The organism is Streptomyces sp. NBC_01304, from assembly GCF_035975855.1.
Classification (GTDB): domain Bacteria; phylum Actinomycetota; class Actinomycetes; order Streptomycetales; family Streptomycetaceae; genus Streptomyces.
The window spans coordinates 57,672-288,357 of record NZ_CP109055.1 but is presented as its reverse complement, the minus strand read 5'-3'; the positions used below and the strand labels follow the sequence as shown (position 1 = coordinate 288,357).

186 protein-coding genes, 21 pseudogenes and 1 riboswitch (1 of these 208 running past the window's edge) are annotated in these 230,686 nt (G+C 68.6%); of the genes and pseudogenes, 101 read left to right on the top strand and 106 right to left on the bottom strand.

Going from position 1 to position 230,686, the window contains the following annotated elements; all coding sequences use genetic code 11:
- The 3 genes from OG430_RS01245 to OG430_RS01235 form a co-directional block, all read left to right on the top strand.
- On the top strand, positions 1-2,629 hold the 3' portion of the coding sequence (locus OG430_RS01245) for a trypsin-like peptidase domain-containing protein (RefSeq protein ID WP_327350466.1). 2,087 nt of this gene lie to the left of the window's left edge; the window shows 2,629 of its 4,716 coding nt (coding positions 2,088-4,716); the start codon falls outside the window, past its left edge; its stop codon occupies positions 2,627-2,629.
- Positions 2,630-2,775: 146 nt separating this feature from the next.
- A complete protein-coding gene (locus OG430_RS01240) occupies positions 2,776-3,087 on the top strand; it encodes a WhiB family transcriptional regulator (RefSeq protein ID WP_327350465.1) in 312 nt (103 codons plus the stop codon).
- Positions 3,088-3,148: 61 nt separating this feature from the next.
- On the top strand, positions 3,149-3,685 hold the full coding sequence (locus OG430_RS01235) for a dihydrofolate reductase family protein (RefSeq protein WP_327350464.1): 537 nt from the start codon (positions 3,149-3,151) through the stop codon (positions 3,683-3,685).
- 208 nt (positions 3,686-3,893) lie between these two features.
- Here OG430_RS01235 and OG430_RS01230 read toward each other — a convergent pair whose 3' ends face one another.
- Positions 3,894-4,283: a hypothetical protein gene (locus OG430_RS01230; RefSeq protein ID WP_327350463.1), complete on the bottom strand. Its 390-nt coding sequence runs from the start codon at positions 4,281-4,283 to the stop codon at positions 3,894-3,896.
- A gap of 134 nt (positions 4,284-4,417) precedes the next feature.
- Here OG430_RS01230 and OG430_RS01225 point away from each other — a divergent pair, with 134 nt between their 5' ends.
- On the top strand, positions 4,418-4,864 hold the full coding sequence (locus OG430_RS01225) for a hypothetical protein (protein ID WP_327350462.1): 447 nt from the start codon (positions 4,418-4,420) through the stop codon (positions 4,862-4,864).
- 273 nt (positions 4,865-5,137) lie between these two features.
- Here OG430_RS01225 and OG430_RS01220 read toward each other — a convergent pair whose 3' ends face one another.
- The 9 genes and pseudogenes from OG430_RS01220 to OG430_RS01180 form a co-directional block, all read right to left on the bottom strand.
- Positions 5,138-6,097: a hypothetical protein gene (locus OG430_RS01220; protein WP_327350461.1), complete on the bottom strand. Its 960-nt coding sequence runs from the start codon at positions 6,095-6,097 to the stop codon at positions 5,138-5,140.
- Between the two features lie 79 nt (positions 6,098-6,176).
- Positions 6,177-6,305: pseudogene (locus OG430_RS01215) on the bottom strand (transposase); the annotation flags it as partial.
- A gap of 66 nt (positions 6,306-6,371) precedes the next feature.
- Entirely contained in the window at positions 6,372-7,766 is a 1,395-nt protein-coding gene (locus OG430_RS01210) for a purine-cytosine permease family protein (RefSeq protein WP_327350460.1), read from the bottom strand.
- On the bottom strand, positions 7,763-8,455 hold the full coding sequence (tenA, locus tag OG430_RS01205) for a thiaminase II (protein ID WP_327350459.1): 693 nt from the start codon (positions 8,453-8,455) through the stop codon (positions 7,763-7,765). Before tenA ends, OG430_RS01210 begins: the two co-directional genes overlap by 4 nt.
- Positions 8,456-8,460: 5 nt before the next feature.
- A complete protein-coding gene (gene thiD / locus OG430_RS01200; protein ID WP_327350458.1) occupies positions 8,461-9,294 on the bottom strand; it encodes a bifunctional hydroxymethylpyrimidine kinase/phosphomethylpyrimidine kinase in 834 nt (277 codons plus the stop codon).
- Positions 9,291-9,929, bottom strand: a complete 639-nt coding sequence (gene thiE, locus OG430_RS01195; RefSeq protein WP_327350457.1) for a thiamine phosphate synthase — start codon at positions 9,927-9,929, stop codon at positions 9,291-9,293. The genes thiD and thiE overlap by 4 nt, the downstream gene beginning before the upstream one ends.
- Before the next feature lie 226 nt (positions 9,930-10,155).
- A complete protein-coding gene (gene thiM, locus OG430_RS01190) occupies positions 10,156-10,986 on the bottom strand; it encodes a hydroxyethylthiazole kinase (RefSeq protein ID WP_327350456.1) in 831 nt (276 codons plus the stop codon).
- Positions 10,980-11,104: riboswitch (TPP riboswitch) on the bottom strand. It overlaps the preceding gene by 7 nt.
- Before the next feature lie 520 nt (positions 11,105-11,624).
- Positions 11,625-12,158 carry an SMI1/KNR4 family protein gene (locus OG430_RS01185; RefSeq protein WP_327350455.1) on the bottom strand — a complete coding sequence of 178 codons (534 nt, stop codon included), beginning with the start codon at positions 12,156-12,158 and terminating at the stop codon, positions 11,625-11,627.
- 626 nt (positions 12,159-12,784) lie between these two features.
- Positions 12,785-14,362, bottom strand: coding sequence for an FG-GAP and VCBS repeat-containing protein (locus OG430_RS01180; protein WP_327350454.1), 1,578 nt, complete (start codon positions 14,360-14,362; stop codon positions 12,785-12,787).
- 210 nt (positions 14,363-14,572) lie between these two features.
- On the opposite strand from OG430_RS01180, the gene OG430_RS01175 reads away from it, so the two are divergent.
- The 10 genes and pseudogenes from OG430_RS01175 to OG430_RS01130 all read left to right on the top strand — a co-directional run.
- Complete coding sequence (locus OG430_RS01175; protein ID WP_327350453.1) at positions 14,573-14,701, top strand: hypothetical protein; 129 nt, start codon at positions 14,573-14,575, stop codon at positions 14,699-14,701.
- A gap of 248 nt (positions 14,702-14,949) precedes the next feature.
- Complete coding sequence (locus tag OG430_RS01170) at positions 14,950-16,398, top strand: outer membrane protein assembly factor BamB family protein (protein WP_327350452.1); 1,449 nt, start codon at positions 14,950-14,952, stop codon at positions 16,396-16,398.
- Between the two features lie 113 nt (positions 16,399-16,511).
- Positions 16,512-17,783, top strand: coding sequence for a PQQ-dependent sugar dehydrogenase (locus OG430_RS01165; protein ID WP_327350451.1), 1,272 nt, complete (start codon positions 16,512-16,514; stop codon positions 17,781-17,783).
- A 176-nt stretch (positions 17,784-17,959) separates the two neighbouring features.
- A complete protein-coding gene (locus OG430_RS01160) occupies positions 17,960-18,181 on the top strand; it encodes a hypothetical protein (protein WP_327350450.1) in 222 nt (73 codons plus the stop codon).
- Positions 18,182-18,198: 17 nt separating this feature from the next.
- Positions 18,199-19,815 carry a class I adenylate-forming enzyme family protein gene (locus OG430_RS01155; protein ID WP_327350449.1) on the top strand — a complete coding sequence of 539 codons (1,617 nt, stop codon included), beginning with the start codon at positions 18,199-18,201 and terminating at the stop codon, positions 19,813-19,815.
- A gap of 210 nt (positions 19,816-20,025) precedes the next feature.
- Positions 20,026-20,835, top strand: a complete 810-nt coding sequence (locus OG430_RS01150; RefSeq protein ID WP_327350448.1) for a TetR/AcrR family transcriptional regulator — start codon at positions 20,026-20,028, stop codon at positions 20,833-20,835.
- 182 nt (positions 20,836-21,017) lie between these two features.
- Positions 21,018-21,641, top strand: a complete 624-nt coding sequence (locus tag OG430_RS01145; RefSeq protein ID WP_327350447.1) for a zeta toxin family protein — start codon at positions 21,018-21,020, stop codon at positions 21,639-21,641.
- Positions 21,642-21,749: 108 nt separating this feature from the next.
- Positions 21,750-22,769, top strand: coding sequence for a DNA-directed RNA polymerase subunit alpha (locus OG430_RS01140; RefSeq protein ID WP_327350446.1), 1,020 nt, complete (start codon positions 21,750-21,752; stop codon positions 22,767-22,769).
- 445 nt (positions 22,770-23,214) lie between these two features.
- Positions 23,215-24,900: a ribonuclease J gene (locus OG430_RS01135; protein WP_327350445.1), complete on the top strand. Its 1,686-nt coding sequence runs from the start codon at positions 23,215-23,217 to the stop codon at positions 24,898-24,900.
- A gap of 295 nt (positions 24,901-25,195) precedes the next feature.
- Positions 25,196-25,867 (top strand): annotated as a pseudogene (locus OG430_RS01130) (RNA-guided endonuclease InsQ/TnpB family protein); the annotation flags it as partial.
- Between the two features lie 26 nt (positions 25,868-25,893).
- On the opposite strand, the gene OG430_RS01125 reads toward OG430_RS01130, so the two are convergent.
- On the bottom strand, positions 25,894-26,469 hold the full coding sequence (locus OG430_RS01125; RefSeq protein WP_327350444.1) for a TetR/AcrR family transcriptional regulator: 576 nt from the start codon (positions 26,467-26,469) through the stop codon (positions 25,894-25,896).
- Positions 26,470-26,590: 121 nt separating this feature from the next.
- On the opposite strand from OG430_RS01125, the gene OG430_RS01120 reads away from it, so the two are divergent.
- From OG430_RS01120 to OG430_RS01110, 3 genes and pseudogenes are all read left to right on the top strand, one after another.
- Complete coding sequence (locus OG430_RS01120) at positions 26,591-27,517, top strand: NmrA/HSCARG family protein (protein ID WP_327350443.1); 927 nt, start codon at positions 26,591-26,593, stop codon at positions 27,515-27,517.
- Positions 27,514-28,398, top strand: a complete 885-nt coding sequence (locus OG430_RS01115) for an LLM class flavin-dependent oxidoreductase (RefSeq protein ID WP_327350442.1) — start codon at positions 27,514-27,516, stop codon at positions 28,396-28,398. The genes OG430_RS01120 and OG430_RS01115 overlap by 4 nt, the downstream gene beginning before the upstream one ends.
- A 312-nt stretch (positions 28,399-28,710) precedes the next feature.
- Positions 28,711-29,295, top strand: a pseudogene (locus OG430_RS01110) (transposase); the annotation flags it as partial.
- Positions 29,296-29,370: 75 nt separating this feature from the next.
- On the opposite strand, the gene OG430_RS01105 reads toward OG430_RS01110, so the two are convergent.
- Complete coding sequence (locus OG430_RS01105) at positions 29,371-30,321, bottom strand: methylenetetrahydrofolate reductase (protein ID WP_327350441.1); 951 nt, start codon at positions 30,319-30,321, stop codon at positions 29,371-29,373.
- Positions 30,322-30,567: 246 nt separating this feature from the next.
- On the opposite strand from OG430_RS01105, the gene OG430_RS01100 reads away from it, so the two are divergent.
- Positions 30,568-30,861, top strand: coding sequence for a hypothetical protein (locus OG430_RS01100; RefSeq protein WP_327350440.1), 294 nt, complete (start codon positions 30,568-30,570; stop codon positions 30,859-30,861).
- Between the two features lie 612 nt (positions 30,862-31,473).
- Positions 31,474-31,794: pseudogene (locus OG430_RS01095) on the top strand (zinc ribbon domain-containing protein); the annotation flags it as partial.
- Between the two features lie 107 nt (positions 31,795-31,901).
- Here OG430_RS01095 and OG430_RS01090 read toward each other — a convergent pair.
- The gene (locus OG430_RS01090; RefSeq protein ID WP_327350439.1) at positions 31,902-32,780 is read right to left on the bottom strand and encodes a GNAT family N-acetyltransferase; all 879 of its coding nucleotides are present in this window, start codon (positions 32,778-32,780) and stop codon (positions 31,902-31,904) included.
- Between the two features lie 673 nt (positions 32,781-33,453).
- On the opposite strand from OG430_RS01090, the gene OG430_RS01085 reads away from it, so the two are divergent.
- Positions 33,454-33,810, top strand: coding sequence for a MerR family transcriptional regulator (locus OG430_RS01085; RefSeq protein ID WP_327350438.1), 357 nt, complete (start codon positions 33,454-33,456; stop codon positions 33,808-33,810).
- Between the two features lie 47 nt (positions 33,811-33,857).
- Positions 33,858-34,859: an NADPH:quinone oxidoreductase family protein gene (locus OG430_RS01080; RefSeq protein WP_327350437.1), complete on the top strand. Its 1,002-nt coding sequence runs from the start codon at positions 33,858-33,860 to the stop codon at positions 34,857-34,859.
- A 309-nt stretch (positions 34,860-35,168) separates the two neighbouring features.
- Here the strand turns inward: OG430_RS01080 and OG430_RS01075 are convergent, their stop codons facing one another.
- The 3 genes from OG430_RS01075 to OG430_RS01065 form a co-directional block, all read right to left on the bottom strand.
- Positions 35,169-36,305, bottom strand: a complete 1,137-nt coding sequence (locus OG430_RS01075; RefSeq protein WP_327350436.1) for an NADPH:quinone reductase — start codon at positions 36,303-36,305, stop codon at positions 35,169-35,171.
- Positions 36,306-36,628: 323 nt separating this feature from the next.
- Entirely contained in the window at positions 36,629-36,832 is a 204-nt protein-coding gene (locus tag OG430_RS01070; protein ID WP_327350435.1) for a cold-shock protein, read from the bottom strand.
- Positions 36,833-37,367: 535 nt separating this feature from the next.
- Positions 37,368-38,051: a DUF998 domain-containing protein gene (locus OG430_RS01065; RefSeq protein WP_327350434.1), complete on the bottom strand. Its 684-nt coding sequence runs from the start codon at positions 38,049-38,051 to the stop codon at positions 37,368-37,370.
- Between the two features lie 138 nt (positions 38,052-38,189).
- Between OG430_RS01065 and OG430_RS01060 the strand changes: the two genes are divergently transcribed.
- The 4 genes from OG430_RS01060 to OG430_RS01045 all read left to right on the top strand — a co-directional run bounded on the left by OG430_RS01060 (position 38,190) and on the right by OG430_RS01045 (position 42,760).
- Positions 38,190-38,519 carry a YciI family protein gene (locus tag OG430_RS01060; RefSeq protein WP_327350433.1) on the top strand — a complete coding sequence of 110 codons (330 nt, stop codon included), beginning with the start codon at positions 38,190-38,192 and terminating at the stop codon, positions 38,517-38,519.
- A gap of 49 nt (positions 38,520-38,568) precedes the next feature.
- Positions 38,569-40,539, top strand: coding sequence for a DUF6596 domain-containing protein (locus tag OG430_RS01055; RefSeq protein WP_327350432.1), 1,971 nt, complete (start codon positions 38,569-38,571; stop codon positions 40,537-40,539).
- On the top strand, positions 40,458-40,787 hold the full coding sequence (locus tag OG430_RS01050; protein WP_327358936.1) for a transposase: 330 nt from the start codon (positions 40,458-40,460) through the stop codon (positions 40,785-40,787). Before OG430_RS01055 ends, OG430_RS01050 begins: the two co-directional genes overlap by 82 nt.
- Before the next feature lie 185 nt (positions 40,788-40,972).
- Positions 40,973-42,760, top strand: a complete 1,788-nt coding sequence (locus OG430_RS01045; RefSeq protein ID WP_327350431.1) for a serine/threonine-protein kinase — start codon at positions 40,973-40,975, stop codon at positions 42,758-42,760.
- A 3-nt stretch (positions 42,761-42,763) separates the two neighbouring features.
- Here the strand turns inward: OG430_RS01045 and OG430_RS01040 are convergent.
- Both OG430_RS01040 and OG430_RS01035 read right to left on the bottom strand, forming a co-directional pair.
- A pseudogene (locus OG430_RS01040) lies at positions 42,764-42,898 on the bottom strand (iron chelate uptake ABC transporter family permease subunit); the annotation flags it as partial.
- 287 nt (positions 42,899-43,185) lie between these two features.
- On the bottom strand, positions 43,186-43,920 hold the full coding sequence (locus OG430_RS01035) for an alpha/beta fold hydrolase (protein WP_327350430.1): 735 nt from the start codon (positions 43,918-43,920) through the stop codon (positions 43,186-43,188).
- Between the two features lie 394 nt (positions 43,921-44,314).
- Between OG430_RS01035 and OG430_RS01030 the strand changes: the two genes are divergently transcribed.
- Both OG430_RS01030 and OG430_RS01025 read left to right on the top strand, forming a co-directional pair.
- Positions 44,315-45,172, top strand: a complete 858-nt coding sequence (locus tag OG430_RS01030; protein ID WP_327350429.1) for a hypothetical protein — start codon at positions 44,315-44,317, stop codon at positions 45,170-45,172.
- Between the two features lie 350 nt (positions 45,173-45,522).
- Positions 45,523-46,032: a hypothetical protein gene (locus tag OG430_RS01025; protein WP_327350428.1), complete on the top strand. Its 510-nt coding sequence runs from the start codon at positions 45,523-45,525 to the stop codon at positions 46,030-46,032.
- A gap of 778 nt (positions 46,033-46,810) precedes the next feature.
- Here the strand turns inward: OG430_RS01025 and OG430_RS01020 are convergent.
- The 5 genes from OG430_RS01020 to OG430_RS01000 are packed head-to-tail and all read right to left on the bottom strand — an operon-like array spanning position 46,811 to position 53,210.
- Complete coding sequence (locus OG430_RS01020) at positions 46,811-47,818, bottom strand: terpene synthase family protein (protein WP_442816423.1); 1,008 nt, start codon at positions 47,816-47,818, stop codon at positions 46,811-46,813.
- Positions 47,819-47,826: 8 nt separating this feature from the next.
- Positions 47,827-48,939, bottom strand: coding sequence for a flavodoxin-dependent (E)-4-hydroxy-3-methylbut-2-enyl-diphosphate synthase (gene ispG / locus OG430_RS01015; RefSeq protein ID WP_327350427.1), 1,113 nt, complete (start codon positions 48,937-48,939; stop codon positions 47,827-47,829).
- A gap of 1 nt (position 48,940) precedes the next feature.
- On the bottom strand, positions 48,941-50,821 hold the full coding sequence (dxs, locus tag OG430_RS01010) for a 1-deoxy-D-xylulose-5-phosphate synthase (RefSeq protein WP_327350426.1): 1,881 nt from the start codon (positions 50,819-50,821) through the stop codon (positions 48,941-48,943).
- Complete coding sequence (gene ispH, locus OG430_RS01005; RefSeq protein ID WP_327350425.1) at positions 50,818-52,146, bottom strand: 4-hydroxy-3-methylbut-2-enyl diphosphate reductase; 1,329 nt, start codon at positions 52,144-52,146, stop codon at positions 50,818-50,820. The genes dxs and ispH overlap by 4 nt, the downstream gene beginning before the upstream one ends.
- 14 nt (positions 52,147-52,160) lie before the next feature.
- A complete protein-coding gene (locus OG430_RS01000; protein ID WP_327350424.1) occupies positions 52,161-53,210 on the bottom strand; it encodes a polyprenyl synthetase family protein in 1,050 nt (349 codons plus the stop codon).
- 218 nt (positions 53,211-53,428) lie between these two features.
- On the opposite strand from OG430_RS01000, the gene OG430_RS00995 reads away from it, so the two are divergent.
- Positions 53,429-54,778, top strand: coding sequence for a tetratricopeptide repeat protein (locus OG430_RS00995; protein ID WP_327350423.1), 1,350 nt, complete (start codon positions 53,429-53,431; stop codon positions 54,776-54,778).
- Positions 54,779-55,372: 594 nt separating this feature from the next.
- Here OG430_RS00995 and OG430_RS00990 read toward each other — a convergent pair.
- Both OG430_RS00990 and OG430_RS00985 read right to left on the bottom strand, forming a co-directional pair.
- A complete protein-coding gene (locus OG430_RS00990; RefSeq protein WP_327350422.1) occupies positions 55,373-56,662 on the bottom strand; it encodes a cytochrome P450 in 1,290 nt (429 codons plus the stop codon).
- 95 nt (positions 56,663-56,757) lie between these two features.
- The gene (locus OG430_RS00985; protein ID WP_327350421.1) at positions 56,758-57,804 is read right to left on the bottom strand and encodes a terpene synthase family protein; all 1,047 of its coding nucleotides are present in this window, start codon (positions 57,802-57,804) and stop codon (positions 56,758-56,760) included.
- A gap of 199 nt (positions 57,805-58,003) precedes the next feature.
- On the opposite strand from OG430_RS00985, the gene OG430_RS00980 reads away from it, so the two are divergent.
- The gene (locus OG430_RS00980) at positions 58,004-58,258 is read left to right on the top strand and encodes a hypothetical protein (protein ID WP_327350420.1); all 255 of its coding nucleotides are present in this window, start codon (positions 58,004-58,006) and stop codon (positions 58,256-58,258) included.
- Positions 58,259-58,771: 513 nt separating this feature from the next.
- Positions 58,772-61,402, top strand: a complete 2,631-nt coding sequence (locus OG430_RS00975; protein ID WP_327350419.1) for a valine--tRNA ligase — start codon at positions 58,772-58,774, stop codon at positions 61,400-61,402.
- Positions 61,403-61,775: 373 nt separating this feature from the next.
- Here OG430_RS00975 and OG430_RS00970 read toward each other — a convergent pair whose 3' ends face one another.
- Together OG430_RS00970 and OG430_RS00965 are read right to left on the bottom strand one after the other, a co-directional pair.
- Positions 61,776-65,306, bottom strand: coding sequence for a hypothetical protein (locus OG430_RS00970; RefSeq protein WP_327350418.1), 3,531 nt, complete (start codon positions 65,304-65,306; stop codon positions 61,776-61,778).
- 133 nt (positions 65,307-65,439) lie between these two features.
- Positions 65,440-67,134, bottom strand: coding sequence for a hypothetical protein (locus OG430_RS00965; RefSeq protein WP_327350417.1), 1,695 nt, complete (start codon positions 67,132-67,134; stop codon positions 65,440-65,442).
- A gap of 600 nt (positions 67,135-67,734) precedes the next feature.
- Between OG430_RS00965 and OG430_RS00960 the strand changes: the two genes are divergently transcribed.
- Together OG430_RS00960 and OG430_RS00955 are read left to right on the top strand one after the other, a co-directional pair.
- Positions 67,735-68,046 (top strand): WhiB family transcriptional regulator, encoded by a 312-nt coding sequence (locus OG430_RS00960; protein ID WP_327350416.1) that lies wholly within the window; start codon positions 67,735-67,737, stop codon positions 68,044-68,046.
- A gap of 201 nt (positions 68,047-68,247) precedes the next feature.
- Positions 68,248-69,162: an oxidoreductase gene (locus OG430_RS00955; protein ID WP_327350415.1), complete on the top strand. Its 915-nt coding sequence runs from the start codon at positions 68,248-68,250 to the stop codon at positions 69,160-69,162.
- Positions 69,163-69,634: 472 nt separating this feature from the next.
- Here OG430_RS00955 and OG430_RS00950 read toward each other — a convergent pair whose 3' ends face one another.
- On the bottom strand, positions 69,635-70,570 hold the full coding sequence (locus tag OG430_RS00950) for an alpha/beta hydrolase (protein WP_327350414.1): 936 nt from the start codon (positions 70,568-70,570) through the stop codon (positions 69,635-69,637).
- Between the two features lie 109 nt (positions 70,571-70,679).
- On the opposite strand from OG430_RS00950, the gene OG430_RS00945 reads away from it, so the two are divergent.
- Both OG430_RS00945 and OG430_RS00940 read left to right on the top strand, forming a co-directional pair.
- Positions 70,680-71,126: a MarR family winged helix-turn-helix transcriptional regulator gene (locus tag OG430_RS00945; protein ID WP_327350413.1), complete on the top strand. Its 447-nt coding sequence runs from the start codon at positions 70,680-70,682 to the stop codon at positions 71,124-71,126.
- Positions 71,127-71,836: 710 nt separating this feature from the next.
- Entirely contained in the window at positions 71,837-75,034 is a 3,198-nt protein-coding gene (locus OG430_RS00940; RefSeq protein ID WP_327350412.1) for a GDSL-type esterase/lipase family protein, read from the top strand.
- 151 nt (positions 75,035-75,185) lie between these two features.
- On the opposite strand, the gene OG430_RS00935 is transcribed toward OG430_RS00940, so the two are convergent.
- The 4 genes from OG430_RS00935 to OG430_RS00920 form a co-directional block, all read right to left on the bottom strand.
- On the bottom strand, positions 75,186-75,941 hold the full coding sequence (locus OG430_RS00935; RefSeq protein WP_327350411.1) for a hypothetical protein: 756 nt from the start codon (positions 75,939-75,941) through the stop codon (positions 75,186-75,188).
- A gap of 427 nt (positions 75,942-76,368) precedes the next feature.
- On the bottom strand, positions 76,369-76,968 hold the full coding sequence (locus OG430_RS00930; protein WP_327350410.1) for an SMI1/KNR4 family protein: 600 nt from the start codon (positions 76,966-76,968) through the stop codon (positions 76,369-76,371).
- A gap of 63 nt (positions 76,969-77,031) precedes the next feature.
- A protein-coding gene (locus OG430_RS00925) for an IS5 family transposase (protein ID WP_442816680.1) occupies positions 77,032-77,828 on the bottom strand; the annotation gives its coding sequence in 2 pieces (ribosomal slippage) (positions 77,032-77,490 and positions 77,493-77,828; 795 coding nt in all).
- A gap of 461 nt (positions 77,829-78,289) precedes the next feature.
- Positions 78,290-78,697, bottom strand: a complete 408-nt coding sequence (locus OG430_RS00920; protein ID WP_327350409.1) for an FKBP-type peptidyl-prolyl cis-trans isomerase — start codon at positions 78,695-78,697, stop codon at positions 78,290-78,292.
- Between the two features lie 141 nt (positions 78,698-78,838).
- Between OG430_RS00920 and OG430_RS00915 the strand changes: the two are divergent.
- A pseudogene (locus OG430_RS00915) lies at positions 78,839-79,132 on the top strand (transposase); the annotation flags it as partial.
- Between the two features lie 65 nt (positions 79,133-79,197).
- Here OG430_RS00915 and OG430_RS00910 read toward each other — a convergent pair.
- Positions 79,198-80,424, bottom strand: a complete 1,227-nt coding sequence (locus OG430_RS00910; RefSeq protein ID WP_327358932.1) for an acyl-CoA thioesterase/bile acid-CoA:amino acid N-acyltransferase family protein — start codon at positions 80,422-80,424, stop codon at positions 79,198-79,200.
- A gap of 255 nt (positions 80,425-80,679) precedes the next feature.
- Positions 80,680-81,108 carry a hypothetical protein gene (locus tag OG430_RS00905; RefSeq protein WP_327350408.1) on the bottom strand — a complete coding sequence of 143 codons (429 nt, stop codon included), beginning with the start codon at positions 81,106-81,108 and terminating at the stop codon, positions 80,680-80,682.
- A 325-nt stretch (positions 81,109-81,433) separates the two neighbouring features.
- Between OG430_RS00905 and OG430_RS00900 the strand changes: the two genes are divergently transcribed.
- Positions 81,434-81,658, top strand: coding sequence for a hypothetical protein (locus tag OG430_RS00900; RefSeq protein WP_327350407.1), 225 nt, complete (start codon positions 81,434-81,436; stop codon positions 81,656-81,658).
- Between the two features lie 14 nt (positions 81,659-81,672).
- Positions 81,673-81,825: a hypothetical protein gene (locus tag OG430_RS00895; protein WP_327350406.1), complete on the top strand. Its 153-nt coding sequence runs from the start codon at positions 81,673-81,675 to the stop codon at positions 81,823-81,825.
- 347 nt (positions 81,826-82,172) lie between these two features.
- Here OG430_RS00895 and OG430_RS00890 read toward each other — a convergent pair whose 3' ends face one another.
- Both OG430_RS00890 and OG430_RS00885 read right to left on the bottom strand, forming a co-directional pair.
- A complete protein-coding gene (locus OG430_RS00890) occupies positions 82,173-83,177 on the bottom strand; it encodes a LacI family DNA-binding transcriptional regulator (RefSeq protein ID WP_327350405.1) in 1,005 nt (334 codons plus the stop codon).
- A 236-nt stretch (positions 83,178-83,413) separates the two neighbouring features.
- Complete coding sequence (locus OG430_RS00885; protein WP_327350404.1) at positions 83,414-84,982, bottom strand: carboxylesterase/lipase family protein; 1,569 nt, start codon at positions 84,980-84,982, stop codon at positions 83,414-83,416.
- A 568-nt stretch (positions 84,983-85,550) separates the two neighbouring features.
- On the opposite strand from OG430_RS00885, the gene OG430_RS00880 reads away from it, so the two are divergent.
- Positions 85,551-87,122: a carboxylesterase/lipase family protein gene (locus OG430_RS00880; protein WP_327350403.1), complete on the top strand. Its 1,572-nt coding sequence runs from the start codon at positions 85,551-85,553 to the stop codon at positions 87,120-87,122.
- A gap of 1,176 nt (positions 87,123-88,298) precedes the next feature.
- On the opposite strand, the gene OG430_RS00875 is transcribed toward OG430_RS00880, so the two are convergent.
- Positions 88,299-89,555: an RICIN domain-containing protein gene (locus OG430_RS00875; protein WP_327350402.1), complete on the bottom strand. Its 1,257-nt coding sequence runs from the start codon at positions 89,553-89,555 to the stop codon at positions 88,299-88,301.
- A 55-nt stretch (positions 89,556-89,610) separates the two neighbouring features.
- A complete protein-coding gene (locus OG430_RS49390) occupies positions 89,611-90,063 on the bottom strand; it encodes an RICIN domain-containing protein (RefSeq protein ID WP_442816679.1) in 453 nt (150 codons plus the stop codon).
- Positions 90,064-90,324: 261 nt separating this feature from the next.
- Here OG430_RS49390 and OG430_RS00865 point away from each other — a divergent pair, with 261 nt between their 5' ends.
- The 6 genes from OG430_RS00865 (at position 90,325) to OG430_RS00845 (ending at position 95,770) form a co-directional block, all read left to right on the top strand.
- Positions 90,325-91,785 (top strand): hypothetical protein, encoded by a 1,461-nt coding sequence (locus tag OG430_RS00865; protein WP_327350400.1) that lies wholly within the window; start codon positions 90,325-90,327, stop codon positions 91,783-91,785.
- Positions 91,786-91,972: 187 nt separating this feature from the next.
- Positions 91,973-92,215 (top strand): transposase, encoded by a 243-nt coding sequence (locus OG430_RS00860; protein WP_327350399.1) that lies wholly within the window; start codon positions 91,973-91,975, stop codon positions 92,213-92,215.
- A gap of 169 nt (positions 92,216-92,384) precedes the next feature.
- Positions 92,385-92,999 carry a transposase gene (locus OG430_RS49385; RefSeq protein ID WP_442816422.1) on the top strand — a complete coding sequence of 205 codons (615 nt, stop codon included), beginning with the start codon at positions 92,385-92,387 and terminating at the stop codon, positions 92,997-92,999.
- Positions 92,885-93,388 (top strand): hypothetical protein, encoded by a 504-nt coding sequence (locus OG430_RS00855; protein ID WP_327350398.1) that lies wholly within the window; start codon positions 92,885-92,887, stop codon positions 93,386-93,388. The genes OG430_RS49385 and OG430_RS00855 overlap by 115 nt, the downstream gene beginning before the upstream one ends.
- Before the next feature lie 242 nt (positions 93,389-93,630).
- Positions 93,631-94,338: a DUF4232 domain-containing protein gene (locus OG430_RS00850; protein WP_327350397.1), complete on the top strand. Its 708-nt coding sequence runs from the start codon at positions 93,631-93,633 to the stop codon at positions 94,336-94,338.
- 547 nt (positions 94,339-94,885) lie between these two features.
- Positions 94,886-95,770 carry a D-hexose-6-phosphate mutarotase gene (locus tag OG430_RS00845; protein WP_327350396.1) on the top strand — a complete coding sequence of 295 codons (885 nt, stop codon included), beginning with the start codon at positions 94,886-94,888 and terminating at the stop codon, positions 95,768-95,770.
- A 156-nt stretch (positions 95,771-95,926) separates the two neighbouring features.
- On the opposite strand, the gene OG430_RS00840 is transcribed toward OG430_RS00845, so the two are convergent.
- Together OG430_RS00840 and OG430_RS00835 are read right to left on the bottom strand one after the other, a co-directional pair.
- Positions 95,927-96,553 carry a hypothetical protein gene (locus OG430_RS00840; RefSeq protein WP_327350395.1) on the bottom strand — a complete coding sequence of 209 codons (627 nt, stop codon included), beginning with the start codon at positions 96,551-96,553 and terminating at the stop codon, positions 95,927-95,929.
- 120 nt (positions 96,554-96,673) lie between these two features.
- Positions 96,674-97,021 carry a VOC family protein gene (locus OG430_RS00835; protein WP_327350394.1) on the bottom strand — a complete coding sequence of 116 codons (348 nt, stop codon included), beginning with the start codon at positions 97,019-97,021 and terminating at the stop codon, positions 96,674-96,676.
- Positions 97,022-97,270: 249 nt separating this feature from the next.
- On the opposite strand from OG430_RS00835, the gene OG430_RS00830 reads away from it, so the two are divergent.
- The 3 genes from OG430_RS00830 (at position 97,271) to OG430_RS00820 (ending at position 102,082) form a co-directional block, all read left to right on the top strand.
- On the top strand, positions 97,271-97,735 hold the full coding sequence (locus OG430_RS00830; RefSeq protein ID WP_327350393.1) for a hypothetical protein: 465 nt from the start codon (positions 97,271-97,273) through the stop codon (positions 97,733-97,735).
- A 324-nt stretch (positions 97,736-98,059) separates the two neighbouring features.
- A complete protein-coding gene (gene ligA / locus OG430_RS00825; RefSeq protein WP_327350392.1) occupies positions 98,060-100,132 on the top strand; it encodes an NAD-dependent DNA ligase LigA in 2,073 nt (690 codons plus the stop codon).
- Positions 100,133-100,855: 723 nt separating this feature from the next.
- Positions 100,856-102,082, top strand: a complete 1,227-nt coding sequence (locus OG430_RS00820; RefSeq protein WP_327350391.1) for an IS110 family transposase — start codon at positions 100,856-100,858, stop codon at positions 102,080-102,082.
- A 380-nt stretch (positions 102,083-102,462) separates the two neighbouring features.
- Here the strand turns inward: OG430_RS00820 and OG430_RS00815 are convergent, their stop codons facing one another.
- A complete protein-coding gene (locus tag OG430_RS00815; RefSeq protein ID WP_327350390.1) occupies positions 102,463-103,392 on the bottom strand; it encodes an NADP-dependent oxidoreductase in 930 nt (309 codons plus the stop codon).
- A 274-nt stretch (positions 103,393-103,666) separates the two neighbouring features.
- Here OG430_RS00815 and OG430_RS00810 point away from each other — a divergent pair, with 274 nt between their 5' ends.
- The 3 genes from OG430_RS00810 (at position 103,667) to OG430_RS00800 (ending at position 105,719) form a co-directional block, all read left to right on the top strand.
- Positions 103,667-104,200, top strand: coding sequence for a MarR family winged helix-turn-helix transcriptional regulator (locus tag OG430_RS00810; RefSeq protein ID WP_327350389.1), 534 nt, complete (start codon positions 103,667-103,669; stop codon positions 104,198-104,200).
- Positions 104,201-104,489: 289 nt separating this feature from the next.
- Positions 104,490-104,900, top strand: a complete 411-nt coding sequence (locus OG430_RS00805; protein WP_327350388.1) for a DUF3291 domain-containing protein — start codon at positions 104,490-104,492, stop codon at positions 104,898-104,900.
- Positions 104,901-105,206: 306 nt separating this feature from the next.
- Positions 105,207-105,719, top strand: coding sequence for a tetratricopeptide repeat protein (locus OG430_RS00800; protein ID WP_327350387.1), 513 nt, complete (start codon positions 105,207-105,209; stop codon positions 105,717-105,719).
- An 89-nt stretch (positions 105,720-105,808) separates the two neighbouring features.
- Here the strand turns inward: OG430_RS00800 and OG430_RS00795 are convergent, their stop codons facing one another.
- Positions 105,809-106,009, bottom strand: a complete 201-nt coding sequence (locus OG430_RS00795; protein ID WP_327350386.1) for a DUF6332 family protein — start codon at positions 106,007-106,009, stop codon at positions 105,809-105,811.
- 113 nt (positions 106,010-106,122) lie between these two features.
- Between OG430_RS00795 and OG430_RS00790 the strand changes: the two genes are divergently transcribed.
- Positions 106,123-106,248 carry a hypothetical protein gene (locus OG430_RS00790; RefSeq protein ID WP_327350385.1) on the top strand — a complete coding sequence of 42 codons (126 nt, stop codon included), beginning with the start codon at positions 106,123-106,125 and terminating at the stop codon, positions 106,246-106,248.
- Positions 106,249-106,293: 45 nt separating this feature from the next.
- Here the strand turns inward: OG430_RS00790 and OG430_RS00785 are convergent, their stop codons facing one another.
- The 4 genes from OG430_RS00785 to OG430_RS00770 all read right to left on the bottom strand — a co-directional run bounded on the left by OG430_RS00785 (position 106,294) and on the right by OG430_RS00770 (position 108,511).
- The gene (locus OG430_RS00785) at positions 106,294-106,587 is read right to left on the bottom strand and encodes a DUF1330 domain-containing protein (RefSeq protein WP_327350384.1); all 294 of its coding nucleotides are present in this window, start codon (positions 106,585-106,587) and stop codon (positions 106,294-106,296) included.
- A 201-nt stretch (positions 106,588-106,788) separates the two neighbouring features.
- Positions 106,789-107,223 (bottom strand): VOC family protein, encoded by a 435-nt coding sequence (locus OG430_RS00780; RefSeq protein WP_327350383.1) that lies wholly within the window; start codon positions 107,221-107,223, stop codon positions 106,789-106,791.
- 194 nt (positions 107,224-107,417) lie between these two features.
- Positions 107,418-107,885 carry a GNAT family N-acetyltransferase gene (locus tag OG430_RS00775; protein ID WP_327350382.1) on the bottom strand — a complete coding sequence of 156 codons (468 nt, stop codon included), beginning with the start codon at positions 107,883-107,885 and terminating at the stop codon, positions 107,418-107,420.
- A 53-nt stretch (positions 107,886-107,938) separates the two neighbouring features.
- Positions 107,939-108,511, bottom strand: a complete 573-nt coding sequence (locus OG430_RS00770; RefSeq protein ID WP_327350381.1) for a CGNR zinc finger domain-containing protein — start codon at positions 108,509-108,511, stop codon at positions 107,939-107,941.
- Positions 108,512-108,597: 86 nt separating this feature from the next.
- Here OG430_RS00770 and OG430_RS00765 point away from each other — a divergent pair, with 86 nt between their 5' ends.
- The 3 genes from OG430_RS00765 (at position 108,598) to istB (ending at position 112,160) form a co-directional block, all read left to right on the top strand.
- Positions 108,598-109,752, top strand: a complete 1,155-nt coding sequence (locus OG430_RS00765; protein WP_327350380.1) for an MFS transporter — start codon at positions 108,598-108,600, stop codon at positions 109,750-109,752.
- A 78-nt stretch (positions 109,753-109,830) separates the two neighbouring features.
- Positions 109,831-111,369 (top strand): IS21 family transposase, encoded by a 1,539-nt coding sequence (gene istA, locus OG430_RS00760; protein WP_327350379.1) that lies wholly within the window; start codon positions 109,831-109,833, stop codon positions 111,367-111,369.
- Positions 111,369-112,160, top strand: a complete 792-nt coding sequence (gene istB, locus OG430_RS00755) for an IS21-like element helper ATPase IstB (RefSeq protein ID WP_327350378.1) — start codon at positions 111,369-111,371, stop codon at positions 112,158-112,160. Before istA ends, istB begins: the two co-directional genes overlap by 1 nt.
- Before the next feature lie 544 nt (positions 112,161-112,704).
- Here istB and OG430_RS00750 read toward each other — a convergent pair.
- From OG430_RS00750 to OG430_RS00735, 4 genes are all read right to left on the bottom strand, one after another.
- Positions 112,705-113,103 carry a hypothetical protein gene (locus OG430_RS00750; protein ID WP_327350377.1) on the bottom strand — a complete coding sequence of 133 codons (399 nt, stop codon included), beginning with the start codon at positions 113,101-113,103 and terminating at the stop codon, positions 112,705-112,707.
- A 330-nt stretch (positions 113,104-113,433) separates the two neighbouring features.
- A complete protein-coding gene (locus OG430_RS00745; RefSeq protein ID WP_327350376.1) occupies positions 113,434-113,787 on the bottom strand; it encodes a DUF5362 family protein in 354 nt (117 codons plus the stop codon).
- 1,125 nt (positions 113,788-114,912) lie between these two features.
- Positions 114,913-116,625, bottom strand: a complete 1,713-nt coding sequence (locus OG430_RS00740; protein WP_327350375.1) for a methyltransferase — start codon at positions 116,623-116,625, stop codon at positions 114,913-114,915.
- Between the two features lie 99 nt (positions 116,626-116,724).
- Complete coding sequence (locus OG430_RS00735) at positions 116,725-117,933, bottom strand: 4-hydroxybenzoate 3-monooxygenase (protein ID WP_327350374.1); 1,209 nt, start codon at positions 117,931-117,933, stop codon at positions 116,725-116,727.
- 267 nt (positions 117,934-118,200) lie between these two features.
- On the opposite strand from OG430_RS00735, the pseudogene OG430_RS00730 reads away from it, so the two are divergent.
- A pseudogene (locus OG430_RS00730) lies at positions 118,201-118,421 on the top strand (IS630 family transposase); the annotation flags it as partial.
- Positions 118,422-118,442: 21 nt separating this feature from the next.
- Here the strand turns inward: OG430_RS00730 and OG430_RS00725 are convergent.
- The 5 genes and pseudogenes from OG430_RS00725 to OG430_RS00705 form a co-directional block, all read right to left on the bottom strand.
- Positions 118,443-119,237 carry a hypothetical protein gene (locus OG430_RS00725; protein WP_327350373.1) on the bottom strand — a complete coding sequence of 265 codons (795 nt, stop codon included), beginning with the start codon at positions 119,235-119,237 and terminating at the stop codon, positions 118,443-118,445.
- 33 nt (positions 119,238-119,270) lie between these two features.
- On the bottom strand, positions 119,271-120,239 hold the full coding sequence (locus tag OG430_RS00720) for a hypothetical protein (protein WP_327350372.1): 969 nt from the start codon (positions 120,237-120,239) through the stop codon (positions 119,271-119,273).
- Positions 120,240-120,346: 107 nt separating this feature from the next.
- A complete protein-coding gene (locus tag OG430_RS00715) occupies positions 120,347-127,906 on the bottom strand; it encodes a type I polyketide synthase (RefSeq protein ID WP_327358931.1) in 7,560 nt (2,519 codons plus the stop codon).
- A 306-nt stretch (positions 127,907-128,212) separates the two neighbouring features.
- Positions 128,213-128,368: pseudogene (locus OG430_RS49380) on the bottom strand (1-deoxy-D-xylulose-5-phosphate synthase N-terminal domain-containing protein); the annotation flags it as partial.
- A gap of 25 nt (positions 128,369-128,393) precedes the next feature.
- A pseudogene (locus OG430_RS00705) lies at positions 128,394-128,861 on the bottom strand (1-deoxy-D-xylulose-5-phosphate synthase N-terminal domain-containing protein); the annotation flags it as partial.
- A gap of 880 nt (positions 128,862-129,741) precedes the next feature.
- Between OG430_RS00705 and OG430_RS00700 the strand changes: the two are divergent.
- The 4 genes from OG430_RS00700 (at position 129,742) to OG430_RS00685 (ending at position 133,931) form a co-directional block, all read left to right on the top strand.
- Entirely contained in the window at positions 129,742-130,758 is a 1,017-nt protein-coding gene (locus tag OG430_RS00700; protein ID WP_327350371.1) for a DUF2599 domain-containing protein, read from the top strand.
- Positions 130,759-131,215: 457 nt separating this feature from the next.
- Positions 131,216-131,689, top strand: coding sequence for an ABC transporter substrate-binding protein (locus OG430_RS00695; RefSeq protein WP_327350370.1), 474 nt, complete (start codon positions 131,216-131,218; stop codon positions 131,687-131,689).
- Between the two features lie 82 nt (positions 131,690-131,771).
- A complete protein-coding gene (locus tag OG430_RS00690; RefSeq protein ID WP_327350358.1) occupies positions 131,772-132,338 on the top strand; it encodes a helix-turn-helix transcriptional regulator in 567 nt (188 codons plus the stop codon).
- Between the two features lie 63 nt (positions 132,339-132,401).
- The gene (locus OG430_RS00685) at positions 132,402-133,931 is read left to right on the top strand and encodes an ISKra4 family transposase (protein ID WP_327350359.1); all 1,530 of its coding nucleotides are present in this window, start codon (positions 132,402-132,404) and stop codon (positions 133,929-133,931) included.
- Positions 133,932-133,938: 7 nt separating this feature from the next.
- Here the strand turns inward: OG430_RS00685 and OG430_RS00680 are convergent, their stop codons facing one another.
- Together OG430_RS00680 and OG430_RS00675 are read right to left on the bottom strand one after the other, a co-directional pair.
- Positions 133,939-134,490, bottom strand: coding sequence for a chloramphenicol phosphotransferase CPT family protein (locus OG430_RS00680; RefSeq protein ID WP_327350360.1), 552 nt, complete (start codon positions 134,488-134,490; stop codon positions 133,939-133,941).
- Between the two features lie 67 nt (positions 134,491-134,557).
- The gene (locus tag OG430_RS00675; RefSeq protein WP_327350369.1) at positions 134,558-135,211 is read right to left on the bottom strand and encodes a DUF4190 domain-containing protein; all 654 of its coding nucleotides are present in this window, start codon (positions 135,209-135,211) and stop codon (positions 134,558-134,560) included.
- Positions 135,212-135,998: 787 nt separating this feature from the next.
- Between OG430_RS00675 and OG430_RS00670 the strand changes: the two genes are divergently transcribed.
- From OG430_RS00670 to OG430_RS00660, 3 genes are all read left to right on the top strand, one after another.
- Entirely contained in the window at positions 135,999-136,961 is a 963-nt protein-coding gene (locus tag OG430_RS00670; RefSeq protein ID WP_327350368.1) for a PH domain-containing protein, read from the top strand.
- 107 nt (positions 136,962-137,068) lie between these two features.
- Positions 137,069-138,118, top strand: a complete 1,050-nt coding sequence (locus OG430_RS00665) for a hypothetical protein (protein WP_327350367.1) — start codon at positions 137,069-137,071, stop codon at positions 138,116-138,118.
- A gap of 383 nt (positions 138,119-138,501) precedes the next feature.
- Positions 138,502-139,185 (top strand): DUF4166 domain-containing protein, encoded by a 684-nt coding sequence (locus OG430_RS00660; protein WP_327350366.1) that lies wholly within the window; start codon positions 138,502-138,504, stop codon positions 139,183-139,185.
- 465 nt (positions 139,186-139,650) lie between these two features.
- On the opposite strand, the pseudogene OG430_RS00655 reads toward OG430_RS00660, so the two are convergent.
- Positions 139,651-139,977, bottom strand: a pseudogene (locus tag OG430_RS00655) (helix-turn-helix domain-containing protein); the annotation flags it as partial.
- Between the two features lie 94 nt (positions 139,978-140,071).
- Between OG430_RS00655 and OG430_RS00650 the strand changes: the two are divergent.
- Positions 140,072-140,458: a DUF6221 family protein gene (locus tag OG430_RS00650; protein WP_327350365.1), complete on the top strand. Its 387-nt coding sequence runs from the start codon at positions 140,072-140,074 to the stop codon at positions 140,456-140,458.
- Positions 140,459-140,558: 100 nt separating this feature from the next.
- Here the strand turns inward: OG430_RS00650 and OG430_RS00645 are convergent, their stop codons facing one another.
- Positions 140,559-141,806: an MFS transporter gene (locus OG430_RS00645; RefSeq protein ID WP_327350364.1), complete on the bottom strand. Its 1,248-nt coding sequence runs from the start codon at positions 141,804-141,806 to the stop codon at positions 140,559-140,561.
- Positions 141,807-141,861: 55 nt separating this feature from the next.
- On the opposite strand from OG430_RS00645, the gene OG430_RS00640 reads away from it, so the two are divergent.
- A complete protein-coding gene (locus OG430_RS00640) occupies positions 141,862-142,224 on the top strand; it encodes a winged helix-turn-helix transcriptional regulator (RefSeq protein WP_327350363.1) in 363 nt (120 codons plus the stop codon).
- 567 nt (positions 142,225-142,791) lie between these two features.
- On the opposite strand, the gene OG430_RS00635 is transcribed toward OG430_RS00640, so the two are convergent.
- From OG430_RS00635 to OG430_RS00625, 3 genes and pseudogenes are all read right to left on the bottom strand, one after another.
- The gene (locus tag OG430_RS00635; RefSeq protein WP_327350362.1) at positions 142,792-144,147 is read right to left on the bottom strand and encodes a vWA domain-containing protein; all 1,356 of its coding nucleotides are present in this window, start codon (positions 144,145-144,147) and stop codon (positions 142,792-142,794) included.
- Positions 144,144-145,001, bottom strand: a complete 858-nt coding sequence (locus OG430_RS00630) for an AAA family ATPase (RefSeq protein WP_327350361.1) — start codon at positions 144,999-145,001, stop codon at positions 144,144-144,146. Before OG430_RS00630 ends, OG430_RS00635 begins: the two co-directional genes overlap by 4 nt.
- A gap of 761 nt (positions 145,002-145,762) precedes the next feature.
- Positions 145,763-146,500: pseudogene (locus tag OG430_RS00625) on the bottom strand (ABC transporter substrate-binding protein); the annotation flags it as partial.
- Between the two features lie 86 nt (positions 146,501-146,586).
- On the opposite strand from OG430_RS00625, the gene OG430_RS00620 reads away from it, so the two are divergent.
- Positions 146,587-147,138: a chloramphenicol phosphotransferase CPT family protein gene (locus tag OG430_RS00620; protein WP_327350360.1), complete on the top strand. Its 552-nt coding sequence runs from the start codon at positions 146,587-146,589 to the stop codon at positions 147,136-147,138.
- A gap of 7 nt (positions 147,139-147,145) precedes the next feature.
- Here the strand turns inward: OG430_RS00620 and OG430_RS00615 are convergent, their stop codons facing one another.
- The 4 genes from OG430_RS00615 to OG430_RS00600 form a co-directional block, all read right to left on the bottom strand.
- Positions 147,146-148,675 (bottom strand): ISKra4 family transposase, encoded by a 1,530-nt coding sequence (locus tag OG430_RS00615; protein WP_327350359.1) that lies wholly within the window; start codon positions 148,673-148,675, stop codon positions 147,146-147,148.
- Between the two features lie 63 nt (positions 148,676-148,738).
- Positions 148,739-149,305, bottom strand: coding sequence for a helix-turn-helix transcriptional regulator (locus OG430_RS00610; protein WP_327350358.1), 567 nt, complete (start codon positions 149,303-149,305; stop codon positions 148,739-148,741).
- A 156-nt stretch (positions 149,306-149,461) separates the two neighbouring features.
- Positions 149,462-150,355, bottom strand: coding sequence for an amidohydrolase family protein (locus OG430_RS00605; RefSeq protein ID WP_442816421.1), 894 nt, complete (start codon positions 150,353-150,355; stop codon positions 149,462-149,464).
- On the bottom strand, positions 150,348-150,701 hold the full coding sequence (locus tag OG430_RS00600; protein ID WP_327350357.1) for an antibiotic biosynthesis monooxygenase family protein: 354 nt from the start codon (positions 150,699-150,701) through the stop codon (positions 150,348-150,350). The genes OG430_RS00605 and OG430_RS00600 overlap by 8 nt, the downstream gene beginning before the upstream one ends.
- Positions 150,702-150,899: 198 nt before the next feature.
- Here OG430_RS00600 and OG430_RS00595 point away from each other — a divergent pair.
- Positions 150,900-152,113, top strand: a pseudogene (locus OG430_RS00595) (RNA-guided endonuclease InsQ/TnpB family protein).
- 50 nt (positions 152,114-152,163) lie between these two features.
- Here the strand turns inward: OG430_RS00595 and OG430_RS00590 are convergent.
- From OG430_RS00590 to OG430_RS00565, 6 genes and pseudogenes are all read right to left on the bottom strand, one after another.
- Positions 152,164-152,302 (bottom strand): annotated as a pseudogene (locus tag OG430_RS00590) (IS5/IS1182 family transposase); the annotation flags it as partial.
- A complete protein-coding gene (locus OG430_RS00585) occupies positions 152,272-153,354 on the bottom strand; it encodes a M12 family metallo-peptidase (protein ID WP_327358929.1) in 1,083 nt (360 codons plus the stop codon). The pseudogene OG430_RS00590 and the gene OG430_RS00585, both read right to left, overlap by 31 nt.
- A 1,444-nt stretch (positions 153,355-154,798) precedes the next feature.
- The gene (locus OG430_RS00580; protein WP_327350356.1) at positions 154,799-155,152 is read right to left on the bottom strand and encodes a VOC family protein; all 354 of its coding nucleotides are present in this window, start codon (positions 155,150-155,152) and stop codon (positions 154,799-154,801) included.
- A 623-nt stretch (positions 155,153-155,775) separates the two neighbouring features.
- Positions 155,776-156,219 carry a PaaI family thioesterase gene (locus tag OG430_RS00575; protein ID WP_327350355.1) on the bottom strand — a complete coding sequence of 148 codons (444 nt, stop codon included), beginning with the start codon at positions 156,217-156,219 and terminating at the stop codon, positions 155,776-155,778.
- A 69-nt stretch (positions 156,220-156,288) separates the two neighbouring features.
- Entirely contained in the window at positions 156,289-156,960 is a 672-nt protein-coding gene (locus OG430_RS00570; RefSeq protein ID WP_327350354.1) for an enoyl-CoA hydratase/isomerase family protein, read from the bottom strand.
- A 35-nt stretch (positions 156,961-156,995) separates the two neighbouring features.
- Entirely contained in the window at positions 156,996-157,562 is a 567-nt protein-coding gene (locus OG430_RS00565; RefSeq protein WP_327350353.1) for a TetR/AcrR family transcriptional regulator, read from the bottom strand.
- Between the two features lie 378 nt (positions 157,563-157,940).
- Here OG430_RS00565 and OG430_RS00560 point away from each other — a divergent pair, with 378 nt between their 5' ends.
- Positions 157,941-159,002: an ATP-binding protein gene (locus OG430_RS00560; RefSeq protein ID WP_327350352.1), complete on the top strand. Its 1,062-nt coding sequence runs from the start codon at positions 157,941-157,943 to the stop codon at positions 159,000-159,002.
- Positions 158,999-160,801 (top strand): vWA domain-containing protein, encoded by a 1,803-nt coding sequence (locus OG430_RS00555; protein ID WP_327350351.1) that lies wholly within the window; start codon positions 158,999-159,001, stop codon positions 160,799-160,801. The genes OG430_RS00560 and OG430_RS00555 overlap by 4 nt, the downstream gene beginning before the upstream one ends.
- Before the next feature lie 171 nt (positions 160,802-160,972).
- On the opposite strand, the gene OG430_RS00550 is transcribed toward OG430_RS00555, so the two are convergent.
- Positions 160,973-162,307, bottom strand: a complete 1,335-nt coding sequence (locus OG430_RS00550; protein ID WP_327350350.1) for an MFS transporter — start codon at positions 162,305-162,307, stop codon at positions 160,973-160,975.
- A gap of 55 nt (positions 162,308-162,362) precedes the next feature.
- On the opposite strand from OG430_RS00550, the gene OG430_RS00545 reads away from it, so the two are divergent.
- Positions 162,363-163,364, top strand: a complete 1,002-nt coding sequence (locus tag OG430_RS00545) for an ArsR family transcriptional regulator (RefSeq protein WP_327350349.1) — start codon at positions 162,363-162,365, stop codon at positions 163,362-163,364.
- A gap of 243 nt (positions 163,365-163,607) precedes the next feature.
- Here the strand turns inward: OG430_RS00545 and OG430_RS00540 are convergent, their stop codons facing one another.
- Positions 163,608-163,772 (bottom strand): hypothetical protein, encoded by a 165-nt coding sequence (locus tag OG430_RS00540; RefSeq protein ID WP_327350348.1) that lies wholly within the window; start codon positions 163,770-163,772, stop codon positions 163,608-163,610.
- Here OG430_RS00540 and OG430_RS49375 point away from each other — a divergent pair.
- The 3 genes and pseudogenes from OG430_RS49375 to OG430_RS00530 form a co-directional block, all read left to right on the top strand.
- A pseudogene (locus tag OG430_RS49375) lies at positions 163,738-163,815 on the top strand (hypothetical protein); the annotation flags it as partial. The gene OG430_RS00540 and the pseudogene OG430_RS49375 sit on opposite strands and share 35 nt — an antisense overlap.
- A 166-nt stretch (positions 163,816-163,981) precedes the next feature.
- Complete coding sequence (locus tag OG430_RS00535) at positions 163,982-164,389, top strand: DUF6193 family natural product biosynthesis protein (RefSeq protein WP_327350347.1); 408 nt, start codon at positions 163,982-163,984, stop codon at positions 164,387-164,389.
- A 770-nt stretch (positions 164,390-165,159) separates the two neighbouring features.
- Positions 165,160-166,392, top strand: a complete 1,233-nt coding sequence (locus OG430_RS00530; protein ID WP_327350346.1) for a hypothetical protein — start codon at positions 165,160-165,162, stop codon at positions 166,390-166,392.
- 635 nt (positions 166,393-167,027) lie between these two features.
- Here OG430_RS00530 and OG430_RS00525 read toward each other — a convergent pair.
- The 4 genes and pseudogenes from OG430_RS00525 to OG430_RS00510 all read right to left on the bottom strand — a co-directional run bounded on the left by OG430_RS00525 (position 167,028) and on the right by OG430_RS00510 (position 170,945).
- Positions 167,028-167,510, bottom strand: a complete 483-nt coding sequence (locus OG430_RS00525) for a pyridoxamine 5'-phosphate oxidase family protein (RefSeq protein WP_327350345.1) — start codon at positions 167,508-167,510, stop codon at positions 167,028-167,030.
- 178 nt (positions 167,511-167,688) lie between these two features.
- Complete coding sequence (locus OG430_RS00520; RefSeq protein ID WP_327350344.1) at positions 167,689-168,087, bottom strand: hypothetical protein; 399 nt, start codon at positions 168,085-168,087, stop codon at positions 167,689-167,691.
- Positions 168,084-168,826 (bottom strand): annotated as a pseudogene (locus OG430_RS00515) (transposase). Before OG430_RS00515 ends, OG430_RS00520 begins: the two are co-directional and overlap by 4 nt.
- 274 nt (positions 168,827-169,100) lie before the next feature.
- Positions 169,101-170,945, bottom strand: a complete 1,845-nt coding sequence (locus OG430_RS00510) for an ABC transporter ATP-binding protein (RefSeq protein ID WP_327350343.1) — start codon at positions 170,943-170,945, stop codon at positions 169,101-169,103.
- A 223-nt stretch (positions 170,946-171,168) separates the two neighbouring features.
- Here OG430_RS00510 and OG430_RS00505 point away from each other — a divergent pair, with 223 nt between their 5' ends.
- Positions 171,169-171,378 (top strand): hypothetical protein, encoded by a 210-nt coding sequence (locus OG430_RS00505; RefSeq protein WP_327350342.1) that lies wholly within the window; start codon positions 171,169-171,171, stop codon positions 171,376-171,378.
- A gap of 158 nt (positions 171,379-171,536) precedes the next feature.
- Positions 171,537-171,836, top strand: a complete 300-nt coding sequence (locus OG430_RS00500) for a hypothetical protein (RefSeq protein ID WP_327350341.1) — start codon at positions 171,537-171,539, stop codon at positions 171,834-171,836.
- Between the two features lie 201 nt (positions 171,837-172,037).
- On the opposite strand, the gene OG430_RS00495 is transcribed toward OG430_RS00500, so the two are convergent.
- On the bottom strand, positions 172,038-172,844 hold the full coding sequence (locus tag OG430_RS00495; RefSeq protein WP_327350340.1) for a transposase family protein: 807 nt from the start codon (positions 172,842-172,844) through the stop codon (positions 172,038-172,040).
- Positions 172,845-172,973: 129 nt separating this feature from the next.
- Entirely contained in the window at positions 172,974-174,224 is a 1,251-nt protein-coding gene (locus tag OG430_RS00490) for a hypothetical protein (RefSeq protein WP_327350339.1), read from the bottom strand.
- Positions 174,225-174,725: 501 nt separating this feature from the next.
- Between OG430_RS00490 and OG430_RS00485 the strand changes: the two are divergent.
- The 4 genes and pseudogenes from OG430_RS00485 to OG430_RS00470 all read left to right on the top strand — a co-directional run.
- Positions 174,726-174,926, top strand: a pseudogene (locus OG430_RS00485) (IS5/IS1182 family transposase); the annotation flags it as partial.
- Positions 174,927-175,318: 392 nt separating this feature from the next.
- A complete protein-coding gene (locus tag OG430_RS00480) occupies positions 175,319-176,254 on the top strand; it encodes a DUF4436 family protein (RefSeq protein ID WP_327350338.1) in 936 nt (311 codons plus the stop codon).
- A gap of 483 nt (positions 176,255-176,737) precedes the next feature.
- Entirely contained in the window at positions 176,738-178,402 is a 1,665-nt protein-coding gene (locus tag OG430_RS00475; protein ID WP_327350337.1) for a calcium-binding protein, read from the top strand.
- Between the two features lie 502 nt (positions 178,403-178,904).
- On the top strand, positions 178,905-179,681 hold the full coding sequence (locus OG430_RS00470; protein WP_327350336.1) for a hypothetical protein: 777 nt from the start codon (positions 178,905-178,907) through the stop codon (positions 179,679-179,681).
- A gap of 4 nt (positions 179,682-179,685) precedes the next feature.
- Here the strand turns inward: OG430_RS00470 and OG430_RS00465 are convergent, their stop codons facing one another.
- The 3 genes from OG430_RS00465 to OG430_RS00455 form a co-directional block, all read right to left on the bottom strand.
- Positions 179,686-180,558: a cation:proton antiporter domain-containing protein gene (locus OG430_RS00465; RefSeq protein ID WP_327350335.1), complete on the bottom strand. Its 873-nt coding sequence runs from the start codon at positions 180,556-180,558 to the stop codon at positions 179,686-179,688.
- Positions 180,540-180,905, bottom strand: coding sequence for a hypothetical protein (locus tag OG430_RS00460; protein ID WP_327350334.1), 366 nt, complete (start codon positions 180,903-180,905; stop codon positions 180,540-180,542). Before OG430_RS00460 ends, OG430_RS00465 begins: the two co-directional genes overlap by 19 nt.
- 348 nt (positions 180,906-181,253) lie before the next feature.
- The gene (locus OG430_RS00455; protein WP_327358928.1) at positions 181,254-182,021 is read right to left on the bottom strand and encodes an ATP nucleotide 3'-pyrophosphokinase; all 768 of its coding nucleotides are present in this window, start codon (positions 182,019-182,021) and stop codon (positions 181,254-181,256) included.
- A gap of 475 nt (positions 182,022-182,496) precedes the next feature.
- Between OG430_RS00455 and OG430_RS00450 the strand changes: the two genes are divergently transcribed.
- The 3 genes from OG430_RS00450 to OG430_RS00440 all read left to right on the top strand — a co-directional run bounded on the left by OG430_RS00450 (position 182,497) and on the right by OG430_RS00440 (position 186,351).
- Entirely contained in the window at positions 182,497-183,891 is a 1,395-nt protein-coding gene (locus OG430_RS00450; protein ID WP_327350333.1) for a DUF4331 domain-containing protein, read from the top strand.
- A 59-nt stretch (positions 183,892-183,950) separates the two neighbouring features.
- A complete protein-coding gene (locus OG430_RS00445) occupies positions 183,951-185,447 on the top strand; it encodes a DUF4331 domain-containing protein (protein WP_327350332.1) in 1,497 nt (498 codons plus the stop codon).
- A 103-nt stretch (positions 185,448-185,550) separates the two neighbouring features.
- Positions 185,551-186,351 carry a hypothetical protein gene (locus OG430_RS00440; RefSeq protein WP_327350331.1) on the top strand — a complete coding sequence of 267 codons (801 nt, stop codon included), beginning with the start codon at positions 185,551-185,553 and terminating at the stop codon, positions 186,349-186,351.
- Here the strand turns inward: OG430_RS00440 and OG430_RS00435 are convergent.
- Both OG430_RS00435 and OG430_RS00420 read right to left on the bottom strand, forming a co-directional pair.
- Positions 186,324-186,554, bottom strand: a complete 231-nt coding sequence (locus OG430_RS00435) for a hypothetical protein (RefSeq protein WP_327350330.1) — start codon at positions 186,552-186,554, stop codon at positions 186,324-186,326. The genes OG430_RS00440 and OG430_RS00435 overlap by 28 nt on opposite strands.
- A gap of 1,146 nt (positions 186,555-187,700) precedes the next feature.
- A complete protein-coding gene (locus tag OG430_RS00420; RefSeq protein ID WP_327350329.1) occupies positions 187,701-187,997 on the bottom strand; it encodes a hypothetical protein in 297 nt (98 codons plus the stop codon).
- Between the two features lie 368 nt (positions 187,998-188,365).
- Here OG430_RS00420 and OG430_RS00415 point away from each other — a divergent pair, with 368 nt between their 5' ends.
- The 3 genes from OG430_RS00415 to OG430_RS00405 all read left to right on the top strand — a co-directional run bounded on the left by OG430_RS00415 (position 188,366) and on the right by OG430_RS00405 (position 191,136).
- The gene (locus OG430_RS00415) at positions 188,366-189,400 is read left to right on the top strand and encodes a polyprenyl synthetase family protein (RefSeq protein ID WP_327350328.1); all 1,035 of its coding nucleotides are present in this window, start codon (positions 188,366-188,368) and stop codon (positions 189,398-189,400) included.
- A gap of 64 nt (positions 189,401-189,464) precedes the next feature.
- Positions 189,465-190,259 carry a terpene synthase family protein gene (locus OG430_RS00410; protein WP_327350327.1) on the top strand — a complete coding sequence of 265 codons (795 nt, stop codon included), beginning with the start codon at positions 189,465-189,467 and terminating at the stop codon, positions 190,257-190,259.
- 349 nt (positions 190,260-190,608) lie between these two features.
- Entirely contained in the window at positions 190,609-191,136 is a 528-nt protein-coding gene (locus OG430_RS00405; RefSeq protein ID WP_327350326.1) for an SMI1/KNR4 family protein, read from the top strand.
- A gap of 777 nt (positions 191,137-191,913) precedes the next feature.
- Here the strand turns inward: OG430_RS00405 and OG430_RS00400 are convergent.
- The 5 genes from OG430_RS00400 to OG430_RS00380 all read right to left on the bottom strand — a co-directional run bounded on the left by OG430_RS00400 (position 191,914) and on the right by OG430_RS00380 (position 198,604).
- Complete coding sequence (locus OG430_RS00400; RefSeq protein ID WP_327350325.1) at positions 191,914-192,228, bottom strand: hypothetical protein; 315 nt, start codon at positions 192,226-192,228, stop codon at positions 191,914-191,916.
- 115 nt (positions 192,229-192,343) lie between these two features.
- A complete protein-coding gene (locus tag OG430_RS00395) occupies positions 192,344-192,508 on the bottom strand; it encodes a hypothetical protein (protein WP_327350324.1) in 165 nt (54 codons plus the stop codon).
- An 822-nt stretch (positions 192,509-193,330) separates the two neighbouring features.
- Positions 193,331-193,597 (bottom strand): hypothetical protein, encoded by a 267-nt coding sequence (locus OG430_RS00390; protein WP_327350323.1) that lies wholly within the window; start codon positions 193,595-193,597, stop codon positions 193,331-193,333.
- Positions 193,598-193,893: 296 nt separating this feature from the next.
- Complete coding sequence (locus tag OG430_RS00385) at positions 193,894-196,182, bottom strand: hypothetical protein (protein WP_327350322.1); 2,289 nt, start codon at positions 196,180-196,182, stop codon at positions 193,894-193,896.
- Position 196,183: 1 nt separating this feature from the next.
- On the bottom strand, positions 196,184-198,604 hold the full coding sequence (locus OG430_RS00380; RefSeq protein WP_327350321.1) for a type II secretion system protein GspG: 2,421 nt from the start codon (positions 198,602-198,604) through the stop codon (positions 196,184-196,186).
- A gap of 272 nt (positions 198,605-198,876) precedes the next feature.
- On the opposite strand from OG430_RS00380, the pseudogene OG430_RS00375 reads away from it, so the two are divergent.
- From OG430_RS00375 to OG430_RS00365, 3 genes and pseudogenes are all read left to right on the top strand, one after another.
- Positions 198,877-199,316 (top strand): annotated as a pseudogene (locus OG430_RS00375) (hypothetical protein); the annotation flags it as partial.
- 1,001 nt (positions 199,317-200,317) lie between these two features.
- Positions 200,318-201,283: a hypothetical protein gene (locus OG430_RS00370; protein WP_327350320.1), complete on the top strand. Its 966-nt coding sequence runs from the start codon at positions 200,318-200,320 to the stop codon at positions 201,281-201,283.
- Between the two features lie 223 nt (positions 201,284-201,506).
- Positions 201,507-201,908 (top strand): MmcQ/YjbR family DNA-binding protein, encoded by a 402-nt coding sequence (locus OG430_RS00365; protein ID WP_327350319.1) that lies wholly within the window; start codon positions 201,507-201,509, stop codon positions 201,906-201,908.
- Positions 201,909-202,047: 139 nt separating this feature from the next.
- Here OG430_RS00365 and OG430_RS00360 read toward each other — a convergent pair.
- Positions 202,048-202,337 (bottom strand): annotated as a pseudogene (locus OG430_RS00360) (transposase); the annotation flags it as partial.
- Positions 202,338-202,438: 101 nt separating this feature from the next.
- On the opposite strand from OG430_RS00360, the gene OG430_RS00355 reads away from it, so the two are divergent.
- On the top strand, positions 202,439-202,654 hold the full coding sequence (locus tag OG430_RS00355) for a hypothetical protein (protein ID WP_327350318.1): 216 nt from the start codon (positions 202,439-202,441) through the stop codon (positions 202,652-202,654).
- A gap of 195 nt (positions 202,655-202,849) precedes the next feature.
- On the opposite strand, the gene OG430_RS00350 is transcribed toward OG430_RS00355, so the two are convergent.
- Both OG430_RS00350 and OG430_RS00345 read right to left on the bottom strand, forming a co-directional pair.
- On the bottom strand, positions 202,850-203,566 hold the full coding sequence (locus OG430_RS00350) for a flavodoxin family protein (RefSeq protein WP_327350317.1): 717 nt from the start codon (positions 203,564-203,566) through the stop codon (positions 202,850-202,852).
- 314 nt (positions 203,567-203,880) lie between these two features.
- On the bottom strand, positions 203,881-204,279 hold the full coding sequence (locus OG430_RS00345) for a transposase (protein WP_327350316.1): 399 nt from the start codon (positions 204,277-204,279) through the stop codon (positions 203,881-203,883).
- Between the two features lie 713 nt (positions 204,280-204,992).
- On the opposite strand from OG430_RS00345, the gene OG430_RS00340 reads away from it, so the two are divergent.
- The gene (locus OG430_RS00340; RefSeq protein ID WP_327350315.1) at positions 204,993-205,169 is read left to right on the top strand and encodes a hypothetical protein; all 177 of its coding nucleotides are present in this window, start codon (positions 204,993-204,995) and stop codon (positions 205,167-205,169) included.
- Positions 205,170-205,246: 77 nt separating this feature from the next.
- On the opposite strand, the gene OG430_RS00335 is transcribed toward OG430_RS00340, so the two are convergent.
- Both OG430_RS00335 and OG430_RS00330 read right to left on the bottom strand, forming a co-directional pair.
- The gene (locus OG430_RS00335) at positions 205,247-205,732 is read right to left on the bottom strand and encodes a hypothetical protein (protein WP_327350314.1); all 486 of its coding nucleotides are present in this window, start codon (positions 205,730-205,732) and stop codon (positions 205,247-205,249) included.
- 148 nt (positions 205,733-205,880) lie between these two features.
- Positions 205,881-206,081 carry a hypothetical protein gene (locus OG430_RS00330; RefSeq protein ID WP_327350313.1) on the bottom strand — a complete coding sequence of 67 codons (201 nt, stop codon included), beginning with the start codon at positions 206,079-206,081 and terminating at the stop codon, positions 205,881-205,883.
- A gap of 118 nt (positions 206,082-206,199) precedes the next feature.
- Between OG430_RS00330 and OG430_RS00325 the strand changes: the two genes are divergently transcribed.
- A complete protein-coding gene (locus OG430_RS00325; RefSeq protein ID WP_327350312.1) occupies positions 206,200-206,505 on the top strand; it encodes a hypothetical protein in 306 nt (101 codons plus the stop codon).
- A gap of 280 nt (positions 206,506-206,785) precedes the next feature.
- Here OG430_RS00325 and OG430_RS00320 read toward each other — a convergent pair whose 3' ends face one another.
- Entirely contained in the window at positions 206,786-207,439 is a 654-nt protein-coding gene (locus tag OG430_RS00320) for a hypothetical protein (RefSeq protein ID WP_327350311.1), read from the bottom strand.
- Positions 207,440-208,351: 912 nt separating this feature from the next.
- Between OG430_RS00320 and OG430_RS00315 the strand changes: the two are divergent.
- Positions 208,352-208,654: pseudogene (locus OG430_RS00315) on the top strand (aminoglycoside phosphotransferase family protein); the annotation flags it as partial.
- A gap of 338 nt (positions 208,655-208,992) precedes the next feature.
- On the opposite strand, the gene OG430_RS00310 reads toward OG430_RS00315, so the two are convergent.
- Entirely contained in the window at positions 208,993-209,943 is a 951-nt protein-coding gene (locus OG430_RS00310; protein WP_327350310.1) for an RNA-binding protein, read from the bottom strand.
- 50 nt (positions 209,944-209,993) lie between these two features.
- Entirely contained in the window at positions 209,994-210,860 is an 867-nt protein-coding gene (locus tag OG430_RS00305; protein ID WP_327350309.1) for a hypothetical protein, read from the bottom strand.
- Positions 210,861-211,172: 312 nt separating this feature from the next.
- On the opposite strand from OG430_RS00305, the gene OG430_RS00300 reads away from it, so the two are divergent.
- Positions 211,173-211,490, top strand: a complete 318-nt coding sequence (locus tag OG430_RS00300) for an Imm51 family immunity protein (protein WP_327350308.1) — start codon at positions 211,173-211,175, stop codon at positions 211,488-211,490.
- Between the two features lie 25 nt (positions 211,491-211,515).
- Here the strand turns inward: OG430_RS00300 and OG430_RS00295 are convergent.
- Positions 211,516-212,550 (bottom strand): annotated as a pseudogene (locus OG430_RS00295) (IS630 family transposase); the annotation flags it as partial.
- Here OG430_RS00295 and OG430_RS00290 point away from each other — a divergent pair.
- The 6 genes and pseudogenes from OG430_RS00290 to OG430_RS00265 all read left to right on the top strand — a co-directional run.
- A pseudogene (locus tag OG430_RS00290) lies at positions 212,547-212,708 on the top strand (DUF6445 family protein); the annotation flags it as partial. The pseudogenes OG430_RS00295 and OG430_RS00290 sit on opposite strands and share 4 nt — an antisense overlap.
- 238 nt (positions 212,709-212,946) lie before the next feature.
- On the top strand, positions 212,947-213,324 hold the full coding sequence (locus tag OG430_RS00285) for a CU044_2847 family protein (protein ID WP_327350307.1): 378 nt from the start codon (positions 212,947-212,949) through the stop codon (positions 213,322-213,324).
- 5 nt (positions 213,325-213,329) lie between these two features.
- Complete coding sequence (locus tag OG430_RS00280) at positions 213,330-215,468, top strand: VMAP-C domain-containing protein (RefSeq protein ID WP_327350306.1); 2,139 nt, start codon at positions 213,330-213,332, stop codon at positions 215,466-215,468.
- A 57-nt stretch (positions 215,469-215,525) separates the two neighbouring features.
- Positions 215,526-216,536, top strand: a complete 1,011-nt coding sequence (locus OG430_RS00275) for an AAA family ATPase (RefSeq protein WP_442816420.1) — start codon at positions 215,526-215,528, stop codon at positions 216,534-216,536.
- Positions 216,505-219,849: an SAV_2336 N-terminal domain-related protein gene (locus OG430_RS00270; protein ID WP_327350305.1), complete on the top strand. Its 3,345-nt coding sequence runs from the start codon at positions 216,505-216,507 to the stop codon at positions 219,847-219,849. Before OG430_RS00275 ends, OG430_RS00270 begins: the two co-directional genes overlap by 32 nt.
- Entirely contained in the window at positions 219,849-220,046 is a 198-nt protein-coding gene (locus OG430_RS00265; RefSeq protein ID WP_327350304.1) for a hypothetical protein, read from the top strand. Before OG430_RS00270 ends, OG430_RS00265 begins: the two co-directional genes overlap by 1 nt.
- A gap of 238 nt (positions 220,047-220,284) precedes the next feature.
- Here OG430_RS00265 and OG430_RS00260 read toward each other — a convergent pair whose 3' ends face one another.
- The 7 genes from OG430_RS00260 to OG430_RS00230 form a co-directional block, all read right to left on the bottom strand.
- Positions 220,285-221,214, bottom strand: a complete 930-nt coding sequence (locus OG430_RS00260; RefSeq protein ID WP_327358926.1) for an AAA family ATPase — start codon at positions 221,212-221,214, stop codon at positions 220,285-220,287.
- The gene (locus tag OG430_RS00255; protein ID WP_327350303.1) at positions 221,102-222,853 is read right to left on the bottom strand and encodes a transposase; all 1,752 of its coding nucleotides are present in this window, start codon (positions 222,851-222,853) and stop codon (positions 221,102-221,104) included. Before OG430_RS00255 ends, OG430_RS00260 begins: the two co-directional genes overlap by 113 nt.
- A 62-nt stretch (positions 222,854-222,915) precedes the next feature.
- A complete protein-coding gene (locus OG430_RS00250) occupies positions 222,916-223,647 on the bottom strand; it encodes a TnsA-like heteromeric transposase endonuclease subunit (protein ID WP_327350302.1) in 732 nt (243 codons plus the stop codon).
- A 256-nt stretch (positions 223,648-223,903) separates the two neighbouring features.
- On the bottom strand, positions 223,904-224,236 hold the full coding sequence (locus OG430_RS00245; protein ID WP_327350301.1) for a CPCC family cysteine-rich protein: 333 nt from the start codon (positions 224,234-224,236) through the stop codon (positions 223,904-223,906).
- A 47-nt stretch (positions 224,237-224,283) separates the two neighbouring features.
- Complete coding sequence (locus OG430_RS00240) at positions 224,284-225,000, bottom strand: hypothetical protein (RefSeq protein ID WP_327350300.1); 717 nt, start codon at positions 224,998-225,000, stop codon at positions 224,284-224,286.
- Positions 225,001-225,018: 18 nt separating this feature from the next.
- Positions 225,019-225,621 carry a hypothetical protein gene (locus tag OG430_RS00235; protein ID WP_327350299.1) on the bottom strand — a complete coding sequence of 201 codons (603 nt, stop codon included), beginning with the start codon at positions 225,619-225,621 and terminating at the stop codon, positions 225,019-225,021.
- Positions 225,622-225,834: 213 nt separating this feature from the next.
- A complete protein-coding gene (locus OG430_RS00230; protein ID WP_327350298.1) occupies positions 225,835-227,304 on the bottom strand; it encodes a glycosyltransferase family 39 protein in 1,470 nt (489 codons plus the stop codon).
- 172 nt (positions 227,305-227,476) lie between these two features.
- Between OG430_RS00230 and OG430_RS00225 the strand changes: the two genes are divergently transcribed.
- The 3 genes from OG430_RS00225 (at position 227,477) to OG430_RS00215 (ending at position 230,485) form a co-directional block, all read left to right on the top strand.
- Positions 227,477-227,692 (top strand): DUF6332 family protein, encoded by a 216-nt coding sequence (locus OG430_RS00225; RefSeq protein ID WP_327350297.1) that lies wholly within the window; start codon positions 227,477-227,479, stop codon positions 227,690-227,692.
- Positions 227,693-227,897: 205 nt separating this feature from the next.
- Positions 227,898-228,737 (top strand): glycosyltransferase family 39 protein, encoded by an 840-nt coding sequence (locus tag OG430_RS00220; RefSeq protein WP_327350296.1) that lies wholly within the window; start codon positions 227,898-227,900, stop codon positions 228,735-228,737.
- 419 nt (positions 228,738-229,156) lie between these two features.
- Entirely contained in the window at positions 229,157-230,485 is a 1,329-nt protein-coding gene (locus tag OG430_RS00215) for a pentapeptide repeat-containing protein (RefSeq protein WP_327350295.1), read from the top strand.
- Positions 230,486-230,686: the final 201 nt, after the last annotated feature.

Genomic DNA, 230,686 nt, shown 5'->3' with positions numbered 1-230,686 from the left:
GGCCTTGGGCGAGGAGCAGGCCGCCATGCGGCTGCGCGACGCGGTGATGGATGCGGGCGCTCGGCACGGGGCGCAGCGGGACCTGGACGAACTCCCCGACCTTGACGGGGACGATTCGTGGGATCAGGAAATGGAACGTGGCTGGGGCACGGTAGACCTTCCGGATTTGCTGCACGAACTCGCGGCGGGCACGGACACCTCGACCTGGACTTCCACGTCGGTGGCGCAGGCCCGGCATCGGCGACGCCGTCGCGACGCGGACGAGAGTCATGCGATGTGGTTCGGTGGCCGGACTCCTACGGACAGGCGACCCTTCGACCACGGCCTCGATTTGGTGCTCGCGGCCGCCGCCGCATGTGCCGCCGTCCATCTGACGGACTGGGCCGAATGGTTCTTGCGACATGCCGAACTCCGCGTCGCCGGGGAGGAACCCCGGTTTACCGAGGAGCAGTTGGTCGCGCTGGTCGGGCGGGCGGTGGCGGACGGCGACTGGTCCCTCGCCCGGCACGTCCTGGCCGCTATGAGGGACGCACGGGCCGACCTTGTCAACGGCTTGACCGTACCTCTGACCGGCCTGGCAGGCGTGCCCGAGGCCTCCGGTGACGATCAAGAGCAGGCCATCCGTCTTGCTCGTGGGTTGGCCGGCTGGGTAGGGCACACGGACCGGGGAATCGCTGCGGAAACGACCAAGGCGAGAATTGCCCGCGGATACGCCAAGGCCGGACACTGGCGGCAGGCGGCCCGCATCGCCTCGTATCTGACGCTGCCCAGCAAATTCCCGGTCACGGTGACCCACGTCGCGGCCGCTGCTGCTGCAGCTGGGCGGTCGGACTGGGCAGAACTGCTGTGCAACGCTCTGCGGGGCACGGCCGATCACGCCTTCGGCCTGTGCGAGATCGCACGCGCTGTGCGGCCGGCGCAGCCGGACGCTGCCGCCCGACTGCTCACCCGGGCCAAAACCGCCGTCGCGGCCTTCCCCGAGGGTGATGATCTGACCGTCCCCCTCTTGCACTTGGAACTGGCGCGGTCCCTGCAGTGCTGCGGCGAGGACGCAGAGGACGCGCTCGCCCGGGCCATGCCCGTGCTGGGCGACCCGACGACTGCCCACGACTATCTGTCTGCCGCGGTCGACGTCGCAGGCCCGGCGCGGGCGCTCGCCAGGGCACAAGAACTCGCTGATCCGGCCGAGCGTTTGTCCGCGCTCCTGACGGTCGCAGACCGGTCCGTGGAGATCGGCTTTCCAGAACACGCCCATGAAGCGCTGCACGCGGCACAGGCACTGATGCGGCACGCGGACACCGCCCAGCTGGCACGCGCGTCGGTCACCGCAGCGCGGGCGGGCGACATGAAGACGGCCCGTCGTTCGCTGAAGGCAGCTGAGAAGACGCTCCGCAAGTGCGGGCCGCTCGACAGCGAACGCATCTCCTTCATCGAGGCCGTCGCGGAAATTGACGAGGGCCGGGCACGCGAATTGCTGAGCGAGGTGATGCGGGCGGTAGGGGACGCATTGCATCCTGCCCTGGTGGACTGCCTCACCCTCGCGATACAGCTGGGGGATCGCGGGCTCTTCGAACATCTGGCCCAGCGCCTTCCCGAGCCGGGGCTTCCCGCGGTGCTGCCCGACCTCGCGGATGACGCCATCAAGGCCGGCCACGGCGCCTGGGCCGTTGAACTGCTCGACCGGGCGAGCGAAATGGTGGGCATCCTGGACGAGCGACTGGGCGCAGAACTGCTCACCGTACTCGCGCCGTTCGCCGACGACCCGCACAGCCTCCTGCGCCAGGCAGCCCACCTGGCCAGGACCCGCCACCTCGACTTCGCTGAACCCGCGCTGCACATCCTTCGGGCAGCCGAGACGGCGCTGGATCTCGACGATCGGGACCTGGCACGGGAACTCCTGGATGCGATCGCCCTGCCCACGTGGTCGCCGCTGACGCTGCCCGACTTCTTCCTCGAAGCCTCGCCGGAAATGCGGCGCATCCTTGGCACCGACGACCACTACTACCAAATCCACAACCCCGAGATGTACAGCCGGCTTCTTGCTGCCGCGGCGAGGGTAGCCGCCGGGGTGGGGGACACCGCCGCCGCGAACGACCTTCTACAAGACGCGAAACGGTACGCACGAGACATCGCATCCGAGGTGAACAGGGCACTGGCGCTCGCGGAAGTCCACCGCACCCTGCAGCATCTGAGGCAGCCGGCGGACGAGTCGGCGCAAGCGTTGCGACGCAGCATCGAAGACATCGACGGCTTCCAGCACAATGATCAAGTGCGCGGTTGGATCGCGGCACGCCTGACGCCGCTCCTGCCCGACCTCGACCTGAGTTCGTTCACCCAGCCATGGCAGGCGCTGAGCCCAGGTGACGCCGTAGGCATGTTGATGCACGCTCCCGCGTCCCTGACGGTGCGGGATTACGAGCTGCACATGATGAGCTCACCGGCGCGCAGACGCCGAGAGGCCCTGGAACAACTGCTGGACTTCTGGCGCCACCCGGAGCAGGCAGCCCCGGTCCTCCCTGCCGGTGGCCGCCTCGCCTGGCTCAACGCACAGGGAGGCGAGACCACGTGGCATGTGTGGCTGACGCTGATGCATCAGCCCTCGCTGGTCCGGGACCTTGGAAGCTTCTGACGGAACGCCGCTACCGCCGCGAGGGTGAGCCGGATGTGGGGTCACTGTCTGTTCAGGTGCTGGTGAGAGGCTGTGGAAGATCAGAAGTGTGGCGTAGTGTCACCGGTCAACTACAGTCACCCACAACGTAATTGAGGGGCGGGGCAGTGGACTACGGCCGTGAGGCGTGGGAGGAGCGTGCGGCGTGCCGGACGGCGGATCCGGACGAGCTGTTCGTGGCGGGCGCCGCGCAGTCGGACGCGAAGCGGATTTGTGGTGCCTGTGAGGTCAAGACGGAGTGTTTGGCCTATGCCCTGGATGAGCGCATCGAGTTCGGTGTGTGGGGTGGGATGACCGAGCGGGAGCGCCGGGCGTTGCTGCGCCGCAGGCCGACCGTGACCTCCTGGCGGACCCTCCTCAGGACCGCCCGTGCAGAGCATGCACGGCAGCAGGTAGACCTCCCCCTCACCGGTACCTGACCGAGCCGGCAGGCCGCTCATGAAGGCTGACTCAGCCGGGGGTATCCACGAAGGAGACACGATGACGGATGCGGGCACCGGCAAAGTGGTCGTGAACAGGGTGATGTCCCTCGACGGGTTCATCGCCGGTCCGGGCCACACGATGGACTGGATCTTCGAGCACATGACGTCGGCGACGTTCCCGGAGGTCATGGCGGCCACGGGCGCCATGCTCATCGGCCGGCGCACGTACGAGGTCGGCAAGCGCATGTCCGGCGAGAACCCCGACTACGACGGCGGGGCGCAGTTCGTCCTCACCCACCGCCCGCCCGACGAGCCGGACCCCAACGTCACCTTCCTCACCTGCGACATCGAGGAAGCCGTGGCCACGGCACGCCGCGCCGCCGGCGACAAGAACCTGGAGATCCTCGGCGCCGACGTGGCCGCCCAGTGCCTGCAGCGCGGCCTCGTCGACGAGATCCTGGTGTACGTGCTGCCGGTGCTGCTCGGCGACGGCGTCCGCTTCGCACCGCCGGGCCTCGACCGGATCGACCTGGAACCGTTCAGCAACATCCAGTCGGGCGGGGTCACCATGCTGCGCTTCCACGTGCGCAAGTAGCGGTCGCAACTGGGCCCTGCCCGGTGGATCTTGCCGGGTCCTGCGTTGTTCCGGCACGCACATCTGCCGCGTCGTCGTGGGTGGCCATGGCTCCACCATGGCGCCCTCCTCCGCCTTGCAGCGCACGCACCGCCGGCGGCCGAAGCCACCGCGAGACGGTCAGGCGGAGCGGGCTGTCGGCCGTGGTTGTCGAGGTGACAGCGGGCGGTCAGGCGTCAGGGTCGACTTCGGGGTGCGTGAACCGCACGGACTTGCCCAGCGACCGGGCGTAGGCGATTTCGGCTCGGGTGCTGTCTCCGATGTAGTCGCCGACTACGAGCACCTCATCAGCGAGCCGGATCTTCGCCCGGTGCAGATGGTCGAGTCGAACCTTCAGGGCCTCGGCCTCGCCAGGATCGGACCACAGTTCGTGCGGCGACTTCATGTCACAGCCCGGCTTGACGACAATCCTTCCGGCTTTGGTCTCCCGCAGATCGGCCTCGGTCATCTCGGTCATGAAGCGGGTGGAGCCGCAGATCACGACGATACGCGGGAGGCTCAACAGCTTTTTCGCGGCGGCGAGCTTTTCCTCGGGGGTGAGCAGCTGCGGGTACGACACTGGTTGCTCCTGGTGGTGTGGTTCAACGGGTGCCTGCGGAGACGAGAGCGAGGCTGCCCAAGATTGTTTCCTGACGATGTCCCAGCTGCTGTCTCCGCACCCCCACTTCCTCCACCACCGAAGGCTGGACGCCCATGGGCCTCATCGTCCTGATCGTCGTTCTCCTCTTTGCCGGACTGTGGTCCTACCCGCTGTTCACCAGGAAATGGCGGCGCAGTCCCCTCTGGTACGCGATGAACGCCGTGTTGCTTCTGCTGGGGACTGGGATCACCTACCTCATCGGCGCCTTGGCCGGTGGGCTGGACACGGAAGAGGCGTGCCATGGCGCGGGCCAGACGTACGACTCGGCGTACCGCAGTGCGCACTTCGCCGAATTCGGGCAGTGGTACCCGCTGCACGAAAGATGCAACGCCGGCTACGACCTGGTCCCGGCCTGGGTGAACCCCACCTTGGCCGTGCTGCCGCTCCTAGCGGTCCTCTGTCTGGCGTTCTCCGGGCGACTTGCAGTCATCCATCGTCGCGCGGCAGAAGGAGCTAGGCCAAAGCCAGGCACGCCATCATTGCGGCGAGAATCACCGTAATTGACGGCGGTGGTGCGATAGCCGGCGTCAACCCACGCCTTGGTGACCCGGGGTGGGCGGCGGCGATCCGGGAGAGCAACTGGCTGCCGGCCGCTGACCACGGCCGCGATCGGGCGCCTGCCGGCGGGGGCCGCGCAGCCCCGCCGCCGCATCCCCACGCAGCGCAAGAGGAGGAGGCAGGAGTCCCAGAGGAGCGCCGCACGCTCCTTCGACCAGACCGGCGACGGCCACATCACCGCGGAGGACCCGAGCTTGAGGCGGGAGTTCGGCAGGTCAGAGGCACGGCGGCCGGTAGCCGTGGATGCGCAGCCTGCGGAAGTCGAGTTTGTTCGGGGTCTTGCCGACGAAGACCAGGCCGCGTGCCTCGGTCAGCGCCGAAGCGAACGAGTACGTAGGCGTGCCCAGTTCGGGTAGCGTGGTCCAGTTGCCGGGGGAGAAGCTGAAGAACTTCCGCACGAGCTTGCCGCCTGTCGAAGGCACCCGTGTGAGCCACTTGTCCCCGCCGCTCCAGTGCGATGCCGGCCGCAGCTGGACGTAGAGGTCGTCGGTCGCGCTGTACGTCATCCAGAAGCCGCGCGACCGGGAAAGGTCGGCCTGGGCCTCGAATTGGTTGCCGAGCCAGACGACGGCCACGTGCCATTCGGCGTTGACGAACGTCACTTTGGCCGCATATCCGTGGCGTTCGCGCACGAGCAGACTGCCGGTCGCCGGCACGGTGGTGCCCTCGCCGCTGGCGATCCACTGTTGCAGTCGATCGATCGAGGGGGTTGCACACTCACGGCTCGGCGAATCGGATGGAGCCCCGTTGGCGACCGCCCCCGGGCCGATAAGGGAGAGCAGGAGTGCGACCGCGAAGGCCGTAAGTGTCCTCGGAAAGGCGTGCATTCCACGACCGTGCGTCGAGCGTATGCGCATTCCCGGGAAGCTAGCATGAATCGCGAAAGGTCTGAACCTTTCCGGGGTGGATCGGCCCTCCGAGGCAGCTCCGACGGGTCGGTGGCCAGTTGTGGTGCGGCTCCGTGGCCAGCCGGCCGTCGAGGTGCCGACGCGCTTGCCCAGCGGATCGGGATCCGTGTCGTGTATCTCCTCCCCGCAGGCGTCGGCGCAGTGTTGAGTGTGCGCGTCGCTGGCGAAGGTGATGGCCTGGCCGCCTTGCGCACGCCACCAGTCCACAACCTGCGGATGCAACGGCACCCTCGTGTTGACCTCCAGCACCTTCTCGGCCTCCGCCAAGGCGCGCAGCTCATCGCCTCCCTGCTCCACCTGGACCCACGGGCGCGCTGCGCCAGCGCGGCCGAGGGATGTCCAGGCCGGACGGGAAGTGTCCGCGGCGCCTTGTGGGTTGCCGGAAGCGGGAGTTGGGGGACTCGATCATGTTGGTGGTGCTGAGGATCTTGCGGATCTCGGGCGGGAACCTGAGGAGGACAAGGGTGTGCTCCCACACGGGGGCTGGGGTGTTGGGTTGCGATGAGTTTGGGGCATCCCGTGACGACCGTGATGCTTGCCCTTAGCCGGGGTGCTGCCCGGGCGAACCGGCAACGTGCCGACGCCTGCGGCCCACCGCGAGGGTGGTGAGGGCGGCTACCGCGAAGGAGAGCAGGGAGGCGCTCATCCATGGTTGGACGGTGAGGCCCACGGCGTCCTGCAGCCAGGCCCAGAAGTCGGACCAGCCGGCGATGTTCGTCGGTGCTATCAGTTGGTAGGTGGCGAAGCCGAGTGCCCAGGGCGCAAGCATGATCCAGCGGGTGGGGGCCTGTTCGGAGACGTCCCAGGTGCGGTGGCCGCCGAGGACGAAGAAGTCCACGACGAGGACGGCGAACATGGGGATGAAGACCGCGCCGATCAGGTAGAGGAAGCTGGCGTAGCTGTCCATGTTCACCAGGAGTGCCAGGCCGGTGGCCAGGGTGCCGCTGATCAGGCACAGGATGCGGCGGTCCGCGCGGGGCAGCAGGTTCTGGGCGGAGACGGCGGTGGAGTAGACGTTGGCGAAGGACTGGTCGACCTCGCGAAGCACCAGGACGCCGAAGCAGATCACGCCGACGCTGGTGGCGGTGAAGGGGTCGAAGACCTTGTACGGGTCGGTGCTGTCGAACGCGATCATGGCGAGGGCTGCCACGCCGAGGACCGAACCCGCGACGCCCGCGAGGGTCTGGCCGATGACCAGGCCGCCGAAGGCCTCCTTCTCGCTGCGGGAGTGCCGTGAGTAGTCGGCGACCAACGGCAGCCAGGAGATCGACACGGCGATCACGCTGTCGGCGGCGAACCAGAAGTCCTTCCAGGAGCCGCCCTCCATCTCGATGCCGCGGCCGGCCAGGTCCCAGCCCAGGTAGCAGATGGCCAAGGCGACGGCGACGGTGACGTAGCGGCGGATGATGCGCAGGGCGCCGAGCGGGCGCAGGGTGAGTGCTGTCGTCACCGCGCCCGCGACGAGCACGTACAGCCAGCCGGGTCCCGGGTTGCCGAAGGCCTGGCGGGCCAGGATCTTCAGGCCGGTGGAAATGACCACCAGCTCGAAGACGGCCCAGCCGACCATCTGCAGCACGTTGAGGACGGTGGGCAGGTAGGACGCCTTGGCGCCGAACAGGCCGCGCAGCAGGACCATTGAGGGCGCGCCGGTGCGGGCCCCGGTGATGGCGGCGAGGCCGAGGGCGAGGGTGCCGATCAGGGTGCCGACGACGGATGCGGTGACGGCGGCGGCGAACGACAGGGTCGGACTGCCGGTGCCCAGCGGGTCGAGGACGACCAGCATGCCGCTGAAGCCGAGCAGGCTGACGCCCAGGTTGGCCCAGAAGGCGCCCTGGTCCGCGCCGGTCAGGACCTTCGGTGTGGGCTGGTCGAGGGTGAGTGGCGCCTCATTTACCGGGGCCGGTCTCGGGGTTGTGGGTTCGGTGGTGGTCGTCACTTCGCGGACTCCGAAACCTGGGCGGGAACGGTGTCGAAGGGCCAGGACTCCATCCGCCAGGCGGCGTCCCAGAACATCCACTCCCAGGTGGAAGCGGTCGTGAAGGCGTCACGCATCCGTGCGCGGGTGGCCGGGTCGGCCTGGTCCGCAAGCCGGTTGACGACCTGTCGGGCGCGTTCGGTGGCCGCTTCGAACTCCTCGTCGGCGTAGGTGCCGATCCAGTCGCCGTAGGGGTGAGCGGCGAGGTCGCCGGCCTGCTCGAGGAGGGCCTTGCCGACCTCGGCGTAGATCCAGAAGCAGGGCAGGACCGCGGCGGCCAGCTCGGGGTAGCCCTGGGTGTGGGCCACGGAGAGCAGGTAGGAGGTGTAGCCGGTGCAGGTGGGGGAGGGCGTCCAGGCGTCGACGTCGACGACGTTGCTCTCGTGCAGGGAGCTCTCGACGACGACGGCGTCGTGGGCGGACTTCGCGAAGAACGCGATGTCCTCTGGCCGGTCTGCCTTCGCTGCGGCGCTGGCCAGGGCGCGGGCGTAGTCGCGCAGGTAGTGGGCGTCCTGGGCCAGGTAGTAGACGAATTTGTCCCGGTCCAGGGTGCCGTCACCGAGGCCGGTGACGAACGGCAGCTTGTCGATGCCCGCACGGATCTCGGTGATGGCGGTCCACAGCTCGTCGCAGAATGCGGTCGTGGTCATGCGGTTCAGCTCCAGTACTGGTGGAAGTGGTGGACGGGGCCGTGGCCGCGGCCGACCTGCAGGGTGTCGGCGGCGCGCAGTGCCCCGGTCAGGTACTCCTTGGCGGCGCGGACGGTGGGGTGCCAGCCGTCGCGCTGCGGGCGGAGTGCGGCGATCGCGGCAGAGAGGGTGCAGCCGGTGCCGTGGGTGTTGCGCGTGTTCACGCGGGGTGCGGACAGCTCGGTGACGCCCGCGCCACCGCGGTCCGTGTCGTGCGTGGTGGCAACGAGGATGTCGACGGACTCGGCGTCGTGCGTGTGGTGGCCGCCCTTGAGGAGGACGCGCCGGGCGCCGGTGTCGAGGAGTGCGTGGGCCTGCTCGACGGCCTCGGTGCGGTTGTTTGCGGGGGTGGTGCCGAGGAGGTCGCCGGCCTCGGGGAGATTGGGAGTGATGAGGTCGGCGAGGGGCAGGAGGCGGTCGCGCAGCACGGTCACCGCGTCGGCCTGAAGGAGGCGGTGACCGCTGGTCGAGACCATGACGGGGTCAAGGACGACGTAGCGGGGGCGGTGCCGTTCCAGGGCGTCCGCGACGGCCGCGGCGATGGCGGCGTCCGCCAGCATGCCGATCTTGACCGCGTCCACCGGGACGTCGGCGAAGAGGGTGTCGAGCTGTTCGGTGACGAACTCCGGTGGGATGGCATGGATGCCGGTGACGCCTTGGGTGTTCTGGGCGGTCAGGGCGGTCAACACTGCTGTTCCGTAGGCGCCGTTGGCGGAGAACGTCTTCAGGTCGGCCTGGATTCCGGCGCCGCCGGAGGGGTCGCTGGCGGCGATGGTGAGGGCGATGGGCGGGGTGGTCACGCGGGGACCTCCTTGCGCAGGGTGTGGACGAGGGAGCGGGCGGCGGCCTCGGGGTCGGGCTGCCCGCAGACCGCGCTGACGACAGCGATCCCGGCGGCGCCGCTTTTCACAGCGGCGGCGGCTTCGGATGCGCCGATCCCGCCGATGGCCACGCAGGGCAGCGGGCTGGCCCGGACGATCAGGGCCAGGCCGTCCAGGCCGAGCGGAGCGTCCGCGTCGGGCTTGGTGGACTGCGGGAACACCGGGCCGACACCGAGGTGGTCGACGGCGTCCGGCACGTGCGCCAGCTGCTCGGGGCGGCTGACGGACAGGCCGACGTACGCATGGGGACCGAGCAGACGCCGGGCGGTCTCGGGGGAGACGTCCCGCTGCCCGAGGTGGACGCCGTCCGCGTCCAGCCAGAGAGCCACGTCCAGACGGTCGTTGACGATCAAGGGGACGCCGGTGCCCGCGAGTTCGGCCTGGATCGCCCGGCCGAGGCAGAACAGCGTGCGGGCGTCCGCGTCCGGATCGCGCAACTGGACGGCGCTCACGCCGCCCCTGACGGCAGCTGCCACGGTGGCGGCGACGCCGCGGTCGCCGCAGAGCCGGGTGTCGGTCACGAGGTACAGGGACAGGTCGAGCGGCGGGCGCATGGGATGGTCCTTGGAGGTGTTCTTTTCCGGCCGGGGAAGGCGTCGGACGTGCATGGGTGGATGGGCAGGCAGGGCTCTGGGATACAGGAACCGTGCGTTGTCCACCGGGGGCGAGGGAGTGGGTGCGGGTACTGCCCAACTTGGTGTTGGGGCTGCAGCCAGGGTGGGCGGGGACTGTCCCAGGGGCGTGGCCCAGCGGGACCGCTCGCCACAGGCTCCTGCGGGCTCAGCGCAGGTTGAGCCTGTCGGCGAGTCGGTCGGGGCTGAGCGTGTGCAGCTCGTCGATCAGTGCGACGGCGAATGTGCCGGGCCCCGCCGCGCGGGCGGCGGCGTCCTGGGCGGCCACGGTGAGCAGGCCGGTCGCGGCAGTAGCGGCAAGGAGCGGGTCGTCGGTGACGGCCGTGCAGGCGGCCACCAGGGCGCCGAGCGAGCAGCCCGTGCCCGTCACCAGCGGCAGCAGGGGGTGCCCGTTGGCAAGGCGCACCACCCGCGTCCCGTCGGTGAGGACATCTTCCGGGCCGCTCACTGCCACCGTGCAGCCGTAGCGCCGGGCCAGCGCGGTGGCCGCGGCCAGCGCCGCTTCGGGAGCGTCCGTGCTGTCCACGCCGCGCCCGCCCGTGCCCCCGTCCAGCGCCAGGATCTCGGACGCATTGCCCCGAATGACCGCCGGGGGAGCGCTCTCAAGGAGCTCGTGAGCGAGCTCGGTGCGCCAGGGCAGCGGACCGACCGCCACCGGGTCGAGTACCCACGGCCGTCCGGCCCCGGCCGCTTCCTTGACCGCGACCCGCATCGCCTGGGCCGTCACGGACGTCACCGTCCCCAGGTTGACCAGGACGCCCCCGGCGACCCGGGCCATTGCTCCGGCCTCCTCCGCGCTGTGCACCATCGCGGGGGCGGCGCCCGCCGCGAGCAGCACGTTCGCGGTGAACTGCGACACCACGACATTGGTCAGGCAGTGCACCAGGGGCGCAGAGGTCCGCAGTGAGGCGATCACGTCCGCCACGGCAGCACGGGACACGGCAGTGCCGTCTTGGGCAGGTATGGAGGCAGCATCCATCGTCAACACTCTCCCTACGCCGGCATTACCCGGTCCAGGTTCATGCGGTCGGCGGAAAGGGAGTAACTCCCGTCCGCCCTCTCAGCCTGGCTACTCCCGGGCTCCCGCGGTGGTCGGCAGGAACTGTACCTCCCTCGGGAACGGGAGTTCGCACTCGGGGTGCGCCACGGGGTCTTGGCCGACGCGCTCGCCAGAATGATTAGATTTCCAGATTTGTACTGCTATGGCCCGGGCTGGCGGAGGCGGATGGCTCAGTTTCCGGGACCTCGGCATGAGCGTGATGGTCACCGTCCGCCCGCTGCACATCGCGGGTGCCTTGCCGTCTCATTTGGCTCGCCGCATGACTGCCAGCACCTAGCCCAGGTTCACACCGTCTTGGCCGAGCGTGAGCGGAGAGGAGGCGGAGTTGCAGGGCATCGGCAACGCCTGACCCGCCTCGACCCGAAACCTCTTGACGGTCGCCTCGTACCTGGGTGTCCCGAAGCCCTCGGTGGAGCGCGGCTTGAAGTTGGTCGCGGCTGCGGGGCCGCATGGTGTGGTCGAGTCGAGGTCGGTGCGGCGGACGTTGCCGGGTGGACGGGGGACGTCGGCGGTACGGCGGACGCGGCCGAGCTGCCCGGCACGGTCCGGTTCCGGCTTTACACCGCCCGCAGTTGACGGAACGCGTGGGTGGCCAGCGGGAACCGTGACGAGAGGACGCCGGAGGTCAGTACGCCGCTGAGTACTTTGACCAGGAACTGGGTGCAGGTGAGGGGGTGGTGTTCCCAGCGTTCGCCGCGTGCCTCGTTGACCAAGACAGTCCAGTCGGCGGGGCCTTGGCCGGGCTTGATGAGCCAGTACAGGCATTCGCCGTTGTCCGTGGTCGCCCAGGGGATGACCCGGCTCCCTTCTTCCTCGAGGCGGGGCGGCTTCTTCTCGAACTCCCACAGGCCCTCCAGGGCTTCGGCCTGCTGGTCCTCCCACTCGATGAGGTCGTAGTTGTCGTTGGGGCAGTCCGGCTCCAGGAGGTAGAGGTAGTCGTCCCAGTTGCTGCCCCCGTAGGCGTGGATGAGCTCCTTGTAGTCCTGGGGCAGCTCGAGGCCGAGTGTCTGCTCGGCCGAGGACCAGTCGGTGTCTCGGGGGTGGGCCGGGGGCGGAATCAGCTGGGCAAGTCGCGCGAGGGCAGGGTTCACCGAATTCTCCTCATGGTGCAGGTGGATGCCGGGCCGGTCACGTCCGCTGCCGGCGGCGTCTCTTCTCGTTCGGGATGAAGGCGGAGTTTCCTGATTTGGTGCGTGTGAGCTCGTCCTGGTCCGCGACGCTGCCTGCCCGAGCCGGGGCCCTGTTGACGTGAGGCTCTCCTCGTAACGTGAACTGAGGGGGAGCGCTCACGCGGGGGCGTCTGCGTCAATGCGGACTGTCGCAGATCGTGTCCCATAGCCCTCAACTCAGAGAGGTAGGCAGTGAGTCGGAGGGCCCGGTAGAACGATGAAGTTCCTGGTCAGTACGGTTTCGCGACGAAGGTCAACCGTGCTGCCAGGAGCTTCGTGCGCCCGTACGCCGCTCATCGATCGACCTGTCCGGCCGCACCCCGGTGTCCTGTCGTCTCGAACCAGTCGCGACGCCTGTTGGGCGCCGCGCCGTGCAGGCTGGTGCACATGAAGTCGAAGGCAGGTCACAGACCCGCCCCGCGTGCGCACTTGGCATGACCTTCGCTTCCGGGCCGACCGCTGGCACGACACCACTCATGATCCACCGGACAGACCCAGACGGCCGGGCCCGGACGGGCGCGACGGGCCCGCGACATATGGCGACCCAGTCACCGCCCCAGGTCGTAGCCGAAGTGCTCGTTGCCATGCTCGGCTGGCACTTTGGGCACACCGAACGCCTGCGGGCCGTGCGTCCACGATCCCGTCGTGGTGAGGGTGCCTTGCGCGGTCGCCGGGAAGTAGTAGACGCCGCCCCTGTCTTCCAGCCGGTAGTTGCCAGGTTCCCTCCTGTTCTCGAATGGAGTGCCCGCGAACAGCTCTGCCCGGCCGTCCCCGGTCACGTCCAACAGCCGCAGCGACGTACCGAAGTGGTCGCCTGCCTTCAACTTGCCCGGGACACCAGGCGTGTTGTGGTTGATGGCCTGCACACCCGCCACGGTCAGCCCGTTCCGGCTGCCGTGGAGCACGATGACGGCTCCGGCAGCCTCGACGGAGCCCAGGCTCTCGTCCGGGGAGCCGATGGCGATGTCCGTACGTCCGTCGCGGTCGCAGTCGCCGACCGCGAGCCGGGCGCCGAAGTCGTCCCCGTCCCGGGTCCCGGCATCGTCGGCCGGTTCCGGAGCGCCGGGCACGCCGGGTGTGCCCTGGTGGAAGATCTGCGCGGACTTCCTGCTCAGCCCGTCGCGGGAACCGGGGTGGACGGCGATGCGCCCTCCGGCCGGGTCGGGGCGCCGGTCGTCACGCGCCGGGGTGAACGTCGCGGTGCTGCCCACGATGAGATCGCCGTACCCGTCGCCGTTCACGTCGCCGATGACCGACTGGGACGGCGTGCCGTTGTCCAGCTTCTTCACCTGCCGGAGATACCCACGCGGCGTACCGGCGTACACAGTGTTTCCGCCGACCACAAGGTCGCACCGGCCATCACCGTTGACGTCGCCCGCGGCGAGGCCGACCCCGTGCTCCTTGAGCGTGACCGGCCTACGGGTGCCGCGCATGGTGATCGGTCCAGGCAGCACCCGGAGGACATGGTTGCCGGCAGTCGTCGCGAGGTCGAGCGATCGGTCACCGTTGAAGTCGCACAGAGCGAGCTCAACACCGAAGGGCGCCTCGCCCGTTCCCGAGTGCCGCAGGAGAAGGCCAGGCCGGCTCCGGCCGAGGCCGGAAGGGCTGCCCCACACCACGGCGATGCTGTACCAGGCCTCCGCACCGTCCACCGCGTTCTCGTAGTGGGACGCCAGCACGAGATCGGCATAGCCGTCGGAGTCGAGGTCGCCGGCGACACTGCGGCCGCCGAACCGGGAGAGTGGTCCGCTCGCGGGGTCGACGCCGGCCTTGGGGACCCCGGAAGACTTGTTGGTGAGTACCTGACGGCGATCTGGTCCGGCTCCCTTCCGGTCGCCGTAGACGATCACCACAGTGTTCGCCTGCGGCGCGGCGAGCACCGCGTCCTGCAAGCCGTCGCCGTTGAAATCGCTGTCGGGCGTGGTCACCCTGTGCTCGGCCGGAGGCCGTACGGCGGGGGCCGTGCCGGGAGCCATCGGCTCGATGTGCCGTGTCTGCTGAGGCGAGGCAGCTGCGGTGGCCCCCTTGCCGGGACTGCTCCCGCCCGGGGCAGCCTCGCAAGCCGTGCCCGCCAGGAGGGCGGCGGCTAGCACGGCCACCGAGCGTCTGGGTGTGCGTCTGTTCATCGCGGCTCCAGGGTGAGTGCAGCGGCCAGATGCCCCTGGAGACGACCAGCACCGCCGCAGGGTTGTACACAGACAGTGATGAGAACCGCCTGATTGACTCTGACTGCGTTTACCCAGCGGCTGCTGAAGGTGCCGCCCGGCTAGGACGGCATGGCATGCCCGACGAGTTCAGCGGCTGCCCATTTGGCCGTGCCTTCGCCTATCCACCGCATGGAATCCGTCGGCGCGCGCATCGAACTCCTCGACCTGGACCTGCAACTGGGCTTCCTGGAAGCCTGGAATCCCGGCGGCGCCCCGAGGCCGGCCATCGACGAGACGGCCCTCAGCCGACGGGAGTAGGGGAGGCGGCCCCTCAACTACGACGGGAGCAAAGCCTGTTGCGTGGCCTGGCGTCGGCGTCCCAGAGCGCGACCGGCGCCGGCCCGGCGGACGAAGAGCCTCGCGCCAGCTCATTGCACCCTCCGTGCAATCGGTGAATACTCCTGCCGGGCCCAACTATTTGCACGATGAGTGTCAATAGTTGTGCCGTCTTGCCCTTGCAACGACTCCCATCGGCATCGAGGAAGCAAGGAAGGCAGAGACAAGCCATGCTTGTGACGACACGGAAGTCGATCACCGGGCTGATCGCCGCGACCATCGCCCTGGCCCTGGCCGGGCCGGGTGCCGCGACCGCCACGCAGCCACGGGCCGTCAAGCCGTCGGCCGCGGCGGACAGCAGCGCGCGCGTGTCCAGCGACTGGCCCGGCTTCGGACACGACCTGGCCAACACCCGCCGCGCCAACGAGTGGTTACTGGACTCGGGGAACGTCAAGAACCTCAACCAGAAGTGGACCGCGGCCGGTGCGGCAGTAACCAGCACGCCCGCCGTGGTCGACGACGTCGTGTACTACTCGGACTTCGCGGGCAACCTCACCGCGCGCAAGGCCGAGTCGGGCGCGCCGCTCTGGCAGACGAAGCTGAATCCCGCCCAACTGCCGGGCTCCCCGGCCGTGGTGGGCGACACGGTCTACAGCGCCGGGTACGGCGGCATGGTGTACGCCGTGGACAAGAAGACCGGCGCCAAGAAGTGGGGTGTGGGCATCGAATCGGCGCCGAACGCGCTGATCTGGTCCTCGCCGGTCGTCGCGGGCGACACGTTGATCATTGGCAGCGGATCGTTCCAGGTGTTCACCCCGGCGAACCCGCCGTTCCAGGGCAGCGTGGTCGGCCTGGACATCAAGACCGGTGCGGTCAAGTGGCGTACGCCGGTGTGCACCGGCACCTGCACCGGGGTGTCGGTGTGGTCCTCAGCCGCGGTCGACACCGATCTGGGCCTGGCCTACCTCGGCACCGGCCAGGCATACAGCGCGCCCGCCGGGCCGATGTCGGACTCGCTCGTCGCGATCGACTACCGCACCGGGAAGATCGCCTGGCACCACCAGTACACCCCCGACGACGTCTTCTCCGACGCGGCGCCCTACGGCAAGGACGCCGACCTGGGCGCGGCCCCGAACCTGTTCACGGTGAACGGCCGCAGGCTGGTCGGCTGCGGTGACAAGGGCGGCTCCTACAAGGCGTTCGACGCCAGGACCGGTGACCTGGTGTGGTCCCGGAAGCTGGTCGAGGGAACTCAGCTCGGCGGCATCGAGCACACCACCGCGTACGCGGACAACACGATCTACGCCGTCGGCAACACCGAGGCGACGGCGACCAGCCGCGCCGATGCCCGGCCCACCGCGGCCACGCTGTTCGCCCTGAACGCCACCACCGGCGCCACCAAGTGGCAGGTCGACCTGCCCGAGGGCGGCTTCGGCGGCGTCGCCGTCGCCAACGGAGTGCTGTACTTCACCACGTGGGAGGGCACGCTGCGCGCCCACAGCGCGGCCACCGGCCGCACGCTGCTGTCCACCTACATCGGCAACCCCGACGGCGCCACCCTCATCGAGAAGGGTGCCGCCGGTGGCCCCACCGTCTCGGGCGGCCGGGTGTACGTCGGCTACGGATGGACCTGGGGTGCCAGTGCCCCAGGCGGGATCCGCTCGATGGGCCTGTACTGACCACCACCCTGCGTCCAGCCCCCGGCCCGCGCACAGCCGGGCTGCCTGCCCGAGGACGGCCAGCCCGGCACCGTCACCCGGGCATCGGCACCTTCACCTGACAAGGAGCACGCATGGCCACCACCGCACCCTCGCCGCACACAGCCCCGATGGCCGCACTGCCCCTGGAACCCTTCGCCCGCGGCTTCCACTTCCCCACCAGCATCGCCTTCGATGAGCAAGGAGAGCTGTACGTCGCCGAGTCGGGGCTGCCGTTCGCCGGTGCGCCCTCCGGGGGCCGAATCTGGCACATCGGCACGGACGGCTGGGGTCTGGTCGCCGACGGACTGCGCACCCCTGTGACCGGACTGACCTGCCACGACGGCGCCCTGTACATCTCGGAGGGCGGCCAACCCGGACGGATCTTGCGGCTCGGCCTGGACGGCGGCCCGCTCGAAGTCGTCCTCGACGACCTGCCGGGCGGCGGCAACTACCAGACCAACATGACCGCCTTCGGGCCGGACGGCCGGCTCTACTTCAGCCAGGGTGCGGCCACCAACACGTCGATCATCGGCCTGGACGCCCTGGACATCGGCTGGCTGAAGAAGATTCCGCACCCGATCGACATCCCGGGCCTCGAGATCGAACTCACCGGGGTGCAGGCCCAGACGGACAACCCCCTCAAGCAGGGCACGAGCGCGGTCACCGGCTCGTTCGCCCAGTTCGGCACCGCGCACCCGGCCGGAACGCGTGTCCGTGCAGAACTGCCGTGCACCTCGGCCGTGATGAGCTGCGAGCCGGACGGCAGCGACCTGCAGCTGGTGGCGTGGGGGCTGCGCAACGCCTTCGGGCTGCTCTTCCTGCCCGATGGTCGCCTGCTGGCCACCGACCAGGGCGCCGACGACCGCGGCAGCCGCCCCGTCGGCAACGTACCGGAGCTGCTGTACGAGGTGCGCGAGGGCGCCTGGTACGGCTGGCCCGACTTCATCGGCGCCATCGCCATCAGCGACGCCCGCTTCGCCCCAGAGCAAGGCGACGCCCCGGACTTCATCCTCGCCAACCACGACGAACTCCCCACCCCGCAAAAGCCGTTGGTCGCCTTCGAGCCGCATGTGTCCGCAGTGAAGATGGACCACGCACCGGACGGACGGATCCTGGTGGCACTCTTCGGCGACGAGATACCCATGACCGCACCGTCTGGGCCACGCGTTGGCAGAAGCTTCGCGCTCGTCGATCCCGCCGACTGGAGCAGCACCACCCTCACGTCCCCGCTGCACCGTCCCATCGACGTCCGCTTCGCACCCGACGGGTATCTCTACGTCCTGGACTTCGGGCACTTCGAGCCGGGCAAGGGCACGATGGAGGCGAGTGCAGGCAGCGGCGCAGTGTGGCGGATGCCCTGGTGAGCACTTCACCACTGACGCACTCCACCCGGACGACATCACTCTCGCCGCGGTGCCGCGGGCGAGTGCTTGCCGTCCTGGACGCCGAGCTGCTCGGCGCGCAGCCGACGCTGTCCGACCCGTGGCCGCACGGCCAACAATGCTTTGCCCAGACTCCTGGCGGCACTCGGTGTCCAGGGGTGTGCACCGGAGCTCGCCGCCCCCGCCTCCCCGACGATCTGGGCGAGTTCGCAGAGGACACCGGCGGGCCGCTCACCCTGACCACGCTCACCGGCCGCGGGCAGGCAGCGACGTGCACGACACCGATGCTCGCGGCGATGACCACCGCTCTCCACTACGTCACCCGCAGGGCCCGCGCGACGCGGCGTTGTCTCGTTTCCAGGGCAGTGCCCAGCACCTAGAGAAGACAGGAAGGCCAATGTCAATCCATCACGCGCTGAATCTGGCGCTGCTCCCCGAGGCCGCGTACGAACGGCACGGAGACCACGACGCCTTGGTGTGCGACGGGCACGTCCACCGCTTCGCACAGCTGCAGGAGCGCGCTGCCACAATCGGCGGCGCGCTGAGCCGGCTCGGCATCCGACCGGGGGACCGGGTCATTGTCCTGATGGCGAACCGGCCCGAGGTGTCCGTCGCGTACAACGCGATCTGGCGGGCCGGCGCCGTGGTCACCCCCGTCATGTTCCTGGTGAGCCCGGCCGAGCTGACGCACATCCTCACCGACTCCGGAGCCCGGGCGATCATCACCGCCTCGGGCCTGCTCGCCACCGTCGCCACAGCCGCAGCCGACGCTCCCGAGCTGCAGCACCTCCTCGTGGTGGACGACCTTCCCCCGGAGGCGGCATCGCGGCTGCCGCACACGCTGGCCGTCGCCACGTTCGCCGACCTCGAAGCCGCAGATGCCGCCGGGATCGTCTCCCGCACGAACGAAGAACTGGCCGCCCTGCTCTACACCGGCGGCACCACCGGCCGCGCCAAAGGCGTCATGCTCAGCCACCGCAACCTGCACGCCTGCTCACTCGCCGCCTACCGGGCCGGCGAGGCACCGGGCCTGACCGACGGGATCACCCGCACTCTCATTCCGCTGCCGCTGTCCCACGCGTACGGACTGATCGTGACCCTGGCCGGCTGGCAGGCCGAACAGCCCCAACTCGGCGTGCTGCAACGCTGGTTCGACCCGGCAGAGTGGCTCGCCCTCGCCCACGAGTACGCCATCCAGCGCACCACCCTGGTCCCCAGCATGATCCAAATGCTGCTCGGGCAACCCCTGGAGGACGCCGATCTGTCCGCGCTGCGGCTGGTCAACAGCGGCGGCGCTCCGCTGCCGTACGAGACTCGGCTCGCCTGGCAGGAGCGCTTGCCCCACAGCCGCATCCTGGAGGGCTACGGCCTGACGGAATCCGGCTCGGTCGTCTCCGCCACCCGGCCCGACGCCATCCGCCCCAACTCCGTCGGCCGGCCACTGCCCGGGTACACCGTCGAGATCCGCGACGATGCGGGCCGCGCCGTGCCCGTCGGCAGCGACGGTGAGATCTGCGTACGCTCCGCCGGTGTCATGGCCGGCTACTGGCACGCCCCCACCCTCACCGCCCGGACGCTGCGCGACGACTGGCTGCACACCGGCGACATCGGCCACCTCGACAAAGACGGCTTCCTCTACGTCGTCGACCGCAAGAAGGACCTCATCCTGCGCGGCGGTTTCAACGTCTTCCCCCGCGACGTCGAAGACGCCCTCATCACCCACCCGCACGTCGCCCAGGCCGGCGTGGTCGGCCGCCCCGATCCCCGCCTGGGCGAAGAGGTCGTCGCCTTCGTCGCCCTGCACCCCGGCCGCCGGACGGATTCCGCAGAGCTGATCGCGTACGCGCGCGACCATCTGGCGGCCCACAAATACCCGCGCGAAATCCACGTCCTCGACCAACTCCCCCTGACCAGCGTCGGAAAGCTCGACCGCAACGCACTGCGTGCCTACACCGAGCCGGACCGCACACCACAGTCAGGAACCGCCGCGCTGCGGCCGGCCGAGGGCCTGTGACGTGTCCTGGCCGGGCCCCTTGGCCGATGGAGCAGGCCGCAGCGTTGACATGGAGGCCGCCGTGGCCGACCGTTGCCGGACAGCTTTCCCGGCCACCGCCTCATCGACCGGCGCAGCCGGACTGCCGACCACCCTGTTCCAGCACCCCGAAAGAGACCCCCGACGCCTGCCGGCCGCAACAGCGCCGGGGCATCCCGAGACGGTACGTACATGACGAAGCGACCAACCACCTCGCGGTACACCGCCCTGGCCGAGTCGGCCCTTGCCCCGACGGCTCGGCCACCCGCCACGTCGAGCGCAGCCTCGGCGACGAGCACACCGTGCGCGGGTGTCGAAGCCGAGCAGGGCGCCGTCGCTGCCGGCCGTGGCGTGCAGAGCAACCGAGCTCCCGAGGCGATGGGCCCTGCCGCCCCAACTCCGTCAGACCAGCCCGTGGACGGTCGTGCGGCCCGCTCTCAACGGACGCGCCTTGCCATCATCGATGCCATTCGCACCTTGAACACCGAGGGCGACCTGCGGCCGACCGCACCGCGCATCGCCAAGCAGGCCGGTGTGTCCCTGCGTACCGTCTGGCAGCACTTCGACGACATGGAGAGTCTGCTCGCCCACGCCGGACGGCGGGACGTGGAGATCCTGCTGTCCCTGATCGAACCGATCTCGCCGCACGGAACACGGGCCGAGCGGGTCGAGGCGTTCGTCGCGCAGCGAGCGAGGGTGCTGGAGGTCATGGCGCCGAGTTGGCGGGCAGCCCGCATTCACGAACCGTTCTCCGAGGAACTGCGGCTCATCAAGCAGGAGACGCTCGCGTTGGCTCGCGCCGACGTGGAGACGGTGTTCCGCACGGAACTGGCCCAACTACCCGAACCATCCCGCACAGAGCTCGTGGACGCCCTCCTCGCGACAAGCGTCTGGCCGCACTGGGACACACTGCGCAGCGACCTCCACCTGGATCCGGAGCAGGCACGCACCGTGCTCGGCCTGACCATCAGCGGGCTCCTCAACCTTGCTGGTCCGGGGTGACCTGGGCCGTGATGTCGTTCTGGAGGCCTGCGGATCACGGCAGTTGACCCGCGTCCCTGGCTGCACTCGGCACACCGTTGCGGCGGGGCGCAGGCCTCCTGGACGCGCTTCGCCCGGAGCGGATTGCCTGTACTTGGAGGGCCGTTGCTCGGTGCGGGTGGCGGCCATCGGACTGCGACGCAATGCTCCTCCTGGTCCCCGGCGGACACCTCGCCGAGGACCTATTCGGCCTCGGCGACGACGTGCTCGGGTGGGCGATCCGCCACGGCCGCCCCGACGACGTCGAGCGCATCGCCGACGAGCTCGACCGCCGCTACCCGCCCGCCCCGCTCCCCGAGGCCGCGGACGCACACACGACACCGAGCGGTGGATCGCCGAGCGCGAGTACACCGAACATGCAACAGCGCACTGCCCACTCCGGCGAGCAACTACGCGAGATGTACCGCGACCGCAGCTGGGCGCAGTACACGGCCGCTGAGGAGGCAAATTACGGTTATCTCCTCTCCCGCGAGGAGCACGCGGCCGGAGTGGACCTCCGCAAGTCTGTTCAGCGGTCCCGTGCACATCGCGTACACCCGCGCCTCGGAAGAGCTGACGCGCGTCCGTTGCTGGCTCGCTCGGATGCTGCGCGCATCTCCACAGCCCTGTCCGGCCGGCCAGGGTCTGCACCCCGCGCGATCCTCATGACTGGGATGCCGGGCGCAGGCAAGACGACCCTCGCCCGAGCTCTTGAGCAGGCCGCGTCGGCCGCACCTCGCGCGAGGTCAGCGACGCCGTCGTCGATTTCCGCCAGATGGTGCACATGATGGTTGTGCGGGGACGGGTGCCGTGGTCCGGTTCCAGGGCGTGTTGCCTATACGGTGCAGTGTCTACGGCGTTACATAGTGGGCGCCGGAATCTGGAGGCACCACCGCATGCTTATTGCTCAGCGCCCGTCGCTGACCGAAGAGGTCGTCGACGAATTTCGCTCCCGGTTCGTCATTGAGCCGCTGGAGCCGGGCTTTGGTTACACCCTCGGCAACTCCCTGCGTCGTACGCTCCTCTCCTCGATTCCCGGTGCTGCGGTTACCAGCATCCGGGTCGACGGTGTCCTGCACGAGTTCACCACCGTGCCGGGCGTCAAGGAGGACGTCACCGACCTCATCCTCAACATCAAGCAGCTGGTCGTCTCCTCGGAGCACGACGAGCCGGTCGTGATGTACCTGCGCAAGCAGGGTCCCGGCCTGGTCACCGCTGCTGACATCGCGCCGCCGGCCGGTGTCGAGGTGCACAACCCGGACCTGGTCCTCGCCACGCTCAACGGCAAGGGCAAGCTCGAGATGGAGCTGACCGTCGAGCGCGGTCGCGGCTACGTCTCCGCCGTTCAGAACAAGCAGGTCGGTCAGGAGATCGGGCGCATCCCGGTCGACTCGATCTACTCGCCGGTTCTCAAGGTCACCTACAAGGTCGAGGCGACCCGAGTCGAGCAGCGCACCGACTTCGACAAGCTCATCGTCGACGTCGAGACCAAGCAGGCCATGCGCCCGCGTGACGCCATGGCGTCGGCCGGCAAGACCCTGGTCGAGCTGTTCGGTCTGGCCCGCGAGCTCAACATCGACGCCGAGGGCATCGACATGGGCCCGTCCCCCGTCGACACTGCCCTGGCAGCCGACCTGGCGCTGCCGATCGAGGACCTCGACCTCACGGTCCGCTCGTACAACTGCCTCAAGCGTGAAGGCGTGCACACAGTCGGTGAGCTCGTTGCCCGCTCCGAGGCGGACCTGCTCGACATCCGCAACTTCGGTGCGAAGTCGATCGACGAGGTCAAGGAGAAGCTGGCCGGCATGGGCATGGGCCTCAAGGACAGCCCGCCCGGTTTCGACCCCGCCAGCGCCGCCGACACCTTCGGCGGCGATGACGCGCACACCGGGTTCAGCGAGACCGAGCAGTACTGACCGTAGGTTTGCATCGGGTAGGCGCGGCGAGTCTCGCCCCGACGGTGGCCGCGTCTCTCGTCAGTCTCTCTCGCCGCGCCGCTCGGGCCGGGTACGCACCAAGCCCCAGGTCATCGCGGGCAGGGGGGCACAGCCATGCCGGGCGCGGAGTCCAGGGCTCTGATGCACGACCGCGGAAGACAGAACGGGGACACGCTGGAGCGGTCTCGGCGTACGGCCTGCCGAGCGATGGCGGGCAGTGGGGTGCAGCTGGACGCGGAGTGGACCCGCGCCGAGGCCGACGATCACCACGACTGGGTGCACGAGATGCTCTCCGGTACGCCCGGTGTGCGGATCACTCACGGCAAGCGCTGCCGCGTTCGCCGTGAGCTCTCCCACCCACTTGTCGTGGCGGGTCGGGGAGGCCTGTGGATCAACCTGGCGGACTCTCCGCTAACGTCAGGGTATGAGTCATCCGCACCCTGAGTTGAAGCCTGCCCCGCCGCTGCCGAAGGGAGGGCTCAGGGTCGTCGCCCTGGGCGGCCTGGGCGAGATCGGCCGCAACATGACCGTCTTCGAGTATGCGGGCAAGCTGCTCATCGTCGACTGCGGTGTGTTGTTCCCGGAAGAGAACCAGCCGGGCGTTGATGTGATCCTCCCCGACTTCACCTGGATCCGGGACCGTCTGGACGACGTCGTGGCCCTGGTGCTGACGCATGGCCATGAGGATCACATCGGGGCAGTGCCCTATCTGCTGCGGGAGCGGCGGGACATTCCGGTGGTCGCCTCCAAGCTGACGCTGGCCTTCTTGGAGGCCAAGCTGAAAGAGCATCACATCAAGCCCCGCACCGTCCGGGTGCGGGAGGGTGACCGGCGTGAATTCGGGCCGTTCGGCTGCGAGTTCGTGGCGGTCAACCACTCCATTCCGGACGGTCTCGCGGTCGCGATCCGCACTGGCGCGGGGATGGTGCTGCACACCGGTGACTTCAAGATGGATCAGTTCCCGCTGGACGACCGCATCACGGACCTGCGCGCTTTCGCGCGGCTGGGTGAGGAGGGTGTCGACCTTTTCCTCACCGACTCCACCAACGCCGAGGTGCCAGGTTTCACCACCTCGGAGCGTGAGCTGACCCCGGCCATCGACCACGTCATGCGCACCGCCCCGCGCCGGGTGATCGTCTCGAGTTTCGCCAGCCATGTGCACCGCATTCAGCAGGTCCTGGATGCTGCCCAGGAGCACGGCCGCAAGGTCGCCTTCGTGGGCCGCTCGATGGTGCGCAACATGGGCATCGCCCGGGAGCTGGGCTATCTGAAGGTCCCGTCCGGTCTGGTCGTCACCACCAAGGACCTGGAGAAGCTGCCCGACCACAAGATCACCCTCGTCTGTACCGGATCGCAGGGCGAGCCGATGGCCGCCCTGTCCCGGATGGCGAATCGCGACCACATGATCCGCATCGGCGAGGGCGACACCGTGCTGCTCGCCAGCTCCCTCATCCCCGGCAATGAGAACGCCATCTACCGGGTGATCAATGGGCTGACCCGGTGGGGCGCCCATGTCGTCCACAAGGGCAACGCCAAGGTGCACGTCTCCGGGCACGCCAGTGCCGGTGAACTCGTCTACTGCTACAACATCGTCAAGCCCCGTAACGTCATGCCCGTGCACGGCGAGTGGAAGCACATGCGGGCCAACGCCGATCTGGCGATCCGTACTGGTGTCGACCCCGACCATGTGGTCATCGCCGAGGACGGCGTCGTCGTCGACCTCATCGAGGGCCGGGCCAGGATCACCGGCAAGGTGCCGGCGGGCAATGTCTACGTGGACGGCATGGAAGTCGGCGGCGCCACCGAAGCCTCCCTCAAGGACCGCCTCACCCTGGCCGAGGAAGGTGTGGTCACCGTCGTGGCCCTCGTCGATGCGAACACGGGGGCGCTGACCGAGCCGCCGGACTTCCTGGCCCGGGGCTTCGTCCACGACGAGACGACCTTCGAGCCGGTCGTACCCGTGATCGAGAAGACGCTGGCCAAGGCGGCGGAGGAGGGCGTCGGCGACGCACACCAGCTCGAACAGCTCATCGCCCGCGCGGTGGCGAACTGGGCCTTTCGCACCCACCGCCGCAGGCCCATGGTCATCCCCGTCATCATCGACGCCTGACGCTCCTCGCCAGAGGTAGCCTGCGGCAGCTGGCGGCGCCCCTCGGCGTGGTGGGACGCCGAGGGGCGCGGTGCACGGCAGGGCGGCCTCGGCGGGATCGCCGTGGCTGCCGACTGCGTGTCGGCCGGTCATCGGGATTCCTTCGTGGATATCCGCGCCTTGAGGCGGGGGAGGAAGCGAAGGTCTTGCAGGGCAGGGTGTGCCGGTTCGCCCCCGGGGCGGGCGGGCGTTGTCAGTGGTGGCGGCTAGTTGGCCCGCCGCGTGATTACCGTGGCGAAGCAGACCCCGGAACGCGCCCGCAACGGAGTCCACGGTCGGTATCGACCTGGGTCTGGGGCACTTCGCCGTCTTGTCGGACGGCACAAAGGTCGACAGCCCGCAGTTCCTGCGTCGCGCCGAGCCGAGCAACGACTCAAGCGGGCGCAGCAGAACTTGAGCAGGAAGGCGAAGGGCTCGAAGAACCGGGCGAAGGCCCGGGCCAGGCTGGCCCAGCTGCATGGCAAGGTCGCCGATGCGCGGCGCGAGTTCCACCACCAGCTCTCCACACGGCTGATCCGCGAAAACCAAGCGGCGCCGTCGAGGACCGGGCGGTCAAGGCATTCGCTCGTACCCGCATGGTCAGGAGCATCCACGACGCGGGCTGGGCGCGGTTCGTGCAGATGCTGGAGTACAAGGCCGCCCTCTACGGGGGTTCGAGCCGACCAGTCGGGTGAGCTCGACCTGCGGGGTGGAAGACGGCACCAAACCCCTCGATGTCCGGCACTGGATGTGCGCTGCGTGCGGTGCGTCCCATGACCGGGACATCAACGCCGCAATGAACATCAAGAAGGCCGCCGGACTGGCGGTGACAGCCTGCGGAGCGCAGGTAAGACCGGAACGTGTTCCGGCCCCGCGCGATGAAACAGGAACCCATCCGAAGGCCTCCTCTCTTGCAGCGGCGGGTCAGGCGGGAATCCCCATTCAGTAGGGCGGGGGGATGCCAAGCGTTGGCGATCAGCGCGCGCGTACGCCGTCGATGGCGATCGTAAGTAGGAGGTCGGCCTCGGCCGGGCCGTCGGCTTCCTGCTCGGTGGCCAGCGCGATGGCGCCGACGAGTTTCAGCAGTTGGGTGACGGTGATCTCGGGGCGCACGGCGTCTGCTGCTCGGGCGCGCGCGAGGAGGGCGTCGCCGGCATTGGTGATCATGTCGTGGCAGGTCTCGCCGAGTGTCGGGTCCGCGTCGCGCATCAGGGACGCCCCGAGTCCCCGGTTGGCCACGGCGTGTGTGACGACGGCGCGGAGCCAGGTGGACAGGGCCTCGCCCGGGTCGGGTGCGGCGAGCAGGTCGTCGGCTTTCGCGCGCAGGGCCTCCACCCGGTCCTTGAAGACCGCCTCCAGGAGTGCCTGGCGGGAGGGGAAGTGGCGATGCAGGGTGGCCGAGCCGACTCCGGCGCGACGGGCGACTTCCTCCAGGGAGGCGTCGGCGCCTTGTTCGGCGATCAGGGTCCCGGCTGCGGCCACGATCCTTTCGGCGTTGCGGCGGGCGTCGGCGCGCATCGTCCGGCGCGGCGGGGCGGCGTCCTGGGGCACGAGCACTCCTGACGGCTTGAAAAGTGGGGTGGTCCTCCATATCGTAGCGAACGTGAAACGGAGGGCCACCCCACTTACTGGGTGGCTCTGCTTCGCCATGGATGCGATGAAGAGGAAGAACATGAAGCTGAGTCACAAGACTGTCGTGGTGGCAGGAGCAACCGGTCTGCAGGGCAGGGCTGTTACGCATCACCTGCTCCGGGACGGCTGGCAGGTGCGCGCACTGACCCGCGACCCGAACGGGACGCAGGCCACCGCACTGGCGCAGGCCGGGGCGCAGGTCGTACGGGCACAGATGGAGGACGTCGACTCCATGGCCGCCGCAGCGGAGGGAGCCTGGGGCATGTTCAGCGTCCAGCCCACCGTAGGCTCGCCCGGCACTGCGCCGGACTTCAGCACCGAGGACGAGGTGCGCTGGGGTGTGCACGTCGCCGAGGCCGCGCACGTCGCAGGCATCGGGCACTTCGTCTTCACGTCGGTCGCCGAAGCGGACCGGCACCTCGACGAGAAGCTGCCGGTGAACCTGGTCAGCAAGTGGCGGATCGAGCAGCACATCGCCGCGCTCGGCCTGCCCGCAACGATCCTGAGGCCGGTGTCCTTCATGGAGAACTTCACCGGCGGATACGCACTGAGGGACGGGAATCTGTCCACCGGGCTCGCACCGGAGGTCCCGCAGCAGATCATGGCCGTCGACGATGTCGGTGCCGTGGCGGCGCTGGCGTTCTCCCGGCCGAAGAAGTGGATCGGCCGGGAGGTTTCCCTGGCGGGGGACGAACTCACGCCGGTTCAGATCGCTTCGGCCATCGGTAAGGCGCTCGGCATTACGCTGCCCTACGTCCAGGTCCCCATCGATGCGATCCGGGCCCTGAGTGAAGACTTCGCCTACGCCAACGATTGGCTCAACGAACTCGGCTACCGCGCCGACATTGCCGCCACCCGGAAGATTCACCCCGCCGCGATGGACTTCGGCACCTGGCTGGAGCGCACCGGTGCGTCCCAGATCGCCGCTTTCCTGGACTCCACGCGCACCGCAGGGCAGCACGCGTGAGCGCCCGCGGCACCCATGGCCTCGGACGCATCGGGATCTGGGCGGGGGACTTCGACCATCTCTCCGCAACCGGGGTCCGTAAGGCCGCCGCAGTGATCGAGGACCTCGGCTATGGCACCTTGTGGTTCCCCGAGCTCATGGGACGGGAGGCCATGGCGCAGGCCGCGATCCTCCTGTCGGTCACCCGGCACATGAGCGTGGCCGCCGGCATGACCGACATCTACGCCCGCGATCCGGTCACGGCCGCCGCCGCGCAGCGCACCCTGGAGGAGGCGTTCCCCGGACGGTTCCTGCTCAGCCTGTGGGACAGCCACCCCAGCCTGGCCGAGGACATCCGCCGTCACCACTTCGGCCCACCCCTGGCCACCATGCGCTCCTACCTCGACGCGCTGGACACCGCCCCGTTCGGGCCACCCGACACGGCTGCCTCACCGCACCGCGTACTCGCCGCCCTGGACCGCGACATGCTCGCCCTTGCCGCCGAACGCGCCCGGGGCGCAACGGTGTTGGGCATGCCCATCGAGTACACCCGAACCGCCAGGACCCTCCTCGGCGACGACGGTCTGTTGGCCATCACCCAGATGTGCGTACTCAGCCACGACCACACGGTCACCGCCGACCTGGCCCGCACCACCGCCGCGGCGGCCCTGCCCAACCGCCGCGAGCTGCTGCGAGGGCTTGGGTACGGGAACCCGGAGGCGCTCAACGACCGGCTGGTCGACTCGCTGGTGGCCCACGGCAGTGCCGAGGACATTGCCCACCGTGTCCAACAGCACTTGGATGCCGGAGCCGACCACGTCAGCCTCCACCTCATGACGACCACACCCGATTCGCCGCCCGTACGGGAGTGGGAGCAACTCGCCATGCACCTCGCCGCCTGACCGGTCCAGGCCAGTGGCGAGTCTGCTGAACATACAGCTCAAACCCTGTTTCGGGGCCCACCAGTTCAACGACGGCAGGTACCCCGACGCAAGGAATCCCGCGTATACCGCGCAGGACAGGGCCAGCGCTGTGATCGGCGCGGAGTAATGCTCAGGACTTGTGGATCGGCTCCTCTGGAGGACGCACGAAGGGCGTACCTTCCGAGTGAGTGATCGTCAAGTCACCGAGTAGGCCCGCGCTGCGAACCCGGGTCGGGAAGGCACGCCCGTGCTCACGTAGTCAACGAAGACGGCACCACCGAGGCCGGTTCCCTGATTGACGAGATCGTCCGGGAGGGCGCGAGGCGGATGCTGGCCGCCGCACTGGAGGCGGAAGTTGACCAGTACATAGCCGAGCTCGCCGGGCAGTGGGACGAGGCCGGTCGCCGACTGATGGTCCGTAACGGCCGGCACAGTCCCCGAACGGTGACCACGGCCGCCGGGCTCGTCGAGGTCGCCGCCCCGCGTGTGAACGACAAGCGCGTCGACGAGGCCACCGGTGAGCGCAAGCGGTTCTCCTCGAAGATCCTCCCGCCGTGGTGCCGAAAGTCCCCGAAGATCAGCGAGGTCCTGCCGCTGCTCTACCTCCACGGCCTGCCCTCCGGCGACTTCGTGCCCGCAATGGAACAGTTCCTGGGTTCTTCGGCCGGCCTGTCGCCAGCCACTGTGACGCGGCTGACGAAGCAGTGGACCGCTGACCACGCCGAGTTCCAGCGCCGTGACCTGGCCGAATCCGACTACGTCTACGTCTGGGCCGACGGCGTCCACCCCAAGGTCCGCCTGTCCGAGACGCACTCCTGCCTCCTGGTCCTCCTGGTCCTGATGGGCGTCCGGGTCGACGGCACCAAGGAACTCGTCGAGCGCGAGGAAGTCTCAGCAGCCTGAGCTACGTCATGATCAGAGGACTTGACACGTGCACGTTCATGGCCGGCCTCATACGGATGGTCGACCGCGCCCGAGCAGTCCGCTCACCTCGCCGGCGAGGGCGACCGAGGCATCGATCTCGACTTTGCGGATCGACACGCTCTCTACGAGGAAGCCGAACGGCATGCCGAGCCTGCGGCAGAAGGCGACCAGGTCACGGGCGTTGGCCAAGCAGTGCTCGTACGACTCGGCCAGGGTGTCGTCGGCGTGGAGCAGAGAGTTCTCAATCCAGCGTGGCACGTCGACTCCGAGCCATTTGAGGAACGTCAGCGTCTTCACCGAGCCGCATACCGAGAGCGTGAACACGACGGGCTTGGGTGTGAGCCGCCGCTCGCGGCAGGCGTAGTAGTAGTCGGAGACCATGCTCTTCACCGCGTCGGTGTTGTAGACGACCTGCGAGATGAAGTACGCGCATCCCGCCTCCTGCTTGGCGAGCAGCCGCAGATGCTCGTCGGGCCGCTCGGTGATGGCGACGCCGCCGAGCAGCAGCTCCGGGCGGACGTCGCGGCGCAGGGCCTGCGCCTCGGACAGGCGGGTCCGCACCGTCTTGTCTTTCGAGGCCGCACCGACGAAGACGCTGAGCACTCGGTCCGTGTCGGCCATCTGCAGCCAAGTCCGCAGCTCCGCCTCGGGGTACTTGCCGACGCACCGGTAGATAACCGCAGGGCGGTTCCACTCGCCGAGGTATTCCGCGTGGTAGGCGGCGGGGTCCATGGTCGGCAGGTACGGAAACGGCCGCTCCGCAGGATTGCGGTCGCTCTCGTCGTCGATGTCGTAGAGCGCCAGACCGTCCAGGTCGAGGAGTTCCAACCGTGCCAACGTGGCCGCGGTGATCTCCCGTATCCGCTCGGGAGCGGTGCTCAGACGCGGCGGCGTGATGCCAAACAGCAGGATGCCGCTCTCGGCGTCGGCGTTGGTCACCAGCGTCCGGAGAGCCGTGCTGTCTCTGTGGTCGATCATGTCGCGGAAGCTACCAGCTCATTCACCAGGCAGCAGGCGAACGCCGCTCTGTGAGACCGGATTCGACCGCTCTTGCCCGAGGGAACCAAAACAAGGCCCCGATGGAACGACCGCGTTGATCAGATCCACAGGATTTGACCATAACTCTCGGCGCGCGTGCCCTCGCTCTCGGCGGCTCCGATTTGCTGCGCGGGAAGGATACTGGCGCTATCCAATGCGGCGGAATCCGGCTAGGATCCGGGGCTCATGACCTCATCGCAAGCAGAAACAGGCGCTCAGATAACCAACGCCGAGGTGACCGCCTCACTCGGCTTTCCCGCAGGGCTCGCCTTCGTGGACGAGAACGCCCGCGTCAGCGCCGGTGAATGGGCCTACTGGCCGGCGTCGGCCGTCGCCACCGGCAAAAACCTCCTCCTGCACAAGTCCCCCGGGGGCACGATCAAGGTCATCCGCTACGGCGCGCCCGCCAATTCGTTCACCGGCATTCCCGACCTCCCGCCCGTGCCCGAACTCATCCAGCAGGCGGCCCGGCGCGGCTGACCGGCAGGGCCGACGAACCGGCATGCACGGCAGAGCGGTTGGCGATTGCCTCGCAGATGCGGGCGATCATCATCCCCGGCGGCCTCGAAGCCTTGCACGTACGGCGCCCTGGGGGCCGCCTTCGTAGGCCCCGTGGGACTGCAGGACGTCGGCGCAGTTGATCCCGGCGGCGGTGACACGGATCAGACATGCACCGGAAGGTAGGAGGTTCCCGCTTGTGTGAAGGTCAAGGAGCGGGCCGCGCGCTTCGCGGAGATAGGCGTCGAGCGCCACCTGCTCGGCGGTGAGAACGGCGATGCGTGCGGCGAGCCAGGCGCACCGCGGCCTTCCATCGCTGCAACTGCCGCCGAGATGGATCAGCACCCGACTTCACCGTGGCCGCCTAGCTCACGTACAAAGCCGCGTACAAGCTCAAATGCAAAGATCTACATCCGCCAACTTACGTACAGGCAGAGGGTGGAGGGGCCGCCCGATCGAGGAGTCCATGGGCCGGTCCGACCGGTCAGGGGCGCCTGCGGCGGCGCTACGCGCTGGGCTTCGCCCACCCTGGACAGCTCGTCCCACCCCAAGGCAAGGCGGCCATCGAGCGGCCCCGGACGAATGGCAGCCGAGCTGCTCAACGGGGCCGCTGCCAAGGCCGGACTCAACCGTTCGATCTCAGACGTCGGATGGTGGGTGTTCCTGACGATGCTGCACGCCAAGGCTGAAAGCGCCGGACGAGACGTGATTGCTGTGGACCCGCGCAACCCCTCCCGTACCTGTCCCGAATGCGGGCACGTCTCAGCGGAGAACCGGCCCACCCAGGAGCAGTTCCACTGCACCGCGTGCGGCCACCAGGCGCACGCGGACAGGGTGGGCGCTGTGAACGTTCTGCGGGCCGGGCTGGTGCGTCGCGAAGCCGCACCGGCTAAGCGAGAAGCCCCTCATTCATGAGGGGGAGGAGTCGGCACTGTGGAGTACGAGTGGCCCCTGGCCTGTTGTGAAAGTGACGACGGGCCGGACCGGGTGGTGCCCAGGTCCGGCCCGTCGTCCGCTTGTCTCTACAGGTCGAGTTGGTACTGGAGTGTCGTGTGTGTGGGCACGTAGCCGAGGCTGTCGCTGATGTGTCTCATGTGCGTGTTGCTGTCGGCGATGTCGGTCAGGAGGCCGCTGAGATCTGGATGGCGGCCGTGGGCTTGTCGGATCGACTCGGCCTTCATCCATCGGCCGAGGCCGTGTCCGCGGTGCTCGGGCAGCACGCCGGTGCCGTAGTGCTGGGCATCGCCCTTGCCGTTGCCGGGGACGACGAGTTCGGTGAACCCGGCGATCGAGTCGTCGGTCGTGTCGATGGCGACGACGGTGTGCAGCTGGTCTCCGCGGTCTTCAACGGCCTTCGCCGCGGCCCGGACCCGGTCCACGTCCCAGACCACAATGCCGTAGTCGGTGTCGTCCATGGGCATGTCGTCCATGGCCCGACGTGAGGCGGCGAACGTCTGGGCGAGGTCGTCGGGGACGGTTCCTGGCCATGACGCGAGCCGGTAGCAGGGATGCGGGCGCTCGATGATGGCGGCGAGGGCGGTGGTGTCCACGTCGGCCAGCGGCAGCCGGGCGTACTTCAGGGTGAGCACCTTGCGGAAGCCGTGGGCCGGCAGGAAGTGGGTGCCGGGCGATCCGGCCTCGGCCTGCGCGTTGACGCAGCGTCGGGCGTTGTCCCGGGCGGCGGCCACGGCCGTCTCGAGGAGCCGGGAGCCGACGCCCTTGCGGCGCTCCACGGGGTGGACGTGGAGGGTCAGTTCGGCCAGGTGGGCTTGTCCGCCATCGAACACGCGCAGAAAGGCCGTTCCGGCGGGGTTGGAATCGGTGTCGGATGCCAGCCATGCAAGGCGTCGGCTGTGTGCCCCGTGAGCGGGGTCGGTCAGTGGGGTGATGCGGAGCGACAAGGTGTTGTCTCCGTCGTGAGGAGGTGGCAAAGGTCAGTACGCGGGCTCAACTGCTGGGCACTCCTGCGCATGTGCTTCACACCTCCTGGTCGACGTGCCGGTCCCAAACGAGTGGACGGCTGGGCGAACTTAGCTGGCGCATCAGCTCCGTGGCAAAGGGTTAACTGAAGGCTGCTGCGAGCGTGGTCACAGCGGCTCGTTGATGGCTGCGATCAGCATGGTTGCCTCTTGGCGAAGAGGAGGCTTGTCGTAGTTGCTGCCGCCGATCGGAGGGTTGCCGGCGTTGTAGGACCGTCGGCCGAAGCGTCGTTGCCCGGTCCCACCCAGCCCAGTCCACGTCGAAGCCCGGGTGGGTCAGTCTCTTCAGGAGCATGCCGAGGAGTCTGCGTTCATGCTCCATCATCAGAATGCGGATGAGGGAGGTTGCTGCACCCTTCCCTTCATCTGCAGCGATCCTGAGACCCGTTTCAGAGTTCCCCCGAGGGCGGCAGCCAGGCCTTGCTGAAGGCCACCTTCCGTGACCGCAATCGTCAACTGCGGGTGGCGATCTTCAAGTTGGCCGTCTACGCCGACGCGACTTTGAGACGATCACCGGCTGGATCCGGGCGCTGCCGCATGGCTGAGGGTGTCCGGCGCGCTGGAAGATCGGACAGCGCACGGGTGTTGTCCGATCATGATGATCAGTGAGGCTGCCAGAGTCAGCGGTGTGAGTGCCAGGGTGTTGCGGCACTACGAGGATGAGGGGCTGATCACCCCCGATCGGTGCCATAACGGGTACCGCCTGTACGGCCGGGACATCCTCGACCGGGTCCGGGTGATCCGTTTCCTGATCGAGTCGGGGCTGCCGATGCGGCTGATCAAGGAGGTCATGCCTTACCTCACCCCGAGTACCGGCACGAATGGGGTGTGCGCCGAGTTCCTGGCGGAGGTGGAGAACTACCGTGACCGCCTCGCGGAGCGCATCGCAGGGCTGAGTGCCCAGCAGGCGGCACTGGATGGCTTCTTGGGCGCAGCGCAGGCGGATCGGTGAGGCGGGCTTGACCTTCACGCCTGTGTGAGGCTTTTACGGTCCCTCACATGAACAAGAACACGCAGCAGCCGCTCGTACAGGCTCTCATGCAGCACTCGCACCTGGGTCCCAAGGACCTGGCGCTGACCTCTCTCCCCATCCCCGCCCCCGGCCCGGGCGAGTATCTGATCCGGGTGGCGGCGGCGGGGGTCAACTTCGCCGATGTCATGCAATCCCACGGCACTTACGAGGGAGGGCCCGCAGCCCCGTACGTCGCCGGGTTCGAAGCCGCTGGTGAGATCGTGGGGGTGGGCGCGGATGTCGACGGCCCGCTACCCATCGGCACCCGTGTGGTGGGTGCTGGCCCGGGCGCTTTCGCGCAGTACATGACGATGTCGGCGGCCGAAGTGCTCCCGGTCCCCTCCGGCTGGAGCGACGCCGCCGCGCTCGGCCTGGTGGTGAACTGGGCAACTGCCCTCGCCGCCCTGAAACCCCTCGGCGAGCTCAAGAGCGGTGACACGGTGCTCATCCACGCTGCAGCCGGGGGCGTAGGGCAGGCCGCCGTCCGCCTTGCCCGCCACTATGGCGCCCGCGTCATCGCCACCGCCTCACCGGCCAAGCACGACATCGTCCGTGCCCTCGGAGCCGACGAGGTCCTCGACAGTGCCCACCCCGCCCTGGCCGAGGAGGTCCTGCGCCTGACCGGCGGCGTCGACCTGGTCCTGGAATCAGTCGGCCAGGACACCTTCGCAGCCAGCATGGCGGTCACCAAGCCGATTACCGGTCGGGTCATCGTGTTCGGTGCCGCGTCCGGTCACGCCGACCTCAGCACCCACGACCTGCTCTTCACCCACCGGATCCAGGTCAAGGGCCTGCACATCCTTGTGCTGGCGACCGCCGCCCCGGACATGTTCGCGGATCTGCTGGCGGAGCTGAATGCGTTGATTGCCGAGGGTGTGTACCCGCCGGGTTCCCCCGAGGTCCACCCCTTGGCCGACGGCCCGGCCGTCCTCCAGCGCCTCGAATCCCGCCAGACCACGGGCAAGCACGCCCTCGACCCCTGGCGCTAGCCGGTCGGGTCGGGTGAAGGGAATCCCGCCAAGGATGTCGGGCGTCTGGATTGGTAGAGACCGCCGGCCAGAAGTAGTGGCCCGCTCCCGCTCGCACAGGGAGCGGGCCACCGACACGGCACTTAGAACCCCTGACGAAATGGGGTGGCGGATGCACTCCTCGCAGGGCGATGATCTGTCGGTACTCGCCGATGAAGGGGCCGCTATGGGCGACATCGCTCCGCGGGAGCCCGTCTGTCAGGAGCTTCGTCGTTGCGCAGGACTGTCCAACTCGCGGTCAGCGAAGCCAGCTTGGAAGAGGTTCGATGCTCACCCGCAGTCCAGGACGACCCTGCCGTGGGCATGGCTGTTCATCAGGTAGCGCTGGGCCTCGGCTGCCTCGGCCAGTGGGAAGGTACGCCCGACGACGGGCGTCAGGGTTCCGTCCTCCAGTTGCCTGGAGATCGCCGCCTGAGCCTCTGCTATCTCGTCTTTGTGCATGTTCCAGAGCGCGGTGCCTCGGATGTCCGCCTCAGCGACCATGGTCTTGCGCGGTGTGAACGAGACCGGGCCACGGGCGCCGACGATCACGATCCGGCCGCGCTGGGCCAGGGCGTCGAAATCTTTCTCGAGGTTCTCGTTCGCGAGCATCTCGACGATGAGGTCCACTCCGTGACCATGGGTCAGATCCTGAATCTCCTCCAGGTAGCCGGCCCGCGTGTGATCCAGCACGTGGTGGGCTCCTTGCGCGCGTACGAGCTCCCTCCCCGCGCGGCTGCCCGCGGTGCCGATCACGGAAAGCCCCGCGCCGACCGCCAGTTGTACCGCCGGGATGCCGACCCCGCCGCTCGCACCGTGCACGAGCACCGTTTCGCCGGCGCGGGCGCCGCCCCGCTGGAACAGGGCTCGATAGGCGGTGAGGTAGGGGATGCCGACGGCCGCCCCCTGCTCGAAAGTGAGGGATTCGGGGAGAGGATGCACCGACTCGACGCCAGTCACGACATGTTCCGCGTAGGTTCCGCTCGAGCCCAGGGGCAGGGCGGCGACGAATACGCGCTGACCCGATGCCCGTTCGGTGACGTCGGGACCGATCGCCTCGATCACACCGGCGCCGTCCCAGCCGGGAGTGAACGGCAGCCGCGGCCTCAGGAAAGCGTACGTCCCGGTGATGACATAGCTGTCGGCCGGGTTGACCCCGGCCGCGCGCAGTCGCACCCGTACCTGGCCGGGGCCCGGCTTCGTGGGTTCGTCCTCGACGTAGCGCAGCACGTCGGCGGTGCCGAACTCATGGGCGCGGATGAGATGCACGGTCTCTCCCTCGTGTGCGGCCTCGGGCCGCTCAGCTGTAGTTCTGGGGTGACTGACGCAGCTGACCTGCCTGCACTGAGGCTCTTCCAATCCGCCGTTGATGTGGGGCAGTTCGGCTGACGGAACGGCGAAGGTCCTGGTGGATGAGGTGTCGACCAAGATCAACCGTCCCTGCCAGGGGCACGGTGCCCGTGCATGAAGGAGGGGTCTCTCAGTTGCTTGGAGTTGCCCCGCCCGACGCAGCCGCTCCAGCTGCCCGACGTCGAGGCCGAGGGCCTCACGGAGTAGGCAGAGATCGAATCGGCGGCCAGTGAGATGCCACTTCGCCACTCTGGAACAACAGCTCCAGGAACCTGACCGGCTTCGTGCGGGTGAGATGTTCGGGCGCACTTGACTACGCCAACGCGTTCGCCCAGCTGCGAGGTACCTGACGCACGACGCCCGCCCCAAGACGTTCGGGGCGGGCGTCTCTTGTCTGCGGCTCAGGCGGGGGTGATGTTCTCCGCCTGCGGGCCCTTCTGGCCCTGGGTGACATCGAAGTTCACCTTCTGGCCTTCCTGGAGCTCACGGAAGCCGGAGGCGTTGATGTTCGAGTAGTGGGCGAAGACGTCCGGGCCGCCACCGTCCTGCTCGATGAAGCCGAAGCCCTTTTCCGCGTTGAACCACTTCACGGTTCCAGTAGCCATGTAGTCCTCCAAGAGACTCGAGAAACGGTTCCCGCACCGTGCGGGAACCGGAGGTGATCGTCCTGGCCTTCCGAGACTCTGAACAGCACAACGCCCGTGAACTCGCGCTCACGGGCGACCGGTACTTCGGAACCATGACAGCTGACGTTGACGTTACACGGACAAGCTCTCGAGGGGCAGGCCCTTCTCGCCAACTTCCTTTCCGCCCAGGGAGTGCTTGCCTGCTGTCGCCAGGGAGGTAGGTACGTGTCCTGGCCGTCCGTGATCATCCTTGTCCCCGCAGAACAGGGTCCGTGACACCAACCATTGCGAGGTCTTGCCGGCGAGCGGGTTCCTCACGCTGGTGGACCGTCATCCCGAGTGGGGCTGGCGTCGTGAACCGGGCACAGACCTCCAGTAGGTCGACGCACATCGGCTTCCTGTCACCTGCGGGGTGAAGGGAGGTCCGGCAAGGGCCTTCGCATGCTGAAGAGACAGACAAAGTTGCCGGCGAGGGCTGGCCCTCGCCGGCAACTTTGTGGTTGGTGCCGCTGGTTCATGCGTGGTGGCGGTAGCGGGCGGCGACCAGGGAGAGGCAGCCCATCCCTGCGATCACGCCGATGGCCAGGGTCAGTGACCCGGCCGGGCCGCCGCTCATGGCCCATCCGTTGCCGGCCACGACCGCCACGGCTGCGGCGCGGCAGGCGAGGGCCCGGCGGCGGTCAGCGGTGTGGGTGAAGTGGCGGGCGAGGACCAGGCAGGCGGCGATGAGGGCGGCGAACGTCGCCGTGCCGGCGGCCATGTGCAGCGCGCCGTGCCAGCTGATGCTCTGCGGCATCCCGGCCGGGGTGCCGACGGGGAACCCGTCCGCCGGGTCCGCGGTGAAGATGCCCGCGGCGAGCATCCCGATGCCGCAGACCCGCACCAGCCGGGGTGCCCAGGTGCCGCCTGTCGTGCCGTGCAGTACCCGGCGCAGCCCGGTGGCTGCGGCGATGAACAGCAGGCCGACGAGCAGGAAGTTGGCGATCTGGATCCAGCCCAGCGAGCCGTTGGCCAGCATGCTGAAAGGGTGCCGGGTCAGGTCGAAGCCGTCACGGGTGAGTGCCTGTGCCATTGCTGTCACGGTCCACAGGGGTGTGGCGGCGGCACCGGCGGCGAGCAGCACACGGCCGGAGCGGGAGCGGGACGCGGTGAAGGTGGTTGTGGAGGCGTCACGGGAGATGAGGGGAGCGGTTGTCATGGCAATTCCTTCTCGAGTGCGGCGGCTGGTGTGTCTGCCCACACGTCGATCCCAGGATGTGACAGGGAACGCCGCCATTCCCTGTCACATAGACTCGTTCGACGTGGAGGCGTAACAGCAGCCCGAACGAATGGGGAAATGACCATGCGCTACCTGATGACGACCAAGGCTTCTTCCAGGACCCCCGACGAGAGCCTGTTCGCCGAAATGGGCAAGTTCGTCGAGGAGCTGACCGCTTCCGGAGCCCTGCTGGCCACCGGCGGACTTCAGCCGGGCGGAATCCGGATCACCTCGCTGGGCGACGAGATCACGGTGACGGACGGACCGTTCGCCGAGGCCAAGGAGGCCGTGGTGGGCTTCGCACTGATCGAGGCCCGCTCACAGGAAGAGGCCATCGAGCTGGCCCGCCGCTTCCGCAAGATCGTCGGTGACGGCGAGAGCGAGATCCGGCAGGTGTTCGGCCAGTGACAGCCCGACGACACCGCCCCCGTCGCAGGCCGGCCGGGGCGGTGTCGTCATGCCCGTGAGCGACACCCATCGCACCATCGACGCCGTCTTCAAACTCGAGTCAGCCAAGATCATTGCCGGGCTCACCCGGATGGTGCGAGACGTCGGACTCGCCGAGGAACTGGCGCAGGACGCCCTCGTCGCCGCGCTCGAGCAATGGCCTCAGTCGGGCATCCCGAACAATCCCGGTGCCTGGCTGTCCGCGATCGCCAAGCGCCGCGCCGTTGATCACATCCGGCGCACCCAGAATCTGGAACGCAAGCAGCAGCAGCTCGCCCACGAGCTGGAACACCAGCCCTCCACTGATCAGGACCCCGACCAGGACGACGTCCTGCGGCTGATGTTCATCTCCTGCCACCCCGTGCTGGCGACCCCCACACGCGTCGCGCTCACCCTGCGCCTCCTGGGCGGCCTGACCGCCGCAGAGATCGCACGGGCATTCCTCGTCGGCGAGCAGACGATCGCCCAGCGCATCGCCACCGCGAAACGCACGCTGGCCGATACACAGGCATCGTTCGAGCTCCCGGAGGGCGCCGAGCTGGCCGAACGCCTGAACTCGGTACTCGAGGTCATCTACCTGATCTTTAACGAAGGCTATGCGGCGACAACGGGCGACGACCTGATGCGGCCCGGGCTCACCCTTGAGGCCCTGAGGCTCGGCCGTCTCCTTGCTGAACTTGCCCCGCAAGAAGCCGAAGTCCAGGGCCTCGTCGCGCTGATGGAGCTCCATGAGTCCCGTTCTGCCGCGCGTACCGGCCCCGCGGGCGAGCCCATCCCGCTGCACGAGCAGAACCGGGGCCGCTGGGACCAGCTGCTGATCCGCCGTGGCTTCGCCGCGATGCTGCGCGCGCGGGAAATCGGCGGTCCCGCCGGGCCCTACGTCCTGCAGGCGGCGATCGCCGTGAGCCACGCGCAGGCGCCGACCGCGAAGGACACCGACTGGGCGCAGATCGCGGCCCTGTACGAGGCCCTCGCCAGGCTGCTGCCGACACCCGTCGTGCAGCTCAACCGAGCCGTGGCCGTGGGCATGGCGCACGGTCCCCAGCAAGGGCTCGACCTGGTCGACTCCCTGACCGCCGATCCCACGCTGAAGGACTACCACCTGCTCCCCGGCGTCCGGGGCGACCTCCTGCTCCGGCTCGGACGCTCCACCGAAGCCCGGCACGAGTTCGAACGCGCAGCATCCCTCACGCACAACGCCGCCGAACGCGCCTTCCTGCGCCGCCGCGCCGACGAGATCACCGCGACCGACACCCACGGCCCCACGCTCGCCCGGGCCGCCCAGGACTTCCTCCAACGCGACGATCTCGACGCCCCGACGATCCGCTCGTACACCCAGACACTGAAACGGCTGCGCCGAACCCTGGGCGACCAGCAGCCACTGGCCTCACTGACCTGCGACCAGGTGGCTCAGGTCTTCACGACCGCCTGGGGCCAGGCCGCACCCACCACCTGGAACCGCCACCGCTCGACCCTCCGATCCTTCTGCGCCTGGGCCCACATCGATGACCTCACCGCCGCCCTGGACCGGCGCACCCAGACCCCCCACACGACACAACGCCTGGAACCGGCACAGCTCGACACGCTCTGGAACAACCCCGACCTGCCGCTACGCGAACACACCCTGTGGCGGCTCCTCCACGAGTCCGCGGCCGCCGTGACAACCGTCCTCTCCCTCAACATCGAAGACCTGGACCTGGACGACCGCCGGGCCCGCACCGGCGACACCTGGGTGCACTGGCGCTCCGCGACCGCCCGACTTCTCCCCGCCCTGGTGGCCGGCCGCACCAGGGGCCCCCTCTTCCTCACCGACCGCCGACCCGGCCCCGCCCGGACACCCACCCACACCGACCTGTGCCCGGACACCGGCCGCAACCGGCTCTCCTACGAACGGGCCGAATACCTCTTCAAACAGGCCACCAAGCCCATCGACCCCACGGGCAACGGCTACACCCTCCGACAGCTCAAACCCCGCCCCTGAACACCGCACGCTCAGCAACTCGGAGGCACAACAGGCCCTTCGCCAACGCGTCCGCGCACATGGCCAAGGCATTCAAGGGCCGCCGCCGCCACCTGGCGAAGACCGGGGTGGAGCTGATCCATCTGCCGCCATACGGCCCGGAGTTGAACGCTATCGAGCTGGTCTGGCGGCAGGCGAAGTACGAGGACTACCCACAGCGAACCCAGACCGGCACCAAGGACATCGGCGAGGCCTCGACGAGGCCCTGACCCGCCGACGCGACAGGATCCGTCAATCAGCACCGAACTTCACCCAAGCCGCGTGGATTCGGCTTCCACTTCTGTCGCTTGATCAGCCACACTTGGCGCGGACTGACGGCCGCCCCTCCCACAGGGGGCGAGGTGGGCGTCGACCCGCGCCAAATCGGTTGGACACACGGGGAGTTGAGGCAGCGGTGAGCACGGGGGACGACTTCGGCCTGACGGGCAGCGGGGCGGTTCCGCTGGGGAACGACGATCCAGCACGAATCGGGTCGATCCCGCTGCTCGGACGGCTCGGTTCGGGCGGTATGGGCCGGGTCTACCTGGGGGTTACCGAGGGCCGGTTCGCGGCCGTGAAGCAGGTCCTTCCGCTGCTCGCCGAGGACGACAACTTCCTCCGCCACTTCGGGCACGAGCTGGACAATCTCTCCCGGCTGCCGGAGGGGGCCACCGCACCGCTGCTCGCCTCCGACCGGGAGGCCCGGCCGCCGTGGTTCGCCACCGCGTACGTTCCGGGGCTCACACTCACAGAGGCCGTGACGACCACGAAGGGCGAGGTCGGGCTCCCCTCGGACGCGCTGTGGCTGCTGCTGCGGGAAACGGCCGCCGCGCTCGCCCCGGTGCATGCACTGGACATGGTCCACCGCGACCTCAAGCCGTCGAACGTCATGCTGACGACGGACGGCGTCACCCTCATCGACTTCGGCATCGCCCGCGCCGCCGACCAGTCACGCCTCACCCAGACCGGGATGGTGGCCGGCACTCCGGCCTACATGGCACCTGAACAGGCCTCGGGTTCACGGCTGTTGACGGGCGCCGCCGACGTCTTCGCCCTCGGTTCACTGCTCGCGTACGCGTCGGGCGGCCTGGCCCCCTTCGGCGAGGGCGCGGGCCTCGGCCTCCTCTACCGGATCGTGCACGAGGAACCCGATCTCGAAGCGCTGCGTGCGGCCGATCCCTCCCTCGCCGCGCTGGTCGCCGACTGTCTCGACAAGAACCCCGAGGGCCGCCCCACCGCCGCCGAGCTGGCCGACCGGGTAGCGCTCGAGCGCCCGTCACTGCCGAACAGCTGGCCGCCGGCGCTGGCCGACCGCCTCGCCGTCCGCGCGGAGTTCGCGGCGCAGGTGCCCCCGCCGGATGTGCCGCCCGTAGTCCGTGCGACCCCTGAGAACGAGCAGCCCACCCCCGCCGACGGGGCCGCCGCCGCCACGCTCCGGCCGCAGCGCCGCCGCTCCCGCACTCTCGTGTTCGGTGTCGTGCCGATCGTCGTGACGGGCGCAGCGACCTTGATCGCCGTACAGCTGCTTCCGCATGTGTCCGCTCCCGGGCCGGACAAGGCGGCTCCGCCTGTGACTGCTTCGACGACCCCTGCCGCCTCGCCGTCCAATAGCGCGGACAGAGAGGACAAAAAGCCCGACCGGGGCAAGAAGGGCGGCAAGGAGCAGGACTCCACCGGGAAGGGCGATTCCGGTACGTCGTCCGGATCGGACGATTCCGGGGAGGCTCCCGGGGGTTCCACCAGTACGTCGGGAGGCTCCGGCGATTCGTCCGACAGCTCTGGCGGTACGGGGTCGAGCTCGGGTGGTACGGCCACCAAGGCGCCCACCACCGCCCCCGCCACGGGCAGCTTCCGGTTGCGCAACGGCAATGACGGCACCTGCCTGAATGGGGAATCCGGGTCCGCCTATACGGGTGGCTGCTCCGGCGCCTCGGCCTACTGGACCATCCGCAGCGGCGCGGGCGGCACCTACAAGCTGGTCAACAAGTCCACCGGAGGGTGCCTTGCGGGGAGCTCTCTGAAGGACCAGGCCGTCTTCGTCAAGAACTGCGACATGGGCTCCGGCCGGCTCTGGATATCGGGCTCGGGCTCCTCCCTCATCAGTGCCGCCAGCGACGGCTGCCTCGAATTGGACGTAGCCGACGGGGTGCAGACCGTGGACTGCCAGTCGGGTCGGGCCTCGCAGCGCTGGACGCAGTTTTGAGCCCTACCTCCGCCTCCTGACCAGCAGATACAGAAAGTACGGCGTACCGATCACAGCCGTCATCAGGCCAGCGCCCAGCTGAGCGGGCGCGATGACCTTGCGGCCGATGAAGTCGGCGGTGCAGACGAGGGCGATGCCCCGACCATGCCCACCGGCTACAGCTGGTCCCGGATCGGCAGAGGGCCGTGGCCCTGCGTGAGGACACCAGAAACCGCCGGATCAACGTGCTCGGAGTCCAGGCGCGCATTTCGCGTATGTGCTGGTCGTGGAGCTGGGCAGAGGCGCTGTGGGCCTGGTGACGGGGACTCGGCTGACCACCAAAATCGCCCATCATCACGTGAGGGAAGTCAGGTTGAGGCGACGTGGCCCTGCGCTGAGTGTCTGTGCGGGGGAGGCGGGCCTGGCGGGCGGGGGCAGCTCGGACGTTACTGCAGCAACGCGCGATGCAGCCGGTCAAGCACAGGTTCAATCGAGGAGGGCCGCTCCACATGGGCGTTGTGGCCGACTCCGGGTAGCACCATTGCTTCCGGCTGCACCGCGCGCAGGTGTTCTTGCGGACACATCAGGTCCTGCTCACCGGCCGCCAGCACGACCGGAGCCTTCGCGACCGCGAGCAGCCCCGCCACGTCCGGTGCGCCCACGGCGAATGCTCGGGGGTCCAGCGCCGCCTGCCACCCGCCGTCCGCCTTGACCACGGCGCCGTCGTCCAACGCTACGCCCGCCAGTCGGGCGGCCCACGCGGAGGCATCGTCGCGCTTCGAGAACAGTCTCGGGGGCCGTGCCGCCATCGCCTCGGCCTTCGCCAACTCCTCGGCGGTCCACCGCAGCTTGATCCCCAGCCCGCCCACGGCTCGCACGTCCAGGCCGAACCACCCGCTGGCCAAGGTCAACGCGACCACACCGCCCAATGAGTGCCCCAGCACCGCCACCGGGCCCGGACCCGCCACGGTGGCCACCGAAGCGGCCAGCGACCCGAACGAGTAGCGCTCCACCGCAGGTGATCGGCCGTGGCCGGGCAAGTCCACAGCCATCCATGATCCAGGCCAGGCCGTCGCAGCGGAATGCCGCACGGATGCATTCGCACCCAGTCCGTGCAGCAGCACCAGCAACGGCCCCTGCCCACCTCGCACCACGTGCACCACGCTTGAACCTCTTCTCATCCACGACCCGTTGGACAGCTCCGGACTGCCTCACACCATGCGTTAAGCCGGCTCGACATCACCACGTTGAAGGCATTGGCCGTCAGCGCACAGATCAGGCCCGCATGTCGCTTTCCCAGACCAATGATCACGATGCAGCCGGCACACCTCCGATACGCCCTGGCTTCCTCTTGTCGTCCGTCAAGGCTGGCGCTGGAAGGCTGACCCGGACCGCCGCACCCTCTTTACAGAGGTGCACCTGGTGATCGAGGAACGGGGCCTTCACGTTTACGGACGGGGCTCCCCCTTCCCCTGTTCCAAGTCCGCGGAACCTGTCGTTCACCAACAGCGTCAGAACCACGGCATGACTTGTCGCGGCGCACGCACCCATCGTCATGGAGGCCGAATGCACAGCATGGCTTCGCGCACCCTCGGCCAGTTCAGCGTGGTGACCGCGCTTGCCGCCGGAGTGGTCGTCGTGGCCGGTTGCGGCAGTGAGAAGGAGAGTGGCGGCGTCGCCGACGCGCCGGCGAAGCGGGCCCGGCAGGTCGCCGCAGCCTGGGACGGGTCAACTGCGGGTGCCACGTGGCGGGCTGGCTACCATCCCGTGGGGGAGACGGTCCAGCTGCCGCGGGGCGGGCTGCGAAGCCAGGTCGACAGACGCGCATACCAATCCCAGAACTTCACCCTCGCCAGCAAGTTGCCCTCCAAAGCGCCGAAGGACGGCGTGGTCGACTGGACGAGCGGCAAATCACTGAGACGGCCATTGATGGGGGCCGACCAGACATACAAAGCGCTGGACCGTGCTGACGTGAACGAGCCGCCCCTCACCGTGACCGGGGCCAAGCTTGGTGAGATGAGCGTGGCGACCAGTCGCGGACCGGCGACGGTCCCCGCCTGGCTCTTCACCTTGAAGGGCTATACGTCGCCTCTCAAACGGGCCGCTGTCGATCCGTCGCAGCTCCCTGAGCCGCCGATCAAGCCCGCCCACGGCCTCTCCGACAGCCAGTTGGCTCCACTCGACCGGCTGGTCCGCATCTCTCCGGACAAGCGGTCGGTGACAGTAATCGCCTTTAACGGTGCCTGCGACGACGGTGCCGCCGTGGATGTGTTGGAGACAGACGGCAGCATCGTCCTGTCAGCCTTCGTCAAGAATCCAGAGGATGGCCTCTGCACTACACAGGCAAAAGAGCAGAAAATATCCGTGAAGCTGGACCGCCCCGTGGCTGACCGCGTACTCCTCGATGCGCACACAGGCCGGCCAGTGCCGTAGGCCCGGCCGTACGTGCACGTCAGATTGGGGGCCAGCACCCGTCGTGGTGCTGGGACGCGGGGCGAGTTGACTCTGGCGATAGCGGCAATCGGTGGCTGAGGCGGGGCGTCGCCGGGCCGGGTGTGGTGGCGTCATGAGGGCCGCAACATGGCATCAAGTCGCCGTAGAGGTTGCCGGATTACGGCAATGCAAACACCGGTTCGGTCCTGCCGCGATGGCCCGGCAGGAATCGCGGCGGAGTCCTGGATGGGTGTGGCTCCTCCAGGGAGGGTGTCTTCGCCTACGCTGTGCGGGGGATGCCCACGTGTGTCCCGTACGCCCGCGTTGAGCCGCCCGTTCATGCTGGGCATATGAAGATCACCCGATATGTCACTGCGGCTGCCCTGGGGATCGCTCTGGCAGCTGCCGGCACCACTACGGCCGTGGCCAAGCCTGATCCGAAGGAGCAGGAACTCCAGCGGCGCACCGAAGCGACGTTGAAGTACTTCTGCAACACTCCGCACCACGACGACACGTACTACAAGGAGCACCTGGACGCCTGGCGGCTCGATGTCTGGGCCTGGAAGAACGGCACGGTCCCCGTCGACGAGGCCCTGGCGAGGATCGCCGACCGTGCCGAGAGCAGCAGCGAGGACATGCTCGGCACCGGCCCTGCGGGCCTGAGTGACGCGATGCGCACTCGGATCTGCACGGATTCCAGGGCGGCGTTCCTGGACGAGCTCGACAAGCTCACGGACAACGACAACAAGCTCCACCTCAAGCCCGAGTACCGGAACGAGGAGGCGCTCAGCAAGTTCCCCTTCGACAAGCTCGCGGCCTTCGAGAAGGCCATGAAGGGCGAACAGGGCCGGCTCAAGTAGCGCGCTGGGCGGCCTGAACGCGGTCGTCTTGGGTGGGGCTTGTCCGCAGTACGGCTTGTCAAGAAGAAGGTCCAGCCCGTCGACAGCAACCCCATCTGGTACCAGGTAACACGCCGAAGGGCTGGGTCGTCGGCCGCTACGTCAAGAACCGCACGTCGGTTCCGAACTGCAAGTAGCAGGTCCCGGCAGCGCTCGCGGGAACGTCGTAGCGGGCAGCCGCGGGCCTTCACTGAGCGGAACAACCCGGGCCGGCTCATCGATCAGAGGTGATGGATGAGCCGGCCTCCTGCCATGGCCCGGTCCTGGTGAAGTGCCTTGTCTGGACGGTGAGCTGACAGTCGCGCTTGCCCTGGCCGACGCGCTGGCGTCGCTGTGGGCGAGGCTGGCGGGGCGTGGACAGCACGGGGCGCGTACCGGTGTCGCCTACTCGATCCGAGTGTCCTTGAAGGCAACTGAAGACGGCGTAGCCCTCCATGCTGGAGCGCCCGATGGTCCGGCAGGTCCCTGAACATGGACAGCGGGGCAAGAAGGCTGATGGGGGTGCGTGTCAGGAGGACCGCAGCCGATGGCGCGGAAGCAGCGGTACTGGTGCTCGTCGCGGGCTGGGCACGGCGCCGCAGTTGCCTCCAACGGTGTGGGCGGGGAGAGGAGTCGTGTCGTCATAGGCCGTCCTTGAAACCGGGCTCGTCGGGCTGGAGGCCCGAGCCGAGGCGGGCGTTGGGGACTCGGGCTCCATCGGCAGGCTGTCGGGACGGACCACGACGCCCGCCGTTGGGCGTCAGCCGGCGAAGTACGCCGACACGGACTCTCGTTGCTCCGCTTCCGCCAGATCGGGATGTGTATAGCGTTCGGCGCGCGCGTGGTAATCGAAGTCGCCGCGAACGAGCCCTCGGTAGTCGTGGATGCAGCGCTCCAAGGCCGTCCGCGGTTGCCCGTCGATGTGGCCTGCTTCGATTTCCCCGGCCAGGTCGTCCTCGGCCCGTTGCACCCGGCGGGCGATGTCGGCCAGCAGATCCCCGGCCTCGTCGGCGGCCTCCTGGATCGTTCCCTCCTGTTCCCGCTGGATGAGACGGACGGTGTTGTGCTCGTAGCCCAGTACGGCTTCCTTCTCGAAGGAGCAGATGTCGTTGCAGAGCCCGGAATGGTCCGACACCGCATTGCGCAGGGCGATGTAGGCGGGAAGGCTGCGGGCCGATTCCGGGAGGTCGATTCCGGCGGCGATCTCGTGGAGATCGAGGAACGGCTGCATCGCGACCGAATCCCGGCGGTGCTGGATGAATTCGCCCAGGGCCGGTACGTGACCGGCGATGCGTTCCACGGCCTCGGCGTAGTACGTCCACAGCCAGGCGACGGTGTCGCGGCGGAACTGCCTGTTCCAGCCCGTTGACCGGTCCGGGCAGGTTCGGTTGCGCAGGTCGACGAGTGCGTCCTCCATGGGGCCGTGCGGGGCGGCGCCGTCGAGAACGGCTACCAGGCGCGTGATCACCTCCTCGCACAGCCGAGGGTCGCGCCCGCCGGGTCCGTCGTCGAACTCGTCGTCCACCAGGAAGGCCCAGAAGAGCCATTGGCAGAAGAGATCGAGCTGCTCCTGCGTCACCTTGGGGAAGACGAGCGAGATCCAGAGTTCCGGGCGGGTGCGGAGCATCCGCTTCTCTGCCACGGGGGGCAGGTCGAGGCCCATGGACGTGGCCCACTGCCAGGTGGCTTCTTTGGTTTCTTCGAGCCCGGGGTTGCAGCCCGCGCTTTCGAACGGCATGTGGAAGGTGGGGAGGGAGATCTGGTGCACAGCGATCCTCAATCGGTGGGGGATTGGGTCAGGTGGAGGGCTTCTTCGATGAGGGCGTCGACGATCTGGCTTTCGGGTACGGTGCGGACGACTTTGCCGCGGACGAAGATCTGGCCTTTGCCGTTGCCGCTGGAGACTCCGACGTCGGCCTCGCGGGCTTCCCCGGGCCCGTTGACCACGCATCCCATGACCGCGACGCGCAGGGGGTGGGGGAAGCCGTCGAAGGCGGCCTCGACCTGGGTGGCGAGCTTGTGGATGTCGACCTGCAGTCGGCCGCAGCCGGGGCAGGAGACGATCTCCAGCTTCCGGGGCCGAAGGCCCAGCGAGGACAGGATGTGACATCCCGCCTTGACCTGCTCGACGGGCGGCGCCGAGAGGGAGACCCGGATGGTGTCTCCGATCCCCTCGCCCAGCAACACCCCGAAGGCGACAGCGGACTTGATCGAGCCCTGGAAGGCCGGACCTGCCTCCGTCACCCCCAAATGCAGCGGATAGTCGCAGCGTTCGGACAGAATCCGATAGGCCGCGATCATCGTCAGCGGGTCGTGGTGCTTGACCGCGATCTTGAGGTCTGTGAAGCCGTGCTCCTCGAACAACGAGCATTCCCACAAGGCCGATTCGGCCAGGGCCTGCGGGGTCGCCCGCCCGTGCTTGGCGAGCAGTCGCTGGTCCAGCGACCCGGCGTTCACGCCGATACGGATCGGGATGCCCGCGGCCGACGCCGCCACTGAGATTTCGCGGACCTTGTCGTCGAACTTCTTGATGTTCCCGGGGTTCACGCGTACCGCCGCGCAGCCCGCGTCGATCGCGGCGAACACGTAGCGCGGCTGGAAGTGGATGTCCGCGATCACGGGGATGGGGGACCTGGCGGCGATCTTGGGCAGCGCCTGGGCGTCGTCGGCGGAAGGGACGGCGACGCGGACGATGTCGCAGCCCGCCGCCGTGACCTCGGCGATCTGCTGGAGCGTGGCGTCCACGTCGGCCGTGCGGGTCGTGGTCATGGTCTGCACGGAGATGGGCGCGCCGCCGCCGACGGGGACGTTGCCCACCTGGATGCGGCGGGTGGGCCGGCGTGCCGGGGTGCGGGGCATCGCGGGTAGCCCCAGGTCGATGGTGGTCATGTCAGTTCTCCTGTGCGTCGGTGTGGGGGAGTCCGGCGCGTGCCCGGAGAACGGCCTGGACGATGCCTTCGCGATTCAGTCCCGCGGCCGCCAACAGGTCGGTGCGCGCCCCGTGCGGGATGAAGCGGCCGGGCAGGCCGAGGGCGCGTACGGGCACGGCTGAGCCCGTGTCGGCGAGCGCGCGGGCCACGGCCGTGCCGACGCCGCCCGCGCGGGTGTTGTCCTCGACGGTGACGACCAGGCGGTGGCGGCCCGCCAGGAAGGTGAGTTCGGCGGGGACGGGGAGGGCCCAGCGGGGGTCGGCGACCGTGGTGCCGATGCCCTGGGAGGAGAGGTAGTGGGCTGCAGCGAGGGCGGGGACGGCGAGGGGGCCGATGGGGATCAGCAGGACGTCGCGGATGCCGGAGGAGGAGTGCAGGATGTCGACCGGACCGATGCGTTCCAGGGCCGGGATGTCGGGACCGGCCGTGGCTTTGGGGAAGCGCAGGGCGGTCGGCCCGGCGGAGTGTGCGACCGCCTCGGCGAGGAGTTCGCGCAGCCTGAGTGCGTCCCGCGGGACGGCGACGCGCATACCCGGGACCGCGCCCAGGATCGTCAGGTCCCACATGCCGTGGTGCGAGGGCCCGTCGGGGCCGGTGATGCCCGCACGGTCCAGGACGAAGGTGACGGGCAGCCGGTGCAGGGCCACGTCCATCAGGACCTGGTCGAAGGCGCGGCCCAGGAAGGTGGCGTAGACGGCGACCAGCGGGTGCAGCCCGCCCATGGCCAGGCCCGCGGCCGAGGTGACCGCGTGCTGTTCGGCGATCCCCACGTCGTAGAAGCGCTCCGGGAAGCGGTCCCCGAAGCGGCTCAGGCCGGTGGGTCCCGGCATGGCGGCGGTGATGGCCACCAACTCCGGCGATGTCGATCCGAGTTCGGTCAGTGCCTCGGAGAATACCTTGGTCCAGGAGGGCGGGGAAGGCGAGGAGGCGCGGGCCCGGCCCGTGGCAGGGTCGATGACGCCCACCGCGTGCATGCACTCGGCGCGGTCGGCGACCGCGGGGGCGTACCCCTTGCCCTTGACGGAGACGACATGGACGACGACCGGCACGCGCATGTCGCGCGCGATGTTCAGGGCTTCCTCGACCAAGGGGCGGTGGTGACCGTCGATGGGGCCGAGGTAGGCGAAGCCGAGGAGTTCGAAGAGGCTCCGGGCCATCGGCATCGGGCCGATCACACCCTCGGGAGCGCACTGCGAGGAAGCCTCCAGGAGCCAGCCGATGTCTTCCGGGGGATTGTCCCCGCGCAGCTCCTGGAGATGGTCGGCGAGTCCTCCGATGGTGGGGGCGTAGGAGCGTTCGTTGTCATTGAGGACGACGATGACGGGGCGGTCCTGCGCGCCGCCGAGGTTGTTGAGCGCCTCCCATGCCATGCCGCCGGTCATCGCTCCGTCGCCGATGACGGCGACCACGGCGCGCTCGCTCTCCCCGGTCAACTGCCGGGCCTTGGCCAGGCCGTCGGCGTAGGCGAGAGCGGTGGAGGCATGGCTGTTCTCGATGACGTCGTGGTCGGATTCGGCGCGGCACGGGTAGCCGGACAGGCCGCCAGGGAGGCGGAGCTGGTCGAAGTCGGCGGACCGCCCGGTCAGGATCTTGTGGACGTAGGACTGGTGCCCGGTGTCGAAGAGCAGGGTGTCGTGGGGTGAGTCGAAGACCCGGTGCAGGGCCATGGTCAGCTCCACCGCGCCGAGGTTGGGGCCGAGGTGACCGCCGACCGCGGAGACCTTCTCGATCAGGAACTCCCTGATCTGTGCCGCGAGTTCGTCGAGCGCCTCGTCCGGGAGCTCGCGCAGATCCTTCGGATCGATGGCCCCGGAAAGCGGGGGGAGGACCGGGGCGGTCATGAGCGGCTCCTTACGGCGGCGGGCGGGGCGAAGCGGATGCCTTCGACATCGGTGGTGTGCTCGGTGACGGTGACCGGGCCGAGTCCGGAAAGGGCGGCGACGGTCTGGGTGACGAGGGAAGGCGGGGCCGAGGCGCCGGCGGTGAGTCCGACGACCGATGCCTCGGTCAGCCATTCGGGGCGGATGTGGGACACGTCCTCGATGAGCTGGGCCGGGGTGCCGCAGCGACGCGAAAGCTCCACCAGGCGAGCGGAGTTGGAGGAGTTCGCCGAACCGATCACCAGAACCAGGTCCGCCTCCGCCGCCACCGACTGCAGGGAGCGCTGACGGTTGGTGGTGGCGTAGCAGATGTCCTCGGCACCGGGTCCGCGCGCCGCCGGGAAGCGCCGCTGCAGGGCTTCGATCGCCTCGCGCGTCTCGTCCACGGCGAGGGTGGTCTGGGTCAGAAACGTCACCCTGGCCGGATCCGGCACTTCGAGCGCGGCGATGTCGTCGGCCGACTCGACCAGGACCGTCGCGTCCGGCGCCACGCCCATCGTGCCCTCGACCTCCTCGTGCCCGGCATGCCCGATGAGGACGACGGTGTTGCCGCGCTCGGCGTAGCGGCGGGCCTCGGAGTGCACCTTGGTCACCAGGGGGCAGGTCGCATCGACGACGTCGAGACGGCGGCGCACCGCCTCCTGGCGCACCGCGGGCGACACCCCGTGCGCGGAGAAGACGACCGTCGCCCCGTCCGGCACCTGGTCGAGCTCGTCCACGAACACCGCTCCGCGGTCGGCGAGTTCACCGACCACATGGGTGTTGTGCACGATTTGTTTGCGGACGTAGACGGGGTTCTCGCGCTGCTTGAGAAGGAGCTCCACGACCTCGATGGCCCGCTCCACGCCCGCGCAGAACGAGCGCGGCGAAGCGAGCAGGACGGTGCGCGGGCGCATCGCGCGCGACCAGTCGACGACGGCTACGCGGGCTGCGCGCCAAGGGTCGGCACCGGCGGCGGTGCCGGCGGCCACGGCCAGGGCGGGCGTCGGGGAGGAATCGGTCGTGGGGGATTGATCGCTGGTAGGCCCATGCGGGGCGCCCCCGGCCGCGATGGGACCGGCGACTGCCGCGAGACACTGCGCCGGTGTGCCCTCGGGCAACAGCCGTACCGGAGCGGTGTGGACTCGATGGCCGGCCCTGGCCACCGATCCGGCGATCAGCGGAGCGGCCGGGCAGAAGGCCGCCCGGCCGTCTGCGGTGAGGAGCTCGGTGGCCACCACGATCTCCCAGTCGTTCAGGGCGGCGACCGGCAGCATGCGTACGTGCGGCGCGCTTGTTTTGTTCATGGCGGAGCCTCCTTTCAGCTGCTGCGATGCGTGATCAGATGGGCCAGGGCGGTGAGGTCGGCGACCGCGGTGGGGTCGGGGTCGGCGGCGCTCAACTCGGCGAATGCCCGCTCGAGTTCGAAGGTGGCGGCCCGCTGCGAGAGGCGCCTTCCGCCCGCCCGGTCGACCAGGGCGACCGCCTCTCGCACCTGTGCTTCGTCCAGCGGATCGGCCTGCGCGTACAGCTTCGCCAGCTGATCACCGGCCGTCGTGCGCGAGCCGATCGCGGCGAGGACCGGGTGGGTCTTCTTGCGCGACGTGAGATCGCTGCCCACCGGCTTTCCGGTTACCGCCGGGTCGCCGAAGACGCCGAGCAGGTCATCAGTGATCTGGAAGGCCACCCCGATGCGCCGGCCGAAACGGGCCAGATGACCGGCTCGGGCCTCGTCCGCATCCCCGGCCAGCGCACCGAGGGCACAGGCTGCGCCCATCAGGGCCCCGGTCTTGCCCACGGCCATCGCGGTGTACGCGGCCACGGTCACATCACTGCGCCGCTCGAAGGCCGTGTCCAGCGCCTCGCCCTCGATCAACTCCAGTACGGCGGCGGCCAGTACGCAGACGGAGCGTCCGGCCTCGTCCGCACGGGTGTCGGCCAGCACCCGCAGTGCCTGGGTGAGCAGGGCGTCCCCGCCGAGGAGTGCGGCCGGCACGCCGAACTGCGCCCAGAGCGCCGGCCGGTGCCGGCGCAGCTCGTCGCCGTCGATCACGTCGTCGTGGATGAGGGAGAAGTTGTGCGCCAGCTCGACCGCCACGGCCGCACCCACCGCATCCGCGCGGGTGCCCCCCACGGCCTCGGCGCAGCTGAACGCGAGCGCCGGGCGGATGGCCTTGCCCGGTGGCGGACCGGCCGTCGGGCGTCCCTGCTCATCGCGCCACCCCAGGTGGTAGCCGGCCAGGGCGGCCAGGGAGCCGGGCAGCCGTGTCGCCCAGTCACGCAGGGCCGGCACCACCAACTCCTGGGCCTGCAGCAGTAGGTGACGGGCGGTCTTGTCGAGTGCAGGGGCGGGCAGGACGGGGGACGCCATGGCAGGTCCTCGCGGGCAGACGGTGGGGGACGTTGGCCGAGCGGAGCGGGCGTGATGAGCCGAAAGCCCGGGGGAGGGGCAGCCTCCGTCCGGACGGGCATACCTCTATGGAGGACCCACAGGCGGGCAGTTGGAACGGCACCACCTTGATCGGTGCGTGAACGCGTTGAACGCTTGTGCATTTGTGCGCCGATGAATCACTGCTGCTGGGAGGTGTTGTGGCGCGTCGTGACGCGAACGGTCTGCTGGCCGCGCTGATCGCCGAGGCGGACTGGACCGCGGGTGAACTGGCCCGTGCGGTCAACGGCCTGGGCATGGCGCAGGGATTGTGCCTACGCTACGACCGAACCTCGGTGGCGCATTGGCTCACGGGGTCCCGGCCGCGTCCCCCGATCCCTGATCTTGTCGCCGCCGCCCTCACTCAGCGACTGGGCCGCCTTGTCATGCCGGCGGAAACCGGGCTGGCCCAGAACCCGCATCCCCCGGATCTGCTGCTCACTCCTGGACCGGGAGACGGTGGAGCCGTGCTTCGTCTGATCAGCCTGTGCCGCGCGGAAGCGGCACCCGAGCGACGGGCCTTCCTGGCCCGCTCCGGATACACCCTGACCGCCTTCGCGCTACCCGGCTGGCTGCCCGAGGCCGCCGCGCCGAGCACGACCGCCTCGGGTGCTCACCGGGTGGCCGCCGAGGACGTGCAGCTGCTGCAGGAGATGGCGCGGGTCTTCTCCGGCCTGAGTCGCAGCCACGGCGGCGGACACGCTCGCACCAGCCTGGCCGCGTACATCGCCGACGACGTCAGCAGGCTCCTGGACGCCCCGGGACCCGGACGGCTGCGCACCGAAACCCAGGTCGCCGTCGCCCAGTTGGTGCATCTGCTCGCCGACATGACGGCCGATGCCGGGCGTGACGGGCTGGCCCAGCGATACTTCTACCTCGCGCTTTCGCTGGCCCAACAGGCGGGTGATCGCCGCCAGTACGCCATCACCCTGCGGGCCATGAGTTCCCAGGCGCTACGGCTGCTTCACGACCGGCACGCCGATCAGCTGGCGCACGCCGCGATCGAAGTCTGCGGCGACCGGGGCGATCGGGGGGTGCACAGCTTTTTACTGGCCCAGCGGGCGCTTACCCGAGCTCGCCGGCGGGAGCGCCGGGCGGCGGTTGCCGATCTCTCCGCCGCCGAGAGTCGGCACGAGCGCGCCGCCGAGGAGGGCGGCCCGTTCGCGGCGTATCCGAAGGCGGGCCTCTACTACCAGCGGGCCGAGGTGCTGCTGGCCCTCGGTGACGACGTGCCGGCCAGGGCCGCCCTCGACGCCTCCCTCGCACACCGGTCGCCGGACGAGCACCGGCCCGCCGCGCTGACCCGCGCCAAGCTGGCCGAATCACTGCTGCGAGCCGGCAACCTGGATGAGGCCTGCGGCCACTGGCAGGCCTTCTTCGACCACTATCCCCATCTGCGTTCCGCCCAAGTGGACCAGGCCTTCACCGAGATGGTGCGGTGTCTGCGCCCGTATCGACGGCAGCGTCAGGCTGGCGCTGTCCTGGAACGGGCTCGCGAGTTCGCGAAGTAGCGGCAGAACGCGGCCATGTCAGGCCCCCTCCTCTCAGGCATCCGAATCGTCGGGGTCCCTCCCTTCCGCCAGAGGGTCGGCCACCGGTGTATCGGTCCAGTCCTTGTCCACATCGGAGGGCGCGTCGGCGGGCTGCTCGGGAAGGGGAACAACTGTTTCTAGAGCAAATGGATCATCCACAGGTGACTGTTTAGAGGGCTGAGCGAGGACTGTGATAGCTATGCGGCCACTTGCATCAAGATCCACTCGCAGGAGCGGTACGCGCTACGCCACATGATCAACTCCCGCCGCCGTCCGGCGAATGCATCGCCGGCTGCACCGTGGCGACCCGGAGCGACTCTTCGTGACGAGGATCGCCGACCGGGCCGGCGCCTGTGGGCTGCCTGATTTACAGGCGCACGACGATGCAACGGGTTCACGCGCCTCCGCGATGACTGGTCCCGCTGGGGCACCCGGCCTCGGTCATGGCCTGCAGGAATGACCTGCCACGGGCGACGAAACCGTGGCGAAGAGGAGCATGAACGGAGAGGGGCCGTCGGGAAAGTCGTTGGCTGTGACGTGATCACCGTTCGGGGCAGGCTCCGGCGCCGCTGTTCACCGTCCTGTGGCGCTCGGCGGAGCTGTGGGATCTGGGGTCCGGGCCCGCTGTCGCGCGAGGGGGGTCATAGGGAGTGTGTTGGGCTGGGGCATACCCGCCGCCCGTTGACGGACTGTATGGCCGGCCACAGGGGTGAGTTGCCACTTGCGGACGACGGTGGCCAAGGTGATGACGGCTTCCGTCATGGCGAAGGCGTCCCCGATGCATTTGTGGGGGCCGACGCTGAACGGGATGAATCCGCGGTCACTGAGCAAGCCGGTACGCGGGCCGAGCCAGCGCTCGGGACGGAAGGCTGTGGGGTCGGGGAACAGAGCAGGGTCGCGATGCAATGCGTAGGGGCTGTAGGCGACTTCGGCTCCGGGGGGAATGGAGTACCGGCCGAGTTGTACCCGTGAGAGAGCACGTCGAGTGAACAGCAGGGGAGAGTGCAGACGGAGGGCCTCTTCGATCACAGCCCGGGTGTAGGGCATGGAAGTGGAGTCGGCGGGGTCGAGCTCGCTGTCGCCGGCCTCCGCGTACAGCTTGGCCTCGGCCTCGGGGCGGAGGCTGATCTCGTGGAATGCCCAGGCCATGGTGGTGGCGGTGGTTTCGGTTCCGGCGAACATGACGGCGATGGCTTCGTCGCGGACCTGGTCTGCGCTCATCGCCTCACCGGTGTCGGGGAGTTTGCTGGCCAACAGGGCGGACAGGAGATCGTCGCGGACGGTTGAGTCGTCGCCGTAGGCGGTGATGACCTGGTCGATGACGTTGCGGAGCCTGGCCGCAGCGGTATCGAAGCGCCGGTTGACCGAGTAGGGCACCTTGTCCAGCCAGTTGGGGGCGATGGCGCGCAGGAACATGCCTTCGAGGATGGTGGGCAGTGAGCGGTGCACCTCGGCGATGGCGGGTCGGGCCAGAGAGCTGGAGAACATCGTGTCGGCCACGACTGTCAGGGCGTGTTGGCGCATCTCGCGGTCTATCCAGACGGTTTCTCCCTCGCGCCAGGCATCGGCCATCGTTTCCGCGCGCTCGCGCATCACCTGGGCGTAGCCGCTGATGCGCGCGTGGTGGAAGGCCGGCTGCACGAGGCGACGCTGTTTGCGGTGGAACGCGCCATCGGTGATGACCAGGCCGTCACCGAACAGGGGGCGAAGGCGTTGGAAGACTCGGCCGCGACCGAATTGCCGGGAGTCTTCGACCAGGACGCGGTGGACAAGCTCGGAGTCGGTGAGCACATACATGGTCCAGCTGCCGGCTCGTACGCGCACGACGGGGCCGCAGGCGCGCAGTGACTCGAGGAACTCCATCGGTCGTAGTCCCAGGCTCAGTGCGTGTCCAAGGACTGGAAGGCCCCTGGGGGCTTTCGGGACGACCGCTGCGGTGCCCTGTGTCCGGGGGGCCATTACTGGTTGCCTCGGCCGAGGAACATGTCGTCTCGGGTGTAGAGGGCTTCCAGCCCCTGGGCCCATCGTTGGTCCTGATAGCGCGTGCAGTCGTGCCGCTGCCATTGATCAGCGCCGATCATCCAGTCGCGGTAATGCGCCGCGCAGCGCAGTGCGGCGGCGCGGGCTGAGGGGGCGAGGACGTCAAGGGTGTTCAGTGCGGCAGGCAGCCGACGCTCCGCGTCCAGGAAGTCCTCCACGCGGCGTGCGACGCGATCTCGTGTCACGTGTACTGCGGCGGCGACGTCTTGGTCATCTCTGGCGGCGAGCAGTACGACGATGTTGTTGTTGTCGCCGCAGGCTGCCTCTTTGGGCAGGGAGAACACGTCGTTGCTCCACGAAATGACATCGATCGCACTCCACAACAGCTCCTGGAACACGGGGCTGGTGTAGACGGCTGCGGGCACCTCAACGCCCAGTGAGGCCTCGGACATGTCCATCATCGCGGGCAGTTGAGAGCTGTGCCGGCGAGTCAGGATGTAGTCGGTCACTGAGGGTGGACGGGGCGTGGCACGGTTGGCGGCCTCCTGGTCCAAGGACGCCATCATCTGCCGGACATGTCCCTTCCACCGCCGAGCGGTCTCGTCGGGCAGGCGCGCGGTGATGCGGTCGGCCAACTCCACGAACCCCCGCGTCAACGGGTTGTCCGGACCGGCTGGAGTGTCGGCGGCTTGGTCGGACACGTACGCGTCCACCGCTGACCGAAACGGCAGCCAGGGTCCCAGCCGCCCAGCCCGAATGAGGTGATCGTGCTGGTCATCGAGGACGAACGACCAGGCCATCCACTGTGCCAGCAGCAGCACATCCTCGTATGCCGCTGAGGGAAGAACCCTCGCAGTCAGGTGCCCGAACGCGATCCCGGCGAAGCCGTCAGCCGCCGTCCGTTCCATCAGGCCCCTGTCGACAGCCCACTCAGTGGCTTCTGCGTTCGCCCGGTCCGCGTCGGGGTGCATGGATGACTGGAACGGCAGCGTGAAGTCCGGAATCTCAACAAGATCGACCGTCATGGCAGAACACCGACTCGCTCTCGAGGAAACCCACCGGATATGTGTCTTTCCAGTTCGCCAGGGGCTGTCGCCTCAAGGGAACAGGTCGAAGCCGGGCAGGGCGTGAACGCGTTGAACGCTTGCGTCCTTGTGAAAAGAGCCTGCTCCAAGGTCGGTTGCTTGCGGGCTACGGAGCGGGCTCCTGCTGCTGGACCGCCACATGATGCACGAGCACATCGTCACCGGACTTGCCACCGCCTTGCGGGCCGGCACTCTTACGTCGGACGTCGTCGCGATCGAAGCCCGCAAAGGCGCCGAAGCCGACGACGCCCCGGCCATTCCGGCCTCCATCGCCCGTCCCGAGCCGACTCGGCTGCCGCGGCTGAGGGCGGCGGACGCGACATCGCTCGCCGCGTGGCGATTCTCCCGACTGCCCCCCGAGAGCCGGCCGTTGCCCTCGGCGGCCCGCCTGTGACCAGCTCCTGCGACGTCGCAGGAGCTCCGCACACGAGGGAGAAGTACGAGGGTGAGGAGGGCCTCGGCCCCCGGGACGCTCCATCTGCTGCCGGTTATGTCGAGCCGATCGGCGATGAGGCGGCGGGGGACGATTTCCACGATGTTCTGGTAGATCCGTGCAGGGCCTGCGTGTTCATCCCGGCCGTCAGTGCGGCACCAACAGCGCCCCCATAACCCGTCTCTGCGGCTCCGGCTTCCCTCCAGGAACTGCACCCGTCTTCGTTCGCCGCACCGGCAGAGTCCAGCGACCGGGCCGTCCACGCGTCGCCTCACGATGCGCACGCGGAATCCACCGCGGCAGCATGCTCAGGCCGCAAGCTGGCAGCACGCTAAGGTGGGGGCGGCCGCGCGGGAGTGTTCTTGGTCACACTTGAATTGCCTCCGTGCGGCCACTCTCATGCCTACCCGGGCCCCGGACTCAGCCCAGCAGCGCGCGCAAGCGCAGGGGGTGCAAGGTCCTAGAATGACCGTTGTGACCGACAACACTCAGCGCCCCGACAGCGGGCCGAACAGCACCCCTGAACTGCCGACCCAGTACACGCCGGCCGAGGTAGAGGGGCAGTTGTACGAGCGCTGGGTAGAGCGCGGTTACTTCGAGGCCGACGCCAAGAGCGACAAGCCCGCGTACACCATCGTCATCCCGCCGCCGAACGTCACCGGCTCCCTGCACCTGGGCCACGCCTTCGAGCACACCCTCATCGACGCCCTCACCCGCCGTAAGCGCATGCAGGGCTTCGAGGCGCTGTGGCAGCCGGGCATGGACCATGCCGGCATCGCCACGCAGAACGTCGTTGAGCGTGAGCTCGCCAAGGAGGGCAAGTCCCGGCACGACTTGGGGCGTGAGGCGTTCGTCGAGCGGGTGTGGCAGTGGAAGGAAGAGTCCGGCGGGCAGATCGCCGGGCAGATGAAGCGCCTGGGTACCGGCGTTGCGTGGAGCCGTGACCGGTTCACCATGGACGAGGGCCTGTCCCGGGCCGTGCAGACCATCTTCAAGACGATGTTCGACGAGGGTCTGATCTACCGGGCCGAGCGCATCATCAACTGGTGTCCGCGCTGCCTCACCGCGATCTCCGACATCGAGGTCGACTACCAGGACGACGACGGCGAGCTCGTCTCCATGACGTACGGCGACGGCGACGAGACCATCGTCGTGGCCACCACACGCGCCGAGACGATGCTCGGCGACACCGCGGTCGCCGTCCACCCGGACGACGAGCGCTACGCCCACCTCATCGGCAAGCGGATCAAGCTGCCGCTGACCGACCGCACCATTCCGGTCGTCCCGGACGCCCACGTCGACCCCGAGTTCGGCACGGGCGCGGTCAAGGTCACCCCGGCCCATGACCCGAACGACTTCGCCATCGGCCAGCGCCACAACCTCGAGTCGATCGAGGTCCTCGACGAGCGCGGGATCATCACGGTGCACGGCCCCTTCCAGGGCCTGGACCGTTTCGAGGCCCGCTCCACGATCGTCGCCGCGCTGCGCGCTGACGGCCGGATCGTCGCCGAGAAGCGACCCTACGTGCACTCGGTGGGGCACTGCTCGCGCTGCAAGACCACGCTCGAGCCGCGCTTGTCGCTGCAGTGGTGGGTCAAGGTCGAGACGCTCGCCAAGGCCGCGGGTGACGCGGTCCGCGACGGCCAGGTCAATATTCACCCGGCCGACATGTCGCAGCGTTACTTCGACTGGGTCGACAACCTCAACGACTGGTGTATTTCACGGCAGTTGTGGTGGGGTCACCGGATTCCGGTCTGGCACGGTCCGAACGGCGAGACTGTCTGCGTCGGCCCGGATGAGCAGCCGCCGGCGGGGGAGGGCTGGAGCCAGGACACGGACGTGCTGGACACGTGGTTCTCGTCGGGTCTGTGGCCGTTCTCGACGATGGGCTGGCCGGAGCAGACGCCGGACCTGGAAAAGTTCTATCCGAACTCGGTTCTGGTGACCGGCTACGACCTGATGTTCTTCTGGGTCGCCCGGATGATGATGTTCGGTCTGTACGCGATGGACGGCGAGGCGCCGTTTCGCACCATCGCCCTCCACGGCATGGTGCGTGACGAGCACGGCAAGAAGATGTCGAAGTCGTTCGGCAACACCGTCAATCCGCTGGACTGGATGGACAAGTACGGCTCCGACGCGCTGCGTTTCACCCTGGCCCGCGGCGCCAACCCGGGCACCGATGTGCCGATCGGCGAGGACTGGGTCCAGGCGTCCCGCAACTTCGCCAACAAGATCTGGAATGCGACGCGCTTCGCGCTCATGAATGGCGCGACGCTTCAGGGAGAGCTCCCCCCGGCGGAGAAGCTGTCGGCGACCGACCGCTGGATCCTGTCCCGCCTGAACGCGGTGGTGGCCGAGGTCGACGCGCTCTACGACGACTACCAGTTCGCCAAGCTCGCCGATGTGCTCTACCACTTCGCGTGGGACGAGGTCTTCGACTGGTACGTCGAGCTGTCGAAGACCACGTTTTTCGCGGGCGGCGAGGCTGCCGAGGTCTCCCAGCGGGTCCTGGGCGAGGTTCTGGACGTCACGCTCAAGCTGCTGCATCCCATCGTCCCGTTCGTCACCGAGACGCTGTGGACCACGCTCACGGGCAAGGAGTCTCTTGTCGTCGCTGAGTGGCCCACCGACAGCGGGTTGCGTGATGCCGCGGCCGAGAAGGAGATCGAGAACCTCCAGCAGGTGATCACCGAGGTCCGCCGCTTCCGCGCCGACCAGGGCCTGCAGCCCGGCCAGAAGGTGCCCGCCCGCCTGGACCTGACCGGCACCGAACTCGCCGCGCACGAGCCGGCCATCCGCCAACTGCTGCGCCTGCAGCCGGAGGGCGATGCCTTCGCGGCCACCGCGACCCTGCCGGTCGCGGGTGCCACGGTGGCCCTGGACCTGTCCGGCACCATCGACGTCCCTGCCGAGCGCAAGCGCCTGACCAAGGACCTCGGCGCAGCCGAGAAGGAGAAGGCCCAGGCCACGGGTAAGCTCGGCAACGAGGCGTTCCTCGCCAAGGCGCCGGACAACGTCGTCGACAAGATCCGTGGGCGTCTCGCCAAGGCGGAGGCGGACATCGCCCGTATCCAGGCGCAGTTGGACAGCCTGCCGGCCTCCTGACGGCGGGCCTCGCGCGTTGGTGAGTGCTCGTACGGAATGCCCCAACTCATCAAGCGGCAGCTCTGCGGCCGAGCCGGCAGCCGCGTCCGGCGCCCGTTCATCCTGCGCAACAGGCCTGGAGTTGATCAAGGCCTGAGGGAATCCTGGAAGAGTCCTGTTGCTGGTGTGCCGGCAGGATCTGAGGAGATCGACGCCTCGGCCCGACCGACGGGGCCACGGCCTGAATTTTTACCAGGTCGTGGCCCCGTTCGAGGCGGCGCTGATCACCGGGCTCTGGCGATGCCCGGAGTGCCGATCCGGGCTGCACCGCACTCGATCGCGGATCATGACCAAGCTCCGTCCTGGGGATGGATGGACACAGCACGGCAGGCTGTCAGTGCATCGCGCTCTCGGCGATCTGGAGGCCGCCGGTGCAGATGTTGGCGACGACCATGACGCCCACCGCGACCGCCTTGGGGATCTCCTCGGTGTTGACGGCCACCGCGTAGCTGACGCGGGCGATGTCATTGGTGAGGTTGCTGGTCTCTTCGACGATTGCGATGCTCCGCGGGGCGCCGACCGGTTTCTGCGAGAGCTCATAGAAGTGGTATGCGCTGCAGGCCAGGGACGGGATCACCAGGACGGCGTCGACGATGGCGCCGACTCCGCGGCCGTCGGAGACGGCCAGGCTGCCGAGCTTCGCCGAGGCGGCGAACTTCTCCTGTGCCGGCCCCGAGAAGACGAGCTTGCCCAGGATCCGTACGGCGGTGGTGGCGGTGGCGACGGCCGACACGTAGGGGTTGTCGATCGGGTCGTTGGGCACCACGTAGTTGGACACTGCGTTGGCCAGGCCGCCCGACACTCCGCCGAGCACGCCGAGGACGGCGGACGGAATGGCCCAGGGGTTGTCCCCGGTCTCCTGGGCGGCCTCGAAGCCGGAGATCAGGGCGCCGCCGAACAGCGCGCTGAAGCCGCAAAAACCGTGGCCCGTGACGTGGATCGCCAAGGCGGTGGTCGCCGAAATGCTGATCGGCCCGCTGGCGGCCGCGGCGCCCGCGGTGGCGGACCGGGAGGCGGCCGTCGAGTGGACGGTGGGGGATGGTGTGGCAGGGGCCACGGCTGCCTGCTTGGGCTGGAAGGCGTTGAGCAGTGTCGGGTAGTCCGCCACGGTGGTCAGGAAGGCGGTGTCGGCGTTGTCCGGGAACGGGGCCTTGCCCTTGGCGACCTTGTAGGCCAGCGTCACCGGCACGGCGGCGACCCAGCAGGCGAGGTCGAGGAAGGACAGGTCGGGTACGCCGAAGCTGTTGAGGATGTCGGAGACCACCGGGATGTGGATGGGGGTGTCCAGGAGCTTCACTGCCGTCTTCGCGATGTCGTACAGGACGTCGAAGAGGGCGTCGATGACGTTCCGCGCGCTCTCCAGGACCAGGTCGGCGAGGATCGCCACGAGCTTCTTGAGCGTGTCGAGCAGCGGCTTGCTCTCGAAGTCGGCGGCGAGGGACTGCAGTCGGGTGATCGTGTCGCCGATGACCGCGCCCTCGCGTTGGACCGCCTGGATCAGCACGGTGATGGGGTTGGGTGACGGCATTGCCGGCGGCAGGGGTTTGACCTCGGTGAGCGATGCTCCGTTGTTCTGGTAGTGGTGGGCCAGCAGCCAACCGGGTGCGCTGTGCTGGGCGTTGGGCGTGGATTTGCTGTTGGGGGTGGCGTTGCCGTCGGCGCCGAGGCCGGCCCAGCCGCCGACGCCGGCCCATTTGCCGATCGCCTGCTCCATGCTGGCGATCATGTGGTCGAACTCCCCCTTGACCACCAGGATCTGTCCGACCTGGTAGTTCAGGTACACCTTGGCCAGATGGGCCATGATGTTCTTGGTGCGGGTGATGTCGTTCCACTCGAACAGGAACGACAAGTAGCTGAGCAGGTCGCTGAGGCCGGTCTTGATCTGCGAGTAGAGCCACTGTGCCGCGGCGACGACCGTCTCTACGCTGTTGAGGACGCACTGGTAGACCTGGCCTGCGATGGTGACGACGAAGTTCCACAGGCGGGTGGCCCCGTCCTCGATGAGCTGGACGACGTAGGTCAGGCCGTCCTCGATCTGTTCGCCGAGCCAGCAGAACAGGTCTCCGGCATCGACCAGGATGGATGCGGGGCTGCCGAGCGACGTCACCGCGGGGGCGGCGCTCGGGCCGCGCCCGGGAGCCGAGGGCAGGCGCCCGGCAGCGGCGAGCGAGGCCGGCAGGGCCGTATACGCCTGCCCCAGCCGGGTGTTGGCCATCGCCACGGTCTGCAGGGCCGCCTGGCTGGCTCCGAGCGGCACCAGCTTCTTGGTGCTGCCGTTCGGACGGATGATCGTGGCACCGGTCAGCAGTGCGGGTGTGTTGAGCGCGACGGCCTTCTTGAATGCCTTGTCCATCGGATTGATCTCGGCACGGGCCCCGCCTGCCGACACCGACAGCCGGGTACCGGCCAGCGTGTCCACGGGCTCGACGATCGTGACGGTCCCGAGCGCGTCGGTGGGAACCTGGACGGGCGTCGGGCCGATCACGTAGTACAGGTAGTTGATGCGTACGGCGGTGACGTTGGTGGCGGTGAGGGTCAACGGCACCCCGGCCGCCGGCTGCCCGCCGACGGTGTCGGTGATCCGCACCTGGGTGGTGTACGAGGTGAAGCTCTGGGCGGGCGACCTGTCGCTCGGCGGGTCCAGTGTGATGTCGCTGAACGTCCACATGCCGGTGGCGGGTGATTTCACTGCCTTGGTCAGCTTGTTCTGCCCGGTGTGCGCGAAGAAGGTGCCGGCGCTGTTGGTCCGGTCCAGGTACGGCGAGACCTGCTGTGCGCCGGTGAGGAGGGGCAGGGGCACGCTCCAGCCGAGGGCGCCGGTGGTCACCTGCGCTGTCTGGCACGTGGTGAAGAAGACTTCGTTGGAGGCGTTGAGCCCCCAGACCATGACGCTGCTGCCGGTGGTCGCGGCGAACAGGCTGCGCACGCCGTTGAACCGCGCACTGCTGAACAGCGCGGTGGCGACGGCACCGCTCTGCTGGCCGTTGCTGGCGAGGTAGTAGAGCGTCCCGCCGGAAGTGACGTACAGGTCGGATGAGTTGTCGGCGTTGCGGCAGGTGGCGATGGCTTCCGGTTTGCGGCCCCCGGGCAGGGTGTAGAGGCTCGGCGGTGCGGCGACCTTGGGGTTGAACACGTTGTACAGAGGCTGGTACATGAACTGGGGCGCGCCGGCCACCTGCCCGATGGTGTAGAGGCCGTCCACGTACTGCCCGGCCCTGCGGCCCAGACAGCTGGAGTACTTCCCGGGTGCCAGGTCGATCGCGAGGTCGTGCGGGCGCCAGGCGCGGCCGCCGGTGCGGGCCGGGTCGATGTAGTAGCGGAAGACCAGCGGCTGGGCGGCAGCGGGGTTGCGGATCACGTCCACCACGATGTAACCGGCGTCCGTCGCCTCTCCGATGAAGACACCGGCGATCTTGACCTGGGCGAGCGGGTGGTCCGGGTCGTCGAACGGGTACGCGGTCCAGGCCGGAGCCGCGTCCCAGGAGGCGGGGGAGTCGGAGTTGTTGAGGCTGAGGTAGAGGCGGTCGTTCTGGCCGTCGGAGAGCACCATCGCCAGGTGCACCGGGGCTGTGCCCGCGGTGGTGGTGGCGGCCTGGGCGGTGGCGAAGTCCTTGCAGGTGACCCCGGTCCGGCCGGCGAAGTCCTTGCGTATCTGTGCGGTGCTCAGGTCGGAACGCTCCCAGCCGCTGCGCGCCTTGGGGACCTCCCGGGTCACGTACAGCGCGTGGTTTGTCCCGAGCGAGAACAGCAGCGACGTGCCGCCCTGTGCCTGGAGGGCCTCGAACTTCGCGTCCGGGGCCAGGATCTCGCCCTGGAGGTAGTTCTGCATGAGTTCGGTGGAGTACGTCAGGGAGTAGCTGCTCATCGGTACCAGTCCCGTCGGGAGCGGTCGGACGTGGACGGTCACGGCCGGCCATGGGCGGTCGCGGCCGGACAGGAGCCCCGGGCACGGTGGCTGCCCGGGGCGTGAACTGCGGCTGGGATGAGGGCCGTTCGGCTCAGCTCGGATCGGTGTACGTGATGTGCGAGATGAGGTCGCCGAAGTCGGAGAACCCGGCGTCCTTGAAGGCGAAGGTCCTGCCGCCGGGGAAGACGAAGTTCTGGGCCGCGGATACCGGCATGGCCTTCAGGCTGGGCGAGATCACCGCGCGGAGCCAGTTCTCGACCGCGCCGATGATCTTGTTGAGGTCGGTCCAGAAGTTCAGGAACGGGTCGACGGAGGGGTTCTTGGAGTCGTCCTGCTTGGTGGTGGTGAGGTTCGCCACGAGCCGGCCGTCCTGGCCGACGGCGAGCGCGTAGGTGTCGGTGACCGTCAGATCCACCACGTTGCCGTCGGTGGAGGTGGCCAGGCTCCTGACGTACAGATAGACGACCAGGTGCTGCACGACCTTGATGGTCTTACCGGTGAACGTGACGCTGATGTCGTACGACGGGCGCACCTGCATCTTGCCCAGGTCGCCGTTGAGCCCGGCCTGGTCGACGGCGTCCGCGCCGTAGTGGAACGTCAGCACCGTGGGGCCGGTCGCGGGCATCGTGAAGCTCGGTGCCTGACCCGGTGTCATGCTCCACGCGTAGGAGGTCGCGACCTTGGCCGCGTCGTACGTCACCCGCACTGTGGGCAGGTAGCAGTTGCTGGGCACGTACGGTGCCAGCTGGCGGCGGAAGTAGTTGGCGAAGGTGTTGCGGTTGATGGCCACCACGCCGTCGAAATCGGACTGTTCGTTCGCCTCGACCCAGTTCCAGGCGAACGGCACGGCGGCAGGCAGCGGATTCCCGTCGGCCGCGCACAGGTAGCTCAGGGCGGCCAGATCCTGCTGGGCGGCCGTCGGATTCAGGATAGGCTGGCCATTGGTGCCGAGGAACGGCAGGACCTCCAAATTGAGGTCGGTGAGGGTGAGCGTCGAAACCGGAGCCTTCGTCTCCTTTATCGTGCAACCCAGGACGGGGGATCCGTTCTGCCGCATCTGCGCGAAATAGGCTCCCAGGAAAAACTGTTGGAGCACGGAATAGAGCGGGTCACCCGGCGGCACGTTCTTTATCGTCGGAACCGTCTGGAGTGCCGCATTGTCGAGGTCGAACAGCAACTGCTGAACCGTGAACGCTCCCGCACCAAGATTCTTGATCTGCTTCTGGACGGCCGGCGGAAGCTTGCTGTACGCGGTCGGTGAGGTGGTGGAAAGCCTGAGGTCGACCTTCGACTGGAAGATCCAGGGATTCCCTGCGGGCTGGGACTGGCTGAACCACGAGGGAGGAGAGTAGCCGCCGCCCGGGGTGAGTTTCACCACCGAGAACTTGGAGCACAGCAAGTTGTAGGTGACGGACGCGGTATTGCTGCCGAGCACCACGATGTCCGGGATGACGCCCGGCGCGAGTCCCGGCGGAAGCCCGATCTGGGCGCGGAACCCCATCATGAACCGGGCTTCGACGAGGTTGCGCAGGTCCTGGCTGGTGTTCGGGTCGGCATTGGCCGGCACGGCGAAAGGATCCGAACCGTGGGCGTTCTTTTTCAGTTGGTCGTAGTCGATCAGCACCGGATTGCCCAGGTGGTCTGCCACATAGCAGACCGTGACGACGGGCTGGGTGAGAGCGGATAAGTACGCCTTCATGGTGGCGTTGATGCTGGCCTGTGTGGTGGCGACGACGAAGTCGTAGCCGTATTTGGGTGAAGTGAGGTTCGATTTCTGTGCAGTCATCGGGTCACGACCTTGGCCGAGGTGGAAGGAAAGACGCGTGGCACTGCGGGCGCATTTGCTGCGCAGCAGTGCCGCTGATTGGCTTTTGGTCGCCACGATGAAACGTAGGCAACCCCCATGCCGACGCGATATGACGTATCAATTGGAAGAGCCTGATGAAAACCGGCCATGCCCCCAGTGCCCGTAAGAGATTCTCCGCCCCTATTGCGCTGAAGAAGGAAATTACTGCCGCCCGGCATGACTGTCAAGAGATCATAAACGCGATCATTGCGTGGTGAACTGCTTAATTTCCAACGCAAATAATGAGCGCAGTGAGTGGAATGCGGCGGATGGGCCGTGGTGGTGCCACTGGTTCGGCTCCTCACCTTCTGACCAGCGACACCGGACGGCGCGCACAGCGTCGCCTCGCCCGCTCACCGACCGCAGGCCGTGCTCTTGCCGGATGGCAATCACCACTGACGGCACGTGGGCCATGGGTGGGCAGTGCGACGCCGGTCACTGTCTGTTCAGGTGCTGGTGAGAGGCTGTGGAAGATCAGAAGTGTGGCGTAGTGTCACCGGTCAACTACAGTCATCCACAAGGTATTTGAGGGGCGGGGCAGTGGACTACGACCGTGAGGCGTGGGAGGAGCGTGCGGCGTGCCGCACGGCGGATCCGGACGAGCTGTTTGTGGCGGGGGCCGCGCAGTCGGACGCGAAGCGGATTTGTGGTGCCTGTGAGGTCAAGACGGAGTGTTTGGCCTATGCCCTGGATGAGCGCATCGAGTTCGGTGTGTGGGGTGGGATGACCGAGCGGGAGCGCCGGGCGTTGCTGCGCCGCAGGCCGACCGTGACCTCCTGGCGGACCCTCCTCAGGACCGCCCGTGCAGAGCATGCACGGCAGCAGGTAGACCTCCCCCTCACCGGTACCTGACCGAGCCGGCGGGCCACAATGCGCCGACCCCGCCACGGACAGCGTCCGGGCAGCGTCATGGGAGTGGGGGCGGAGGGTGGTTCTGGTGGACCTACGCTGAGCAGAGGGCTGGGTAGGTTGGCTGGGGTGGCGAAACATTGAGGTCAGCGCCGCGGTATGACGGCGCGGAGCACCTCGACCCCCGCCAGGAGAAGCACCATCATGAGCAGCCTTCCCACCACCTCGCCCGACACCGCCGCCGGCAGCAACGCCACCCCGGACGGCTCGCAGGTGTGGTTTGTCACCGGCGCCTCCCGTGGCTTCGGTCTGGAGATTGCCCGCGAGGCCCTCGCCCGCGGCCACCGGGTGGTCGCCACCGCTCGCCGCTCGGCGGGGATCGCCGACCTGCTGCCCGAGGCGGGTGCGAACCTGCTCGCGCTGGATGTCGATGTGACCGACGAAGCACAGGTCCAACAGGCCGCCGACGCCGCCATCGAGCGGTTCGGCCGTATCGACGTCGTCGTGAACAACGCCGGCCGTGGCCTGCTCGGCGCCGTCGAAGAAGCCTCCGACACCGCGGTGCGCGCCGCGTTCGACGTCAACGTGTTCGGTGCCCTCAACGTCCAGCGCGCGATCCTGCCGCAACTGCGCAAGCAGCGCTCCGGGCACATCCTCAACATCAGCTCCGTCGCCGGCGTCGTCGGCATCCCGGGCTGGGGCCTGTACAACGCAACCAAGTTCGCCATGGAGGGCTTCACCGAGGCGATGTCCCACGAACTCGCCCCGCTCGGCATCAAGGTCACCCTCATCGAGCCCGGCTACTTCCGCACCGACTTCCTCGACGCCTCCAGCCTGGACACCGAAGCCCACGTCATCGACGACTACGCCTCCACCGCCGGCGCCACCCGCACCCACGCGGCCGGTGTGAACCACGCACAGCCCGGCGACCCGGTCAAGGGCGCCCGCGCGATCGCCGATGTCACCGAGATCGCCGAACCGCCACTGCGCCTGGTCCTGGGCTCCGACGCCTACGGGTTCACCCTGGCCAAGCTGGAGACCCAGGTTGCCGAACTGCACACCTGGCGCAAGGTCTCCGAATCCACCGACCACGACGACCAGGCAGCCGGCGTTCGATAGTGGGACAGGGGCAGACCGGGATGCGGCGGGTCACCACCGGGCGCGCAGCACGTCGTCGCTGTCGGGCAGGACGGCCCAGAACAGGCCGAAGCGAAACGCAAGGCTGAAGAGCTGCGCAAGAAGCAGCGGGAAGCCAAGAACGCGAACCAGCCCAGTGCTACGTCCCCATGACCCGGGACAGCCTCCCGTCCTGCGCCTACGCCGCCATGAACGGAATCGACGAACTCGTCTTCCGCGGGAACGAGGTGGGCATGGGCGGCCTGGGGATGGGCTGGCGGGTGAAGGCCAGCCTCAGCTCCTCCGGCACCTGGTTACAGGACACGGCAGTCAGAGACCATTGGTGATCACTGTGGGTCATCTGGCCGCAGTCTGGATTCTTCGCTGCCGGGGGTGAGGGGATGATCGGCTCGCCGGTGGTGTGCCGCCGCGGCGAGGTGCACTCGGTGGCAGGCAACTTGACCGCCTGTCACTCTCACACCGCGAGCAGGCGTTCCCGTACGTGACCGGCGTCGACCGGGACGTCGAGGTGGCTGACAAGGAAGCGGGCGGCACGCTCGAGTGCGGCGTCCGCCTCGTCGAGACGGCCGTGTTGGCTCTGGTAGACGTGCGGGAGGCCCGGCCCTATCTCCAGCGTGGCCTCGACGTCGGCGGCGCCCGCGCGGCCGGCCAGGCGGACCGCGTCGTCGAGCAGCACCTCGTTCGCCCCGACCTGCACGAGTAGCGGGGGCAGGCCGGAGAGGTCGGCGAACACCGGGCTCGCCAGGGGGTGGCTCCGGTCGCCCGAGCCGATGTAGAGATCCGCGTACGCGCGTACGTCGGCCTCGGTGAAGATCGGGTCGGCATCCTCCTTGGTGCGCATGCTCGCTCCGGAGAGGGTGAGGTCGACCCACGGGGAGAAGACGACCACGGCGGCCGGCTGCGGCAGTCCCGCCTCGCGGGCGGCGAGCAGGGTGGCGAGGCTCAGGCCGCCGCCGGCCGAGTCACCCGCCACGACGAGCTCCCGCGGGTCGACTCCGGTGGCCAGCAGGTCGCGGTAGGCGGCCAGACCGTCGTCCACCGCCGCGGGGAAGACGTGCTCGGGAGCCAGCCGGTAGTCCACCGATGTCGCCCGCAGTCCGGCGCGGGCGGCGAGTTCACCGGCCAGGCCGGTGTGGGTGTCGGGGGAGCCGATGACGTAGCCGCCGCCGTGGAAGAAGAGCAGCCGGCCACGGTCTGCCGCGCCGGCCGGCTCCAGGTCCAGCGCGGGCCGCCCGCCCAGGACGGTCCGGCGGGTGGTCACGCCGTGCGGTGCCGGTCGCGTCATGACCGCGGCGAACGAGGTGCGCTCTTCGTCGGGGGTGGGTCGCGTCTCGCTCTGCGGGGCGGAGCGGAGCAGGGCGTCCAGGGCTTGGCGTTGCTGTCGGGACATGGTGGGCCTCCATGGGGTCGGGATGCGAGGATGGATTCCTCGGAATGCATCTGCTCGTGTCCAACCGGCTTCCAGGGAAGATGATTCCCAGGAATCTATTGGAGGTTCTGTGAGCCACGTCACCCCGGTCTTCCTCGATCTCGTCCGCGTGGAGACCCGCCTCTACAACGCGGTCGGCTCGCGCCTGCGCACCGAACACGGCCTGGCGCTCGGCCAGTTCGAGTTCCTGCAGATCATCGACCGGGTGGACGGATGCCGCGTGCTCGACATCGTGAGCGAGTTGGCCATCACCGTGGGGGCCGTCAGCAAGGCGGTCGACCGGCTGGTGGCCGCGGGCTGGTGCGTGCGGGTCGCGCACCCGCAGGACCGCCGCTCCTCCGTGCTGCGCCTCACGCCCGAGGGTGAGAAGGTGCTGGCGGCTTCCCGGCCCGTGGTGGAGAGCGCGCTCGCCGCACTGACCCAGACGGTTCCCGCCGCTGATCTGAAACGCCTCGCCGCCACGCTGGCCGCCCTGCGCGCAAGCCTCGAGGCGGACGACACGGGCCAACCAGGCTGAAGGAACGAGGCGCCACGATCACGGGCGGGGCTGTACGCCGCCCGCGTACGGGTCGAGCAGGGCGCCGGTCTGCGGACCGTGCCCCGCTACGGCAAAGACGGCGCCCCGCCCGGCCCTGACAAGGACCACGCCGCAACGTCGATGCTCGCCCTGCTCCAGTCCCGCTCGTGCATGCCAACACCCTGCAGGTGCAGCAGGTTCCGGCCGAACGCGCCGGGCGACCCGTTGGCGGATCGGCTCTTGTCTTGCTGCAGGCCGGCTGAGGGCGGGCGAGGCCTCACGCGTCAGCGCAACGTCAGCGGGACGTGAGCGGCGGGCCCGATAGTGGTCAGCGTCAGCATCTCGGGATCGGTCTCCATACGCCGGTTTCGAGGGCTGTTCCTGCCGGGGCGCGGGGCGGCGGCCGGCTTCCGTGCACCCCTTCTTTTGGCAGCACTGGGCCATCGAGAGGCTCCCGTGCGCACCGCTTGTCCGGGACTGCCTTCCTGCCGCTGATCCGGATGCCCCTTGCCACACTCTTCTAGGAAAGACGATCCATGCCTGGCCTCAGACCCCCTTCCCTCCGTTCTTGCCGCATATCGCTTCCGTGGAGGTCGGGGGCAGCTGTGCGTGCAGGCGCCCGTTGGCAGCCCGAAGCGCTTGGCCGGCTGCGGCCCGGCTCACGGCCCAGGCGGTCGAGCGGGATACGTACGCACCGTGCCCGGACCGCCATGACCTGCATCCTGGCCCTGTTGGCCGGTCTCGTCACGGTCCTGGTCCAGCCGGCCGAGGCAGTGGCCGTGGCGCCCGGGAACGCACGGTTGGCCACCTGGAACATGCAGCGCCAAGCCAGTTACTGGAGCGGCCGCGCGATAGCCCTGGCCAGGGACAGCCATGTCGTCGCGCTGCAGGAGGTTCCTGCCAACGCCCAGAACGTCCCCACCGCCCCGGCCGGCGCCCAGCAAACGACCGACAGGGCACCGAACGCCGCATTTCCTCCCCTGCCTGCCGGTGTCACCGAGTACACCTGGAACCTCGGGACGGCGTCCCGCCCCGAGTGGCGCTATGTGTATCTGATGCAAACCGCCAACCTGCCCGTGGGCATGGTCACGGCTGAACGAATGCCCCGCGTGCTCTCGGTCGCAGCCGTCAACAACGCACGGAACGCGCTCGTCGTCATGGACGACGCCGAGCACATGGCGTACGCCTCCTTCCACGCCGGAGCGCATGCCAACAACAGTGCCCCCGAAATGGTCCGCAACGTGGCGGACACCGTTCGCATCCACGGCGGCGCGCAGTGGAACTGGGCCGTCCTGGGCGATTTCAACCGCGAGCCGGGCAACCTCAGCAGCACCCAAGGGATCTACAACGCCAGCGTCATCCACGCCGGTGACGACAGCCGCACCCAGCTCATGGGCGGCAACCTGGACTATCTGGTCACCAACCTCCCCCAGCACACATGGCGGGCGGCGGTGGACCGCAGCGGAGGCAGCGATCACTGGCCGGTGGTCTTCGGCGCGCTGCACGCCGAGGCCTACCCGGACTACACCTACCGATTCCGCTGGAACCACTGGGGACAGAACGTGGCCATCGGCGTGGCCGGCGACTCGACGACCAACGACGCCGTGGTGGAGCAGAGCGCCTGGCGTCACAGTCTGGGGCAGGTGTGGCGGGCCACTCGATTCCAGGTCGTCGGCGGCGAGTTCTACTCCCAACTGGAGAACGTGCACTCCGGCCAGTGCCTCGACGTCGTCAACGGCGTCTCCCCGACCGGCGCCCCGATGCGCATGCCGATCCAGCGGACCTGCGCGACTGGTGCATCCGTGGGAGACGGCCAGCTGTGGCGCTACAGTACAGCGAGTCTGATCAACGCCGCCGGGGGACAGGTCATGGCCGCGCCCGAGGGGGGCGCGGAGAGGCTCGAGGTGTCCACCCGCCTCGCGCTGTCGGCGTGGAGCATGGAACCCGTCGACCTGAGGTACTGGAACAACTCCGGCTTCCCCGACGGCGACACGGTCATCACGGACACCTCCACATCCCACTCGGTGCGCAGCGAGGCGGGGCTCCACGGCGACCCGGCGGGCGGGATCTTTGAGGGAACCCTCCGCGACGATGCGTACGCCCCGCTCGACGAGCAGTGGCGGTTCGAGCCGTCCGGTGTGCCTGGGGGAGTCCACGTTGTCAACAACAGCACCGGGCTCTGCCTTGACCTGAGGCTTGTCACTGCAGGCCCCGATCACCCCGATGGATACACCGATGGCGAACCGTGCTCCTCAGGCGGCCGTGATCAGGCGTGGGAATACGTCAACGGGACGATCCGCAATATTGACGGCTATGTTCTGGGGCACGGCCGCGACTACGACCCGGCCTACATGTCCCTGAGGGCGGACCCGGACTACACCACCTCCTTCTCCCTGTCTCCCGCGGTCTGGCGGCCCGCGCACTGGGCGGAGAAGGTGCCGCGCCTGGCGGTCATGCCGCTGGGAGACTCGATCACCCTGGGTGTGGGCAGCAACACCCGCACCGGCTACCGGCCCGCCCTGGCCAAGCAGTTGGGCCAGGACGTGAAGGACGTCCAGTTCGTCGGCTCGCAGCAGGACCCCGACGGCACCCGCCACGAGGGGCACTCCGGCTGGCGCATCGACCAGCTCCAGGCCAACATCGAAACCTGGCTGGCCGACGCCAAGCCCAACGTCGTCCTGCTGCACATCGGCACCAACGACATGAACCGCAACTACCAGGTCAGCACCGCCCCGCAACGGCTGGGCAAACTCATCGACCAGATCCACGACGCCTCACCTGACACTGCGGTCGTGGTCGCTTCCCTGGTGCCTGCCACCGACCCCACCGTGCAGGCGCGCGTCAACGCCTACAACAAGGCGATCCCGAAGATCGTCGCCGACCGTGCCCAACAGGGCTACCCGATCTCTCAGGTCAGCATGGGCGCCCTGACCACCGCCGACCTCAACGACAACCTCCACCCCAACAACAACGGCTACGCCAAGATGACCAGTGCGTTCCTCGGCGGCGTGGTGGGAACCGCCGGCAAGGGCTGGATCAAGGCTGAAGTGAACGTCAAGCCCGCACCACCCAGCCAGAACACCACCGCCGGGGACTACCACGTCGACATCAACGGCGACGGCCGCGCCGACTACCTCGTCGTCGACGACAACGGCGCCACCCGCGCCTGGCTGAACACCGGCCCCGCCAAGTGGAGCGCCCAGGGCTACATCTCCTCCGGCTCCTCCAACTGGACCGGCGGCCAGGTCCGGTTCGCCGACATCGGCGGCGACAACAGGGCCGACTACCTGGTCCTGAGCCCCAACGGCGCGGTGCACGCCTTCATCAATGAAGGCGGCGACGGCCACGGCGGCTGGAAGGACGCAGGCACCATCGCCACCGGCTCCACCAACTGGACCGCAGCCCAAGTCCGGTTCGCCGACATCGGCGGCGACGCCAAGGCCGACTACCTCGTCCTGAGCCCCAACGGCGCCACCCGCGCCCTCGTCAACACCACGACTGCCGACGGCAGCATCAAGTGGGACGACCGCGGCAGTGTCGCCACCGGATCCGACTGGACCGCCGATCAGGTCCGGTTCGCCGACATCGGCGGCGACGCCAAGGCCGACTACCTGATCGTCGACAACAACGGTGCCACCCGCGCCCTCGTCAACACCACGACCGCCGAGGGCACCCTCAAATGGAACAACCGCGGCTACATCGCCTCCGGCTCCGCGGACTGGATCGGCAGCCAGATCCGGTTCGCCGACATCGGCGGCGACGCCAAAGCGGACTACCTCATCCTCGACGACAACGGCGGCCTCACCGGCTACCACAACGTCACCGAGGCTGACGGCACCCCGGCCTGGGACAGCCAAGGCGTGATCGCCGGCGGCACCGGCGCACCGGGCTACCGCGTACGCATCTGACCCACCGCCTTCTTGAGGCTGCGGCCGGCTCGCTGTGATCACGGACAGCGAGCCGGCCGGCTCAACGGACGGGGCGGGCTTGGAGGTTGACGAGGCTAGGGCCTGTCTCCCCGATCTCTGCGGGCCCGCGACGCCCTGAAGCGCCGTCGCTTCACTTCACTTCACGCCGTACCTCGGCGCGTAGATCGGCTGCGAGCTGTGCGGCTTCGTCGATGGAGTATGTCTCGCCGCCCTGATAGCTGTCCTTCTGCGGATCCAGGATGCCGATGGTGTCGTAGTCGGCCCAGACGCAGTAGGTCCACTCCAGGTTCTCGTGCTTCTGGGCCACCTTCTGGCACTTCATGACGGCGTTGTCGAGGCCCTGTGGCCGTACGCTCTGTGGGTCGCCCACCGCCTTCACGCGGTCGCCGTTGCCCGTGCTGTCGGGCAGGGCAGCCATGATCAGGTCCAGGGTCTTCGGTGGATCCGCGACTTCGCCCCAGAGCCCGTCGAACCGGAACGACGGAGAACTGTCAGTGCCGTCTCCGGCGCGGTAGACGGGGTCGATGGCATGGGCCCGCTCGATCCCCAGCTGCTTCATCTCCTCGTACGTGACGTCGTCCTCGGCCTCGTCCGCATTGCTCAACTTGTAGTCGCCGAGGAGGGTCTCGGGCATCGTCAGCTCGTAGCTCTTCCCGTCGTCCCTGAGGTTCGGGCCGTCCGAGTCCTGACTCAGGAAGTACCAGGCACCGCCTCCTGCCAGCGTGACCGCGAGAGCCAGCGTGACGATGGCCAGCTTCCGCCCGCTGTTCTTGCCGGTGACGGCCGGCGGTCCCGGCGGTAGCGGCGGCAGCTGAGGCTGCGCCGACTGCGGCTGCGACTGCGCGCCGTATGGCCCTGGTTGCTGTGGGGACTGGCGGTAACTCAACGGCTCCCCCTCGGGGATCAGCGTGCACGCGCACACCAAGCAGGACGCCGAGCCCGTCCTTGCCGGTTGCGGACGGTCCGTCAGGGTCGGGAAGGTGAACGCGTGCTATTCGCGCAGCTCGGTCAGGTCCGCGTCTCAGTCGCCAAGAGAGATGTTCTTCTTGTCGCCGCACACGTCGAGTGCGTTGTCCCTGTCCTCGCACATCCGGACTTACAGCGTGACCGGGCATCCTGAAACACGAACTCCGAGTTGCTACCGGTGATGCTTCCGTTCCATGAGCACCTGTCAGGAGCGGAGCCAGATGACGGCGGTCACGTGGGAGGTGCCTGCCGCGCACTTGGTGCGGTCGAACGTGAGGGAGCCGTCTAAGAGGATGTCTCGTTTGGATTTCCTGGCATCGTGGTGTGTGCTGCCGTGGCAGGAAGGGCTACATGCCGCGGTCCGGTCCGCTCCATGGCTCTGGCCGTTCGCCGACGGCCATCGGGAGTCGGCACAGCTGTACTGGGCCGGGATAGAAGGCTGAGGTGTTGGGGCCGGCCATGTCCTCGCCGATGAGATAGCGGTAGAGCCATTCGGCGAAGCTCATGTTGTGCCGTGCCCAACCGCCCTCGCCATCTTCGACCAGAATCGAGGGGGCTGTGTCGGCCGCAGCTGCGAGGAACAGTGTCTCGCCGCGGTCGGTACTTGCGATCGGCCACAGTCCGTTGGGCGTGCCGAAGCTCAACTCTGTGATTCCGAACAGCAGGCGAGGGTCCTCGTCCGGGTCAAGGTCGTCCCATGAGGTTGCGGACCAAGCGCCGGCCGTGTCGCGGATCCAGTCGCCCAGGTTCCAGCGTTCGGTGGCGGGATGGCCCAGACGCAGGTGACCGTTGAGCTGGATGGGAGCGTATGCGTCCACGAGGGTCTGGTAGTCGGTCGGCAGTCGGATGCCGAGTTCTGCACGGAGGCGGTCCCAGGCGGAGGGGTCCGCGTAGCGGTTCTGAGCCTGTCCGAGCATCGCCATGACTGCGGGCAGGTAGTTGGCCATGACGCTCCTCGCTGCGATGTCGTCTTCAACAGCAGGATCATGCCAGCTCCGAGATCACACTGATCAGGCTGTCAGCCTGCGATAGCAGATCAGCGCCGCGGCGATGCCGGCGAATGCCAGGAAGTGGTCGGCCTTGCGCTCGTAGCGGCGGTGCAGGCGACGGCACCCGTTCAGCCAGGACATGGTCCGCTCGACCACCCAGCGGTGCCGGCCCAGGCGGCTGGAGTTTTCGACCCCGCGGCGGGCAATACGTGGCACAATCTGCCGGCGGCGCAGCCAACCTCGCAGGTGGTCGAAGTCGTAGCCCTTGTCCGCATGCAGCTTGGCTGGCCGTCGGCGCCGGGGTCCAAAGCGGGATCGGACCGGCGGGATGCCGCGCATCAACGGGATCAGTGCCTGGCTGTCGTGGAGGTTGGCACCGGAGATGCCGATCGAGAGCGGCAGCCCGTTGCGGTCACAGACCAGGTGAATCTTCGACCCGAGCTTGCCGCGATCGGTCGGATTCGGTCCGGTCAAGGGCCCCCTTTGACCGCCCGGACACTGAGCGAATCAATCGCGCAACGCGACCAGTCCAACTCGCCGTTCACGCCAAGTCGATCGAGGACCACGCGGTGCAGCTTGGCCCACACCCGCGCCGTGGACCAGGTCGTGAAACGTCGGTGCACCGTCTGCCAGGACGCGCCGAAGACCGGCGGCAACTGCCGCCAAGTGCACCCTGACGTGGCGACGAAGATGATCGCAGCCAGAACCGCGCGGTCATCGCATCGCCGCCGGCCCCCGCCTTGAGCGCGTACCGGCGGTTCCGGCGCCACGTCCTGGAAGATCTCCCACAGCCCGTCCGGCACCAGCCGCTCAACTATGTCCATGCCCGAAGCAACGAGCTACCGCCAATCAAGACATCGTCTAAGACGAGCCGCGCTTTGTAGCCGGTTCCCGCGGAGAACTCGACGTTGAGTTCCCACTGCGTGGCGCCGTCTTCGTCGAGCGTGTTGGTGGTCTTGAACGCAGGGTCCTGAAGGGTCGGCCCTCCACCGTCCGGATCGTCACCCGGACCAGCGGCGCCCTGAGGATCGCCATCGGCGCCTTCCTGTTGGTGGAACGCCTGGCAGGCTGAGGAACCCGTCCGCTCCACCCGACACGAACCCGAAGGAGAGTAGGACGCGGAAGCCCACACGCCGGGAGGAGGAAGACGTTCGCCTCGTCGCCATTGGGGGCCAACGAGTCGTAGCGGAACTGTTCGGACGCTGCGGAAGCGGAAAGCAGGGGCGGCAGCGAGGAGCGGGAGACGACGCGGCACTTCGTGGGGGAGGAGCGGCCAGGATCATGAGGCGTTGCTCCAGCCGGCTGTGCCGGAATACGAGTCAAGCAGGTCCACCACGAAAACCAGGGTCGAGCCTGCCGGGATCAACGGCGAGGGCGACTGATTGCCGTAGCCGAGACGCGGGGGAATGATGATCTCGCGCCGGCCGCCGACCTTCATCCCCCTCACTCCCCGGTCCCAGCCCTTGATGACCTTGCCACTGCCCAGGCCGAACTTGAACGGCTGGCCCCGGTCCCAGGAGGCATCGAACTCCTTCCCGGACTCGAAGGTCACCCCGACATAGTGGACTCTGACCACCATGCCCGGCTTCACCTCAGCCCCGTCCCCGACGACCAGGTCCCGGATGGCCAGCTCGGTAGGAGCGTCACCCTCGGGAATGTCGACCTCGGGCTTCGTCAGTTCACTCATTGCCGCCTCATCGCTCTCCGTCGCAAGCCCTCTCGCGGACCAGCCCGACACATGGACACTCCACGCAGCAGAAGGTCACGCTATCGAGGATGCCCACCGCCGGAGCAACCTGCCGCTGGTCGGGGGCACCCTGCTGTAGGCCTCACCCAGCCGCAGATCACCCAGGTCTGGGCCGACTCCGCGTACGCCGGCCAACTCGTCGACTGGGCCCGCGACTTCCTCCCCGTCACCCTGAAAGCCGTCTCCCGCCCCCGCGACGCGAAGGGCTTCGTAGTCCTCCCAAGGCGTCGGAGAGTGGAGCGGACCATCGGGTGGATCATGAAAGCCTGCCGCAACGCGAGGGACTACGAACGGCTCCCACAGCATGCGGAAGAAGCCCACCTGACCTGGTCACTCATCACCTTGATGACGAGAAGACTCCCCCGCAAACAACCGCAAAGGGCGAAGAAGGTGGCTACGGCCGCCGGAACGGACTGAAATAGTCAAGGGTTCACAAATGCTCAGCGGTCGAGCAACTGCAGTATCCGTGGCCAGCTGTCGGCCTTCGACCGGGCATCGGCGGCCGGCGTCCCGCCCAGGTCTATCCACTGCTTCGACACCGGGTGGGACATCCACCTGCCCGTGGCCTGATAAGGCACGCCAGCACCGCCGTGCCCGGCCGCGTCGTAGATCAGTGCCTGATGCCGGGTGCCGGAGGCGTTGATGCGCTCGGCGATGCTCGCGGCCGCGTCGGCGGAAGGCCACAGCCGGTCGTCCTTGCCCGCCACGGCCAGGACCGTGCCACGCACCCGGTTGAGCGGGATGGGGTCGAGCCGTATCGGCCGGCCCGCCCGCGTCCAGCTCACAAGATCCGCAGCCGAGCCCCCGCCCGGGGAAAAGGTCCGGGTACCAGGTGCCAGTACCACCGCATCCCTCACCAAGTGGGGGTAGTACTGGGCGAGTAGCTGGGCCGCCTCGCTGCCACGCGAAGCACCGAGAACTGCGAGTCCGTCCGGGGCGGCGCTGGATTGGCTCTGTAGCAGCCGGGCGGCCCGGGCGAAGTACTCCAGGTCGATCCCGCGCAGTTCCTTCGGTCGCCCTTTGCAGGCGAAATAGCAGATGGAGAGCGCCGGATGGCCTCGGGATGCCAGCAGCGCGGCCTCGTAGTCGAAACTGCGCCCGCCCTCCGACCCACCGATCAGCAAGACTGGGGCCTTGCGGGAGGCCCCGGACCGGGGCAGGAAAAGCATGCCGTCAATCCGGTCGTCCGCGACGGTGAGCTGCTTGTGCCGTACGCCATCGGCCCGCCACTGCCGTGTCGTCACCCGGTGTGCGATCTCCCGCTTGCCGCTGCGCACCGCGATCCGAACCTCGTACGACGGCTTGCGTGCGGGCGCGTCGGAAAAGAACCAGCTCTCGTCCGCTTCCCCCCTTTGCGGGCGCATCGACCAGAACAGGCCCATACCGTCAACGTGGCGGAACGTGCCCGCGACAGGCCGCTGGCGCGCGAGATCCACCGCCCCCTTGCCGTCGGCCGTGAACTGGGCCCTGGCCGACCAGCCCAAATCCTCATGGTCGACGGCCTGAGAGGTGACCGTCACGTGCTCACCCGGACGTAATCCAGCCACCCGGATCCGTATCGGCTCGTCCACGAGCGCCGTCGGTCGGTCGATCTCGATGCGCGCACTCGTGCTTGCCTTCGGTGGCGGCTCCGTCGTGCACGCCGTGCCAGACAGCAACGACAACATCACGACGCAGAGCGCGACTCGAACCCCCGCACGCCTCATCCGGGCAGTCTGCCTCATGAGGTCCGCGAGACGACAGACCTCACCTCTCACAGAGAGCCCAGGCGATCGAGACCGACGTTCAAAAACAATCACTCAGGCCCGCACGAACCGAGCTCAACCGCAGCGGTGAAGTCCCCTGCTACCAGGGGCAGGTCGACGGAATCCGCTGAGCTGCGGAGACGTGGTCCGCGTCGGTGGTTTTCCCGTGCCACCCGCTCACCAGAGTCCGCTGGGCTCCCTTCCGGCCGCCCGGAGCAAGATGACCCGAGTGGAACCCATCCCGTATTTGTCGACGTCACTGGAGAGTTCGGCCACGTCCAGCAGGAGCGCCCGGAGGTCGACACCGGAGTCCCGTGCCTGCCCGCACAGACCGTTCAGGTTGGCCACCATGTCCCGTGCGTCGCGGCCCTGATCCTCGGCCGACATCTCCAGCAGCCGCTGCCGGAAGCCTTGGGGCGTGGGCTCGAAGGGCAAAGTCGTCGCCCAACCAAACGAGTGACAGCGCTCCAGGAGCGCACGCAGGGCGGCCCGGACGTCCTCGTCGCCCGCCTCGTACAGGGAAAGCACGTCTCGCAGCGCCGCCTCGGCCTCCCGCCGGATCCCCGCCTCGTCCAGCGGATGCAGGCCCTGCTGCATCTTCTGCATCCAGTCAGGGTCAGTGAGATCCACCGGCCTCGTCGCGATGGGCTCGATGCATGCATCGATCACTGCCACCCATTCCTCGAGCTCCGCCAATTCCTCCATGACGCCCCGTCCCCCGTCCAACCATCGGTGGCATGCTGCGGCCCGCTCTCCCATCCGGAGGATGAGGCCAAAGGAGCATAGGGCGCCGCGCCCCCGGTCCGCTGGCCCTGGAGATGGCATGCCATCACCTCGTGGGCTGCATGGCGTCGGTTGCCCACCAGAGCCAACGGGCGAGGAACTCCGCCCAGATGAACCCCTCGGACCCAGCAAGCGCCGGTGGGTCGACGTGCCGGCCGCGACGAGCGCGGTGCCCGCTCTCATCCGGATCCACGGCGGGGGCGGGCTGGACGGTGACCGGCGCTTTCCGCCGCCCACCGTGCCCGTCGATCTGCTGCACGGCTCGGTGCCCGGGGCCGGACTCGACCGGATCAGGTCTGGGGCGCGGCGGGCGGCCAACTCGCCGCCCTCGCGGGTCTCGTCGGTCCCGATGTCCCCGGGGGAGCGGATCTAGAAGGCGCCGAGGGAGTGGACGGCGAGGACAGTGGCGTCGCGGTCGTCGTCGATTGGTACGCGGTCTCCGAGCTGGGCTCTCTGCTCTCGTACGCGTTGCCGCCGGCTCCGCCCGGCAGGGAGTACCCCAATCCGTTCACCACGTTGCCGGGCGGTGCCCCCGGGTAGCTGCTGGAACAGGCCCGTGCCGCCAGGCCCGTGACGTACGCGGCCAGTTCGTGCTGGTCCACGAAACGGCGGACGGCCTGGTGCCGTACGGGCAGGGTGAGGTGCTGGCCAAGGCGTTGAGTCAGGCCGGCGGCGAGGTGACGCTCCGGCCGGTGGACGGCGCCGACCACCCCTTCCTCGGGGCCCCGGACGTGACCCCGATCATGACCGAGAGCGTCGCGTTCCTGGCCCGCCATTCCGGCGCCAGATCGGGATCTGTTCTGCGGCGGTGGCCTGCGCGCCGCCACCGCTGCGCGAGGGCAACTCGGCGGTCCCGGAATCTGTGCCGGGCAGCAGCGGCGGGCCGCTCAGGAGGAGCGGCGGTGGATGAGCACGGGTTCCACGCCGAACGCGCCCGGCGCCTCACGTCCTTCGATCAGCTCATGGAGGAGGTCGGCGACCTGGGCCGGAGTGGGCAGATCGAGCCGGATGGTCGTGAGTTCGGGCCGCTGCAGCTCGGCCACCAGCAGGTCGTCCGCTCCGACGATCGCCACCTCGTCGGGGACGGACAGGCCCGCGTCCTGCAGTGCGCGCAGCAGCAGGGCCGCGTACTCGTCGTTGTATGCGAACACCGCGTCGAGGGAGAGGGTGGGCCAGCGCCCGGCCAACTCGGCCGCGGATTGCCGGGTGTACGCCATCTCCAGTGGGGTGACGGTCGCGGTGCTGCGGGCGGCGACCGACCGTGCACCGGCCAGCCGCGGCCTGGCGAAGGTGTCGAGCCCGCGCTCGCGCGGCATGATCACGCCGATGGCGCGCCGCCCCTGCGCGAGGAGGTGCTCGGCGGCCACCGTTCCGATGCGGGCGTGGTCGAACGAGATGGTCCGGACGCCCTCCACGGGTCGGGCAGCGCATACGAGAAGGCCGCGGACGCCCGCTCGCCGTAGTACCTCGGCCGCCTGCGCGGTGTAACGATCGCCTTCCAGGGCGAAGACCGCGGCGGGCCGCAGTTCCGCCCAGGCCCGGGCGGCGGTGACCACGTCAACGAACCGGCCGGCGTGCAGCACGGTGGTGTAGCCGTGTCGTTCGAGCTCGCTCTGCAGGTCGTCCAGCCAGTTGCTGACCAGGCGGCCGATGGCCGAGACGGACGTGGGCAGCAGGACCAGGTTGCTGCGCCCGGCGCGCAGCGAGCGGGCGGCGGCATGCGGCACGTAACCGAGTTGGTCGGCCGCGGCCAGCACGCGTGCCCGGGTGCTGTCGCTGACCCGGTGCGTCTGGGTGTTGTTGAGTACGAAGGACACGGTGGCCCGTGACACTTGCGCCAGCCGGGCCACGTCTGCGCTGGTGACCGTCGGCGCGGTGGAATCCTTGGCCATGTCGTCCTTGCTCGTCGTTCCCTCGCTACGGGTTCCTCTCCAGGTTACACGCGTTACTACATTTTGTTGACGCGTATTCGATCGTGAGGGAGCGTGAGTATCGGGATCCGGAACGTCATGCTGCATCAGGGGCCGCAATGGCCGAACTGGCCGTACTGGGCGGGCCGGTGGAGCGGGGGAGTCGCCGAACTCCATGGGGCGGTGTGGCGGAGGGACCCGGCAAGTTGCACGTGTAGCTAATGGCCGTGCAGGAGCCGGGTGCTGTCCTGCATCCCGGTGGCCGGCCGTCGGCGGGCGTCCGCGGCCAGGTCGCCGATGGCCGTGATGACGGAGTCGAAGCGCATCGTGATGCGCGTCTCGAGGTCGTACGGATCCCACTGCGGCAGGCCGGGGTGGTGGGGGTCGCCGGTGCGGATGAACGCGATCCAGGCTTGGTGCATGGCCTGGGCGAGTCCGTCCCGCACGGTGGGATCGATCCCTTCGAGGAAGGGTGCGTGGGTCCATTGGTCGAAGTTGTCGAAGACGAAGGGCAGGTCCAGGCAGTGTGCGGCGCGCAGTCGCCCCTCGTGGGCGGGGGTGGGGAGGTCGAACTGGTAGATGTGGACCGGGCGTCCGAGAGCGGCTCGGGACTCGGCCAGCTCCAGACCGGGTGAGCGGAAGAGCTCATCGGTGAGTACGTCCATGAGGACGTCCACAGGCCTGGCTCCGGGCCGTTTGCGCTCGTACGCCGCGTACACGTGTGCCGCGTCGTGGGCGAAGGTCTCCGCGATCCTGCCGATCACCCGGTCCTTGGTCGCCTTCGCGTACTGCGCGTCCAGCGCCAGTCCGAAGTTGGCTTCCTCGCGGGTCCAGCCGATCAGTACGTCGAGGTCCTGGGCGGCGCCGTGCAGGAGCGTTTCGGCCGGGTGGCGGGTCAGCGTGAGGCCGTCGCGCACGGGGAGGAACGGGGTGGGCCAGTGTCCCCACTGTGCGGTGCGGCCGAAGAGTCCCGCGGTCGCCTCGATCAGGCGTGGCCAGGGCAGGGCGCGGAGCTCGTCGACGCTCTTGACTCCGGCAATCTCCAGATAGGCGGCCGTCCGCTCCTGGTATTCGGCGGGGGACGGCAGGTGCAGACCGAGGGGTGGGCTCTGCAGGATGACGCGATGGAACAGGCCGGAGGCTTCGGGGTGAGCGGCCAGGGCCGCCGTCGACAGCGCGCCGCCCGACTGCCCGGCGACGGTCACGTTCTCCGGATTGCCGCCGAGGCGTGCGATGTTGTCGTGCACCCAGCGCAGCGCGGCGAGTTGGTCGGAGAACCAGAGGTTGCCCGGCTCCGGTTGCCCTGTGTCCGTCTCGTCGAAGCTGAGATAACCGAGCGGGCCGAGGCGGTAGTTGAGCGCGACGACGACCAGGTCGCCGTTTCGGGCGAAGGTCTCGCCGGAGTAGTGGGGCAGGTTGCCGGACCCCGAGAGGAAGCCGCCGCCGTGGATCCAGACCAGGACCGGTCGCGCCGCGTCGTCGACGGCCGGTGTCCAGACGTTGAGGGTCAGGCAGTCCTCGTCGAACGGCGGGAATCCATGACCGCCCAGCACGGGATCGCCGCCCTCGAAGAACATCTGCGGTGCGCTCGGACCGTAGCGGGTGGCGTCCCGTATGCCGTCCCAGCCCGCGTGGGGCTGCGCCGGATGCCACCGGAGCGGGCCGATCGGCGGCGCGGCGTAGGGCACTGCCTTGAACGCGGCGACACCGCCCTCGACGGTGCCTCGCAGCCGGCCGGCGGCCAGTTGGACGACGGGGGAGACGTTGGCTCCTGGTGCTTCAGTCATGGCATTCCTTTCCTGGGCGGTGCTTCACGCGCCTGAGAGGAGGGGTGGTGGCACGTCGACGGCGGAGGGTGGGCGCCGGGCATGAGCTGCTCGTGGCGGCCGGACCGTGGGGTCGCCGATCGGGCGAATTGTCTTGAGCTGGCGCGCAGTTGAGGCGTTCGAAGGGCCGCTGCGGGTGGCGGGGGCGGGGCGGTGTCGCCGCGGGTGGCATGTGTGCCGACGGAGGCCATCGGGCCGAGTATGGCGCTGCTGTGACGGTCGACACAATGGTTCGATGGGAGATGACTCCCGGAACGTTACACGTGCTGCATGGCGCGTTGCTCGCGCCTAGTTGGCGGTTCGACTCCATCTCTCGCGGACTCTGGCGTGAAGGTGCCGGAGGGTGCTAAATGGTCGCTGAACGTCGATGTAACACGTGTAACTAATTCTCATCGGGAGGCGGCCGCATCCCACGGTTGCGGCCCTCCACGCATCCATCGGCATCGACTTGCTGGAGGCAAGAAGAATGAAGGCGTTAAGCGTGTCCGCGTGGTCGGCCGTCCTGACCAGGCGACCAAGAGGCCTGGCAGTGACGCTCGTTCTGGCCGCCCTCATCGGACAGCTTCTGTCCGCCTCGGCGGCGACGGGCAGCCCGACGTCCGCCAGCCCGTCGCCCGGGCGCCCCCTCGTCTCCCTCGGCGACGGGCGCATCGCAGGGCGGGTTCACGACCGCGCCGAGGAATTCCTCGGCATCCCGTACGCGGCCGCGCCGGTGGCGAACCTGCGCTTCCGCCCACCGCAACCACCGGCCCGATGGAGCGGAGTGCGGGACGCGGTGCACCAGGCACCCGCCTGTCCGCAATTTTCCCCGTACGGAGTGCGCGACCCCCAGGCAATCAGCGAGGACTGCCTCCGGCTCGACGTGTACCGGCCGCGCGGCAGTCGGCCGGGCGACCGCCTGCCGGTGCTGTTCTGGATGCACGGCGGCGCCTACAGCCAGGGCACCGGAACGCAGTTCGGCGGCCGCACCATGGCCGACCGCACGCATACCGTCGTCATCAGCATCAACTACCGGCTCGGCCAACTCGGCAATCTCGCCCTGCCCGAACTCACGCGGGAGAACGCCCTGGCAACTGGCTCGTACGGCCTTTTGGACCAGATCGCGGCCCTGACGTGGGCCCGCACCAACATCGCGGCCTTCGGCGGCGACCGAGCGAACATCACGATCGCGGGCCAGTCCGCCGGCGCCGGATCGGTCTGCGCGATGCTCGCCGCACCACGGGCGGCCGGCCTGTTCTCCCGCGCCGTGCTGCAGAGCGGCCCCTGCACCCTGCTGCGAGCCCCCAGTTCCGCCCAAGCCGTCGACGCAAGCCGGGCCTACGCCACCGCCGCGGGCTGCCCGGATGCGGCAACACGCACCGAGTGTCTCCGCGACGCCTCCCTGACCGACCTCATCGCCGCCGCCCGCGCCCTACCGACGTCCGGCCCGGCGTACGGTGACCGGCTGCTGCCCGTCCAGCCGTCGGACGCCATCGCCGCCGGCGCCTGGAACAAGGTGCCCGTCCTGATCGGCAGCACCCGTGCCGAGAGCCGGTTGTTCGTCGCGCTGACGCAGCCCCACCTCACCGCCGAGCAGTACGTCGAGCAGATCAACGAGCGGTACGGCAAAGCAGCGCCGCAGGTGCTGGCCCGCTATCCGCTGTCCGACCACGCCTCCCCGTACCTCGCGCTGTCCGCACTCTCCACAGACGCCACCTTCGCCTGCCATACAGGCGCAACGGCCCGCGTCTTCGCCGCACAAGTACCCGCCTACGCCTACGAATTCGACGACCCGAACTCGCCGACCCTGTACGGAGCGCAGGTGCCAGGGCTGAACATGGCCAACGCCCACAGCGCCGAACTCGCCTACCTGCACGACTTCACCATGGGCGACCGGCCGCTGACCCCCGTCCAGATGGCCCTCGCCGACCGGATGAAGCGCTACTGGGCGGCGTTCGCCCGCACCGGGAACCCGAACACACCAGGCCAGGGCCACTGGCCGAAGGCGGAACCACACGACACCGTTCTCGCGCTGAACCCTGCGGGAGACCGCATCTCGACGGCATTCACCGAAGAACACCAGTGCACCTTCTGGTCGGGCCTGCCCGGACAGGCCCCCTAGGGCCTGTTGTGAGAGTCCTGGTCACGTGGGGTCTGCTGCGCAGAGGTGGCGTAGTGGTCAGTGGTGCTGTGCATGGTCGACGCGTGAGTTCTTTGCGGAGGCAGCGAAACACCATGCCGATCACACACGTGGTCGACCAAGGGCAGGCCATCCTGCTGCGGCCAAGACGTTGCGGCCACGAGGTGTTCAGCGCGATCTTGCGAGGAACCCCGGGCCTTTAGGCCCGGGAGGAATCGCATCCTGTGGTGTGCGGCGCGGAGCGTCGCAGCATCGCGTCTGAGCAGCGTCGCATCTGGTGGGAGCTCCCTGGGATGGTGTGGGGTGGGTAGGTTCGTGCAGGTGAACATCGTTGTGCAGGTCCGTCTCTTCCCGGAAGCCCATGTGGCGCCGGTGCTTGAGGCGACCCTGCAGGCGGTGAACGAGCAGGCCAACGGGGTTTCCGAGGTTGCCTACCGCGTCAGATCCTCACGCAGCTGCGAGACAGTACGGTGCAGCTCCCACAGTGTGCGCTCGGCGGCACGGACACCACGATCCCTCCTGGCGGCCCCGCACCCAACTTGATCGTACGAGGCTCAAGGGCGCCGCCACAGCTAATGTCAGACCAGCCGAAGACAATGTGGCCATGGCTGAGGAGACAAGATCGGACGCGGAGGTGTCACAGCTGGCGGCGAAGCTGGATGACCTTCCGGGCACCGGCGTGAGGCGCTGCTATGGCGGTTCGCCCTCCTACTGGACTACGTGTGCGTGGAAGAGTTGGTTCGAGGAGAAGGGCGGCGGCCTTGCCGAATCAACTGCCCAACACATCGAGGCCCTTACGGCAGCATTGCGAATGGCGCCGATGCGGCCAAGTCCTTCGGGGCCCGTTGCGCCGGCTGCCCGGCCACGTGCACCGTTGTCTCCGTCATCCTGGCCACCTGCCAGTAACACCCGGTCTGGGCCTGGTGGTTCGGCGTACCTTCTCGCCGGACCACCAGGCTGCTCATCGTGTCCTGCCCGCAGCCTCTGGCCTGCATCGGCCGCGGTTCATTCTTTCGACTCCGGCCGCTTTCCAGCATGCGAGGAGGCGGGCCATGCGTACTCGCTTCGGAAGTCGTGTGGTTGCGGTCCGACCCTATCCACCGCAGCCACAGCTGGATCGCTGCGACGGTGACCGTTCCGTCCGACTCGGGGATGGGTTTAGCCGACCGGGGTCAGCCGCCACTTCTGACTGTTGTAGTCGTTGGCGTCCCACTGGTGCACGATCGCCCCGTCGTCGGTGCTGTTGGCCGCGACATCTAGGAACTTGCCGCTGCCGATGCACTGCAGCCGGTAGATCCCCTCGCCGGCTTCGGTCAGCTTCCACTGCTGGGCAGGTGAGCCGTTGCCCGCCCACTGCTGGAGTGGGGCCCCGTTGTCCTTGCTGCCGCCGGTGACGTCGAGGACCTTGCCGCTGTACACGCTGGTCAGTGTGAACACGCCGTCGGTGACTTCGGCCAGGGTCCACTGCTGGTTCGGGTGCCCGTGGCGTGACCACTGCACGACGGCGCCGCCGCCCTCGACCGTGGTGTTGACGGCATCGAGCGCCTTTTCGCTGCCCACGTTGGTGAGCGTGTAGGTGCCGGCGGCCGGATTCCGGGAGACGGGCCTGATGGTCCACTTCTGCGCGTCGGTGTCGTTGTGATCGTACTGCTGGACGTTGGCGCCGTTGGCGGTGGAGCCGTCGGCGACGTCCAGGGCCTTGCCGTTGAAGACGTTGGTGAGGGTGTAGTTGCCCATGGAGGGCCGAAGGCGTATCCGCCACTTCTGCGAGTCGTGGTCGAAGGCTGCCCACTGGTGGACGTTGGCGCCGTTTTCTCGTTTGTCGCTGTCATTGCCTGCGACGTCCATGCGTTTGCCGCTGACCTTGTTGGTCAGGGTGTATTCGCCGTCGCCGAGGGGGTCGAGCTGCCATTGCTGGGCGGCGGACTGGTTGAACTCCCATTGCTGGATGTTCCCGCCGTTCTCAAGGGCGCCGTCGGCGACTTCCAGAGCCTTGCCGGATCCCCCGTTGACCAGCGTGTACAGGCCGGCAGGGAATGTGGCCGCTTCCAGGGCGGGCTCCCGCAGGCGCACTGAGGAGACGGCGTCGTTCATGTCGCCGACCTCCTCGTCGCTGAAGAGGTAGGGGCGGGTCGTCCGCTCATGGATGACGTGGTGGTATTGACTCCCGCTCCCGACGCCCCTTTCCCGCCCCTCGTAGCCAGCATCGTCGTACAGGCTGATGGTGTACCTCGTCCGGTTCACATACGACGAGGCGCGGTCGTTGAAGCCGACGTCCTTGAGGTTCCAGACGCTGGTGTCGGATATCAGGATGTCCGCCGGCTCGCTCTCGTTGTACTGCTTGTTCTCGTAGAGCGCCCAGTACCCCCACGGGCACGCGTCGGGCCCCTGTCCTCGGATGATCCGCACTGTCATGCCGACCCACTTCCTCCGCAACCCCCGCCCGCCAGCCGGTCGGGGCGGCGCCACGCTAGGCCGGGTACAGGGCACCGTCCACAGCGCCATCCGTGCCATGGCCGGAACCCGTCATGGCAGCGAACCCAGTCGTGAGCTGCGCGCTGACCTGCGGCAACTGCCCGGAACAGCAAGGAACTCCACAGACTGGGCTCGAAGTCGGCGTGTGAAGCACTGATCGGCGCCGTGTCCTATTTGGGCAGGTTGTGGCGGGCCAGGTGCTATTGCTGGGTGGGCCTGCGGTGCAGGTCGTAAATGTGAACGTTCGCGCCGTTGTCGCGGCGCTGGCGCTCGATGTCCAGGCCTTGCCGCTGCAGACACTCATGACGATGACGGTGTCCGGGCCGGTCTCGGTGATCCACGAGCGTTGCGCGGAGGGGTCGTTGGGGTTGTACGTCTGGACGTTCGCGCCGTTGTGCTGGCCGGAGCCCGAGACGTCCAGCTTGCGGAGGGTTGTTGAGTCGTTCATGTTGCCGACCTCGCGGCCGTTCCGCATCCAGGTGGATTCGCCATCGGCGACGAGCATGCTCCTGCCCTGCCCGGTGGGGAATGCCATCGCAACGTTGCTAAGGGCGAAATCCGGCCGGGTCGATCAGTAAAACGGAGGTGGGGCGCGCGCAATCATCGCCGGTATAGAGCGGCAGTTGTCCCTCGATAGCTTTGATCGCACGAGTCCGCTCTTGGCAGCGAATCTGCTGGCCCATACGGCGGCAGGAATCGTTTTTGCCGTGTGCTGCGCCCCGAGACTGGCCCTTGGAACGAGGGAACTGCGACGGAAGGGGCGCGCGTGACACGTACTTATCGAAGGGGCCCGGGTCTGCTGGCGGCGGGGCTGGCGCTGGCCGGTCTGACGTCCGGTCTGGGTGCGGCCCCGGCAACGGCGAGTTCAGGCGCCGTCGCGGCCGCGCCGAAGGCCTGCATCGACAAGAACGCCAAGACCGCCTGGGCAGGAGGCGAAGAAGAGGACGAGGACGGTGATGTCACGAAGTACTGGAAGCCCGTCGAACTGCCTGCCGGTGCGGCCGGGACCTGCTCTCCCGCCCTGCACGCCGAATCCGGGTGGTTCGAAGAGACCGACGGCCGCTGGTACGAGGTGCCCGCCGATGAGGCAAAGAAGGAGGACAGCCGGGCGGTCTACCGGCGGTTCTACCATCTGGTGCCACCCGTAGGCGGCTGGCACAGGCCGCTGCTCATCGAGTCCGTCGACCAGTCGGGCGCACCGCAGGTCAACCCGCAAGGCTGCGAAGCGGTCACCGAACCCGTTGAGGACCCGGACCATTACGTGGCCAGCGATGGGCAGTTCTCGTTGAACGACATCGTCGGACCGCCTGCGTACGAGTGGGACGAGGCCACCAAGACCCTCAAGCCTGCAGGGACCATGGACCCGTTCACCTGCTTCGGCGCGATCGGCGACCGGCTTGAAGGCCATTTCAAGGCGGGCGAAGGCGGTGGGCTCGTGCGCGCCGAGTCGGGCGGACTCAACCGGCTCTTCCTCCGCGAGCCGGTGCCGGCTGAGGGCGCAGCCACCCCCAAGTACGTCGACGCCCGCTACCTGGCGGACGACGCGGGCAAGCTCGACAAGGACATCTGCTCCCTGACGGCGCCGTCAGGCGTTCAGGGATATCGCTACGCAAACCCACCACGTCCTGCCTCTGGACCGCCTCGCGCCTACACTGACGACTCCCGGTCACCGCAAGAGGGCTCCTGTCTCAAGGACTTGGAGATCGTCGAGCAGGGATGGTTCATCCACCGTAGGGAGAGTGGGGCCACCTTCTGGGAACCGTCTCCGCGGACCACCGACCCTGACAATCCGGCGGTGTACAAGGTCTTCTACAGGGACGCCGCCGCCACGGGCAACACGGTGTACGCCGCGCGGGACCTGGGCATCGACATCCCCGAACAGGCCGAGTGCACTCTCATCGCCAGTCGCTGGGGCGGCCGCATCTACAGGTACAGCGACCACGTCGGGGACGAATACCTACACGAACCTGTCTTTCAGCTCGAATCCCATGTCCGCCCCTACCAGTGCTTCGGCGAGGTACTGGAACGGAAAACGGGCAAGTTCGTTTACTCCACGAAGAGCGGGAACTGGACTCCCACTGGCTGGGGTGAAACCAAGAGCTTCGTGAGAATCGACGACAGGAAGAACAACTGGCTCGACGAAGACCTCTTGGAGAAGCCCTCCAAGTGAGGTGACCGAGCCGAACGGGCTCGACCGGTGAACCGGTCGAGCCCCACCCATCTTTGGCTCCTTGCCGGGGGTACGCACGGGAGAGTGGGCCATCACCCGCACCAACACTGCTGAGGCTTTGTGCAGAACGTGTCCCGTAAGTGATTAACCAAGTGTCTGAGACCGCGTTTGAGATCTGCCGTATCCCGTGGCTGGAGAGGCCGTTGAGCCTTGGGTGAGTGGTTCCGAGAGCGGGTACCCGTCGGATCTGACGGATGGGCAGTGGGTGTTGATCGAGCCGTTGCTGCCAGCGGCGAGGGTGGGGCCGAAGGGCGGGCGGCGAGAGAAGCACCCACGGCGGCGGATCGTGGACGCGATCTTCTACGTGGTGCGGACCGGGTGTGCCTGGCGGCAGTTACCGAAGGGCTTTCCGCCCTGGCCGACGGTGTAGTGGTATTTCACCTGGTGGCACGACGACGGCACTGTCGAGGGCATCCACGACGCCCTGCGAGACAAAGTGCGCGATGCCGTCGGACGCGACACCGAGCCGAGCGTGGGCCTGATCGATTCACAGTCGGTTCGGTCTGCCGACACAGTGCCCGTGGGGACCAGAGGGTTCGATGTCGGGAGGTGAAGGGCCGCAAGCGGTCAGCACGGACACCCTCGGCTTGCTTCTGGCGGTCCACGTGGTCGCAGCGAACATCCAGGACCGCGACGTCGCGAAGCGTTCGTTGTTGTGGACCCGCCTGGACCACCCGGGCGTGCAGAAGATCTGGGCCGATCAAGGCTTCGCCGGACGCCTCGTGGAGTGGACCAGTACCGTCCTCGGCCGCGAGCTAGAGATCGTGCGCAAGGCTCCGGGCCAGCGCGGTTTCCAGGTCCAGTCGAAGCGGTGGGCCGTCGAGCGCACACTCTCGTGGATCACCTCCCACCGGCGCCTGGCCCGCGACTACGAAACCAGTCCGGCCCCGGTCCGAGACCATGATCCGCTGGGCGATGATCGGCATCATGGTCCGTCGAACCACTCGAGGCCGACCAGCCTCACGCCCAGGACCCCGTCCCCTCTCGTCCGCGCCTGGCCTGCGACTGCTTCCGTTGAGGTGTCTGGTTGGATTCGGACATGGGCAACGGTAGCCACGAGGATTCAGGTCTCTCCAAGAGCACCTGGAGCGACGCGGATTTCGAAAACATGGGGTGGCATGACGCCACCGTCCACGGCTTGTCCGTCCAGCTGACGCATGGCATCCTGCCGCGTCTCCTCCTCGACCTCGACTACATCGTCCGCTGGGTCCACCCGGTCCCGCCCGCAACACACTTTTCATTCTGGGTCTCTCCGGCGACACTCGTTTTCGACGATGTCTTCGACCTTGAGGGCGACCTCGACTTCAAGGGTTTCGCCCTGGACTTGGAGGTCGACAGGGTGCACCGGCTAGTGCCGAATGATGCCCGCCCGAACTTTGCACACTGTCCGCTCTGGCACATCGAAGGCCACGCGTTTGACTTGAAGTTCCGGGCCTCGGGCTTCCATCAGTACGTCCGGCAGACTCCGAAGCTCGTGTCCCGGCAGGCATTGCCCTATGCCGAACGCGGGGGTTGTGCCTTCACCGAACTTGGCTTCAGCTGACTGGTGACCTGCCGAGGCATCTGCCGACAGTGAGCACAGCAAACGCGTCAACACAACCTGGGCTGGCCAGATCTCAAACACGGTCTCAGGGTGAGCCCTGAGGCGACGGAACGGTAGGGCAACTTCCGTGTACGTGATCCGTAACGGTCGCGGGGCACACGCGAGTTGGGCCACCTGACTGTGCACGCTCTGTGTGGCAGTTCAGTACGCGCCGACCAAGAAATGTCCCACGGGGGAAGACCATGCATTCAGCTCGCAAGACCTGGAAGTCGTACGCTCTCGGCGCGGCGGCCGTCGCCACGATCCTGACGTCCACCGCCTGCGACCCGAGCGGCGACAGCGACGCGTCCGGCACCCCTGCCGACACGCCGTCCGCGACCGCTTCCGCCAAGCCCACGGGCGACGCCAAGCCGAGCGGCGACGCCAAGCCCAGCGAGGGCGGGAACAGCGGCGGCAACTCCAGTGGCGGGAACGGCGCCGGTGGCGCCGACGCCGACGGTCCCGGCACCGACGTCCCGCAGTGCAACAGCGACAGCCTGCAGATGAGCATCGCGGAGAAGAACCCCAACGGCACGGTTCCGCTGCTGCTCGTCACCGCCAAGAACGTCAGCGACGAGGCCTGCTGGGCCTGGATCGCCGAGGCGTCCTTCGACGACCATCCCGCGGCGATGGTCGAGGAGAAGACCCTGCCGAAGTCCACGGTCGTGCTCAAGCCCGGCAAGTCGGCCTACGCCGGGATCTCCACCGGGGACATCAGCGAGGAGAACGGCAAGGGCTTCGACCCGTCCTCGGTGGCCATCGGCATGGGTTACGCCAGCGAGGGCGATGAGCCCGTTGTCGAGGGCCCCTGGGTCACCCTTGAGCTGCCGGCGTCGGTGAAGTGGTACAGCGACAACACGGCCAAGGTCACCTACTGGCAGCAGACCGAGTCCGCCGCGCTCAACTGGTAGCCGAGGCCCTGGACTTCCAGGCCACCTTGTCCCAGGCGGCAGCCCCGGTCACCAGCGGCGAAGGCCCCCCCTTCGCGCCTGCGTGGCCGCCCTGCCCCTGCCGCGCGGGTTCCGGCATCGCCGGCCCGGCCCCTCGTCGTGGCACGAGTAATTTTCAAGAACTGTGGATGACGTAGAGAGCGTTCTGCCCAAGGGGTTTCGGGGGCGTACGTTGTGTGGCGCCCCCGCGGGTGGGCTCCGGCATGCCGGAGCCCACCCGCGGGGGTGGTCAGCGGATTATCAGGACGAGCCCCACCCGAGGTAACTCGTAGCGGGCGAGGGTGTCATGGGCCGCTTCTCTCCCGGGGGTGTCTCCGATCGGCGCCTGGAGCATCCGGCAGGGGCGACGGGCGTCGGGCGTCGTGGGCCAGTGGACGGTGTCGTGTCGTGCTGGGGCCCAGGGCTGCAGGGCGGTGGCGAAGGGCGGCGGCCGGGGTGTGATCTCGAGCTGAGACTCCTCGTGATGGCGCGACTTGCATCTTTTGTCGTGATTCTGAAGAGTCGTCACATGAACGATGCGTTCTCTACTGTCCTTGCCCTGCCTGTCATCGAACGGTTGTCGGCATCGCTGACCCGCCGCCGGCTCGGTGACCTCTCGATCGTGGTCGTCGACCACCCGTGCGTCAGGGGCGCGGTCAGCCTCCAGGGCGGCCAGCTGGTTGCCTGGCAACCGACGGGATCCGAACCGCTCTTGTGGCTGGGCGAGCTGAACACGTGGCGGGCGGGGACGCCCGTGCGGGGCGGTGTGCCCCTGTGCTGGCCGTGGTTCGGCACGGTCGCAAAGCCGTCGCACGGGTTCGCCCGCCTCCTTGATTGGGATCTCACGGCGCACGACGACATCGAGGACAAGGTCGGCCTGACGCTGGAGCTCAAGAGCTCGGAATCGACGCGTCGTATGTGGCCGCACGAGTTCACGCTGCGCACTCGAATCACGCTCGGCGCGGCGTGCGACATTGCGGTCGAGGCGCACGGTGACTACACCAGCACAGCTGCCCTGCACACCTACCTGTCGATCGGCGCCCTCGGCCAGGCGGAGGTCTCCGGTCTCGGTACGCAGTTTCGCGACAACCTTCTTGCGACGGACCGGGCCGATGCCGCCGGCGCGGTGACGCCCGAGGATCACATTGAGCGGGTCTACACACATCCCGAGAGGCTCAGCGTCCTCGCGGACCAGGCCCGCGGCCAGACCCTTGAGATCACGCACCACGAGGCGAGCGACGTCGTCGTCTGGAATCCCGGCGCAGAACTGTCCGCCTCCATGGTCGACCTCACGGACGAGGACTACCGCCACTTCCTGTGCGTGGAGACCGCACGCATCAACTCCCCGCTGGAGAGTACGGCCGAACGGCCCAGCCGACTGGGCCTCACCCTGCGTCTCCTGCCGAACACCTGACGGGAGCGCGCTCCACGGCATCACATGATCCCCGCGAACCCGACAACCGGGATACGCCGGGGCCCTGGGGCGGGGGTGGTCGCGTGAGTAGGTGACTGGGCGAATCGGGTTGGGTGTGGTTCGCCTCGAGGGACGTTCCTGATCTGGCACCGATGGTCAGTGGTGCAAGACCTCTCGCGCTGCTTGCCCGCAGCGGACATCTCTGATCAGAACATGGCCTGAGCCTGCCGGTTGCGAGCAGTCCGGACCGTGCAGGTCGAGGCTCTCGAGGTCCACGGGGAGTACGAAATAGGGACCGACGTATGCCGGGTCGAAGGCGAAGCTCACGCTCGTGCCGCTGCCTTGTGGTGGATGGAACTCTTGGGGAGCGGTGAGAGGCCGGATGCCGGTGTGGACTTGACGCAATCCGCGCCCGGCGTGCCACATCTCCACGGATGTCTGTCGGGACACCGCGGCAGCTGCTGCCAATAGCCACCACTCGGGGCCGAGGAGGGAGCCGAAGTAACCGGGAACGGGGGCCCCGGAGGCTTCCCAGGTGTGAGCCTGGTCGATGGATATTGTGAAGCTGCTGTCGCTGGTGATCTCGAGGAGACCATGCAGTGTGTGTTCCCCGGCAACGCTTGTCGCTGGATGAAGCACATGGCGCCCCACCGCGCAGATCAAGTGGGTTGGGAGCGTCGGATTTCCGAGCCCCACTCCGAAGTACATGCCCGGTCGTTTGCGCACGACGGCATCGAAATCCAGCACCGTGATGTCAGCAGCGTCATACGAATGCTCCGTCACGACCACACGCTATCGATGGGCGGCCCATCTGAAGGTGCAAATGTAACCAGTAGAGGGAGTTCCTCGGGAGCTCGGTCCTCAGTCAGGCCGTGAGGTTCACCAGGGGTGCGGGAGAGGTCGTCAGCGGTGGCCCAGCACGTTGACCACCCGTCCGCTGGGGTCGCGGACGAAGAACCGCCGCACGCCCCACTCCTCATCCTGCAAGGGGTGCACGATCTCCGCACCGCTCTCCCGCATCACCGCATAGGCCGCATCCACGTCGTCCACTTCGACGCTCATATCGGGGGTGACAGGCGCGGTCTTGTCACTGGTCATGACGCTGATCTGCGCTGCCGGGGTGGACGGAGAGGCGAGCGTCATGATCCAGCCGTGGTTCATGACCTCCTCGAAGCCCAGCAGGCCATAGAACTCCCGGCTTTCCTGCGCGGCCTCCGACTGGATGTTGGGCACGACACGGCGAACGGTCATGGACGACTCCAAGTGAGAACAAACGTGTCTCTACGTCCCCTCAGGAGTACTACGGCACATCCGCCGCCGCACACACTTTCGCAACACGCCCTCGGGCGCGTTGCGCTGGCAGTCGCCGGACGGAGGGATGTTCCGGACGTTCGGGCTGCTTGCCCCCATCGCGTCGACTAGCTTCGTTATCCGATGCGACAGACAGGGCAGGACGGCCGGGCGGACGCCGGGTCCGTCCTGAGGGAGGGAAACCGCCACGTGAGCCACCTCGACCCCGAAGACGCCGTCGGCAAGCAGGCCGCCGTTCTGGAGTTCTCCGACGACCTGCGTGGCGCGGACGTCCGTCCGCTGCAGGCGTTCCTGGCCGCACGGTTCGGCGAGCTCGCCGAGAACCAGATTGAGGGCACCGATGCGCACTGGACCGCCGCACACCTGGCGCAGGTGATCGATACCTACTGCCGTGACCTCGACGACGACCTGGTCACTTGGGAGGTGACGGTCCGTGAGCGACGCATCCAGGAGCCCGGACTCGTCCAGATGCTGCGCCAGAGCATCGCCACCGACTGGAACCGCCTCGTCGACACCGCCTCGCGGTGGGCCGGCCACCCAGACCACCTGTCGCGCTGGCGCCGACTTCGCTACTCCTCGGTGGAGCACGCAGAGTTCGTCGAGCAGGTCCTCGGGGACGCCACCGACGCGGGAACGTTCTACGACCAGGCGTGATCTCGGAGAAGGGCCCCGGCCTCCAGGGCTGTAACAGGGGCTGAGGCCGATGGGCGCACTGTAGTGGGCCTCACCGATTCTCCCCGTGCTCGGACTGCGTGCTCGCGGTGTTGTCGCGTACATCAACCCGGACACACCCAGGCAGCTGTGCGCCGCTCAGACGACGGTCGAGCTCGGCATCCAACGCAGTTTCTCCAGCCCGGGAGGGGGCGTAGCGGCTCCACTTCCGAAGCAGGGGGCACGGGCCTTGTCGGCCTGCTGACCAGCCGCTGCTTCACGCACTCCTCGCGGCCGTTGTCAGTGGTGGGCGGCACAATCAGCGTCATGACGAACATGCGGGTGATTCCCGATGCCGCGGCGTACGGGCAGGCTGTCGAGGATGCGGTGAAGGCTGCGGCCGCGTACTACGCGGGCGGCGACAGCGCCTTGGACGACGACGCCTACGACCGTTTGCTGCGGGAGATCGCCGTGTACGAGGAGGCCCATCCGGAACAGGTGCTTCCTGAATCGCCGAGTGGGAAGGTCGCCGGCGGCGCCGCGGTGGGCGATGTGCCGCACACGGTGGCGATGCTGTCCCTGGACAACGTGTTCTCCGCCGAGCAGTTCGCCTCCTGGACCGCCTCCGTGGAGCGCCGCATCGGCCGGCCCGTGACCGCGTGGAGCGTGGAGCCCAAACTCGACGGGCTCGCCATCGCGGCCCGCTACCGCGACGGCCGGCTCACGCAGCTGATCACCCGCGGCGATGGCACCGCCGGTGAGGACGTCTCGCACGGCATCGGCATCATCGAAGGCCTGCCACAGCAGCTTGCCGAGCCGCTCACCTTGGAGGTGCGCGGCGAAGTCCTCATGACCACCGCCCAGTTCGAGCAGGCCAACACCGTGCGCACCGAACACGGCGGTGATCCGTTCGCGAACCCGCGCAGTGCCGCGGCCGGCAGCCTGCGCGCCAAAGACCGCGCCTACACCGTGGCGATGACCTTCTTCGGTTACGGCATGCTCCCGCTCGCCGACACCCCTGATGCCCTGGCCGAACGGCTACGCAGCGCGCCGCACAGCGAGCTGATGCACCGGGTCGGCGAGCTCGGGGTGCACACCGCGGACGCCACCGACGTGCCCGGCCGCACGGTGCCCACCCCGGCCGAAGTGCAGAACCGCATCGAGGAAATCGCCGGCTTGCGGGCCGCGTTGCCGTTCGGCATCGACGGCATCGTCATCAAAGCCGACCTAGCCGCCGATCAGCAGGAAGCCGGCTTCGGCAGCCGCGCTCCGCGCTGGGCGATCGCCTACAAACTCCCCGCCGTCGAAAAGATCACCACGCTGATCGCCGTCGAATGGAACGTCGGGCGCACCGGTGTCATCGCCCCACGCGCTGAACTCGCGCCGGTCGAAATCGACGGCTCCACCGTCAGCTACGCGACCCTGCACAACCCCGCCGACATCACCCGACGCGACCTGCGCCTCGGCGACCAGGTCATGGTCTACAAGGCCGGCGACATCATCCCGCGCATCGAAGCCCCCGTCGCCCACCTGCGCACCGGCAACGAGCAGCCGATCACCTTCCCCGAGACCTGCCCGCAGTGTGGCTCCGGCATCGACACCAGCGAGCAGCGCTGGCGCTGTGAACGCGGCCGCAACTGCCACCTCGTCGCGGCCCTCACCTACGCCGCCGGCCGCGACCAGCTCGACATCGAAGGCCTGGGCGCCTCCCGCGTGGTCCAGCTCGTCGAGGGGGGCTTGGTCTCTGACATCGCCGACCTGTTCACCCTGACCGCCGAGCAGCTGCTCGCCCTGGAACGGATGGGATCCACCAGCACCGACAACCTCCTCACCGCGATCGAGCAGGCCAAAACGCAGCCGTTGAACCGGGTGCTGTGCGCGCTCGGGGTGCGCGGCACCGGACGGTCCATGTCCCGCCGCATCGCCCGCCACTTCGCCACCATGGACGCGATCCGAGGCGCCGACGCCGATGCCATGCAGCAGGTCGAGGGCATCGGCTCGGAGAAGGCACCAGTGATCGTCGCCGAGCTCACCGAACTCGCCGACGTCATCGACAAACTTGTCTCCGCCGGGGTGAACATGACCGAACCCGGCGCCACCCCACCGGCCGCAGACGGCGAAGGCCAGGACGAACCCGCCACGACGGCAGGCCCGTTGGACGGGATGACCGTAGTCGTCACCGGTGCCATGACCGGTCAACTGGAGTCCCTCAGCCGTAACCAGATGAACGAGCTCATCGAGCGGGCGGGCGGCAAGTCCTCCTCCAGCGTCTCCAAGCGCACCTCGCTGGTCGTGGCGGGGGAAGGCGCGGGATCCAAGCGCGCCAAGGCCGAAGACCTCGGCGTCACCCTCACCACCCCCGACGACTTCGCCACCCTGGTGGCCGATCTCCTGCCCTGACCCGGAGATAAGGACAGGCGTTGCGGCCAAGGCGCCTCGCGGAGCGAGAACACAACGCTTGATCTTCGCTAACCCACCATGAAATGGGCCCAGTTGAACTCGCCTCGCCGGTGCCCAAAGGAGACGCCCTAATTCCTTTGCAACGGCCCCGGGACGTCAGGTCGAGTCCCGGGGGTGTTCGAGCAGTGAGGACCGTCACGCCCATTTCGAGCCCGGCTTGTGAAGCCTCTGGTTAGACCGTGCGGATGGCCCTGTTGCTCGTGGTGGTGGCTGCCGCGTGGGCACCGTACGGACGTCTATTGAGAACCAGGCGATCAACGTCTTCGCTGTAGAGCGGCGCCGTCCGGTGTCTTCGTGGCCGCCACCACCCCGTCCCGTGGATGTTGGCGCCCGTGGGCGCCGGGCGGATGCCCGAAGACGCCCCGGCCTTGATGCCTCTGGCTAGAGAGGCAACGCCCGGCACCTTCGGGCGTCAACACCTACCACCTTGATCACTCGTTGGTGCTGGTGGGGCGAGCCCATCGCACGGTGACCTCTCGATATGCCTGAGCTGTCTGAGCTCCCGCAATAGACCGAGGCCCGCGCGGTGCGCTGGTGCCACGAACACGGCTAGTGAGGCGTCGGACCGGATCTGTTGCGGCCGAGTCCTGGAATTAGGTCGCCGCGTGGCCCACACGCGCTCGTGAACAGCGCAAACACCTGCACCATGAGGAAGGAACTACCTTGATCTACTGCGGAATCGACTGGGCGGAACGGACACATGACGTCGCCCTGGTCAACGACACCGGCGAGTTACTGGCCAAGCGGCACATCACTGATGACGCCGCTGGCTACAAGATCTTGGTGGACCTGCTCGCCGAGTACGGCGACACCGAAGAGGAACCGATCCCGGTCGCCATCGAGACTTCCCGCGGCCTGCTGGTCGCAGTGCTGCGGCAGGGCAAGCGGCAGATCTTCGCGATCAACCCGATGGCCGCGGCCCGCTACCGCGACCGGCACAGCGTCTCGCGCAAGAAGTCCGACCCAGGCGACGCCCTCGTCCTCGCCAACGTGCTGCGGACCGACATGCACGCCCACCGCCCTCTGCCCAACGACAGCGACCTGGCCCGCGCCATCGCAGTCCTGGCCCGCGCCCAGCAGGACGCGACGTGGAACCGCCAGCAGATGGCGAACCAACTTCGCTCACTGCTCCGCGAGTACTACCCCGCCGCCCTGGACGCCTTCGCCACCTGGACCAACGGCCTCTGCCGCCCAGAGGCCCGCGAACTCCTCAAAGTCGCCCCCACTCCTGCCAGGGCTGCCCGGTTGAGCCGCTCACAGATCAGTGCGGCACTCAAGCGGGCCGGCCGCAAGCGTGGCATCGAGGCCGAGGCCGAGCGACTCCGTGAGGCCCTCCGCGCTGACTGGGCCCACCAGCCGCCGCTGGTCGAAGACGCACTCGGCAAGCAGACGCTCGCTCTCCTGGGCCAACTGGACGCCGCCTGCACGGCCGCCAATGACCTGGCGAAGGCGGTGGAGGAGGCTTTCCCTCAGCACCCGGACGCTGAAGTGATCTTGAGCTTCCCGGGTCTCGGCGTCCAGCTCGGCGCCCGGGTGCTGGCCGAGATCGGCGACGACCACAATCGGTTCGCCGATGCCCGCGGGCTGAAGGCGTACGCGGGTGCCTCACCCATCACCAGGGCCTCCGGCAAGAAGTCCAGCATCACCCGACGCCGGATCAAGAACGACCGCCTCAACCACGCTGGCTACCTCTGGGCCTTCGCGGCCCCGAACGGCTCCCCTGGCGCCAAGGCTCACTACCGTCGACGCCGCGACCACGGCGACTGGCACGCGTCGGCCCTCCGAAACCTCTTCAACCGCCTGCTCGGCCAGCTCTTCCACTGCCTGCAGAAGCACGAGCCGTTCGACGAACAAATGGCGTTCCCCACTCCACTTGCTGCTGCGGCTTGACTCTTAGCTTCGTGAGGCGTCTAGCCAGCCAGAGGGCGGTGCAGCATCAATCTGCCGTTTCCACTGAGTGGCGCGCTCGCCGCGGCATCCTCTGCTGCTTGGTGTCCCGTCCCCAGACCTCGCACTCGCCGCCCTGGGCGGTGCGAGCGAGGATGCCCTCCTGGTGGGGTTGCCCGTCACGCTGGTTGGAGGTGACGACACCTCCAACCAGCGTGGGGAGACGGGATGGCGCCGCCAGTCACCGTTTGGAGGCTGGCGGGTGGAGTTGGAGCAGGTTCTTGCGGCGGTCGCCGACATCCTCGCGAGACGGCCGTCGCGCTGACCCGCCTTGTGCCGTGGGACCGGCGCAGGCCTCACCACCCGTGGCACGGTCCCGGGTGTCAGGGCACAAGTACGATCTTGCCGCGCACTCGGCCGCTCTCACTCAGCTCGTGGGCCTTGGCTGCCTCGGTCAGGGGCAGCGTCTGCGCTACGGACGGGCGTACCCCGCAGCGGTCCACGAGTTCGGCGAAACCGGCCAAGTCGGCCGGGGTAGGTTCGAGGTAGTACTCGAGGAACCGCACGCCGTTCGCCTGCGCCAGCTCGGTCACGTTCGTCCGGTCGACGCCGACGCCCACGACGTCTATGAGGATGCCGCCGGGCTTGAGCGTACGCAGCGATCTTGGCCCGTAGTCCTTGCTGATCGTGTCGATCACCACGTCCACGTCACGCAGGCTCGTAAAGTCGGCAGTCGTGTAGTCGATGAGTTCGTCCGCGCCGAGCTCGCGCAAGAAGGCGTGCTTGGCCGTCCGCGCCGTGCCGATCACGTACGCTCCGCGCGCCTTGGCGATCTGGACGGCGAAATGCCCCACGCCGCCGGCTGCTGCGTGCACCAGAACGCGCTGTCCGGGCTGTACTTGGGCGATATTCACCAAGGTCTGGTAGGCAGTCAGGCCCGCGATGCCCAGTGCCGCCGCATGTACGTGGTCGAGGGTGGCGGGTTTGGCGGCGATGGAGGTCTCGGGTACGAGCACGTAGTCGGCGTGGCTGCCGCGCGGCGGGGTTGCCCAACCGAACACCTCGTCGCCGTGCCGGAAGCGGCCTACTCCTTCACCGCTCTCGTCAACCACTCCGCTGAACTCGTGTCCCAGGACGAAGGGCGGCTCTCCGAACCACTGCACGTGCCCCGCTCTGACCTTCCAGTCCGCCGGGTTGATCCCCGTGGCACACACGCGCACGAGGACCTCACCCGGCGCGGGGCGGGGCCGGTCCGCCTCCGCAACTTCGAGAACGTCCGGTCCGCCCAAAGACTGCTGTCTGATTACTCGCATGTGATCATTCTCGACCCACACCACCGATCGCAACGCAGCCCCCCACTCACGGAGACAGATATCCGGCCGTCGAGGACCGGTGCCCTGTTCGCCGAGCGCCTCGAAGCGCTCGCCTGTGAGCGCGGTCAGGCCTGAGTGTCACCGATGAGTGCTGGCGCGGTGACCACGGGAGCTGACGCGGTGCCCATGGGCGGCCAATTAACGTTGAAATGTTGGACGTTGAGGGCCGCGCGCGGTAATCTAACGTCAAACATTTCAACGTTGAGGGGTTCTCGTGGAGCGTGACGCCGTCGACCTCATCGTGGAACAGTGGGCACACGTCCGCCCCGACCTCGATGCGTCCCCCGTGAACGTTCTCGGCCGCCTGTCGCGGGTGACCCGCATCGTCGAGCGCGAGTTCCAAGCGCTCTTCAGTGAATTCGGGCTGCAGATGGGCGAATTCGACGTCCTCGGGACTCTCGTCCGCGCCGGTGCGCCCGGCGGCATGACCGCGGGCGAACTGACCCGCCACTCGATGAAGACAGCAGGTGCCATCACCAACCGCCTGGACCGGCTCGTCGCCAAGGGCTACGTCACACGCGACCTCGACCCCGCCAACCGGCGTTCGGTCATCGTCGCCCTCACCCCCGCCGGCCGCGAGCTCATCGACCGCGTCATCGGCGCCCACTTCGACAACTCACGGCGCATCCTCGCCGCCCTCGACCCGCACCAGCAAGGCGACCTCGCAACTACCCTGCGCACTCTGCTGATCAGCCTTGGTGATCAGGCGAAGGACACGAGCGAGGCCACCCCGGCGGGCGACGCTTGAGCCACCCGCCCCCGAGCGGTCTGATCCGCCAGAACACCCCCGTCGCTTCCCTTGGCGCCCCCGCACCTGGCCGCAATCGCACGGCGATGGGGGACTGAACCCACTCTGCGTCCGTGGACGACGCCCTCACCGGCACCAACCGGGACCGGCCCGGACTGGACCAGGACCTCCCGGCGGTCCGCTCGGGCGACACCTTCGCCATCCCCCAGTCGACCGACTCACACGCTCCCTCCCCGACATCATCAGCTGGCCCCGGCAAGCGCGACGCCAACTACCGAGGAGTACTTCGATGCCCACCTTGCGCTGGACCACCCCCAACTCTCCCGAAGGCCACGAAACCGCGCTGATCATGGCGTCGCGATTCGAGGTCCGAAACCTTAAGGACGTGCCGCGGTTCTTCCTCAACTCGCTCGCGGCATGGCGCCAGGTCCGAATAGCCCCAGGCTGCTTCGGAGCCTCGCTCGTCGCCCGGCCCTTCAGACGGACGTTCCAGACACTGTCCGCATGGGAGAGCCGTGAGCAGCTCATGACGTTCGTTCAGGAGGAGCCGCACCGCTCCATCATGAAGGCGATGCGCTCCACGATGAGCGATTCCACATTCGTGTTCTGGGACGCCTCCGTCGCGGATCTCCCGATCAGCTGGGCCGAGGCCGAACGACGACTCGACGAAACGGCGACCACGGAACCTCAGGAGCGCTGACCCCGTGACCTGCCCTGCCGGCAGCCGCGCCCGCTTACCGACCGGACAAAGATCGTCTGGCCACGCCGTTGGAGTTCTCGGGCGCGGCCGGCTCCGCAAGGCGCTGCATGGTGACCGAACCGACCGCCAGGGGACGGGCATCGGGGTGCTGGACCACCCCGCCGGCCAGGCGAGGGCTGCGCGCCCACACACCTGTCCCACACCAATTCGCCGAGGCAGGCCCTGTCTGCCAGAAGCTGGAAGAACACGTCCAGCTGTCGGCGGACGAGACCGCAATGATCATTCGTACACCTGGGGGCTGCAGTAGTGACGACCGACGTGACACCCGAACTGGCCGAGGCGATCCAACGCGGCTACGACCAGCGCGACCGGGCGAACATGGCGCCGACGATCGCCTACTTCCAGGCGCTGCTGGCCGAACACCCTGACCACCCAGTCCTCGTGTACGAGGTGGGTGGCGCCTACGACACCGCAGGTCTGGAAGAGGCCGCCCGCGGCTACTACGAGCGGGCGCTCACCCTCGGCCTCGACGGTGACATCCTGCGCCGGTGCCTGTGCCAGTACTCCAGCACCCTGAGGTGGCTGGGCGAGCTGGACAAGTCGCTCCAGGTTCTCGACCGCGCGCGCAGGGAGTTCCCCGACTCCGACTCCGTACGTGTTTTCCGCGCTCTGACCCTCAACGACGCGCAGCGGTCAGACGAGGCGGTGGCCGAGTTGCTCACCGTCGTCACCGGGCACGCCGAGGCCACCGACCTAGGGCGGTGGGCGGTCGGGCTGAGCGGCCTGGCCCAGTGGCTCGCCGACGGCCGCCCCGCGTAGGAAGCGCCCCCTGCGCAAGGCCGGCGGGATGTTGAGCGGGCGCGAACTTGCCGGCTTCGAAAGGTTCGTGGCGGCCCAGATCCCGCTCCTCATGACGCCAGAGGACAGGAGCGACGCGGATCCACGCAACGACTCCAGCACCAGCGGCTCCGGCGGCGGGAGGCACTATGAAGACAAAGACATAGGGCTGCGAGTGCGACGGCGCCGAGAAAGCATGCGCTGGCCAGGGCGAAGCCGATTTCGACCGTGGCCTCATCGCGCTCGACTTGGCTTCGTCGTCTCGGTGTCATGCCCAAGGGATCGCACGCAGCCCGCTCGAAGGGCAGTCTGCGGGCGAGGCGGGATGGCGTTGGGGTGGGCGGTCTGTCGGGCCCCTCGGGCGTGCTTTGCGAACTGCGGCCGCATGGCGGCTGAGCACGGTCCGGGGCAGGCCGCGCCGCCGGGAACCGTCGCCGGACTGGACATCACCGCCGATGCCACTGGCCTGACGCTGTTCGCGACGGTGCGGCGCGCTGACGAGCCGGAGTGATCCCCGCAGTAGGCTTCGTGTTCGTCGCCGACGCAGCCTCGATCATCAGTCGAGGCCTTCGATGATGCGGAAGTCGCGCTCGACGCCGTCAGCAAGTACGGCCAGTGCCTCCTGGTAGGCCGCACTCGCGCGTGCGGCGACCGCCTGTTCGAAGCTGTCGAACTCGATCAGGATGGTGCGCTCGGCGATTCCGGCATCGTGTGTGACGACCCGGCCGCCGACGGAGAGCAGCCGCCCACCCGCGGCCCTGACGGCTGGACCGGCCAGCTTGTCGTAGGCAGCCACCTTCTCGGGGTCCGCAATGGTGCGGTAGACGCTGACCCAGTAGCCCTTGGCCACGGTACCTCCCGTGTTCGGAAAAGATGATCATAGGCATGCCCGGTGTCCCGTCTCAGATGATCTGGTCCCTGGTGATGCCTGTGCCCTGCAACGACCAGAAGAACTGAGACTCGGTGACGCTGGAAATCTCAGTGGATCTGGTCCCGGACGCACATGTCCGGTGCGGTCTCAGTTGATCTGGGAGGATCCGTTCGCGGCCCCTCAGTCGAGGCAGAACTCGTTGCCCTCGATGTCCTGCATCACGAGGGTCGACTCGTCTACGCCGTCGGCAGCCAGGAGCCGCTCGCGTACCGCGCCGAGCGCGACCAGTCGCGCGCATTCGGCCTCGAGTGTGGCGAGGCGCTCTTCACCCACGAGCCCGGTGCCGACCCGCACATCAAGGTGCAGCCGGTTCTTGACGACCTTGCCTTCGGGAACGCGCTGGAAGTACAGCCGCGGGCCCACACCTGAGGGATCGATGCATGCGAAGTCCGAGCCCTGACGCTCCGTCGGCAGCGCGCGATCGAATTCGTCCCAGGTGGCAAACCCCTCCGGAGGCGGCGGAACGACGTACCCCAACACCTCGCACCAGAATCGAGCGAGGCGCTCAGGTTCCGCGCAGTCGAAGGTGACTTGGAACTTCTTGATCGACATCATCAGGCCACCGTATTGGCGCGTGCTGCTCAGCGAAACCCCAGGGTGTCATCGCGCGCAGGTCAAGCGCCTTGCGTGACATGGGTAATGCCAACGGAGCCAGATCGCCCGAGACGAGCGAGTCGGACCTGATCAGTTGAGACAGGGGCCAATTCGCATGAGACGGGACGCTCAGATCCGTGACTCCTCTACCCCCTTCAGGGAGTGGAGGAGTCACCGAGCAGGAATTCCCCCGGCTGGACGCCCTCGATCCGGAACCCGCACCGCTCGGACAACCGACGCGCCGGGACATTGTGGCCGAGCACCCGCAGCGACATCCGGCGGGCGCCCTGAACCCGGGCGGCCGCACAGGCGGCCTCGACCAAGGTTTTCCCGACGCCGTGGCCGCGAAGGTCGTTGGAGACCTGCAGGCCGCGGATCTGGCGGACGTGCTGGTTACTGGCCGGCGGGGTTGCCGGCACCTGGCGGATGTAGCCGACTGCCTCGCTGGCGAGTTCGGCCACCGGGAAGCCCTCCGCCCGGCACTGCTCGTCGAACACCGCCGCGCCCTCGGTCCGCTGCGGCGCGACCTCGCTCAGCCAGGACCAGCCGGCGCGTTCGAGCGCGGTCAACGCCGGGCCGTCCCACATGCAGGCGGGGCGGACCGGCAGATCGCCATGTGGCATGGCGGCATGCTACGGCCGTCCCAGGGCGGTCATGCGGGGCGCCCGGCTGCGGCTCACGTCGGTGAGTTCTTGCGTGCGCGGAAGGCTGCGGCTTTGACTCGGCTGCGGCAGGCGTTGGAGCAGAAGTGGCGGACAGCGTTACGGGAGTTGTCGACGTAGACGCGGTCGCATTGCGGTGCTGTGCAGACGCCGAGGCGGCCGGCGAGGTTACTGCCGATGGCCAGGGCGAGGGCGGTCGCGCATCCGGCACTCCATCCCAGGGCGAGGGTGTCCTCGCTGCCGTGGAAGTGGACTTGCCAGGGTTCGTCGTCGACGCGGTCGAGTTGGGGGCGGGCTCCAGTGCTGCGGAGCAGGACGTTCACAAGTTCTGCCGCGTCGCCGGTGCGGCCATCGTCGACGGCGTCGAACACCGCCCTCAACTGCTGTGCGGTGTCCACGAGGTAGGCCGCGTGCGCCGTCTCGACTCCTGCACGGTCGGCTGCGAGCGGCAGTGCTTCGTGGACGGCCTGCGGGAGCTGATCATCACGTGGGGCGGTGTAGGGGCGGCCTTGCCGGGAGCCGTCGGTCAGCGCGTTCACGAGAGAGACAGCTGCATCGAGCAGCGTCAGCACGTGACCATCGAACATCACTTGACTGGTCACTCCTTCGGGTCCTAGCGTCCATGCGTCACCAACGATAGTTGTTTCGCCGGTAACGGATGAGGGTGGGGTCCATGCAGGACGGCAAGCGACTGCCGCGTGCGGTACGGCTGCTGATCGTGGCACGGGCGGTCAACCGGCTCGGCGCGTTCTCCCTCTCGTTCCTCACTGTGCTCATCACGACCAGCTTCGGCGCCAGCAGCGCCGTCGCCGGAGGCGTCAGCGCCGCTTTCGGCCTCGCCACGATCCCCTCACGCCTGGCCGGCGGACGCCTGGCCGACCGGATCGGTCGGCGCCGCACGATCGTGCTGGGCCTGACCGGGTGCGCGGTGGCGCAGCTGGGGCTCGCTACAGCCGGCAGCCTGACACTGGTCATCTGCTGCGCCGTTCTGCTCGGCCTGGTCTTCGAGCTCTACGAACCACCGAGCCAGGCCATGATCGCCGACGTGGTGGCGCCCAGCGAACACGTGCACGCCTACGGCCTGTTGAACGCGGCCCTGGCCGCGGCGGGCATGGGCGCCGGACTTGTCGCGGCAGGGCTGGGTCGCTGGGATCTGCGGTGGCTGTTCGTCGTCGATGCCCTCACGTGCCTGCTCTGCGCACTCATCGTGCACCTGGTGCTGCCCGCCGACCACCGCACCACCGTGATGTCCGCACCCCATCAGGCAACTGCCGTCACTCCGTGGCGTGATCGCGGTCTTCTGCTGATGCTCGCCACAGGGACGCTGTTCGCCGTGATCTATCTCCAGATCATGATCACACTGCCGCTCGCCCTGGACCATGAAGGACTCTGGCCGGCCGACGCAGGACTGCTGTTCACCGCCTCCGCACTCACCATCAGCGCAGGCCAACCACTCCTGCGCTTCAGGCGACTCGCCACGCTCTCCACACCAGCCGCCTTCGCCGCCGGGTACGCACTGTTGGGGCTGGGGATGGCCGGGTACGCGCTCGCCCACAACCTTGTCGCCTACCTGGCGGCAACCGTCGTATGGAGCGTGGGCGATCTGCTCCTGGTCGGCAGGGTGTACGCGGTCGTCGCCGGCCTGGCCCCGCCCGGCGGAAAGGGACGCTACCTGGCCGTCTACGGCACCAGCTGGGGCGTCGCGGGAATCGCAGCCCCGGTGATCGGCACACAACTCATCGAACATGCCGGACCAGCTGGACTGTGGAGCACCATTGACGGCGGCCATGAAAAGGTCCCCATAGGCGGCCATTTAAGGCCCCACTGATGGCCACGGGATTCCCCGCGTACGGCCAGTTCTCTCCCCGCTCGCCCCGACAGGTCCTGCTCGGCGACGCTCGAGCGGGTGAAGAACAGCAGGGAGATCATGGAAATCCTTGAGGCTTACGACCTCACGGGGAGTTACCGCGCCGCGGCCGAGTTGGCGGGGTGCGACCACCACACGGTGGCCCGTTATGTGAAGATGCGGGCCGCCGGGCAGAACCCCGCCCAGCACCGCCACCGGACGCGAGCGATCGACGACTATCTGCCGAAGATCGAGGAACTGGTGGTCCGTTCGCAGGGCAAGGTCCGTGCGGATGTGGTCCATAAGCGGATCACCGCGATGGGTTTCGCGGGCGGGGAACGCACCACCCGTCGCACGGTCGCCGAGGCGAAAGCCCAGTTCAGGGCCGGTCGGCGGCGGATCTACCGGCCGTGGGTGACCGAGCCGGGGCTCTGGCTTCAGTATGACTTCGGCGACGGCCCGGTGATCAAGGGCCGCAAGACCACGCTGTTCTGCGCATGGCTGGCCTGGTCCCGTTTTCGGGTGGTCATTCCGATCTGGGACAAGACGCTGCCGACGGTCACCGCGGCTCTGGACGCCACTTTCCGCAGGCTCGGCGGGGTTCCGGCCTACGTTCTGACGGACAACGAGAAGACGGTCACCACCGATCACGTTGCCGGGATCGCGGTCCGCAATCCCGAGATTGTCGAGGTCGCCCGGCACTACGGCACGACGATCAGAACGTGTCTGCCGGCGGACCCGGAAACCAAGGGTGGCTCCGAGTCCACGGTGAAGATCGCGAAGGCCGATCTGGTGCCCCGGGACGTCAATCTGCGCGAGCAATACAAGACGTTCGGAGAGCTGGAAGCCGCCTGCCGGCAGTTCTGCGAAGAGGTCAACTCCCGCACCCACAAAGCGACTCGACGCAAACCGGTCGAGCGGCTCGCGGAGGAACAACAGCGTCTGCATCCGCTGCCGAGGCGGCCGTTCACCGCCGCGTTCGGCACCACCCGCCGGGTGACCTGGGAGTCGACAATCTCGGTCGAAGCGGTCCGCTACTCGGTCCCGCACGACCTGATCGACAGCCGAGTTTGGGCCCGCTTCCACGGCGACGAACTGATCGTCACCGCCGTCGACGAGCACGGCTCGGCCCGCGAGGTTGCCCGGCATCCGCGCGGCCAAGCGGGCTCGCCGGTCCTGGACGACGCCCACTATCCGCCGCGCGAAGACAAGGAAGGCGACCGCACCCCGAAGGCCACCTCCGCCGAGGAGACCGCGTTCCTCCAGCTCGGCCCGGGTGCTGCCAGCTGGCTCATCGAGGCCGGGGCGACCGGGGTTCGCCGGATCAAGGCGAAGATGGCCGAGGCCGTCGCACTCTCAAAGCTCTACTCGATAGCGGACGTTGACCGCGCCCTCGGCACGGCCGCGGTCACTGCCCGCTTCGCGGACAAGGACCTTCTCTCGATCCTCGACTACCAGGCTGTTCACGGCCTGGCCGAGCCGGTCCGCCGCAGCGAAACCCACTCGCTGCAGCCCGGCACCTCCGCCTGGTCCGCCCTCGGCGCCCCCGCACCGAGCACCCCTGATCTTGCCGAGTACGACGAAAGCGACCACCTCTGATGGCCACCCCGATCCGCACCGTTCTCGGCACGAACGGCGACCCGCTCGCCGAGGCCATCGAGCTCACCAAGCGGCTGAAACTCCCGCACATTCGCAGGTCGTTGACCGACATCATCCCCACCGCGAAGGCGCAACGCTGGGATCCCGCCGAGGTCGTGCGCGTCCTTCTCGCCGAGGAAGCCGCCGGTCGCGACCGCGCCAATCTCCACACCCGCCGCAAGCGGGCCGGGTTCCCCACCGGCAAGACCTTCGGCGACTGGCACGAGTCCAAGTCCTCCATACCCAGGCCCACTCAGGACGCCCTGAGAAGCCTGGAATGGGTCGGACGCCGCGAGAACTTCTGCATTTGCGGGCCCTCGGGAACGGGAAAGTCGCACTTCACCGAGGCTCTCGGGCAGACCGCGGTCGAAGCCGGCCTGACCGTCGCCTGGTTCACCATCGAGGACCTGGGGATGCTGGTCCGCCGGCACCGCGCGGACGACTCCATCGCCCGGGCCCTCGCGAAGATCGTCCGCTCAGACCTGATCATCGTCGACGACATCGGCCTGCTGCCCGTCTCCGAGGATGCCGCCGAGGGCTTCTATCGACTGGTGGATGCCGCATATGAGCGTCGCTCGATCGCGGTTTCGAGCAACCTCCACCCGTCTGGATTCGACGAGATCATGCCCAAGACCCTGGCCACCGCGACCGTCGACCGGCTACTTCACCATGCCCACGTCACAGTCACTCAGGGTGACTCGTTCAGGTTCACCGAGGCCACCACCGGAAAGGGAGTGAAGCCCTTCAGCTGACCCACACCCTCCGAGGGCGGGGAGATATCTGGCCGCCGTTGGGGAACTTCTACTGGCCGTCAGTGGGGAGAACTACTGGCCGCCTCTGGGGAGAACTACATGGCCGTTGACACACCATGGCACTCGCCTGCCTCCTGCTGGCAGCGCTGCAGCCCGCCCTGGTCCGGAACACCACACCCCACCACAAGGACGGCCAACTTCAGCCCGCGTCCGTCGAGTTGCAGGGCTGAGGGTGGCGTCCCTGGCGAAGCGGCGCCGGGGGTGCAGCGCCGGGTGCGCCACCGACGCAGGCGACACCACCACCAGCTGCTGACACGCACCCGACACGCAACAGTCCCCGCCTCCCGATTGGGAGCGGGGACATATACGCGGTGAGGTTACGCAATGCTCTTTCTTGTTGTCCTGTCTCAGCGAAGACTGAGCATTCTCATCGGGGTTGAGCGAGGCCTGGAGCCCTCTGGATGGCTGTGAAGGTGGGTTGGGTAAGGCATGACCGGTGCGTGGTGTGGCCCCCCTGGCGGGTGGACCACACCGCTGGCGGCGCCTATTTGGCGTCGTGGAAGGTCCAGGCGCGGTCCCTTTCAAAGAGGGGCGAGAGGGCGAGCTTGGGCGGGAATTCCAGCCTCGGGTCGAGTCCTACCGACAGGTTTTCGGTGGGATGGTCGGCAACGATGACGAAGGCGTCACCGAGGGAGACGACCCGCCACGCGCGGCGGTCGCCCAGGACGAGTTGCGCGAAAATCTGCGGATCCCGGTCAAGGGTGAGGTACTGGCCGGAGGCGTTGTGGCGGAAGGTGTAGAGGTCGTCTTCGGTGTTCTTCACCTCCACCTTGAGGGTGCGGCTCGACTCGGGAAAGAGGATGACCTCACTGTCTCCGAGTTGGGAGAGGAACTGCTCGCCCTTGAGGCTGATGTGGTACATGCCGTCATTCAGGTCTGCCATATCCGGCTCCTTCGCATGTTCCCCGACCGCGGGTGCAGCCACTACAGGGGGAGTCTGCGGCGGGGGTGGGCAAGCCGCCAGAGTCGATCGGGGTACCGGAATGTTTGGCTCGAACCGCTCTCCGCCTGTCGGACGAGGCTCACCTCCCCATCCCAGCGCAGACTGCCAAGGCCAACATCATGCCTACGCACTCAACCTTCGATTCGACAAGGTGCGCTTCGTCAGGCCTCGGTGAGAATCGCTCAAGGTTCGGCGCGACAGAACAGGTGGCCCCGATCCTGCCCCTCCACCTCAGGGGCGGAGACAGCCGTAGCCCGGACTGTGCTTCGGCTACGGCTTTTGCTGGTTGTCCTGCTGATCTTGCTGCTTGATGCCGGCGGCCGTGACGCCTGAGTCGACTGCCGTAGCCGCTGCACCAGCCCCGCCCACGCCCAGACCAGCGGCTGCGACAGCACCGCTGCCGGTCATCATCGCGACGCCCGCGAGGATCAGCGGGATGCCGATGACCGCGCCGATGACCGTGAGGCAGAGAAGGATGCCGACAACGACCAGCGATACGCCGACGATTACACCGATTACGCCCATTGCTGCGGTCATAGCTCCGGCGGCGGTGGTGGTGATACTGGCCGCTATGGTGGCGGCGCCCGTCGCGGTCGTGGCCGTGCCTCGGTTGGTGCCGGCCATGTTCTGACCGGTGCGCGGAGCCCACCCCTGCCTCGGCTCCTGACCGACGGCTGGCGCGTACTGGTGTGAGGGAGTGCGCCAGGGCCGAGGCTGAGAGTTGTCCATGGCGCTTTCTGCTGGTGTGGAGGTGCCGCGGTTGTCTGGCACAAGAGAAATGTAGAGGAAAGGCATACCGCCGTCGTGGGTCGCAAGTCCCCACACCCGCAGGACCTAAGCCCCCTCGGTGAATGGTGCGCTGGCCGAGAAGCAACTGACACCCCATCGGAAAGCTCGAGATCCGGCTACAACCGACGCCCGGCACGAACCTGCGCCCGATCGGCACGGTTCTGCCAGCTGATTTGCGCTCGGACCTTCGACGCGACCAAGAATCGGGGAGGCTGCGGCACTTGATCGGCATCGGCGGATCACCGTGCGCGGTTCGTGCTGCGACGCGACATCGAATACGTTCCGCCGGGCGCTTCAGGGGCCGGCTGTCGGCCAGCCGCAATGCTTGAGGCGCGCGGTCAAGGGGTGAGTCCGGGACTCTCCGCCGGGCACACGCAGACGGCGTGTTCCCCGCTGCCGCATCGTGCGCACGGCGCCGTGTGGCTCTTGGGGGCATATGGCACATGGGCCTGCTCGTAGCGGCACCAGATGCACTCCTCGATTGTGGGCGTTCGTGGTGTCGCCGGGGGGAGTTGGCTCATGTCCTGCAAGGAGAGCGGTCCCGTCCTGGAACGTCGCGTCACCATGAATCCCCCCGGATCTGTCCGCGCCTGGCCGCCGCGTGGTCGGGCCTGTTGTGTGCAGTACGGATAGCATCGTTGCCGCATTTGTACACGTGGGTCCCGCAAGTTGGCTGAAATGGTGCGCAGGACGTCCGAGGGAGAGGTCCTGAGCACGGCGTTCCGGTCGGCACCGCGGGTTCCGGTCTCCTGGCCGCACCAGCTCGGTCATTGCTCTGCGCACAGGGCAACGTCGCGATCAACGCAAGGAAAGGCTTGACCGAAGTTCTTGGGTGCAGGCCCGGTCCTTCAGGGCCGGATTGGTCCATCCTCGGTCCGGAGCGCGTCTCAGCGCCGCTGCACAAGTGGTGCGGCTGTGCAGCCGTCACTGGCAGGGCGCCGAGCCCAGTTGGTGTGTTGCCTATGTCTCTGCCGGGGCCGTCCCGGCCTTGCGGACATGTAGCACGCTGCCGCCCAGGGGGAGTGGTGACTGGTCGACGAGGGTGAGGCCTGCGTCGGCGAAGAGCTTTGCGTAGTGGTCGGCGCGTCGTTCACGGCCGCCGACGTTGCACATCATGTGCAAGTCCCAGGCGGTGGCCAGGGAGTTCGAGCCGTCGTCGGGCAGGAGTCGCTCGATGACGAGGAGATCGGCGTGGTCGGGCATGGCGCGGGCGCAGTGGCGCAAGATCTCGCGGCAGCGGTCGTCGTCCCAGTCGTGCAGGACGCGGGAGAGGATGTAGACGTGGGCGTCTGGGGGTACGTCGGCGAAGTCGCCGGGGTGGAGGACGCATCGTTGTGTGTGGCCTGCCGCGTTGAGCAACGGCCGGGCGGCCTCGATGGTGTGTGGGCGTTCCAGCAGTACCCCGCTCAGGCGGGGGTGTTGGGTGAGGATGCGGCCGAGGAGTTCGCCGTTGCCGCCTGCGATGTCGACCACGGTGGCGCCGAGGGGCCTGGTGGCTGCGTCGATGAGGACGGGGTGTGTGGGGATCGGGTCGAACATGCGGGCGCCGGAGACCATGGACTGGTCGAAGAGTTCGGCCAGTTCGGGGTCGCGGGCGAAGTGGGCGAAGTGGTTCTCGCCGAAGTGGTGTTCGAAGGCCACCTGGCCGGTGCGCACCGTGTGCTCGAGCTTGGCGAAGGATTGGTAGAAGGGGCCTGCGTACATCAGGGCCAGGGCCCGCATGGATCCCGGGGCATGGGTGCGCAGGAGCGCGCCGAGCTCGGTGAGCCGGAAACCGCTCGGGTGCTCGCTCACGGCGCCGAGCATGCTGAGGTAGCGCAGCAGTGTGGCCAGATTCTCTGGTGTGGCACCGATCGTTCGTGCCAAGTCCTCGGCGGAGACGCCTTGGTCCAGACACATGGCATCGGGCACCTGTAGTTGCGCGAAGGCCGCCAGGGCCTGTGTGGTCCAGGCTCCGGTCAGCAGACGCAGGAGCGTTTCGGCCGGCTGGTGGGCTTGGGAGGCGGCGAGGTGGGCGGCCAGGGCGTCCCGGTGGTCACCGGGGGCGTACAGCTCGATGCGCTGGTATTCGGCTGTGCTGTGCGCGGGAGCGGTGAAGTAGAGCACGGTGCCGTGCTCGTGCTGGTTGTATCCGCCTCCATCGGGCATGGCGCCGTAGCGCTGGAATGTTGCGCACAGGCCACGCACCACCAGGGGGTCTGGCTGCAGGACTTGGAAGGCGACGTGTGCCTCGTGCTGGTGAGTGCGCTCGTGGGCGGCGATCGGCTCGAGATCTGATCCGGGTGCAACGGTCAGCGCGAATACCTCGACCATGCGCCGGGTGCCGTCGTGGCCGCTCACCGAGGGGCGCAGGATGCTGAGATCGAGTTCCGCGGGGTGGCGCCGGTGGCGGGCGGCGAGTCGGTCGCGCACGACCACGCTCGGCTGGGGCGGTGCGTCCGTGAGGAGGCCCAAGTCGGCGAGTGTGGCCTGCAGCGTCCTTTCGTCGGATGGGAAGACGAGCAGCGCGGCATGACAGAACCGGCAGCGCTCTGCCAATGCCTTGAGGTCTTGGCCGTTCAGCCCGGGCAGCAGGCGGGAGAGCAGGGTGGTCGTGTCCTGCTGTTTGACGAAGTCGGCTGTCGTGCGCAGGCGTGACAGGTCACTTGTTTCGCTCGTCAATGTGGCGGTCATGGCGGGGGAGTCCTCATTCGGCGGGCATGGAGTGTGCTCATGCGGTGGCAGGGGGGGAGGGGGGAGGGGGAAAGAGTGGTGTGGGGGAGAAGCTGGATCTCACAGGCCCACGTAGTGGGTGGCGAACCAGTCCTGCTGGCTGCGCGAGGTGCGCAGCGAGGACAGGCGGGAGCGCTGCAGGGAGTTGAGGAAGGACGCTTGGCTGTCGTTGCCGGGCGGGCTGTGCAGCAGTCCGATCATCCAGCGTGAGAACTCTTGCGCCCGCCAGATGTGCGTCAGGCACCGTGGTGAGTAGGCATCGAGTCCCTCACCGACTCCGTGCAGAAGGTCATCGGTGAGAGCCTGGGCCAGGATCTCGGCTTCCAGTACGGCGAGATTGGCACCCTTGGCAGCCGAGGGGCTGATCAGGGCGGCCGCGTCCCCTGCAAGGAACAGCGCACCATGGCGCAACGGCTCGATGACGTCGGACTCCAGGTCGACGACGGACCGTTCCAGGATGGCGCCGCGCTGCAGTGGGCCGTACGCCTTGGCCCCCATCCGTAGATCAAGCTCATCCCAGATGCGTTCCTCGGACCAGGATTGGGCGGGGGTGCCGCGATCACACTGCAGGTAATAGCGCGTGATGGTGCTGGTGCGGGCCATGTGCCCGGCAAAGCCCCGGTGGTGTACCGCGTACCCCACTGCGTCGAGACTGGGCGGCGCCTCGGCGAGCAGGCCGAGCCACGACACCTGATGGTCCAAGCGGTGGCGCACTGTTGCGGGCGGCAGGGCTCGCCGGGCTGCCCCGTGCCGGCCGTCGCAACCGGCCACGTAACGGGCCTGCCACCGGCTGCTGCGCCCGTCTGCCTTGCGCGCGGTGACGACGGGCCGGTGACTGTGCGCGTCCAGTACGGCGACCGCCTCAGTGGCGAAGCTGATGCGTCCGCCGGCCTCCTGGTAGTGCGTCAACAAGTCGCAGACCAGGTCCTGTTGGGGGTAGACGGTGTGGGGTTCGCCCTGGCCCAGTGCGCTGTAGGTCAGTTGGAACCGGCCGTCCTGGGTGCGGAACTCGCAGGTGTCGTGCGTTTGCCCCCGCCGGTGCAGCCCCGCCGCCAGGCCGTGGCGTTCCAGGATCCGCACGGTGTGGGCGGCCAGGAATCCGGCGCGTGCCCGCTGCTGGACGTGCGTGCGCTCGGCGCGCTCCAGTACGACACAGTCGATCCCGTTGGCCAGCAAGATGTTGCCGAGCACCAGGCCGGCCGGACCGGCGCCGAGGATGACGACATCCGCGGTGCGGTCATCCCCTTGCTCATTTTGACTGTCTGTCACAGCCCGGATCGTAAGTATCCATAAACCCTTGTTTGCGCCAGAATCACCCTAATGCCTGGCTCGATGCACGTTGAAGGGGCGATGATCACCCATTCAACGTGCGTCGGGGTGCCCCGTGTGCAGGGAACCGACTCTGCTGCCACGGTGGTTGAAGGACGCGTGGTGGATCGCGCAGCCGGTGCCTGCGTCCGCGGGCGCAGGAGGAGTCACGAGCGCCAATCGGCGGCGTCTCACAGTCCGGACTCCAGGATGCGCACCTGGATCGCCGAGCGGGTCTGGCTGACCGTCCGTCAACTGCCCTCATACGCGCCCGATCTCAAGCCCGTCGAGGGCATCTGGGCCCTGCTGTGGCGCGGCTGGCTGAGCAACGTCGCCTTCACCGTTCCCGACCGCCTCGGTCAGATCGTGAGGCGCGGCCGCGCACGATCCAGTACCGCAGCGATATCGTCGACGGCTGCCTCGCCGGCACCGGCCTATCCATCACCCCGGACGACTTCACAAGTTCAAGCTCAGTAACGCTGAGATTGATCTTGAATTCGCGTCGCTGGTGGCGTTGTCGGCGGTTGCCGTTCGGGAGTCTCCCGTGGCGGGCTGTCTGGTGCCCTGGCCTCGGCACTGCGGAGCAGGAGGTGCGAGGCGCGTGCCAGAGCGGTGCCGGTCCAGGAGACCCACAGGAGGAAACCGATGATTCCGATCATGACCAGCACGGGCAGGGCGAGATTGGCGCCGGGCAGCATGGCCAGGACCGGCATGGCCAGGTGGACGACCACGAGCAGCAGGGCGGGGATCCCCCGGGCGCTGAGAATCCGTGGAGCGGGCATCAGCGCGACGCTCAAAGCGATGACCGGGGCGAGCATGGGGTAGAGGAGCACCCCGCACCGAAAGAGCGGGGCCGCGGCGGTGCTGCCGCTGCGCGTGGTGAGGACCACGGCCGTGTTCGCGGCCGCGGAGATGACGAAAACCACCGCTGTCGAGGTGAGGCCGGCCCTGATGGCGGCCGCTCTCGACGCCGGCACGCGGTGGCGCAGCCAGGTGTGGATCCCGGAGGCGAACCACACCAACAGCAGTGCGGAGAGACTCCACGCCGTGGAGCGGGCCAGCAGCGCGGTGGAATGGGCGGCGTAGTAGGCCGTGACGGCGGTGTCCGGGGCGTTCAGGGACGGCGGCAGCTGGGCGTCGAACCCCGCGATGACCACGGCACCCCCGCACACGAGCGGGATCGGTGTCGCGGCCAGGCCCGCCCTGCGGCACTCCACGAGGTCGGATCGGTTCGGCTGGTCCTCGGGTGGGAGGGAGGACGTCATGGCACGCTCCTCTGGATGCAAGGGGGCGTCGAGCTAGGCGGCGTTGAGGAGGGCGACCAGGTCCGCGGCGTCGGTGACGCCTGGTGCCGGACCGTCGACCCGGGTGCCGGGGCGGGCGTTCTGAATGATCATCGGAGTCAGCGTGGGGGTGGCGTTGATCTCGACGAAGTGGTTGACGCCGTAGTTCTCCTGGAGGTCCGTCACCGACTCGACCAGGTCGGCCGGCTTGGTCCAGATGGTGACGGACATCTCGTGCACTGTGTCGGACTCGACGAGGGGCCGGCACACGGTGGTCAAGTAGACGGGGGGCCACACAGCGGGCACTGTGCGGTCCTGTTGCTTGCGGATCGCCCGGCTCGCCGCCGCCGTGAACAGTGGGGTGTGCAGGGGCAGGAGAGCCCCGAGACGATGGCAGGGAACCCCGTTGAGCCGAGCGTGGCGCTCCAGTTTCTCCAGGTCGTCGAAGAGTCCGCAGACGACGGTCTGGCTCACTGTGTTGATCATTCCGATGTGGAGTCCGCCCTCGGACACCTTCCGGCACATGGCCCTGGCCGTCCCCTGGGGCACGCCCAGCGCCAGCATGCCGCCCTCCAACGAGAGTTCCTGGGCCTCCAGGAACCCGGTGATGAGGATGTCGATCGTCTCCGCGAGGGTCATCAGGCCGGTGATGAGGGTCGCGACGTTGAACCCGGCACCGTGCCCCAGCAGGATCGACGGCCGTGACCTGGGGTCGAGTGCGAGGTACAGGGAGTAGGGCACGAGCGTGGCGGAGACCAGGTTGTGGACGTATTCGGTCTCGCGGCTGCGGGCCGGGGCGGGGGTCGTAGAGGTGAGGGGTGGGGACACCGGTTGCTGGCCGAGTCCGGCCAGCAACCGGTCGGCCTCCGTGAGGACGGCCGCCACCGCAGGGGTGGTGCTCGCGAGCGTGCGCAATACCCCTGGCGGATACGGGGTGCTGAAGGGGGGAAACGCGAAGGCCGTCGTGTCAGGCAGGTAGGGCATCTCTTCTCCCGGGAGCGGGCCTCGGTGCGGTTTCCGCGAGGAAAGGGGCCGGGGGCGCGACGGGGTCCCGGGCTGGGACGCCCCACCGCGGATCCTCCGGGTCGGGGTCAGTCGGTCCTCTCCTGGTGCAGCTGCCGCAGGACGGATGCCGTGATGAGGCTGAGGGGCGCGGTCATGACCTCGACGGCGGGGATCGTGCAGCGCGTGTGCTTGCGGATCCGGGCGACGAGCGCCGTGGTGGTCAGGGAGTCCGCGCCGAGCTGGTCGATGCGGCGGTTCGGGTCGATGCGGTCGGGCGTGGTGTGCAGCACCGAGGCCAGCCACGCGGTGGTGGCCTCCTCGAGGATGAGATGCGCCTCCTGCTCGGTGGCGGCGGCCCGCAGCCGCGGCAGCAGGCTCTCGTCGGCGGTGCGGGCGTCGGAAGTGCGGACCAGGACGGACGTGCGCGGGGCTGTGGAGGTGTGCAGCAGGGCGGCGAGCGCGTCCGCGCGGCTCTCGGCGCCGGCGCCGATGACCGTGGTCACCGTGGTGTCCGGGCGCAACAGCAGGGTGTCGAGCCGGGCCAGGGCCTGGGCCGAGGTCATAGGGGAGAACCCATAGTCGCTCATCACCGAGGTGATGCCGGTGCGTTGGACGTATCCGACGTCGGAGATGGCGCCGAGCTGCACGACCGTGGCTGGCAGGCCCTCGCTCCGGCGCCGGTGGGCGAGGTTCTCCAGGGCGAGGCTGGCCGCGCTGTACGCCGCCTGCTTCAGGTTGCCGAGCAGGGTGGCGAAGGAGGAGTACAGGAGGAAGAAGTCGAGGTCGTGCTTGTGCGTGTGGTCGTGGAGGAGCAGGGCTCCGGTCAGTTTGGGGTCGAGGACGGTGTGGAAGCGCTCCGGGGTCAGCCGGACGATCTCGTCGTCGTCGAGGACCATGGCCCCGTGGACGACACCGGCGAGTCGGCGCGGTCCCGCGTCGAGATCGCGGAAGAGCCGGGCGACGCCCTCGGGGCGGGAGACGTCAACGGCCCGCGCGTCCACCGCGACACCGTGGCCGGTCAACGTGGCGACCAGCTCCGCGGCGGCCGGGTTGTGTGCGGTGCCGCGCCGGCTGACGAGCGTGAGGTGACGGGCGCCGCGCCGCGCCAGGTACAGGGCGGTCGCCGCGCCGAACCCGTCCAGGCCCCCGGTGATCAGGTAGGTCGCCTCGGGGTCCATCCGGGCCACCGCGGGCGCGCGCTCCAGCAGCACGCCGTCGTCCAAGGCGATGACGCTCTTGCCCACGGGGTGGCCGTCCAACAGCCGGTCCATGGCCTCCTGGACCCGGTCGGCGGAGTGGACCGTGTGCGGGAGCGGGGGACACTCGCCGCGCTCCAGGGCTTCCTGGAGGTCCCGGACCCGGCGGTCCGCGGCGGGTGAGGGCTCGTGGAACCAGCCGACGACGTCGACGGTGTGGAGGGTGGCGTCGTGCTCCCCGCCCGTGGGGGTCCGCCGGGCGGCTTCGCGCGGGCCGAGGCCGAAGAAGTGGCCGCCGGGAGCCAGCCCGTACTGACCGGCCTGTCCGGGCAGGAAGTCCAGAACGACGTCGACGCCGCGGCCTTCGACCAACTGCCGGACCTGCTCGGGTCCTTCGGGGCCGGCGCAGTCCACGACGTGTTCGGCCCCCGAGAGGCTGAGCAGGCAGCGTTGGGCCGGGGTGGGCGCGGCGGCGATGACGGCGACCCCGGCCTGCCGGGCGGTGTCGACGGCGGCAAGTTCGGCGGCCCCGGTTGCGCCCTGGACCACCACCCGCGCGCCCGGCGCCAGGTCGGTCAGGGTGCCCAGGACGTGACGTGCGCTCAAGTAGGCCGTGGGCAGGGCCGCCGCCGCGGCGAAGCCGAGCCGGCGGGGGATCCGCACCAACTGCTGTGCGCGCAGGGTGACGTGGGAGGCCAGCCAGCCCCCGTCCGCGACGCCGGCGACCCGGTCACCGGGCGCGAGCCCGGTGACGCCCGCTCCGACGGCCGTCACGACGCCGGCGCCCTCGCACCCGAGGTGGGCGCCGCCCAGGCCGGCGGCCCCAGTGGGCATGACGTGGCCCGTGGCGAGCAGGGCGTCCCGCGCGTTGAGCGCGGCCGCCATGACCCGGACGGTTACCCGGCCGGGCCCGGGCGCCGGGACGGCGCTGTCCTGCCACACGACGCGGGGACGGGCACCGGCTTCGCCGTGCGCCACCAGGGCGAATCTCACGTCGTCGCCGTGGACGCGGCTCGGCAAGGTCTCGGGGAGCGTGCGGACCCGCAGGGCGAACCGTCCGTGCGCGGTGATGACGCACTCGTCCTCCGCGTCGGGACGGGTGATCTCGTGGACGACGTGGCGGGCCGTCTCCCGCAGCCGCTCCGGGGCTCCGCAGACGGCACGGATCTTGCGCACGGCGAGATACGGCTGTTCGTTGGCCAGGGTGCGGGCCGCACCCCACAGGGCGGCCCCGCGGTGGCTCATCGCGGCGTCGACGGCGTCCGCGGTGGTGCCCGCGACGAGCCACAGGACGGGGGCGAGGGCGCCCTTGGCCCGGGCGCAGCAGGCGGCCAGCGAGCTCAGCTGGGCGCAGGCGAGCACCGCCTCCGCGGTGGCCTCCGCCGGCTCCGTCGCCGCGGTGTCGTCGATCAGCAGGACGACGTCGACGGGCCCCTCGGCCGGGAGCAGGGCCGTCCAGTCGAGCCCCGGCCCGAGCTCGGCGCGGACCACCTCATGTGCTCCCGTGGCGCCCAGGGCTTCTCGTACGAGGCCGGTGAGGTCGTCGAGGTCGGCGCACGGGGCGGCCGGTCGCGCCGGGGGCGTCACCAGGACGCACGGCCGGACGGCCGGGCGGTCGGCCTCCGGAGCGGGGGCGCCGTGGGAGGAGCGCACGGCGGCGATCACCGAGCCAGGGCTGTCACCGTTCGGTTCGCTCGGCGCGCCCAGGAAGGCCGCGGCGTGCAGTCCGGCCTGCTCCAGGACGGACGTCCACCGGTCGGGGGGCAGCAGCGGACCGGCCGGGCGCAGCTCGGTGTCGAGGGAGTGCCAGAAGGAGTCCAGCAGGCCCACCATGGGCGCGATGTAGGTGTTGCTGTGCAGCTCGACGGCGACCAGCTGGCCGTCCTTCGAGAGGAGTTCGGCCGCGTGCCGCAGCGCCCGGGAGATGTCCTGGCCCGCGTGCAGCGCGTTGCTCGCCACGATGAGGTCCACGGAGCCCGGGAGCAGCCCCTGGGAGACGGGGTCGGTGTCCAGGTCGAAGGTGCGGTGGTCGAGGAAGTCGTAGGCGGCGAAGCGGGTCTCGGCGTCGGGGAAGAATGCGGCGGAGACGTCGGTGAACAGGTAGTGCGTGCGCCCGGCGGGCAGGTGTGGCAGCAGCCGGGCGGTGAAGCTGCCGGTCCCCGCGCCGACCTCGAGGATCCGCAGCGGCCGGTCGGCCGGCCAGGCGGCGGTCGCGGCCCGGACGTACGCCACGGCGACCTCGGCCAGGTGAACGATTACGGGGTCCCGGTCGTAGAGGTCCGCGGCGACCGGGTCGGCCTCCCCGAACAGGACGTCCAGAGGGTCCTTGGTGCCGGCCAGGACGCCTGGCAGGCCGAGGCCGCAGGCCGCGGCGCCCTGCCACACCGGGATGAGCTCGGGGAAGACGGTCCGCGCGGCCCGCAGGGTCTGATCCGGTCGCGGCGGGGCGAGCCGGCGCCAGGCCTGCTCCCCGCACGGCGCCAGCAGCCCCTCCTCGACGGCCGTGCCGAGCATCATCTTCACCAGCGGGGCCAGCTTGGGCTGGACCCCGGCCCGCACGACGTCGTCGAGGGTGAAATCCGCGCCCCCGTCCGGATCCGGGCTCCGGTCGGGCTCGGCGAGGGACGCGTGGTCGAGGAACCCGTCCACCGCGGCGGCCATGAAGTGGGCGCCCAGCTGCCGCAGCGTGCCCGGGTAGTTGCCGTACCGGTGCTGGCCGAAGGCCTCGTCCAGGAGGCCGACGTCTCGGCCGCACTCGTCGCTCACCAGGGCGGGGGCTCGAAGTGGGGAGGGGGTGCCGGGCGGGGAGGTCATCCGGGGGCGGGCCCGCAGGACTTCTGTGTACAGCGCCGGCGCGCCGTGACGGGTGTTCTCGATGCGCCGGGCCCGTGCGTCCCTCAGTTCGAGGAGTACCTGTCCGTCGGTGTCGCAGACCGTGATGTCGCTCAGCAGCCCGGTTTCGGTGAGGGAGGTCAACCGCAGGTGCGCCAGCACGGTGGGGGGCAGCGGGCTCCAGGAGCGGACGCTGCCCATGGCCGCGGGCAGGTAGGGAAGGTAGCCGTCGGCACCCGCTGCGGCGGCGGCCAACGGCAGCATGGCCTGCAGGCAGCCGTCGAGCAGGACGGCGGGGGCCAGGTGGGCGGGGGCCCCGGCCGTCGGGACCTGGAGCCGGATCAGCGCCTCGCGCTCACCGACCGTGATCGCGGTCAGCGGCCGGAACGACGGGCCGTAGGCGAGGGACACCTCGGCGCAGGAGCGGTAGTGGTCGGCGACGTCGACCCGGACGCCCATGCGTGCGGTCAGCGCAGCGAGGTCCAGGGGGGTGGGTCGGGAGCCGGGCAGAGGCCGCCAGTTCCCGGTCACCAGGTGGGCCGCCTCCACGTCGTCCTCGGCGTGGGAGGCGATGACGAACCCGCCGTCGGGATACAGGGTGGTGGTGGTCCGCGGCGTGGCCATCTCGGCGTCCAGGGGCAGGACGAGCGGTTTGAGCAGGGAGGTGCCGAGCAGCTCCACGGGGCCGCCGGTCAGTTGCCCGGCCGCGGAGAGGGCCATGGTGAGGAAGGCCGTGCCAGGCATCAGGACGGCGTCACCGACTCGGTGGTCGGCGAACCACGCCACGTTCTGCTCCCGGCCCCACGTCGGATCCGCCGCCCGCAGGCGCCGCCCGAGCAAAGGGTGCGGCGCGGCGGGCTGCGGGGCCGGGGCCATCTCATGGTCGGTCCACCACTGGGGGCCACCGAGGCGATGGTGCTCGCGCTGCCACGCATAGGCCGGCAGGTCCACGACGCGACCCCCGTGCGGGAGGAAGCGATCCCAGTCGACCTGCCCGCCCGCGGCGAGCACTCGCAGCACGGCGGTGCGCACGGCCTGCGGTCCCGCGCCGATCCTGGTCAGCGTCGGCACCACTTCCGCCGGCTGCGCCCGGTCTGCGGCGATCCGGCGGACGTAACCGGACAGCGCGGGGTGGGGGCCGATCTCCACCAGGACGTCGCAGCCGTGCTCCTCGCCGAGCAGAGCGGTGACCGCCGAGTCGAACCGGACGGGTTCGCGGACGTTGCGCCACCAGTACTCGGCGGTCACCTCGGACGGCTCGGCGGTGCGGCCGCTGACCGTGGAGACCAGCGGGATCACGGGTTTGTCGGCCTGCAGCGGACCCAGCGTGTCCAGGAAGACGTCCCGGGCCGAGTCCATGGCGGGGCTGTGGTACGCGTAGTCCAGACGAAGGAAGCGGAAGCCGACGTCGTCGCGGAGGCAGCGGTCCTCCAGTTGTTCTAGGGCCTCGGCGGCTCCCGAGAGGGTGACGTCACCGTCGGAGTTGACCGCCGCGAGGACCACGCGGTCCCCGGCGCCTGTTTCCACGAGCAGCTCCCGGGCCCGCTCGGCCGGCAGGGCGACGGCCGCCATACGGCCCTTCCCGAACGTGGGCGCCTGGGCGAGGCTGCGGAACGCGATCAGCCGACAGGCCCTTGCCCGGTCCAGCAGCCCGGCGCAGTAGGCGGCCGCGACTTCGCCGACGCTGTGCCCGCACACCGCTCGGGCCACCACACCGCGCTTGCGCAGCATCGCCGTCAACCCGGCCTGCAGGGCGAACAGCATGGGCTGGGCGACCTCGGCCCGCGGCCATCGCTCGGCCCGGTGCTCGGCCATCTCCGCCTCGACGGACCAGCCCAACAGCGGCTCCAGTTCCCGGCTGACGGCCCGGACCTCGGCGGCGAAGTCGGGTTCCTGCTCCAGCAGTTCCGCGCCCATTCCGGGCCATGGCGTGCCGTTGCCGCTGAACACGAACCCCACCCGCCCCCGGCGCATGCTGGAGGCCGACGCCACCTCGTCGCTCGTGCCCTTCTCGACCGCCTCGCGCAGCGCCCGGGCGGCCCGCGCGCTGTTGGTGGCCAGTACGGCCATCCCGAACTCGCGGCGTTCGCGGCGGCGCGACGTGGTGAACGCCACGTCCACCAGGGCGGACCGGTCGAGGCCCTCCAGGTGCGCGGCCATCGCCAGGGCGGACTCGCGCAGGGCCTCCTCGCTCCGGCCGGTGACCACCACCGGCACCGGCAGGTCGCCGCGCCCTGCGTCCGCTCCCTCGGGGGGCGCAGCTTTCCGTTCCGGTGCCACTTCGCGAATCTCCAGCACCACGTGCGCGTTCGCGCCGCCGGCGCCGAACGAGTTGACTCCGGCGATCAACCGGTCGTCGGCGGCCTCCAGCGGGCGCGCCGTCGTGACCGGGTCAAGACCCAGCCCGGCGAAGTCGATCGCGGGGTTCAACGGCAGCGTGTGCAGGGTGGCGGGCACCTGCCGTTCCCGCAGGACCAGCATGGCCTTGAAGATCCCGGCCATCCCGGCTGCGGCCTCCAGGTGCCCCAAGTTGGACTTCACCGACCCCACGGGAAGCATGCGCTTCCCGCGTCGTCGGCCTAGCACCCGGCCCAGCGCCTCGCACTCGACCGGATCCCCTGCGGGAGTTCCCGTCCCGTGGGCCTCCACGTACGACACCTGCTCGGCCCGCACCCCGGCCTCGGCGTATGCGCGCTCCAGCATCGCGGCCTGCGCGTCCACCCCGGGCATGGACATCCCCACCGTCCGCCCGTCCGAGTTGATGACGGACGCCCTGATCACCGCGTGCACCCGGTCGCCGTCGGCCAACGCCCGGCTCAGGGCCTTCAGCAGCACCACCCCCGCTCCCTCGGCCCGGACAAAACCGTCGGCCTTCTCCGAGAACGGGTGGCAGCGTCCGGTCGGGGAGAGCATCGACGCCTGGGAGGAGGTGACGTGTCCGCCCGGCCCGAGTACCAGATTCACCCCGCCGGCCAGAGCCACGTCGCTGCGACCCGAGCGCACCGCCTCCGCCGCCAGGTGCAAGGCCGTCAGTGACGAGGAACAGGCCGTGTCCACCGCGTGGGACGGGCCGCGGAAGTCGAACAGGTACGACAGACGGTTCGCCGCGCTGAACGCGCCCGTCCCGATCGGGCCGAAGGAGTTGAGCACTTTGGGGCGGCGGTTCACCAGTCCCTCGTAGTCATGGACGGTCAACCCCATGACGACCGCCACGTCCGAGCCGGCCAGGGTTCGTGGGTCCACCCCTCCGTCGTCGAACGCCTCGACCGCGCACTCCAGCAGCATCCGCTGCTGGGGATCGATCTGGCCCGCCTCCTTGGGAGAAATTCCAAAGTATGACGCGTCGAATGCCCACACATTCCCGAAGATCCCCGTCGCACTGGAATACGATTTGCCGGACCGCACTCCGCCCCGCTCCACCACGAAATCGTCGACGTCGAACCGGTCGCCGGTGACCGCCGTCACCAGGTCCTCGCCGGCGAGCAGGGATCGCCAGAGCCCGGCCAGTGTCGTAATTCCTCCTGGCAGCCGCAGGCCCACCCCGATAATCGCCACGGAATCGGCTTCGCAGACCTGTCCGTGAGCCGATGCGTCCTTGTTGGGTCGGAGGTCCAGCATGATGAGATCACCGCACTTTCTCGCCTGATGCTTGGCTAAGCGGTCGGTCGTGGGCGGAGCCCGGGCGTCCGGGCACTGCGGGCGGGGTATCCGGACGGGCCGCCGGCCTGGCATGGCGTGTCGAATCGAGGCGGAGCGGGGCGGCGGCCGGTCGCTCGGCAGGCGGGCAGCCCGTGCCTTGGACGGTGGAGCGCTTGCTCGACGAGCGGCCGGTTCATCGCCCAGGCCCGGGCCCGGGCCTTCTGAAGCTCGATGGTGATGTGGCCATAGCCCCGGACCGAAGTAGCGGAAGTTGAGATCCGTGAAGAGGTTGCGGCACGCCTCCAGGCCGCTGGAGCACTCCAGGTGGTTGAGAGGGGAGGCGAGAGCGCCGGGCGTAGGCGCGCACGAGCGCCCGCTGTCGTTCACCACCACGATCACCGGACGGTCCTTGGCCCCGCCGAGATTCTTCAGCGCTTCGAAGGCCGGGCCCTCTGATCAGGGCACCGTCCCCGATCACCGCCACCACGGCCCGGTCATGCGCACCAACCAGTTGGCGTGCCTTGGTCGGACCGTCCGTGCAGGAAAGGGCCGCCGAGGCGCGGGAGTTCTCCACCTGATCCTGCGCGGACTCGGCGCGTGCGGGATGGCCTGACGGGCCGTCGGCCTGGCGCAGGGGGCCGAAATGCTCCCAACGGCCCGTCGGGAGCTTGTGTACATACGCCTGATGCCCCGTAGCGAAGATGAGCGCGTCCGGTAGGGAGTCGAATACTCGGTGCAACACCAACGCCAGCTCCACCACACCTAGAAGCGGGCCCAGATGACCGCCGCTCGCGCACACCGTCTCGACCGGGAAGGCGTGCACCTGATCGGCCGGTACCGGCAACTCCCCCTTGGGGGCGAGCCGTAGATCATCCGGGCAGTTCACCCCGGCCGGCAGGCAACCACGGGGCGGCGATGTGCGTGTCTGTGGCATAACAGCAGCGCCTTACAACTGAGCGGGAGACAGCACTGGCAGGAAGCCCAGTAGAGCTGGATGCAGTGACTGGGATCTGCTCCACCCTGCAACCGATCACCCCAGCTCACGCAAGGTGCAGCCCACCCGCGCATTGATCGGGACATGACCTACGAAGTGCGCCAGGGCGGTCACCGGAGAACAACCGGGCACACCGACACCATCCGTGGGCACCCGCCCGCGTACACACCAACACGCCCCCACAGAAACGACACTGCACACTTCAACCACGCCGCCAGTGCCACCACCGTCGGGGATACCCCGGCTATGGCCGGACAGTTCCGCCCCATCAAAGGCCACCAGCATCGCCTGGCGCGACAACAACGGCCGGGCGCAACGACACCTCTCGTCACCGCCCGCTCCCCACGTCCCTCCCTCCGTCCAGCCGGGAGAGGCAAGGTCGGCCAGAGCGGCGAATGGCCGGAGCCGACGACGGAAGGACGGTGCGCGGCAAGATCCGGCCGGCCCCGGTCTGACTGTCCGGAAAAGCTTGGCGTGAAAGGAAGTTGATCCCTCTCAGGCTCGTATTGGATAGTTTCACTATTCAATGCGCGGTGGAGAGCCGGTGCCGTCGGCATGCCCGATCAGGTCAGCGCCGTCGTGAACCCGCAGTTGCCGAGTTCGGGGGACCGCATGACAGGGCCGGGGCAGGACAGTGGTCAAGGCGGGCAGGGGGCCCAGCTACCGGGCTACGGCGGCCGCGCCCGCGCTTCTCCCGGCCGCGCTCCGTCCCCGGCCTCGACAGGCCATCTGACAAGGAGCAACGACACCAATGCGAACCACTATTCGTGCAGGCCGCGGCGATCGCCGCGCTCCGCTCGTCTTAGTCAGACTTGTAGCCGTGCTGGCCGCGGCGTTGGTCACGCTCACCACGCTGAGTTCGGTCCCGGCTGCGGCTGCGGACCAGGAGATCTGCGGGCACACGGTCCGCGGTGAAATCCTCGCCAAGTACCTCGGCATGGGTGGCTGGGACTCGCAGCTGAAGTGCCCGACCACGGAAGAGCTGCCCACGCCGGACGGGCGGGGCGCGTACACGGTGTTCGAGGGAGGGTCGATCTACTGGTCGGAAGCCACGGGTGCGCATCCGGTGTGGGGCGCGGTGCGTGACGCCTGGGCACGCCAGGGCTGGGAGGGCGGCAAGTTCGGCTACCCGGTCGGAGACGAGCTGCAGAACCCGGACGCCCGGGGCATCCGGCAGCAGTTCCAAGGCGGGACGTTCTACTGGCACCCCACGAAGACCGCGCGCGCGTACGGGGTGAGCGGCCGGATCGGCCAGCTCTGGGGGCAGTGGGGATATGAGCGCGGGGCCTTCGGATATCCGACGTCCGACGAGTACAACACCGACGCAATCGGCGGCTCCGATTCCCAGCACACGGGTGTACGCCAGAACTTCGAGTACAGCAGGTTCATCGTCTGGACCAGCGGTCACAGCGACGGCTACTACGTGTGCCGCAGCGAATGCGTCGGCTACGGCGGGATGACCAACAAGGCGTGGGTGGCGAAGACCGAGGTCTACCACAGCCTGGCCTCCGGCCCGGACCCGTACGCAGGCTTGCGCTCCGTCCATGTGACGCCGACCGAGGCCGGGTTCAGCCACGCGGACGACCACCTGCAGGAGCTGTGGGGCCAGGTGTGGTCGGTCATCCCGTCGCCCTCGCCCGCGTTCAGCGCGGACGAGCAGGACGTCGTCTCCAAACAGCTCTACTGCCACTCGGTCTTCGCGTTTACCGATCCCTTCGGCGATGGCCGCTTCGGCGGACCGACGTGGGACCTGGAGACCTGGCGCCCGAACTGGGACTGGGACTCCTACAAGTGGCTGCGGGTCAAGTGCAACCCGGGCTGGCCCGCGGAGGAGTGAGCCCTCGGCGACGAGGACCTGAGGCCCTAGCAGACGTGGCCCCCTGGCAGCCGTGGGTGGTGGGTGCTCACCACCCGCCCGCCCAGGGGCCGCGTCGTTCGCTTCCCTCCCGGGAGGCGCAGGTCGCGCATCGGCGTGCTGGACCCCGTCGCCCTCGAGTGCGGAATCCCGCAGGTCTTTCCACGGGGGCTCCTTGGCAATGACGAGCTACTTCAATGCGGTCTTCAGCGCATTGGCAGTGGAGCCGAGCCTGAGGTTGTGGAGGGGACCTGCCAGCGAAACGTGAGGCCGTCGCCATCCACGTAGAGGAACCCGTCGTCGGCTGTCTCGCTACCTCCCCCATTCAGGGGGCGTATGGGAGCACTGGGAACCCTTGGGCGGGTGTGTCTGTCTACGGACCGGCTTGATGGGCCGTAGAGCTGGCAGGGCCCAGACGTCGACCTCCCTCGGAGGACTCATGCCCCGCAAGCCCGCCTTCGCTGATCTTCCCCGCCGAGGCTTCCTCGCCCTGGGCGCGGCAACGGCCTCGCTGCCGCTTATCGGCACCGCCGACGCGCGAGCCGCTCAGCCGACGGCGCCTGCGGGTGAACCGCTGCGCGTCGGCGTGCTGTTCAACCTCAGTGGTCGCCGCCGTGTCCAGGGCGCACGGCAGCTGCTCGGGGTGCGGTTTGCGGCTGAGCGGATGCGCGATCTCACCGGCGAGCGCGTGAAACTCGTAGTGGTCGACACCCAGGGGAAGCGTGCCGTCGCACGTGAGGGCGCCCGAGAGATGGTGCAGGACGCGGGCGTGCACGTACTCATCGGCACGTCGGCCATCGCCACATCGTTGGAGGTGGCCGCCGTGGGCCAGGCTGCAGGCGTGCCCGTGGTGATGCCCTCGGCCGGGTCCCGGCCTAAGGAGCCCTATGTGTTTGGGTGTAGCTCTCCCTGAGTGAGATCGTTGCGGTGGGTTGTTGCTGCCGGGGTTCGTTTGCCGGATCGTCGTGTCCAGGGTTCGGGGCTGGGAGGCGGCGATGGTGTCGTGGCTGGAAGAGCTGGAGCGGCGGGATGCTGCCGCACGAGATCGAATCGCTGAACTGCGTGGCCAGATCAAGGAGTTGACGGTCCTCCTGGTCGTGCAGGAAGAGGTGGCCTCCCGGCTGGGGATCACGCGGGAGACGATGAGCGAGATCCTTTCCGGGGACAGCACGGTGACCGGGCCGGAGGCTGGCGGGAGCGATGAGGTGGAGCCGGCGGCTGGGCCGGTGACCGGTGCCGGATCGCCGGTGGGGGTGCGGTTGGTGCCGACCTGGTCGGCGGAGGTGGACGCGGAGGTGTTGCCGCCCTCGTACCGGGACATCGTGGAGATTCTTGGCGATGCGGTGCATCCGATGCGGGCGCATCAGCTGTGCTCCGTGCTCGGGCTGTCGACGGACAAGAGCAAGGTGGAGGGGTTCCGTTCGAAGTTGAAACGGCTGGCGGAGCGGGACTGGATCGCGGAGGTGGAGCCGGGGTTGTTCGCTTCGCGGGATACGGCACCGCGAGGGCGTGCGCCGGGGCGGGGGAACGACCCCGCGGTGTCGCCGCGCGCCGGTGAGTAGGAGGGCTCTCGCGCCTAGCGTCGAGGGTGACGAAACCATTCGATGCCCCGGAACGAGAGCCCGATGGAAGACTACGAGCACGCCGCGATGGCTGACCCGTTTGCCCGCGCGGTTTCTTTCTTCACTCAGCTGATCTGCGACCTCTCCGGTCCCGCCGCGCTAATCCTGCCCCATCAGGATGTGGAGGAGATGGCCGCGGCTCAGGGCCGGGAGCTGGCCCGGCTGTTGCTGCAGGCCCACCTTGATCTGCGCGCCCGCCGGGAGGAGGCGGAGCTGACCGTACTGGACACATGCTCGCGTGCGGCCCTGGCCGGCGGACGCACCCGCTTGGAGAGCGGGCATCACCGTGAACTGGCCACCGTCATCGGGACGGTGAGGGTGACCCGGTGCGCGCTCAGGTCGCCGGGCCTGTCCAACGTCTATCCGGCCGACAAGGTGCTCGGCCTGCCCCGCGAGCGGCATAGTCTCGGGGTGCGCAAGCTGGCGGTGCTCGAGTCGGTGCGCGGTTCGTACGACACCGCGATGGAGGCGATCACCCGCGCCTGCGGGAAGGTCGTAGGCAAACGCCAGATCGAACACCTCGTGCAGCAAGCGGCGGTGGACGTGGCCGCGTTCTATGCCGCCCGCACCCCCACGCCGGCGAGCGCGGCGACACTGCTGGTTTTGTCCGTGGACGGCAAGGGCATCGTGATGCGCCCGGGCCATTTGCGCGAAGCCACCCGCAAGGCGGCGGAGCGGGCGAAGCGGACCTTCCGCACCCGGCTGGCCATCGGAGAGAAGACGGGACGCAAGCGGATGGCGACCCTGGCCGCCATCTACGACGCCGACCCGGCCGTGCGCCGCCCGCACGACATCATCGCCCCACCCGGCGGCCGCAGCACCGCCCGCATTCCGCGCCCGGGGCCGAAAGCGCAGGCCAAGTGGCTGACAGGATCGGTCGAACACGACCCGGAGTACGTCATCGCCGCCGCCTTCGACCAGGCCGAGGCCCGCGACCCGCAGCACCGCAGGTGCTGGGTGGTCCTCGTCGATGGCGCCCGCCACCAACTCGACCTGATCCAGGCCGAGGCCGAGCGCCGCGGCGTGAGCATCCACATCGTCCTCGACCTCGTCCACGTGATCGAGAAACTCTGGGCCGCATCCCGCTGCTTCCACGCCCCCGCCGACCCGGCGGCCGAGGACTGGATCGCCGTCAAGACCGCCCGTGTCCTGCGGGGACGCGCCCAGCAGGCCGCCGACGAGATCCGCGCCGAGGCCGACCGCCACAAGTTGACAGGCGATCAACGGACGGCTGTCGACAAAGCCTGTCAATACCTCAACAACAACGCCGACTTCGTCCACTACGACCGGGCACTCGCCGCCGGCTGGCCGATCGCCAGCGGCGTCATCGAAGGCGCGGCCCGCCACCTCATCGCCGACAGACTCGACATTACCGGCAGCAGATGGAGCGTCCCGGGCGCAGAGGCACTCCTCATCCTCCGCGCCGTGATCAGCAACGGCGATTTCACCGCCTACTGGCGCTATCACGTGCACGAAGAGCACACACGCCTCTATCCCCGCACCGGCCAGGCCGACTACCGCCTGACGGCCTGAACAATCTTCAGAGATACCGTGCGCGGAGACGAGTGAAGGCGGTGGGCGTTGGTCGGCCCGGGAGGAATTTCTTGATCAATTCGGCGCATTCGTGCGGGTCCGCCGTGCTGGTGTCGCATTCGACGTCATAGTCACCGTGCCCATGGACCAGGTCGTACTGCATCGCCGCAAGGCCCGAAGGACGGTCACCACGCGCCTCTTCCCTGCGGATCAGTTCGTCCAGTGAGCAGCGGACGCCGACGAACAGCACATCCTCTGGGGGCAGCACGGTCAGGCAGTCGACCAGCCGCCACGGCTCGCTGAGTACATGATCGACGATGACATCGTTGCCCACCTCAGCCATGGCCGCGATCGAGCGATGGAAGCCCATCCTCGTCCGTCGCAGAGCGGTGTCGAGGTCTTCCTGCATCAGATCCCGCTTCGTACGCATGGCGTTGAAGCTGTCGACCGCCAAATGGGAGAAGACGCCGTCGTCCAGGATGTCGAGCAACTCCCCGGCGATGCTCGACTTCCCTGAACTGGAAGTTCCGTTGAGGAAGATGATCCGACCAGCCGTCATGCGGACATGATCACACGGCCTTCCCGACCCGGACGAAGCAGCTACCAGATACGGACTTCACGCCCCCTCACTCAGGGAGAGCTACACCCATTGCCTTGTCACTGCCGTTGAATATGGTGATCTTGACCTGGACCGCGGCGTTGCCTTTGGTGTGGCCGCCCGCGGACTCGTCGGGAGTGAAGGGCTTGGGCTTCGAGACGGTGATCGTGACCCCGTCGTCATAGGTGTGGGTCTGGCCGAACTTCAGCGGGGCGGGTGTCTCGTAAACATCGCCGGGGTCCGCGGGCGCGGTGCTTTCCGTGGTCCCGCCGGACTCGTCGGCGGCATCACTGAATGCCGCGATACCGATGACCAGCCAGATGGCCGCGATCACGATCGCGGCGCCGCCGAGGATGGAGCCGGCCACCGCGGAGCCCTTGTTGTCGGCCACGCCCTTGCGGGCCTGGCTGACGCCCATCAGCCCGAATATCAGCGCCAGCGCGCCGAGCGGCGCCCCGAGCCAGAAGGTGAACGGAATGAAGGAGAGGAGAGCGCCGATATTGCCGAGGACCAGGGCCGTGACCCCGAACCCGTTACGCGCCTGGGGCGGACAAGGAGCGGGCTCCCACCCGTATCCGTAACCAGGGGCGGCCGCCGGCCGTCCGAGGATAGGCGGCGGGGCCTGCGGAGCCTCGTCCGGTGGCGAGGACCGGGACGAAAACGGCGGCGGGGTAGTGCTCATGCAGTTAGCGGTCCTTGCGTGATGAGAGATTCGTTCACCCTAGCGAACGACCTACCTCCCCCTTGCCCAGTCCGCGGTGGCCGACTGCATATCGTCGCCCCGCTTGGTCACCGTCGCTGTGCGGGACGCGACGCGCCGACTGGCACCTAACGTCCTTGGGCGAAGACCGAACACTCCGTGAGGTTCGCGCAGATAGGTTCACGCCAGTTGACTGACTTTCAGTCAAAAGTTGTGGGAAAACTGAAAGCTCGACCGTTCTGCCTGGTCACAGGCTCATACGCTTCTCGTCCCCAAGCCGTGATCGCTGTCGCGCTCGGCACAGTCGGCAGGGCATGTCCGCAGGCCTCGTCGGCTCCCGACGACAAGGAAGGACCCGACCATGAGGAAGATCGCTTCGGTCATCTGCCGCCACTGCCGCCGGTGCATCCCTGACCAGCCGGGCCCCTGCTACTGCGGCAGGCAGCCGTGACACCTACATCCGCTCACGGAGCCCTCGACATGTGCGGTCCCCCGTGGGCTCGACCGGACAGGAAGCCATGGCCCCACCGACACCACCCCAGCCAGGACGGGGACTTCCGCGCGATGGCTGAAGCCACCGCAACCCTCTGTTCGGACAGCGCCCCAACGGCGCCGGCTGCCGGGCCGCCCAGGCGCACCCCGCGGCATCTGCCCTGTCGGCGACCGCTCGACGGCGCCGCGCTTCAAGCCGCCCCGACCACCCTTTGTCAGGCTGCATAGAGCCATAGGTCCCTTACGCCGGCCCGACAGGAGCGGCGAGTCTTGAGGGATGCATACGTATGACGGATACACGGGTCGTGTCGAGCTGCACGGGGACGCGCTCGTGATCGTGCGGGAGGGACTCAAGGCGAAGCTCACCGGCCAGAGCCAGCCGATCCGCCGGGTGCCGTTGGCCGCCCTGTCCGCAGTCTGCTTCAAGGGCGCGACCCGCCTGGTCAACGGGCACCTGCAGTTCGGCTTCGGCGGCCGCCCGCTGCCTCAGCTCAGTGGGAGCACGGCCGCCTCGGAACCCAACACGATTCTGTTCACGCACAAGCAGAAGGACGCGTTCGCCCGCCTCCACGAGTACCTGCTGCACGTCGTCGCCGTCAACGAGAGCACCGGTGTGCACAGCGCAGCTGTTTACGCCGCAGCCGCCGATCCCGCCGACGGCCAGCCCAACCATGCCGCGCCCCCACCGGGCAGCCAGGCCGAGGAGCGGCTCGACATCGCCGAGGCCTCCGCGCGCATGCAGTGGAAGCTGGGCGGTGGGCGGGAGCTGAAGAAGCTTCCCGAGCATCTGTACGACGGCGAGCTGGTCCGCTTCATCGCGCAGGGAAGCTACGCCGACAGGCAGGGCATCGTGGTGCTCACCGACCGGCGCTTGCTCTTCCTGTTCCACGGCCTGGTCAACCAGGCGAAGGAAGACTTCCCACTGCGCTCGATCAGCTCGGTCCAAACTGCCAGCGGCATGCTCAACGGCGAACTGCGGGTGTTCGTCTCCGGCAACACCGCAGTCATCACGGGCATCGTCAAGGGCGACTTGCACCCGCTCGCCGACGCCGTACGAGCAGGCATCTCCCAGGCCAACCCACCGGCAACAGCACCGGCACCGACACCGGAACCGGCAGCCGCCTCGGCGCAGCCCGATGTCCTCGCCCAGATCCAGCAACTGGCCCAGCTCCATCAGACCGGTGTACTGAACACCACCGAGTTCGAGGACAAGAAGACACAACTCCTGGCCCGGCTGTAACTGAGCGGACCTTCCTCCAGATGGATAACTCAAAGGAACACGGCGCGGCATTGCCCCGTCGGGAGCGTGTGTGGGCCGCCATTGTCTGCGCAGTCGGGGTGCTGAGTGTGCTGACCTCCGTCTGGCTGCTTCTGGGCCCGGTGGCTGCTGCCGAACGCGACGAGGCTGCGTACCGGGCAGCGCAGGCGTGCCCGGCCGATCCGATGCAGCAGGCGAACGGGTGCATCAGCCGCCGCGACACCACAGTCACCGGCACTCGGGAGAAGAGCCGCAAGGGCGGCTCGAAGTACTGGGTGGAGATTCCCGGACGGGAGGTGCGGACCGACTCGATCCGCATCACGCACACGTACTCCTTCACCAAGCACGTGCACAAGGGTGACCGGATCACCCTGTTCTCCTGGCGAGGCGAGATCCGTGAGGTCGCCGTCGATGGTGTCCGCTACCGCACCGGCGACAGCCCGCTGCAGAGCTGGGCCCCAGCTCTGGGCTGGGCAACTGGGCTGTTCCCCGCCGGCATCACGGCTGTGCTGGGCGGCCTGTGGTGGCTGGCGCGCGGATCCCGTAGCGCACGCAGCAATCCCTGGCAGACCAATGTGATCGTCCTCGACGGACTTCTTACCGCTGTCTTCGTGGGTGTCTGGGCCTCGGACGACGGCCTGGGTCCCACCACGGTAGAGGGAGGCTTGCTCGTCGCCGGGGTCTCCTACGCTGCGGCCACGCTGATCGCTCTGTGCTGCTGGTCCTGCTTCGCACGCGAGGAGCGCCGCCAGAGCGACACCATCGCGATCACCCCACGGCCCGGCCCCGCCGAGCAGATCATCGACGTCTTCCTGCCGCACGAGGCCGACTACTCCGGCAAGGACCATCTCGTCGTCGAGCCGGGTGTGCTGGCCATGAGCCCCGACCCCACCGGCCGCGTCGCCCGCCGCGCCCTGCCCGATGACCTGACCCTGGTCCGGGGACGCCACCAACAACGCACCGACGGCCGGCACCTCAGCGGCGGCAGATACTCCGGTCCCTACTACGTCGCCGAATGCCGGGCCGGCGGGCGCACCTTGCTCTTCTACGGCAAGAAGCCCGCACTGGAACGCCTGGCCGGAACCCTGGCCCCATGCCGGCCCGCCCCTCAGCCGCCAGTCGGCACGGCACATGTGTGAGGCACCGACCCGGTTGGTCGGTTTGCCATGTTCGCTGGCGGCGGCGAGCGGATACACGCATGTCCAGGAAGCCATCCTGACAGCGGACGGTGCGCTGGAGATCCGCTTCGCACGCCCCATGGGATCAGGCAGCCGGACTCGGCTCGTGCTCTCCCCCATCCCGCAGAAAGATTCAGTGACGGGCCTTCCGTGGCTCCTCGAGAGACAGAAGAGCAACGACAGATGATCTCAGGGCAGAACAACTGGCCTCAGATCATCCAGGCCAGTCACTCGATGGCAACCCGCCACCCTGGCGTTGTCCCTTCCTCTCCCGCCAAGCACGCCAGCCGCTGGCTACGCAAAACACACACGAACCCGCACCTTCTCACCACTCAGGAGCAGTCATGACCTCGATCTTCCGCGCCGTGATGGGAGCCGAGTTCGACCGGCTCCATCCACAGATCCAGCGCCGCTTCTCCGTGGGGCTCGATAGCGGCGAGGCCTGCATAGGACGCGGCGTGATGGACCGCATCTGGCACGGCCGCAGCTTCGTCAAGCCGTTTCTCGCCCTCGGTGGCACCCGCAACATCCTGGTGCCGCGCGCCGGCCATCAGGTGCCCTTCACCATCGAGAACATCCCGTACGCCGACTCGTACGGCCGCGAGACCGTCACCTTCGTACGCACCTTCAGCTTCCAGGGCACCCGCCCGCACCGCTTCGACGCCCAGATGGTCATGAGCCCCAAGGGCGACCGCATCCTCGACTACCTCGGCACCCACCAACACCTCGCCTCCGACCTCCACTTGTCCACCGACAGCAGGGGCGGCCTGGTCATCCGCTCCGGCGAGCATCGCTTCCGCGAGGGCCCGGTGGACCTTCGGGTGCCCGCGCTGATCGGCGGCGACGCCGAGGTACGCGAGTCCTTCGACGACGAGACGGGCCGCTTCCGCATCCAAGTCCGGGTCACCAACCGCCACTTCGGACCCCTCTTCGGATACGAAGGAAGCTTCACCGCCGACTTCATGAAAGTGGAGGACTGTGGGGTGCGCGAGGGGCTGCGCCCAGTCCGCGAGGAGGCCCGCACGTGAGCCCGGAGAGCAAACACAAGGTCTTGGCTGGCGCCCTGCGCACGCGCACCGAGCAGGGCATTACCAAGGCGTCACTGTGCACTTGGCGGAGCACTCGGATCAGTACGCGGACACCCGGGTGATCGCCAACCGGGACACCACGGCTTCCTGCTCGAGCAGCAGTACCGCCAACGGGTTGGCCCATCTCCTTGGCGTAGGACAATTATCTTCAGCCCCTCCGTACACGAGGGGCTTTCACTTGCTCGGAGGTGCACACGAGCTACACGAGCGCACTCCTGGACGGCCGAACCGCCCCACCCCGGCCGAGCGGCCAGGTTCGCACTCCGGAATCGCGGTTACCCACCGGATCACTGCACCACCGGCAGGCACTCGGCGAGCAGGATCTACCGGCTGCTCAGGCTGCACGACACGACCATGGGGTCGGAAGCGATCGATGACGACGCGGACCGAACGAAGTGGCTGCTTCCCGGGCCGGGCCAGCACGACGTCTTCGGAGAACCGCCGGCGGGTCTGCAAGGCGAGCTTCGGCCCAAGGTCGTCGATCACGCGGTCGGCGGCCGACTTCGACACCCCCAACAGCGGAGCCAGTTGTCGCAATGTCGAGTTGGTCCGCCAGTATGCAGCGACCAGCAGCACCCGGTCCTCCAGCGGCACCTTCCAAGGTCGGCCGCGGGCTCAGGCGTAGGCGCCCTCGCGACGCAGTTGGGTCACCAGCTTGCCGAACGCGCGGGGGCTCAGCCCGGTGAACGGGGCTGTCCCGGATGGCTCGGACGCCGTGATCACACCAGCCACTGCAAAATCATTCCGCTGCTGATCAGCTGGCCGGAGCCCGTTCACACCGTGCAAATCAGGCGACTGTGCCTGGCGCATCGTCCAGGATGACGCCATGAGCCAAGATCTGGTGGCGTTCCTTTACGCGCGGCTCGATGAGGAGGCCGACCTGGCCCAACGCTGTGACGGTGACGGTGACGGATGCGGGGAGTGGACCGCTCACGGGCACACGGTCGACTTCTGCCAAGGAGAACTCTCCGGTTTCCATCCCACCATCGCCCTACATGTGGCGATGCACGATCCAGTTCGGGTATTGCGAGAGATCGAGGCCAAGCGCCGCGTGCTCGCCCGCCACGTGCTCAGTCCAGCCACAGGCGACCCCGAACTACCGTGGGACAACCGCGATGACTGCCAGTTCGACGGCGAGGCCTGGCCATGCGACGACCTGCTCGACCTCGCCTCGCCCTACGCCGATCACCCTGACTGCCCCCGACGAACCTGAGACGGAGATCGTTTACGGGACAGCCCCTCGCCGGGGGGGAGTTCACGGCTGCCACCGCTCGCACGGAAGACCGTCCGGACCGGCACTTCACACAGTGCGGTCACACACCCGTCGGATTGCCCTGAACACCTCCGATGCGGCGTTGAGCCGCCGGCAGCACTTTGCCGGCCGTAGTGGCGAGCGTGGCTCCGAGGGCGCTGACTCCGATCAGGGTCAGCCAGAGCGCGGCTGCCCCGGTGGACAGCAACCCGGACAGGGCCACCGGAGCGAGCGCTCCTGCGACCGTCACGGCGAGCTGATTGAGGGCCAGGTACCGGCCGCGCAGCGCGTCGGGGGCGCTCTCCGCGGCGAGGGTCGACGTGAGGGGGCCGCCGAGGACTTCACCGAAGGTGTAGCTGATGGCACCGAGCAGTACGACGCCGACCGCGAGGGCGAGTGCAGTCACGCGGTCGGCGGCGAGGAACAGGAGGTAGCCGGCCGCGAAGCAGGCGTGTCCGGCGGCCAGGACGCGGCTGCGGATCCGCCCGCTGAGCCTCCCGACGACGATGCCTTGGGCGAAGCCGACCATCAGGGTGTTGAGCGTGAAGACCGCGCCGGCGGTCCAGCCGGGCAGTCCCAGCACGTCCACGGCGTAGACCGGTATCGCGATGTTGAGGGCGAACAGGGAGATCGCGAAGCACAGTTGATGGGCGACGAGTGCCAGGTATCGCCGGTCCCGCAGCACACGCCCCCAGCCACCGACAGCGTCCTGGCCCGCCTCGGGACGGGCGTTCGGCACGGCCCGCATCAGCACGAAGGCGGTGACGTAGGACAAGGCGTTGACAACCACGATCGCGGCGTAGGCGCCGCTTGTGCCGAAACTGACCGCGAGGGCGGAGAGGAGCCCGCCGAGTGCGTAGCCCAGGTTGCGTAGCGACCCCAGCAGGCCGAACCAGCGCTCGAGTTGGCCGGGCGCGGCCAGCGCCGTGACGGTCACGCCGTAGCAGCCGAAGAACACTGCCCGTCCGGCACTGTTCAACCAGGCGCAGAGGACGATCTGCCATGTCTGGCCCGAGAGGAGGTACCCGGCGAAGCCGAGCGCCTGGGCCAGGTTTGCCGCCTGCAGTACCGGCTTGGCTCCGTACCGGTCGACCAGCCCTCCGGCCAAAGGGCCTGCGGGGAGTGCCAGCAGCCCGGCCGTGGTCAGTGCGGCGCCCACCTGCACCAGCGTCAGCGACGTCGTGGTCAGGAAGTACAGCATCGAAACGGGGACGAAGACACCGGTGCCGATCGAGTCGATGACGATCGCTGCGACGAAACGGCCGTGCCGGGCTATCGAGGGACGGATCGCGTAATCGGGAAGAGACACGACCAGGAAGGTATAGATTCTATATCGGTATCTACAACGCTACCGGGAGTCCTGCATGAGTAAGGCCTACAACGTCATGGCAGCGACCTGCCCCAGTCGCACCGTTCTGCACAGGATCGGGGCGCGCTGGACGGTGTTCATCGTCAACGCGCTGGACAACCGGCCCATGCGATTCACCCAACTCAAGGCGCACATCCGGGGGATCACCCCCAAGGCACTCACCGAGACGCTTCGCGCGATGGAGTACGACGGCCTGGTCTCTCGCACCGAGACTCCCGGACATCCCCCGCATGTCGAGTACGCCCTCACCGACCTCGGCCGCTCCCTGCTGACACCCTTACGTGCCGTCCGGGAATGGGCCGAGAGCCACGTCCCCGACATCGAACGCGCCCGCGCACAAGCCGACGCGCAACGGTGAGCCCGTTCACCGAGCGGTGCGGCTCCCCCAAGGCACTCGACATGCGCCACGCCGAGCGGGCACACCGCTCACGCCGCAACCGGCGCAGACACAAGACGCAGCGGACCATAATTCGTTCAAGGACCTGCGGGCTGTGGCCACCCGCTTCAACAACACGGCGCACATGCTTCACGGCACCGTGACGTGGCGGCCCTGCGCCTGCGCCCGTAGCTCTGGCCGCAGCACGCACCGCGCGACAGGGCGCCGACCGTCCAACACCTGCCCCTGCGCTGCTAGTTGACGTCGATCAGGCCCCGCAGGACTCTCACCAGGACGGCGGCGCCGAACGGAAGACGAAGCCGCCACCGACCCCCTGCCCCCCGTCCGCGTCCTGCTCCTCCCGCACGCGGACGAGGACCTGTGGAGCGAAGAGCACGGGACCTGCTCTCCCCCGCCTGAGCACCTCGGCAAGGGCCGCACCGCGGTGTCGCCCTCGCCGAGGCGCTCCCCCCTCAGATCCAGGGACGCTCAAGCCCATGACGGGCGCCCCTGCCACCACCCTCCGGCCGGGGCGCCTGCTGACAGGTCCTAGACCGGCAGCAACCGGCCCACCAGGGCGCTCAGTTGCCGCACCGTGCGGCACTCATGCATCTCCACGACGTCCGCGTACGCCCCGGCCGCCGAGTCGCCGGTGTCCCACTCGGAGCGCGACTCCGGGTTGAGCCAGTGGACACGGCGAGCAGTGCGCCCGATGCGGCGCACAGCCGCGACGTTGGGGTCCCTGTGGTTGGTGCGGGCGTCGCCGAGGACGAAGACCGAGGTACGGGGGCCGAGCGCCCCCTCGTAGCGTTCGACGAACTCGCCGAGCGCCGCCCCGTAGTCGCTGCTGCCGTGCCAGCCGGTGACCGCCGCCTGGGTGATCCGCCCGCCCAGGCCGTCCGGGTCGGCGGTGCCCCGGGCGATGAGGTCGGTCACCTCGTCGATGCGGTTGACGAAGGCGAACACCCGGACCTTGCTGAACTCATCATGCAGTGCCTGCACCAGGAGCAGGGTGAAGTGCGCGAAGCCGGCCACCGAGCCCGACACATCGCAGAGCAGCACGAGTTCGGGGCGGGCCGGCCGTCGCTTACGCAGCACCGGGCGCATCGGGACGCCGCCCGTGGACAGCGAGCCGCGCAGGGTCCGGCGCAGGTCGATGCGGCCGCGCGCGGCGCGGCGTCTGCGGGCCGCCAGCCGTGTCGCCAGTTTGCGGGCCAACGGGTGAACCGTCCTGCGTAGCTCGGCCAGTTGGGCCTTGCCCGCATAGAGCAGGTCTGTGCGGTCCGCGGTGGTGAGGGGCATACGGCGGGCGATGTCATCGGCGCCGCGCCGCTCGGCGGCCCGGCGCCGCACCTCACCGCGCACCTGTTCACGGAACGCCTCGATCCGGCGTCTGATCTCGTCGGCCTCGATACGGTCGGTGAAGGCCGCACTGTTGCCCGCCCTGACGTGTGCCCTCGCCTGTGCGAGGACGGTCTGCGGGCGCAGCCGGTCCAAGGTCTGGTGCGCGGAGTATCCGTCCGAGCCGGGCGTCGCACCGTACCCGCCGAGCCCGTCGACGGCCTCCGCCGCCAACTGGGCCATCGTCGCGCGGTCGTTGGCGGCGAGCGCCCGTGCGAGGCGCTCGCGCAGCTTGTCCCGGTCGAAGGTGTCGGGCCCTCTTGGCGCTACGTCGACGGCGCGTGGGAAGTGCAGATCGAAGACCGGGTCGAAGACGACGCGCTGCCCCTGGTCGTGCAGCAATGCCGCGGCGAGCCCTTCTCGCAGATGCTCTCGCCGGTCCAGGCCGAGCGCCGCCACGGCCTGCGCCGCGTCCACACTCTCGCCCGTGCCGATCCGGATGCCATGCTCACGCAGCGCCCGTACCAGGGACGTCACCCGGTCCGCGACCGGTGGGGTGCTCACACCGCATCCAGGTCGAGCTTGGCCGACGCCGTCTGCACGTCTTCCTGGTGCTTGAGGATGACGCCGAGGGACTGACGTACGACCTCCTCGTCAAGACGCTCCGCGCCGAGCGCGAGCAGCGTGCGCGCCCAGTCGACGCTCTCCGCCACCGACGGCGCCTTGCGCAAGTCCATCGCACGCAGCGCGCCCACCACCCTCACCAGGGACTTGGCGAGCGCCTCATCGAGGTCCGGCACCTTCAGGGCGACGATCCGGCGCTCCAGTTCCTCCTCGGGAAAACCGATGTGGAGGAACAGACAGCGGCGGCGCAACGCCTCGGACAGCTCGCGGCTCGCGTTCGAGGTGAGCACGACGAAGGGACGGCGCGTGGCACTGATGGTTCCCAGCTCCGGCACCGTCACCTGGAAGTCGGAGAGCACCTCCAGAAGTAGGCCCTCCACCTCCACGTCCGCCTTGTCCATCTCGTCGATGAGCAGGACCTTCGCGTCGTTTCCGCGGATTGCGGTCAGCAGCGGGCGGGTGAGCAGGAACTCCTCGCTGAAGATGTCCGTGCGGGTCTGGTCCCACATCTCGTCGCGGCCCGCCGTGATGCGCAGCAGCTGTTTGGCGTGGTTCCACTCATACAACGCGCGCGACTCGTCGATGCCCTCGTAGCACTGCAGACGGATCAGGCGTGCGTCGCTGATCGCGGCGACGGCCTTGGCGAGCTCCGTCTTGCCCACCCCGGCCGGGCCCTCCACGAGCAGCGGCTTGCCGAGCCGGTCGGCCAGGAACACAGTGGTGGCGACCGCGGGTGAGGCCAGGTAGCCGGTCTCGGCCAGGCGCGCGGTGACATCGTCCACAGAGGTGAACAACGGGGCCTCCCACTCGGTGCGTTACGGGCCCGCCCACCTGATCATCTCGGGCCTGGTCCCACAACGGCCCGGCACCGTTCATGGCGAACATCACGCCCCACAAGGTCTGGGGCACAGGTTGTAGGTCCCGAGCGCGCGCGGCCGCGGACACCTCGCCCGCGCCGTCGCCCTGCATGTCCTCCCCTTCCGGTTGACGTCTCCCGACCCCTTGCAAGTGCGCCGCTGGCGGGGACCCCACGGACTTTCCCAAGAATCTTTTGTGAGCTTCGTGGGCGAAGCCAGTCCGTGGGGTGGTGGCGGGGAGCGCACTTGGGAGCAGGCGTCCGAACGACCCAACGCCCCTGGAGTGTCCGTGAGTTCGCCCGCTCCCCTCACGCCGGAGTCGGGTCTGTCACCCGCCCCCGTACCGCAGGTTTACGGCGCCGCCCACGACGGCCCCGCCCCAACCGGCCCCCTTCACGTCCATGCACACGGCCGTCGTCCTCCTGATCGCCGTCGTCATCGGCATCATCGTCGAAGGCCTGACCTTTCTCACTAGCGGCGCGGTGGCCGCAGCTGTGCTTGCCGGGCTCACCGCGGCCGGGGGGGGGGGGGGGGGGGGGGGGGGGGGGGGGGGGGGGGGGGCGCCCCCGTGCTGCGCACCCTCATTCAGTAGCGGCAATGCGTCGGCTGCGGTCTGCGCACACGAGCAGGCGGCAGCCACTCGCCCCAACGGCAGGGCTCCGGCTGAAGAGCGGGATACCTGACCCATGGGACAGCTCCTAGGCCAGGTCCTCGTCCGGGACCCAGCCGCCCGGCTGCCACTGCACGACGGTCAGCGCTGACGCCGTCAGCGGAGCATGATCCGTGGCAGCCATGGTGTAGAGGCCTGTCGCCCCGGCATACGTCAGGTGCTCCAGACGGACACGTGCCCGCTGCCGGTCGCGGTGGCCGTAGTAGGCATGTGCGGCCATGGTCACCGCATCGGCGCCATAGGCCACATACGTGCCCACGGGGCCGTGCGCCGCCTCAAAGGCAGTGGCGAACTGCCGCAATGCCGCGGCGTGAGGCAGGGTGTCAGGGGCCTGCCGCGCGGCAAGGACGTAGGGGGCGACCACGCGGGTACCCACGGCTGCTTCGCCTGCGATCTTGGCGAAGGAGGGGTGGCCGGCGGCCGGGCTGCACAAGACCGGCCCCTTCCAGCCCACTGCGCGGGCGTCGCGCACAGCGATCCCGTTATAGGGAGGGGAGGCGAAGATCGCGAGTGCGTCGGGGGTAGCGGCCAGGAGCGGCTCGATGGAACCGCGCACGTGGTCGGCTGGTGTCCTGAACTCCTGGTGGGCAACGAGTTCGAGGCCGTGCCGGGCAAAGTCCTTCGAGAACTTGTCCCAGTCCTCCTGCCTCGTCGCACTGTCCCACGTGCTCAGTGCGGCGATCCTTTTGTGCCCTGCTGCTGCGAGCGCTTGCATCATCCGTTGCTCGGAGACCTGCTTGACGACCCCGCTGCGAAACACATAGGGTGTAGCTCTCCCTGAGTGAGGGGGCGTGAAGTCCGTATCTGGTAGCTGCTTCGTCCGGGTCGGGAAGGCCGTGTGATCATGTCCGCATGACGGCTGGTCGGATCATCTTCCTCAACGGAACTTCCAGTTCAGGGAAGTCGAGCATCGCCGGGGAGTTGCTCGACATCCTGGACGACGGCGTCTTCTCCCATTTGGCGGTCGACAGCTTCAACGCCATGCGTACGAAGCGGGATCTGATGCAGGAAGACCTCGACACCGCTCTGCGACGGACGAGGATGGGCTTCCATCGCTCGATCGCGGCCATGGCTGAGGTGGGCAACGATGTCATCGTCGATCATGTACTCAGCGAGCCGTGGCGGCTGGTCGACTGCCTGACCGTGCTGCCCCCAGAGGATGTGCTGTTCGTCGGCGTCCGCTGCTCACTGGACGAACTGATCCGCAGGGAAGAGGCGCGTGGTGACCGTCCTTCGGGCCTTGCGGCGATGCAGTACGACCTGGTCCATGGGCACGGTGACTATGACGTCGAATGCGACACCAGCACGGCGGACCCGCACGAATGCGCCGAATTGATCAAGAAATTCCTCCCGGGCCGACCAACGCCCACCGCCTTCACTCGTCTCCGCGCACGGTATCTCTGAAGATTGTTCAGGCCGTCAGGCGGTAGTCGGCCTGGCCGGTGCGGGGATAGAGGCGTGTGTGCTCTTCGTGCACGTGATAGCGCCAGTAGGCGGTGAAATCGCCGTTGCTGATCACGGCGCGGAGGATGAGGAGTGCCTCTGCGCCCGGGACGCTCCATCTGCTGCCGGTAATGTCGAGTCTGTCGGCGATGAGGTGGCGGGCCGCGCCTTCGATGACGCCGCTGGCGATCGGCCAGCCGGCGGCGAGTGCCCGGTCGTAGTGGACGAAGTCGGCGTTGTTGTTGAGGTATTGACAGGCTTTGTCGACAGCCGTCCGTTGATCGCCTGTCAACTTGTGGCGGTCGGCCTCGGCGCGGATCTCGTCGGCGGCCTGCTGGGCGCGTCCCCGCAGGACACGGGCGGTCTTGACGGCGATCCAGTCCTCGGCCGCCGGGTCGGCGGGGGCGTGGAAGCAGCGGGATGCGGCCCAGAGTTTCTCGATCACGTGGACGAGGTCGAGGACGATGTGGATGCTCACGCCGCGGCGCTCGGCCTCGGCCTGGATCAGGTCGAGTTGGTGGCGGGCGCCATCGACGAGGACCACCCAGCACCTGCGGTGCTGCGGGTCGCGGGCCTCGGCCTGGTCGAAGGCGGCGGCGATGACGTACTCCGGGTCGTGTTCGACCGATCCTGTCAGCCACTTGGCCTGCGCTTTCGGCCCCGGGCGCGGAATGCGGGCGGTGCTGCGGCCGCCGGGTGGGGCGATGATGTCGTGCGGGCGGCGCACGGCCGGGTCGGCGTCGTAGATGGCGGCCAGGGTCGCCATCCGCTTGCGTCCCGTCTTCTCTCCGATGGCCAGCCGGGTGCGGAAGGTCCGCTTCGCCCGCTCCGCCGCCTTGCGGGTGGCTTCGCGCAAATGGCCCGGGCGCATCACGATGCCCTTGCCGTCCACGGACAAAACCAGCAGTGTCGCCGCGCTCGCCGGCGTGGGGGTGCGGGCGGCATAGAACGCGGCCACGTCCACCGCCGCTTGCTGCACGAGGTGTTCGATCTGGCGTTTGCCTACGACCTTCCCGCAGGCGCGGGTGATCGCCTCCATCGCGGTGTCGTACGAACCGCGCACCGACTCGAGCACCGCCAGCTTGCGCACCCCGAGACTATGCCGCTCGCGGGGCAGGCCGAGCACCTTGTCGGCCGGATAGACGTTGGACAGGCCCGGCGACCTGAGCGCGCACCGGGTCACCCTCACCGTCCCGATGACGGTGGCCAGTTCACGGTGATGCCCGCTCTCCAAGCGGGTGCGTCCGCCGGCCAGGGCCGCACGCGAGCATGTGTCCAGTACGGTCAGCTCCGCCTCCTCCCGGCGGGCGCGCAGATCAAGGTGGGCCTGCAGCAACAGCCGGGCCAGCTCCCGGCCCTGAGCCGCGGCCATCTCCTCCACATCCTGATGGGGCAGGATTAGCGCGGCGGGACCGGAGAGGTCGCAGATCAGCTGAGTGAAGAAAGAAACCGCGCGGGCAAACGGGTCAGCCATCGCGGCGTGCTCGTAGTCTTCCATCGGGCTCTCGTTCCGGGGCATCGAATGGTTTCGTCACCCTCGACGCTAGGCGCGAGAGCCCTCCTACTCACCGGCGCGCGGCGACACCGCGGGGTCGTTCCCCCGCCCCGGCGCACGCCCTCGCGGTGCCGTATCCCGCGAAGCGAACAACCCCGGCTCCACCTCCGCGATCCAGTCCCGCTCCGCCAGCCGTTTCAACTTCGAACGGAACCCCTCCACCTTGCTCTTGTCCGTCGACAGCCCGAGCACGGAGCACAGCTGATGCGCCCGCATCGGATGCACCGCATCGCCAAGAATCTCCACGATGTCCCGGTACGAGGGCGGCAACACCTCCGCGTCCACCTCCGCCGACCAGGTCGGCACCAACCGCACCCCCACCGGCGATCCGGCACCGGTCACCGGCCCAGCCGCCGGCTCCACCTCATCGCTCCCGCCAGCCTCCGGCCCGGTCACCGTGCTGTCCCCGGAAAGGATCTCGCTCATCGTCTCCCGCGTGATCCCCAGCCGGGAGGCCACCTCTTCCTGCACGACCAGGAGGACCGTCAACTCCTTGATCTGGCCACGCAGTTCAGCGATTCGATCTCGTGCGGCAGCATCCCGCCGCTCCAGCTCTTCCAGCCACGACACCATCGCCGCCTCCCAGCCCCGAACCCTGGACACGACGATCCGGCAAACGAACCCCGGCAGCAACAACCCACCGCAACGATCTCACTCAGGGAGAGCTACACCCTTTGGTCTTCACCAAAGGGACCGCCCCCTATCCACCCCACCTCCCCCTCGCGCGCCTCACTTGAGGAACAGCGCCGCCCCGTTCCCGTAGCAGACGGCGCGTACCCACTCGCTCCCCAGCCCCAGCCGCTCGATGGCCTCCAGCTGATGCACGTACGGATAGGGGATGTTAGGGAAGTCGCTGCCGAGCAGCACCCGGCCCCCCAGGTCGGCGATCCGCCCCAACTCACCCGTCGGGAATGGGCTTTGCCGCTCACTGAAGTCGGTGAATGCCATCGTCGTGTCAAGCCGCACCTCCTGGTACCGCTCGGCCAGGTCCAGGAACTCGGTGTACTCCGGCATCCCCATATGGGCGACGACGAGCGGCAGTCGAGGATGACGCGCGAGCACCCGCGCTATCGGCTCGGGCCCGGTGTGCCTTCCCGGCGCGGGCCCCGACCCGCAGTGCGTCACTACGGGCACGCCGGCCTCGGCGAGCAGTCCCCACACGGGGTCGAGCAGCGGATCGTTCGGGTCGTACGCGCCCACTTGCACATGCGCCTTGAAGATCCGGGCCCCGCCCTCGATCGCCCGCCGCACATACGCCTGAGCACCCGGCTCGGGGAAGAAGGTGGCGGTGTGCAGGCAGTCAGGAGTTCGCGCGGCGAAATCAGCGGCCCACCCATTGAGCCACTCTGCCATCCCGGCCTTGTGCGGATACAGCATCGACGTGAAGGCGACGGCCCCGAACTCCCGGAGCCGCGCTAGGCGTTGCCCCTCCTCCTCCCGGTACGTGATCGGCCACTCGGTCCCGACGAGCGGCCCGGCCGAGTCGAAGTACGCCCACACCTTGCGCAGCACCCGCTCAGGCATGAAGTGCGTGTGCACGTCGACGAGCCCGGGCAACCCGTGCCTCGCGCGGAAGTCGGCGATGAGCTCCGCCTCGTACGTCGTGCCGGTCACGCTAGTCACGCGCGAACCCGGGGATGCGCTCCACCTCGGCGGCATACACCGCGTACCGCTCGCACCACTCAGCCCGTCCCCGCAACTGCACGCACCGGTGCTCACGGACGGCCCGCCACTGCTCGATGGCAGCGACGTCCCGACAGTACGAGACGGTGATCCCGAGCCCGCCTGGCGTCCGCGCGGACTCATGCCCGAGGTACCCCCGCACCAGCTTCTCCATCCGCTCGGCGGCCTCCCCGAACTCCAGGTCCCCCGGCGTGCGCGCGGAGCTGAACACCACGCCGGAGTACGGCGGTTCACAGGCAGGCAACCGCGCTGCCAACCGGACAGGCGCATCGATTCGATCACTCATGCCACCACGGTCACGCGCGTACCGCCCCGTGTCCACCCTCCCCACCCACTCCATCCCTCTCTTCGGAATCCCGTCCTTTAGGTGGGGAGGGAATCCGATCTCAGGATTGCTCTGACCCGCAGGTCGCAGCGGTCGTTTCTCCGGTTGTCAGTGGCAGTCGGTAGGTTGATCACGGAAGTTGGAAGGGGGGTGGGCCGGATGTTCCGTGCGTACAAATTTCTCATGCGGCCCACCGTGGGCCAGCAGGCCGCACTCGGTGAGATGCTGCGTGATCACTGCGGGCTCTGCAACGGGGCCCTGCAGGAACGCCGTGATGCCTACCGGCATGTGTCGAAGACGGGCGTCAAGTATGGGCAGCAGTCGGCGCAGTTGAAGGAGATCCGGGTGTTCGACCCGGGGCGGCATGGCCGGTGGTCGTTCTCCTCTCAGCAGGCGACGCTTCGCCGCCTGGACAAGGCGTTCCAGGCGTTCTTCCGCCGCATCAAGTCCGGCGAGATGCCCGGCTACCCGCGTTTTCGTAGGGTCAACTGGTTCGACACGGTTGACTTTCCCAAGGACGGCGACGGTTGCCGCTGGGATTCCACCGCGCACGACCCGGTCACCCGTGTCCGCCTCCAAGGCGTCGGACACGTCAAGGTCAACCAGCACCGGCCCGTGGTCGGCAAGGTCAAGACCGTCTCGGTCAAGCGCGAGGGCCGTAAGTGGTTCGTCGTCCTCACGGCCGAACAGGCACAGCCCGAACCGCTGCCCAAGATGGGCAGCGTGGTCGGCATCGACATGGGCATCGCCTCATTCCTCACCGACTCAGGCGGCGTGCACGTCGACAACCCGCGCCACGCCCGCAAGGCCGCCGCAAGACTCGAAGCCTCACGGCAAGCCCTCGCCAGGTTCGGCCGGGTGCGCCGCGACAGGCGCAGCGCCAACCACCGCCGGGCCGTTGAACGCGTCGCCACCCTGCACCGCAAGGTCCGCCGCCAGCGCCTCGACCACGCACACAAGACCGCGCTCGACCTGGTCCGTGAGCATGACTTCATCGCGCACGAACACCTCAAGATCCGCAACATGAGTAAGACCGCCCAGCCGAAACCCGACCCCGACAAGCCGGGCGCGTTTCTGCCCAACGGGGCCGCCGCGAAGTCCGGGCTGAACCGCTCGATAGCTGACGCCGGTTGGGGGTGTTCCTGACGATCCTTAACGCCAAGGCTGAAAGCGCCGGACGGGAAGTGAGCGCCGTTAACCCCCGCAACACTTCCCGCACCTGCCCCGCATGCGGGCATACCGCGAAGGAGAAACGGCCCACACAGGAAAAGTTCCACTGTGTCTCGTGCGGCCACCAGGCGCACGCCGACGAAGTCGGAGCAACCAACGTTCTACGGGCCGGGCTGGTCCGTCGCCACGCCAACCCGGCATAGCGAGAAGCCACCCCCTTCAGGGGGTGGAGGAGTCACGCGGCGTCAGGTCATCGGTTGCGGCGCGATGAATACGCTTTGTTGCCGCTCAGGTGGTCCGGCCGAGTGCGGGGGGTGGGCGCCGGACGGGCGAGGCACGCGAATGCGTTCCAGGACGGGAATCATCTGAGGGGCGTCGCCCCGCTGAGCCGGAAGTGCGCGCGGAGCGAACGGGCCCTGTCCATGGGCACCTGGAAGTTTGTGTTCGTTCCCTTTTGCCTGTGCCCGTCGAAGGTCCACCCGGCCAGCTCGTAACCAGGCTCGGGGAAGGCGGTAACCGTGATCTGCTTTCCGGGACGGTAAGGTCCCCACATCGCTGGCCACGCGGTGCCTCCCGGGCTCTGTGACAGCTTGAGGGCATGCCGCAAGACCGGCCTCTGCGGAGTTCCGTAGGCCGCCAGGATCGGTGCAGTGTCCCGCAGGACCATGCGCTGGTCGTTGTCCTTGTCGCCGATCGGCTGGCCTCTCCAGGTGTGGATACGGTCGGCGAACCGGTGGATGCGGGTGCAATCGTCGTCCACCACGCACACCCTGTCGTCGAGGTACGCCATGATCGTGTAGCCGCGCTTGTCCCGCGTGACCGAGCCGGTCCGGGTGGGGTGCTTCTTGCTGGGTGTGCCCTGACCGAGAGGGGAACGCTCGTGGTCCAAGCCGAAGTTGTGGCCGATCTCGTGGCTGGTGGTCTCGTCGGCCGCACCGTCGATGCCCGAAGCGGAGAAGGCCTGGTGTCGGGTGTTTCGACCCGGAGCATCCGGTGTGTCGGCCAGTCCGCCGCCGACTCCGTCTCCCGCGACATCATCGACGATCAGGGCGACCAGGTCCGCGGAGTGCTGCTTGCGGAGCTTGGCCGCTTGGGCACCCACCGACCTGTCCTTCGGGTTCTGCACTCTGCGCAGGGCGACATCGACGTCCTCGGGAACCTGCGACCGGTAATGGGTGGCCAGTTGAGCATCGACGACGTCGATACTCGCCTCCACGCGGGTGTCGGCGAGGGCGCGGTTCATGCGGTCAGCTAGCTCGACGGCGTGTTGCCGCAGATTCCTTGCTCCACCGGCCTGCCTGGCGGCATGCGGGGTGTAGAGGAACACGACGTCCACCACTGTGGGCAGTTGCTGCGTCGCGCCTCGCCGGACAGGCCGGGAAGCTGCGTCCACGGCCGGCGGTGCTGGCCGCTCGAGAGCGTCGTCGCCCTGGCGATGCGGCATCCGCGTGGTGTCGATTTCCTCGAACAGGGCATGGCTGGGCCGTCCCGGTGCCGGTCTGGCCGCGTAGCGGTAGCGCCCCAGGTCTGCCGTGCCGTACAGCTCGATCGGGCCGCTGCCGCCGCAGGCGTTGGTGACCCTGATGTGCACGGGATGGTCGTGGTGGCCGAGCTCGTGCCCCGCCCAGATGAGGGTGCCGGACACATCGGCGATGGACGACTCCGCCTCGGCTTGGAAGGTGACGTCGAACGGGAACGGAGTCAGGGTGATGACCTCGGGAGGTCCCGGCCGCAGTGGGTGACACATGGGCCGGAAGATGTCGGGCGTCAGCTCGACGGTTGTGGTCCGTACGACCCATGGGGCTTCCGGGTCGGGATCGCCCGGCGCGGTCGCTGCCGCAAGGGGGCCAAACAGAAGCAGCGCCGCGAGCGCGGTGGTGACGGCCAGGGAGGAGCGGTGCATCGCTGGGCCTTCGGAAGTCCGGGGCAGATGTACCGCTCAAGTAGGCGGGCTGCGGCGGAGATGGAGGATCTTGCCGCGCCGGGATCGCGCCGCAATCACCGGATCGGCTGCCGCCGACCTGTACGCCGACGATGCGTCGGTGATCGGCGGGGCCAAGGTCTGTCCGCCGGAGGGGATGGGGATATCTGAAAGTGGTCGGTGTCGCTCTTCATCGATCGAGCTGATGACCAACCTGTCGGCCTTCGGCCACGTCACGTCTACCAGTTCTGGTCAGCGTCGCTATGGCCGACCTGTCCAAGGAACTCTGGGAGGGACTCTGCGGCAATCTCGAAATCGTCAAGCCAGGATGCCGTGGCCGACTTGCAGACTCGGCCACTTCCTGCCACTGCGACAGATGGCCACCCCCGTCACACCCGAAGAGGCGGAGTATCGCTGTGATCATGGCGTGCTTGCCGCCGGTCATGAACTCAGGTGCCTCGTATTCGAGGTGACGCATCAGCTGTTCACCCAGCGGCAGAGACATCGGTTCCGTGCGGGAACAGGCCCGATGGATCGTCTTCTCGTCACCATCGGCCCATAGACGCGTACCGGTGGCGACTTGCGACCGGCTCGCCAAGCGGGCTCGGACGTGGTGGGGTCCGCCCCACCCAGACGCGGTCCAGCAGGAGGACGACCGTCCTGATTCCCGACCCAACTGGACCCAAAGCTGGTGTGCTCGGTCCCTTCGTGTCCGTCATGCCGGCGCAGCAGTGCCTTCGCTGTCTCGGAATCAACCGCTGATGGCGTCCTCTGACGTGGTGTAGCAGGGATCTTGGCGCAGGCCCTGGTCATGGGGCGGCGATCGCGCGACTCTCCGAGTGGCGAAGCTCGATGAACGAGAGTCGCGCGATCGCCTTGTCCGAGCACGACGTGCTTCGCCTGATGAGTGCCGGCGGGTGGGCGAACCCGTTCGGCACCTCACCGGGACAGCTGCCCGGCCCTCCGCTCAGCTCTTCCGCTCACCCAAAACACAGAACTCGTTGCCCTCCGGGTCGAGGAGGGTCACCCAGTGCTGCTCGTCCTGCACGGGGTCGACGCGCCGGGCACCGAGGGAGAGGAGCCGGGTGACCTCGGCCTCCTGGTCGTCGGGGCGGAAGTCGGGGTGGAGCCGGTTCTTCGATGTCTTGCCGTCGGGGACAGGCACGAAGAGCAGCCCCGGCATCCGGTCCGGCTCGGGCCGGATCTCGATGATCTCCTCTGATTCGTCGACCACTACCCAGCCGAGAGCCTCGGCCCACCAGCGCCCGAGGGCGACGGGCTCGGCGGAGTCGACGATGATCTGTTCCCATTCCAGTGCCATGAGGGGGAGCATAGACAGGACATGCGGCCTGCCAGGAACACGTCCCCTGTGACGATGTAGCAGGCCAGGCCGTCACAGCGGCGTTCGATCTGCATCGCTTTGATCTGCTGACCTGACGTCTTCGCACGTGCCGCTGCCGGGAGACCGGGGGCGGAACGCGCCGTGGTTCACGGAGCTTTCGGCCATGTGGCGTGAGGGCGCGCCGGCCGCCCTGCGCCACGAGCACGCGCCCCGAGCGCCTCGCCTGTCGCGTCGGCAGCCCTTTGCGGTGAGGGGCATGTTGAGGCATTCCACCGGCTGAGCGAGCGGTGCTGCAGATGTTGCAGGAGGACGAGGTGGCCGCCGGGCATGACATGCCGGGGATGAGCGTGTCCCCGGCGGTGGTCGGCGATGGTGGCCCGCTCTCGGGCCGGGAGGCACTCACGGCGGGACGGAGGTCTGCCTGCTTCCACGTGGGCCGGGCGCACGCCGACCCGATCTCGTCAAGCAGCACTGGGTAGTTCCCGCTGTGCTGGTTCGCCCGGGCGGCCTCGAACGTCATCTGGGCGGCTGGAAGGCTGCGGATGGTCTCGGTGATGACCTCCTGGCCGACGCCAGTGTCTGCCGCACGGTCTTGGCCGCGTTTAGAGGATCATGCAGGTTGTGGTGGCGTGGGCGATCAGTTTGCCCTGGTCGTCCAGCACCTTGCCCTCGGCGGTGGCGGTGCGGCGGCCTGCATGGATCACGGTGCCCTCGGCGGTGAGTGTCTGTCCTTCGGTGCGGGCGGCGCGGATGTAGTTGACCTTGAGTTCGAGGGTGGTGTAGCCGGTGCCCGCGGGGAGGGTGGTGTGGACGGCGCAGCCCATGACGGAGTCGAGGAGGGTGGCGGCGATGCCGCCGTGGACGGTGCCCAGGGGGTTGGCGAAGTCGGGGCGGGTGTCGAGGGAGATGACGATGCGGCCGTGGTCGACCTCGTCGAAGCGCATGCCGAGGAGGCGGCCGATGGAAGGGATGTCGGTGGGGCGTTCGGTCTGCACCCAGCGCATCAGTTCCAGGCCGGTCATGGTGGTGGGGTCGGTGGTGGTCACGGTCGTGCTCCTTGGATGCAGCTGGTGGCGCCGCCGGGAGGGGCTGCGGTGTGGTGGGTGGGGTGCTGGTCAGCCGAGCGGGTTGGTGGTGTCGCGCAGGGCGGTGAGGGCCGGGGTGTACATGCGGGCCTTGATGGTGGCCAGGGTGTCGCCGGCCTTGTTGACCTGTGACTGGGCGAGTGCGATGGCGGTGGAGAGCACGGCGTCCTCGGGGACGGCCCGGTCGACGATGCCGGTGGACGCGGCGTCGGTGCCTCCGTAGCGGCGGGCGGTGAGCATGGCCTCGTGTGCGGTCTGCGGCGCCAGCCGGGACTGGATGAGGGTGGACATGCCTGGGGTGAAGGGGATGTTGATGTCCGCTTCGGGCAGGCACCAGTAGCCGCGATCGGCGCGCATGACACGGAAATCGTGTGCGAGGGAGAACATCGCACCAGCGGCGAACGTGTGCCCCTGCAGTGCGGCCACCGTGATGACCGGCAGGGACAGCATCCGCGCGAAGAGCTCGTGGACGGAGGCGACGTAGTCCTGGTGCTGGTCGCCATGGGCCAACAGCCAGTCCAGGTCGAGACCGTTGGAGTAGAACTTGCCGGTGGCGGCGGTGACCAGGGCGCGGGGGCCTTCCGTCTTCTCCACCTCGTGGAGCGCGGCGCTGACGGCGGTGAGCCAGTCGGGGTGGAAGCGGTTTTCTCCGTCCCCGAGGTGAAGGACGAAGACGTTGTCGTGCCGGTCGAGCGAGGGCATGGCGATTCCTTCGGAGTGTGTGGGGCGGCTGGCGGCTACGGCTGGGATTGGGGGCGGTCGTTGAGGGTGTGGAGGAGCAGACCGTGGATCTCGGCGGCGGCCGCCTCGATCGGGGCGGTGCTCTGCTCGGCCCGGCACATGATCACTGCGCCTTCGACCGCAGCGATGATGAAGGAGCCCAGCCTCCGGCTGCGTTGTTCGGTCAGGCCGTGGCGGACGAACAGAGCCGTGAGGATCTCTTGCCAGCGGGCGAAGACCGCGGCGGCGGAGCGGGCGAGTTGAGGTGCGTCGTCATTGGACTCCACGGCCACCGCCACGATCGGGCAGCCGGCCCGAAAGTCGCTCTCCGTGATCCGGTCGCGCCACAGCACGAAGAACGCGTCGATGGCGTCCACCGGGTCGTCGGCGCGCACGGCGGCGTCGAGGAGCCCCGTGACGAAGTCCCCGGCCAAGGCCACCGCCTCGTCGATGAGCTGTGTGCGCCCGCCGGGAAAGTGGTGGTAGACCGAGCCGCGGGGGGCGCCGCTGTGGGCGAGCACCCGGTCGATGCTGGTCGCGCTCGTCCCGTACTCGCCCAGCAGGGCAGCGGCACTGAGGATCATCTGGTCACGGCTGTCACTCCTGCGCGGACTCACCTGCCCGTCACCGCCTTCCCGACGACAGGGTGGCCCGCCAGACGGGCTACCTCTCGGTAACTTATGGTGTATGGCATAGAACATGCAAGGGGGGTGGTCGTGGCACCGTCATCGGTGCCGCCGCCGCAGGCTTCTGGGCCGCGCGGCTCTTCGCGTGCTCAGCGCAGGCGGGCACGTACCGCCCCGTCGACGCCGCGCACGGGAGGAAGGCACGCAGCCGACCTCGACGGCGGAGCTTGGCCGGCGGGGCGAGGCATCGCCAGAGCAGGGAAAATCAGGTGCGACCGTCCCCACCAGCCCCGCACACTGGGCGAACAGGACATCCCCCTCGAAGGAGCCCACCGCTTGCAAGCCGCAGTAACCGTCACTCCCGCCCAGATCCCGGAGCTCCTCCTGGGCCTCGCCACAGTCCGCCCGGTCTTCCTCTGGGGCGCCCCCGGCATCGGGAAGTCCTCCCTGGTAAGGAAGTTCGCCGACTCCCTGGGGCTGGAGTGCGTGAGCCTGCTGGGTACTCAGCTCGCCCCTGAGGACCTCATCGGCGTGCCGCAGATCCGCGACGGCCGCTCCGTGTTCTGCCCGCCGGAGGCGATCGCCCGCGACGAGCCGTACTGCCTCTTCCTGGACGAGCTGAACGCCGCGACCCCGGATGTGCAGAAGGCGTTCTACTCGCTCATCCTCGACCGCCGGATCGGCAACTACGAGCTCCCGGCAGGCTCGATCGTGATCGGCGCCGGCAACCGCGCCACCGACAACGCCCTGGCACGCCCCATCGCCTCCGCGCTCGTCAACCGCCTCACCCACGTCCACCTGCGGGCCTCCGCCACCGACTGGCTGGTGTGGGCGGGCGAGAACGGCATCCACCCCTGGGTGGTGGACTACCTCGCCGACCGGCCCGACCACCTGTGGTCGCAGCCGCCCAAGACCGAGGAGCCGTTCTCCACGCCCCGCTCCTGGCACATGCTCTCCGACGCGCTGCACTCCTTCGGTCCTGCGCTGGACGAGGAGACGCTGAAGATCGTGGCGCACGGGACGCTGACCCCCGCCCACGCCGTCTCCTTCTGCGGGTACGCCAAGATCGTGCGGCACACCTACGGCATCGAGGCGATCATCAAGGGTGACGCCTCCTGGCCCCGCCGCATCGAGGACCGCGACCTGCTCTACTACCTCGCCGAGGCATTCCGGGGACGGCTCGTCAAGGAGCTGCCGGCCCGGCGCGAGCACGCCTCGGCCGCCGTGCGCGAGACCTCCTACCGCGCCAAGTCGCTCCTCGTCCAGCTCGCCGAGATCTCCGTCGAGGTCGCCCAGACCGTCATCGCCGAGGACGCCGACGGCAACCCGGTGCTGCCCGCCTGGTTCCTGGTGGAAGCCGCCCGCGACATGCCGCGCCTGGTCGAGGCCCGCCGTTGAGCCGGTCCCGCAAGCAGGGCGCGGAGCGCCCCGACCCGGCCGCCGAGGCCTTCGCCGCCGGCGCTGACCTGGTGCGCCGCAACCCCGCCCTCGCCGCCGTCGATGCCAACTTCGTCCGCACCAAAGGAAACGCCGACGCCCCCGGCCAGGGCCTCGTCCGGGCAGACTCCAACGGGCGGGTGCACGTCCACCCCACCCGCCGCGCCGAACCCGGCGAGTGGGCCTGGGCGCTCGCCCACGCCCTCCTCCACCTCGGCTTCGGCCATCTGCCCGCCGCCAAGGAGCCCCGCGACCAGCCCGACCGCTTCGACCTCGCCGCCCGCTGCACCGTCGTCAACCGCTTCCTCGCCACCTTCCCCATCGGCACCGCCCCCGACCACCTCCCCGAGAGCTACCCCGACGGCGACGAGGACCAGCTCGCCGCCCGCTGGCGCAAGGCCGGCATCCCGGCCGGCTACGAGCGGGGCGGCACCGCGGACGGCGAACCCGACCAGCTGCTGGTCCCCTGGCCGCACTGGGACACCACCCTGCCCGACCGGCAACTCGCCTTCGCCTACGCCCTGACCCGGACGGTCTCCGCCGCGATGGACGTCGCGGGCGGCCGCCGAGACCGGCTCACCGGCGAACGCGTCGCCCAGCGTCCCTGGGACCGCGCCCTGAACTGGTTCGTCTCGTCCTACCCGCTGCTCGGCGGCCTCGCGGCCGGACTGACCGTCGTCGCCGACGCCGAACTCGCCCGCGTGCACGACATCTCCGTGGCCGCCGTGGACGCAGGCGCCGGCGAGATCTACATCAACCCGCTCAAGCGGTTCACGGACGAGGAGTGGCAGTTCATCCTCGCCCACGAGATGCTGCACGCCGCCTTGCGCCACGGCGGGCGCCGCGGCGCCCGCGACCACTACCTCTTCAACGTCGCCGCCGACTACGTCATCAACGGCTGGCTGGTCGAGATGAACGTCGGCGCGATGCCCGAAGGGCTGCTGTACGACGCCGAGTTGAAGGGCCTGTCGACCGAGGAGGTGTACGACCGGATCGCCACCGGACTGAGGCGTGGCCGACGCCTGGCGACCCTGCGCGGCAAGGGCACCGGCGACATCCTGGGCGAACCACTGCCCGGCCGGACCGCCGACCCCGCCGACCTCGACGAGTTCTACCGGCGCGCCCTCGTCCAGGGCCACCAGCTGCACACCGACCGACAGCGCGGCCTGCTACCGGCCGGACTGGTCCAGGAGATTCGCGCACTCGCCCACCCACCCGTCCCGTGGGATGCCCAACTGGCCCGCTGGTTCGACGAGTTCGTGCCCCGGCCCGAGCCGGTGCGCAGCTACTCCCGGCCCGCCCGGCGCCAAGCATCGACCCCCGACATCCCCCGCGCGGGCCGCTACTTCCCACCCGAGGAAGTCGCCCGCTGCACCTTCGGCGTCGTCCTGGACACCTCGGGCTCGATGTCCGGCCCGCTGCTCGCCAAGGCACTGGGTGCGATCGCCTCCTACGCCGAGGCCCGCGACGTGCCGGCCGCCCGCGTGGTGTTCTGCGATGCCGCCGCCTACGACGCCGGGTTCCTGGCGCCGACGGAGATCGCCGGGCGGGTACGCGTCAGGGGACGCGGCGGCACGGTCCTGCAACCCGGCATCGACCTGCTGCAGCGGGCCGACGACTTCCCGCCGGCCGCCCCCGTCCTGGTGATCACCGACGGCTGGTGCGACGTACTCAGGGTACGCCGCGAGCACGCCTACCTGATCCCGGAGGGCGCGGGACTGCCGTTCACCCCACGCGGACCGGTCTTCCGGGTGCGCTGAGCGACTGGTCCGGCGCGGCTCCCCGGGACCGGCTCTCCAGCCCCGGCCGGCTCAAGCTCTGGTGGCATGCCGCGGGCCTCGGTGCCCCGAGGTTTCACCCGCCGAACTCCAGGATGCGCTGGGCGGCATTGGCGAAGCAGGCCCGGGCTGCGGCTCTGCCGCGTTCACCTGTCACGGCCGACCAGCCCCGCCGGCGGTCCCCGGAGATTGGTAGCCCGGTTCGCCGCGCCAGTCGCCGTCGCGGCGGGCCCAGCGGACCGCGGGAGCGAAGCCGAGGCCTGCGGCGCCGAAGAGGATCGCGAGGGCGATCCAGCCCGCGGTGCCGTGTTCGATGGCGGTGAGCGTGATCAGAGCGGGGCCGGCCATCGTCGCGGCGGAGAAGCCGGAGTAGTAGACGCCCTGATAGACGCCCTGGGCGCGGGCGTCGGCGAGGGCATAGCCGAGGGTCCAGCCGCCGGCTGCCGAGAGGACTTCGGCGAAGACCTGGATCACCGCACCGACGACGAGGACGACGACCGCCCACAACGGGGAGAGGCCGGCGGTCAGGGCGAAGGCGAGGCAGGCCAGGCCGAGGAGGAGGCCTGAGCGGCCCATCGCGCGGACGGCGCGCGGCAGGTCGTCGACGGAGCGGGTGATGCGGGTCTGCAGGAGGAGGGCCGCCAGCGCGCAGTTGAGGACCGCGATCAGTGCGACCGCCCAGCGTGGAGCATCGGTGTTCTGCGAGATCCAGAGCGGGAGGCCGATCTCCAGGAGGCTGTGCTGGAGGACCAGGATGCCGTTGAGGACGGTCACCGTGAGGAAGGGGAGGTCGCGGACGGCCCGCCAGCTGCTCACCGGCGCGTCCGACTCCGCGACGCACTGTGCCACCGTGCGGCGGACCGGCAGCCGCCACACCAGGAGCGCCGCCCCTGCGAAACAGGCCGCGTTGGCCAGCAGCAGCATCGTGTACGCGCCGCGGGTGTCGGCCTGCAGCGCCAGCATTCCCAGTGCACCGCCGAGGCCCATCGCCACATTGGTCACCATACGGAGATGGGCCCGGCCCTCGCCGCGCGTCGCAGGCTCCATCACCTCCGCGTACAGCGCGCTGCGCACGCCGGAGCTCGATTGGTTGACCACCGCGAAGCAAATCACCGAGAGGAGGAAGCCGACGTAGGAGTCGATCAGCGTGTACGAGGCCATCACGATGCCGCAGCCCAGCCAGAGGGCAGTCAGCACGGGGCGGCTGCCGTACCGGTCCGAGAGGCGGCCGGCGACCACTCCCGCGAAGAGGCCGCACAGTCCGGCGACGGTCAGGCCGATGCCGACCGAGGTGGTGGACAGGCCCACGATGCGCGTGAAGTACAGGACCATGAGGGGGAAGACGAGGCCGCGGCCGAAGGCGTTGAGGAGGGTGAGGAGGGAGAGGCGGCGCAGCACCGGGCCGGCGGGGACCAATCTGGCGAAGCGGGCGGGGCGGGTGGCGTGAGGTGCGGCCGTCTGCGGTGCGGGGGCAGGTGTGGTGGTCACGGACACATCCCAGGGCACTGCCGTCGCGTACGGCATTGATTTACTGTTCCGCTAAATGATCGAGTTCCTGTTCGGCGTCGGTGACCTGGCCCGCACCTCGTTCGCGTACTCGCCGCTCCAGGAGGCCGCGTTCTCGCTGCGGGCCTGGCGTGATCCGGTGCGTTATCCGTTCCAGCGGCCCTGGCTGCGGAGAATGCGCGCCGCCTACGGTCGTCAGGACGTGGAGATCCTCGACGCCATGGTCACCGGGCGGTTGTGGATTCCTGACTTCCTGACGCCGCGTCCGAGCCGCGCGCGGCCCACGTTTGCGGAGGAACTGCGGCTGCTGCGCGCCACCGGGGCCGCTGTCGTGACGTCAGGGCTGTGCGATGCGTACGGCGACGGCGAACCGCTGCCCGCCGTCCTCGCAGGCGACCCGGACCGGCTCCTCGCCCGAATCGCCGACGCCCTGGAGTCGTACTGGACCGACTGCCTCGCGGACGCCTGGTGGCCGCGCGCACAATCGGTCTTCGAGGGAGACCTCGCACACCGGGGCAGGGTCCTGGCGGAGGAAGGCGCCGAGGCGCTCTTCACCGGGATCGACCCACGCCTCGCCTGGGACGGTGACCAGGCGGTACTGCGCCTGATCTCCCCACACGGCAAGCGCGGTTGGTGGCGCGAGCAGGTCACCGTCGCGGGACGAGGAATGGTTCTCACCCCGACGCTCTTCGCCCGCGGCGCCCAGCCGCTGTGCACCCCTCAGCTGCCGCCCGCCCTCTTCTACCCGGCACGTGGCCGCGCCCAGCTTGGCGAGGCTCCGCCCCCGGTCGCCGAGCATGCGCTGGCCCGGCTGCTCGGTGCTCCGCGCGCCCGGATCCTGCTGCTGCTTGCCGAACCCGCCTCCACCACGGAACTCGCGCACCGGCTCGGCGTCACACCGGGCGCGGTCAGCCAGCACCTGTCCGTGTTGTACGAGGCGGGGCTTGTGGTGCGGGCCCGGGCCGGTCGCAGCGTGCGTTACGGCAGGAGCGAGTTGGGCGACGGGCTCTGCCGTAAGGGCAGTCCCCAAGGACGTTAGCGACTGGGTGCGTGAGCATGGACAACCGGAAGATCTGCCCACCATCGCAGACTTGGCCGGCCTTCATGACGTCGGCGCCGTCATGCCGCAGCCCACCAGCCCCACCGTCAAGATCGAAGAGGCACGGGCAGTGCCCCGCTCGGCATAGCTCCGTTGGCGCGGTCGCACTCGGTGGCGTGCAGCGGGGCTTGACGCCCGGCGCCAGGCGGGGCAGCACCGAGAGGTTCCTGCCGTGACAGTTCGTCAAGTCTCCCACCCCGCTGCCTGCACGGCGCTCGCCTGCGCCGTGCTCGCGGCCGGCTGGTTCGGCGGGCCGGTCACCGGCCGGGCCGGTGCGGCCAGCCATGTGGACTCCCCGTCCACGGCGGCCGATCTGCCCATCGACGGCAGCGATCTGTACGCGTTCACGAGCCCCGAGGCTCCGGACACCGTCACCGTCGCCGCCGACTATCACGCGCTGCAGGGGCCCGGCAGCCCGTTCGCGCTCTACCCGTACGCCACCGACACGCGCTTCGGACCCGTTCCTCCCCGAGAGGGGCCAGATCATGTTCTCTCCGCGGCAAACTCGGCATCTCGGACCTCAAGCTGTACAGCCCAGTCTCCGGCAGACTTCCGTCATGACGAACAGCGACATGGACCCGTCAGTAGCCGCGGACATTGTGGAAGCCCGATGGCAGGAGCAACTGGCCTCCGGTCACGTCGATCGGGAACTGGTGCAGGCCGCGTACGAGCGTCCCGAGCTCCGGCAGTTGTACCCGTGGTCGGGAATGTGGGAGCTGCATTTCTCTCGCTGCACTGAGCAGCGCTGGACCTGGGACATCCCCTACGTCGCCCCGGCCAAAGTCGGACGGTGGGCTGTATGCGGCCCCTCACGCACGGAGTTCGTCGGCTGGGCCGACACCCTCGATGAGGCGCTGGACATGGTGATCGAGAGACTGCCGCCGTCTTGCGGGCCGGCATTCGCCGGGACCCCTGACGAACTGACCGAGTACGAAGCGCGGCAGAGGCGGGGGAACAACGGGTAGGAGCGCCGCAGATGGCGTCGCGCAGGCCGAGCGCGCGCTCGGCCTGCGCGTTGGCCCTGGGCCTGATGGCGCTGGCCATTTCGGTGCAGACGAGGTGACAACAAGCAAGAGGCCGCGCGATGGCACGTGTGATGATCCCGGTGCGGCAGCGGCCGGTTGGCTGCCCAATTCCCTGAAGGGAGTCAGGTGACGGACGACGAGATACGGGCGAGGTTCGACGGTCGTGGGCGGGTGGAAGTCCTGACCAGCGAGTCTGCGTCCAGGGAGCGGCGGGTTGAGGAGATTGCGTACGGGCTCGGCTACGAGCTGCTTGCCGTGCGCAGGCTTCACGGCAATGCTTGTCGGCTGGAGTTTATCCGTGACGACGGCCCGCAAGCTCGTCGTCGCGCAGAGCTGGCCATTGCCCGACTACGGGCAGGGGGACCGCTGCTGCCGATGGTGGAACCGCCTCTGCCTCCGCCGCCGGGCCCGCCGCCGGCTCCCTCGCGCCAGCCCCGTCAGCCCCTACGGCGTCCATCGTCACCACCCCCACCGCCTTCTACCGTGGCTCCGGCCCGGCCGCGCGTTCCCCCTGCGCCGCCTATCCCGCCGCCTCCGCCTCCGCCCCCGGGCGGCATGCCGCCCTAATGGCATCGTGAGCAAGAGCACGCCCCGCAGGCCTCAAGCGGCCTCGGAAGACGCCAGTTGCTGATCACCAGGTCGAGCGGCCGTTTCTTGATCGTTGATCAAGCCACTGACAGGACTGGTGGTGTCCGGCAGGATGCGGACGTATGACTCTCTCGTCGCGCATCGCCATGCCGGGGCAGATCTGGTCGGTGGCCGCGCAGGATCCGTCCGGCCCGCTGTACGTGACCAGTTACGGGGCAGGCCCACTGGATACGGTCGTGACGATGGTCGACGTCTCAGGCTCGCAGGCTTGGCAGCGGACGTTCGCCGGGACGGGTCGGCCGCAGTCCCGTCTATCCGCGGATGGCACGCTCTGGGTCGCGTACCCGCACCTGGACGGCCGGATTCTGGAGGGCATCCTTCCGGACGGATCCACACACCGGAGGGTCGTCCCGGAGAGCGAGGCCGGTGAGGAGGTCAGCGCGTTCGTCCTGCTCGAGGACGGGTTCTGTATCGCCTGGGCCGGTGCTTCTCGCGTTCTGCGGATGTCGCAAGACGAACAACCTGCCATTCCTGAGCCTCGCGTTGCCAGGTACACGTGGGAGGGGAGCTGCGTGTGGTCGACGCCGATCGTGCTGGGCACCGTGTCGCATCCGGGTGTGGTGGGGGCGGGCGTGGAGACCGGCTGGGAGGTACGTCCGCTTCGGCCGTGGGTGCCGGAAGAGGTGGCCGTCGATCACTGGGAGCCGTTGCTGGTCTCGGGAGACAGGGTCGCGGCCAGTTTCACCGATACGCGCAGTGGACTCGGGAGGACCTTCTTCCTGGGCCTGGCCGGTGGAGCGATCGTCTCGGCTACCTCTCCCGCTCCCTCAGGCCGGAAGGCGATAGCTGGTCTAGGCGAGTTCCTGATCGGGTCCCAGGGGTATGGGGAATTCACCACGGGCCGCTACGACCGGGACGGCAGTGAGACAGCCCGATGGGCCAGTCATGGCGCGATGCTTGTCAACGGCCGGGGCGCCATCTGCGGCCCCGAGCTGGAGAACTGCCTGCCGTCGAAGTCACGATTCCGGAGGTTGGCGCCGGACAACACGCTCATGGACGGTCCTTTGCTGACGGGCTACTACACGTCGTATCCCGCGATGGACCGCGAGGGCACTGCCGTGTTCTGGCGCGACGGCCGCCTCCTCGCCATCGACGCGGACCTGGCTGCGCACGAACTGTTCGCGATGGACGACAGCCGAAACAGCATGGGACGCACGCTCCTGTTGGATGACGGCCGCGTTGTCGTGTCGTTGGGAAGCGAGATTCTCTCCTTCCACAGCCCACTGGGGTCCCTGGCCGAGGGCCCCTGGCCCTGTGGGGACGGGAACCTTCTCGGCAACCCCATGCTGGATTGATGTCCGTGCCCAGTGGACCTGACCAGGGTGTGAAGTCCCGCCGGATTCTCCGCAACGGTCATACCTGGCGTCGGCAGCGCTGCCCGGACCGCCGCTCCTGTCTCGTTCGGCGAGCGCCGCCCGCCAGTCGTACGGCGCCTGGCGCGCCAGGCGCATACCCAACTTCGCGAGCGCATCACTGCGTTCCACCCGCGCGGAGGGCGGTGTCATCCGCACAGCATGTGCCCGGATCGCACCTGCGGAACGCCGGTGACGAACTGCGATCTCCTCAGCCGTCAGACCGCCACGGATCTCCTTCACCAGCTGCTCGTCCGCCCTCGACAACGCGGCGTCCATCGCCAACCTCCACGAGTTCGTCACCACCCAGACCGACATCCGACAGGGACGGCTGGTCGCGAGGAACGCCTACTGGGACACCACGAGCGCGACCTACGCCGAGCTCTCGTCCTGGCTCTCCAACGGCCCAGCGACAGCCGCCGTCCAAGCAGCCATGGCTTCCCACGCATCCGAACAGGTCCTCACCCACCTGGCTGCCATCCACAACAGACTGCTCCAGGCCCGATCCGACACAGATCCGACGCCGGAGTCACAGGAAACCTGAGAGGGCGTTAAGTCCGTTTCTGGTAGGGGGCCTGCTAGAGGAGTACTGCTACGCGGTGGTCGGATATGCGGCCGTGCACTGGGCACGGCTCGCTGGACGCCAGTGGGCAGAGCATGAAGTGTTCGGTGACCGTTGCCCGGTACGCCCGGTATTGGCCGGGAGGGCGGAAGGCTTCCGGTCCCCTGCTGAATGGAGCCGCGCTCAGGTAGACCTCCAGGCCATGGTCCAGTTCGGCTCCGGTCAGCTCGCACGCTGTGGCGGCCATGTACACCGCCTCGTCGGTGCCTGGCTCCTGCTGCGAGTTGAACACCACGATGCCGACCTGGGGCCGCACCGCGATGTTGCGGACCTGCGTCGCCTCGGGTGAGGAGATCCAGTAGAACGTCGAGTACCCGTCGGCCACATAGAAGACTGGCGACGCCCAGGGCTCGCCGTCCATGTTCGCGGTTCCCAGCGTCATGAAACGGTTGCCGTCGATAATTGCCCGGCCCTCGACCTCAAGATTCCCAGCGTCCATGGCGCAGACCGTACATCTGACGCACCGCCAAGCCGACCGCGCTGACCCGAAAACCTGCTCGTCGCGGCGGCGAATAGCCTGACATGCGCGCCGAGTCTCCCGCTTGCGCCCATTTTGGGCGTCTCCTACTTCAGGGGCTCCTCACTCAGCCGGACGGAGCCTCTCTCAGAGGGCAGCGCTAGGTCCGTTTCTGGTAGCGGCCTCGTCCGGGTTGGGTGAGGAAGCCTTGGCGGGTGAGGCGTCCGAGGCGGGCGCGGGTGACGTTGACGGATGCCTCGCCGGTGAGCATGCCGAGGTGCTCGTGCAGCTCACGGGCCCGGAACTCCCGGTCAGGGCGCTTGTTGAAGGCATTCACGATGGCCTGGTAGACGCTGTACGTCTCGGGTGGTTCGGTGCCGTCTTGGGCCGGCGCGAGTTCCGCGATGACCTTCCGGGTGGTCGCCAGGTCCACGAGCCGCGCTTCGGTCTCGGTCAGGACGGCGGCCAAGTGCTCAATCTGGTCGCGTAGTTCACCGACCCGGGCCGTGGTCTTGTCGTGCTGGGCCTGCAAGCCGGCGAGGAGTTCGGTGATGTTCACGCGGCCAGCTCGAAGGTGTCGCGCCAGGCCGGGCTCGGTGTGGTGAGGCGGCGAGTCATGTTCGCGATCGAGGCCCAGGAGACGCGGGAGACGGAGGTGTCGGTGCGGTGGTCGTACTCGCGGGCCAGGCGGCGGTGCAGCATCAACGTGCCGGTGACCTGCTCCACGATGCACCGCTTGGGCTGCGGGACGAAGCCCTTGGCCTGATCGGCGGGGTCGCGGCGGACGACCTCGACGGTGGTGTCCAACAATGCGCCATGGATCAGGACTTCGTCCTTGAAGCCCTGGTCCACCAGGGCCTTATCCAGACGCATCCCGCACCGCTCGGCGGCCTGGTCGAGTAGGGCGGTGCCGGCGGCGTTGTCGTGGGCGGACGCATGATCACGAGGGACGGGTCCTCTCATCGCCTCGCCCTCTCCCGCACCTGGCAGCGCAGGAGTTCACAGATCCGCTGGTCGAGCCCGCCCTCGCGCCACAAGCCGAAGTAGTAGAACACCGCCGACCAGGACGGCAGATCATGCGGGAGGTAACGCCACTGGCATCCCGTCCGGTTCTGATAGGAGATCGTGTTCACGATCTCCCGCAGGTCGCAGGCCCCGGGATCGCCGGTCGCCGACCGGGCTACCCGGCCCCGCTTCCAGGCCGTGATCAACGGCTCGACAAACGCCCACTGCTCGACAAACGCCCACTGCTCGTCCGATAAGTCGCACGGGTATGGATCTCTCTTCGCGCCCCGCATCTCAGCATGAGCATGCCCACCAGGCGATCGATGTGCGGATCAGTCCCACGATCGAGCGATCACGAACCGGGGAAGATCGGACTTAACGACCTCTGAAAGCCAGGCAGTCCGAAACCGTCAGTAACCAGGCACACTGGCATCAATGACAACATGACTGAGGTGAGGCGCAGGGTGGACAGAAAGCCACGGGTCGCACCCGCCCCGCGGGGCCCTGAAAGCCGGGCGAGGACTGGGCGGGCGGCCCACCGTGGATGTGGGATCCCAATTGCTGCCGTCAGTGTTCGTCCCCCGTGGCCACCTTGACGCTCTGCTCAGGATCGTCGGAACCGTCATCGAGGAAGCCGCCCGACTGGTGCAGCCAAAGCTTGGCGTAGGCGCCGTCGGAGGCGAGGAGTTCTTGGTGGGAGCCCTGTTCGATGATGCGGCCGTGATCGAGGACCACGAGTCGGTCCATGCCGGCCACCGTGGACAGACGGTGGGCAACCACCAGGGCGGTACGGCCCTCCATCAGCTGCCACAGCGCCTCCTGAACCAGGAGTTCGCTCTCCGAATCCAGGGCGCTGGTCGCCTCGTCGAGCAGCAGGATCGGAGCGTCGCGCAGGATGGCACGGGCGAGCGCGACACGTTGACGCTGGCCGCCGGAGAGCTTCACACCGCGCTCGCCGACCAGGGTGTCGAAACCGTGCGGCAGCCCGTCCGCGAACTCCGTGACATGCGCCGCCTCAGCCGCCAGCCGGATCTCGTCGTCCGTGGCCCCAGGTCGGGCGAAGGCGATGTTTTCACGGAGCGTGCGGTGGAACATGGCCGGATCCTGCGGCACATACGCGACCAGACTGCGCAGATCGGCCTGGCGGAGCGTGCCGATGTCCTGACCGCCCACCAGGATCCTGCCGCCGTCGATGTCCGTCATCCGCAGCAGCAGCCTGGTCAGCGTTGTCTTGCCGCCACCGGAGCGGCCGACGAAGCCGACTCGCGACCCGCCGGGCACCTCCAGATCCAGCCCCTCGAACAGCGTTGCGCCGCCCGCGTAGGAGAAGGACACCTTCTCGAAGCGGACACCGGTGCTCCCCGGGTCCCGCAGCAGGGACTGCGGAAAGGGCGGGTCAAGAACCGTCGGCTCGTCCATGAGCAGCTCCGTGAACTGGGCGGCCTCCGTCATCGAGCTCTCGATACGGCGATAGATCTGGTTGAACTCGAACATGATCCGAGTCGCGTTGGCGTAGTACGTGAAGGCAACGACCACGCCCTCCACACCGTGCACGCTCCCGAGGGTGACGGCGAGCAGCAGTCCGAGCGCATTGGTGGCCACCGACATCGGTGCGACCAAAGTGTCGATGCGTAGATTGCCGTAGTCCCAGGAGCGCAGCATCAGACGGCGCGATTCCGCGACCCGTGAGCGGTGTTCGGCGGCCTCGCGCTCCTCCGCGGCGAACGCACGTACCGTGTCCATGTTCGACAAGCTGTCGGCGACATGGCCCGAAACCCGAGCGATCGCTGCCTCGCGTTGCGCGACCAGCCGCTGCCTGCGGCGGATCAGCGGTACCACGCAGAGCGCCGTCACTGTGATCATCGCCAGGAGGGCGACCACGAGCAGCGGCTCATACGTCCACAGCACGACTGAGCCGAAGAGCAGCGGGACGATCCTTCCCACCACGTTGAAGGCCAGGGTGTCGACGAACTCCTCGAAACGAGAGGCGAAACTGAGCACGCGCTTGGTCAGGGAGCCGGCGAAGTTGTCGTGGAAGAACGCCGCGTCCTTGGCGTACAGCGCGTCCATGCCGGTCGCGTACAGGCGCTCGACGCCGAGTGCGTCGAGCCGGTTGAGGCAGTGCAGGCCGATCCGCCACAGCGCCTCCGCCACGAGGAGCACCGCGGCGAAGCCGAGTACGTACGGCATGACCGCGCGGGTGGAGGGGGCGCCGCCGTCGGCGATGCGCGCGGCGAGCTTGGCCACCACGAGGGGCGCGATGTAGTTGATCCCGATGTTGCCGAGTGCCGGAAGGAGCAACGCCGGGACGGTGAACTTGCGGAGCCTGCCGAGCTCTCTGCTGTAGTGCCGCAGGGCGAGCAGGACCGCACCGCTGCGCGGAGTGACCTTGCGTTGATCCGGTGATTCCATTCCGTCCCGTCCTGTCCGGCCCTGTCCCCGCCTGCGAAGCAAGAGAGCAGTGTCCCGCGATGCCTTCGAGACCGTCCAAGCGTTTTTCCGGCCGCATGCACGAAAGGGGACCAATCGAGGATGGGTGTAGCTCGCCCTGAGTGAGATCGTCGCGGCGGGTTGTTGCTGCCGGGGGTCGTTTGCCGGATCGTCGTGTCCAGATTTCGGGGGCTGGGACGCGGCGATGGCGTCGTGGCTGGAGGAGCTGGAGCGGCGGGAGGCTGACGCGCAGGAGCAGATCGCTGAACTGCGGCGCCAGATCGCAGAGTTGACGGCCCTCCTGGTCGAACAGGAAGAGGTGGCGTCCCGGCTGGAGATCACGCGGGAGACGATGGGCGAGATCCTTGCCGGGGACAGCGCGGTGACTGGGCCTGGCCTAAGGTTCGCTGAATGAAGGGGGCCGCATGTCACGCGATACAGCCGAAGCAGCGGCGGGAATGAAGGGAATCACGTTTCCTGCCTGGCACGGAAAGCATTACGTGCCCCTGGCTGAGGTTCTGGTTCGCCTCGGCAGCTTCGGCCGAACGATCCGCGGGGCACCAACGTGCGCTCATGGGAATCAGCGTTGACATCCGGACATTCACGGGCGAGATCGAAGCCACCTACGGGCACCCATCCATCCCTGCCCAGTGCGAGCGGGCGGCGAACCAGAATCTGCCCCTGCTCGGATGCGTCGACCCCTACGACGACACCGTGTTCAACCGGATGCGGCTCAGGATCCTCATCCCCGAACTCCGGTCCTTGGCGGATGAATCAGCCGCAGAGGAAGCCGAGGCAGTGCGGGAAATCCTTGCCCTGACAGCTCAAGACGAGCGCAAAGCCCACCGATACCTCGTATTCAACGGCGACTGACAACACCACTTTCGCAACACGCTTTAACGAGCTCGTGCATGGTTGCCGTCTGGACATGGTCAAGTGGTCCTCTGACGGATCTCACCCTGTCGGGGCGGCCTGTGGTGACGCTCGGTGGGTGGCTGCCAGTCCGGCGATAGCCGGGACGAGTTCGTCCAGAAGGTCGCGCCGAGAGGTGGCGAGCCAAGGCCCGCTAGTTCTTCAAGTGGGCGATGCCGTGCTCGACACGAATGCGCCGAGATGCATGAGCCCTGCGCTGCTGGGTGAACCGCTCCTCCCACCAAGTAGACGCGTTCTTCCTGAACTTGCGGTGCGGTGGCGTGATCCACTTGGCCGCCGGTGGGCGCCCAGACCCTGATAGCCGGCATCAGCGAGGATGCGCAGGTCACGGTGTCTGCCGAGCAGTTCTACTAATCCTGCATCGCGGGCTTGGGTGATGTCAGGGCAGCTGCCCGGCTTGAGCGCGCCGCCGAACAGCAGCCGCCCCTGGTTATCGGTGACCACCAAGACCTTCACCGCGTTCTGCTTGCTCTTGCCGGAGATGAAGCGGTCGCGGCCGTAGATGCCTGCGGCCGGGCGGCGGACGCGGATCTCGGTGGCATCGATGATGGCGCTCTGCCCGCTGGTCTCGAGGTAGTCGGCCACGTCAGCGAGCGTGCGCAGCCGCATGCCCGGCCCCACGGCACAGCCACGCTGGGCCAGCAAAGGCCGAACCCCACCGATCGCCCGGGTGATGGTGGAACGGTCCACGCCGAACCAGCAGGCCAGCACGTCGTGTGTGACTCCGTGGCGGAGATGGACAAGCGTGGCGAGCAGCCGGTCGACGAACACCAGCTTGTAGCGGGCTCCGGCTCCCATCGCTCGTCGCCTCGGACGCTCCGAAAGTCGTCGGCACCGCTGAGCAGCCCACAACGGGCCGACTTCGGCGACGAGTTCAGCGATCACTTCCCTGGTCAGACCGGTGATTCGCGGACCATTGACGATCACCGAACGGGCAACGCTCCCCATGGACTAACGGTGCCGCCACGACGCCCGGCCCGCAACCATGCACGAGCTCGTAAGGCTTGTCCCGTAACTGGTGGGATTCCCTGTGTTGGGGGCCGACGGTGAGAACTTCGTCAGTGGCCGATGGAGGGATCAGCAAAGCAAGGGGGACCATTCGCCGGCCGGTCCGGTGTAGCGGGCTGTGGGGTCTGCCGCCCACCAGAGGTGATCGAGAGGGGTGAGGATCGAGTAGGTGCTGATGGTGTTCAGGCAACAACTGTCTGTGTATTTGGCGTGGTAGGCCGCCTCGATGAGGGGGACTCGCTGCTGCCAAGTGGCGGTGTCGTAGCCACGACAGCCGGGGCAGTGTTGGAAGTGGGTCAGGCAGGCATGGAGCTTCTGGTCGTATCGGGCTTTGTCCTGGCAGCGGGAGCGTAGGTCGAAGTCGTCGGGGGTCGGGCTGGGCGGGAGTGGGTTGAGGCTGTTGAGCACCGAATCGCCGTAGGGGTTGACCTCGGCCCGGTCGCGAGGGTGGGGGGCGGTTAGGTGGTCGAGGAGGACGTCGGCCTGGTACCGGGCCATGTAGACCTGCCAGATGAGCAGCCGGCCGGCGATGTGCAGGGCCCAGTCGGCGCCGTGGTCAATGGCCCAGGCCCATACGTCGGTGCAGAAGCGGCGGACCTGGTCGACGCTCTCCACGCCGGTGTGGGCGGCGGTGAAGGTGAGGACGTTGTAGTACTCGTTCGCGACGTTGTCGTGTCGGCGGTCGCAGGCATCGTGCGTCACCACGGCGGCGAGCGCGACCGCGTCGACGGTGTTGTCATCCCCGATGAGCGGCCCCTGCTCGTGGCGGGCTTGGAGGGTGAGTGCCCGGATCGCGGCGTTGATCACGCGGTATCGGATGGTACGGAGTTCGTCGTCGGGAAGGCGCAGTTGCTCGGCCTTGGGGTGGAGGACGTCGGCGTAGATGGCCTGTGTTGATGCCAGCCAGGCGTCCATGATCTTACGTTCCTGGCCGTCGGCCGTGTGGTCGCGATGGACGTGATTGATGTACTCCACGACGCGCTGTGCGGTGATGTCGAGCGTTTCGGGCATCTGTTCGGCGAAGTGGTAGTAGTCAGCGAAGGAGTCGAACAGGCTGACAGAACACGAGCCGTGCACGCAGTCCCGACACAACTGGTTGTTGTCGATGAGGCACCAGGCGTATCCGTAGGTCTGCTCGGCCACTGCGTGCCAGAAGGGGGTATCGGGCACGGGGATCACTTCGGTCATTGCCTGCAGGAGTGACGTGCCGCGGGCGACGAAGCCATGGCGACGAGGAGCATCGACAGCGAGAGGGAGGTCGGGAAAGTCCTTCAGGGGTTGGGTCTTGGCCAGGTTTTCCTGGAGGGGGATCTCTCTCATGTGGGAGTCGTAGGTGCCGACTGGGTTGTGGGCTTCAAACAGACGGGTCCCTATCGCTGGATTCCAAGACTTCCTGAGAGCTGGAATGCGCCGCATGTCGGCGGCGAGCAGGCTCGCGGTCCGCTCGTTGGGTCGGAAAAGGTCCGGCCCAAAGAGGGCCGCGGTGACGGGGGAGACTCCTGGTTCAACGATGCTCATCGCGCGTCGTCCTCATGGTCGTTCGGCGCCCTCACCGCATCGTCGATGAGACCGCGGCAGGGTCTGACCGCGTGGGCGGGGGGCTGTTGCATACCGGACGTCGTCAGGAGACAACATGGAAGGCAGCGACGGTAGATGGTGCGGCTCCGCAGGGCGTGAACGCGTTGAACGCTTGCGCTCTTGTGAAGCAGTGAGATCGGCGATGCCGTGGCCATCAGCAACGCGCACGGGACCGGAGGTCGCCTCCGAACGGCATTTGTGCCTGCCCTCGGGTCGCTGGCCTACGACTGAAATGATCTTTTTGTGACTGGTGTGATCACGGCGTCGGAGCCGTCTTGGATAGTCCCGTTCACCAGGCTGAGCCCGCGCCAGTTCACGAAACTGGTGAGGGCGCTGCTCCGCGCGGGGGCCGACGCCACCCGCCGCGGCAGACCATGGGGCCTGCCGCTGGAAGACAGGACCCTGCTGGTCACGGCGTACTGGCGCATCAGTTTGACGATGCGCCCACGATGATCTGTTCCCATTCCAATGTCATGGGCGTGAGCATAAACAGGGTCGGCTGGCTGCCAGGGCTGGGGGTGACTGCCGTCGACCGCAGGTCCGGTGTGCGGATCGTGTCCCGCAGGGCGGTGTATTAGCGCGATGTGGTGGTGGCAAGTGGTGAGAAGCGATCGCTGCTCCACCACTGAAGGGGACACCGCCCGGCTGGGCAGGGGGTGCGGCCGAGGAGTTCGGTTGCTGGCCTCCCTGGGGTGCTGGCTTTGGCCCGATGAGTGTTCGTAGCCGGGGCGCAGGGGAACCGTTACTCCATGTACGGGTCTTTTTGATGCGGAATGCGTAGATTCGTGAGGATGTCGCGGAGAGTCTGCGGCTGACCGCCCGCAGAGGACTCTCTGATGACTCGTCTTGTCCTGCCGAAGTCCCGGCTGACCCGGAACCTGGTCGCAGTCGTGGTGTTGCTGGCCGGTGTGGCGACCGGCATCGCCCTGTACTTCAACGAACGCGACGTCCGGCAGCAGCAGCACACCGCCGGAAGCACCCACACCGCTGATCGCCTCGACGTTCAGGCCACCGTGCAAAAGGTTGACCCGGTGGCCCGAGAGATGACGCTGCGAGTCCTCGTGATGCCCCAAGGGCGCCTGAGCGAGAACGGCGACACCTTCACTCCGGCCCAGAACTTCCACATTGAGACGTCCTCACTCATCCACGGCAGTCTCGAACTCAAGGCTGGTGAGCGGATCTCCTACGAGGACTTGAAGGTCGGCCTGGACGGCAGTGGCGTCTCCGACTACCCCTTCGACCGCTACCGCACCAACATCGGCTTCTCCGCCGAGGCCGGCGGCAAGTCGGTTCCGGTATCCCTGTCCTTGCGCGAAGCCGACGCGGGCTTTAAGCCCTCCATCGTCGGCAAGAGCCGAGAAGCCGGATCCGCAGCGTTTGACGTGAAGATCAGCCGGTCCCGCGCGACGTTCGTGATGGGCTACATGATGACGGCCGTCATGTGGGGTCTCGCTCTCGCTGTCCTCGGTGGCGCCTGGGTGATCATCGACCAGCGTCGCGGCCTCGTCTGGCCCGCGCTCGGCTGGATGGCCGCCACCCTCTTCGCCCTCGCCGGATTCCGCAACGCCGCCCCCGGCAACCCGCCCATCGGAAGTCTCATCGACTACTCCGGCTTCTTCTGGGCCGAGGCGATCGTCGGCACCTGCCTCGTCGCCGTCGTCGTCGCCGGAATCCGAACAGAAAAGCAGAAAAGGACCGAGGAAGTCCCCGAAGTCCACCCCGATCATCACGTCGACAGCAGCAGCACGGACGGCGGCGCCCCAGCCCACTGACATCGATTCGCCGACCCCGATCGCAGGCCTTCGGTATTGGTGGACACGGAAATCGGCGACAGGACTTCCCGCTGGACCTGGGCGCGCTTCCATGACGGATCCGGCCGGGGCGACGGTTGTCGGCCATGTGAACGAATACGGTCTGATCCGCAGCATTGTCGCCACGTCGGGTCGGTTTCCGTGAGCCGCTTGACCGGGGTTGGCCTTGGTTGTCGATGTGGCTGATTACCGGCCGAGGGCTGTGAGTGCCTCTGCCACCCTGACGGCAGCGACACTGGGCGGCCAACTCCTTTGCCTGCATGGCTAGTTGAAGCATGTCGTGGCCCTGCCCCTGCCGCGTCGTGGAAATCTCAGCCGTGCGCCTTGCTCGGTTTCACCAGCATCAGGCCGTCCCCTTGTCGCGGCTCCACGCCGCCGCGGAACCTCGGTGAGGCCCTTCAGGTCTCCGCCGCCCCGGCGCGGGCAGGGAGAGGGGACACCACGATGTCTTCAACCACGAAGGACCGTCCGCCGCGTACCCGGCGGTGCAGGCAACTGGCCGCGCTGGCCGCCTCCGCAACGCTGGGCATGGCCGGGCTGATCGCCGTGGCCTCCCCGGCTGCGGCCGATGGCGTGTGCGGCCCGCCCGTCGTCGTGGTCAGCACCACGACCATCACGTGCACCGCCGGCGGCACCGGCAGTGTCACCGTGCCCGCCGGGGTCGCCAGTGGTGAGGTGACCCTCAAGGGCGCGGGTGGCGGAAATGCCGGCCCCAACGCGGACGACCGGGTTGGCGGGAAGGGTGCCCTGGTGGTCGCTACCCTCGCGGTCACCTCCGGACAGTCCCTCAACGTTGTTGTCGGATCCAAGGGTGCAACTGGCTCCTTCCCATTGGGTGGTGGCGGGGGCGGTCTGGTTGCGGTGACCACGGCAGCCGACGCGCCGCTGCTCACTGCCGGGTCCGGCGGCGGGGCCGGGGAGATCTCGGACAGTGGTTTCGCGCGGCGCGGCGGCAACGGCGGGGACAGTGCCGGCCCGGGGGCCACCGGTGACGGGCCCTCCTCGCCGGGCGGCGGCGCAGGCGGCGGCGCAGGCGGCGGCGCGGCCACGCAGACGACAGCGGGCGCCGGCGGCACGGGTGGCGGTGTCCAGGGGGCGGGCGTCCCGGGAGGTAGCGGAAGCGCAGGTTCATCGCCCAACGCGGCAGGTGGCGCGGGAGCACCAATCAACAATGCCGGCGCCGGTGGCCGCGGCGGAGCCGGTGGCAGCGGCGGCGCGGGCCATCACTCCGGCGGAGGCGGAGGCTCCGGTGCAGTCGAATTCTCCGACGTCATCGACAATGGCTCCGGCGGCGGTGGCGGGGGCGGCGGCTCGAGTCTGATCTCCGGCACGGTGCCCGGCTCACCTACCACGCTCACCGACGGCAGTAACGCGGGCGACGGCTCGGTCGTGTTCGTCTTCACCGCCGTCGCCTCCGGGGCTGACCTGGCAACAGCCGTCACGGACGCCGCCGACCCGGTCGCCCTCGGCGACGCCTTCACCGACACCATCACGGTGACCAACAACGGCCCGCAGAGCGCCACTTCCACCGCCACCACTGTGGGGCTCTCCGGCTCGGCCTCGGTCGTCCAGTCCGCCACCCCCAGCCAGGGCACCTGCAGCACCGCAGGCTCCACGGTGACCTGCACCCTGGGCACCCTCGCCAACGGCGCCTCGGCCACCGTGGCGATCGCCATCGAACCCCAGGCGACCGGCACCCTCACCGCGAGCGCGACGACCACCGCCACGCAGAGCGACCCGGACGCCGGTAACAACAACGCCGCCCAGAACACGACCGTGGGCAACGGACACGGCTGCACCATCACCGGCAGCGCGTCCGCCAACGTCATCAACGGCACCAACGGCAACGACGTGATCTGCAGCGGCGCCGGCAACGACGTCATCAACGCCGGAAACGGCAACGACACCGTCTACGCCGGCAGCGGCAACGACGCCATCGAAGGCGGCAACGGCGATGACGTCATCTACGGGGACAACGGCAACGACGTGATCAACGGCGGCAACGGCAACGACACCATCGACGCCGGAGCCGGCACCGACACCGTCAACGGAGGAAACGGCACCGACACCTGCACCAACTCCGAAACCGCCAACAGCTGCACCACCTAGCAAGGTCCGCTCCGCCCCCGCATGACGCTGCCCCAGTCGGTCACACCGGCTGGGGCAGAGCAGTCTGCGGCCCGGCCTTCTGCGGGTGCTCGTTGTATGACGAGAATCAGCAGCAGCCGGAAGCAGATGCAGGTGTACGAGCCTCAGCCCCGACACACCAAGCAATTGGTTCTTTGGCCCTCCCGCCCGCACCAGACCGCCTGACGCCGTTACAGCCGAGTCAGCAAGCGGCCCGTTGCCCGCAGCCTGTGGGCAACGGGCCCCACCCGCGAAGCCAGCAGCCCTGACCTGTCACAAGGGGCTCGCCATCTCAGTGCAGGCAGGCCCTAGAAGATCAGCCAGAGGATGAGAACGGCTACAGCGATCACGGCGACGAGCAGTACGCCCCTGACAGCCGGTGACCGACGGGCCGGCCAACGCTACCGGCCAAAGGGAGGCGCCGGTGTCCGGGGTTCCGTCGACTCGTTGACAGGCTGTGACGGACCTTGGGCAGGCGGATGCTGTGGCGAACTCGTGGCAGGTGGCTGGGCAGAGCGGTCGGCTGCCGCTGACGGTCGCGTTGGTGGCGTTCGTGGCGGTGTTCCTGGTCACCCGGGTGATCACAAGGATGATCCGGGCCGGACGGGGGCCGTTTCGCAATGTGAGTTCAGGCGGGCTGCACATCCATCACGTGGTGCCGGGTGTGGTCCTGACAATCGTCGGAGGGTTCTGGGCGGTCGGGGCGGCCGGCGAGGACGGCCTGGCCAGGTGCCTGGCTGCCGCTGTCTTCGGGGCCGGGGCGGGGCTCGTCCTGGACGAGTTCGCGCTGATCCTGCATCTGCAGGACGTGTACTGGTCCAAGGAGGGGCGGGCCTCCCTTGAGGCGATCACCCTCACCGTGGCCGCGGTCGGCGCGGTCCTGTCCGGGTTCGATCCGCTGGGCATCAACTCGTTCGGCGACCTCGCCACGGCCGGGCGCGGCTGGTGGGTCGCGGCGATCGTGGCCGATCTGGTGTGTGCGGCGGTCGCCTTCGGCAAAGGGAAGATCCGTCTGGGGGTGCTCGGGCTGTTCGTTCCGGTGGTCGGGTTGGTCGCCGCGGCCCGAATGGCCCGGCCCGGCTCACCGTGGGCCATCCGTTATTACCGCAACCGCCCGGCCAAGCTGGCACGCGCCGAACAGCAGACGGCCCGGCATGACGCCCGCTGGGCACGTCTGCGCACCTGGTTCCAGGACAAGATCGCCGGAGCACCGGCACGGACACCGGCCGACCACGACGAACGGCACCGCCTGGGGCGGTGACATTTCATCGGCCGGGTGCCGATGTAGCAGGCGACGGCAGGTCGGGCTGGGGGTGGCGTGCGAACCAGCGGGCGATGGGCTCCATGGTGACGCCGTGCAGGACGATGCTCAGCAACACGGTCGCACCCGTCACCTGGAAGACGAACGACGCGTCACCGGGCGGGAGTTGGACGTAGGCAAGGAACGCGAAGACGATCGAGGTGACGCCGCGGGAGCCGAGCCAGCCGACCGCCGTGCGCTCGGCCCGGCTGAAGCCCATGCCGCTCAGCGCGGCGTATGCAGGCACCATGCGGGCCAGGGTGAGGGCGAGCAGCGCGTAGAGGGCGATCTGCAGGGTGAGGCCGTCGGACGCGAACTCGTCCGCGGTCAGCTTGCCGAAGGTGAACCACACCGCCAGGCCCAGCACATGGCAGGCATCGTGGGCGAGTTCGAGGTTGTTCTGGCCGATGGAGTGCGCGGTGTGGGCGTAGCACCAGCCGGCCACGAACGCTGCGACGAAACCGTTGCCGCCGATCAGGAGGGCTGCCGCGTACGTGAGGAACGGCAGGGTCAGGGTCGTCAGGCGCAGGCCGGCGGGCTTGGCCCAGCCGGCCGCCAGGGCCCGTCGCGCCAGGTGGGATGCCAGGAGGCCCACTGCCGCGCCGACGAGGACGGCGAGCACCGCGCCCTTGAGGGCGTTCAGGACCAGGTCGAGGAAGGAGTCGCCTTTCGTGTTGATGAGGTTGGCGACGCAGAACACGAACAGTGGGGAGGCCAGTCCGTCGTTGAAGCCGCCTTCGATGTTCAAGGCGGCTCGCACCTTCAGCGGGACCCGCACATCGCGCAGGAAGTTCGAGACCGGGGCGAGGTCCATGGGCATCACGACGAGCGCGGCCACAGCGAGGAGCCACCAGTTGGTGCCGGGGAAGAGCAGCGCGCCGCAGAGGGTGGCGAGGCCGGCAGAGCCAGGCCGAGCAGACGGCCTTCTCCCACCGACTTGCCGAGTCGTTCGTAGTCCCTGGCCTCGGTGGCATCCGTGAAGAGCATGACGGCGAGGACGAGTTCGACGCCCCGCTGGAACGCGTGCGTCTCCAGGTCCAGGGGCACGGCCGGGTGCTGACCGCGGGTCAGCACGATTCCGGCCAGCGCGAACGCGATCGGTGCGGTGATGCTCCAGCGGGCCAGTCTGTCCGACACCAGCGTCCACACGAACAGCAAGGACACCAGGACGAGGAGAGCGAGCAAGGGGACTCACAGAGACTGGAGAGTGGCCGGGGCGACGCCGGTCAGTCTCCTCTTGCGTCGGCCGCGCGGCCGGGAGCCACGGCCCTGGCGTCGCCCGAAAGGAAACCCGATCCCGCTCGGAGCCGATCACGTAGGCCCACACCGGCTCCTACGAGATCTTCTACGGACCCGAGAAGATCGGCTGACCCTGCCCGGGGGGAACGGCCACCTCGGCGGGTACTCATCCCGAAGGGGTGGCCGCACCCAGTTTTCCGGTGATCCCTATCCGCGAGGACGAGACGAGGACGAGGACCGGCCTCGGCCACATCAACGGCCAACCGAGTCCCTGCCGGTGGGTCGCGGACGTCGTCAGCCTGTGGCGGCGAGAAGTTCGGGTGAGGGCTGAGCGGGTGGAGCGGCCAGCTGGGGGGCACCGGCGGGCACGGGGACCTTGGCGTACAGGGCGGCTTGCTGCTGGTGGAGTTCCGCTTTGCGCTCTGGTGACGTACGCGGAAGGCGCTCTTCCTCGTACAGCACGTGCCCCTTCAGGTTCGCCTGCTTGCCTGCCCGTGTGTGGAACTGGATCTCGAAGAGCTGTCCGGCTGCCGGTGCCTTCCAGGAGGAGTTGACGACCCTCGGGTAGCCCTTGTCGGCCGGGAAGGCCCAGGAGTTCTTCCATTCGTTGCTCGTGTTCCCCCAGCCGGCCAATACGGCCGAGGCGATGGTCACGCCGCCGGTGTACTGCCGGTCATTCCACTGCAGGGTGTAGCGGACGGCGTCCGTGAGCCTGGCGAGTTCTGCCTCCGCGGTCGTCCCACGGTCCTGCATGCGGGTGGCGATCTTGCGCTTGAGGGAATCCGGGGACTTCAAACGGTTTTGGAAGCCCACCAGTTGGGCCTGGCTGAGCCGCGCCGCGGCGGCCACCTGCGGGCTGATGGACCGCTCGGCCCTGCACGCGCCGACCAGGAAGTCGTTCGCCTTGCGGTTGTCCCGGGCGCTCAACCGCAGCCCGTCAGCTGCCCAGCCACCAGCTCCGCCCCCGTTGGGCAGCCGGCAGGCTGCAGTCAGGCGAGCCGGAACGGCCGACTTGTCCGGGCCCGCCGCGATGGCTGCCGGGACGGCGCCCAGACAGAGCACACTGGCCAAGGTGATGGGCGCTGCCGCGCCGCGAACTGCACTGCACCTCTTGATCACGCTTCAAGGCCTCTCGGTTGCGCCACCTCCCCGCGAGCGTGGCGACAATGAGAACCGGCACGACCCAGCACAGGTAACCGACCCTCAGCCGAACAGCGCAGCACCTCGTCCGCGGTGGCCTGTGCATCGCCGGGATCTCCTACGCGATGGCTGCCTTGGCCGTGCTGTGCTGCGGGGTGGCCGTGATCTGCTGGCGCTCCGCTGAAACGCGGCCGGAGGCGCCGTCGCCGTTGTCGTCACCACGGTGCTCACGCCCCATCGCCACACCTCCGTCCGTCCCACGCAGCCCACCGTAGAGATCGAAGTGATTGGGGCAGCGCCCCACTCGGGCTAGTCCCGATGGCGCGGCGGTACCCGGTGGCATGCAGTGGGGCTTGACGCCCGGCGCCAGGCGGGGCAGCCACCGAGAGGCCCTTCCGTGACGGTCCGTCAAATCTCCCGCCCGGCCGTCTGCACGGCGCTCGCCTGCACCGTGCTCGCGGCCGGCTGGTTCGGCGGGCCGGTCACCGGCCGGGCCGGGGCCGCCAGCCATGTGGACTCCCCGTCCACGGCGGCCGACATCGCCATCGACGGCAGCGATCTGTACGCGTTCACGAGCCCCGAGGCTCCGGACACCGTCACCGTCGCCGCCGACTACCACGCGCTGCAGGGGCCCGGCAGCCCCTTCGCGCTCTACCCGTACGCCACCGACACCCGCTTCGAGATCCACGCCGACACCACCGGCGACGGCCGGCCCGAGGTGACGTACCGCTACACCTTCACCACCGAGGACCACCGCCCGGCCGGCACCATCGCCGCGGTCACCGGGCCGGTGCGCTCCCTCGAGGACAAGGCCGTTGCCTTCCGCCAGAAGTACACCCTCCAGGAGCTCCGCCCCGGCAGGGCACCCCACACGCTCGTCACGGACGGCGCGGTCGCCCCCTCCTACGCGGGCGGCAAGCTCATGCCCGACTACGACGCCCTGCGCAAGGACGCCACCGCGCAGCTGCCGGGCGGCGGGCAGACGTATGTGGGGCAGATCCCCGACTCGTTCTTCTTCAATCCGAGGCTGTACGCGATGATCCGGGTCGGCGCCCCGTTCATTCCGCCGTTCAACCCGGTGGCCGTCACCAACGCCCACACGATGACCCTGCAGCTGCCGAAGAAGGCCCTCGCCCTCGGCGGCGATCCGAAGCGCAACCCGGTCGTGGGCATCTGGTCCACGGCGTCCCGCCGCTCCCTGAAGCTCGACGCCCCCGGTGTGGAGCCGTATGTGCAGGTGTCCCGGATGGGCATGCCGCACTTCATCGAGACCATGTCGCCGGACAGCCTGCCCGTGATCGGCACCCCGGGCGGGATCGCCGATGTCTACCAGACCCGCGAACCGCATGAGGACGGCGACTGGAACGGTCTGACGAAGCTCACGCTGCACCCCTTCGGCCCGCACAACGTCAGCCTGGCCACCGGCGCGGAGGCGCCCGAGGGACGTCGCGACGATCTCTTCGAGTACGTCTTCAAGGGCATCGACAAGGTCAATGCGCACGCTCTCAACCAGGACGCCGACGCCCGCGCGGTCCGGCCCGCCGAGATGTTGCGGCTCCACATGGGCACCCCGGTGAACGAGCAGCCCAAGCCGTACACGATGTTCGACGGCGACCCGCAGGGCTTCCCCAACGGGCGGCGCTTCGGCGACGACATCGAAGCGGTGAACATGCGGATCCTCATGGGCGGCCTGGTCGGCGTCAAGACGGACTGGCTGACCAAGCTCAACTCCATCGACAAGCCGGCCAAGCCGCACACCCGCGCCTTCCCGTACCGGTCCCTGCCCCACTGACCCGTACCGGTCCCCGCCCCACTGACCCGGCCCACACCGGCACGAGGAGTCGTACAGCCATGAACGCACGCGTACCCGGAGTGCCGGCCTGCGCCGTACTCATCGCCCTGGCCGTGGGCGTGCTGGTGGTCCCGGGCAGCGGCCCGGCCCGCGCGGGCAGCCACATCGACGCGCCGTCCGCGATGCTCGACCCCGAGATCAACGGCGGTGACCTGTACGCCTTCACCAGCCCGGAGGCCCCGGACACGGTCACGTTCATCACGACGTACCAGTCGCTGCGGCTGCCCGTGGACGGGGTCATGCCGCCGTCCACGTTCGCCACGAAGGCCCGCTACGACCTCAACATCGACACCCGCGGCACCGGTACCCCCGACCTCACCTACCGCTGGACCTTCCGCGACGAGGGCGAGCGGAAGTTCTTCAGCGTGCTGTCCGGCAGGGTCGACTCGCTCTCCTCCCCGAACCTCAAGTTCAAACAGCGCTACACGCTGGAGGAACTGCGCCCCGGCAAGCCGTCCAAGGTCCTGGTCGAGGACGGCATCGCGGCCCCCAGCCGGTCCGGGGCCGCCGGGATGCCCGACTACACCAAGCTGCGTGAGCAGGCCGTGCTCTCCCTGCCCGGCGGGATCAAGACGTACGCGGGTCAGGCGGCGGACGCCTTCTTCAACGACGCCCGTGAGATGGCGATGCTGAAGAGCGGGGTCGAGGTCCCGCTACCGTTCAGCCCGCTCCTGGGCACCAACGTGACCGCCATGGCCATCCAGGTGCCGAAGAAGGCCCTTGCCCTGGGCGGCGACCCGAAGCGCAACCCGGTCCTCGGCAGCTGGGCCACGGCCGCCCGCGAGACCCTGGACGTGACCCGCGGGGCCACCTCGGGCGACCAGCGCGCCGAGCCGCGCTACGCGCAGGTGTCCCGCATGGGGCACGTCATCCTCAACGAGGCGCTGGCCCCGGACAACTACCTCACCCCGCCCGGCCTCGCCCGCGGCCTGGTCATGGGCGTTCCGGGCGGGATCGCCGACCAGTACAACACCTGGAAGCCGGCCGACGACGCCCGCAACGAGCACCTGCTGAAGATGATTACGCAGCTCAAGTCGCCGCCGATGATCCACGCCCTGCATCCGGGCCTGGCCAGGCCGCCGGGCAATCCGCGCAAGGACATGTACGAGTTGCTCATGACGGGCCTGTCCAGCAAGGCCCGCTGCCCGGTGGGGGACGGCACCGACTGCCCGATCAAGCGCGACCTCAACTCCCAGCTCCTGAACGCCGACGCGGACCCGTCGAAGTTCACCCCGGCCGAGATGCTGCGGCTGAACATGTCGACCCCCGTGACCGGCAATCCGCGCAAGGGCGGGTTCCTGGACGGCGATCCGCAGGGCTTCCCGAACGGACGCCGGCTGACCGACGACCCGACCCATGTCCTGGTCCGCGTCGCCATGGGCGAGCCGGCTCTCACGCAGAACGCCTCCCTGTTCGGCTTCACCCTGGCCACCGCGCCGCCCACCAGGCTCGAGGCGTCCTTCCCCTACCTCGCTGTCCCGCACGGCGTGATCTGACCTGGCGCATCCCTCGAACAGGCGCATCAAAGAGACGCGGTATGCAAGCACGGCTTCACTGAACGTAATGACCGAGGGGGGCAAGATCCCTGGGAGTGTTCCCGTGCGCTTCGCCAAGACGTCCGTGGCCCTGACCGCCGCCGCCCTGCTGTCCGTGGCCGCCCCGTCCGCCACTGCGGACGACGACCCGCAGTACCCCAAGGGCAACCCCCCGGCCACCAACTGCCTGCCGTCCTTCTACAACCCGCCCACGGGTCAGAAGGACAAGCCGATGGGCCACTACTACGACGATGCCAACGACAAGAAGACGGCCTTCTGGTTCTTCGCCGAGTCCGGCACCGGCACGCTCCCCTTCGCCCCGGCCACCCTGGCCGAGCTGAAGCGCAACGGCATCAAGGCTGAGGGGGTTTGCCCGGTGGGGCCCCTGAAGGGCGGCAAGGGCGTGTGGACCCCGGTCGGCAGGGACGGGTACAGCAACATCAACTTCCTCAACGGGCGGATCTGGTACCCCGGCGGCTGGAAGTTCACCAACACCAAGACCGGCCGCTCACACCGCGTCGACGGCTTCTGGCTGCACAACTTCCCGTTCATCACCAGGGCCAGCGCCAACGTCTACATCGATGACAAGCCGAGCCCGCACATCATCGAGCTGGCCCACTACGACACCGTCGACTTCTACACCGACCTGATCAACCCGCGCATCAACCAGGGCAAGATCAGCCTCGGCCCCAAGGACTGGAAGTTCAAGCTCTCCGAGCAGTACTCCAGGGAACTCCGCGACATCCTCGGCGCCGACATCAAGCCCGACACCCATGTCATCACGCTGGAGATCAACGCGTCTTTGCTGCCCGGCCAGCAGCTGCCGCTGAAGCCCGGCTACGAGAAGGACGAGCCGGGCAACTGAAGCCCCCTGAACCGGTCAATCCGATCCGGGCCGGCCCTGCGCTCGCGGGGCTGGTCCGGATCGGACGTTTCCGCCTCCACCTGCCGCCGCGACACCGGGCCGTACACCCCGGACTCCTCCCCGATGGCCCGCGCCTCCTGGAACCGCACGACGGCCTGCTCGACCTCGGCGTTGTAGTTGCCGTGCGCGGCACCGACGTACAACTGCAGCTGACCACCCAGATTTGGGGCTTGATGACCTCATCGCCACTGTCTACCCGGCGTCGCGGGCCCTGAGTTCCGGTCGGCGTCGACGACGGCAGGGACGTGTGCGATTACGGAGGCGCGGATCTGGAAGCGGATGCCGTCGGCAGTGCCGACGAGCTACCTGGGGACCTCCAACCGGGACAACGGCACCCTGATCGACACGGTCGACACCCATGGCGTGGAGCGGATCACCGAGACATCTGCCGTTGCCGGGACTGCGTACGAGGTCGACCGCATCATCTTCGCGACGGGTTTCCAGGTCGGTGTCCCAGGGATCCTGTCCGGCCGGCTGCCGGTGTACGGGCGCGGAGGTATACACCTCTTCGAGGCGTGGAGCAAAGGGCCGAAGACACTCCACGGCTTCTACCGCCACGGCTTCCCCAAACCTCTGCCAACTCGGGCCGCTGCAGAACGCCAGCTCCGTCCGTGTTCTCGCCGAACAGGTCACCCACGTCGCCGAGGTCGTCACCGTGCCCCGCAAGCGCCGGGCGCGGTCTGTCGAGCCGACCCCCGAGGTCCAGCACGCCTGGCCGGTCACCCTCCGGAAGAACGCACTCGACCTGCATAAGTTCCCGCAGGTTCGACTCGTCCGGCAACCAGCAGCCCAGAAACGCCCGTTGGCAGCCCGAACGGCTGATGCCACCCCACCGGCTGTGGGTTCCAACGGCATCGCATTCGGTCCCGACAGGCGCCTGTACGTCGCCGAACTTCTGGCTGGGCGCATCAGCGCCGTCGACCCGGCCACCGGGGACCTAGAGGTGATTGTGCCGATGGACAGCCCCGTGCAGTCCCCGGACGACCTGGCTTTCCGCGCGGACAGCTCGATGTACATCGCCGACCTGGTGCCCGGCAGGGCGTGGCGCTGCAGCCCGGAAGGTATTCGCTGGTCTCCGACTAGATGCAGGTGCCCAACAGCATTACCTGCATCGGGGACCGGCTCTTCGCCAACGAGATGAGGCTCGACGGAAGCCCGCCACGCTCTGGAGCAGGTACCCCTGCCGTCGGCCGCAGCGGCATTCCTTCACCGTACTGCCATCGCCGCCACGCCAGGCATGGGCGTACTTGGTGGTGCCCGGCACCGGGCGTGCGGCCGCGATCAGCAGGTCACGGCAGTAGCGGAGACTCGGGCAGGTCCTCAACGCCCTCCACCAGTACGTACTCAGATGTGTTGCGCTCCGGGTCATGCGGCGCCAGAGCTCCATTGTCATGAAGCACCATCAGCTGGTGATGCCCTTCCCCGCTGACAACGTACGCGCTGGGGACTCCGTTCTGCTTCAACAGTTGCAGCAGGGCGACCTTGTTCAGGGAGGTGGCGGCCACCATTGGACCCCTATCGGCTTCAGCAGCAGTTTCGTGGGGACTCTGCCCATCTTCCAGCCTGATGACCTCTATCTGTGGCATGCCCTGTCTCTTCCCAGTCCGTGCCGCCTGAGTGCGGCCCTGCGGAGTTTAGGGAGGTCACGCGCTTCAAGATCCGTGGACCATGCAACCTGACCGGATTCGGTTCATGCCTGTCTCGTTCAATGGAGCTCAGCGAGCAGCCACGGATCAGCTGACGCAAGTCACATTAGGACGGGTGTGGGTCCTTTCGAGGGACGGCTCCGCCAACACCCGCCTGCGCGACTCGCCATGGATTCCACGACGTCACTCTGACCAGTGACCATGAGTTGGCTTACCCGGAGTCCCGTGGATGCCCGGACAGCGGCCCGGGCATGCTCCTAAGGAGGCCATCGGCCACGAACCGCTCCTGCTCGAGGGGAGAGCTCGCCATGAATTCCTCGACACCGGCTCATTCGTCGCCCCGTCGCTCTCCCGAAGACCTGGTTCGCCTCGGCCAAGAGCTGCTGCAGGACCGGCACGCGTCCGTCATCGAGCGACTGCCGGAAGACCTGCGCGAGGTCGCGCGCCATCATTTCGGCATCGGACCAGGCGGCGGCTGGGTGCCCGGGCAGGGCCGGACTCCACGGTTTCGCCTGGCCATCTCCGTCCTGCTCTGCACCACCATCGACGGATCCGAGTGGGGCCATGGCGCGGGGGCCGCGGTCGCGGCGAACCTGACGGCAGCACAGGTGGGCATCCACGACAACATCATGGACGCCGACTTCACCCGCTACGGCCGACCGACCGCCTGGAGGGTGTTCGGGAGGGACAAGGCCCTGCTGGCGGGCAACGTACTGCTGGCGCTTGCCTTTGAATGCCTCACCAGGCACGCCTATGCGCGCCGGGACGAGATGATCCTCGCGCTGGCGGAAGTGACCCGGGTCTGCGCCGCCGGCCAGTGTGCCGATGTGCGCCTGACCGAGGGCCCGGTCACCGAGGCCGAGAACCTGGCCGTCATCAACATGAAGACGGCCGTGCCGCTCGGGCTCCTTTGCCGCGTCGGCGCCCTGGCATCCAGCGCCACAGCACGTCAGGTCGACGCCATCGAGGCTCTCGGGCGGGAGCTGGGCACCATGATGCAGCTCAACAACGACCTTGAGGACTTGTGGGCGATTAACGGCAAGGAACCCAGCTACTCCGATCTGCGTGCGCGCAAGTACACCTATCCCATCACCTCGGCGCTGCGGGCCGGGGGCGCCGACAAGGAGCCCGTGGCCGCCTACTTGCGGGGCACCGCATCCGCCTCGGAGAACGAACTGGCCGAGCTGGCCGTGGTTGTCGAGCGATGTGGCGGACGCGCCAGAACCGAGCTGATGATCCGCACCACGGCTGCACAAGCCCTTCGCCACCTCCGGCAAGCAGATCTGCCGGCTCGCCCGCACGCCGACTTCGAGGGCTTCGTCGGCCTGATCCAACGGTATTGAGCCGCTGCCTCACGGACGGCTCGCAGAGCGGCCCCCCCGGTGCGACAGTTAAGGAAGTGATCCCTTGCCGACGGATCTGGAGCACCGCACCCGCCACCTGTGGGCCGGATTCGGCATCACACGTGCCCAGGTGGCTGCCGCGGCCGACTTCGTCGAGGCGCTCTACGGCGGCAGTGGCGAACCACCGCTGTCCGACCGGCGCATCGTGCTGACCGCCAACTGTGCCCTGGGCCTGTGGATGGACGACCAGATGGAACTCCATAGCCGGCCCGCCCAGTTGGGCACCTGCCTCCGGCATCAGGAGTCCCTGCTGACTGGCTTCGGTGACTCCGTCGCACTGGACTGGTGGCGAGCAAGTCACGACGACTACGCGGCCGCGCTGGAGAGCGAGCGGGAATGGCTCACCGGGCCGGTCGACGGGGACATTGACCACTACTTGTCCATCGCGGAGTCCAGTATCGGTGCGACCGCGCTCCTTGCGACACTCTGCCTGCTGCATGACACCGGCACAGCCCACCGGCTGGACGAACCGGAGCTCACCGCACTCCTTCGCGAGCTGGGCAGTTGGACGCGCCTTTCCAACGACCTGGGGAGCCTCGACCGTGATCGCGCGCGCGGCGACCGCGCCAACGCCGTCCTGGTCCTGCAGCCCGCCATGGGCCTGCCGGACGCCACCGCCTTCGTGGAACAGCTCAGCCGACGCCACCGCAGGGCCATCCACGAACTCCTCCGGCGCATGCCCCCCGACGATCAACTCCGCGACCTGATCCGGAACATGATCCGAGCCCTGGAACACGCCTACCGGCTCTCTCCCCGATACGCCGACAACCCCGTCACCGACTCCGGCGCGGCCGGATGACGCAGCGATTGGTGATGCTCGTTGGACGGGCGACCGCACCCGCAGCTGCGTGCACCCTCGCACCGGGCACGACACGAATCGGCACGCCCAGTCAGGGGCACTCGCACATCACTACACAGTGGTTGGGGCCACAGGGCGCCTGCGGAATTCGACCTGTGGACTGTGACCACAGATGTTAACGAGACGGCAGATTCAGGCTGGGAAGCTCACTGCTGACGATCTCCACCGTGGCCTTGCGTGTCGTCACTCATGCCGATCACAGTAATGGGCACGCCCAAGCAGTGAGTGATCACGGCCTGGGGCCGGATCGAGGCGTGGCTGCGCGAGTTCGCCCCCGGCATCGGCCGCCTTGCTGCGCCCGCCGGCTGGTGAAGCCGGCATCGCCGCGGCGGAGGCGGCCCTGGGGGTGGAGCTTCCGGCGGCCCTCGCCGCCTCGTATCGGGGCCATGACGGTTTCGACGAGGGCCACGGCTCGGGGATTTTGTCGTCCGACATGATGATGCTGCCGCTTGAGCAGCTGGTGGAGGAGTACCGGACCCAGACGCAGGAGTGGGGGCGCGAGGCGGGGGTTCTGCCTTTTGCCCGGAAGGCTGGGGACATCTGGTCCGGCTGGTATGGGGACGTGCGCAAGGGGGAGCCCTCCTACGGCGGCCTGGGGCGCTGGTCGGTTGACGGGGGGAGTGAGCCGTACTGGGCGGGTTCGCAGTGCTGGACTCTTACCGACTGGCTGGGGGAGATTGCTGCAGCGTTGGAAGAGGGCCGGTGTCTGCGCCGACCCGACGGGGCGGACGACAGGTACAACTGGCCGGTGCTGACCGGCCTTCGGGGGTTGACCTGGGTTGACCCCAGGGTCCGCGGTTGTTCCCCGAAGGGATGATCAAACTGGAGGGTCCCCGCTAAGCAGATGCGGTCAAGGGCGGTGCTGATCCCTCATCGTCCTTCGCCGCAGTTGCTCAGGCACCTTCTGGTGAGAGCGCGATCAACGAAGCACCACCGACAGGACTGCGGCACCGATCGTCACAACCGCTAGGCCGAGCATCGGGGTTCGTGTCCATCCAATAAGGGTCGGACAGATTCGCGTATGCCACAGGCTGGGATTCCTCTTGAACGTCCACACCTGGACCAACGCGAACCGCGATGGCCCGATGTGGCTCCCGGGGCCCCCGCCACACGAAGTGGCGACAGGCGAAGGTCAACAGGCATGAACTCTCAAACAGGGGGCAGCAGCCGGAGGAAGGCAGTCCGACAGACCCGCGCCAGCGGATCCTGGCCTATTCCACGGTGCCCGGTCAGCCGGTCGATGAGGACCGCCGTCAGGGCATCCTCGGCCTTCGGGTTCCGGGCAGCCTGGAGAACGCGCACCAGGTCCGGCTGGTGTGCGCCGCCCACGAACCGGTGCGGCTGCCGCCGCTCACAGGGGACGACCTGCCGCGGCTCGCCTGCCCGGTGCGGCCCGGCGGCGAGACTCTCGGGTCGATCTGGGTGGTCGACAGCGGCACGCTCGCTGCGGACGCGGAGGCGACGCTGGCTCAGGGGGCATCTACGGCGGCCCTGCTCTTGCTGCGCCTGCGCGCGGCACAAGAGCTGACCCAGCATCAGACACCGACCTGCTGCGCCGGTTGCTGGAGAGCTCGGCGGACGCCTCGACGACAGTTCAGCGGCTGGGCTGGGACGCGGTCCGGGTGGCCGCGTTCGCGCTCCCCGGCCCATGAGAAGACGACCGAGCCGAGCGCTGCGATAGCCCCTGCAGCGGTGATGATGACTGGGCGATGATCACGCCGAGGGCCACGTAGAACGCGAGCCCCGCTATCGCCGAGAACATTAAGGCGCCGGCGACCTTGTCGGCGCTGGTGCCCACCTTCGTGGCGGCTGTGGGCTGGTCCTTGACTGCACCGGTATACGCGGTGGCGCCCGTGCACTCCCACTGGCTGGGGGCCTTCAGCGCATCGACCATCGTCTCGCCAGCCACGGATGGTGCCATGCCACGTACTTCGCTCTGCCAGTCGTGCGCGTAGGAGAAGAAAGTGATGGGGGCAGCCGCGAACCCCGGCGCACCGCCTCGACGACAACGGCATCGCGCTCACTCAGGGCCCGGCCGACCTGGCGACGACAGTGATCGAGCAGGTCATGGGAGTCCTCGCGGAGCGCTGGAACACCGCGAACGAGTAGGCCACCGCCGCACTGCGGGCGTACGCGCCGCCCGTCATCTGGGATTGTCCGCACTCACGGATGTCAGCTGTGTGGATCATGTTCCGGCCCTTCCGCGAAGCTCGCCCGGCGTTCGGCGATACGGATCATCTGCGCTGTGCCGTGTGTAGTCGCCGCAGGGCGAGGTGTGGCTCGGACGTCGTTCAGCGGCCCCTCGATATTGGCCACTTGGCTCCAGCCGGTTGAAGAACCGCCGGTGACGTCTCGAAGCGGCCCCAGCGCCGCCCACCTTCGGGTTCGACCACATGGTGTGGCCACCGCAGACAGTCATCGAACGTCCGTCGGCGCCAGCGGTGGCCAATTCGATGGGGCCGATTGCCGACGTCGAGGCCACTGGACAGGGAATTGGTCCCGTTGCTGAAGGCGGGGGAGCGCGAGCGGGTGTACTGCGTCTTGCAGAACACCACTGTGACGGGCGGTACGAGCTTCGTGGCGGGGCGGGACATCGACGTCAAGGTGGACTCGCCGGCCTCAAGAGCCTGACCTCGACGGACCGGGTGTCCGCTGTGAGGGCGGAGCAGCATGGTGCGGTCGTCGGGGCAGGGGAACTGAGTATGGCGGGCTGTGATCTGTATCGCGCGACGGTGCATGAGGCGCCGCCGCCGGCCCGGCCGGTGGTCACACATGGCCTGCCCCCGGACATCGCTGGTTGCCACGCAGCGTCCGCTCAGTCCTCTGCACCCTGCCCGGTCGGCTCGCGCGGTGTTGTGCCGGACCGGTCCGTCCATGCTCACCGCCACCTCCACTGGCCACTGGGCGACCAGCTCACACCAGCGATCGTCAATGAGAGGGGCGTTGGTATGCACGGTATGCCGAACCCGCGGGCCTCCGCCCGCCTCGAACCGTTCCAGCAGTCTGCGGAATCAAGGGCTGTTGGGGAGTTCGGCGCCAGGGCAGGTGTGGTTGCCGCCGTTGACGGTGTCGAAGCCGGCTCCCGCGTCGATGGTGTCGTCGCCGTTGGTTCCGCTCAGGACGTCGTTGCCCGGGGTCCCAGTGATGGTGCAGGTGGGATCAGCGGCCTCGATTGTGGTGGTGGCGGCGTCGGATCTGGTGAAGTCACCGCCAATCGCCTCGGTGGCCGCGGTCACCGTTCCGGCGGTGGTGGGCAGCACGGTCGCGGTGATCGTCACGCTGGTCATTCTCGGAGTCAGAGCAGCGCAGGCCGGATGCGTACCGATCGTTGTGCATATGACAGCAGGAGCCGAGGTGCTGGCAGTGGTGAACGTCGCTGCCGCGCCGCTGAGAGTATGAGAGCAAGTCGCACGAGGAGCCCCAGCGGCTCGGTCCGGTGGGGCTTCGACGTACGGTGGTCCGTGCGTGCAGTCTCGGCGGGACACCATCAGCCGCATCTGCTGTGCCGCGCCCACAGTGCCCCGCTGCCGGGGCAGAGGCCGGACGGCCGGCTCTGCCCCCGGCCTCGTGATCCTCAGGGTTTGAACGGCGGTATTACCAGGACGTGGTACGCCTGCTCCAGGCGTTGGCGCAGGTCGCGTCCGCGCAGGATCTGTTGCTGCATCCGGGACTCGTCCACGAATGCCGTCTCGACAAGGGTCTTCGGCGCGACGCTTTGGTCCCGCGAGGCGGACGTGTAGCCCCGGACCACTTCCCAGCCCTTGCCCGCGTAGGACCGCTCCCGGTCGAAGACGGCCTCAGGCCACTCGCTCGCGGTGGTTGGTGAACCGCTCGGCCGTGAGCCGACGCTGACGGTCTGGCCTGGCACGACGAGGGTGATCAGGCCTTTGGCCGAGGTGGCACCGGCTGGCTTGCGCACGGCCGCGCGGGCTAGCTGCGTGGCTTGCTCCGGCGTCATGTCGTCCACGGTGAACGTCGACGCCGCCACGCGCATCCAGCCGGGCACCCCGTCGACCTCCTGGACGCCTCGCCTGGCTGCCAAGTCCTGGATGGCCGGAATCACTTGTGACGGAGGTGACACGTTCAGCTCGACCGCGTCCGCGGTCGCGAACTCGGTCCTGCCGGTGCTCCGTACCAGCGGGTTGCACATCAGCGCTTCAAGGAGCGCCAGCCAGTCGACGTACTGGTCGTCGGGTGGCGGGGCGGGGTCGAGCCGGCGCAGCATGGTGTCGACGATGACGTAGTGGGCCGCCGTCGCACAGGCCCGCTGATAGCCGTAGAGCCACTCGGATCCGGTGTCCTTGGCGAGGAGTGAGTGCGAGCCGACCCGATGGTCCGAGCCCTGCAGCAGCCGCTCGTACAGGAACAGGTCCTTCGCCAGGTACAGGGCGGAGTCCTGGGCGAACCCCAGACCCGCGTCCTTCGCCGCATCGATGAGGACAGCGATCGGGTTGGCAAGGAACTTCGCGACGGTGTCGATGGCCTCGTACACGGACATCGCGAGCTTTCCCACGGCGATCGTCTTCGACACGGCGAGGACGAACCGCGAGAGCCGCGTCAGGATTCCCGCGGGCAGCCGTTTCAGATAGGTCGTTCTGGCCAGCGTTTCGGCGAGGACGGCTTGCCGCATGGCGGGTTTGGCGAGCGTTTCGAGGTTGTCCCCGAACTTGTCCTTGAGCACCTCCATCACACGGTTGTCCTCGTTCTCCGCCGCCTGCACGGGATCGCGGAAGATCTCGAGGACCGATTGCAGCCAGGTGTAGTACTCCTGCTCGACCCGACTGAGGTCCGTGGACTCCACCGTCCGGAAGAAGTCCCCGACTTGCCGCCGCGGGTCCTTCCAGCCGATGCCGAGGACCTCTTCGAAGACATGCAGGAGGGAGACCACGGTGTCCTGGGTGTCGAAGTAGCCGGTGACGACGAAGTCCTCGGTCGGTAGGGCGACACCGTCCCGCGCCCCGGGAACCCATCGCTTCAGCCGTCGCGCGAAGATCCCGGCGTCGCGGGTCTCGAACGGCTTCGGCAGATACTTCGGTCCGCTCGCCAAGGCGTGCAGTTCGACGAAGTTGGAGTGCGCGTAGAAGTCCTCGACCGCGTGCAGGAGATAGCCCATGCGGGCCAGTCCGACGGCGAAGTCCGGGTCCGTGCCGTCCACCGCGAGTTCGCCGCGGCCCACGGGTCGCGCCCAGTCGGCCTCGAGCTCGGCGAATCCGGCTGCGAGGATTTCGATGTCGTCGCGCAGATAGCGGTAGAGGTCGGGGGTGCGGTACGTCGGCTGCCCCGCGCGCGGGCCGCGGTCCAGTGAAGTCTCGTACGTGTCGGGGGACATGGGGACGCGCGGGCGGTCGCAGTGCTCGTGCGGGAAGTACTGACGGAAGACGGCCTTGAAGACCGCGTCGTACTGCTCGATGGAGAGCCGGTCCGGCTCGCCCTCCTGCTCCGGCAGGCCGAAGGCGAGATAGCCCTTCACGAACACGGCGTCGGTGGAGAGATCCCAGAGCACCGATCGGGTGGCCGGGTCGGAGCCCAGGAGCACGCCGAGGGCGCCGTAGACCTTCTCGCGCACCGCCCGGACCAGGCGGTCCGCCTGGTCACCGGTCCAGGTCCGGTACCACTGCGCCCCGGCCCGGTACAGGGTCGTCGCGGTGATCAGCCGGACGAAGTCCTCGACCAAGGACTGGACTTTGGACGCCAGACTCGCGTACGCGACGGGGTCGATGACCTGGGAGAGGTCGGTCAGCCAGTTGCCCAGGAGCACCGCCTCCAGGCCCTGTGCTTCCCCGCCGGCCCGGTCCTTGAAGGTCCGCTCCAGGAGGGCGAGGGCGCCCTGTTCGCCCACGCCGCGATGCCCCTTGGTGTTCATCTCACGGTCCGGGCGGAGCGCCGACGGCGATGTCGATGGCGCTGGTGGGCGTGTACTCGTACCACTGCCCGATCAGTGCGCCCTCCGCCCAGCTGGTGAGATCGCTGTCCGCGCCCTCGCCGCCCGGCTTGCGGTTGGCGCCGAGCGAGGACAGGTCGTAGTCGCCGTGCACGCCCGGACTGGCGTATTCGTAGGGGGTCTCCCACGGGTCCTTCAGGGGCAGCGTGACATTCCTCGCCTTCGCCACGGCGGCCAGTGCCTTGAGGCCCTGGCTCGTGGTGGGGTAACTGCCGTTCTGCTTGCGGTAGTCGCCGAGAAGCAGGGTGAGGAGCTGCATGTCGGCCCAGGCGGCCTTCTGCTTCGGCAGCAGCAGGGGCCGCGCGTCCTCGACGGCGTTGGCCGGCTGGATGCCGGGGTAGTTGGTGTTTGCGAATGCCTCCAGCTCCTGGGCGATGGTCACATACGGCGCGGGTGGCACCGGAGTGCCGGCCACGAAGGCAAGGAAGGGTTCCACGAAGCCGGGGCGGATCGTCATCACGACGCGTGCCGCGCCGGAGCGCAGGAACGCGCGGTGCAAGGGATCCGGGTGGTCGAGGAACTTACGGAACTCCGCGCCCTTGAGGCCCGACCAGAAGTACGGGTAGACGATGTAGAGCAGGTTCTCCCACTCGACGGCCTCTTGCAGGAACCGGATCGTCGCTCCTCTGGCGAGACCGGTGCGCCAGGTCGCGTCGTCCTTCACGGCGCCGGTGGTGGAGTCGTAGTAGTCCTTGGTGCCCGAGTAGGTGGTGAAGGGCGGGCCGATGAGCCAGCGCAGGACGTGCTTCATCATCTCCTCGCGCTCCATGCGGCGCAGCGTGAGGGTGTCGTTCGCCGCCAGCTGCTCGGTCAGCTCGGCGAGGCGCTGCTGCAGGGCGGTGCGCTGTTCGTAGTAGCGGCGCTCGGCGGCGTCCCGGATTGTCGACCACGCCTTGTTCTGCCAGGCGCGGAAGGCCTCGTCCTTGAGCGTGAGGGTCAGGCTGATGGTGACCGCGTAACTGGCCGCGTAGCGCACGGAGTAGGGCACCGCGACGGATCCCGACCGGCCCAGGACGAACGGGCCCGCATAGCCGTTGTCGACGATTGTCTTGTCACGGTTGAACTGGGTCTGGTACCCGGGCCACTCGAATCCGTTCGACGTCGCCAGGACATCGGTGACCGTGTACAGCGTGTCCGCGTCCACGACGACCGCGTACGCGCCGCCGCGCTGGCTCTCGTCGAAGGAGCTGAACGTCCTGGAGTCCGCGGCGTTGACCGACTTGGTCTCCGTCGGGGGCGGTTCGACGACCGCGCCGTACAGGGCGGCCTTGTCCGGATAGCCGGCCCGGGTGAGCTCATTGGGCTTCAGGGGGAAGCGGGCCCAGTCCGGTCCGTCGTCGGCGCCGAAGCCTGCCTTCAGCGCCGCTTCGATGGCCCTGATCTCGATGATGCGGTCCAGGAGTTCGGAGCCGGGCTCGGGAATGACCAGGTCGTACGTGAGGCGGATGCCGTAGCGAAGGAGGTCCACGGACCATTTGCGCATCATGCGGTAGTAGTCGATCCGCAGCGCCTTGTCGCGGTGCGGATTCCTGAACCGCTTGACGCTCTCGTTCTGCGTGCCGGACGCGGAGGCGACACGGAAGCTGAGCTTGTGTTCCTGTACGGCTCTGCGGGACGCCTTCTTCGTGACGGTCCTGGACTGGGACCGGGTGAATTCCTCGGAACGGCTGGCCGAATCGGTGGCGCTCGCCGACCCGCCGGCCGCGAACGACACGCCGCCGTACGTCCCCGAGATGTTGACGCTCGCGCTCAACTCGGTGGTGTGCTGGTACTGGTTCTCGGTCGACTGCTGGAGTTCGCTCTTCTCCGTGACACCTTCCTCGCTGAATTCGTCGAGTGTGTCGGTCTCCAGACGCTCGAACTCCTGGCTGGTGTTCGACCACTCGCGGAAGGTGATGTTCACTTGCTCGGCGGGGGCGAGGGGTACGGAGTACACGAGTTCGCCGCGCTCCACCCCGACGGGCGTGAACGCCAGTTTCTCCAGATGGAGATAGCCGATCGGCTCCACGCCCAGGGATGCCCGGAACGCCGCGAGCTGAGCGCTGTCGGCGCCGACACGCTCCGCGAGGTCGAGCAGCACTCCAGCAGGCACCGTGGCGAGTGCGCTCAGCTCGGCCCCGGGATCACTGCCTGCCGACGCCACGACCTGCCGGATCGCGTCGGCATGCGCGGTGCTCACGGCCAGCCGGTCGAGTGCGCCGTGGACGGGCTTGTCCTGGGCCGTGTGCAACAGCAGCGAACGCTTCATCGGTCCGCGTAGAACTTCACGCTCCTGCTCGGTCACCAGGATGGGCGTGTGTGTCGCTTTGAGGATCGTGCGACGCGAGTTGGTCAGCTCTGCCATGGCCGTCCCCTCTTTGTTCGCCGGCCACGTGCCGGGCTCCATTGGGGCGCGCCGCGGGAGGCCGCGTCAAGCCCGCCGATGGCCCATGCAGAAGGTTCATGCACAACAACCATGGCACCTACGGAGATTGGGGGAGGCCACCCGCTGTGGCTACGGCGTCGCCTGCCGGTTGGGTGGCCGGTGCCGTGCTGGGCCTTGTCGTCGCGCCAGCTCGTGAGTAGTGGATCGATCAGGGCGGACACTGCTGAAACTGCCCGATCCGCAACCGTCCGCGCCGCTGTGACCGCGAGCAGCCCGCCGCCGAGCGCGTGCTGCTGGCCCTGTACTGGGCGGTTTCCGGGTACGGTCTGCGGGCTTCTCGTGCGTTGGGCTGGCGCTTGGTGCCATGGCTGCCACGGTGCTGGTCATGATGCTGTGGGGGCTACCTGTCGACGACCCGAAGCCCGCCACCACCGGACGGCTGAACGGGCAGGACATCTCACTGACCACCGACACATCCGACCCGGTCAACCCCACCGGTTCGCTCGGCTCCCGGCTCACCTCCGAACGGTGGGAGAAGTCCTTGCGGATCGTGGTGAACTCAGTCGTCTTCCGCTCCTCAGGTCAGGACCTCAGTACCACCGGCACGTACACCGAGATGGCTTCCCGGCTGACCGAACCTGTACTGCTCGGCCTCGCACTTCTCGCTGTCCGCAGACGAGTCAAGCGGTAAACGCCACCACGGCAGTCCGCAGCTGATGCGGGAGATCAACGCAGGGTGCTTTCTGTGTTCGTCTGGCTGGGGCGAGGGGAGTTGAGGGACAGCGGGTGCGCCCGGTGGCGACCGCTGCTGGTGGCTTCGCGGGCGTGGCAGCGGAGATGGCCGGGCGGGAGGGCTCCTCGGCGGGACCGACGGTGGCGGTGCGGACCACATCGAGCAGGTCTTCGCCAGCTGGCAGTGCGTGTTCCGCCTCTAGGGACTCGCAAGGAATGCCGGGATCGCGAGACATGGACCCCTGGTGTAGGCAACAACCGCGCTTTGAGGGTCATTTCAGTCGCCGCAGCCTCGCACTCTCAGCCGCAGCTGCCACCATCCTGGCTGCTGCCGCAGCCCTCGCCACATCTAGCAAGTACCTGGGAATCAGGCCAGGCCACCACCAGTGTTAAGGACCCGCCATCCTCTGGCGTTCATCACCCAGTTCACCCGACAAGAACGCCCCGCCATCCCCCCCGGAGAGCATGCGTTCCCAGACTTGGAAGCCAACTGTCTGACCCACTGTCGTTCGCGCCGACTCCTCACTCAATTTGAGCCACATCCATCGCGGATGAATCCGAATGACGTCGCATACAGTGCTGGCCCAGCGTTCCGCCCATGACCTCCCCATGACGTCGCATACAGTGCTGGCCCAGCGTTCCGCCCATGACCTCCCCGAACGACGACACCGACGGCAAGCCTGGTGTGACGATCCAGTGCCAGGACAACGCGCCCATCGGCGTGACCTTGCGCGACGACTGACAGCGGCCACTTCGAACTCCCCACGCATGGCCAGCTCAGGCGTCTCGCTCTGTGAGGCATACCTGGGTCGCCATGGCGCTCCCTCGGACGGGGGAGGAAGGTCGTTCACCAAGCTGACGCGGGGGCAAGCCCGTCGGTGCGACGTTCAGAACATGACCATTGACCCACAGACAATCAAGGCACCCTGGCGTGCACGGGTGCGGCAGAGATCCCACTGGATGGTTCGAATCACGCTGTTCTGGGCACTGGCGTACGCCGGATTCGGCCTGGTTTGCGCGCTGAAGGGGACCCGCCTGTTCCCCCATGGCGGCTTCCTGGGGCCTTCCGCGTCGGGCGGGGCTGTCACGGCAGTGGGGGTGCTGGCGGCGCTGACCTGTGCGGCTGTATCGCGATACGGATTGCGACCCGCACTGCGGACGCTGCTGTGGACGGTGTGCTGTCTCGCCGGACTCGCCGCGTTCAGCCTGCTCATGGACGTGATCACGCTGATGTTCGGCCAGGGCGTGGACAGTTGGGCCGCTGCGGCGAATCATGCACTGGCGGCAGTCGGGGCACTCATGTCCGCAGCCACCGCCCTCTCTGCCCGCACCGGCCTGCCGCGGACCGCAGCCCCGCCACCCTCTGCCGCTCCCCGACCGGTTCAACTCGTCGCCTGGGTCGGCACGGTGGCTTTCCTCCCGTATGCGGCGATGAAACAGATCTGGGCCTTCGGCGGCACCTTCGCCGGCACATCCGGCACGGAGATGCGCGTGGTCTCCGAGCGGAACGGCGCCTCTGGAATCTGGCTCGCCTTGGAGTCCTGGGGCCTGGATGCCACCATGCTGCTCGCCGGGCTCGGAGTCTTCCTGCTGTGGGGCCTCGTCCGCCCCTGGGGGCAGGTCTTCCCGCGCTGGACGCCGCTTCTACGCGGTCGTCGCGTCCCGCGCTGGCTTCCTCTGGCTCCCTCCCTGATCGGCGCCGCCACCCTCGCCCCGTACGGTGTGCTCGGCGTCGGCTATGCGGCTTTGGCCACGATGGACGTGGTGACAATCCGAAGCGGCGATCTCCCCACTCCGCAGGACGCGCTCCTGGTCACTTGGATCGGCATGGTGGCATTCGCCGTGTACGGATGCGCACTGATGGTGGGGGCCCGCTCGTACTGGCTACGAACCCGCCCACTGCCCCGAATCGTTGACTCTGCGTGACTGTCTGCGGCCGGATGACTCCCACTAACTGGCCACCAACACGCGACCGCTTCAACTTCGACGAGGACTCCGTGCACAATGCCGTCGAGATGCAGGCTCCGGGCCTGGCCGCCCGAGTTGTTCCCTTGACTTTGGGCGCGAACCCTTCCTTTAGATGGGGGTTCGCCCATCTCGACACTGCGCCGGCGGTCGCTAGTGTCGGCGTATGTCGAGTCCTGGAGACGTGCCGCCGGAGATCTTGAACGGGCTGCGATCGATCTGCCGGCAGCTGCCCGAGTCGTATGAGGAACCGGCCTGGATTGGTGTGCGCTGGCGGATCCGGAAGCGGACGTTCGCCCATGTGTATACGCCGGACGCGGATCGCTTCCCGCTCTACGCCCCGTATGTGAGCGCAGGCCGCGAGTTGGTCGTATTGACCTTTCGGGTGCCTGCCGACGACCTGCTGGGCCTGACTGCCGGAGGGTTCCCGTTCCTGCGTGCCGGCTGGGGCCGCAATGTCGTCGCTGCCGTTCTGGGTGAGCACACCGACTGGACCGAGCTCACCGAGCTGATCACCGACAGCTACTGCCAGATGGCTCCGAAGTTCCTTGCTGCCCAGGTCGCCCTCCCGCCATCGGCCAGTTGATCGGCGGTGGGTGCTTGTGGGCCCGGGATCACTGCAACGCTCCGGCAGGTAATTGAACAGTGAGGTCCATGCTGGCGAAGCCGATCCAGGGTAGGTACTCGCCGAGCCTGTGGGCTTGTTCATGCAACCGTCGCCTGGGGGTGCGGGGTTCGTGGAAGGTGCCGTCGCGGAGCATCGCGAACAGGACGTCGGCTTGGCGTCTGGCGAGGCAGAGCAGGGCCTGGGTGTGGGGTTTGCCCTGGCGGATCTTCTTGTCGTGGTAGGCGCGGGATGCCGGGTCGCCCAGGGCCGCGAACGCGGAGGGAAGAAGGCCCGTTTGTGCTGTTTGTTTCCTCTGCGGGAGGGTTGTTTGCTGCGGATGGAGGTGCTCGAGCTGCGGGTTGCCGGGGCGAGTCCCGCGTAGTCGGCGAGGTGGGCGGCGGAGGGGAAACGGGTGCCGTCGCCGACGTCGATGAAGAGGCGGAGTGGACCAGGGCCGCTACTCGAAGACTGCGCTACTCAGAAGGCGGCCCTGGCGGAGAGCTGGCGGCGTGGGCCAACGGACACACAGCGCCCCGCTCCCGGGCTGCCTCGTCCAGGCGTTCCACGCCCTGTCCCAACTCCCCTCCCTCGACGGCATCTGCCTCCTCGTCACCGGCGATGAGGAGACCGGCTCGGCCACCTCCCGCGCGCTCAACGAGGACATCGGAACACAACTGAACAGCCATTCCGCCACCGTTTCCTCATCACCCGTTTACTACCGGTGAGGGAGATCCCGATGACGACGACGCAGATAGTCGTGCTGGTGGTGCTTGTGGTGCTGGCCCTGGCGGTCCGGTCCCGTCCCGGCTGTGCGCCGCCCGCAGCTGACGGAACGCGTGGGTGGCCAGGGGGAAGCGTGACGAGTGAATGCCGGAGGTGTGGGCTCCTGTCCGCGGCAGGCGGGGAGATGACTGCGGGTTCTAGCGGTGTTCGGGGTTGGGGAAGTCGGAGCGGCAGCCGGCGTCCCATGCGGAGCGTTGATTGCCATGGGCCGGGATGCCGCCTGCCTGCTTGAGCAGGGCTGCCAGGTGCATGACGTTCCACGTCATGAATGCGGTGTTGCGGTTGGTGAAGTCGTTCTCCGGGCCGCCGGAACCGGGGTCGGGGTAGGACGGTCCAGGGCCCGCCGCCCCGATCCAGCCGGCGTCGGCCTGTGGCGGGATCGTGTAGCCGAGATGCTGGAGGCTGTAGAGCACGTTCATGGCGCAGTGCTTGACGCCGTCCTCGTTGCCGGTGATGAGGCAACCTCCGACGCGACCGTAATAGGCGTACTGGCCCTGGTTGTTCAGGATGCTCGAGCAGGCGTACAGGCGCTCGATGACCTTCTTGGTGACGCTGCTGTTGTCGCCGAGCCAAATCGGCCCGCACAGGATCAGGATGTCCGCGGCCATGACTTTGTCGTACAGCTGCGGCCAGTCGTCGTTCTCCCAGCCGTGCTCGGTCATGTCCGGCCACACCCCAGTAGCGATGTCGTGGTCGACGGCGCGGATCAGGTCGGTCGTGACCCCGTTCTTGTCCATGACGAGGCGGCTCTTGTCGATCAGGCCTTCGGTGTTGCTGGTTTCGGGGGAGCGTTTGAGTGTGCAGTTGATATACAGGGCCCGCAGGTCGTCGTAGCGGTACGCGGTCGCTGGCATGGAGGCTCCTCGAGGTGGCTGGAGTACGCATCCAGCCTGGCTGCTCGGGGACGCCGACGCCTTTGGAATGGGGCCCGGACGTAGGTGCGACGGTCGCCAGGTGGTAGTCACGGTGCGGCAACGGGCGGATGCCGTCCGGGCCGGGGCGCGGGTGATCGGGTGGGGGTGCCTGCGGCCGCGCTGCACGGCTTCGGCGGCGTCAGTCCGTCTGCTGCGCGCACGACCACCCCACGGCTACGACGACGGTACTGCCATCAGACGGACTCTGGCTCTCGTTGTGGGCTTTGTCGCTGTTTCAGGGGAAGGCTGGTTGATCACGGCGGCAACAGGATGCGGCGTCGAAGGAGGTCGAAGTTGGCTCGGCCGTACATCTGTCTCTTGGGTAGCTTGGTACGGGTGACGTTGCCCTCGACTGCGCCCGAAGTGTGGGTGGTGGTGAGGGCGGCGAGAGTGGCTGCGCGGTCGCGCCGCATGCCGGTGGCCAGGGTACGGAGTTTGCGTTCTCCGTCGAGGCGGACGTCGGCGAGCCAGACTTCGAGGGCGAGGTGCTCGTTGCGGCGTTCGCGCAGGATGCCGGCAAGGCGGTGGGCGTACTCGGTGGTCATGGCCAGCGCCGGACTGCGGGCGTACAGGTCGTCCAGGCACTTGCGTTCGGTGTCCGTGAGCTGCTCGGGTCTCCGCATGGTCACGTCGGTGACACGACGGACGGTCACTCGGAACGGTGGTCCCGGCGGATCGCCGCGTACAGATCGGCCTTGGATTTCGACAGGCGTATCGGTGCCCCCAGCAGAAGAAGCACAGCCATTGTCCCACCACAAGGCCCCAACCGCCTTTAAAACTCAGCGACATCGTCTTGGTCGACACGACGGTGCCATCCGCGCTCAACGACACACGACATCACGACTCACCGACAGAGCCAGTGACCTTCGTGCGCAGGCGGACGCTGGCGACGGTCGACTCGCCACCGTCCTGGAGTTCTCGGACAGCCTGCGCGGCGCCGACGTCCGTTGATGGCGCTCGTTGAATTCGGCTCTGGCCGCGCTTGCGTGACATCTGTTGACCTTGGTCGTGTGGGGTGGCTGGTGGGGCATTCTGGTGCGATGGATGGTGATGAGGCGAAGTGGCAGTCGTGGGTGTCAGGGCTTGTTCCGTCGAAGCGGGCTGCGGCGGAGACGCTCCGCACGCAGTTCGAGGTTCTCGGCGCGACTGATGCGACGGAGTGGGCGAGGTCGCAGATCGATGAGAACCAGCCGCAGTTGGCTCGCTTCGTGCTGCTCCGTTCCCTGTGGCGTGGGCGATCGACGGATGGGCAGGCCCGGGAGCCTTGGAGCAAGTGGCGGCGGCTCGACGCTTGCTGGATGCAGGTGCGGACAGGGGCGACCTGGTACTCCTGGCTCGGGCGGTTGCCTACGAAGCCGTCTTCTCCATGGCCGACGAGCTCGATTGCGGTGCCGACGTGAACGTGTCCGGCGTCGACGCCGGCTGGGTGGTCATGGAGCGCGGCGAGGATGGGTCCCCCACCGGCCGCCTCCTCTCGGGCCTTCACGAGGACCTGCTGACGATGGATCCGACTGGCTGTGATGGTGCGGACCTCTGGGAGTAAGAGGCGCTCTCCTGCTGTCGCGATGATGGTGACCTTCTGGAACCCCGGCCGAGGGCTTTGGAGCGGGCGGTTCTGCATCAGGTGAGGTGCGGCTTCGTTAGGTCGATCGTGAGGGAGTTGCCGAGGTTGTTGGTGAAAGTAGCCAGCGAGCCGTGCACCTCCGCTCGCTGGAAAGGGTTCGAGTCCAGCAACGACACCAGCCATACCAGGCCCCTGTTCTGGTCGAGCCGCGCGAAGAAGCCCTCAGAGCCCAGCGAGCCATCCCCGCAGCACACATACCCTGACCCGTCCGGCAGCTCCGCCAGACCCTGAGGATGCGTATCGGCTCCCGTCAGCGACTCCGGATGCTCTGCCAGGAGCCCATCCAGATCGAGTGGCTCACCTACGTTGAACCAGGACAGCTGCGGACCGTCTACCTCGACCGTCCACGCGGAACCGTCCGCTTGGAACCAGCCGTCTACGGCCGGTCGCTCATTCGCCAGCCACAGATCGATGATGCTTATTCGCACTTCTTCCCCCATGCGGCACTCGCGCGCTTTCCAAGTCTCACCGTCATGATCCACGCGTCGTCCGCCCTTGTTCTCCTGCGTATGCGCCAGGCCGCTATGCCCTGGCTACGAATCCGCCGGCCTCCCCTGAACGGCTCTGACCCGTGTCGAATGAGACGAAAACTGAGACGGCCGCTCGTCTCTCTTGCTACCGGTTCAGCCTCTAGAACGGCCGGAACATCTCCGGACCGGTGCCCGCAGGCAAGGCGTTCGTGATCAGCACATAGACATCGCCGTACGGGGTCTCAGTTCGGAGGGCTTCCCACTGATCAAGTTCGTGATGGCAGTACCGGCGCAGGAGCAGGCGCAACTGATCCACCTCGGCATCAGATAGAGGCCCGTCGCTGCTGATCAAGTCGCTCATCGGTGCAGCGTAGCGATAGGTCGGTGGAGTCGTAATGTGTGTGGCTCTCCTCCGGGCAAGCTCTGAGGTGGGAGAACGCCTGTTAGTGGTGTGGGCGGGATATAGGCGCCCTTCTACTGTGGAAGTTGAAGTAGGGGGCGTCGATGGTGTCGTTGATCGAGGAGTTGGAGGCGCGGGAGGAGGCGGCCCGTGTCCGGGTGGAGGAAATCGAAGCGCGGATTGCCGAGTTGACCTCCCGGCTGAGTGGCTGCCACCGCTGGCCGACGCCTACTGCACCTATGCCACCGACTGGACCGCGACCGAACTGCGCTGGCGCCTGACGGCCGACAAGGCCGAGACCGCCGCGCTGCGCGAGCTTGCCGAGGGCTGCGGACACCAGCAGGTCACCTTCACCCCGGCTCCCCGGCACACCACGGACGCCTAGCAGAGCACCACGTGAGGTGCCGGAGCCCGGTGGACCACCCGCGCGGGGCTCACGCCTTCAGGTAGAGCTGCTCCGCATCCAAGATCGTGCGCCCCAGCGCTTGGCCATGGGGCCAGGAGTCGGTGACCGCGTGCCCGGCGCCGCGCAACCGCTGGTCCTTGGGCGGGAGATGCGTGGTGAGCTGGTGCTCCCCGCAGGACGCTGCCTGTGTCTGGCTGCCCGGCTGGGGGCCTGCCGGGATCGCGGCGGTGCTGCTCGCCCGGCCCGTGCAGGCGCTGGGTCAGCCTCGGGTCCGGCCGCACCTCAGATCCGGGCCCAGGTAGCGGCCGAGGACCGCTTCGACGGGAGGGCAGGGCCCGTTGTCGCCATGCTTGTAGCCAGTGGATGCGAAGGTGCGCACCGGACGGTGCGGGGGACCGGTGGGGTCGGCGGTGCTGTTGGCGCTAAGCGGCCGTTGCTGCTCGGTGGCGAGGCTGAAACAGGACAGCAAGATCCGGTGGTCGGCGTGCCAGTAGTGTTCCTTGACCAGCGGATTGTCGAAGTCGAGCCCATGGAACAGCACGGCGATGTCCTGCCGTCCATAAGGTGCGGCGCGCAGCGCCGGCCCCAGGTCCTCAATGGCGTGGCTCTTGGCGAGGATGCGGCCACTTTCGCGGACCGGGCCCCACGGGGGAGGAGTGTCGAAGTCTTCCTCGCTTGCCCACTCCAGGTCACTGTGCACGGTGGCGCCCACGTCCGGGTCGGTGAAGCGGATGTCGAACAGGACGCTCACGTACGGCAGTTCCGCATTCGCCGAGAGCTCGCCGGCCACCAGCCACCACGGCGTGCGCACCACCTGGTGCCTCACCAGGGCTGTGGCCATCGCCGCGAACTCGGCCACAGGCAGGAGCCGTGGCACGGAGGGGGCGATGAACTCGTCTGTCCATATTCCCATGGTGATGTTGTAACCGGGATGCCTGATCCAACGCGAGGTATTTGCGCTCCGGCCACCCGACCACACCAACATGTTACGGATCGCTAGTCGCACAGGCGATCTCGCGGACGCTATGAGCTCACCCTGCTGGGACAGGGGGACGCTGGGCGGCCACTATCGCCCCGCAAGGAGCGGACCAAACCGACGAACAGTCGGCCAGCCGCGAGGGCACGTAACCCGTGTGAAGACACGCAAGCGAGCCATGTACGGCCGAACTTGCTTCCGGCTCCTGCGGACTCGGATCCTCACGCGACGACGATTCGCCCTACGAAACTGTGTCGTCAGCCAGCAAGCCGCCGGGTACGGTCACCCCGTGTGCCACTACGCCGACAAGCCCTACAAGCTGCACTACGCCTGCGTATCGTGCCGCGTTGCGTTCAAGCAGCGTCCGGGCCTCGACAAGCACCCGTGCCCCCGATGCTCCAGGCCAATGGTCTGCGCCGGCCACGACTTTGCGGCACCGCGACGCCGCGACATCAAGGCGTGGACCGTGGTCGCAGCAGTCCTGACTGCTGGATTGCGCTACGACGGCCGAGAGTCCTGCGGCTGCGGAAGGGAGCCCAAGTTCCGCCCGCGCACCCGAGCTCAACTGCGGGCGCGTCGCATCGAGGCTGCACGAACTGGTACTCCATTGGTCGAGCTTCTGGGACGTTCAGACCCACAAACGCCGGCATGACGTGCCCCAGTGAGCCCGCCAGACCGCAAGATCATTCACGGAACTCCGGACAGAGCCTTGAAACTCTCCACCCCTCGTTATGGGTGCGGACGGGTTTGTTCGCTCAGCTTCCCCACCACTTGCACGCTGGCTTGCGGAAGGGCGCCGCGAGGGAAGGGTTTCCGACGGGGCGAGCCTTTGCGCTTGCTGCTGTCCGGATGGCGAGGTGGCACGGGATTAATCGCGATGAGGCGGCGGCGGTCCGACCGTTGGTCCTGGCTTGGGTGAGCCGGCACCTGGAGGTCGGCGAGCGGGTCGTGAGAGCCGAGGCGTTGCACGGCGGCGTCACTGCCGCAATGCGGAGGCTGACCATCGGTACGCGGGACGGCAGCACTCGTGACCTGGTGCTACGAACGTTCGTCGACCGTTCTTTGTGGAGGGCGCCGAGGACTTGCTGTACAGGCAGGCCGGCGCCCTGACTCAGCTCCCGGGGACCAACGTGCCGGTTCCCGGACGTCTTCGAGTCGCGGCCCGCCAGCCCCATCGCCCGGAACCAACTGGCCAGCGGCTCGACCGGACGCATCGTGTCATCGAGGAGGATCGGGGTGCCCCGGGGCAGCGGGCGCCGCTCGAAGAGCTCGCTCAGCTCTGCATAGCTCCGACCCGCGACAGCGCCCACCTTCCAGACCCGGCGCTGGTCCGCGAAAAGTAACTGCATAAGACCCCCGAGAGCGGCCCCATCGTCCGACATTCCGTTCAACGGACGAACGGCCGAAGAAGAAGCTCCCGCAGCAAGGTTCGGGACGCAGACGCCGGGTCAGTCGAGCTGTCGGTCTGTGGCAACCCGGCGTGATCGGGGTCACCACCGGGCGCGCAGCACGCCGTCACTGTCGGGCAGGGCGACGCAAAGAAGCGGGTGGCGTTCGTCGAGGTACATGGGCAGGACGCAGGCCGCCCGGGCGCCGGCCACCAGAGTGGCGAGGTCTTGGTACTCGGTGTCGTCGACGACCGCCTGTCTGATCGTCCCGTCCTGTGCCTCCCAGACGAACTCCGCGGATCCCTCCTCTGGCAGCGTGGCGAGGACCGCGCCGACATCGGGGTTCAGGTCAGGCCAGACGGTGAGTAGGGCGCGCGGGCTGAGACCGGTACGCAATGCGTCGAGGTTCTCCCGCGTGAGGCGGTGGAAGCGTGCGGCGTTGCGGACGTAGCCCTCCTCCAGGAGCACTGCCTTCCGTGAGGCCAGCACGGTGCGCACGCGCGCCCAGAACCTCTCGTCGGCCACCTCCATCACGTCCGGCTCCTCCAGCTTCGCTGCGTAGGGGGAGGTCGCCATCGGTTCCGGAAAGAGACCGAGTTCCCGTGTACGGGCCACGGCGTCCGCGCATTGCCGGTCGCTGCCCACATACACGTATTGGTCCCACCCGACATGCACGGTGAACACGTCCCCCGCCTCCAGACGACACCAGGCACCTTGGTCACGGAGCATGGCCCGGACCAGCTCCAGAGCGACCGGAAGGGAGACCTCGGCCCCGTCGTGGTAGCCGGCGAGGTCGGGCGGAAAGAGCCCGCCGAGGCCGTATCCCCCATCCGACAGCTCCACGCCGAAGTGGACGAAACCGGTGACTGCGGGCTCGCGGATCTCCAGCCGATCGATGCCCGAGGCCTCCGCGAAGGCGGCGATCGCCGCGAGGTACGCGGCTTCGACCGGCCCATGGTCACTGACCACCTCTTCCGCACCGGTGTAGTGGCCGTGTTCGTCACGGTCGGCGGGGTCGTACTTGGTGATTCGGTGGATGAAGGACGGCGGCACGCTGCTCCCTGCGCGATCAGAAGGGGAAATTGCCTTTCCAGTGCTGGGTATCAGCTGCTGAGGTCGAACACGCCCCAGGTGGTGAACGGCTCGGCCTGGACGTAGAGCCTGCTTCCTCGACCTACCACCCGCCGACGGCCGGGGGCAGAGCCATCGGGCAGGGTGAGTAGGCCGACGTCCGTTGACTCGACGGATGTTTCGATGATCTCTCCGTGGGCGAGTCGGTCCCGCTCCTCGCCGTAGCCGCCGTAGAAGGCGACCCGCTCACCGAGGACGGCCACCGCATGGGAGCCCCGTACGCGGTTCGCCCACACCCTCACGGGCCGATCGGTGCGGTCCGGGCGTATCTCGACGAGCGGGAAGTCCGTGTAGGGGCACGCCCAGGCGGTGGTGCCCGACACGTTCAGGGCGTAGCAGTCGAAGAGACCGGGGATGCCGGCGTCGTCTGACGTCCAAGCGAGTCGGCCCGTGGCGCTCCAGCAGCGGATTCCCACCGGGTTCTCGTCGAAGTGCCCGACCCAGATACGGCCTGCCTCGTCCACGAGCAGGTGCTCGATGGCGTCCCCGACGGAGAAGGACGAGGTCTCGCGGCCGAGCGCGTCGAAGACCTGGACCTGGTTCGTGTCCTCGTAGCGGCGGACGCGAGACGCGGCGACGACAAACCCGCCGTCAGGCAGGCGGTCCAGGTGCGGCCAGCGGGCCTGCACGGCGCTCAGCTCGGTGAGTTCGACGTTGCCGTCCGGATCGACGGAAACGACCAGCGCGTCAAAGGGCAGGACATCGCCGCCGGGCTGCGGAGCGCGTTCGGCAAGTAGCCAGTGGGCGGCGCCGAAAACGTCGACAGTACTGGTCAGGACGTGGTGGTCGTGGTGCGCTTGGGGTAGGTGGGCGTAGGGAACGAGGACGGTCTTCTGCACGGGCGGGCTCTCCTGAGTGGGCGGTCGGTCACGGCCATCGGGCGCTGGGGTGAGCGGCGGTCGGCGGCGCGCGAGCGGTGGAGAGCGGAGCGGGGCGCCTAGACGGCATGGCCCTTTCTGGTCGTCATGAGGTGATCGTGGTCGACATCCGACCTAGGGACAAGCCAATTTTCCAGACCCTGCGCTGCAAGGAGATCCAGAGGCGCTGGGGACCGGCTAGTGCTGTGACCGGAAAGGTTCGCCGGGTCAGGCGTAGACGAGCAATCTGAATGGGCTGGGGAGTCTGTGTGCCGGGGGTGGGAAGATCGCGGCGTGACTATCACCCTGCATGACTTCGATGGTGAGCACTCGCTGACGCTCGATGCCGGCGACCTGGCCGCTGACGCGGCAGTGGTTGCCGCCGGACATGAGCCGAACGGGTACTTCTGGGAAGGTCTTGTGCAGTTCGCCTGGCCGGATCTTGCTGAGCACCTCGACTTCGACAGCGAGGGTGGCATGTTCTGTGCGCTCGGGAGCTTGAGTGACCTCACGCAGCTCAAGACTGTTCTGGAGCCCGTGATCTCGAGCCCCAGCGCGGTTGGCGAGCTTGTTGCCCGTGCGGAGACGGCAGGCTTCGAGTTCGACGACTGATGCTGTGCCCAGCAGATCTGCCGGTTCAGGCCGCAGGCTGGAGAGATCTGCCGCCCCAGCGGATGTGTTTCTCGCTGCGGACGCGTGCACGTTCGCGTCGTTGGGCGGCGAGGACGTCCGGGTGGCGGGCGTTCTCGTTGCGCCAGCGCAGGTAGGCATGCAGGGCGCGGGTCTGGACGGTGTGGTTGGGATGGTTCGAGTTGGCGAGGGTGAACTGCCGCAGGGGCCCGAAATGGGCCTCGATCGGATTGGCCCAGGACGCATAAGTCGGGGTGAAGCAGAGCTCGACTTTGTTCCGGTCAGCCCAGCGGCGGATCCGCCGGTTCGGGTGCGCAGACAGGTTGTCGAGGATCCCGTAGATCGGGGCGCCGTCCGGGCGGGCCGCGCGGATCGACCGCAGTGCCGCCCAGGTGTGGTCGATGCCCTTGCGGCAGCGGACAACTCCCCAGAGTCGGTCGTCGCCGACCGAGTAGCAGCCGTGGAAGTAGGCGATGTCGTGGGTGCGGCGGTAAGTCGCTGGCAGCCGGTTCGGATTCGACCGGGGTGCCCAGCACGATCCTGCGATCGGGCGGATACCGAGCGGGCCGAACTCGTCCAGGGCGCAGGCCCGGTCCGGCCGCTCAGTGAGCGCGAACTCGATACGGTCGAGCTTGGCGTCGAAGTCCGGGTCCGGGGACTCCTTCCAGGTCTTGGTGCGTTGGAAGGAGATCCCGCGGCGGAGCAGTAGGCACCGCAGGGCCTCCCGGCTGATCCTCACCGGGCGGGCGATGTCACGCCGCACGTGCTCGGCGAGCTTGGGGATTGACCAGCGGGCGAAAGGCTTACCCAGCACGGTGGGCCGGGTGGTGGCCGCCTCGATGACGAAGTCCTCGTCCTCATTGCTCAGCAGGCGGGGACGGCCTCCCGCCCAGCGAGGGTCCAGACAGGCCAGCCCCACCTCGTTGAACCGGTGGATCACGTCCCGGATGGTGTCCTCGTCGGCCTGGACCAGCTGTGCGATCACCGAGACCACGCTGCCTCCCGACGAGGCCAACAGCATCATCGCCCGCCGGAACCGTCCCGCCGGACTCGTTCGTCGAGGATGTCGCCATCCCGCACCGCTACAACCGCCTGCTGCTCTACGCCGCCCACACGATCCACAGCGCCAGCGACTACTGCGGCACCACGCTGGAGGACAAGCGGATGACGGCCGTCTTCTTCTGGATGGCCCAGCGCTGAGGCGTACCCGGAGGTCCCACCTGCCTCGCGACGCCCCCACGAGATGCCGGAGGCCGACGGTCGCGCGGCGATGCGGGCATGGCTCGGGAGACGAGGGCCGCCAGAGGGGCAGCGTCGAACGAGGAGGACGGGGTGGCGGTGGTGCTGGAGAGGCTCTACGGCTGACCTGCGCGGGGCGTGACGTACGGGTCGCGGCAAGGAAGGCTCCCCCCGCACGTGACTCTGCCACAGTCAACTCATGGGGGAATACGTAGAGTTCACGTTCGGTGACGATCAGGCCGTGCTGCTCGAAGTGATGCCGAGCCCGCTGCGCAAACCCGGCGAGGAAGAGCCGGGCATGGAGCTGCTCGAGTCGTACGGGCGGGGCGGTGACGTCGTCAGGCGGGCGGCCCGCGGTGCGCTGCTCGGCGCGCTGAGTCCGCTCGTTCCGGTCCTGGAGTCCGTGCGGCAGACCACCGACCGGCTCGCGGACCCGCCCCACGAGGTCACGGTGGAGGTCGGCGTACGGATCACGGACGACCTGAAGCTCGGCATCGTGGGCGTGCGCGGTGAGGCGGGGCTCATCGTCCGTGCCACCTGGCGAGCCCCGCGCGACGAGCAGAGCCCCGACGACTGACCGCCATGGACGCGGAACAGGCGGGCCGGGTGGATCAGGCGGACCCGGCGGATCAGAAGGACAAGAAGGACCAGGCGGATCAGGCGGACCCGGGAGGCGCCGGGGACCGCGCGGCCGTCGCGTCCTGGGTCACCGTGTACGGGCCGGCCGGAAAGGCGGGTGGCGGGCTCCTCGTCGCGGAGGGTTCCGTGCTGACCTGCGCCCACGTCATCAGCAAGGCCCTGGGCCGCGCCGACTATGACGTAGACGAACCGGACGAGACCCAACTCGCCCGAATACAGGTGGAGTTCCTGGCCGCGCCCCTCTCCAAGTACCGCGTGCGCGTCCGGCGCTGGGAGGGGCGTCGGGACCTGGGGACGGGGCAGGCGTGGGGCGGGGATCTGGTCCTGCTCGCGCTCGACGGTCAGGGGCCGGGGCCGTCCGTCCCGGCGGCCCGTTTCCAGGAGGTCGAGCGCAAGAGCGAACTGCGTACGCGCTACGGAAGCGGCAAGGCCCGCTCCGGGGTGACCCTCGTGGTCGACGACGTGATCGACGGCATCTGGTACCAGATGGTCCCGCTGCAGCCGGGTCTCGACGTGGGTGCCGGTTACAGCGGTGGCGGTCTGTGGATCCGTTCCAGCGGAGTGTTCGCGGGGCTCGTCGTCAGCGGCCCCGCCGGTAAGCCCCTGTCGTACGCGATCCGGGCCCGGGAACTGCGGGCGTTCCTCCGCCGCGCGGGCGTGGACGTGTCGTACGGCTGGGAGCCCGGCCCCGTCGACCCGGCCCTCGGCCCCGCCCGCGAGGAACTCGTGGCGGCGCTGCGGGCCTTGCGCGGCGGGGTGCGGGACGAGGTCTGGCGCCGTTACGTGTCCGATCTCGCCGTCGATCTGGAGGTGCCCCGGCAAGGGGGATACGGCCAACAGGGCGATGACATAGGCGTGTTGGCCGATCTCGTGGTGTCCCGGGAGCGCGGTCTGCCGAGCCTGGAGAGCCTGCTGCCGGAGAAGGCGCCCGAGCCGGTGCGGTCCGCGCTGGAGGAGGCGGCGAAGGAGCTGCGGCGGGCGGGGCGGCAACGGATCCTGACCGGTGTCGAGTACGAGCGGCTCAGGAAGCTGCTCGGCGACGGCCTCTCCGAACTCCAGTGGGCCGCGGACGAGGAGCTGCCCGCGATGAACGTGGAGGCGGTGCGCAAGGGCGGACTCGCGCTGCTCGTAGGGGAGTTGGAGAACAGGCCCGCCAAGAACGTGCCGCGGCTGCTCGTCGCCGTCGAGGGCGTCGCCGCCCGGCGGGGCAAGCGCGGCAAGGCCCTGCGGAAGTGGTCGGACGACGTCGCCCGGCGGCTCGGCGTCAAGCCCGGCGCCCTGCCGGCGGTGCGGGAGCGGGTGCGCGACGAGGTGAGCCGCGAGCAGGCGGTGCCCGAGGTGCGGGTGGCGCTCGCCCCGGCGTCGGGCGCCGACCGGTACACGTACCGGATCAGGGCGTACGCGCCGTCCCACAGGCTCATCCGGGACAGGGAATCGCGCGTCGCGGTGTCCCGGGACGCGGTGTGCGCGGAGCTCGGTGAGGCGGTGGGCGCCCTGCGCCGGTTCGGGCCGCCGAGGGTTGAATTCACCCTGGAATACGACTACTTGGATCTGCCCGTCGAGACCTGGCCGATCCCGGCGCCGGGCCTTGGCGCCCGGGCTCTGGGGCGTGACCGGCCCGTCGTGCTGCGCGGCGCGGACCCCTCGGACGAGGGGCGGCGGAAGGTGCGCTGGCAGCGGCGCGGCACGACGGACGGCGGGCCCGTCGTGCTGCGGGACGAGGACCACGCGGAGGCGTATCTGGACAAGTACAAGGGTGTGGCCTGCGCGATCCTCGCCTGCGAGGCGCGGCAGCGCGCCCGCACGCTCGCGATGTGCCGCTTCTACGGGCTGCCCGTCGTGCTGTGGCACCGCCTGGAACACGGGGAGCCGACCGTCGCGGCGCTGTGCGGGATCGTGCGCGGGGACTGGTCGCGCACCCTCCCCGACGACGTCCGCAGACAGCGTTTCGCCGCCCGGGAGGACAGCGCCCACATCGGCGCCCAGCTCGTCCTGATGTGGGAGGAGCCGCGGGCGGAGGCGCTGGAACAGCGCGAGGAGTACGCGGGGGAGGGCTGGGCCGGCGACTTCCCCGGGGCCTGAGACGGCCCGGGCCCCGCAGCCGGGCACGGACGAGCACGACGAAGAGGAGGTACGACGGTGAATCCCCCAGGCGACGCACGGCCCGCCCCGGAAGAACGCCTGTTCCGCGGCAGCAGCGACCCGAGCGACCCCCGCCCGCCCTACCCGGACTCCACCCCGCTGCCCGAGGCCCCGCCCTGGCGCATCCCCGGCGGGAGTGCGCACCGCCCGTACCTCATCGGCGCCGACCAGGTCGACGTCGTCAACGCGGCGCTGCGCCTGCGCCGTCCGCTGCTGGTGACGGGCCGCCCCGGCAGCGGCAAGTCCTCGCTGGCCCGGGCGATCGCCGACGACCTCGGCCTCGGCCCGGTGCTCACCTGGCCGGTCAACACGCGCTCCACGCTCGGCGAGGCGCTGTACCGGTACGACGCGATCGGGCGGCTGCGCGAGCAGCAGATGGGGGACTACCAGGAGCAGGCCCGCGACGTCGGCCACTACATCCGGCTCGGCCCGCTGGGCACGGCGCTCGCCACCCAGCACCACGGGCTGCCCCGGCTGCTGCTGATCGACGAGCTGGACAAGAGCGACATCGATCTGCCCAACGACCTGCTGGTGGTCCTGGAGGAGGGCCGGTTCGAGATCCCGGAGCTGTCCCGGCTCCCCGACGAGCAGCAGCAGGACGGTGTCGCGGTCGGTGTCGCCGGGTCGCACGAACTGCATCTCGTGCGCGACGGCGTGGTGCGCTGCGTCGAGTTCCCGTTCGTCCTGATCACCAGCAACGGCGAGCGCGAGTTCCCGCCCGCGTTCCTGCGCCGCTGCGTCCGCCTGGAGCTGCCCTACCCGGACGAGAAGCAGCTCACGGAGATCGTACGGGCCCACTTCGCGACGGAGCGGGAACCGGACGGGGCACGGCAGTGGGAGCAGATCACCGAGCTGATCCGGGAGTTCGTCGCACGGCGCACCCTGCGCGAACTGGCCACCGACCAACTCCTGCACGCCGTCCACCTGTTGCGCCAGGACGTGCGGCCCGACGACCACCTGCGGGAGGCGGTGCTCAGTGAACTCGGCGACTCCGCACGGCCCGGCTGACCCGGCCGACCTGGCGGCGGTGACGCATCTGAACAGGGTGCTGGCCGCCGTCGGCCTCGACTTCGGTCCGCGTGAACTGAGTGAACTGCTGTGGCTGGCACGCCAGTTGAGCGTGCGCGCACCGGACGCGGACGTCCCCGACGTCCCGGTGCCCCTTTTCGCACCCGCCCCCGACGTCCCGGTGCTGGCTTATGCACTCCCGCCCGCACCTGCCCTCGCCCCCGGCGCCGTCGCGCGCCCCGCCCCCGTCGAGGTGGCCGAGGGCGCCCCCGGCTCCGTCTACGGCATCACGACCCCTGTCCCCGGCCGCGGCGCCGCCCCCGTCCGGATCCCCTCGGCGCCCGGCCTGCAGCGGCCGTTGGACGTGGCGCGGGCGCTGCGTCCGCTCGGCCGCACCGCGGCGTCCAGCCGCCGTCTCGTCCTCGACGAGGTGGCCACCGCCGAGTCCATCGCCGACAACGGCGTCTTCGACCTGGTCCTGCGCCCCGAGCGCGCCCGCTGGCTCGACCTCGTCGTCGCCCTGGACGACGGCCTGTCGCTGCGCGTGTGGCAGGACACGAGCCGCCAACTGGCCGCGCTGCTCGCCGGGTTCGGCATCTTCCGCTCGGTGCGCGGCACGCCGTACGACCCCGGCAGCGCGCGCCGCACCACCCCGGTCGACGGGCTCGTCACCGCGCCGGCTCGCACCGTCGTCCTCGTCGTCTCGGACGGCGTCGGCGAGGGCTGGCGCTCGGGCGAGGCCCGCCGCCATCTCGCCCGCTGGGCCCGGCTGTGCCACACCGCCGTGCTCGACCCGCTGCCCGCCCGGCTGTGGCCGCGGACCGGCCTGAACGCCTCCCGGCTGACCGTGCGCAGCCGCGGCCTCGCCCCCGCGGCCCGCGCCATGTACGCCCGCGACACCCTGCTGCCGCGCCGGCTCGCGCCGCCGCTGGGCGTCCCCGTACCCGTGCTGGAGCTGGTCGACTGGGAGCTGCGGCCGTGGGCCGAACTGGTCGCCAGGGACGGCGGCACCGCGCGGCTGCGCGTGATCGACGCGGCCCGGCAGCCGGAGCCGCGCCCGAAGCGGCGCCGCGCCCTGCCCGCGACGCCCGAGCAGCGACTGCTCTCCTTCCGCGACGCCGTCTCCACCGACGCCTACACCCTCGCCGGGCACCTGGCCTCCATCGACCCGCTCACCCTGCCGGTGATGCGCGTCGTCCAGGCCGCCGTCGCCCCGGGCTCCAGCCCGGCCTGCCTCGCGGAGGTCCTGCTCGGCGGGCTGATGCGGGTCGAGCCCGCCCTCGACGGCAAGGGCGGCAGGATCGCGTACGACGCGTACGGCTTCGCACCCGAGATGCGCGAACTCCTCATGGCGACGGTGTCGGCCGCCGACAGCCGCCGCACCGTGGCCGAGGTCTCCCGCTACATCACGCCTCGCCTGGGGCAGCGCAAGGACTTCCCGGCGCTGGTGGCGACGCCGGAGGGGACGTTCCAACTGCCGCCGGGCAAAAGGCCGTTCGCGAAGAAGGAAGTACCCGAGGTGACGGACCCGGCTCTGGACAGGCTGGTCCTGGTGAGCGGGTCCGCCCTGCCGCCGCGGACCGGATACCTGGTGGGCAACCGCCTGGTGCTGACGGTGCTGCCCGCCGTGTTCCCCGCGCGGGTGGGGGTCAGGGTCGAGGACCCGTCCGGCCGCGCGGGTGTCGGGGACATCGTGTGGCAGCAGGCGATGTGGGGGCTGCGCTCGCCCCTCGTGGCACTGGTGCGCACGCGCGGAGACGTGCACGGCACGCCGGTGCGGCCGGTGGACTGGGGCGGGCTGCGGGCGAGCGGGGTGCGGAGCCCGGCGGACATCGCCTGGTGCGGGCGCACGGGCGGCAGGACGGCACGGGGCGGCCTGCGGCGTGATCTGAAAGGCGGCCCGCAGCGCCTGGTCGTCGTCGACCGGCAGGAGCTGCCGGGCGGTGTCGAGGACGCCGCCCCCGGTGTCCTGGTCTTCTCGGGCGGCGCGCTCGCCGGGGTCTCGCCGAACACGATCGCCCCGGGGAACCTGCCGCTGGTCGAGACGTCCGCGTTCAGCGACGACCCCGACTTCCGGGCCGTCCTGAGCAGCGTCCGCGAGGCCGCCCCCGCCCTGCACAACCTGCCCGCACTCGGCGACGACGACAGCACCGTCTCGGAGGCCGCCAAGGCCTGGCTCGACCTGTCGTACGAGGCAGGGGAGGAGGTCTGCACCCTGTACGGCCAGGGCCTCTCGGGCAAGTCGGCGACCGCGCTGTGGTACGCCCACGAGCACCTGGCGGAGTACGAACTCGTGTGGTGGCTGGACGCGGCGCGCGGCATCGAGCCGTCCGTGCGGCTCGCCCGCCAACTGGTCACCCACGCCCACTGGTTGCTGGTCCTCGACGGGGCGCAGAGCGGCGCGGAGGCACTCCGGCTCTCGGCCGCGTACCCCCGCGGCCGGATCCTGATGACGGCCCGCCGCGGCAAGGGGCTGCCGACCAACACCTACCAGAGCGTGCGGGGCGAGTCGGTGGCGCAGCGTGCCGAGCCGACGGGGCCGGGGCCGTCCCGGTTCCTGGGACTGCTCGCCTGGCTGGGACCCCGCGTCGATCGCCGCCTCTTCGAGCCGCTGCGCCACCGCACCCCGTCCGCGTACCACATCGATTCGGCGGCGCAGGCGCTGCACGCCGCGGGGCTCGCCCGGCTGGACCCGCCCGGCGAGTGGAGCGCCGTCCGCACCGCTCAGGCCGCGCGCGTCGCCATGCGGGCCTTGTATCCCTGGGCGGCCGCCGCCGAGCTGCTCGCCGCCCACGGGGAGGGGGACGACGCGCTGATCGCCCCGTACGTCCTGGCCCTGTCCTGCGAAGTGCCGCCACGGGAGGACACCCCGGCCCTGGCCGAGCTGTACCACCGGGCCGCCCTGCACCTGGTGGGGGAGGGCGACCCCGAGGGAGTGCTGCTCGCCGAGCGCGCCCGGCAGGCGACGCCCGGCCGGGACCTGGCCAAGCGCTGGCTGATCGTCGAGTCGGCGCTGCGGCGCATCCCGACCGCCCTCGCCCTCGCGCCCGGCCAGGTCGAGGAGTTGGAGCAGGGCGGGGACCTTCCGGGTCTGCTGCGCAGGCTCACGCGCGCGGACGAGGCCACCGGCGAGGCCCGCGTCGACTACTTCCAGGACGCCCTGGACGCGACGGTCCACACCCTGGGCAGGGCCCACCCGCTCGTCGCGGCGATCCGTGCCGAACTCACCCGGCTGTCCGAGGAATCCGCTCCTCCCACGACCGGTGGAACACCATCTCTCCGCCGTCCCGGCACACCACCTCGCTCGACGTGATGAACTCCGTCCGCGTGCAGGCGATCTCGGACCGCGTGTCCACCGTCGCGTCCCACGCCAGCTCCGGCCGGTGCAGCCGGATCGACCAGTCCGAGCGCGTCCGGGCCGACAGTGGATCGCTCTCGTTGATCACGTACGTCTCCAGGGCGTCCTCGGTGCACTCCAGGCCGTCCGGGTACACGCGCGTGCCGCCGTAGCGCGGGTCGACCTCCAGGCGCCACTCGAGCCCTTCGCGACGTCCCGTACGACGAGGCGCTCGGGCCGCTGTTCCTCCAGCGAGGCCGGGTACACGACGCCCAGCGGTTCGGACTGCTCCGGTTCGCCGAAGGTGGCCGACGCACCCAAGTCGCCCGCGTGCACCGGGAGTTCGAGTGAGCTGCCCACCGGGTCCAGGGTGAAGTCGGCCTCGGAGTCGGGCTGCGGCCAGATCCAGGGTCAGTACGCGGAGGAGACCGCGAGGCGGATGCGGTGTCCCGCGGGGAAGGTGTGGCCGATGCCGTTCAGCTCGAACGTGACGTCCTCGGTCGTGCCCGGCAGCCAGGGCACGGACGCCGCCCGGCCGTGGCGCACGCGCTGATCCGATGGCGCTCGGCGCGGCGCACCGCAACGCGGACGTGACGGAGAAACGGTGGACGGGCGTCCGATGTCGCCTTCGCCGTCAACGTCGGTGCGCAGGGCGAGGGTGAGGCATTGCTGGCCGAGGCGGACCTCGGCGACGCGGTCGCCGCCGGCCACATCCGAGCCGGGCTTCCACCGCCACAGCGGCAGGATCTCCGGCCCGAAGAGGCGGCGGACGAGCAGCAGGTCGCCCAGGCCCTCGTTGCCGTCCCTGCCGAGGTCGGCGTTCCGGGTCTCGCTCAAGCGCTCCAGATAGGGCTCCAGCCGGTACAGGCTGTCTGCGAACACGACATCGTCGAAGCCCTCCTCGCGCAGCGACTGGCGTGAGTGGAGCGCGGCCTTGTGCTGCGCGCGCACGGTGTCCTCGGGCACGGCCCGGTTCGCCGGGCGCGGGCCCTGCCGTTCTACGCACACGTCGACCGGGGTGGCCATCAGGACTGCGATGGCGGGCATGCCGTGCCGTTTCGCGACGGCGACCAGAGGTTTCCTGTGATGGCTGATCGCGTTCGTCGCGTCGATGACCGTATTGAGCTTCCGGGCCATCCGGCGCTCCAGGAGCAACTGCAGAACGTCGACGGCGGCGGCGGTCGCCTCCTGGCATCCAGGGTCATCGGCCACTGCGCCGCGCAGAGCATCAAGCGAGAGGACCTGGGAGGTGGGCCAGGTGCTGGCCAGCGTGGACTTCCCGGCCCCGGACGGGCCGATGAGGATCACCAGGGCGTCCTGTGTGAGTGCGAGGTCGAGCATCGGGGTCATGCGCGTTCTCCGTGGGGGGCGAGGGCGCGAGTGGCGTAGTGGATGTGCTGGCCGGCGCTGTTGCTGACTCCTGATCTTGAAAGGGGGAGGGGGCAGGGTGGCAGAGGCCACGCCCGTCGACTGGTGTCAGTGGGTGGTGGTACTTCTGGGCGCCATGAACGCTGATCACGCGAATCCCGAGGACCTTGCCGCGCTGCGAACCGCCCTGTGTTCTGGCGGGCACAGACCTGCACTGGGCTGGTCTGCCGTGCATGCCTTCGAGGCTGAGTGCCAGCTGCGGGTGGCGCAGCCCTTCGTGGGGCCGGTGGTGGTAGGCGACGAGCCATTCATCGAGGAGGTCTTGGAGTTGGGCGATGCTGTAGCAGGCTTCACCTTCGGCGTCCGGGCCGCGGCGGGTCACGTCGGAGCCGGTGTAGCCGGGCAGGTGCTGGCAGAACAGATCGTTGATCGTGCCGAAGGTCCGCTCGACGATGCCCTTGGCGGTGGGCGCGTGGGGCGGGGCGGGCTGCACGCTGATGCCGAGGGTTTCGCAGGCGGCGGTGAACGCCCGGGAGATGAAGACTTTCCCCCGGTCGACCACGATCGTCTCGGGGACGACGACCGGCCGGGCGGCCGCCCCCTCCAGCCGCTCATCGCGCTCGCGCAGACGTTGGTGGGGCAGCAGCGGCGAGCGGTCCATGCGCCAGATATCGGGCCAGGTGGGGCGGGCCGGGTGCGGGACGGCCATCTCCGCCAGCAGCAGCGCCGCATCCACGGCCTTGGTCGCCTGGGGACACAACACGGCAGCGAGGATCGCGCGCGAGGCAACATCGACCGCAATGGTGAGTTCAGGACGTGCCGGGGTGCCGTCGTCGAACAGAGCGAACACGTCCAGGCGCGTGGTGTCGATCTGGACCTGCTCACCCGGCCGCAGCGCCACCGTGGGGTAGTAGGCCCGCCCCTCATAGCTGGAGGGCGTCGCCCGTACGGGACTGGTGGGCATCTCGCCGGGGCGGGCGAGAGCGGTCACGAGCCGGTACAGCGTGGCCTGGGACGGCACCGGCACCGTGCCCGCACCATGCCGGGCGGCCAGGATCCGCTTGGCCACGGGGAACAGCGCGTTGACCGTGCCCTTGGAGCGGCCGCGCTGACGGCCGAGCGCTTCGCGTACGGCGGCAACAACCCGTTCGTCGGTCCGCCCGGTGCGGCTGTGGCTGCGAGTGGTGCGGTGGTCGACCAGCCCCCACAGCCCCTGCTTGCGGTAGGCCAGCCGCATCCGCTGCACCGTCGTCCTGGATACCCGCCCATAGCCGAGCGCGGTCAACTCCTCGGCCTTGGCCTGCTCCCGCTCGGCCAGCGTGAACCGCTCGGGGGCGTACTGCGACCGCACCGTCCCCGTGCTGCCCGACCCGTCGGGAAGACCGGATTCGACCTCTCGGATGTGCCGCAGCCAGGTCAGCGCCTTGTCCCGGGCCGCGGCCGGCGCGGTCTCGAACAGCCCCCACTGCGGCGCCGCTTGCGGAACCTGCTCCCCGACGACAGCGAAGCCGGGGTCGGCGAACAGATGCCCGGCAAGGGCGACCTCCCCCTCGCCCTCCGCCCCCAGAAGGCGGATCTCCTGCCCGGCCAGCGCGATGACCTGCCACTTCACCCCACGGAAGCGAACGTGCGCCCCGACCCGCACCACAGGCCGGCGCCCCTGGCGCTGCCCGCTCACTCGCCCGCCCCAACCCAACGCCCACGCCCAGTCACCGACTCTGCCAGGTGATCGGCAGCCGTCTCTGTACCGCCTGTGCCCTGCCTGTCGCCCGGGCCGACCAGGACCCGCTCATGCAGCGGCACATCCAGCGACACCGCCAACTCGGCACGCCACAGCGCATGAAAGACGACCGGTAGGACCTCGAACGGATCACCCACCGATTTCACGCCCTCGATCAGCGGCCGCGGGCACGCGAAGGCATCCCGCACCGCCTCGGCGAGACCCTCGCGGCCTCGGTTGCGGGAATGCCGGTAGCCGGCCAGCCACTTCAGGTTCGCCGCCAGCACCTCATCCAGCGGCTCCAGACGCCGATACGCCCAGCCGATGTCTGCACACGCCGCGGACACCGCCACAGCAGCCTTCCATGCCCGTTCACCGCCTGCCTCGGCATGGCTGGGACAGTCGGCCAGCAGCCCCCTGCCGTCGGCGTAGCGGGCAAAGAGCTGCGGCACCCACGAGCGCACCTGCCCACGCCCATTGCGCCACAGCAGCCGCACCGGACGCCCCGCCATGCCCACCACCCGCGGATCACGGTCCAGGACCATCAACTGCGTCCGCATCGCATTTGAACCCGACGCCACATGACGGCCGGTCGTCGCCGACCACCACAGCCCCGGACCCCACCGCCGCCCCGGAATCACCGGGAACGCGGACACCGGAGGCAAATCCTCGAAGGCCACCGCCATCGCGGAATCCGCCTACCGCTGCTGCACCACTACACCCGCGGGATCACAGAAGGCCGCCTCGAACCCCGCACCGCCCAGCCCATCCCACCCCTGTGCCCGGCCACCCGGGCTGCCAGCTCTAGTCACCCGCCCAGCCAAGCCGTCCCCACGCCCGCGCAACGTAGTTTCAGCAATACCGGTCACAAAGCGGTACCGCATCAACTAAGCGTTGATGAAACCCCGGCACTCAGCCTCCGTCGTCTTCCGCCAAGCTGTGTCAGAGGCCGCCCTCATCAGCTGCGTCCGGACTCTGGCGCCGTGCTTCTGACAACCACAGCCCCTCACCGCCGCGGGTCATGGACTCGTCGCGTCCCTCGGCTACTTCCTCCAGATATTCCAACCGGGCCTGTGCCAAGCTCAGCCAGCCGTTGGGCCCGCCCCGGACGATGTGAGCATCCGCATCGTCCTGCCCGTCGTCCTCCCAGCCGCACTCGGGGCAGATCTCGAAGTTTGCCTGTTCCTCCAGCGTTCGCTGGAAGCAGCACGGGCACGCAACGAGACCGTTCGCGGTGTCATCGACGGGTCTGGTCGGCGGTTGTTCAGAGGCCATGACTCCCATCGTTGTGCTCCCCGCAGTGATGCACAACGAATGACCACTCACTCTCCGGTGTCTTCCCCGTGGGCGCCTGCCACTTCCGCCACAGCCTCAACGGGCAGACCTGTCCACTGGGCGACGTCCTCAAGCGACACCCCGGCGTTCACCGCCGCCACAATGGTCTGGTGCAGCGCCCGGTCGAGCAGGCCGGCGCTGCGAGTGAGGTTCTGCAGCAGATACCGAGCAGTCTCAGCGGTAGACCCGGCATGCCTCCCGCGCAGCTGAGTCAGCTGCTCCCCGGCATCGCCGATGAGCTTCTCGATCCACATGCGCTGCTCCGCCGCCACCGTGGCGCGCCACCGGGTGCCCGACCCCGGCGCCTTCTTCTCCTTCACCACCACCCGCAACTGACCGGCCATAGTCGCGGGTTGATGCTCCTGGCGCACCCACCACGGATCATCCGCATACTCGACCGACTGACCCCCATAACGGCGCGCCCGTACAACCGCTCCCATCCAGGCGAACAGTGGGCTGCCGGGATCGGTCGCGGCCAGCAGGCCCAGCCACGGCCGGCCCACCCGCTCACCCAGCCCTCGGCAGAACGCCCCGTCGGCAGGCAGCGGCCGCGGCCGCTCAGCTCCGCTGTCGACCCACACCAGCTGCGCCATGACCGGATCCAGCAACGCGTCCGCGACAGCGACCACCTCGGGGAAGACGACCGCATCACGCCCGACGATCCGCCACTGCTCCAATGCCCCGCCCGCGTTGCCGCCCGCCACCTGGTGCAGCCGCCGCGGTCAGACCTTCTCCTGCTCCCAGTGCAGCGCTTGCTCCCACCACCGGGCCACCACCGCATACGCCAGCGCGAACACCCGCCCCGGCTCCGCCTCGGCGCGCACTGCCCGCCGCGCCACACCCACCCACCTACGCTGCGCCGCGATCACCTCCGGCACACCACGCAGATCCAGATGCTCCAACTCCTGGCCAGCGTCTGCGTCCTGCAGCCACCGCTCGTGCCGTACGCACACCCGCTCCCACCGCGCCGCATACCGCACCCATCGCACCGCCGTCCCCGATCGCCGGGCGGCACACAAGCGGCAGCCAAAGGCCACCGGCCCCGCCACCGTGCCCCCTGCACGCCACACCGCGACCGGACCGTCGCCGCCCCCGGTACGTAGTGCGGCGTCCTCGTGCTCCCAGGAGGGCACCGCCCGCCCCAGCACCCCCTCCTCCACACCGCACAGCCCTGCCAGCACCTGCCGCCCTGCCGCGTTCAGCAGCACCTCAGCATCAGCCCTCAAGGCCCCGCTCTCGTGCCGGGGGCGCGAGTTGCTCCACTGCCACCACGGCCGCAGCGCCTGCTCTTCCAGCCCGTACCGCTCCGCGAGACGACAGATCACGGACGACGCTGTTTCACCACGGAAGGGGACAGCACGAAAGACCCTCGGGCTCGAAGCGAACGTCGGGTCGGCAGGTGGAACGTTCACCACGGTCTCCGCTCTCTGGGGTACGCCGAATCCGGGCAATGCGTGGCCATTCCCCGCCGGGATCAGTGCCGCTGCTGCCCCTGAAGGAAGCGAAGCGGCGGCAACTCACCGTCGCCTCAAGGATGTTCAGCAGGTGCGGGCGTAAACGATCACCCGGGCTCCGGGCAGATCCTTGGTGTCGCACCGGATGAGCCCTGAATCAATGATCGCTTGACGCTTGGCCTGCTCGGTGGCGGAAACTTCCTCATCCTGTGCAACCCCGGGGGGATCGGTCAGCACGATCAGACGAGGCTGGCGAAGGATGCGTTGCCGAACTTCTGCGGGCCCGTATTCCACACCCCACCAGGAGGCTGAGTTCTCCACGCTCACCTTCGCCGCGACATCATCGAGCAGGCCGTAGACCTCCCGGGTGGCCAGCAGCCAGTCCCTTCGACGCGCGGGCAGATACACCACGGCATCGCGGTGCTCGGCAACAGACCCCACCGCGCGAGCGACAGCCAGGACGTCGTCCTGCCGGGATTCCGGACTGCGCAGATACAGGCTCTGCGGCAACAAGAAGGCCGTGGTGGCGACGGTGGTCACCACCACGGCCAGCGTCGCCCAGGCCGGACGTGAACGCACCGCCTTCGCGCAGGCGAAGGCCAGTTGAGGGACAAGGATGGCCAGTGCAGCCCAGACGATCAGAACGTAGCGATCGGTATACATGGGCTTGACCATGGACACCGTCAGCAGGACGGCCGGGGGCAGAACGAGCAGGGGCAGGGCGACCGTGTTCGCCGTCAAGGAGGTCCGCCCCTCTTTGACGGTTGCCGCCGCCGCAGCGCCCAGAGCTACCCAGATCAGGAAGGGGACCCACTCGCCTACGCCGGGACGGGGCAGCCAGTCCACCTGATACCGCTGCGCGAAGGCGTAGAGGGCCAGCGGGGCGACTGCGCCGGCGGCAACCGCTGATGCCACCGTGTGGGCGCGGCGAGCGGTCGGCGAGGTGAGGCGGACGGTGACGGCATGGGCCAACAAGGCCAGCAGAGCGAAGATATGCAGCCACCCCGCCAGAGTCATCAAGACCGCGTACGGCACCCACCAGCGGACAGCCCGATCGGACTGCAGCGCGCGCACGAGAACATAGGTAGCCCACACCAGGCAGCAGGTGACGGCCGCATAGGAGCGACCCTCCTGCGTGTAGCGCTGCACGACCGGGAAGACCGGATAGACGCATCCGGCAATCACCGCGGCGCCCGGGGTCGACAGCCGTGCGGTGACAGCGGCCACGCCCGCCGCCGCGAGAGCCGTCGCCACCACCGAGGGAACCCTCAATGGGTACAGGCCGTACTCGCCGTACTGGCCGAAGTCGGCGAACTGCCCGGTGCTGATGGTGTTCAACATGAGGTAGTAGAGGCCATGTACTGCGTCGATCGCGGACAAGTTGTCCATGAGTTCGCCGAACGTACGATGACTCGCCCGGACCGTGATCGCTTCGTCCCGCCACATACTGTCGCCCCGCGTGATCCCCCACAGGCCCAGCGCGAGGGCGAGCAGAGTTGGGGGCACGGTGGCGAGCAGGCGACGAAGGCCGGGGGCGGTGGCAAGACTGATCACCGGGGCAGCGTGACACCACCAGGCACAGACCGATGAGCAACGGCCGGTTCCAGACGGGCCATTGGCCGGAACCAACGCGACTCACCCAGACTCACCTGGCAGAGCGCCCCCAATGCCGTCCCGTCTCGCCCGCAGTCTGCCCTTCGAGCTGCCTGAGTGCGATTCTTTGGACATGACAACAAGACGACGAAGCCAGGCCGAACGAGATGAGGCCACGGTTGAAATCGGCTTCGCCCTGGTCAGTGCGTGCTTTCTCGGCGCCGTCGTATTCGCAGCCATTGTCTTTCTCTTCCAGATGCCTCCCGTCGCCGGAGCTGCTGTTGCCGGAGCCGTTGCGTTGATCCGGGTCGCCTATGTTCTCTGGCGTCATGAGGAGCGGGACCGCTGACGGCCTCTCCTGCTGCGATAGGCCAACAACCTGCCAGCCCTTGAGAGATGTCCTGCCACTGCTACATGGCGAACTGCCGGTTCAAAGATGGGTTCTTACTTCGCGCACAACCAGTCCTGTCCCCATCGCGACACCGCCTTCGCGCGGGACTACCACCGACGAAAGCGCCGCTAGTGACCATCAGCGCACCCCACCCCACCCCACCATGCCGGTGGCCCTTGATGCATCAACCGGCCGCGCCCGCTGGATGCGCGCGTCCGCGTGGGCGCCACCGGTCGCCGGCCTTGTCACCGGACTGTGGGGGATCACCGGCCCCTCCACCTGGACCGACGAGATCGTCACCATGGACGTGGCCCGGCGATCCTGGCCGCAACTGGTGGAAATGCTGGGGCACGTCGACGCGGTACACGGCCTGCACTACGTCTTGATGTACCTGGTCGGGCAGGTGGCCGGGGTCAGCGAATTCACGATGCGGCTGCCCTCGGCGCTGGCGATGGCCGTCGCGGCAGCCGGCCTCTCCTGGCTGGGGCGGCAACTCGGCGGTCCACGTCTCGGTCTGTACGCGGGGCTGATCCTCGCCGTCATGCCCACTGCTTCGCGGTACGCACAGGAGGCCCGCTCCTTCGCCTTCGTCATGGCGGTGGCAGTCCTTGCCACGGGCACCCTGGTGAAGGCCCTGTCGGGCAGTCGCCGGTGGGCGACGGGCTATGCCGTGCTGATCGCCCTGCTGGGCTGGTTCAACGTGATAGGGCTCCTCCTCGTAGCCGCCCACCTGGTCACGGTGGCCCTGCGACGTCCCGGCCGCCGCGTGGTGATACGCCTGCTGCTGGCCCAGACCGCGGGCATCGCCGCCGTCGTTCCACTGCTGGTCATCGGCTTCGCTCAGCGCTCCGCCGTGGGTGAGATACAGCCGATCACCGGCTCAACTCCGTACAACTTCCTCAGCTGGTTACTCTCCCCGGGCCAGGGCATCCTCCCCGACATCGTGCAGTACCTGTTACCCCCCACTGCCCTCATCGCCGTTGTCGCGGGTCGCGGAGCATGAGCAGTTGGTGATGCTGTGACGTGCGGTGCTCACTCTTGATGAGCCTCTGATGGTGGCGGGTAGGGCGGGAAGCCGGTGGCTTGGTTCTGCTGTTTTGCTGGCTGCAGTTGAAGTTGCTCAGGGCGAGCGCAAGCTGTGCTGATCAACTGGGCCGTCGGGAGGGCGGTCGACCGCTGGGGTGTCCTGGCGGTGTCTTGTTGTTGATTCCTTGTGCGCGAGTTGTCGTTGATGGCGGTTCGGTTCTGCTAGCCCAAGACGTGGGTCTTGTTCGGTGGCAAGCATCAGGCGGTGCAGCCGAGACGTCCGAGAGGAGATGCGGATCGCTGGTGACGGCAAGGTTCATGTCCTGAAGCTCAGTTTCACCTCAGGAATGGTCTGTTCACGTGAGTGGCGCTGTGCGCTGGGCCACCATGCGTTGCATGAAGCCGAAGATCAGGCGCCTTGCTCTCGTCGTCGGGGGCGTCGTCGCAGCCCTTGGGTACGTCCTTCTGCTGTGGCGGGGGCCGTGGTGGATTGACGGTGCTCACCTGCGGGAGAAGGGTCTGCAGCCGGCCGACGGTGTCGTCATCACCGGTTTCCGGACCATGTTGGTCGCTGTTGGGGCTGGGGCGATCGCAGGGCTCGGTCTCTACTACACCCATCGCAACCACCGGCATGCCGAGAAGCTGTACGAGCACGGCCAGGAGCAGTTTGCCCACGTGCGGGAGAAGGACCGTGAGCAGGCGGAACTGACGCGCGAGGGGCAGGTCACCGAGCGGTACGTCGAAGCGATCAAGCTGCTCGGGTCCAGCAATCTCCACGAACGGCTCGGCGGCATCTACAGCCTGGAACGCATCATGAACGACAGCGAGAGAGACCACGGGATGGTCGTTGAGGTCCTGTCGGCCTTCGTGCGTACCCCGCCGCCTGAGGGGAGCCGCTCGAGCGGTGGTACGGGTAAAGGTGCGGACGAGGGCTCGGCGGAAGCGCCGCGCGATCTCCTGGCTGCCGATGTCACTGCGGCCTTGACCGTTCTTGGACGCCAGCCGGTGCGGCAGGACGATCTTGTGGTCGACCTGCGGGGGTCCCGCCTGGCAGGTGCCACGATTCGCGGTGGGAGCCTGCAGGGTGTGAACCTGCAGGGGGTCGACCTCACGGGTGCCCGCATCGAGGAAGTAGGGCTGGCCGGCGCCCAATTGGGGTCGGCGACGCTGACCGGGGCCAGTATCTGGAAAGGCGACTTGGCCTATGCGATCGCTCCGGGGGCTGACTTGACCGGGGTGCATGTCGCGGATACGAAGTTCACGAACGTGGTCCTGTCGAACGCGCTCCTGGTGGGAGCGGACCTTTCGTACGTTGACCTCAGTCATGCATTTCTGCACGGCGCCGATCTGACAGGCGCCGTCCTCACCAAGGCGGTTCTGCGGTATGCGAGTTTGGAGCATGCCGTTTTGAAGGGGGCGAAGCTGGAGGGCGCGGATCTAGCGCATGCTGACCTGGTGGGTGCGAAGCTCCCAGATGCAGACCTCACCGGGGCCGTGCTGAGCAGGGCCAACCTGGCGCACGCGGACCTTACGGATGCCCGACTTGCTGCGGCCGATCTCAGTGACGTCCAGGGGCTGAGCATCCGCCAGTTGCTCAAGGCGCACATCAGCAGCGACACGAACCTGCCTGAGAAACTGGCCGATGACCCGCAGGTCCGGAGACGGATCGCCGAATGTGATGCCGCCGAGACGAAGAACGGTCCCGACGGAGGGGCCGATGGGTAGCGTCACGACGGCCATGTCAGGGGCTCGGGACGCTGTGCCCGGTATGTCTTGAAGAGCCGTCGAGCCGACTGCAGCAGCGGTTGTTGCAGTGCTGTTCGGCACGTCCTCGCAGGTGACAAAGGGTGATCACCTGAGCGCTGTGCGTCGGTTGTGAGATGTTAGGTTACGCCGATGGGGGAGCGGTGGGCTGGTTCGTGGGGA

Coding starts and splice junctions, on each gene's coding strand:
- OG430_RS01235 (WP_327350464.1), top strand. CDS start 3,149: ATGACGGATGCGGGCACCGGCAAAGTGGTCGTGAACAGGGTGATGTCC.
- OG430_RS01225 (WP_327350462.1), top strand. CDS start 4,418: ATGGGCCTCATCGTCCTGATCGTCGTTCTCCTCTTTGCCGGACTGTGG.
- tenA (WP_327350459.1), bottom strand. CDS start 8,455: ATGACCACGACCGCATTCTGCGACGAGCTGTGGACCGCCATCACCGAG.
- thiE (WP_327350457.1), bottom strand. CDS start 9,929: ATGCGCCCGCCGCTCGACCTGTCCCTGTACCTCGTGACCGACACCCGG.
- thiM (WP_327350456.1), bottom strand. CDS start 10,986: ATGGATGCTGCCTCCATACCTGCCCAAGACGGCACTGCCGTGTCCCGT.
- OG430_RS01180 (WP_327350454.1), bottom strand. CDS start 14,362: ATGAACAGACGCACACCCAGACGCTCGGTGGCCGTGCTAGCCGCCGCC.
- OG430_RS01175 (WP_327350453.1), top strand. CDS start 14,573: ATGGAATCCGTCGGCGCGCGCATCGAACTCCTCGACCTGGACCTGCAA.
- OG430_RS01170 (WP_327350452.1), top strand. CDS start 14,950: ATGCTTGTGACGACACGGAAGTCGATCACCGGGCTGATCGCCGCGACC.
- OG430_RS01165 (WP_327350451.1), top strand. CDS start 16,512: ATGGCCACCACCGCACCCTCGCCGCACACAGCCCCGATGGCCGCACTG.
- OG430_RS01155 (WP_327350449.1), top strand. CDS start 18,199: ATGTCAATCCATCACGCGCTGAATCTGGCGCTGCTCCCCGAGGCCGCG.
- OG430_RS01150 (WP_327350448.1), top strand. CDS start 20,026: ATGACGAAGCGACCAACCACCTCGCGGTACACCGCCCTGGCCGAGTCG.
- OG430_RS01145 (WP_327350447.1), top strand. CDS start 21,018: ATGCTCCTCCTGGTCCCCGGCGGACACCTCGCCGAGGACCTATTCGGC.
- OG430_RS01140 (WP_327350446.1), top strand. CDS start 21,750: ATGCTTATTGCTCAGCGCCCGTCGCTGACCGAAGAGGTCGTCGACGAA.
- OG430_RS01135 (WP_327350445.1), top strand. CDS start 23,215: ATGAGTCATCCGCACCCTGAGTTGAAGCCTGCCCCGCCGCTGCCGAAG.
- OG430_RS01120 (WP_327350443.1), top strand. CDS start 26,591: ATGAAGCTGAGTCACAAGACTGTCGTGGTGGCAGGAGCAACCGGTCTG.
- OG430_RS01105 (WP_327350441.1), bottom strand. CDS start 30,321: ATGATCGACCACAGAGACAGCACGGCTCTCCGGACGCTGGTGACCAAC.
- OG430_RS01100 (WP_327350440.1), top strand. CDS start 30,568: ATGACCTCATCGCAAGCAGAAACAGGCGCTCAGATAACCAACGCCGAG.
- OG430_RS01085 (WP_327350438.1), top strand. CDS start 33,454: ATGATGATCAGTGAGGCTGCCAGAGTCAGCGGTGTGAGTGCCAGGGTG.
- OG430_RS01080 (WP_327350437.1), top strand. CDS start 33,858: ATGAACAAGAACACGCAGCAGCCGCTCGTACAGGCTCTCATGCAGCAC.
- OG430_RS01070 (WP_327350435.1), bottom strand. CDS start 36,832: ATGGCTACTGGAACCGTGAAGTGGTTCAACGCGGAAAAGGGCTTCGGC.
- OG430_RS01065 (WP_327350434.1), bottom strand. CDS start 38,051: ATGACAACCGCTCCCCTCATCTCCCGTGACGCCTCCACAACCACCTTC.
- OG430_RS01060 (WP_327350433.1), top strand. CDS start 38,190: ATGACCATGCGCTACCTGATGACGACCAAGGCTTCTTCCAGGACCCCC.
- OG430_RS01055 (WP_327350432.1), top strand. CDS start 38,569: ATGCCCGTGAGCGACACCCATCGCACCATCGACGCCGTCTTCAAACTC.
- OG430_RS01035 (WP_327350430.1), bottom strand. CDS start 43,920: ATGAGAAGAGGTTCAAGCGTGGTGCACGTGGTGCGAGGTGGGCAGGGG.
- OG430_RS01030 (WP_327350429.1), top strand. CDS start 44,315: ATGGCTTCGCGCACCCTCGGCCAGTTCAGCGTGGTGACCGCGCTTGCC.
- OG430_RS01025 (WP_327350428.1), top strand. CDS start 45,523: ATGAAGATCACCCGATATGTCACTGCGGCTGCCCTGGGGATCGCTCTG.
- ispG (WP_327350427.1), bottom strand. CDS start 48,939: ATGACCACCATCGACCTGGGGCTACCCGCGATGCCCCGCACCCCGGCA.
- dxs (WP_327350426.1), bottom strand. CDS start 50,821: ATGACCGCCCCGGTCCTCCCCCCGCTTTCCGGGGCCATCGATCCGAAG.
- ispH (WP_327350425.1), bottom strand. CDS start 52,146: ATGAACAAAACAAGCGCGCCGCACGTACGCATGCTGCCGGTCGCCGCC.
- OG430_RS01000 (WP_327350424.1), bottom strand. CDS start 53,210: ATGGCGTCCCCCGTCCTGCCCGCCCCTGCACTCGACAAGACCGCCCGT.
- OG430_RS00990 (WP_327350422.1), bottom strand. CDS start 56,662: ATGGAGTTCCTCGAGTCACTGCGCGCCTGCGGCCCCGTCGTGCGCGTA.
- OG430_RS00985 (WP_327350421.1), bottom strand. CDS start 57,804: ATGACGGTCGATCTTGTTGAGATTCCGGACTTCACGCTGCCGTTCCAG.
- OG430_RS00980 (WP_327350420.1), top strand. CDS start 58,004: ATGATGCACGAGCACATCGTCACCGGACTTGCCACCGCCTTGCGGGCC.
- OG430_RS00970 (WP_327350418.1), bottom strand. CDS start 65,306: ATGAGCAGCTACTCCCTGACGTACTCCACCGAACTCATGCAGAACTAC.
- OG430_RS00965 (WP_327350417.1), bottom strand. CDS start 67,134: ATGACTGCACAGAAATCGAACCTCACTTCACCCAAATACGGCTACGAC.
- OG430_RS00955 (WP_327350415.1), top strand. CDS start 68,248: ATGAGCAGCCTTCCCACCACCTCGCCCGACACCGCCGCCGGCAGCAAC.
- OG430_RS00950 (WP_327350414.1), bottom strand. CDS start 70,570: ATGTCCCGACAGCAACGCCAAGCCCTGGACGCCCTGCTCCGCTCCGCC.
- OG430_RS00940 (WP_327350412.1), top strand. CDS start 71,837: ATGACCTGCATCCTGGCCCTGTTGGCCGGTCTCGTCACGGTCCTGGTC.
- OG430_RS00930 (WP_327350410.1), bottom strand. CDS start 76,968: ATGGCCAACTACCTGCCCGCAGTCATGGCGATGCTCGGACAGGCTCAG.
- OG430_RS00920 (WP_327350409.1), bottom strand. CDS start 78,697: ATGAGTGAACTGACGAAGCCCGAGGTCGACATTCCCGAGGGTGACGCT.
- OG430_RS00910 (WP_327358932.1), bottom strand. CDS start 80,424: ATGTTGTCGTTGCTGTCTGGCACGGCGTGCACGACGGAGCCGCCACCG.
- OG430_RS00905 (WP_327350408.1), bottom strand. CDS start 81,108: ATGCAGAAGATGCAGCAGGGCCTGCATCCGCTGGACGAGGCGGGGATC.
- OG430_RS00890 (WP_327350405.1), bottom strand. CDS start 83,177: ATGGCCAAGGATTCCACCGCGCCGACGGTCACCAGCGCAGACGTGGCC.
- OG430_RS00885 (WP_327350404.1), bottom strand. CDS start 84,982: ATGACTGAAGCACCAGGAGCCAACGTCTCCCCCGTCGTCCAACTGGCC.
- OG430_RS00875 (WP_327350402.1), bottom strand. CDS start 89,555: ATGACAGTGCGGATCATCCGAGGACAGGGGCCCGACGCGTGCCCGTGG.
- OG430_RS49390 (WP_442816679.1), bottom strand. CDS start 90,063: ATGAACGACTCAACAACCCTCCGCAAGCTGGACGTCTCGGGCTCCGGC.
- OG430_RS49385 (WP_442816422.1), top strand. CDS start 92,385: ATGTCGGGAGGTGAAGGGCCGCAAGCGGTCAGCACGGACACCCTCGGC.
- OG430_RS00855 (WP_327350398.1), top strand. CDS start 92,885: ATGGGCAACGGTAGCCACGAGGATTCAGGTCTCTCCAAGAGCACCTGG.
- OG430_RS00850 (WP_327350397.1), top strand. CDS start 93,631: ATGCATTCAGCTCGCAAGACCTGGAAGTCGTACGCTCTCGGCGCGGCG.
- OG430_RS00845 (WP_327350396.1), top strand. CDS start 94,886: ATGAACGATGCGTTCTCTACTGTCCTTGCCCTGCCTGTCATCGAACGG.
- OG430_RS00835 (WP_327350394.1), bottom strand. CDS start 97,021: ATGACCGTTCGCCGTGTCGTGCCCAACATCCAGTCGGAGGCCGCGCAG.
- ligA (WP_327350392.1), top strand. CDS start 98,060: ATGACGAACATGCGGGTGATTCCCGATGCCGCGGCGTACGGGCAGGCT.
- OG430_RS00815 (WP_327350390.1), bottom strand. CDS start 103,392: ATGCGAGTAATCAGACAGCAGTCTTTGGGCGGACCGGACGTTCTCGAA.
- OG430_RS00805 (WP_327350388.1), top strand. CDS start 104,490: ATGCCCACCTTGCGCTGGACCACCCCCAACTCTCCCGAAGGCCACGAA.
- OG430_RS00795 (WP_327350386.1), bottom strand. CDS start 106,009: ATGACACCGAGACGACGAAGCCAAGTCGAGCGCGATGAGGCCACGGTC.
- OG430_RS00790 (WP_327350385.1), top strand. CDS start 106,123: ATGGCGGCTGAGCACGGTCCGGGGCAGGCCGCGCCGCCGGGAACCGTC.
- OG430_RS00780 (WP_327350383.1), bottom strand. CDS start 107,223: ATGATGTCGATCAAGAAGTTCCAAGTCACCTTCGACTGCGCGGAACCT.
- OG430_RS00775 (WP_327350382.1), bottom strand. CDS start 107,885: ATGCCACATGGCGATCTGCCGGTCCGCCCCGCCTGCATGTGGGACGGC.
- OG430_RS00770 (WP_327350381.1), bottom strand. CDS start 108,511: ATGTTCGATGGTCACGTGCTGACGCTGCTCGATGCAGCTGTCTCTCTC.
- OG430_RS00765 (WP_327350380.1), top strand. CDS start 108,598: ATGCAGGACGGCAAGCGACTGCCGCGTGCGGTACGGCTGCTGATCGTG.
- istB (WP_327350378.1), top strand. CDS start 111,369: ATGGCCACCCCGATCCGCACCGTTCTCGGCACGAACGGCGACCCGCTC.
- OG430_RS00750 (WP_327350377.1), bottom strand. CDS start 113,103: ATGGCAGACCTGAATGACGGCATGTACCACATCAGCCTCAAGGGCGAG.
- OG430_RS00745 (WP_327350376.1), bottom strand. CDS start 113,787: ATGGCCGGCACCAACCGAGGCACGGCCACGACCGCGACGGGCGCCGCC.
- OG430_RS00740 (WP_327350375.1), bottom strand. CDS start 116,625: ATGACCGCCACATTGACGAGCGAAACAAGTGACCTGTCACGCCTGCGC.
- OG430_RS00725 (WP_327350373.1), bottom strand. CDS start 119,237: ATGACGTCCTCCCTCCCACCCGAGGACCAGCCGAACCGATCCGACCTC.
- OG430_RS00720 (WP_327350372.1), bottom strand. CDS start 120,239: ATGCCCTACCTGCCTGACACGACGGCCTTCGCGTTTCCCCCCTTCAGC.
- OG430_RS00715 (WP_327358931.1), bottom strand. CDS start 127,906: ATGCTGGACCTCCGACCCAACAAGGACGCATCGGCTCACGGACAGGTC.
- OG430_RS00695 (WP_327350370.1), top strand. CDS start 131,216: ATGCCCCGCAAGCCCGCCTTCGCTGATCTTCCCCGCCGAGGCTTCCTC.
- OG430_RS00690 (WP_327350358.1), top strand. CDS start 131,772: ATGGTGTCGTGGCTGGAAGAGCTGGAGCGGCGGGATGCTGCCGCACGA.
- OG430_RS00685 (WP_327350359.1), top strand. CDS start 132,402: ATGGAAGACTACGAGCACGCCGCGATGGCTGACCCGTTTGCCCGCGCG.
- OG430_RS00680 (WP_327350360.1), bottom strand. CDS start 134,490: ATGACGGCTGGTCGGATCATCTTCCTCAACGGAACTTCCAGTTCAGGG.
- OG430_RS00675 (WP_327350369.1), bottom strand. CDS start 135,211: ATGAGCACTACCCCGCCGCCGTTTTCGTCCCGGTCCTCGCCACCGGAC.
- OG430_RS00670 (WP_327350368.1), top strand. CDS start 135,999: ATGCATACGTATGACGGATACACGGGTCGTGTCGAGCTGCACGGGGAC.
- OG430_RS00660 (WP_327350366.1), top strand. CDS start 138,502: ATGACCTCGATCTTCCGCGCCGTGATGGGAGCCGAGTTCGACCGGCTC.
- OG430_RS00650 (WP_327350365.1), top strand. CDS start 140,072: ATGAGCCAAGATCTGGTGGCGTTCCTTTACGCGCGGCTCGATGAGGAG.
- OG430_RS00640 (WP_327350363.1), top strand. CDS start 141,862: ATGAGTAAGGCCTACAACGTCATGGCAGCGACCTGCCCCAGTCGCACC.
- OG430_RS00620 (WP_327350360.1), top strand. CDS start 146,587: ATGACGGCTGGTCGGATCATCTTCCTCAACGGAACTTCCAGTTCAGGG.
- OG430_RS00615 (WP_327350359.1), bottom strand. CDS start 148,675: ATGGAAGACTACGAGCACGCCGCGATGGCTGACCCGTTTGCCCGCGCG.
- OG430_RS00610 (WP_327350358.1), bottom strand. CDS start 149,305: ATGGTGTCGTGGCTGGAAGAGCTGGAGCGGCGGGATGCTGCCGCACGA.
- OG430_RS00600 (WP_327350357.1), bottom strand. CDS start 150,701: ATGAGTGATCGAATCGATGCGCCTGTCCGGTTGGCAGCGCGGTTGCCT.
- OG430_RS00585 (WP_327358929.1), bottom strand. CDS start 153,354: ATGCCGCATCGCCAGGGCGACGACGCTCTCGAGCGGCCAGCACCGCCG.
- OG430_RS00580 (WP_327350356.1), bottom strand. CDS start 155,152: ATGGCACTGGAATGGGAACAGATCATCGTCGACTCCGCCGAGCCCGTC.
- OG430_RS00570 (WP_327350354.1), bottom strand. CDS start 156,960: ATGCCCTCGCTCGACCGGCACGACAACGTCTTCGTCCTTCACCTCGGG.
- OG430_RS00565 (WP_327350353.1), bottom strand. CDS start 157,562: ATGATCCTCAGTGCCGCTGCCCTGCTGGGCGAGTACGGGACGAGCGCG.
- OG430_RS00545 (WP_327350349.1), top strand. CDS start 162,363: ATGATCGAGTTCCTGTTCGGCGTCGGTGACCTGGCCCGCACCTCGTTC.
- OG430_RS00535 (WP_327350347.1), top strand. CDS start 163,982: ATGACGAACAGCGACATGGACCCGTCAGTAGCCGCGGACATTGTGGAA.
- OG430_RS00530 (WP_327350346.1), top strand. CDS start 165,160: ATGACTCTCTCGTCGCGCATCGCCATGCCGGGGCAGATCTGGTCGGTG.
- OG430_RS00525 (WP_327350345.1), bottom strand. CDS start 167,510: ATGGACGCTGGGAATCTTGAGGTCGAGGGCCGGGCAATTATCGACGGC.
- OG430_RS00510 (WP_327350343.1), bottom strand. CDS start 170,945: ATGGAATCACCGGATCAACGCAAGGTCACTCCGCGCAGCGGTGCGGTC.
- OG430_RS00505 (WP_327350342.1), top strand. CDS start 171,169: ATGGCGTCGTGGCTGGAGGAGCTGGAGCGGCGGGAGGCTGACGCGCAG.
- OG430_RS00500 (WP_327350341.1), top strand. CDS start 171,537: ATGGGAATCAGCGTTGACATCCGGACATTCACGGGCGAGATCGAAGCC.
- OG430_RS00495 (WP_327350340.1), bottom strand. CDS start 172,844: ATGGGGAGCGTTGCCCGTTCGGTGATCGTCAATGGTCCGCGAATCACC.
- OG430_RS00490 (WP_327350339.1), bottom strand. CDS start 174,224: ATGAGAGAGATCCCCCTCCAGGAAAACCTGGCCAAGACCCAACCCCTG.
- OG430_RS00480 (WP_327350338.1), top strand. CDS start 175,319: ATGACTCGTCTTGTCCTGCCGAAGTCCCGGCTGACCCGGAACCTGGTC.
- OG430_RS00475 (WP_327350337.1), top strand. CDS start 176,738: ATGTCTTCAACCACGAAGGACCGTCCGCCGCGTACCCGGCGGTGCAGG.
- OG430_RS00445 (WP_327350332.1), top strand. CDS start 183,951: ATGAACGCACGCGTACCCGGAGTGCCGGCCTGCGCCGTACTCATCGCC.
- OG430_RS00420 (WP_327350329.1), bottom strand. CDS start 187,997: ATGCCACAGATAGAGGTCATCAGGCTGGAAGATGGGCAGAGTCCCCAC.
- OG430_RS00415 (WP_327350328.1), top strand. CDS start 188,366: ATGAATTCCTCGACACCGGCTCATTCGTCGCCCCGTCGCTCTCCCGAA.
- OG430_RS00395 (WP_327350324.1), bottom strand. CDS start 192,508: ATGATCCACACAGCTGACATCCGTGAGTGCGGACAATCCCAGATGACG.
- OG430_RS00385 (WP_327350322.1), bottom strand. CDS start 196,182: ATGAACACCAAGGGGCATCGCGGCGTGGGCGAACAGGGCGCCCTCGCC.
- OG430_RS00380 (WP_327350321.1), bottom strand. CDS start 198,604: ATGGCAGAGCTGACCAACTCGCGTCGCACGATCCTCAAAGCGACACAC.
- OG430_RS00370 (WP_327350320.1), top strand. CDS start 200,318: ATGGTTCGAATCACGCTGTTCTGGGCACTGGCGTACGCCGGATTCGGC.
- OG430_RS00350 (WP_327350317.1), bottom strand. CDS start 203,566: ATGCCAGCGACCGCGTACCGCTACGACGACCTGCGGGCCCTGTATATC.
- OG430_RS00340 (WP_327350315.1), top strand. CDS start 204,993: ATGGCCGACGAGCTCGATTGCGGTGCCGACGTGAACGTGTCCGGCGTC.
- OG430_RS00330 (WP_327350313.1), bottom strand. CDS start 206,081: ATGAGCGACTTGATCAGCAGCGACGGGCCTCTATCTGATGCCGAGGTG.
- OG430_RS00320 (WP_327350311.1), bottom strand. CDS start 207,439: ATGGGAATATGGACAGACGAGTTCATCGCCCCCTCCGTGCCACGGCTC.
- OG430_RS00285 (WP_327350307.1), top strand. CDS start 212,947: ATGGGGGAATACGTAGAGTTCACGTTCGGTGACGATCAGGCCGTGCTG.
- OG430_RS00280 (WP_327350306.1), top strand. CDS start 213,330: ATGGACGCGGAACAGGCGGGCCGGGTGGATCAGGCGGACCCGGCGGAT.
- OG430_RS00265 (WP_327350304.1), top strand. CDS start 219,849: ATGAACTCCGTCCGCGTGCAGGCGATCTCGGACCGCGTGTCCACCGTC.
- OG430_RS00260 (WP_327358926.1), bottom strand. CDS start 221,214: ATGCTCGACCTCGCACTCACACAGGACGCCCTGGTGATCCTCATCGGC.
- OG430_RS00250 (WP_327350302.1), bottom strand. CDS start 223,647: ATGGCGGTGGCCTTCGAGGATTTGCCTCCGGTGTCCGCGTTCCCGGTG.
- OG430_RS00245 (WP_327350301.1), bottom strand. CDS start 224,236: ATGGCCTCTGAACAACCGCCGACCAGACCCGTCGATGACACCGCGAAC.
- OG430_RS00225 (WP_327350297.1), top strand. CDS start 227,477: ATGACAACAAGACGACGAAGCCAGGCCGAACGAGATGAGGCCACGGTT.
- OG430_RS00220 (WP_327350296.1), top strand. CDS start 227,898: ATGCCGGTGGCCCTTGATGCATCAACCGGCCGCGCCCGCTGGATGCGC.
- OG430_RS00215 (WP_327350295.1), top strand. CDS start 229,157: ATGAAGCCGAAGATCAGGCGCCTTGCTCTCGTCGTCGGGGGCGTCGTC.